We start from the raw sequence: 209,988 nt of genomic DNA on the forward strand, positions 1-209,988 counted from the left end.
GTGGTGAAAGCGGAACGGGGCCCCGGCGTTGCTTGAAAGACCGGACCAATGGGCGCGCGCCGCCTCCAGTAGCGTGAAGGTTCCGACCATGTTGGTCTGGATGAAATCCGCCGGCCCGTCGATCGAACGGTCGACATGGCTTTCCGCCGCCAGATGCATGACGAGATCGGGCCGGTGTGCGGCGAAGACCGCGTCGATCGCGGCGCGGTCGCAGATATCGACGCGCGCGAAGGCGTAAGCCGGGTTCTCCTCCGCCCCGGGCAGGTTGGCGGGATTGGCGGCGTAGGTCAGCTTGTCGACATTGATGACCGCGTGGCCCTTTTCGAGCGCGCGGCGCACCACCGCCGAGCCGATGAAGCCGCAGCCCCCGGTGACAAGTATCTTCGCGCGCGCCGTCATGGCTCGTCCCCGGACCAGCCTTCGAACGGATTGCTCCAGTCGGTGAAATACGGCGCTGCAGCATCCTTCTCGGATATCACGATGTTCGCGGGGTCCACGCCCCAGTCGACGCCGATCGTCGGGTCGTCGAAGCGGATAGCGCCGTCCGCCTCGCCGGAATAGGGCGCATCGACTTTGTAGAGCACCTCGGTCCTTGGCTCCAGCGTCAGGAACCCGTGCAGAAATCCCTTCGGCACCAGAAGCTGTTCTCCCGCCGCCGCGGTCAGCTCCACCGCCACCCACTTCAGAAAGGTCTCCGATTTGGGCCTGACATCTACCGCAACGTCGAGCACCCGCCCGCTGGCGACGCGCACCAGCTTCGTCTGCGCGAAGGGCGGAGCCTGATAGTGCAGGCCGCGCAGGGTGTAGATCTGGGCGGAGAGCGAGTGATTGTCCTGCACGAAGTCGTGGTTCAGCCCGTTCGCCGCCATCCGGCTGGCGCTCCAGGTCTCCGAAAACCAACCGCGCGAATCCCCGAAGCGCGCCGGAATGATCAGCTTGACCTCGGGGATCGCCTGCGCTTCGACCTGCATCTCAGGCCTCGTCGGTTATCGTGTTGCGGCAGATCCCGATCCCCTCGATCTCGCATTCGATCACGTCGCCAGGCGCCATGAAGACCGGCGGTTTTCGGGCGTGGCCGACGCCCGGTGGCGTGCCAGTCGCAATCATGTCGCCCGGCTCCAGCGTTGAAAATTCGCTCATCACCCTGATGATCGCGGGAACCGGCCACATCATGTCCTTCGTCGTCGCGCTCTGCATGACCTGACCGTTGAGCCGGCTCTCGATCCGCAGATCGCCTGCGTCGCCCAGTTCCCCCGCATCCGTCACCACCGGGCCGACCGGTCCGGTCCGGTCGAAATTCTTGCCGGGCGTCCACTGGTGCGAGCGGCGCTGATAGTCGCGGAGAGAGCCGTCGTTGAATACCGTGTAGCCGAAAATGTGCTCGAGCGCCTTTTCCTCCGGGATTGCGCGGCCGGCCTTGCCGATGACGATCATCAGCTCGACTTCGAAATCGAACCGCTCCGACGCCTTCGGGCGCACCATCGGCCCCTCGGCGGCGGTCATTGAGGTCAGCGTGCGGACGAAGATCGCCGGATGCTCGGGAATCTCGTAACCGCCTTCCTTGATGTGATCGACGTAGTTGTGCCCGAGGCAAAGGATCTTGCCCGGCCGGGCGACCGGCATTTCAGGTCGCAGATCGGCGATATCGACGCGCGGCGCGCCCTTCATCAGCCGCGCCGCGCGGGTCATCGCCTCGTCGCGGCCAAGGCCGATCGGTCCCATCATGTCGGCGCCGAAAGCCGGGTCCAGCACGCTGAGATTGACCGCCGCGCCCCCTTCCGGCGCGAGCGCCCAGACGGCGCCGCCGCTGACGAGATATTTCATGGTAGCTTCCTTCCCGGTCAATCTTTCGGCTCGGAGACTTAAAGCCTCGGACCACTTCATTCCAGTAAAGAGACGCAGATTGATCCCGCACGCGATTTGGGGCTAGTTCCGGCGAGATTCAGGAGTCCGGCCCATGTTCGCAAACCTTCAGCCCTCGCCCGCCGATCCGATCCTGCAACTCGCAGCGGATTTTCGCGCCGATCCGCGGGAGCGCAAGATCGATCTTGGCGTCGGCGTCTATCGGAACGACGCCGGCCTGACGGTGATTCCGAAGGCGGTGAAGCGCGCCGAGGCCCGGCTGCTCGAAACGCAGGAGACGAAGACCTATCTTGGGCTTCTTGGCGATGTCGCGTTTTCCGCCGCGATGATCGATCTGGTGCTGGGGGACGCGGCGCCGGTCGAACGGCTCGCGTCGATCCAGACTCCGGGCGGAAGCGGCGCACTCTGGATGCTGATGAGCCTCGCGGCGTCCGCAGCGCCGGGCGCGACGATCTGGCTCTCGTCCCCGACCTGGCCGAACCACCGCGCCATCGCCGAGGGGGTCGGACTGAAAACCCGCGATTACGCCTATTTCGACACCTCGACCGGCGCAGTGGATTTCGAACGGATGGCGGCCGATCTGAAGGCGGCGAAATCCGGCGACATGGTGTTGATCCACGGCTGCTGTCACAATCCGACGGGCGCGAATTTCAGCGCCGCGGAATGGGCCGCGCTGACCGAGATGGCGCTCGCGCAGGGTTTCACGCCGCTGGTCGACATCGCCTATCAGGGGTTCGGCGACGGGTTGGCCGAGGATACGTCCGGGCTTCGCCACATGGCGGCGCGGGCGCCCGAGATGCTGATCGCCGCCTCCTGTTCGAAGAATTTCGCGCTCTATCGCGAGCGGACCGGCTGCGCCGTGGTCCTGGCCGAGACGCCGGCGGCGGCGCGGGCGGTGGAGGCGAACCTCAAGACGCTGATGCGGATATCGATCTCGATGCCGCCCGACCACGGGGCGGCGGTCGTCCGCACGATCTTAGCCGACCCCGCGCTCCGCGCCGAGTGGGAGAGCGAGATCGCCGCGATGCGCGGTCGGATGCTGACGCTTCGCGCGGCGCTGGCGGAATCCCTGCGCGCGCGCACCAATTCCGACCGTTTCGACTTCATCGCCCGGCATCGCGGCATGTTCAGCCTGGTCGACGCGACGCCGGCCCAGGTCAAGGCGCTGCGCGAGGATCACGGCGTCTACATCATCGGCGACGGCCGGATGAATGTCGCCGGGCTGAACGAGTCCCGCATCGACGAGGTCGCCGACGCCTTCGCCGCCGTCGGGCTCTGAGCCCGAAAGGGCGGCCCGAGAGGCCTGCGCCCCTAGGCGCCATCGGACGAGATGGTTAGCTTGCGCGCAGATGATCGACCCTCCGGGAGAAATGAAATGTCCGACAGCCCCGTTTCCGTCGCCATCGATGGCGATCTCGCCATCGTCACCGTCGACAATCCGCCGGTCAACGCGCTGGCGCACGCGGTCAGGGAAGGGCTTTCCGAGGCGGTGAAGACGGTCGAGGCCGCGGATGTCGGCGCCGCGGTGCTGGTCTGCGCCGGGCGCACCTTCATCGCCGGGGCGGATATCCGCGAATTCGACATGGCGCCGAAAGCGCCGCACCTGACCGAGGTGGTCGGCCAGATCGAGATGTGCTCGAAACCCTGGATCGCCGCCATTCACGGCACCGCGCTTGGCGGCGGGCTGGAGACGGCGCTCGGCTGCCACTACCGCGTCGCGGCGGCGACGGCGAAGATGGGCTTGCCCGAGGTTCATCTCGGCATCCTGCCGGGCGCTGGCGGCACACAGCGGTTGCCTCGCATCGTAGGCGCGGCGGCGGCGGTCGAGATGATCACCACCGGCGTCCCGGTCTCCGCCGCGCGCGCGAAGGAGATGGGGCTTGTGGCGAAAGTGGTCGAGGGCGACCTGACCGAAGGCGCGAAGGAATTCGCGCGTTCGGTCATCGGCGTCACGCCGCCCCGGATCGACCGCGCGCCCGCCGCGCCGGCGCCCTCCGACGCCGAATGGGCGGCGATGCGCGCAAAAGTGGAGAAGGCCGCGAAGGGCCAGATCTCCCCGCTCGGCTGCTTCGACAGCATCCGCAACGCCTTTCGCCTCGATCTTGACGCCGGGCTGGAGGCGGAGCGTGAGGGCTTCATGGTGCTGAAGGATTCGGATCAGTCCAAGGCGCTCCGCCACGCGTTTTTCGCGGAGCGCGCGGTCGCCAAGCCGAAGGTGATCGCGGGCGCCAAGCCGCGTGAGATCGCCCGTGTCGCGGTGGTCGGCGGCGGGCTGATGGGCTCCGGCATCGCCACTTCGCTGCTACAGGCCGGCCTCGAGGTCACGATGATCGAGATGAGCGCGGACGCGGCCGAGGCCGGGCGCGCCCGCGTCGAAACCAATCTCGATTCGGCGGTGAAACGCGGAAGGCTCTCGGCCGAAGGCAAGGCGAAGCTGATGGCGGCGTTGACTCCCGCCGCCGATTACGGCGCCGCCGCGGGAGCCGACCTCGCCGTCGAAGCGGTGTTCGAGGACATGGAGGTCAAGCGCAAGGTCTTCGGCGCGCTGGACGAGGCGATGGGGGCGGAGGCGATCCTCGCCACCAACACCTCCTATCTGAACCCGAATGAGATCGCCGCCGGGCTCAGGAACCCGGCGCGCGTCGTCGGCATGCATTTCTTCTCGCCCGCCCATGTCATGCGGTTGGTGGAGGTGGTGCAGGCGGCGGAAACGTCGCCCGAGGTGCTGGCGACCGCTTTCGCGTTGGCGAAGAAGATGCGCAAGGTCGCCGCGCTCTCCGGCGTCTGCGACGGCTTCATCGGCAACCGCATGCTTTCCGCCTATCGGCGGGTCTGCGACTACATGATGGAGGATATGCGCGCGATCGAGCCGATCGACCAGGCGATCCGCGATTTCGGCATGCCGATGGGCCCATTTCAGCTCATGGATCTCGCCGGGCTTCAGATCGGCTGGGCGAACCGCAAGCGGCTGGCCCCGACGCGCGATCCGAAGGTGCGCTACGTGACGGTGGCCGACCGGCTTTGCGAGGCCGGGCGCTTCGGTCAGAAGACCGGCGCCGGCTGGTATCGCTACGAGAAGGGAGCCCGCACGCCGCTCTCCGACCCGTTCACCCAGGACGCCATCGAGAAGGCGGCCGAGGAAGCGGGCCGCGAGAAACGTGATTTCGACGCCGAGACGATCCGGCGCCGGGCGATGGCGGTGCTGATCAACGAGGGCGCGCAGATCCTCGACGAGGGAATCGCGGCCCGCCCGCTCGACATCGATATGGTCAAGATCTTCGGCTACGGCTTCCCGCGCTGGCGCGGCGGCCCGATGATGCACGCGGACATCACCGGCGTCGACAAGGTGCTGGCGGATATGGAGGCCGTTGCAGCCGACGACCCTGGCTCCTGGACCGTCTCGCCGCTGTTGCGCAAGGTCGCGAAAAGCGGCGAAGGCTTCGCGAAGCTGAATGGCTGATCGCGTCCTGTGGCCGGGCGGCTCCGCCGCCCGTCACTGCTGAAGCGCGACCTCGCCGTCCCGTTCGGTCACCACGAAGGCCCCGTTGTTGTCCTGTAGCCAGAACGCGCCGCCGTCCGGTTTCACGCGCACTAGCCGCGCTTTGGCGGCGGCGACACTGTCTCGTGACCGGCGATCAACCGATCCGAAAGAGGAGCGGTGATCGCCTTTTCATCGAATTCGAGTCGCGTAGCGCCTGCGCGAACCAGAACCGGAGGCTCGTTACGCCTCAGCCTGAAATCGCCGGCCGAACAAAACTCCGTGAGACTCCGATAGAGCATGACAAGAGCCGGCGATAATCATGTAGGATACGTCTACGCCTGAACCCGGAACCGCACGGCGTCTTGAGCCAATTCTGACTCGTTCGATCTTCTGCGGGGAGATAGCGTCATGGCCGAAGTGATCGGCAATCCACTTACATGGGCGGTGCGCGTCCTCGGTCGGGGCGCGCATCATGTGGGAGAAGGCGCGGGCGAGTTCGTCGGCGAAGACACCGCGCCGATCGAGATCCGCGACCTGAGGACATCCGATCTCAGGCTCGCGCTGCGCAGGGGCGTCGACGATTTCATGGCTCTTCGCACCGATGTGATGTTCATCGTGGTGATTTATCCTCTCATCGGCGTTCTCCTGACCTGGTTCGCACTCCACAGCGCGCTCCTGCCGCTGATCTTTCCGATGATCGCCGGTTTCGCCCTTCTAGGGCCGGTCGCCGCCATCGGCCTCTACGAGATGAGTCGTCGCCGGGAATTGGGCCTGCCGACGGGATGGGGCGATGCGTTCAACATCATGACATCGCCCTCATTCGTCCCCATCGTGGTTCTCGGGGTCTATCTCGCCGCCATCTTTCTCGTCTGGATGCTGGCCGCCTATGTGCTTTACAATCTGACCCTCGGTCCGGCTCCGCCGAGCTCGATCCCGGCTTTCGTTCAGGATGTATTCACCACCGGCGCTGGTTGGGCGATGATGATCGCCGGGGTCGCGATCGGTTTCTGTTTCGCGGCGCTCGTCCTGGCGATCAGCCTTGTCTCGTTTCCGCTGCTCGTGGATCGCCATGTCGGCGTTCTGAACGCTGTCATCACCTCGGTGCGGATCAGCCTGCGAAGCCCTGTATCCGTCGCCCAATGGGGCGCGATCGTGGTGGTGTTGCTGGGAGTGGGCGTCGTAACGCTGTTCATCGGCTTGATCTTCGTGCTGCCGGTTCTCGGTCACGCGACCTGGCATCTCTATCGGCAGGCCGTCGTCAGCCCGGTTCGACCGAAAACACCCTGAGTCGCCCGGCGCAGATAGACGCCGGGGCCTCGAGATCTCCACCATGGCGGCGGGCCGTGATGGATTTCCCGTCGCGGTGAGAGAGCGCACCGGCGTACTCCGCCGGTCGTCCAAACCTTGTAGAGAAGTTGAAATCCGGTTAATGGAAATTGATTCATAGTTATATAACAATAACTTGGATATCTTATCGCGTGCGATAACGCGCTCAGATCTCCTCCGGGCAGTTCTCCTCCAGTTCGGCGATCCAGGGCGCCGCGACGCCATCCGAGGGCGCTCTCCAGTCCCCGCGCGGGGAGAGTGAGCCGCCTGAGGCGACCTTCGGGCCGTTCGGCATTGCGGAGCGCTTGAACTGGCTGGTCTGGAAGAACCGCCAGAGAAACGCGCGGAGCCATTTCCGGATCGTCGCAAGGTCGTATTCGTTGCGCTTTTCCGCCCGCATATGCGGCGGCCACGCCCCCGCCTCCCGGTCCCGCCAGGCATGCCAGGCGAGGAAGGCGATCTTCGACGGGCGAAGCCCATGGCGCGAGACCCAGAACAGATTGAAATCCTGCAATTCATACGGCCCGACGATCTCCTCCGTCTTCTGCCCCGGCGTCTCGCCATCGCCCGGCACAAGTTCGGGCGAGATTTCGGTGTCGAGAATGCGCAGAAGCACCGCCGACGCGGTCTCGCCAAACCGGTCGGACGCCGCGACCCAGCGGATCAGGTGCTGGATCAGCGTTTTCGAGACCGAACCGTTGACGTTGTAATGGCTCATCTGGTCGCCGACGCCATAGGTGCACCAGCCGAGCGCGAGTTCCGAAAGATCGCCGGTCCCCAATACCAGCCCGCCCTTCAGATTGGCGAGCCGGAAGAGCAGAGAGGTCCGCGCCCCGGCCTGGACGTTCTCGTAGGTCACATCATGGACGCTCGCGCCTTCACGGTGCGGATGGGCGATATCCGCCAGCATCTGGCGCGAGGCGGCGTCGATCGAAATCTCCTCCGCCGTCACGCCAAGCGCGCGCATCAGGTCCCAGGCCGCCGTCTTCGTCGCCGTTGATGTGGCGAAGCCCGGCAGGGTGTAGGCGAGGATATCGGTCCGCGGCCGGCCGAGCCGGTCCATCGCCTGCGCCGCGACGAGCAGCGCCTGCGTCGAATCGAGCCCGCCGGAGATTCCGATCACCACACGCTCGATCCCTGACGCCTCCAGCCGTTTCACCAGCCCGGCGACCTGGATGTTGTAGGCCTCGAAGCACAGCTCATCGAGCTTGGCGTCATCGTCGGGCACATAAGGAAAGCGGTCCACCGCGCGGTGAAAGCCGAGATCGCCGCCGGGCGGGTCGAGCCGGAACGGGATAAGGCGGAACGCCCGCCCTTCCAGCGCCGCGCAATCGTTGAAGGAGCCATGGCGAAGCCGCTCCTGCGCCAGAACGTCGAGATCGATATCGGCGGTGAGCAGCTCCGGCGCGTCGGCGAAACGCTTCGTTTCGCCCATCAGCGCGCCGTTCTCGTAGATCATCGCGTGGCCGTCCCAGGCGAGATCGGTGGTCGATTCGCCATGCCCGGCGGCGGAATAGAGATAGGCGCAAAAGCCCCGCGCCGATTGCGCCCGGCAGAGCGCATGGCGATAATCCGATTTCCCCACCGTGACATTGGAGGCCGAGAGATTGGCGATCACCGTCGCCCCCGCCATCGCCGCGGCGGCGGAGGGTGGAACCGGAACCCAGACATCCTCGCAAATCTCGACGCCGACCTTCATATCGGGGAAATCCTCGGCGGTGAAAATCAGATCCGTCCCGAAGGCCGCCTCGTGACCGGCGATCGTCGCGCTGTCCGTCGTCGCTTCGGCGCCCGAAGTAAAATGCCGTCGCTCGTAGAACTCGCGGTAATTCGGCAGATAGGTTTTCGGAACGATCCCCAGGAGACGCCCGCGATGGATCGCCGCCGCCACGTTGTAAAGACGACCAGCGACGCGCAGCGGCAATCCGGCGAACAGAAGCGGCGTCCAGGCCTCCGAAGATTCGATCAGCCCAGCCGCCGCCCTTTCCGCCCCGCTGAGCACCACCTCCTGTTGCAGAAGGTCGTCTATGGCGTAACCGGTAAGGCCGAGTTCGGGAAAGACGACGAGCGCGGCGCCGGCTTCGTGCGCCCTGGCGGCCATCTCGACCGTCGCCGCCAGATTGGCGGCGGGGTCGCCGACAAGGACGCGAGGGGTCGCCGTCGCCACCCGCGCGAAACCCTGCGCGTAGATATTGGAAAACCGACCGGTCTCAGGCATTTGCGCGCCTTTTCGAAGCTGGCGTGAGGTTAGCGCGCCAGCATCGGTCGGTCCAGCGGGGGGCGCTTCAGCCTTCCATCGCCTCCAACTCGTCGATCATCGCCGAGATCACGCCCAGCCCCTTGCCCCAGAAGGCGGGGTCGGTCGCGTCGAGCCCGAAGGGCGCGAGCAGCGCCTTGTGATGTTTCGAGCCGCCAGCCGCCAGCATGTCGAAATATTTCTGCTGGAAGCCCTCGGGCGCCTCCTCGTAGACGGCGTAGAGCGCGTTCACCAGTCCGTCGCCGAAGGCGTAGGCGTAGACATAGAAGGGCGAGTGGATGAAATGCGGGATATAGGTCCAGTAGGTCTCGTACCCCTCGGCGAATTCGAAGACCGGGCCGAGACTTTCGCGCTGCACGCCCATCCAGATGTCGCATAGCTGCTCGCGGGTCAGCTCGCCCTCGCGCCGCGCGGTGTGGACGCGAAGCTCGAACTCGTAGAACGCGATCTGCCTGACAACCGTATTGATCATGTCCTCGACCTTGCCGGCGAGGAGGGCGCGGCGTCTTTCCGGCCCTGCGGCCGCGAGCAGCTTCTTGAAGGTCAGCATCTCACCAAACACCGAGGCGGTTTCCGCCAGCGTCAGCGGGGTGTGGGAGAGCAATTCGCCCTGCCCGGCGGCAAGCACCTGATGGACGCCATGACCGAGCTCGTGCGCCAGGGTCATCACGTCCCGCGTCTTGCCGAGATAGTTGAGCATCACATAGGGGTGTGCGTCGGTGACGGTCGGGTGGGCGAAGGCGCCGGGCGCCTTTCCCGGCTTCACCGGGGCGTCGATCCAGCCCTTCTCGAAAAACGGCGCGGCGATCTCCGCCATTTTCGGGTCGAACCCGGCATAGGCTGACAGCACCGTTTCCTTCGCCTCGGCCCAGGGGATCTTGCGATCGTCGGCTTCGGGCAAGGGCGCGTTGCGATCCCAGTGCTGAAGCTTGTCGTGGCCGAGCCATTTCGCCTTCAACGCATAATAGCGGTGGCTGATCGAAGGATAGGCGGCGACCACGGCGTCACGGAGCGCGTCGACCACTTCGGGCTCGACATGGTTCGCGAGATGCCGCGCGGATTCCGGCTTCGGGAGCTTGCGCCAGCGGTCCTCGATCTCCTTCTCCTTGGCGAGCGTGTTCGTGATACGGGCGAATAGCCCGATATTGGCGCGGAACACCTTCGAGAGCGCGGCGGCGCCCGCGGCGCGGCGCTCTCGTTTCGGATTCGATAGAAGATTGAGCGTCGCTTCGAGGTTGAGCGGCTCCGCCTCGCCTTCGATCTCGAACTCCAGGCCCGCCATGGTCTCGTCGAATAGTTTGTTCCAGGCTGAAGCGCCGACCGGGCTCATGTCGTGCTGGTATGTCTCCAACTCGTCCGAAAGCTGGTGTGGACGAAAGCTCCGCAGGCGCTCCAGCCATGGCCGATAGCGGGCCAGCGCCGGGCTTTCGGCCAGCTTGCCCTCCAGCGCCGCATCGTCGATCCGATTCAATTCCAGCGAGAAAAAGACCAGCGGATTCGAAAGATCGGTCAGTTTCGACTCGCAGTCGGCGTAGAATTTGCCGCGTTCGGGCGCGGCGGTGTTCTGCTGATAGAGAAGTCCGGCGTATGACATGATCCGGCCGGATTTTCGCTGGATCGTCTCGTAGCGGCTCAGGATCCGGGCCAGCGCGTCGCCATCCATTTCCGCCATCAGGCCCTTGGCGTCGGCCGCGAAGGATGGGATTTCGGTCTCGAGCCAGTCGAAGTCCGCCTCCAGCTCGTCGCTCTCCATTCCTGGATAGAGGTCGTCGAGCCGCCATTCCGGAAGCTCGCCAAGCGCCCCGCCGCCCGAAGGTTCGGCGGAATCCATGAGAAGAGTGTTGCTGTGGGTCGGTGTGGCGGCGCGCATGATTTGTCCCTCGGGTCGGTCTGAGTTTGGAAACGGAATAGCGGAGCCCCGGTGGGGGCGAAACCCCGCCGGGTCTAAACCTTTACGTCGTCCTCCGGCGCCGGGTGCGGCGCGGGGGAGCTGGAATACATTTTGCGGCGGTTGACGATGTCGCCACTTGGCAGTCGCTCAGGCGCTTCATGGGCGTCGATGCCATCGATCAGCATCTGCTAGGGGTCGGTGAGCGTGTCGTCTTTGCCTGCGAAGTCTCGCCTGACCCTATCCGCAAGGTCGTCGTGGGCGCGCGGGTCGTCCCTGGCCGGGCCGTCACTCTCAACGGATGCGCGGTGATGCGTCGGGAAGAGTGGCGGGACGAACACGGTGGCGAGGATGGTGCGCGACAGGTGTGGCATCCCCGAGAGATAGGCGCCTCGCGGCGGGATGTCATCCCGGACTCGAATATCCGCATGGGCTTTGCATGGCGCGGGGCAGTGCGACAAGAGCGCGCCCGAGGAATATCGCCTCGCCGGACAAAGAAAAACCGCCCCGCATTTCTGCGGGGCGGTCCATCCCTCGCGGGATTTCAGTCTTAGTTGCCGATCGCGATCTCGACGCGCCGGTTCCGCGGCTCGCGGACACCGTCGCCGGTCGCCACGGCCGGCTCGGACTCACCGCGCGCGGCGCGGGTGACGCCACCCTGCGGAACGCCAGCGTCGGCGAGAGCCTGGGCCACGGTGTTAACGCGGCGCTGCGAGAGGCCGACATTGTAGGAGGCCGGGCCCGACGTGTCCGTGTGGCCGACGAGCGAGACGATCGGGTTGGCGACGCCGCTGAGGGCGGCGACGACATCTGAAACCACGCCGCGGGCGGCGTCGTTCAGGTTCGACCGATCGAAGCCGAAGTAGACAATGTAATTGGCGGGCGAAACGCCGATGCACGCGGCGTAGGCGGCGTCGAACTTCGCCTTCACTTCATCGGGGTCGAGGCAGCCGCCCGGCGACTGGTACTGCGCTTCGAGCCACTGATCCCAGAGCGCCTGAGCTTCGGCGCAGGCGGCGGGGTTGATCGACGAATTGGCGGCGATGTTTGAGCTCACCTCGGGGTAGAGCGCAACGGCTTCGCCGCCGATGCCCAACGCCGACGGATCCCACGGCGTGACGCCGCCGGACGCGGCCGCGTTGGAGCGGTCCATATAGCCCGCCGCGTCCATCCAGTTCACTTCCGTCGAGGCGTTATACGCCGCTAGACCCTGATACTGCTTGGCGAGCTCGGCGTTGAAATCGCCCCCGGGCATGTCCATGGCAAGGAAATCTTCTGCGACGAACGTCCCGCCGAGATTGGCGCCGGGAATGTTAGTGCACCCGGCGGCGACAAGCGCGGCGCCCGCCAGGATTGTATGGGAAATCTTCATCATCCCTCTCTCCGTACTCGTTACGGGCCGCACTGCTCGGCGCGCCCAGTTTGCTAACCCTCGTTAAGCCTGAACTGGCTTGATCGCGTTCTGGCACGTTGCCCGCGTAAAAACAACAATCGAAACGCCATAACGTTCATCCCTGCAACAGGATGGCAACTCCGTATCCATTTAGCAACAACCGGCTGCCGGCAAGGGGTTCCAGACGGGTATTGTGGCGATTTTTGGGCGGACTTTCAGCCTCGAGCGGGTGTTCGGGGCGCAAAACCCGGATCCAGCGCCGTCAGCGCCCGGCGGAGCGATTCGGGAATCGGGGTCGGCCGGCGGCCGGCGGCGTCCACATAGACGTGTACGTAGCGACAGAGCGCGGCGGGGGTTTCCGCGCCCGCGTGAAAGAGGCCGAGACCGTAGATCACGCTGCTGTTTCCGACATGGAGCGCCGAGAGGCCCGTCTCGAGAATATCCGGGAAACCGACGCTTGAGAGAAATTTGCAGCGTGTCTCGGCGACCAGGCCGACAATGGGCCCGCCGGGAACGTCGAGCGCGCCGCTGCCGATCAGCCAGCGGTTCACGGCGGTGTCGAAATACTCCGCATAGACCACATTGTTCATATGGCCGTAAATGTCGTTGTCGTTCCAGCGCGTGGGAATCGTCTGGATCTCGGGGAACGCGCTGCGCTTCGCTTCGGGATAATTCTCCACCTGTGTCTCCCCTCCGGCTGGAGAGCGGAGTCTTCCTCGCGCAGGGCCGCGATTCAAGCGGAGCCGTTGCGCGTTTCGGCGCATCCGCCTATGCCGATGGGGCAATCGGGAGATGCGGATGACGACGAGGATCAAGGGCGCGCTCTTCGACAAGGATGGCACGCTGATCGATTTCACCGCCACATGGCGCGGGCTGGTCGAGGGAATGATCGCCGACTACGCCGGGCCGGACGAGGCGCTCCGGGCGGCGCTTGGCGCGGCCATAGGTTTCGACGTGACGACCGGTCTGTTTCTGCCCGGCTCGCCGGTTGTCGCCGGCAGCACCGGAGAGGTGGCGGCGTTGATGGCGGCGCTCCTGCCGCGCGTCCCGGCGGCCGAGATCGAGGCCGAGGCCAACCGCCGGGCGGCCGCGGCCGGCGCCGGCGACAGCGACGCGATGTTGGCGCCGACGCCTGGTCTCGACGAAGCGCTGGAGCGGCTCTCCGGAATGCGACTCGCGCTCGGCGTCGCCACGCATGATTCCGAGGCGGCGGCCCGCGCCCACGTGCGGGCGCTGGGGCTGGAGCGGCGTTTCTCCTTTTACGCCGGCTACGATAGCGGCTTCGGGCTCAAACCCGGCCCGGGCATGGCGCGCGCATTCTGCAGCGCGACCGGATTCGCGCCCGAGGAAATCGTCATGATCGGCGACAGCATCCACGATCTCGGCGCCGGCCGCGCCGCCGGCGCCGCCGCTGTGATCGGTGTCCTGACCGGCCCGGCGACAGAGGCGGAGCTCGCCCCTCACGCCGACGCGATCATCCACGCCGTCGCGGACCTCCCGGACTTCCTGATTCGCCGCTTTCCCGCCTGAGGGGGCGACCGGCGCCGCCGAAAGGCGACCCCATGCGTCGCATCGGGCGATTGACGCGCGCCGCCATGGTGGGATGGTGGCGCGGCGCAAGCGTGCGCGCCGGAAGGAAAGTGACAGCAGATGACCGAGGCCGGGACCGGGATGTCGCCGCCGCGCGCGCGCAGCCGCTCAGGCGGGCGCGCCGGCAACCAGCGCAGGGGCGGATCCACGGCGATCCGGCAATCGCCATGGGAGATTGTCGTCAACAGCGATCATCCGACCACGCCGCTCAGACCGGAAGGCGTCGAGATGATCCATGACGCCGCGATGCGCGTTCTCGAAGAGATCGGCGTCGACTTCCTGAACGAGGAGGCGCGGAGCATCCTCGCCGAAGCCGGGTGCGATATCGCGCCGGACGGGCCGCGGGTGCGGATGGGGCGTGATTTCGTGATGGAGATGGTCGCGCGCGCGCCAAGCGAATTCGACATCACGCCCCGCAACCCGGAGCGGCGGGTGACGATCGGCGGTGATCACATGGTGTTCGTCAACGTCTCCAGCCCGCCCAACGCGATGGATCTCGATGGCGGCAGACGGGTCGGGAATATCGAGGATTTTCGGAACTTCATGCGGCTGACGCAGTATTTCAACTGCATCCATCTCGCTGGCGGCTACCCGGTCGAGCCGGTCGACGTCCACGCTTCGGTCCGTCATCTCGACTGCCTCTATGACAAACTGACGCTGACCGACAAGGTCTGCCACGCCTATTCTCTCGGTCGCGAGCGGGTCGAGGACGTGATGGAAATGGTGCGCATCGCCGGCGGCCTTTCCCATGAGGAGTTCGACGCCGCGCCGCGCATGTACACCAATATCAACTCATCGAGTCCGCTGAAGCACGATTACCCGATGCTTGACGGCGCGATGCGGCTGGCGCGGCGCGGCCAGCCGGTGATCGTCACGCCGTTCACGCTTTCGGGTGCGATGGCGCCGGTCACGCTGGCGGGGGCGACCGTGCTTTCCGTCGCCGAAGGTCTCGCCGCCATCGCGCTGCTCGAATACATGGCGCCTGGACTGCCCGTGGTGATGGGGACCTTCACCTCGAACGTCGATATGAAGAGTGGCGCGCCGGCTTTCGGCACGCCGGAATATGTCCGCGCGACGCAGATGGCCGGCCAAATGGCGCGGTTTTACGGCCTGCCGTTGCGGGCCTCCAACGCCTGCGCGGCGAACGCGCCCGACGGTCAGGCGATGTGGGAGAGCGCGAACTCGCTCTGGGCTTGCGTCACCGGCGGCGCCAACGTGGTCTATCATGGTGCGGGATGGCTCGAGGGTGGGCTGATCGCATCCTACGAGAAATTCGTGATGGATTGCGAACTGATCCAGCAAATCGCCCATTATCTGAAGGGCGTCAGCGTCGAAGAGGCCGACCTTGCGTTCGAAGCGATCCGCGAGGTCGACTCGTCCGGGCACTTCTTTGGCTGCCAGCACACGCAGGATCGTTACGAGTCCGCCTTCTATGCGCCTTTCTTGAGCGACTGGCGCAATTACGAAGCCTGGGCTGAAGCGGGCGGAGTCCAGACCGCGGAACGCGCGAACAAGGTCTGGAAGGGCATACTCGCGGAATACCGGCCGCCTTCGATGGACGAGGCGGTCAGGGAGGAACTCGCCGCGTTCGTCGCGCGGCGGAAATCCGAGGGCGGCGCCCCGACCGATTTCTGACCGGTCCGGGCGAGACTGATCTCAGCGCGCGCCGCGCCGGCGCCGCAGGAAGGCGAGACCGGCAAGCGCCGAGAACAGCAGCGGCAGCGCGGGCGGAACCGGCACCACGGACGTTGAAGACCGCCCATCGCCGATCGGAGCGCTGAGGGAGAAGTCAGGCTGCGGCCCCATCAGGCTCAGCATGACATTGTCGATCACCGGGCCCGCCTTGTCGACGCCCGCTGTTTCGGGGCCCGTCGTGCCGAAAACGATACGTGACAACCCGCCTGTCGCCACGAATGTCGTGGTGAAAAAGCTGAACGAGTCAGATGGATTGGCGCCGAGAGCCAGCGAGTTCGAATATTCGTCGCCAACGCCAAAAAAGAGGGTCTCCGTCGACCGGCTGTATTTGGCGTAATCGAAGCTCAACTCGTATGTCGCGCCCACGACCAGATCGAATGCCAGCTTCGTTTCGATCGTTCCGGCGAGGTTGCCGGCCATATCGACATAGAGGCCGCTGCCTTTCCACCAGTCGAAATGGCGCCCGCCGCCGACAACGTCCACGTTGCCGTCGGTCACGTTCCAGTTTTTCAGATTGGCGTACATTCCATAGGAGTCTTCCTCGAAATCGTCGAAGAAGACGATGCTCGCGGCTGACGCGGAACCCAAAGCGCCACACATCGCGAACCCGACCGCAAACGCGGCCGCGCGAATACCCGTTTTCATGATAAGCCCCAGTACAACAAACAACCACAAACGCCCTCCACAAGGCGTCATCAGCAATGTGTTTCAATTTCGTGGTGATTTCAAGGCGAAGTTACACGTTAAGGACTATTCGCGTATAACGAGAGTGCGTAATTTAATAGGCGCGCAAACTGACCGAGCCGACCGATCTAAGCGCCTTGATTGCGGCAGATATCCGGGCGCGCCCGATTCGGGCGAGTTGGCGAGAGGTATCCGCTTTCAACCGACACTCAACCTGAGGTGGCGATCCGCAGCGGGAATTCAGCGAATCATCCGGCGCGTCGGCCGTCCGACTCGCCGGTCAGGCCGGATCAGCGCGGCTGCTCATCCTCGTCATCCGCGTTCTTCGGCAGGTTGAAGAGGCTTTCGGCGTCGACGCGTTTGTCTGTGTCGTCTTCACCGCCCGCCTCGTCGCCGAGGATCGAGAAGCTGTCGAGCCCGCCGAAGCTCTTCTGTGGCCGCTGCGGTTCGACCTGCGCATGGAGGCTCGCCTCCGTCGACATCAGCGCCTTCTTTTCCTCGTCGGACATCGTCGCGCCTTCGAGCTTGGCCTTGCGCGCCGCGGCGCGCTTCACCGCGGCGTCGAGTTCGACCTGCTTGCACAGGCCGAGCGCGACCGGGTCCACCGGGCGGATGTTCGGCATGTTCCAGTGGCTCTTGTCGCGCACCGAAAGGATCGTCGGCTTGGTGGTCCCCACCAGCTTGGCGATCTGACTGTCGGCGAGTTCCGGGTGATAGCGTACCAGCCACGCGATCGCCGCCGGCCGGTCCTGGCGCTTGGAAAGCGGCGTGTAGCGCGGCGCCTTGCGCTTCTGCTCTGGCGCGACTTGCTTTTTCAGCAGCTTCAGCCGCGCATTCGGGTCGGCCTCGCATCGAGCGATCTCCTCCCTTGTCAGCTGCCCGCCCGCGACCGGATCGAGCCCCTTGATGCCGATCGCGACCTCACCATCGGCGATTCCGCCGATCTCCAGCTCATGCATGCCGGTGAACTCGGCGATCTGGGTGAAGGTCAGCGCGGTGTTGTCAACCAGCCACACGGCGGTCGCTTTCGGTAGCAGGGGCAGGTCGGTCATTCTGGGCTCCTCAAGACATATCTTTCACGCGGTCCGAAAACCGGCGCCTGAGCGTTTTCACGGTGTTCGAGGGAAAGTGGGCTGCTATATAGTCGAGCTTCGGAGTCATTTAAAGCCGTTTTCGATATGTGTCGCCTGCTCACGCCATCTCTGCTTCCCGTCATCTCCTGTCTTGTCTTCGTCGCCGGCCTCGCGCGGGCGGAGGGCGAGCGGGCCGGCGAGTTCGACTATTATGTGCTTTCACTCTCGTGGAACGCTTCATGGTGTGCGGTTGAAGGCGATGCGCGGGACGCCGATCAGTGCGACGCGCGCCACGACCTGGGCTTCACCCTGCACGGTCTCTGGCCGCAGAACGAGCGGGGTTGGCCGCAATATTGCCGGACATCGGCGCGCGATCCTTCACGGAGCGAGAGCGACGGAATGGCCGATATCATGGGTTCCGGCGGGCTCGCCTGGTATCAGTGGAAGAAACACGGTCGTTGCTCCGGGCTTGCCGCGACAGCCTATTTCGCGTTGGCGCGCGAAGCCTATCAACGGGTCGCGCGGCCGGAGATTTTCCGCCGTCTGCCTCACGACATGGAATTGCCCGCGAAAGTGGTCGAAGCGGCGTTTCTGGAGGCGAACCCCGATCTCGAGGCGAATGGCGTCACCATCACTTGCGGCGACGGCTATGTGCGTGAGGCGCGCATCTGTCTTTCGCGCGATCTGACGCCCAGGGCTTGTGCGCCCGACTCTGCGCGCGACTGCACGCTGCGCGCCGCGCGGATGCCGCGGATGCGCTGAACCGACGATTGCTTTTCATGTTCATGTCGCGATGATCCGCCGAAAAGCCATGCGGAGGATGCGGAGATGAACCGATCACCCTATGAGACTGGACTTGACCGGAGGGAGGCTAATTTTCAGCCGCTCTCGCCGCTCTCGTTTCTCTCTCGCGCCGCGCTGGTCAATCCCGACAAGACCGCGATCATCCACGGTGCGCTTCGCCGGAGCTACGCGGAGTTCTACGCCCGCGCGCGCCAGCTCGGCTCGGCCCTCGCGGCGAAGGGAATCCGCAAGAATGATACGGTCGCCGCGCTGCTCCTGAACACCCCGGCGATGCTGGAGGCGCATTACGGGGTTCCGATGGCCGGCGCGGTGCTCAACGCGCTCAACACGAGGCTCGACCCGGCGACCGTCGCCTTCATCCTCAACCATGGCGAGGCCAAGGTCCTGATCTTCGACAGCGAGCTTGCGCCCGTGGTCTCGAAAGCGCTTGAGAGCGTCAGGACGCCCCCGCTGCTCATCGAGTACGCCGATCCAGAGAGCGGCGTCGCGCCGGCCCTCGGCGTCGCGGATTACGAGGAATTCATCGCCGCCGGCGACCCTGAGTTCGCCTGGTCGCCGCCCGATGACGAATGGGACGCGATCGCGCTCAATTACACTTCCGGCACCACCGGAGATCCGAAGGGGGTCGTCTATCATCATCGCGGCGCCGCGCTTCTCGCCACCGGAAACGCGCTGCATACGGGCATGAACGCCGACAGCGTCTATCTCTGGACGCTGCCGATGTTCCATTGCAACGGCTGGTGCTTTCCCTGGACCGTTTCTGCGGTGATGGGAACGCATGTCTGCCTCAGGGCGGTCAGGGCGGCGCCGATTTTCGACGCGTTGGCCGATCATGGCGTCACACATCTATGCGGCGCGCCGATCGTAATGCAGACCTTGCTCAACGCGCCTGCGGCTTCGAAACGCGATTTTTCGCAAAGGGCCGCCTTTCTCACCGCCGCAGCGCCGCCGCCGGAAACCGTGCTCGCGGCGATGGGCGACGCGGGGTTCGAGGTCACGCATCTCTACGGCCTGACCGAATGCTACGGTCCTTCCGTCATCAACGAATGGAAACCGGAATGGAGCGCCCTGGCGGCCGATGAGCAGGCGGCGAAGAAGGCGCGCCAGGGCGTGCGTTACCTAGCGCTCGACGATCTGGCGGTGATGGACCCGGAGTCGATGGCCGCCACCCCCGCCGACGGCGAAACCATCGGCGAGGTGATGATGCGCGGCAATGTGGTGATGAAGGGCTATCTGAAGAATGAACCGGCGACCGAAGCGGCGCTGAAGGGCGGCTGGTTCCATACCGGCGATCTCGGCGTTCTTCATCCGGACGGTTACATTCAGCTTAAGGATCGGGCCAAGGACATCATCATTTCGGGCGGCGAAAACATCTCTTCGATCGAGATCGAGGATGCGCTTTTCCGGCATCCGGCCGTCGCCGCCTGCGCCGTGGTCGCGCGCCCCGACGAGAAATGGGGCGAGACACCCTGCGCCTTCGTCGAATTGAAACCGGGAGCGACCGCGACCGAGGCCGAACTGATCGCCTTCGCCCGCGAACGGCTCGCCGGCTTCAAGACGCCGAAGACGGTAGTCTTTCAGGACCTTCCGAAAACTTCCACCGGAAAGGTGCAAAAGTTCGAACTCAGGAGGCTGGCGCGGGCGCTTTGAGCGCCCGGTCGGCTTGATCCGGCGCCGGCCTCTCTCTACGACCGTCTCCGGTCCAGTGAGGAGGAACGGATGAACGGTGCGGAAAGTCTGGTGCGCACGCTGCTGGCGGCGGGCGTCGATCATTGCTTCACCAATCCCGGCACCTCTGAGATGCATTTCGTCGCCGCCCTGGACGGAGCGGCGGAGATGCGCTCCGTGCTCGCGCTTCAGGAAGGCGTCGCCACCGGCGCGGCGGACGGGTACTGGCGCATGGCGGGGCGGCCCGCTTCAACGCTTCTGCATCTCGGCCCCGGCCTCGCTAACGGCCTCTCCAACCTCCACAACGCGAAAAAGGCCGGCTCGGGCGTCGTGAACATCGTCGGAGAGCACGCCACCGCGCATATCGCGCTCGACGCGCCACTGACGGCGGATATCGAGGGGATCGCGCGACCGGTTTCCGACTGGGTGCGCACGACCCGCGCCGCCGCCGATGTCGGCGCCGATGCGGCGGCGGCCGTCAGGGCCGCTTCGGGCGCGGCCCCGGTCGTGGCCACGCTGATCCTGCCGGGCGACGCCGCGTGGAGCGAGGGCGGCGTCGTCGCCGCTCCGGAGGCCCTCGAAGCGCCGCGCGCGGTGCCGGAGGCCGCGGTGACGGCCGCCGCGGAGGCGCTTCGCAAACCCGGCGCACTCCTTCTCCTAGGCCCCGGAGCGCTAGATGAGGCGGCGCTGGCCGACGCCGGACGGATCAGCGCCGCCACCGGATGCGGGCTGATGACGGAGTGGTCGAACGCGCGCCTCGCGCGCGGCGCCGGGATCGTCGCCGTTGCGCGCGTGCCCTATCCGGTCGATCAGGCGGTGGAGGTGCTGAGGCCCTATCGGCGCATCGTCCTCGCCGGGGCGAAGCGCCCGGTCGCCTTCTTCGCGTATCCCGACAAGCCCGGCGTCCTGACTCAGCCCGGAACGGTGTTTGACGAACTCGGGAGCGCCGGGGATGACATCGCCGGCGCGCTTCGGGCGCTGGTGGAGGCGCTTGGCGCCGGTGGCGCAATTCCCAAAGGGATCGCCGCCGCCGCGCGGCCCGCCATTCCAGAAGGAGCGGCGACACCCGAGAGCATCGCCGCCGTTCTCGGCGCGACGCTGCCGGAGGGCGCGGTCGTCGTCGATGAAGGCGTCACCACCGGGCGCGGTTTCTTCGGCGCGACGGCCGGGGCGCCGCCGCATCACTGGCTCAACAATCGCGGCGGCTCGATCGGCTACGGCATGCCGGTCGCCATCGGCGCCGCCATGGCCGCGCCGGGGCGCAAGGTGATCGCGCTGGTCGGCGACGGCAGCGCGATGTACACGCCGCAGGCGCTCTGGACCATGGCGCGCGAGGGGCTCGACGTCACCGTCCTGATCTTCGCCAATCGGAATTACGCGATTCTCAGGGGCGAGCTGACAAATGTCGGCGTCGCCAATCCGGGCCCGCGCGCGCTTTCGATGCTGAGCCTCGATCACCCGGCGCTGGAATGGACGCATCTCGCCCGCGGCATGGGCGTGGAGGCCGAACGGGTCGAAACCGCGCCTGAGCTGGCGGCGGCGGTGAAGGCGGGTCTGGCCTCCGAAGGGCCGTATCTGGTCGAGGTGATGATCTGAGCGCGGTTTAGGCGGACCTGATCGGCAGCTTCAAACCGTCGGGCGCTATCCGCAAGATCCCGGATCGGGTTCCGGGACCAGCCGATTGGCCCCGCCGACCTTGCGCCGTCGCCGCCGTCGCGATTGCCGAGGTCGGGGGCTTCGCCTATGCCCTTTCCATGACGCACGAATCGATCAACGACCCCGATGCCGCCGTCGCCGCGCTCCGCCGTCTTTACGAGGCGGAGACGAGCCGGCTTCGTGATAGCTTCGCCGCTTTCGCGCGTGGCGAGCGGCTCGATGCGCCCGTCACCGGCTTCTATCCGCGTCTCGCGGTCAAGGTGGAGACGGCTCTGCCGCATCCGCCGGCGCAGTCCTTCGGTTTCTGCGACGCCGCCGGGCGCTTCGAGACGACGATCACCCGGCCCGATCTCTTCGAATCATATCTGCTTGTTCAACTGCGCGAACTCGCCGCCAATCACGCATGCGGATTCGAGGTCGGGCTTTCCGATATGAAGCTGCCGATCCATTTCGCCTATCCCGACGGGCTGAACCTCGAAGGCGCGATCAGCGTCGACCAGCTCGCCGATTTCAGTCGGCTGTTCGATGCGCCTGACCTGGCGACGATGGATGACCAGCACGTAAACGGCGAGATCGATTATATCGGCGCGACCACGAGGCCGCTTTCGCTCTTCAGCGCGCCGCGGGTCGACTATTCCCTGCACCGGCTCAGCCATTACACCGGCACCGGGGCGGAGCATTTCCAGAACTTCGTGCTCTTCACCAATTACCAGTTCTATGTCGACGGTTTCCGGCGGATGGCCGAGGAGAGGGTCGCCGACCCCGACAGCGGCTATGACGCGTTCGTGGAGCCGCGCCCGGCTCATCACCCGCCGCAAATGCCGGCCTTTCACCTGAAACGGCCGGACCATGACGGCATCACGTTGATCAATATCGGCGTCGGCCCGTCCAACGCAAAGACGATGACCGACCATGTCGCCGTGCTGCGTCCGTCGGCCTGGGTCATGCTCGGTCATTGCGCCGGTCTCCGGCGCACGCAGCGGCTTGGCGATTATGTGCTGGCGCACGGGTATGTGCGCGACGATCATGTCCTGGACGCCGACCTGCCGGTCTGGGTGCCGATCCCGGCGCTCGCCGAAGTGCAGCAATCGCTGGAGGGCGCGGTGAGCGAAGTCGCGGGCGTCGCGGCGGACGAGTTGAAACAGGTGATGCGCACGGGCACCGTCGCCTCGATCGACAACCGGAACTGGGAGCTGCGCGACCAGTCGGAGCCGATCCGCCGCTTTAGCCAGTCGCGCGCCATCGGCCTCGACATGGAGAGTGCGACGATCGCCGCCAACGGCTTTCGCTTTCGCGTGCCCTACGGCACGCTCCTCGTCGTCTCCGACCGGCCGATGCATGGCGAGCTGAAGCTGCCGGGCATGGCCTCGGAGTTCTATCGCCGGCAGGTGGACCGGCATCTGGCCATCGGGGTGCGGGCAATGGAGCTGCTGCGGGCGATGCCGACCGTCCGGCTCCACAGCCGCAAGCTGAGAAGCTTCAACGAAGTTCCTTTCCAGTAGATCGATGGCCTTATGAAGACCGGCAGCCGCCCGCCGCTGATCGTGCATCTCGGCCCGCACCGCACCGCCAGCACCAGCGCGCAACGCGCCATCAGGGCGTATCTCGCCGACGGGGGGGCGGATGACCTCGCATTCGTCGGGCCGGGCGCGCTCCGCCCGGCGCTGCCCTGGACGATGCGCGCGCTCGCCGCGGCGCCCGGGCTCTGGCGTCTCGCGACGCCGGCCCTTCTGGCCATGACCGCGCCCGCCGCACGCACGGTCGTCACCTCCCGGCGCACCCGCCGCGTGATCTCGGAGGAATGCCTGCTCGGCGCGATGACGGAATGCCTTTTGAGCCCGCGTGGAATTTATCCGGATGCGGCGCGGCGGCTTCGGGCGTTGAAACGGATGATCGGCCGGCGTGAGGCGAAGCTGGTGCTGACGGTGCGCGCCTATGACGACTGGTTCGTCAGCCTCTATTCCTGGTCGCTGTTGCATCGGAAATTGCCGCCTGCGCCGGCGCTCGCCCGCGCATGGGCGGGGCGGGCGCGCGGCTGGCCGGATCTCGTCAGAGAGATCGAGGCGGTTTTTGGATCCTGCGAGATCATCGAATTCGGCTCGCTCAAGCGCGATCCGGGCGCGATCGTGCGCGCGCTGATTGGCGAGGCGATCGATATTCGCCATGCCGGCGCCTCGCTTTCCGCCGCGGGGCTGGCGGAGGTGGAGGCGCGCAGGCGTCAGGGCGAGAGGGTCGGGATCGGGGATCTCGGCGAGATCAGGAGCCGGCGCCGGAATGAAGCGCCGCTTGATCCGTTCGACGAGGAAACCCGCGCCCGGCTGCGCGAACGCTATGCGCGCGATCTCGCCCTCATCGGCGTGACGGCGCCCGCCTATTCCGGCAGGGCGACAAGCACGTAGAGAAACGCGGCGAGTTCCGAAAGCTGGAACTCGCCGAGCGCGACATCGATATCGTCAAAGACCGTCCGGTCGAGGAATGCGGTGGAGAGCCCGCGATCGACCTCCAGCCGCAACCGCCGCTCGCCCGCCTTCATCGCCAGCGAATAAGGTTCATAGGAGAACTGATCCTCGATCACTCGGATCGGAATCAGTCGATCCTCCCGCTTGAGAACGTCGAGCTGGTGCAGGAGAAGCCCCTGATCGCCGAAATAGACGTCGATCTCGCCGCGGCCCAGCGCCTCCAGCCCCTTCCGATGCGATTCGAACTCGATGATGGGCGAGCCGCCCGGCTCTCCCCAGTGGCGGGCCATGGCGACGCCGGTCGTGCCGTTCAGCGCGCCAACCGGCTCGCCGGCGAGCGCTTCGATCTCCTGAACGCCATCGCGGCGAAGCGCGGCGCCGATGCCGTCCATGAAATATGGGATCGAGAAATCCAGCGTCTCGCGCCGAGAGAGCGAGGCGGTCATCGGCCCGCAATGAAGATCGACCCGCCCGTCGAGCAGCGCGTCGAACCGCGTTTCGGAGTCGACGGTCACGAATTCCAGCGCCAGCGATTCCCGCCCGAGGCGCGCCGCGATGGAATCTGCGACGCGCTTGCAAAGCGCGATGGCGAGGCCGGCCGGCTCGCCATTCTCGTCTCGATAGGAAAACGGCGCGGAAGCTTCGCGCACGCCAAGGCGGATGACGCCGCTCTCTTCGATCTGGTCCAGAGCGTCGGCGAGGACGGGCGGCGCCGCGAGGACGCCAAAGAGGGCGACCGGAATGACAAGGCGAAAGGCGGAAAATATGCGCATGATCGGGGCTCCGTTCCGGATCTCTCCCCCGAATCATAACCCATTCTCTACGGCCTGCGCATTTTTTGCGTCAGGACGCCCCGCCGGAGGCGGTCGGCGACGGTCCGGCCGTGGGGATCGTCGCCTTGCCCTTCGACTTCATTTCTCGAATGGCGATATACCACGCCGAACAGACGATGATTCCCGCGCCGACGACGACATAGGCGTCCACCCCCTCGTCGAAGAAGGCGGCGCCGAGGATCGTCGCCCAGACGATCTGCAGGAAGATGACCGGCTGCGTCACGGTGATCGGCGCACATTGATAGGCGCGGGTCAGCGCGTAATGCCCGGCTGTCGCGACCAGCGCGACCAGCGCCAACCAGAGCACGTCATGCAGACTGGGCGGGCGCCAGTCCGCGAGGGCGAAGGGCAGCAGCGTCAACGTGCTGACGAGCGAAAGCATCGCGACGATCTCCGTCGGTCGTGTCTCGTTCGTCAGCATTTTCGCGAATATGAACGATGCTGCGAAGAGCGGTCCGGCGGCGATCTGCGCGAGTTGCCCCAGACCGATCTCCTGAAACCCCGGACGAAGAATAATGAGGACGCCCATGAGCCCGGCCAGAACGGCGACGATGCGGCGGGCGCGAAGGCGCTCGCCGAGAATGAATGCGGCGAGGATGGTGACGAGGATCGGCTGCACATAGCTCAGCGCCGTCACCTCGGCGATCGGGATCCGCGCCATCGCGTAGAACCACAGGATGACGCCGACCCCATGAACCAGCCCGCGCCCCGCATATAGCCCCCAGACCCGCCGTGAGGGCGGCCGGCGGAAAACGCCGATCAGGGCCGGCGAGACGAGAAGGAACCCAAGCGCGTAACGGATGAATGCGGTCTCCGCAGCCGGAAGGCTTGAGCCCAGATAGCGGACGATGCCGGTCATGGCGACGAAGAGAAGCCCCGAAAGAAGCATCCAGGCGACGCCCGCGGCGATGTTCTCGACCCGAGCGAACGGCGCGGGGAGCGTCTTGTCAACGACCGCCATGGAGACCTTTCGAGGATGTGAACGACAAGACTAGCGGCGGCGCGCTTCCGGCGCCATGGTCTCGGTGACATGGGAGGGCTGCGCATGACGCATGACTATACCGGGCCTGATCTTTGCGCCCTGACGGCGACCGAAGCGGTCGAAAAGCTGGAGAAAGGCGAAATCTCGCCGCTGGAGATGATCGACGCGGCGCTGGCGCGCATCGAGGCGGTCGAGCCGGCGATCAACGCCATGCCGACAATCTGCGCGGAGCGGGCGCGGGAGAAGGCGAAGGCGCTGAAGCGGGGCGATGAGGCTGTCTGGCTCGCCGGATTGCCGGTCGCCATCAAGGATCTGACTCCGGTCGAAGGGGTCCGGACGACCTGGGGCACGAAAGCGCTGGCGGATTTCGTCCCGGAAGAAAGCGATCCGATGGTCGAAACGCTGGAGGCGCGCGGCGCCGTGGTTCTTGGCAAGTCGAACACGCCGGAAATGGGTGCGGGCGCCAACACCTTCAACGAGGTTTTCGGGCGGACGCGCAATCCCTGGAACACCCGCCTCAACCCGGCCGGCTCATCCGGGGGCGCGGCGGCGGCGCTGGCGACGGGCGAGGTCTGGCTGGCGAACGGCTCTGATGTCGGGGGCAGCCTCAGAACTCCCGCGGCCTATTGCGGCGTCGTCGGCATGCGCCCGACGCCGGGACGGGCGAGCGGAGGCGGCCGGGATTACGCCTTTTCCGGCATGGGCGTGCAGGGGCCGATGGCCCGAACGGTCGAAGATTGCGCGCTTTTCCTGGATGCGATGGCGGGAACCAACCCTTTTCAACCGCTGACCTTCGACGCTCCGGCGGTGAGCTTTCGGGAAACGTTCCGCCGCGCCGGGCCGCCGAAGCGCGTCGCCTTCTCCGCCGACTGGGGCGGCTTCGCGCCGGTGACGCGCGAGGTGCGCGACCTGATGGCGGCGGCGATGCGCCGGCTCGAAGGGCTCGGGACGGTCGTCGAGGAACGGGACCCGCCGACCGAAGACCTCGTCGAGACAAACCTCACGCTACGCGGCCTGATGATGGCGGCGGGCCCGGCGAACCTGCCTGAGGAGGTGCGCAAGCATTTCAAACGGACCCTCAGCGAGAATATCGAGCATGGGCTTTCGCTGACCGCCGCCGATATCGTCAAGGCGGAGCGGCGGCGTTCGGCGATGTTCCTGGAGATGGAGGTGCTGACGCGCGGTTTCGACGCGCTCGCCTGCCCGGTCGTCGGGCTGGCGCCGCTCGACTCCGAGGTCGAATATCCGCTGGAGGTCGATGGCGTGCCGACGCCGCACTACATGGACTGGCTGAAATTCGCCTTTCTCGCGACGACGCTCGGCCTGCCGGCGATCTCGGTCCCGATCGGCTTCACCTCGACCGGCGCGCCGATGGGAATTCAGCTCATCGGCAGGAACCGGGACGAGGCCGGGATCCTCGCGGTCGCCAAGGCGATCGAGAGCGTCACCGAAGGTTTCGGGCGGCCGATCGACCCACGGGGATGAAGGGCGCCGCATTCGGCGCGCGACCCGCCGCACGCACCGCGGGGCGGGCGGCGCGCTCGCTTCATGGACTATTCCAGCCATCCCTGAGGCGCTCCCATATCCGCTCGCCGACAAGGCAGTCATAGGGAGCCGCGCGGTTGTCCGTGAACTGGGCGGGAACCGTGGCGCCGCGCCTGTCGACCAGCTCCAGCACCAGTTTCCGGCGCACCGCAGCGGGAAAATTCCGCCATTCCAGCACCGGGATGACGAAGGAGGTCGGCCCACCGGTCACGCAGCGGCGGTAATACTCGTCGAGCGTTTCGAGGTTCCACTGGCTGCCCATACCCTCGCGCGTCATCAGGGGCAAACCGTTGATGGCGACGCCCCGCGCCAGCGCCGCGTCGCGCGCATCGGGCGCCGGACGACCCTGATTGTTCGGGCCGTCGCCGGAGATATCGATCACCCGGCGGAGTCCGGCGAACCCGTTGTTCTCGAAACTCGCGGTCGCGCGGTCGATGGCGCCCGAGATCGAGGTGCGCCGGAGCGCGCCGTCGAAATGCGCGCTGATCCGGGCGGCGAAAGTTTCGGCGTCCACGCGGTTCTCGATCAGCGTCCAGTCGACGACGAACCGCTGGCTGTGTTCGCCGGCCCATTCCATATAGGTCAGCGCGATGCGGCCATGGAGTCCATCTTCGATCGCGCGGATCACCTCTTGGCTGGCCAGCGCTTCGGCGTATCCGCGACGCTGGATCTCCAACTCGCGCGCAGTCATCGAGCGCGACACGTCGACCGCGAGCACCAGTTCGACATCCACCTCGATATCCGCGGCGGCGACCTGTCCCGCGCATAGAAGGAAAGGGATGACGAGCGCACGCATGAGAAGCAGGGTGCGCGGATCTCTGCGCCATGTCGAGCGGCGGCGCGCAAATCCACGTGAATGACGGGCGGCTCAGCTATAGGGGTCGAGCGCGTCCCGCAGCCCGTCGCCGAGAAAACTGAACGCGAGAACAACCATGATGACCGGAACGAGCGGCATCAGCAGCCATGGATAGATCTCCACCACCGTGAGGTCGAGCGCGTCGTTAAGCATCAAGCCCCAACTCACCGCCGGCGGGCGCAGACCGAGGCCGAGAAAGGAAAGAGCCGTTTCGCCGAGAATCATAGCCGGAATGGAGAGCGTCGCCGACGCCACCAGATGCGACATGAAATTCGGCATCATGTGAACCGCAATGATCCGCTTCGGCCGCGCGCCCATCAACTCCGCCGCCTTCACGTAATCCTCCTCCCGCAATGCGAGAAACTTTGAGCGGACCGCGCGCGCGAGTCCGGGCCAGTCGAGAAGCCCGAGAATGATCGAGATGACGAAGAAGACGGATACCGGCCCCCAGTTCGCCGGGATCGCGGCGGAGAGCGCGAGCCAGATCGGCAGTTCCGGCAGACTTCGGATGATCTCGATCGCCCGCATCGTCAGGCTGTCGACGATACCGCCGAAATAGCCGGCCATGCCGCCGAGCGTGAGGCCGATGGCGAAGGAAACCGCGACGCCGATCAGTCCGACCGTCAGCGAGAGCTGCGCACCGTGCATAATCCGGCTGTGAACGTCCCGGCCCAGACGGTCGGTGCCGAATATGAAGAGCGTTCCCTCCTCTGGCGGACAGATCAGCCGGAAATTCGTTTCGATCAGACCGAGCAGCCTGTAGGAGGTTCCACAGTTCGCGAAGAGCGGGATCGGCAGCGGTTCGTCCCAGTTCGTCTTCGAGGTCATCTGGAACGTCTTGCGGTCGAAGGTCTCGACTGTCGTGTAAGTGTGCAGGCCGAAATAATCGATCTCCGGCGCCCAGAGCCGGACCGGCTGCGGCGGCGCGTAGATGTGGTCTTCGTGCCGTTCCGCGTAATGATACGGAGCCAGGAAATCGATGAAGGGCAGCGCGAGATAGATCACCAGCAGATAGACGGCCGAGATCACCCCCAGCTTGTGGCGCATGAAGCGGCGGCAGATCAGCAGCCATGTCGGCGCGTCGAGATCGGCGCGATCGAGCACCTGGATGTCCGCCGCCTCGTCGTAATCGTCGTCAGCGACAAAGTGCCGGTCGGGATCGGTGGTGCTCATCGCGCGCCCCCCGCCTTGCCCGACAGCCGGATGCGCGGATCGACAACGGCAAGCAGAAGATCGGAGATCAGCATGCCGACAAGGGTCAGCGCCGAGACGAAGAGCAGGATGAAACCGGATAGAAAGATGTCCTGCGAGCGGAGCGCCGAAAGGAGGATCGGGCCGATCGTCGGCAGGCTCATCACCACCGAGACGAGGACCGAGCCCGAGATAAGCTGCGGCAGGAGATTGCCGATATCGGCGATGAACGGGTTGAGCGCCATGCGCAGCGGATACTTGATCACCGCCCGCGTCGGCGGCACGCCCTTCGCCGCCGCGGTGACGACATAAGGCTTGCCAAGCTCATCCATCAGATTGGCCCGGAGTCGCCGCATCATGCCTGCCATTCCGGCGGTGCCGATCACGACCACCGGAGCGATCAGGTGGATCATGATCGAGCCGAATTTCGCGAAGCTCATCGGCTGATCGAGGAACTCTTTCGCCATTCCGCCCCCGATCGGCAGACCGACCGCCTTGTTTCCATAATACATGAGCACGAGCGCCAGCAGGAAATTCGGCGTCGCCAGCCCGATATAGCCGACCAGCGCCGCCAGGTAATCTACCCAGGTGTTCGCTCTGACCGCCGCGAGCGCGCCGAGCGGCAGCGCCGTCAGATACACAAAGAGCACGACGACGAGATTGAGCCCGATGGTGAACCACATCGCCTCGGCGACGATGTCCCAGACCTGGCGGTCGAATTCGAAGGAATACCCGAAATCGCCTTGGAGCAGCCCGGAGAAGCCGTCGGGGCCGGGCCACAGGCCGAGCCATATCACATACTGCCGGAGGATCGGCTGATCGAGCGAATACTGCGCCATCAGGAACCGCGCCTTGGCGATCGAACCCTCCTCGCCGGTCGCCATCAACTCGCGAATCCGGTTGGTGAGGAAGTTTCCTTCGGGCAGGTTGATGATCAGGAAGATCAGCGCCGAGATCACAATGAGTGTGCCCATCATGGTCAGACAGCGGCGGAGTACGTATCTCAGCATGTCAGATCAGCCCCGCCCCGCCGGGGCCTGTCGTGTGCGCGCCGGTGTTCATTCGGCGTAATAGAGTTCGTCGATGCGATAAGCGCCGAGATGCGCCGCCGGATCCCAGGCGTAGACGCCGGTTTCGGGGAAATTCCGAAGCCGTTTCGAAACGACAATGGGTTGCGGCGCGCCGGATACGAGCCCGATCGCCATCACCTGGTCGGCGTGAATCTCCAGCATTTCCTCCCAGATCGCCGCTTTCTCACTATCCGTGGTGGCGGAGGCCCAGCGGTTGAAGAGCTGCAAAAGCCGCTTGGCGGCCGGCGTAGCTGGCGGCTCTCCTGCGCCGCCGTGCGTCTGGAAATGCTGCCCCCAGGCGGGCCAGGAGAAATTCGTCTGATCGACCGGCGCCAGCGCGCGCGGGCTGGCGTCCGGCGTTGGCACGCCATTGTCCCAGCCGAACCAGACCGGCATCATGCTTTCCCCGGCATAGGCCTTGTTGCGCAGGATATCGCGATCGAGCGGACGGAAGATCATCTTGAGTCCGACCTCCTTCCACATTTCCTGTATCAGCTCGAGCGCGTCGGTTTCCACGAGCCGCTCGCCCGCGGTCTCGACGATGATCTCGGCGCGTCGCCCGTCCGGGAGGAGCCGCCAGCCCTCCGAATCGCGCCGCTCGAGTCCGGCTTCGTCGAGCAGATTGTTCGCAGCCTGCCGGTCGAGCGAGGCGTAGGCTTCCGCGTAGTCGGCGTTGTAGAGCGGGCTCGATGACAGCGCCGCGACCGCGGCGGGCGTCGCCATGCCGAAATAGAGCGACTTGTTGATCGTCTGGCGATTGATCGCGAGGCTGAGCGCCCGGCGGAAACGCACATCGCGATTGAGTTCGCGCCAGACCGGATCGTTCACCGTCTGGTTCGGATAGAGCGCGATGTCCGATGCGGCGCCGTTGGTCCAGAGATACGTGACGTAGCCGCCCTCTTTCTCGCCTTTCTTCAGCACCGGTGCGTCGGAAAACGAAAGCCCGCGCGCCTGAAGGTCGGCCTCGCCCCGGTTCACCTTCGCCGGAATCAGCCCACCGGCGGCCACCGTCATTTCGATCGTATCGACATAGGGCAGCTGACGCCCTTCCGGATCGACGCGGTGGTAATAGGGATTCCGCACCAGCACATAGCGGGAATTGTTCTTCGGCGTCGTGTTGACCCAGGGCTGCAGCGTCGGCAGATCCGGATTGTCGTAGTTGTAGAGATTGTCGAGCTTGTTGTGCAACGTTGGCCAGGCCCGCACGGCGTTGTCGTAGACGAGCTTCTTCAGCTTCTCGGGGTCGGCGTAATCGCCGTGGAACTGCTTCATGAATGTTGACGGCCGGTAGATGAATGGCGGCCGGGCGCCGGCGAGCGCCGGCAGGAAGCGCGGGTTCGGCGTCGGCCACGCATATTGCACGGTGGTCTCGTCGACGACTTCAAACTCCGGCATCGCGCCATTCACAACCATCAGCTCGGGCGGACCCGAAGGCGACAGGAGTTCGTTATTCGCCACGTCCTCCCACCAGTAACGAAAATCCTCCGCGGTGAACGGATCGCCATTCGACCATTTGTGACCTTCGCGGATGTTCAGCGTGAAGATCCGCCCTTCCTTCACCTGGACGCTTTCGAGAAGATCGGATTTCAGTGTGAAGTTCTCATCATAGCCCACGAGACGGGCGTAGCCATAGACCACCGCATAGCGCACATCCTTGGCCCGGCCGATCAGGGTGCGGACCTGCCCGCCCTGGGTTCCGATGGTCCGCCCGCGGCTCTCGAATTCGACGACCAGCGGCTCCGACGGCAGGCGTTCGGCGACGGGCGGCAGCTCTCCCTTGGCGACCTTTTCGGCGAAATACGGGGTTTCCTGCGGCTCAATCGCGCTGGCTTGCGCCGCGCCGCAAATGAGCGCGAGGATGGACAGGATCGGCAGTTTCATGCGGCTCTCCTCACGAAATGTCCGGCGTCGATCTCCACGAGATCGGGCGCCGCGTCGTCGGCGTAGCCGAACGGGTCGGGCCAGGTCTGCGGCTCTCCGGCCCCGCGCGCGACCGAAGCGAGATCGAGCGGCCGGTCCATGTCCGGCTCGGGTGAGGCCGCCATCAGCGCCTTCGTATAGGGATGAGTCGGATTGGTGAAGAGCGCCTTCACCGGCCCTTCCTCCACCACCCGCCCGCGGCGCATCACCGCGACCCGGTCGGCGAGGCCGGCCACCACCGCGAGATCGTGGCTGATGAAAAGATAGGACAGGCCCAGATCGTCGCGGATCTCCTTGAAGAGCTCCAGCACCTGCGCCTGGACCGAAACGTCCAGCGCCGATGTCGGTTCGTCGCAGACGATGAGTTCGGGGCCGAGGGCCAGCGCGCGCGCGATCGAGATGCGCTGACGCTGGCCGCCGGAAAAGGCGTGCGGGAAGCGCTGGAGATGGTCGGCGGAAAGCCCGACCCGCTCCATCAGGTCGGCGGCCCGCTCACGCTGCTCGTGAGCCGTGCCGACGCCGTGAACACGCAGCGGTTCGGTCAATATGTCCCGCACGCACATGCGCGGCGAGAGTGAGGAGAACGGATCCTGAAAGACGATCTGGACCTTGCGCCGGAACGCCGTAAGGGCCGCGCCGGTGAGCTGCATGACGTCGACCTCTTCGCCGTCCGCGCCCCTGAACAGCACTTGCGCGCCCGGATCGGCGCGTTCGGCCTGCAGCATCAGCTTGGCGACAGTCGATTTGCCCGAGCCGCTTTCGCCCACGATGGCCAGCGTTTCGCCGCGCCTGAGATCGATGCGCACGTCCTGCACGGCCTTGACCGGCGCCGAGACCCGGCCCAGCCCCTGCGCCTTGCCCGGATAGGTCTTCGAGAGATGCCGCGCGCGTACGATGAAATCCTCTGAAGCCACGTGGCGCGCGTCGAGGTTCTCGGGAATCTCCGGGGCCGCCGCGATCAGCTTTCGCGTATAGCCGTGGCCGGGCGATGTCAGCACCGCGCGCGCGGGGCCGCTCTCAACCACCCGGCCCTTTCTCAGCACGACCACGGCATCCGCCATGTTGGCCACGACGCCGAGATCATGCGTCACCATGATCATCGACATGCCTGTTTCACGCTGAAGCGACTTAATGAGGTCGAGGACGGTGGCCTGCGTGGTGACGTCCAGCGCTGTCGTCGGTTCGTCCGCGATCATCAACTCCGGCCGGCAGACCATCGCCATAGCGATCATCGCGCGTTGGCGGAGCCCGCCCGACAACTCGAACGGATAGGCCCGGAACGCGCGCTCGGGGTCGGGAAAACCGACATCGACGAATGTCTCTATGCAGCGCGCCTTGGCTTCCGCGCCCCTGAGTGGCGAATGAAGTTTTACCGCCTCCATGACCTGATCGCCGATCGTGTGCAGCGCGGAGAGCGAACTCATCGGCTCCTGAAAGATCATCGATACTCGGCCGCCGCGCACCTTCCGCAGCGCTTTCGGATCCATCGCCAGAAGGTCCGTCTCTCCGGTTCCGGATTTGTCCGCCAGCGCGGCGCGTCCCGCGATGATGCGGGCGCCCTTCGGCAGGATGCCGAGCAGCGCCTTGCCGGTCAGCGTCTTGCCCGAACCCGATTCGCCGACAAGCGCCAGGGTCTCGCCGCGGCGCAGCGCGAAGGAGACATCCTCGACGACGGTCACGGCGGCGCGCCCGGCGCCGAATGCGACGGTCAGTCCCTCTACCGTCAACAATGGTTGAGCCGGCATGTTCCTTCCCCACGGTTGAGCCACGCCATTACTTGCAAGAGCCGACCGGCGGGGCAACCGCTTTTCACATATCGACGCATAGGCGCGTGCGGCGGATCACATTGACGCGGCCGCAGTGCGCCCTGTGGCGCTCGGGTTGACGAATGGTTATCTAATTCTGCGGATCTGGACGGAATGATGGAGAGATGATGTCGGCCCCGAGCAGAGAGACGGTTCTCGACGCGCTGCGCGCCGTCGTGGGCGGCGACGACGGCCGGGATATCGTCACCGCCGGAATGATCACCGGGCTGAGCGTCGCCGACGGCGCCGTCCGATTCGCCATCGAAGTCGATCCCGCTCGCGGCGCCGCGCTTGAACCGCTCCGTCAGGCGGCGGAGGCCGCGGTGAAGGCCGTGCCGGGCGTCACCGACGTCATCGCCGCGCTCACAGCGCATAGCGATGCGCCGAGCGCACCGGCCACGGCGAAAGGCGCGCCGCCCGATCTCGGCACCCGCGCGAAACCCGGCGACAAGCCCCTGCGCCCGCCGCCGCCTGCGCCGAATGGCGGCAAGGTCGATGGCGTCGAGCGGATCATCGCCGTCGGTTCGGGCAAGGGCGGCGTCGGCAAATCGACCGTCTCCGCCAATCTCGCGGTGGCGCTTGCGATGGAGGGCTGGCGCGTCGGGCTTCTTGACGCCGATGTCTACGGCCCGTCGCAACCGCGGATGCTCGGGATAGAGGGGCGCCCGGCCTCGCCGGACGGCAAGACCATCGTTCCGCTGCGCGGCTATGGCGTCAAATGCATGTCGATGGGGTTTCTCACCGGCGAATCGGAGAGCGTGATCTGGCGCGGCCCGATGCTGATGAGCGCGGTGACGCAGATGCTTTACCAGGTCGCTTGGGCTCCGCTGGACTTTCTCATCATCGATCTTCCGCCCGGCACCGGCGACGTGCAGTTGACGCTCAGCCAGAAGACCAAGCTCACGGGCGCGGTTGTCGTCTCGACGCCGCAGGACGTTGCGCTTCTCGACGCCCGCAAGGCCATCGATATGTTCGCCAAGATCGACATCCCGATTCTTGGCGTGATCGAAAACATGGCGACCTTCTGCTGTCCGAACTGCGGACATGAGACGCAGATCTTCGGCCATGGTGGGGCGGAGGCGGAAGCGGTGAAGATCGGCGCGCCCTTCCTCGGCCGTGTGCCGCTGGCGCTCGAAGTGCGCACGACCTCCGACGAAGGGACGCCCATCGTGGCTTCCAAACCGGATAGTGCCGAGGCGGAACGCTTCCGCGACATGGCGCGGGCGCTCGCCGAGGGTGTTGGCGCGCATGCGCCGAACGCCGCCTATCCGGTCTGAGGTCTCAATTTATCACCGGGATTGATTGATTGATCCATCAATCATCATTTTTGGTTTCCATGTGAAGCTCCCATCTCAGTGTCAGGCCACCGGGTGTTCCGGGGCTTGGTCTAAGGGGACATGATATGGCTTTTCAGGAGGCACATGATGACTTTGGCGCCGCCCGCGAATATGGGCGCCGCCCCGTCGATGGCGGGCTCTGGCGGCTCGGGGCCGCGATCGCGTTGAACATGATCGTCGGCTACGGAATCGTCGCTGCGCTTGACGATATGAACCTTCCCGACGCAAGTGGAGTGGAATGGCACGGCAACGTCGCGCGTTCCGTCAGCGGGCGCTGATCGCGAAAGCGGCCGGCGCGCGCCGCCGCGCCGGTCATCCGGGCGCGATTGATCTGAAGCCGGATTTCACGTAGTCGCTCCGCACGGCGCGGCAGGGCGTCAGAGCGGGCGGAGCAGGGGCGCGTGGCGATGGCCGATCCGATTCTTTCGATCATCGTGGTCAGCTACAACACCCGCGAAATGACGCTGGAGTGTCTGCGCTCGGTATACGCCGAGACCCGGACGCCGTTCGAGTTGATCGTCGTTGACAACGATTCGCCCGATGGCTCCGCTGAGGCCATCGGCCGGGAGTTTCCCGACGCGATGCTCATCGCGGAGAAGATCAATCATGGATTCGCGCGCGCCAACAACATCGCCGCGAAACATGCGCGGGGCGAGTTCATCCTGCTTCTGAATCCCGACACCGTGGTGCTCGATGGCGCACTTGACCGCTTGCTCGCCTTCGCGCGCGCGCGACCCGAGGCGCGGATCTGGGGCGGGCGCACGGTCTTCGGCGACCGCAGCCTCAATCCGGGCTCCTGCTGGAGGCGCATCACGCTTTGGAACCTTTTCTGCCGGGCGATCGGAGCGGCCGCGCTCTTCCCGCGAAGCGCTGTCCTGAACTCGGAGGGCTATGGCGGTTGGGACCGGATGAGCGAGCGCCAGGTCGATATCGTCACCGGCTGTCTCTTCCTTCTCAGCCGCGCCGACTGGGAGGCGCTGGACGGTTTCGACCCGATCTTCTTCATGTATGGGGAGGAGGCGGATCTTTGCATGCGCGCCGCGGAGAAGCTGGGCGCGCGCCCAGCGGTCACGCCGGACGCCGTGATCGTTCACTACCACGGTCAGTCGAGCAATGTCCGCGCCGACAAGATCGTGCGCCTGCTGCAAGCGAAGCGCGAGATTGTGCGGCGCCATTTTCCCACCTGGCAGCAGCCGCTCGCTGCGGCGCTGCTGGCGCTCTGGCCCTGGACCCGCAGCGTCGCGTATCGGCTGATCGGACGCGAGTCGGCCTGGGTCGATGTCTGGCGCCGCCGCGGCGAATGGAAGAACGGTTTCAGTTGAGATCGCGGGTCGCGGTCAGGCCTTCGCCGCGATCCTTTCGGCCCCGGCCTCTAGCGCGGCGATCGCCTTCGCCTTGATGTCCGCCGCGGACATTCCGGCTGTCTGATACATGCGGACGGGGCTGTCCTGATCGAGAAACGTGTCCGGAAACACCATCGAGCGGATGCGGAGCCCACTCTCGAGGGCGCCTTCCTCGGCCAGAAGATGCATCACATGTGAGCCGAAGCCGCCAATCGCGCCCTCCTCGATGGTGATCAGCACCTCGTGCTCGCGCGCCAGCCGCAGGATCAGGTCGCGGTCCAGCGGCTTTGCGAACCTCGCGTCGGCGACGCTGCTCGAAAGCCCCATCGCCTCCAGTTCTTCCGCCGCCTTCAGGCACTCCTTCAGCCGGGCGCCGAAGGACAAGAGCGCGACGCGCGTTCCCTCCCGCATCATTCTGCCGCGGCCGATCTCCAGCGGCGCGCCGCGCTCCGGCATCTCGACGCCGACGCCATCGCCGCGCGGGAAACGGAAGGCGGAGGGGCCGTCATCGATGGCGCGGGCGGTCGCCACCATATGCCGCAACTCGGCCTCATCCGCCGCCGCCATCACGATGAATCCCGGCAGATTGGCGAGAAAGGCGATGTCGAAACTGCCGGCATGTGTCGCGCCGTCGGCACCGACCAGCCCGGCGCGGTCGATGGCGAAGCGGACCGGCAGGCGCTGGATCGCCACGTCATGTACGACCTGATCGTAACCGCGCTGCAAGAACGTCGAGTAGATCGCCGCGAACGGCTTCATTCCGCCGGCGGCCAGTCCGGCGGAGAAGGTGACGCCATGCTGCTCGGCGATGCCGACATCGAAGCAGCGTTTCGGAAAACGCTCGGCGAAGAGATTGAGCCCGGTGCCGTCGGGCATCGCCGCCGTAACCGCGACGATCTTGTCGTCCCGCTCCGCTTCGTCGATCAGCGATGTCGCGAAGACCTTGGTGTAGCTCGGCGCATTAGAGGCCGCCTTCGCCTGCGCCCCGGTCGCGACGTCGAATTTCGCGGTGGCGTGTCCCCTGTCCCGCGCCGCCTCGGCCGGGGCGTAGCCCTTGCCCTTCTTCGTGAGAACATGAACCAACACCGGCCCGTCGGCCCGCGCCTTCACCGTCCGCAGGACCGGCAGCAACTGGTCCAGATCGTGTCCGTCCAGCGGCCCAATATAAGAAAATCCCAGCTCTTCGAACAGTGAGCCGCCAAAAGCCAGGGACTTGAACATGTCCTTCGCGCGGCGCGCGCCCTCGCGGAACGGCGGCGGCAGAAACGAAGCCGCCGTTTTCGCCGCCGCCTTCAGGTCCTGGAATGGCGCCCCGGCGTAGATGCGCGAAAGATAGGCCGACATCGCGCCGACGGGCGGGGCGATGGACATCTCGTTGTCGTTGAGAATCACGATCAGGCGCTTTCCCAGCCCGCCGGCGTTGTTCATCGCCTCATAGGCCATGCCGGCGGAAAGCGCGCCGTCGCCGATCACTGCGATGGCGTCGCCCGGATCGCCGCCCAGATCACGCGCCGCCGCGAAACCAAGCGCGGCCGAGATCGAGGTGGAGGAATGCGCGGCGCCGAACGGATCGTAATCCGATTCCGACCGCTTGGTAAAACCCGAAAGGCCGCCGCCCTGGCGAAGCGTACGTATGCGTTCCCGCCGCCCGGTGAGGATCTTGTGCGGATAGGCCTGATGGCCGACATCCCAGATCAGCCGGTCACGCGGCGTGTCGAAAACCGCATGAATCGCGACGGTCAGTTCGACCACCCCCAGCCCCGCGCCGAGATGCCCGCCGGTGACGGAAACCGCCGAGATCGTTTCGGCGCGCAATTCGTCCGCAAGGCGCTTCAGGTCTCGATCGGACAGCCTGCGAAGCGCGGCCGGACGCTCGACCCGATCCAGAAGCGGGGTCGCCGGGCGTTGGTGCGGGTCCTCGGCCAAATCACGCCTCCTCTACCAATGGGTTCAGCGCTGGCGGCTTATCGCAAAGCGCGCAGCGAGTCGAAGGGGAGTCGCGGCGTCGCCGAACGCGGCCAGCCGGCCCGCCGCGTCTTCGGCCAGTCGAGCCGCGCGCGTGCGGGCGCCCTCGATTCCGAGCGCGCCGACGAAGGTCGCCTTGCCCGCATCCGCGTCCTTGCCAAGCCGCTTTCCCGCGGTTGCGGCGTCTCCTGTCGCATCCAGTATATCATCCGCGATCTGGAAGGCGGCGCCGAGTTCGAGCGCATACTCGCGCAAGGCGCGCCGTTCGGCGGCCCGCGCCCGACCGAGAATCGCGCCCGCCTCCACCGAAGCCGCGATCAGCGCCCCGGTCTTCTTCGCCTGAAGCCGTTCGATCCCCGCGAGGGTCAGCGGCGCCGGCGCCGTCTCCGCCGCGATGTCGAGGGCCTGCCCGCCGACCATTCCGCCGAACCCCGAGGCTTCCGCGAGCTTCAGCGCGAGCGCGGCGCGCACCGCGCCGCTCCGATGCGTCGCGGGACTGGTCAGCAATTCGAAAGCCAGAGCCTGTAGAGCGTCGCCGGCCAGCACCGCCGTCGCCTCGTCCCACTCGACGTGAAGCGTCGGCAAGCCGCGCCTCAGATCGTCGTCATCCATGCAGGGAAGATCGTCATGCGCCAGCGAATAGGCGTGAAGGCATTCGAACGCCGCGGCGACACGGTCCGCGCCATCCGGCGACGCGCCAAACAGACCCGCAGTTTCGATCGTCAGGAATGCGCGAAGTCGCTTGCCCCCGCCCAGCGCCGCCCGGCGCATGGCGGCGGCGAGCTGGCCCTCGGGGCCCGCGCCCGCCCTCGGCAGAGCCGCATCGAGCGCCGCCTCGACCCGGGCGGCGGCGGTCGCCAGCCGAGCGGCGAAGTCGGTGTCGGACTCCGTCACTCGGCGTCGAACGGCTCCGCGCCCTTCGCCTCGCCATCCGCGCCCTGAATGATCTTCTCGACGCGCAGCTCCGCATCCTTCAGCCGCCCGTCGCAATGCTTGCGCAGTGCCTCGCCGCGCTCATAGAGTCCGATAGACTTGTCGAGCGGAACCTGGCCGTTCTCTAATTGGCTGACGACGCTTTCGAGCTCCTCCATTGCTTCTTCGAAGCTCATCGCGTCGATTTTCCTGTCGCTCATGAAGCGCGCTCCATCAGAACTTTCGCATGGGCGGCGGTCGAGACCGCGAGCCCGTCGAGGTCATAGCCCCCTTCGAGGGTGGAGACCACCCGCCCGCCGCAATGTGTCGCCGCCAGATCGCAGAGCTTTCCGGTGATCCAAGTGAAATCCTCCGTCTCCAGCATCAGCTGCGCGAGCGGATCGCGCCGATGCGCGTCGAACCCGGCGGAAATGATCAGAAGTTCGGGCGCGTGGGCGTCGATCGCGGGCAGGAGGTTTTCCTCCCAGACCTTGCGGAAGGCGGCGCCGCCGGCCCCGGGGGGGAGGGTCGCGTTGTGGATATTCCCGGCCCCGGTCTCATGCGGCATGCCGGAGCCGGGATAGAGCGGCGACTGGTGCGAGGAGGCGAAGAGGACGCGCGACTCTTCCCAGAACACGTTCTGCGTCCCGTTGCCATGATGAACGTCGAAATCCGCGATGGCGACGCGGGAAAGCCCGTGCGCCTCGATGGCGTGGAGGGCGCCGATGGCGGCGTTGGAGAAGAAACAGAACCCCATCGCGGTTTCGCGCTCGGCGTGATGACCGGGCGGGCGGGTGGCGCAGAAGACAGCGCGCGCCGCCCCCGCCATCACCAGATCGACCGCCAGCACATTCGCGCCCGCCGCCCGCCGCGCGGCTGTGAGCGTACCGGGCGACATGTGCGTATCAGGATCGAGCGTGGCGAACCCCTCGGCGGGCGATGCGCCTTCGAGCCGTCTCAGATAGCTCTCGGGGTGGGCGCGCAGGATCGCCGCGTCCTCGGCGAGCGGCGCCTCGATGCGTTGCGCCCCCGCGAAGACGGAATCGTCGAGCGCGGCGGAAACCGCCTCGATCCGCGCGACGCGTTCCGGATGGCCGGGCGGGGCGACATGCCGGAGGCAGTCAGTGTGGGAGATGATCGCAAAGCTCATGACGCCATGGTTGGCGCGCCGGCGCGTCGCGTCAAGCCGAGCCGCGCGCTCAGTCCGGGGTCAGCATATAGCCTTCGCCGCGCACGGTCTGCAGGTAGCGCGGGTTCTTCGGGTCACTCTCGATCTTTCGTCGGAGTCGGGTGATCTGCACGTCGACGGCGCGTTCCTGCGCGCCGCCGCCGGCGCCGCCCAGCTCCTCCACCAGCCTCACACGCGTCAGCGCTTCGTTGGGGGCCTTGGCGAAGACCCGCATCAGCGCCGCCTCGGTCGATGTGAGCCGCACCAGCCCCTCGCCGCGCCAGAGCTCGCCCCGCGAGATGTCGTAGCGTGTTTCGCCGAAGGACAGAGTCTTCGGCGGTTCATCCTTCAGCGGCATGATCGCCGCCCGTCTGAGAATCGCCGCGACGCGCAGCAGAAGCTCCCGCGGCTCGAACGGTTTTGGAAGATAATCGTCGGCCCCGGACTCGAGCCCGGCGATCCGATCCTCGGTCTCGCCCCGCGCGGTCAGCAGCAGGATCGGGCTTTCAGCCATTTTCCGAACCGCGGCGGTCAGCGAGAATCCGTCCTCTCCTGGCATCATCACGTCGATGATGAGCAGATCGAAAGCGAGACCGGCGAGGATGCGCCGCGCATGAGCGGCGTCGCGCGCCTCGGTCACCAGATAGCCGTGCTTGACCAGGAACTGCCGCAGGAGCGTGCGAATCCGCTGGTCGTCATCGACGACGAGAATATGGGCCGGCGGATCCGCGCTCGTCAGTGTCATCGGGACGGTCTCACCGTTCGGTCGCAGTCGTTAGCAGGCGCCGCGCGCCCTCGTTCATCATTCTGTGCAGCACCTCGCGGAATCCTGCAACCGCTTCCGGCCCCGCGTCGAGATAAGCGCGTCGCAGCCGTTCGCGCTGGGTTTCGGACAATTGCGCTTCGAGATCGCGCCCCGACCCGGTGAGATGCAGCCGCCGCTGGCGGCGATCCGTCTCGCCCACGGCCTGCTCCACGAGCCCGTCTTCGATCAGTTGCCGGAGAACCCGATTCAGCGACTGCTTGGTGACGCCGAGGAGTTCGATCAGTTCGGCCACGGTCAGCCCCGGCCGATGCCGGATGAAATGTATCGCCCGATGATGGGCGCGGCCATAGCCCCGGTCCGCGAGAATCCGGTCGGGATCGCCAATGAAATCGCGATAGGCGAAGAACAGAAGCTCGATCCCGGTTCTGAGTTGCTCATCGGTCAGGAAGAGCCGCTGATCCGCTCGCATGGCCGCGCCGGAGGACGGGGGCGGCCGGGGCCCCGGTGGGGTGCGGATGGGGTGTTGCACGCTTGTCGCCTCTTCGTGTCAGTCGCGAGCCGTTCGCACCGTCATATTTTATGTCAGTGTTGTTGACATAGAAATACCTCAATGATACGCGAACCGCAAGGCTTGGAGACATATCATTTCTCAAAGCCGTCGATTTGCGAAACATTCGCGAACTCGGTGCAGCGAAATTCGCCGTCCAATGCGGGCGGGCCACGGAGAGGAAAAGAAGATGGGCGGCGAAGCCTATGACGATCGCGACGGCGTCATCTGGTTCGATGGCGCGATGGTCCCCTGGCGTGAGGCGAAGGTGCATGTGCTCACCCACGCGCTCCATTACGCTTCTTCGGTGTTCGAAGGCGAACGCGCTTATGGCGGCGTGATCTTCCGCGGCCACGAGCACAGTCTCCGCCTCCTCTCCAGCGCCGCGGCGATGGACATTCCCTCGCCCTACACGGCTGAGGAGATCGACGAGGCGAAAGCGACGGCGCTGAGGGCTTCCGGGCTCGAGGATTGCTATGTCCGCGCCTTCATGTGGCGCGGCTCCGGCCCCGACATGGGCGTCGCGGCGGCGCGGAACCCGGTTCATATGGCGGTCGCGGTCTGGGCCTGGGGGGCCTATTACGGCGACGCGAAGATGAAGGGTGCGAAGCTCGACATCTCGAAGTGGAAGCGGCCGAGCCCGGAGACGATCCCCTCCCACGCCAAGGCCGCCGGACTCTACATGATCTGCACCATGTCGAAGCACGCCGCCGAGGCGAAGGGCTGTTCTGACGCGCTGATGATGGATTATCGCGGCTATGTCGCAGAAGCGACCGGCGCCAATGTCTTCTTCGTCAAGGACAATGTGGTTCACACGCCGCTTCCCGACTGTTTCCTGAACGGCCTGACCCGGCAGACTGTCGTCGATCTTCTTAAGAAGCGCGGCGTCGAGGTCGTGGAGCGGCACATCATGCCGGACGAGCTGGAGAGCTTCGAGCAGTGCTGGCTGACCGGCACCGCGGCCGAGGTCACGCCGGTCGGCCAGATCGGCGAATACACTTTCGAGGTGGGCGCGCTGACCCGCGCCATCGCCGAGGACTATGAGAAACTCGTGCGTGGCAACCGCTGAGCCATGGTTGAAACTGCAGACGTACTCGTTGTCGGCGCCGGCGTCGCGGGCCTTGGCGCCGCCGCCCATCTCGCCGCTTCAGCGCGGGTGATCGTGCTTGAGGCCGAGCGCGCGCCCTGCCTCCACTCGACCGGGCGCTCGGCCGCGGTATTCATCAAGTCATATGGTCCGCCGGGCGTGCGTGCGGCGACGGCCGCTTCGGAGGCGTTTTACGAAACGCCGCCAGACGGCTTTGCGGATGCGCCGCTTCTCACCCCGCGCGGCCTGCTTTATCTCGATTATGTCGGCGGCGGACTCGACGCCATGCTGGCGGCGACGCCGGGGATGAAGCCCGTGACGGTCGACGAGGCCGTGGAGCTGGCGCCGATTCTGAAACGCCAGCCGATCGTCGCGGCGGCGCATGAGCTGGACGCGCGGGATATCGACATCGACCTTCTGACGGGTGGTTTCAGGCGGTGGATGCGGGACGGCGGCGCGCGGATCGTCACTGACGCCGGCGTCACTGCGCTCAGCAGGGAATCGGGCGTATGGCGGGCCGAGACGCCCGCCGGCGTGTTCGAAGCGCCGATCCTGATCAACGCCGCGGGCGCGTGGGCGAGCGCGGTGGCGGCGATGGCCGGGGCGTCTTCAATCAAGATACAGCCGAAGCGCCGTTCGGCGGCGATCGTCCCGGCGCCTGCGGAATACGATGTTTCGGACTGGCCGCTTTGCGCCGACGCCGCCGAAGGTTGGTACGCGAGGCCGACCGGCGGAAAATTGATGGTTTCCCCCGCTGACGCAGACCCGGTCGAAGCCTGCGATATCTGGCCCGACGATATGGTGCTGGCGGAAGGAATCGACCGGTTCCAGCAGGCCGTCACTTTCGAGGTGACGCGGGTGGAGCGGACATGGGCGGGACTCAGGAGTTTCTCGCCCGATGGCGAGCCCGTGATCGGCTTCGACCCCGGATGTGAAGGCTTCTTCTGGCTCGCTGGTCAGGGCGGCTACGGTATCCAGACCGCGCCGGCGTTCTCGGCGCTCACCGCCGATCTCGTGCTTGATCGGGCGCCCGCGCTCGGCGCCGCAGCCGCCCTCCTCTCGCCCGACCGCTTCGTCTGACCGGCCCGGGCCGCCGGCGCCGCGGAACCCGCATATTGGACATTCAGGGGCGGGAGCATGGCTCGGATTCGGGCGGCGGCCGCGTGTTTTTCGCCGCATGCGGTGAGCGCTGGTTGAGAACAGGCGGGTTTTTCGCTATGTTACGGGTGCGCCGCCATGGCGCGATATCGAGGAGGATCTCGTTCTGCATGAACGGATTGAAGCGGGCGCCGTGACGCGCCCGACCGTGACGCCGCCCGGCAGCGGCGGTGAAGAAGCAGTCAATGCGCTGCTCGCCCATATTCTGAACAGGCTCGATCAGGACAAGGCCGAGGAGATCGTTGCGATCGATCTGCGCGGCAAATCCGCGATGGCCGATCACATGGTGATCGCCTCCGGCCGCTCCACGAGGCAGGTTTCGGCGCTGACCGATCATCTGGTCGAGTCGCTGAAGCAGGAGCTTGGCCGCTCGGCCCGGATCGAAGGCAAGAACGCGGGCGACTGGGTGCTGATCGATGCGGGCGACGTGATCGTCCATATTTTCCGGCCCGAGGTGCGCGAGTTCTACCAGCTCGAAAAGATGTGGCTGCCGGAGGTCGCCGAAACGCCGGCGCGGATGGCCTGAGCCGGGCCAAGCCGTGCGCATCGCGATACTGGCTATCGGCCGTCAGAAAGGCGGGCCGGAGGCGATACTTGTCGCCGACTATCTGGCGCGGTTCGACGCCGTGGGACGCGGTCTTGGCCTTGGCCCGGCGCGATTGCAGGAAATCGAGGACAAGAAGCGCGTCGGCGAGAGCCGGTTGCTGATTGATGCGATTCCCGACGGCGCCTTCGCCGTCGCGCTGGACGAACGCGGGAAAGCGATAAGCAGCCGCGCCTTCGCAGGGCTGATCTGCGCGAAGCGCGACGAAGGACGGCGCGACATGGTTTTTCTTGTCGGCGGCGCCGACGGTCACACGGACGCGCTCCGCGCCCGCGCCGACCGGCTGCTCGGCTTCGGGCCGATGGTCTGGCCGCATATGCTCGCGCGCGCGATGCTCGCCGAGCAGCTCTACCGCGCCGCCAGCATCCTCTCCGGCGCGCCCTATCATCGGGACTGACGCCGCTGGCGCTCTCAGGCCGCCGGCAGCTTGCGTCCGTCCGGGTTCTCGTTGATCCGCCGAATCGCCCCCTCGCGCCGCTCCAGCCACCAGCCATACTGCTCCGGCCAGGCGTCGTAGCCCTCGACTCCCATCTCCCGCGCCTGATGATGCGCCCAGAACGGGTCGTAAAGCGCCTCGCGTCCAATCGCGATCAGGTCGGAGCGGCCGTCCTGCAGCACCTCCTCCGCCATCGGGCCGTCGAGGATCAGCCCGACCGCCTGTGTCGCGATGCCGGTTTCGGCGCGGATGCGCTTCGAGAACGGCGTCTGGAAACCGGCGCCGCGCGCCATCGGGTTCGCCGTCGCGCCGCCCGCGGAATTGCCCATCGAAGAGCAGTCGATCACATCGACGCCGATCCTCTTTAGCTCATGACAGAGCGCGACGCTGTCCTCGATCTCCCAGCCGCCCTCGATTCCGTCGATCGACGAGATGCGGAAAAAGAGCGGCTTCTCCTTCGGCCATGCTTCCCGCACCGCCCACGCGATATCCAGCGCCAGCTTCATTCGACCGGCGAGGTCGCCGCCCCATTTGTCGGTCCGCCGATTCGAGAGCGGCGAGAGGAAGGATTGAATGAGATAGCCATGGGCGCCGTGAAGCTCGATGAACTCGAAGCCCGCCGCATTCGATCGCCGCGTTGCGGCGACGAAATTCTCGACGAGTTTCGCGATGTCCCGCGCTGTCATTTCAACCGGCGTCAGCCACCCCTCGGCGAGCGGGATCGCGGAGGCGCCGTTTACCGTCCAGGGCGTATCGCCACGGGCCTCGTCCTCCGCGCCGAGCGGTCCGTTGCCGAACCAGGGCCGCTGCATTGAGGCCTTGCGCCCGGCATGGCCGAGTTGAATGCCCGGCGCCGCACCCTGCGTCCTGATGAACGCGACAACAGGTTTCAACGCCTCCGCATGGGCGTCGGACCAGATGCCGAGGTCGCCGTGCGTGATGCGGCCACGCTCCTGCACCGCGGCGGCCTCGGTCAGAACGGCGGCGGCGCCGCCCATGGCGAATTTCGCCAGATGGGCGAAGTGCCAGTCGTTCGCCAGGCCGTCGATGGCGGAATACTGGCACATCGGCGCGATCACCACGCGGTTCTTCAGCGTCAGACCCCTGAGCGTGATCGGGGTGAAGAGCATCGGCTTGGTCATTCACTCTCTCCTGCAATGCGCCGTCCACGCGCCTGAACGACGCTGCGCCTCGCCTCCACCGCGCCATGCGCGAGCGTGGCCATGTGTTCATCGAACACCTTCGTCTCCAACGCCAGTGCTTCTCTCAACGGCATGCCTTCGCCGGCTGCGATCAACCCGCGAATTCGGCCCATCGCGACAGGATCCGTCTCCGCGATCTCGGCCCCGAGCGCGCGGGCGCGCGCCAGCAAGGCTTCGGGCGGGGTCACCTCGACCGCAAGTCCCCAGTCCCGCGCGGTCGCCGCGTCGATAAAGCCGCCGGTGAGGCTCATCCAGCGGGCGCGCGCTGGGCCGATCAGGCGCGGCAGGATCTGCGTCATGCCCCAGGATGGGGTGAGGCCGACCCGCGCATGCGTGTCGGCGAAGCGCGCTCCCTCGGCCGCGACGATGAAATCCGCCTGCAAGGCCAGCTCCAGCCCGCCGGTCACCGCGAAGCCGTTCACCGCGGCGATGACCGGAACTTTCGAACAACGCATCGCGCCGGCGAGCGTATCGGGGCCGCGCCAGTCGCGCCCCTCTCGCGCGCCGGCGCCCAGTTCTTTCAAATCGACGCCGGCGGAAAATGCGCGCCCTGCGCCGGTCAGCACGATCGCGCGCACAGCCGATTCGCCGGCCAGCCGTCGGAAAACGGAAAGAAGCGAATCTTCCAGCGCGACCGAGATCGCATTAAGCGCCTCCGGCCGGTTCATCACCACAGTGGCGACGGCGCCGTCTTCGGATGTCTCGACGAGAACAAGATCGTCCATCAAACCCTCCCCCGCGGCGAGGATAGCCGGCCGCGCAGCGCGCGCAATCGTCGATGCGCCGCGTGGCGGGAAGGCTTGGCCCGGAACGCCGGCTGGACGCGGCCTTCTGGATCGCGATAACCGGTGTGGCGCCATCCGGTGTGGCGGCGATGCAAGGAAAGGATCGACCAGAATGAAATTTGACCGCGCCATAAAGATCGCGCCATCGATCCTCGCCGCCGATTTCGCCGATTTCGGCGCCGAATGCCGGGCGATCGAGGCGGAAGGCTGCGATTGGGTGCATGTCGATGTGATGGACGGGCATTTCGTGCCAAACATTACATTCGGACCGCAGGTGTGCCGCGCGATCCGCCCGCATGTGAATACGGTGATGGACGTTCACTTGATGATCGCGCCGGTCGATCCCTTTCTCGCGGCGTTCGGCGCGGCTGGCGCCGACATCATTACCGTGCATCAGGAGGCGGGACCGCATCTCGACCGGACGCTCCAGGCGATCCGCGATCTCGGCGCGAAGGCGGGCGTGGCGCTCAACCCCGCGACCGCGCCCGAAACGATCGAGTATGTGCTCGACCGCATCGATCTTGTCTGCGTGATGACGGTCAATCCGGGCTTTGGCGGGCAGAGTTTCATCGAGGCGATGGCGCCGAAAGTCCGGCGTCTGCGCGAGATGATCGGGGAAAGGCCGGTTCATATCGAGATCGACGGCGGCGTGACGGCTGAAACCGCGCCATTGGTTGCGGCGGCGGGCGCCGACGTGCTGGTCGCGGGCTCCGCCGTCTTCAAGGGCGGCTCGGCGGCCAACCCCGCGCCCTATGGAAAAAATATCCGCGCTATTCGCGACTCGGCGGAAGCCGCGCGGAAGTGAGCGGGGGAGACGATGCCGGCCCACACACGCGAATTCAAATACGCGTATTCGGGTTGAAGAGGTCGAAATCGTTATTGCTCACTGCCACAGGACGCATCACGGGCCGCGATGAGGTTAGCGTCGTGGGGGCGGGCCGGACGGTCCCGACGGGCCGCGCGATCAAAAGGCGGACCGCGTGACGCGCGCCGTCGTCTTCGATCTCGACGGCACGCTGATCGACAGCGTGTTCGACATCCACGCCGCCGTCGCCGCCACGCTTGCGGCGCTCGGGCGACCCACGCTCGATCCAGCCGCGGTGCGCGGTTTTGTAGGCGACGGCGTCGAGAAGCTGGTGGAGCGCTGTCTCGACGCCACCGGCGGCCATGATACGGCGAGCCTGCGCGCAGCCTTGGCGATGTTCACCCGCGCCTATGCGGAGAATCCGGCGACGCTCACCCGACCATTTGAAGGCGTTCAGCAGGCGCTGGCGCGGCTTGATTCCGCGGGTCTTGCGCTCGCCGTCGCCACCAACAAGCCGATCGCGCTCACCGAGCAGATCCTGGCGTCGCTCGGGCTGCGTCAACGGTTTCGCGTCGTCCTTGGCGGCGACAGCCTGGAGCGGATGAAGCCGGACCCCATGCCGCTCCTGACCGCGATCAAACAGCTTGGCGGCGGCGCGGCGGTCTTTGTCGGGGACAGCGAAACGGATGAAGCGACGGCGGCGAATGCGGGCGTCCCGTTCCACTTCTTCAGCGGAGGCTACCGCCGGAAGCCGGCGGCGGAGTTCCGCGCCGATTTCGTCTTCGACCGCTTCGAGGATCTCGTCGAACGGCTTTGCGCGGACGCGGGAACCTAAGCGGCGGATCGGGCTGCGACTTATGTCTCGGGTCACACCGCTCCGGGCCTATGGCGGGCGGCGTATCGCGTTGATACGCTGACGCCGCCCGCCGCCCGTCATAGAAGGAGAGCCAGATGATCATCGTCATTTTCGAGGTTTTCCCTCGTGAAGGGGAAAGGGACGCTTATCTCGATATGGCGGCGGAGATGCGTCCGCTTGTGGACGCGATCGACGGATTCATCTCGGTTGAACGGTTCGAAAGCCTGTCGACGCCGGGCAAGATTCTTTCGATCTCCACATTCCGCGACGAGGCGGCGCTTGATGAGTGGCGCCGGCTGACGCGGCACCGCTCCGCGCAGCGGGCGGGACGCGAGCGGATGTTCGCGGATTACCGCATTCGCGTCGCCTCCGTTCTTCGCGATTACGGGATGAAGGAGCGCGAAGGCGCGCCTGAGGACAGCCGTGCGCTGCACGGCTGAACCGCCTGCGCATAATCTGCTGAAAGCGCGCGCGAAACCCGCACGAGCGCGCCCTTGCGACGGCAGGTTCCCGGCCCAGATATAGCCATGCGCGGCCCGGTGGACCGATCCCCCCTCCCTGGAATTTCTCAGGGCCGCCGGGCTGCGCGCCACAGACCGGGGAGTCTCATTCATGGCCGCCGCAGCCGTCGCTCATCTCGACCGGGCCGAGTTTCCGCCGCATAGTGCGGCGATGGACGCGACCATTCTCATCGCCGACGACGACCCGCACATCCGGGAAGTGATCCGCTTCGCGCTCGTCCGCGAGGGGCTGAAGGTGATCGAGGCCGCTGACGGCGCCGAGGCTCTGGCCCGCTTCACCGAATCCGCGCCAGACCTTCTGATTCTCGATGTCGGGATGCCGGAGGCCGACGGGCTGGACGTCTGCCGCGAAATCCGCCGCACGCACCGCACGCCGATTCTTTTCCTTTCCGCCCGCGATGATGAGATAGACCGCATTCTCGGGCTGGAGATCGGTGGCGACGATTACGTCGGCAAGCCGTTCTCTCCCCGGGAGCTGGTCGCGCGGGTGAAGGCGATCCTGAAGCGGGCGGCGCCCGAGCCCGCGCCGGAGGCGGAAGTGCTGAGTCATGGCGCGCTCACCATCCGGCCCGAGCAGCATGAAGTCGAATTCGATGGCGCGCCCCTGAAGCTGACGCCGTTAGAGTTCGCGATGATGGCGACGCTGATCCGCCGGAAAGACCGCGTCGTCGCGCGGGATGACCTGGCCGCCGCCGCCTATCGGCTTAACGTTCACGTCTCCGGCCGCACCATTGACAGCCATATCCGCAACATTCGCCAGAAACTGGCGGAAGCGGGTTCCGGACCCGCGATCGAGACCGTGCACGGCGTCGGCTTCCGGATCGGTCCCTGCGTTCCCGCGACCGACGGCGCGTGAGGGAGGGGCGGCGGAAATACCGCCCGCCAATCCGGGCTATCGTCATCCTGATGCTGGTGATCGCGATGGCGACGCCGATGGCCGGACTCTTCTTCTTTCGGGTATTCGAGAACCAGTTGATCCGCAGGACAGAGGCGGAGCTGATCGCTCAATCCGCCGCGCTGGCGGCGATGATGCGGGAGAGAACGGCGTCGTTGCCGCTCGACGCGCTTGGCGCGCGCGCCCCGGAGGCGCAAGGGTTGGCCGCGTTCGCGCCGTCCGGCGCGTCGCTCGACCTCGCCTCCGACCCGGTCCTGCCGCCGCGGTCCGCGCCGCGCGCCGCGCCGCCAGTGGCGCCGGACTGGCGCGCGATCGGCGCGGAGATGGAGCCGCTGATTGACGAGACGGAGCGCCGCACGTTGGCCGGGATTCAGGCGCTCGACCCCGCCGGCGTGGCCCTGACCGGGGCCGAGGCTGGCGGCTCCCTCGCGCATGTTCCCGAAGTGGCGGAGGCGCTTCGCGGCCGGCTTGCGCAGCAGCTTCGCACCAGGCTGCGCGCCCGCCCGGCGCCGTTAATCTACTATGTGACGAAAGGCGCGTCGCTGCGGATTTTCATCGCCTTTCCCGTGATCGATCGCGGCCGCGTCGCCGGCGTGATTTACGCCTCGCGCACGCCGGCGCATATCCTTCAGGTCGCCTGGGCGGAACGGCGGAGCCTAGCGCTCGCTGCGCTGGCGACGCTGATCGCGGTCCTGGCGTTCGGGTTCGTCGCGACCCGCGCCATCACAGGCCCGATCCGCGAGTTGACCGTGCGCACCCGCCGGATCGACGCGGGCGAGCGCGCAGCGATGCGCCCTCTCCGCTATCACGGCACGCGCGAGGTGGCGGAGCTTTCCGAAATTTTCCTGCGGAGCGCGCGGAAGCTTCGCGACCGCTCCGAAAGCCTCTCCGCCTTCGCGGCGCATGTCGCGCATGAGCTGAAATCGCCGCTGACCGCGATCCAGGGCGCGGCGGAACTGGTCCGCGACGCCGAGGCCGAGATGGCGCCGGAGACGCGACGCGCGTTTCTTTCCAACATCGCCGCGGACGCGGAACGGATGACGCTACTTGTGCGCCGGCTTCTCGACCTCGCGCGGGCGGAGGCGGAGACGCAGGGCGCGCCGGGCGTCGCGACCGTGCGGGCGGCGGCGGCCGGCCTCGTCGCGCCGGTGAAAATCGAACTGAACGGCGATGTCGACACGCCAGTTGCGATGCGTGATGAAAAGCTCTCTGCGGTACTCGGCAATCTCGCGGATAATGCGGCGCGGCATGGCGCGACGCGACTGGAGATCGCTGTCCGGGCGGCGGCCGGCCGCGCGTTGATTCGCGTCGCCGATGATGGCGAGGGCGTATCGGAAGCGAACCGTGGAAAGCTTTTCGACCCGTTCTTCACCACGCGCCGCGCCGAAGGCGGCACAGGCATGGGGCTCGCCATCGTTCGCGCGCTGATCGAGGCTCATGATGGCGCCGTGGCGCTCGGCGCCGGAACCGAAACTGGCGGCGCGGTTTTCGAGATCGATCTGCCGCCGGCGTCGGTCAGCCCCGAAGCGGATCGCTGACGCTGGGGGCGGCCGGCGCAGCCGCCTGCTTCTGTTCCGCGACGGGGGACGACTCCGCCATCATCCGGATCAGGCGCGCCTTGTCGCCGGCGTCGTCCGGTCGGCTCAGCGCCGCCGCCAGCGCCTCGAGGCTGGCGACGGAATGCGCGGCGCGGAAACTGTCGACGCGCGGCAACATCGCCCGCACCCCTCGCGCCCTGGGTGCGAAGCCGTCCCATCTCAGCAACGGGTTGAGCCAGATCAGTTTTCGGCAGGAAAGACGCAGGCGCTCCATCTCATGGCCGAGAACGATCGGGTCGTCTCGGTCGAGTCCGTCGGTGATCAGGATCACCACGGCGCCCTGTCCCAGCACCCGGCGCGACCAGTCGCGGTTGAAGCGGCGAAGGCAGGCGCCGATCCGCGTGCCGCCCTCCCAGTCCTCGGCCTCCGCGCCGGCTCGTTTCAGCGCGCTGTCGACGTCACGGAGCTTCAGATGGCGGGTGATGTTGGTCAGTCGCGTGCCGAAGGTGAAGGAATGCACGTCCGACCAGCCTGCGCCCTTGGCGTTGGAGGCGGCGTGAAGGAAATGCATTAGCATCCGCGAATAACCCGCCATCGAGCCGGAGATGTCACAGAGCGCGATCAGCGCCGGGGGACGCTCGCGCCGCTCGCGCATCGCCAGCGATCTGATCTCGCCGCCGGAGCGCATCGCCGCGCGCAATGTCCGCCTTGCGTCGATCATCCGGCCGCGCATGGACGTCCGTGTGCGTCGCGACGCGATCGGTTTCAGCGGCAGCTCCAGCCGGGCGATGGCGCGGAGCGCCTCCGCCTGCTCGGCGAGGGTCATCTGCTCAAAATCCTGCCGTTTCAGCTTCTCCTCGGCGGAGAAGGTGAGCGCCGCGTCGATCTCGATCTCCTCCTTCTCGCCCTCTGGCTCGGGCGCGTCGGGGCGCTCCGCGTCGTCGAGCAGGGCTTCGGCGGCGCGCTTTTCCGCCGCGTCGGGCTTGTGCTCCTCCTGCGTGCCGCGCATTTGCGGCATGAGCATCGACATCATGTGTTCGAGAAACTGCGGATCGCGCCAGAAAAGCCGGAATGTCTGGCCGAAAAGCTCCCGGTGTTCCGGACGAGAGACGAAGCAGGCGTGGAGCGTCCAGTAGAAATCGTCGCGCGACGAGAACCCCGCCGCCTCCACCGCCTGCACAGCGCTGAGGATCCGCCCTGGCCCGACCGGCATGCCGGCGCGGCGCAGCGCGCGCGCGAAATGCGCGATGTTGGCGGCAAGCTTGCCGTCGCTCCGGATCGGCAGATCGGCGTAGCGCGCTTCAGACATAGCGCGAGACCTCGATGAGGTTGCCGGCCGGGTCGTTGAAATAGACCGAGAGGATCGGGCCGCGCGCGCCGGATTTCTCGACCGGCCCCTCGATGATCGGAATGTCCGCCGCCTCAAGCCGGGCGATCACGTCCTCCAGCGGCGCCTCCGTGACGAGGCAGAAATCGCCCGAACCGATACAGGCGTGGTTGCGGGTTTCCTGCCCGAGGGTTTGCAGGTTGATCTTCTGCACGCCGATCTTCAGAGCGCGCCGCCCGGCGCCGAAGGTGATCGCCTCGAGCCCCAGCGCGGAGGCGTAGAACGCCACGGCCTCCTCCACGTCACGCACCGTGAGCACGAGATGGTCGAGCCCGCTGACGAGGCCGCTCACGCCGGTTCCAGTTTCGTCCTCGCCTGATCGAGGATGCGCTTCGCCTCCGAGCCCTGCATCGCCGAGATATCGTCCTGATATTTCAGGATTGCGCCGAGCGTGTCGGAGATCACCTGCGGCGAAAGCGCGACGGCGTCGAGCGCGATCAGGCATTTCGCCCAGTCGATGGTCTCCGCGACGCCCGGGCGCTTGAAGAGATCCTCGGTCCGAAGCTGCTGGACAAAGGCGACGACCTCGCGACTCAGCGTCTCCGTCGCCTCGGGCGCGCGGGCGCGGACGATCTCCATCTCGCGGTCGAAATCCGGGTATCCGACCCAGTGATAGAGGCAGCGGCGCTTCAGCGCGTCATGCACTTCGCGGGTGCGGTTCGAAGTGATGATGACGATTGGCGGCTCCGGCGCCTTCACCGCGCCAAGTTCGGGGATCGTCACCTGAAAATCCGAAAGCGCTTCTAGGAGAAACGCCTCGAAGGGTTCGTCGGTGCGGTCGAGCTCGTCGATCAGCAGGACCGGCGCGCCCCCCGCCTGCGGTCGCATCGCCGCGAGGAGCGGGCGCTCGGTCAGGTAGCGCTCGGAAAAGAGATTGGCCGTCAGCGCGTCCTGATCGGCGCCGCCCGCGGCCTCCGCCGTTCGGATCGCGATCATCTGCGCGGCGAAATTCCATTCATAGACGGCGGAGGCGGCGTCGAGACCCTCATAGCACTGAAGCCGGATCAGCCTCCGGCCGAGGCCGGCGGAAAGCGCTTTCGCGATCTCGGTCTTGCCGGTGCCCGGCTCGCCTTCGAGAAAAAGCGGCTTTCCAAGCGTGAGCGCGAGATAAGTCACCGTCGCCAGCGCCCTGCCGCAGACATAGTCCTCGGAGGCGAGCAGCGTCTGCGTCTCTTCGATGGTCTTAGGCGGTACGGTCATGAATCCTCGCAAAGCATGCTGGCCGGCAATGGAAGCCCTCGCGCCGGTTTTTTCAAGGGCGGGGAGTTCAGAGCAGCAGCGCGCCGCCGAGCCCGAGGAAGAGGAAGAAGCCGACGATGTCGGTGACGGTGGTGACGAAGGTGCCGGACGCGAGCGCCGGGTCGGCGCCGAAGCGGTCCAGCGTGATCGGCACCAGAATACCTGCGAGCGCGGCGACGAGCAGATTACCGATCATGGTGATGGCGAGCACGAAACCGAGCATGGCGTCGGAGAACCAGAGATAGCCGATGATCCCGATCAGAATCGCGAAGCCGAGCCCGTTCATCAGGCCGACCAGCGTCTCGCGCAGGACGACGCGCCACATGTTGGAGGCCGTGAGGTCGCGCGTCGCCAGCGCCCTGACCGCGACGGTCAGCGTCTGCGTGCCGGCGTTGCCGCCCATCGATGCGACGATCGGCATCAGGACGGCGAGAGCGACATAGGCGGCGATGACATCCTCGAAGACGTCGATCACCATGCTGGCGAGCACCGCGGTCACAAGATTGACCGCGAGCCAGGGAAAACGCGATCTGGCGATGTCCCGGACGCGATCGGAGATGCTTTCGTCGCCGACGCCGCCAAGGCGAAGGATGTCTTCCTCCGCCTCTTCGTCCATCGCCTCGACCGCGTCGTCGATGGTGATTACGCCGACGAGGCGGCCGTCCTCGTCCACCACCGGGGCGGAGACGAGGTGATACTGGCTGAAGGCGTAGGCGACGTCCTCGGATTTCTGGGTCGCGGGGATGGCGCGGAAATCCTCCGACATGATCTCGGCGAGCGGCACCGGGCGCGTGGTTCCCATGATTCGGCCGACCGGGATCGTGCCGATGGGCTTCATGCCGGGATCGACGACGATGACCTCGTAGAACGGGTCCGGCAGCTCCTCGGCCGCGCGCATCGCATCGATCATGTCGCCCACGGTCCAGAACGGGGGCGCCTTCACCAGCTCCCGCTGCATCATCCGGCCGGCGGAATATTCCGGATAGGCGAGCGATTGCTCGACGATGACGCGCTCGTCGTCGTCGAGCGCCCCCAGCAGCCGGGCCTTGTGCTCGTCCTCGAGATCCTCGACGAGGTAAACGACGTCGTCCGAGTTCAGCTCTTTCACCGCTGCGGCGAGCACGGCCGGGTCGACATAGGAAAGCACTTCGTCGAGAACGCTCTCGTCCAGTTCCGAGAGCGCCTCCGCGTCCAGTTCGGCGCCGACGGCGCGGATCAGTCCGGCGCGGTCGTCGCTGTCGATCTGCTCCAGAAGGTCGGCGAAATCGGCGGCGTGGAGCGGCGCGACGAGGGCGCGCACCCCCGCGTCGTCTCCTTCGGCCAGCGCATCGACGACGCCGGCGACGAGGTCGACGCCAAGCGCGTAGGCCTCCTCCTCGCGTTCGTCCTCGGCTTCCGGGCGTTCGCTTGGTTCGGACATGACGCGCCTCGCTGTTCGATGCGCGTCAGATAGCGGGGAAGCAGGGCTGACGCCACCTCGCGAGGGCGGGGCGGGTCGAAAATTCCGCGCCGGGCCGCGTCAGCGCCCCGTCCGCACCCGGTTCCGCCCCTCCGCCTTGGCCTTGTAGAGCGCCTCATCGGCTGCGAGCATCAGATCCTGAAGCGTCTCCGCGCCGTCCGTGAGCGCCGCGAGTCCGAGTGAGATGGTGACCTTCAATGATTCTCCACTGTGGCGCAGGCGCATCGCCTCCACTGCTTTCCGAAGCTGCTCCGCGCGCTCGATTGCGCGCTCGGCGCCGCAGCCGGGCATCATGACCACGAATTCCTCGCCGCCGAGTCTGCATGGCACGTCCGCCTCGCGAAAGAGCTTCTGCAGCACCGTCGCCAGCGCGCGGAGCACAGCGTCGCCCGCGTCGTGGCCGTAGTTGTCGTTGAACGTCTTGAAATGATCGACATCGAGCGAGATGAGCGCCGCCGGGCGGCGTTGCGCCACGCAGCGGCCGAGCTCCCGCTTCGCATAATCGAGAAAGAAGCGGCGATTGTAGAGCCCGGTCAGCGGGTCGCGGGTCGATTGCTCGCGCAACAGATCGCGCATCTTCACGTTTGCGATGGCGACGCTGATGTGCTCCGCGCAGAAGTTCACCAGTTTCTGCGTGTCCTGCCCGGCCCCGGCGTCGAGTTCGACGCTGAGCAGACCGACCGTGTCGCCATGCGCGATGATCGGCAGGCAGTATTGGCGCTCCGGCGGGTCGCCGCCGCGCGCGGCCATTACATGCGCGCAGGCGATATCGATGGTGTTGTCGCCGTGAAAGTAGGCGCGCCCACGCCGCAGCGCCCAGCAGTCGGATGGCTCCAGGTCGTCAACCTTCGCGCCCTCGCCCCAGGCGCAGGCGCGTTGCAGGGTGTCGCGGGCGGCGCCGTAGGTGTAGACCGCGCCGCTCGATCCCGGCAGGAGCTTGGCGAGAAAGGAACTGACGACGACGAATAGCTCTTCGAGCGTATCGCTCGATTGCAGCCATTCGTTGAACTCGGCGAGCATACGCGCCTCTCTGCGCTTCATGTCCTCGAAGCGGCGGGCCTCGGCGGCGGCGGCCTCCGCGCGCTTTCGCTCCGAGACGTCGCGGCCGACGATGATGAAATTGGTGTGCGCGCCCTTGTTGTCGAAGACCGGGATGATCTCCTGCTCCATCCAGTATGGCGCGCCGGAGCGGCGGTGGCAGATCAGCTCCAGCGTAACGGACTGACGGTTGCGCACCGCCTCGTCGATCATCGCCAGTTTTTCGGGCTCGCTTTGCGGGCCGGCCAGAACGTCGCGTCCGGACCGGCCGAGAAGGTCCATCTCGAGGTCGAGGCCATTGTGCCGGCGGAACGCTTCGTTAGCCCAGACGATTCGATTGGTCGGGTCGGTGATGACGATGAGATCCTTGGCGTGGGCTGCGACCAGGCTGAGGCGCTGCAGCTCCTCCTGCCGGGCCTCGACCTCCGCCTTCTCGGCGTTGAGCCGCGCCAGTTCGGCGCCGAGCCGACGCTCCATCTTCTCCGCGCGCGCCTTCTCCGCGGTCAGTTTTTCCTCGCGCAGCCGGAAATCGGTGATCTCGGTGAGCGTCAGTACGCGCCCGTTATCCGAGCGTGGCCGGATGCGCGCCATGACCGCGCGCCCTGACGGCGCGACGCAGTCAAAATCGAGCTCCGCTCCTTCCTTGAACGCCGCCTCGATCTTCGCGCCTGATTCGGCGGAAAGCGCGCCCGCCTCGACGGCGCGCTTGAGAAGGTCGGCGAACCGATCCCCGCGTCGGGGTCGCCGGCCGTCGATGCCAAGGAGCGTGGCGGTGCGCCGGTTCGCCAATTCGCAGCGTCCCCGCGCGTCCCAGAAGACGACGCCGGTGGGAAGTTCGTCCATCGTCTGTTGGATCAGCGCCCGCGAGCCGGCGTCGCGCAGCGGCGCGGCAAGGCGGACCTGCGCCTCGTCCTTCGCGTCATACGCTTTCGCCTGATCGAAATGTTTCATCGCCCGTCCTTCGGCCTGGCCGCCTGTTTCGCGCGAGTCTCTTTGCAAAAGGTTAAGAAAGCGCGCGCGGCGTCATTTCGATGGCCAGAGCCCCTTGAGCGCGCCGCCCAGCAGTGTCGAGACGCCGGGTCGCGCCCGGACGTGGTGCGGCAGCGGCCGGCAGACATCGATGGCCGCGACGCCGACCCGCGCGGTCAGGGCGCCGTTCGCCACCCCCTCTCCGAAGCGGCGGGACAGTTTCGCGAGCGCGCCGCCGCCGAAAGCCGGGCCGATCATGTCCTCGCCGACCGCGATCGCCCCCGCCGTGATCAGATGCGCCGCGACGGCGCGCAGAAGCCGCCATGAACCGAGCCAGCCGGCGCGGCCGCCATAGACCGCCGCGATGGCGCGGATCATCCGGAGATTGACCGCGAGCGCGGCAAGCACGTCGAGCGCGGGAAGCGGGATGATCGCCGTCGCCGCCGCCACGTCGCGCGCGCCGCGCCGTACGGCGGCCTCGGCCTCCCGGTCCAGCGGCGTCATCAGCGTTCTCTCCGCGAGATCGAGGAGCGCATCGCCATCCATGACGTCGCCGCGCTTTTCGGTCAGCTCGGCGTGCGCGGCGGTGAGCTCGGATCGCCCGCGATAGAGCGCGTCGAGCGCATCAACGATTTTCGACGCCGCCGCACGCTCGCGCGTCGCCCGCGCTCGGATTGCGGCGGCGCGCAGCCCGTCGATGCGGTGAAGCCGGGCCAGCCCGGCGATCTCCCGAAGTGCGATGAGGATCAGCGCCGCTGCGGAGAGAAGCGCGAGCGCCAGCGCGATCCGGCCGAGCCAGACATTGCGCAAGATCAGCGCCTCGACCACCTCGAAAGCCCAGAGGCCGAGCGCCATCGAGACAAGACCGGCGAGCGCGGCCCAGAAGAGCCCTGTAAGTCCGCCGCCGGCTCGGATTCGGGGCGTGGAGGCGGGCGGCGCGGCCTCTTCTGCGTCGATCTCCGGAGCCTCGTCCGGGCCGCTCGGCGCGGCGGGCAGGTTTTCCAGTCCGTCTACGATCAACTTCGGTTCACGCCGGGTGGAGTCGCTCATGTCAGCCTGTCCCCGATCAGGAATTCGAGCGCGCGGTCGAGCCTGATATGCGGCAGCCCCTCGCCGCGCGAGAGCCGGGGCGGCGCGAAATTCATGACTTTGAATGCGCCGTCGAGCCAGCCCGTCCCCGCTGGCCCGGCGTCCGCCGCGCGGGCGGCGGCGAGGACGGAGGCCGGGTCGGCCGGCAATTCGCCCGGATCGAGGGCGGCCTCCTCGCCGGTCGCCTCCAATCGCCCCCTCACCGCGCGAATCCCGTCGCCCTCCTGCTCAACGGTTGCGCGGAGCGCGGCGATCGCCAGCGCATGGGTTTCGGCGCCCCGGAAGGCCGCATGCGCGAGGTTCTGGCTCAGGAGCGCGCTCAGGATCGCTGTCAGGCGGTCGTGTTCGAGATGATGCAGATGATCCGCCTTCGTCGCGGCGAAAAGAATGCGGTCGATCCGCCGCCCGAGGATCGAGGCGAGCCACGAATTTCGCCCCGGCCGGAACGCTCCGAGCACCTCCTTCATCGCGTCGGAGAGATCGGCGACCGCCGCCGGGCCGTCGTTCAGGGCGGTCATCAGGTCGACGAGCACGATCTGCCGGTCGAGCCGGGCGAAATGATTGCGAAAGAAGGGTTTCACGACGCTGCGCTTGTAGGCGTCGAACCGCCGCGCGAACTCCGCATGCAGCGGATCGCGCCCGACCGGCGGCGGCAGCGGACAAAAGGTCAGGGCGGGCGAGCCCTCCATATCGCCGGGCATCAGGAAGCGACCAGGGGCGAGCCCTGAGAGCCCGGCCTTGCGGCAGGCTCCGAGATACGCGGTGAACGCGGCGGCGAGCGGTCTCGCTGCGCTTTCCTCGAAAGGTTCGGCCGGGTCCCGCGCCGCAATCAGCGCGCGCCATTCGCCGGCATGCGGAGCGCGTGAAGCGTTTTCGGCGGCTTTCAGCGCCTTCAGCGACCAGCGGGTGAAATCCTGATCGAGCAGTGCGAGATCAAGGAGCCACTCTCCCGGATAATCGACGATGTCGAGATGCATCGTCGAATCGCCAGTCAGCCCGGCGAGGAACCCGGTCGGCCGGTAGCGGAGCGAGACTCGGATCTGGCTGATCCGCCGCGTGCTTTCCGGCCAGCGCGGCGGATTCGCGGATAGCGCGGCGAGGTGCGATTCATAGTCGAAGCGCGGCGTCTCCCGGTCGGGATGCGGCTGCACGGCGGCGGCGATCAGCCGCCCGTCGGCCTCGGCGCGGAGCTGGGTCATTCTCCCGCGCTGCAGCAGGTTGGCGATCAGCGAGGTGATGAAGACGGTCTTGCCGGCCCGCGACAGCCCGGTGACGCCGAGCCGGAGCCGCGGCTCGAACAGCATCTCCGCGGCGCTGTCGCGCGCTTCCTCCGCGAGGCGGATGATGTCGTCAGCGATGTCCGCGACGCCCAAGGCGGTCTCCCTCTCCGAAGGGCGGAATATGGCGTCAGGCCGCGGCGAGGGAAAGAGGCGGGCTTTCCGCGCAAGGATTTAGGGAGTAATCGCTGAGCCATGCCGCGCTACAAGCTCACCCTCGAATATGACGGCGCGCCCTTCGCCGGGTGGCAGCGCCAGGCCGATCAGCCCTCCGTCCAGGAGAGAGTGGAGACCGCGGTCGAGGCGCTGACCGGCGTATTCTCCCACGTGCAGGGCGCGGGCAGAACCGACGCGGGCGTTCACGCGCTGGCCCAGGTCGCGCATGTCGACCTGGCGCGGGAGTGGGATGAATTCCGTCTGCGCGAAGCGCTGAACCATCACCTCCGTCCGGCCCCGGTCGCGGTGCTTGCGGTGGAAAAGGTGGATGGTGAATTCCACGCGCGTTTCAGCGCGACCGAACGGCTCTACCTCTACCGCATCGTCAATCGCCGTCCGCCGCTCACATTCGAGCGTGGGACGGCGTGGAAGGTGCGGAACCCGCTCGACGTCAAGGCGATGCGAGAAGGTGCGGCGCATCTCGTCGGTCACCACGACTTCACCACGTTCCGCTCGTCCATGTGTCAGGCGAAATCCCCGGTGAAAACGGTCGATGAGATCAGCGTTCAGCGCGACGGGGACAAGATTACGGTCCATGTCCGCGCCAGAAGCTTTCTTCACAACCAGGTGCGAAGCTTCGTCGGCACGCTGGAGCGGGTCGGCGCCGGCGCATGGGCGCCGGGCGATGTGAAAGCGGCGCTCGAAGCTTGCGATCGCGCGGCTTGCGGGCCGGTCGCGCCGCCCGACGGGCTTTACCTCGCCGAAGTGCGTTACGCTTCCGTCGTCGGAGCCGCGCCGCAGACGTGATAAGATGCTCACCAGTACCGGAGATCGAGATGTCCGTCATTCCCCGCCATCAGACCCTCACTCGCCTGGTCGATGTCGCCGCCGGCCGCGTGTCGGCCGAACTGGTCGTGAGGAACGGGAAATGGGTGAACGTTCATTCAGGCGAGATCATTCCCGCGACCGACATCGCCATCGTGGCCGGGCGCTTCGCGTATTGCGGCCCTGACGCCGCGCACTGCATCGGCCCGGAAACCAAAGTGGTGGATGCGGCGGGACGCTATCTCGTTCCCGGTCTCATCGACGCGCACATGCATGTCGAGAGCGGCATGGTGACGGTCACCGAATTCGTCCGCGCCGTCGTCCGGCACGGCTCCACCACGCTCTTCATCGACCCGCACGAGATCGCCAATGTCCTTGGGCTCGACGGCGTGCGGCTGATGCATGACGAGGCGGTCGCGGCGCCGATCAACGTTTTCGTGCAGGCGCCGTCATGCGTTCCCTCCGCGCCAGGGCTGGAGACGCCGGGAGCGGAGTTCGGACCGGACGAGATCGCGGAGGCGGTCAGATGGCCGAACATCGTCGGTCTCGGCGAGGTGATGAATTTTCCCGGCGTCGCCGCGAACGATCCGCGCATGGCGGGTGAGATCGCGGCGGCGATGGCGGTCGGGAAAACCATTGGCGGCCATTACGCCTCGCCCGATCTCGGTCCGCCCTTTCACGCCTACGCCGCTGGCGGGCCGGCGGACGACCACGAAGGCACCCGCGCCGAGGACGCCATCGCCCGCGTCCGGCAGGGCATGCGGGCGATGCTGCGGCTCGGCTCCGCCTGGCACGACGTTGCGGAACAGGTGAAGGCGGTGACGGAGCAGGGGCTCGATTCGCGGAGTTTCATCCTCTGCACGGATGACAGCCATTCCGGCACGCTGGTGCGCGACGGGCACATGAATCGGGTGGTGCGCCACGCCATCCAACAGGGGCTGGCGCCGATAACCGCGATCCAGATGGCGACGCTGAACGCCGCGGACCATTTCGGCATGGAGCGCGAACTCGGCTCGATCACGCCGGGACGGCGGGCGGATTTCCTGATCGTCAGGGATCTGCCCACGCTCGCGATCGATCGGGTCTACGCCAGCGGCGCGCTGATGGCCGAGGACGACGCGCTGGTCGCCGATATTCCGGCCTACGCGTACCCGGCGGCGGCGAAGAACACGGTTCGCCTGAAGCGGCCGCTCGCCGCCGAAAATTTCGACATTGCAGCGCCCGACGGCGCCAATTCGGTCCGCGCGCGCGTCATCGGCGTGGTCGAGAACCAGGCCCCGACGAAGGCGCTGGAGGCAGACCTGCCGGTCGAGGACGGGATCGTCGCGATGAACGCGGAGACCTGTCAGATCGCCGTGGTCGAACGTCACCGGGCGACCGGCGTCGTCGTCAACGCCTTCGTCTCCGGCTTCGGCTACGACGTTCCCTGCGCGCTCGCCTCCACCGTCGCCCATGACAGCCACCAGATGCTGGTCGTCGGCACCTCGAAACCCGACATGGCGCTGGCGGCGAACCGGCTGGCGGAGGTCGGCGGCGGCGTCGCCTTCTTCGCCGGCGGCGAGGAAAGGGCGCTGATCGAAATGCCGATCGCCGGGCTGATGTCGGAGGAGCGCGCCGAAGTGGTGGCGGAGAAGGCCGACCGACTGCTGGCGGCGATGGCCGAGGCCGGGTGTCGGCTGGAGAACGCCTTCATGCAGCACTCGCTTCTCGGGTTGGTGGTGATCCCGGAACTGCGGATTTCCGATCTCGGCCTGATCGACGTGACGCGGTTCGAAAAGGTGGATCTCTTCCTCTGACCTCGAACCGCGCCACGTCGTCAGCTCTTGATGAACGTCCCGTTCTTCAGTTCGGTCACCGCCTGCGTGAGTTCGGCGCGGGTGTTCATCACGATCGGCCCGTGCCATGCGACCGGCTCCCTGATCGGTTTTCCCGAGACGAGCAGAAAGCGCACGCCCTCCGGCCCGGCCTTCACCGACACCTCGTCGCCGCGGTCGAAGACCACGAGCGTGCGGTCGCCGGACATGTCACGCAGATGCATCTCCTCGCCCGCGATCTCCTTCTCCACCAAAACGCCGAAGGGTTTCGAGGCGTAGGCGAAATCGCCTTTGCCGGCGAAGATATAGGCGAAGGCGTGGCGATCGACCTCCACCTTGAAGGTCTTCGTCAGGTTCGGAGGCATGGAGATATCGACATAGCGCGGATTGGCGGCGATGCCGTCCACCGGGCCGCGTTTGCCCCAGAACTCGCCGCAGACGATGCGCGCTTTCGCGCCGTCGTCGTCGGTGACCTCGGGGATGTCGGCCGATTTCACGTCCTGATAGCGCGGCGCGGTCATCTTCTCGGCCGCGGGCAGGTTGGCCCAGAGCTGGAAGCCGTGCATCCGACCCATCGCATCGCCCTTCGGCATCTCCTGGTGCATGATTCCGCGTCCGGCGGTCATCCACTGCACGTCGCCGGCGCCAAGGACGCCCCGGTTGCCGAGACTGTCGCCATGCTCGACATCGCCGGCGAGCACATAGGTGATCGTCTCGATGCCGCGATGCGGATGCCAGGGAAACCCCTTCTCGTATTTGGCGGGGTCGTCGTTGCGGAAGTCGTCGAGCAGCAGGAACGGGTCGAGTTCCTTCGGGTCGCCGAAACCGAAGGCGCGGGAGAGGTGGACTCCGGCGCCCTCCAGTGTCTTCTGGCCCTTGGTCGCGCGGCTGATCGGACGGATCGACATGGCTGACTCCTTTGCAGCTTTGCGTCCAAGATAGTCAGGAGAGAGCCGCGGAATAATGTTGAGAATGGAAACAATATGTCGGCGGCGTCGCGATCCTGTTGGGCATATGCTAGGTTAGGGCCCCGCCAAGAGGTGGGTAGGGGGGGCGGCGATGGATTGGAGCGTCTTCACTGAAGCGGTACCGAAAATCACGCCGATCCTGAAAAGGATGGACGCCCGGCGGTCCGCCTTTTTCAGTTCGGAGATCGACGCCTTTTGCGCCGAATACCTCACCGAACAGGACCGTCTCATCACTGAGATCGGTCACTTTATCGACGCCTACGGGAGAACGATCCGGATTCTCGAAACCGGTCGAAAAACGGGGACGATAACGCTGCCCGAGGCGGTCGGGCTGCTCTCGCGCACCGAGCAGGCGGCGAGCCTTCGCCGCCGTCAAGACCGCGCCGGACGGTTGGGTCTGCACGAGATGGCCATGCGGCGCGGAGCATTCGACTACTACGCCAATGACGTCATGGTTATCCTTTCCGATACGGATGCGACCCGTGCGCGCGAATTCTTCGCGGCGATCCGATCATCGCTTGAAGATGAACTCGGCGCATATAATCATGGACTGAAAACCTGCATCGACTGCACCGTCGATCTTCTTGACCGGATCGAGAGGGAGTTCTCCGGCGCTGACGATGACGAGGCGTGGATCTTCGCGAAGCTCAGGAAGAACCGCGCGCAGTTCCAGCGCCGGTTGGCGGAATGCCAGCAAAACCGGGCGAAAGTGGCGGCGTTGAAGGATGAGGTCCGCCGCTGCCTGAAAATGCGATGACCGGAACGCCGAACGTCAACCTTCCCGCTCCACGCACTCGATCCCTAGCCGCGCCATGCCGGGGATCTTGTCGCCCATCCGCATCGCCGCCTCGGGGTTGGAGGCGTTGCCGTCGATGCCGCGCTTTTTCACGCCCTGAAGAATGGCGCAGATGCGGAAGAAGCCGAAGGCGGTGGCGAAGGTCAGTTCGGGGATCGCGGTGATCCCGGTCCGCTTCATGTACATCTCGACATATTCGTCCTCGGACGGGATGCCGAGCGCCTTGCGGTCCACCCCGGCGAGGCCGCGCCCGACCTCGCCCGGCGGCAGCCGGCCCTGCATCCGCTGATAGGCGAGATCGGCGATCGGGTGGCCGAGAGTCGAAAGCTCCCAGTCGAGCACCGCGACGACGCGCGGCTCGGTCGGGTGATAGATCAGGTTGTCGATCCGGTAATCGCCATGGACGATGGAGGTGCGGTCGTCATCGTCGGGCGTCTCCGCCTCCAGCCAACGGATCAGCGCCTCCATGTCCGGGATCGTCTCGGTCTCCGAGGCGCGATACTGCTTGGTCCAGCGGCTGAGCTGACGCGCGAAATAGCCGCCCGGACGCCCGAAATCGCCGAGGCCGACGGCCTCGTAATCGACCATGTGGAGCGCCGCCAGCACCCGGTTCATGTCGTCATACATCGCCGCCCGGTGTTCGACGGAGACCCCCGGAACAGCGGGATCGAAGATGATCCGGCCCGGCACCCGATCCATGACGTAGAACATCGCGCCGACGACGCTCTCGTCCTCGCAAAGGAGATGCGCCTTCGGGACGGGCACGTCCGTTCCGTTCAGCGCGGTGATGACGCGGAACTCCCGGTCCACGGCGTGGGCGGACTTGAGGAGCTGACCCGGCGGTTTCCGTCGGAGCACGTAGTCGCCCGAACCCGCCTTCAGGATGAAGGTCGGGTTCGACTGGCCGGTCGCTGTCTTCTCCGCCGTCAGCGGACCCTCGAACCCCGGCAGGTTCCGGGTCAGATACGCCCCAACCGCCTCCAGATCGATCCGCGCCGCTGCGTGCGGGGTCCTCGCCGCCATCGGTCAGACCGCCTCGTTGGTGTATTTCTTGAGCTCGTTCCGCGCGATCACCCGCCGGTGTACGGCGTCCGGCCCGTCGGCGAGGCGGAGCGTCCGCTGATGGGTCCAGGCGTCCGCGAGATGCGTGTCCTGACTGATTCCCATCGCGCCATGCATCTGGATCGCCTCGTCGATCACCTTCAGCGAGACGCGGGGCGCGATCACCTTGATCTTGGATATCCAGGGAGCCGCCGCGCGGTTCCCGATCGTGTCCATCATGTGACAGGTCTGGAGGCAGAGCAGCCGCGCCATGTCGATATCCATCCGGCACTCGGCGATGATGTCGTGATTGGCGCCGAGCTGCGCCAGCGGTTTGCCGAACGCGGTGCGGGCGAGCGAGCGGCGGCACATCAGCTCCAGCGCCCGCTCGGCCTGACCGATGGCGCGCATGGCGTGATGGATGCGGCCCGGCCCGAGCCGGCCCTGGGAGACCTCGAACCCGCGCCCCTCGCCGAGGATCAGGTTCTCCTTCGGGATGCGGACATCGGTGAAACGCATGTGCATGTGGCCATGCGGCGCGTCGTCATTGCCGAAGACCTGCATCGGACGCAGAACCTCAACGCCCTTCGTTCCGGCCGGAACGACGACCATGGAGTGGCGGCGATGTTTGTTCTCGTTGTCCGGGTCGGTGCAGACCATGACGATATAGACCTTGCAACGCGGATCGCCGGCGCCCGAAGCCCACCACTTCTCACCGTTCAGAACGTATTCGTCGCCATCCGCCTTGCATGACATGGAGATATTGGTGGCGTCGGAGGAGGCCACGCCCGGTTCGGTCATCAGATAGGCTGAACGGATCTCGCCCGCCATCAGCGGCTCCAGCCAGTCCTTCTTCATCTTGTCGGTGCCGTAACGCTCGAACACCTCCATGTTGCCGGTGTCGGGCGCGGCGCAGTTGAAGGTCTCCGGTCCAAGCTTGGACTTGCCCATCTCTTCGGCGAGATACGCATATTCCACGGTGCTGAGCCCGTAGCCGCGGTCGCTGTCGGTCAACCAGAAATTCCAGAGTCCGCGCGCGCGCGCCTCCGCCTTCAGGGAGTCGAGAATTTCGAGCTGCCGGTCGGTGTGATGAAAGCGGCCCTTGGGATGTTTGCCGATTTCGGCCTCGAATTCCTCCTCAATCGGATAGACCTTTTCCTCCAGCATCTTTCCAACCGCTTCAAGAAGCGGTTTCACCTTGTCGCTGACGCCAATATCCATTTCGTATTCTCCTCAGAAAAGGTCCTTGACGGTCTCGACATGAATGCCGCCGTCTGTGGGAATGATCGCGCCGGTGACATAGGCACCCGCCTTCGACCCGAGAAACACCATCAACCCGGCGATGTCGTCAGGCATCCCGATCCGGCCAAGCGGGGTCTTCGCGCCGATCCGGTCGCGGTTTTCGGCGTCGGCGGTGGCGAAGGCCGTCATGTTGGACTGGAACGGCCCCGGCGCGATGGCGTTCACGGTGATGCGTTTATCGGCGAGCTCGGTCGCCAGAATTTTCGTCAGGTGATGCACCGCGCCTTTCGACGCGGAATAGGAATAGGCCCCGACGCCGATGGGCGCGGTGCCCATGACGGAGCCGACATTGACCACCCGCGCTGGGTCCTCCAGCGTCGCGGTCTTCGCGAGAAGCGGCGTCAGCCGCTGGGTGAGCGAAAAGAGCCCGGCCACGTTCACGCTCATCACCTTTTCCCAGGCGGAGTGCGGAAACTCGCCATAAGGCTTGCCCCATGTCGTCCCGGCGTTGTTCATCAGGATGTGGAGCGCGCCCGTGCGCTTCTCGACTTCCTTCGCCAGCGCCTCGATACCGATCTCCGCGCCGACGTCTCCGGCGAAGCCTTCGACCTTGCCGGGCAGGCCGAGCGCGTTGATCTCCTGCGCCGTCACCTCGCACATCTCGCCCTTGCGGGACGCGATCAGCACGCGCGCGCCGGCTCCGGCGAGGCCGGTCGCCGCCATTCGACCGATGCCGGTGGCGCCTCCGGTGACCAGCGCGGTCTTGCCCGCAAGGCTGAAAAGATCGTCGATCACGCTCATCGGCTCCGTCCCCTTCGTTCGGCTTGTGGCGAACCTAGCCGCCGCGCGCGCCGGCGCAAGTGCGGATCGGCCGCCGTGCGGGATTGCCACGCGGGATTGACTCGGAGCCGGGCGCGCCGGAGACCGGCGTCGATCACAACGAGTCGCGACATTCAGGAGGATGCGAAATGCCCGTCAACCAGGAAATTCTGCTAAAGGCCTACCCGGTCGGAACGCCGACAGTGGATACTTTCTCGATCCGTGAGGCGGCGACTCCAGCACTGCCCGCGGGCGGCGTCGTTCTCAAGCTGCTCTGGCTTTCGGTCGATCCCTATATGCGCGGCCGGATGTCGGACGCGAAATCCTACGCCGCGCCCTTCAAGCCCGGCGAGCCGGTCTATTCCGGGGGCGTCGCGGAGGTTATCGAGTCGGATAACCCGAAACTGCCCGTTGGGGCGCTGGTCATGGGGATGATGAACTGGGCGCGTGTCCAGGCGCATAGCGGCGCCGATCTGACGGTGCTCGATCCGGCGCAGGGCTGGGGGACGAAGCTTTCTCCCTCGCTCGCGCTCGGCGCGCTCGGCATGCCGGGCTTCACCGCCTGGGTCGGACTGAACATTCATGGCCGGCCGAAGGAAGGTGAAACCATCGTCGTCTCTGCGGCAACCGGCGCTGTCGGCTCCATGGTCTGCCAGTTGGCGAAGCGGAAGGGGCTGCGCGTCGTCGGCGTCGCGGGCGGGGCGGAAAAATGCGCCTATGCGGTCGAGACGCTCGGCTGCGACGCTTGCGTCGATCATCTCGACCCGGATCTCAAGAAAAACCTGGCGGCGGCCTGCCCGAATGGCGTCGACATCTACTTCGAGAATGTCGCCGGCGCGACGCTCGCCGCGGTGATGCCGCTCATGAACTTCTTCAGCCGCATTCCGCTCTGCGGCATGATTTCGCAATACAACGCGATGACCGGCGGCGGCGAGGGGCCGGATCGTTCCGCGGCGCTCTGGCGGGCGATTCTCGTCAACCGGATTGCGGTCAGGGGGTTCATTGTCTTCGACCACGCCGAAAAGCAGGGCGAATTCCTGAAGGAGGTCGCGCCATTGGTGGCCTCGGGCGAAATCAAGACGCGGGAAACCGTGAGCGAGGGGCTGGAAAAGGCGCCGGAAGCGTTCCTTTCGCTGCTGAAGGGAACGAATTTCGGCAAGGCCATCGTAAAGGTGGCGTAGGCGGCGCGGCGACCGCCGCTCTCATGCGCTGAGATTCTTCGGCCGCGCGGCCATTTCGCGGGCGGCGCGGAGGTCGGCGCAGTCCTGCTCGGCGGAAAAGCCGAGCAGGCGCTCTTTCAGAAGCAGTCTCGCTTCCTCCCCCCGCCCCGGGATTTCGGCGAGCGAGAGCGTCGCGCGCAGCGCGAGGAGGCGCGCGCCCATCGCGTCCGCCTCCGCCATGGCGCGCCGCAAGAGCGTCTCGGCGGCTTTCGGCTGCGAACGGCGTCGAAGGACCCCTCTGAGACGCAGGATCTCCGGCGCCCAGAATTGCTCCCCGGACTCTGCGATAAAGGCCTCAGCCTGATCGAGCACCTGCTCCGCCTCGTCTTTTTCACCTTCGATCGCAAGCAGTTTGACGGTGAGCGACAGAAGGTAGCTGAGACCGAGACGTGAGCCGACCTCCTTCCAGTCCGCGAGTCCCTCGCGGGCGTAACCGGCGGCGGAAAGCCCCGGTTTCCGCTCGCCTCCGGTGGCGGCGAGAATCACTTCGGTCCAGCCGATCCAGAACTGGAAGCCATGTTCGCGCGACATCGCCAGCCCTTGGGCGGCGAGAGCGCGCGCGCGTTCGCGGTCGCCGCAGAACTCATGCGTCCAACTGGCGAAGCAGGTCGCGAAAGCGACCGAGAAACGGTGCGTCAGACTCTCGGCGACCTCGATCGATTGGGCGGCGTAGGCGCGCGCTTCGTTCGGGCGCCCTTGCGAAAACTCGACCCAGGCGGTGTAGGCGTTTGCAGCGACGCGGAAATCGACGACATCGACCTGCCGCGCCGTCGAGTAGTCGTCTTCCAGGAGCCCGGAATCGAGAACCTCAAACATGAGCTCTCGCGCCTCGTCCAGTCGGCCAGTGTAGAAAAGGATCGAGGCGAGGATGCGCCGCCCGGCGGCCAGGAAGATCGCGTCCTCCGCCGCTTCCGCCGCGGCCAGCAGTTTTTCGCCGCCGATCCGGGCCTCCCGATAATTGGCGCTCAGCATGTGATAACGCGACATGCCATAGTAGAGCGGCATCAGTTCCGACGTTGCGCCGATTTCGGTCGCGAGCGCCTCCACCCGATCGTAATTCTCCCGGACCGAGGTGTGCGCGTAGCCGCGCACGGTCTGCAATGGCACGCCGAACGCCATTCTGATGTCGAGTTCAAGGCGTCGACGGTCCGGGCCGTCCGACATCTCCTCGAGATGGTCGAGCGCATTGGTGAAGTGCTGGATCGCCTCGCGATGCGCGGAGGCGTCGAGCGCGCGCCGTCCGGCGGCGAAGCTGAACGGAACGGCCTCCACCGGCGCGCCGCCGTTCAGGTAGTGCCGGGCGATGATCTCAGGTTCCAGCGTCCGCGCCTTCGGTTCCGCCGCCATCGCAGCGGCGATCCGGCTGTGCACGCGCTGGCGGGTCGATTTCAGCATCGAGCTATACGCTGCGTCCTGCACCAGCGCATGGCGGAACTCGTACTCGACATCCGGCGGGAAACCGTAGCGGTGCAGCAGTTCGGCCTCGATCAGGCGATTGAGCGCCGCCTGAAGCTCCGCCTCCGGCGCATGGGTCGCGGCGGAGAGCAGACCCTGCCGGAACCGTCGTCCGATCGCGGCGGCGATCTGCGCAACCTCCTTCACGTTCGATAGCCGGTCGAGCCGCGCCATCAGAGAGTTTTGCAGACTGTCCGGGATCGCCAGCGGCGGCAGCGGACGCGAGAGCCGGAATGCGGCGTCCTCCTCCTCCATCAGCCCGCTTTCCAGCACCATCTTGGTCAGTTCCTCGATGAAGAGCGGCACGCCGTCGGTGCGCTGGACAATGGTGGCGGCGACCTCCTCCGGCAGCGGTTTTGGCGCGACGAGCGCGATAAGCTCCTGGCTCTCCACCCGGCTCAGCCGGTTCAGATTCAGCGTGGAGAGATGATTTTCGTCGCGCCAGCTGCAATCGAAGTTCGGGCGGAACGTCAGGATCATCAGACACCGCCGTCTCGCCGTTTCGGTCACCCACTGGTCGATGAACTCCAGCGTAGAGGGGTCGGCCCAGTGCAGATCCTCGATCAGCAGGGCCAGCGTCCGATCGCCCGCTGTCGCGTCGATAAGCGCGGCGCAGGCGGCCTGGAAACGATAATTCACCACCGAAGGGTCGGCTGCGCGCGCGTAACGTCCCGCGAGATCGACGCTCAGCGTGGAGGCGAGCGGCGCCATATAGACTTCGGGGTCGAGCCCGAGCCTTTCCACCAGCGCCTCCAGCTTCTCCAGGCGGTCAGCGGCGGGCTCCCCGTCGGAGAAACCGGCGCGGCGCACGAATTCCATGATGAAGGGCCTGAACGCGGTCGCGGTGTGAACCGAGGACGCGTAGAGCCGCAGTTCGGCGAAATTCGGGTCCGCGCGCAGTTCGTCGAGCAAGGTCTCGACAATCCGGGACTTGCCGATCCCGGCCTCTCCGGTGAGCAGCACGGTCTGGCCTTCGCCGCTCGTCGCCCGCCGCCAGTTCTGGCGGAGGATCGTCAACTCGCCGTCGCGGCCGACAAGACGGGTTCGCGGTCCGTGCGCGCCGGAGCGGCGATCCGGCGCGTCGGCCAATGCGACATGGCAGACCATGGGCGCGGAAACGCCCTTGAGCTCGCGCAGTCCCATCGACTCGAAGATGAAGTCATGCTCGACAAGCCGGAATGTCGGCTGACCGACCACCACCTGACCGGGCGCCGCCAGCGCCTGCAGGCGGGCGGCGACGTTCGGCGTATCACCGATCACGCCCTGCTTTTCGCGCAGATCGCCCGCGCCGAGATCACCGACGACGACGAGCCCCGTGTTGATCCCGATCCGCGCCGCCAGTGGTTGTGAAAGGCCGGGAAAGTCCGCTTTCAACCGCGGCACCGCCGCCGCGATTTCAAGCCCTGCGCGCACCGCGCGGCGCGCGCTGTCCTCATAATCCACCGGATAGCCGAAATGCGCGTCCAGCCCGTCGCCGATCAGTTTCGTCACGGTCCCGCCCATCCGCTCCACCGCTTCGGCGCAGATCTGGCGGTAGGCGGAGAGCAGATCGCGCAGAACTTCTGGGTCCAGTTCCTCGGAGATCGGCGTCGAGCCGACCAGGTCGGAGAAAAGAATCGTCATCTGGCGACGTTCGGCCGCGCCGGCGAGGGAAAGCGCGTCGCTATTCGACTGGGATTGCGACCGCGGTTCGGCGTCGACGGGCGCGGCGGCGACGCCGCACATCGGGCAAAAGCGCGCGCCCTCCGGCAATTCCGCGCCGCAGCCGGCGCAGCACAAGACGAGCCCGGCGCCGCACATATGGCAGAAACGCGCGTCGTTCGCCGGTTCGGCGCCGCATGCGGTGCAAGGTGATCGGATCGTCAGGCCCCCCCTCCATGACTTCGCGTCCAGGATGCTTATCTCAATTCGTCTTCACGCAAAAGTGGAGACACGGCCCGATTTCGCGCCACATATGGACAATCAGGCGCAATCGCCGGAAAGTGGCGCGGCGAGGTGATGCGGCATGAGCGCGACGCTGACATTCCTGTTGAACGGCGAGGAGGTGGAGGCCCCGGATGCGGCCCCGACCGAAACGCTGCTCGATTTTCTCCGCTATCGGCGCGGGCTGACGGGCACAAAGGAAGGCTGCGCCGAAGGCGATTGCGGCGCCTGCACCGTGGTCGTTCGTGAAATCGCCCCTGACGGCGCGCTTCGGCGGCGGACAGCGAACGCCTGCATCCAGCTTCTGCCGATGTTGCATGGCCGCGAGGTGGTGACGGTGGAGGGCCTCGGCGGCGATCATCCGGTGCAGCGCGCGATGGCTGAAGGTCACGGCAGCCAGTGCGGCTTCTGTACGCCGGGCTTCGTCATGAGCCTCTGGCATGGATACGAGACTGGAGCGCCCGTCGACCCCGCGTCCGTCGCCGATCAGATCGCCGGGAATCTTTGCCGCTGCACCGGCTATGGCCCCATCCTCGCCGCCGCGTCGACCGCCCGGGCCACGCCGGCGGTGAAAGCCGATGCGGACGCGGCGCTGATGCGGCTCGAGACGCTCCGCAAACGGCTCGACGGTGCGCTTGACCATCGAAGCGCGGCCGGCCGGTTCATCGCGCCGCGGAGCGCCGATGCGCTCGCTGTTCTGATCGAGCGGCATCCGGAAGCAACAATTCTCGCCGGGGCGACCGATATCGGCCTCTGGATCACCAAATCGGGCTTTCGACCGGAGACCCTAATCTGGCTGGGTGATTGCGCCGATCTCGACCGGATCGAAGACAGCGAGGCCGGGCTTTCTTTCGGCGCCGCGGTCAGCCACGAACGGGCGATGACTGCGCTTGGCGGTCTGGCGCCCGATCTTGGCGAACTCTGGCGACGCTTCGCCTCGGCTCAGGTTCGCGCCGCCGGCACGCTTTGCGGCAACATCGCAAACGGCTCGCCCATCGGCGACGCCGCGCCGGCGCTGATCGTGCTCGGGGCCGAAGTGACGCTAAGGAAGGGCGCGACGCGGCGCAGCCTGCCGCTTGAGGAATTCTTTATCGAATACGGAAAACAGGATCTCGCGCCCGGCGAATTCGTCGAAAGCGTCCTTGTTCCGCGCCCGGCCGATCCGATGGATATGCGCTGCTACAAGGTGTCGAAACGGTTCGACCAGGACATCACCGCGGTGCTGGCGGCGATCCATATGCGGCTGGCGGGCGGGTGTGTCGAACACGCGCGCATCGCCTTTGGCGGCATGGCGGGCACGCCGAAGCGGGCGCGGGCGGCGGAGGCGGCGCTGCTTGGCCGGGCGCTGGATGAAGCGGCGATCGAGGCTGCGGTCCGGGCGCTGGGCGCGGATTTCAGGCCGATGGACGATCATCGCGCCTCCGCCGCTTACCGGATGAAGGTCGCGGGAAATCTCCTCAGGAAATATCTTGTCGAGCGCGGCGCCGGCGACCAGCGGGTGACGGGGCGCGGTCGGGCGTCGCCCCTCGCGATGGCGTCGTCATGAGCATGGATGGCGCAAGCGCGCTTTCCGCGGCTTCGGCGACAGGCGCTCTGGCGCATGACAGCGCCCATCGCCATGTCGCTGGCGACGCTCGTTACGTGGACGACCATGCCGAGCCGGGGGCGATGGTGCATCTTGCGTTCGGCCTCTCGGCGGTCGCGCGGGGGCGCATTCTATCGCTTGATCTCGCCCCGGTTCGCGCCGCGCCGGGTGTGATCCGGGTTTTGACCGCCGACGATCTGCCGGGGATCAACGACACCGGACCGGTGGCGCGCGACGAGCCCGCGCTGGCGTTCTCGGAACGCCGTGGCGGCGAAGTCAACTATCACGGTCAGGCGCTTTTCCTGGTCGTCGCCAGAACACGGGAGGCGGCGCGGCTGGCGGCGAAGCTGGCGGTTGTGGAGTACGAGGAGGAGGCGCCGATCCTCTCCATCGACGACGCCATCGCCGCCGGCTCCTACCTCACCGCCCCGTACCGCATGGCGGCGGGCGACGCCGTCGACGCCATCGCCGCCGCGCCGCGCCGGCTCAAGGGCCGGATCGAGATGGGCGGGCAGGAGCACTTCTATCTCGAAGGGCAGGTCGCGGTCGCCACGCCCGGCGAGGGCGACGAGATGCACGTCCTCTCCTCCACCCAGCATCCGTCCGAGGTGCAGGCGGCGGTCGCGCACAATCTCGCGCTGCCCGCCAACGCCGTGACGGTGGAGGTCCGCCGGATGGGCGGCGGCTTTGGCGGCAAGGAGACGCAGGGCGCCCTGATCGCTGTCGCCGCAGCGCTGGCGGCGAAGCTGACCGGGCGGCCCGCGAAACTGCGGCTCGACCGCGACGACGACATGATCCTGACCGGAAAACGCCATCCCTTTCGCGTAGATTACGAGGTCGGCTTCGACGACGAGGGCTGCATTCTCGGCGTGCGGTTCGAGCAATGGGCGAATTGCGGCTGGTCGGAGGATCTCTCCGCCGCCATCGCGGATCGGGCGATGTTCCATGCCGACAACGCTTATTTCTATCCCGCGGCGGAGATCATTTCCCACCGCTGTCGCACGAATCTCTGTTCGATGACGGCGTTTCGCGGATTTGGCGGCCCGCAGGGCGTCCTCGGCGCGGAGCGGATGATCCAGCATATCGCGCATGAACTCGGGCGCGATCCATTGACGATCAGGCGGCGGAATTTTTATGCGTCCGCCGGGGCCGGCGAGGCGCGGGCCATGACGCCCTATGGCATGCGGGTCGAGGATTGCGTCATCGGCGAGATCGTCGATGACTTGGTCGTCGCCGCGGATTATCACGCCCGCCGGGCCGAGATCGCCGAATGGAACAGCCAAAGCCCGGTGATGAAGCGCGGCATTTCGCTGACGCCGGTCAAGTTCGGCATCTCCTTCACCACCACGCATCTCAACCAGGCCGGGGCGCTGGTGCTGATCTATCAGGACGGTTCGGTCATGCTGAACCATGGCGGGACCGAGATGGGGCAGGGCCTCTACCGGAAGGTCGCTCAGGTCGCCGCGGCGGAGTTCGGCCTGCCCGACGACGCGATCCGGATCACCGCCACGCGCACCGACAAGGTGCCGAACACCTCTCCCACCGCCGCGTCCTCCGGCTCCGACATGAACGGCATGGCGGTGAAGGACGCCTGCGATCAGCTGAAGGCGCGCATCGCCGCACATCTCGGCGCCGAGGGCGCGATTTTCGAGAATGGAATGATCCGCTGGACGGGCGGCGAGACATCATGGGCGGAGGCGGTGAGCTCCGCCTATATGGCGCGCGTCTCGCTCGCGGCCTCCGGGTTCTACGCCACGCCGAAACTCACCTGGGACCGCCCGGCGGCGAAAGGGCGACCTTTCTACTATTTCGCCTACGGCGCGGCGGTGACGGAGGTTCTTCTCGATACGCTCACCGGCGAGAACCGGATGCTCAGGGTCGATATTCTTCACGATGTCGGCCGTTCTCTGAACCCGGCGATCGATCTCGGCCAGGTCGAGGGGGGCTTCATCCAGGGCGTCGGCTGGCTGACCACGGAGGAGCTGGTCTGGGACCCGAAGGGCCGGCTGGCGACGCACGCGCCATCGACCTACAAGATCCCGACCGCCGGCGACCGGCCCGAGGTGATGAACATGCGGCTCTGGGCGAAGGGCGAGAACCGGGAACTGACGATCCGCCGCTCGAAAGCGGTCGGCGAGCCGCCGCTGATGCTAGGTGTTTCAGCCTTCCTGGCGTTGCAGGAGGCGATGATGGCTTCGGCCGGCGAGTGGCGGCCGCTCGACGCGCCGGCGACGGCGGAGCGGCTGCTCATGGCGCTCGACTGAGCGCCGCATGATCCGGGTGTCGCGCCCGACCCGGCGCGGCTAGACCATCCTCCGCACCAGCGGGAGGAGACTCAAAATGAGCGCCGGAACCAGCATCGCCTTTCACGCGCTCGATCCCGCTATCGTCGCCGCGCTGCGCGCCGGTGGCCCCGACGCCTACGGCGCGCCGGCGGAACGCGCGATTTCCGACGGTTCGGGCAATCCCTGCCGGCTTTGTCTTTCCGATATCCCCAGGGGCGCCGGAATGCTGATCGTAGCGCACCGGCCGTTTCCTGCGCCCCAGCCCTATGCCGAAACCGGGCCGATCTTTCTTTGCGCCGAGTGCGCGCCGCGCCAGCCGAGCGCCGCGCCGCCGCCCGTGGTCGCCACGCGGAAGGAGTTTCTTCTGAAGGGGTACACGGAAGAATACAGGATCCGCTACGGAACCGGCAGAATCACCCCTGTTCCGCAGATTCGCGCCTATTGCCAAGAATTGCTGGCGCGCGGCGATGTCGCCTTCGTCGATATCCGGTCGGCGACAAACAACTGCTTTATCTGCCGGGTGCGGCGGGCCTGAGTGCGCCGCGAATGCCGCGATGTGCGATTGATCCTTGGCGGGGACGCGCGACGCGCGCATGGTCGTGTGATGAAGATGATCCCGATCGCCGCCGCGCTCGCCTTCGCGCTCCCCAACGCGCCCGCGACAGCGGATATTCACGCCGTCGTGGTTGGCGTCGACAAGTATCAACGGCTGAACCCGTTAAACGGGGCGGCGAACGATGCGCGCGATCTCGCTGGCGTCCTGACCGCGCTCGGCGCCGAGGTCGAACTTCTGGTCGATGCCGACGCGACCCGTCGCTCGGTGATCCAGGCGTTTGCGAGACAGGCCGGGCGCGCGGGTCCGGGCGACATGTTCGTCTTTACTTACGCCGGTCACGGGTTGCAGGAGCCGGAAGCGATAGCGGGGGATGAATCTGACGGCATGGACGAGACCATCGTCTTTGCCGGGTTCGGCCGTAACGGCGCGCCGGCGGGTGAGCGGCTTCGCGACAACGAGATCGGCGAACTCCTTACGCTGGTCAGCCCGGAGGCGCGGGCGCTGATCGTGATCGACAGCTGCCACAGCGGCACGATGACCCGCGCCGCCGACCCGCGCGGCGTCGGCCTCGTCACCCGTTTCGGCGGCATCGGCCGGATTAGTGACGATCCGCTGCCGAAACCACCCGACGCGACCAAGGGACTTGATCTCGCAGGCGACAACATCGTCTTCGTCGCCGCCGCGCGCGATGACGAGCAGATCCCCGAGGTGGAGATCGAGGGCCAGATGCGCGGCGCTGTCAGCTGGACCGTGGCGCGCGCATTCGAGGGCGCGGAAGGGTTCGGGGGACCGTCGATGACGCTTGGCGAATTCCGCTCCTATGTCCGGGCGCAAGCGCGCGCGCTCGCCGCCGCGCGCCAGACCCCTTCGGTGAGTTTTCGCGCCGCCTTCCTTCCGGACGACGCGGCGATCGTGCCGCAATCGGCGCGTGCCGGGCCGGCGCCGACGCCGGCGCCGCGCGATGATGGCGGCGACCGTCCGGCGCTCGTCTATGCGCTCGGCGGCGCGGCGACGGGCGATCTCGGCGCTGGCGGCACTTGGGCGACGGAGCGGGCCGGGGCCGATCTGGTCTGGGATGCTCCCGAGGGCGAGTTGATCGACAATCGCGGCGCGGATCTGGTGGCTGAGGCCTGGGACGCCGCCGATATCAGCGCGGCGGTCGAGAAATGGCGGGCGGTTCGCCGCCTGACCAACTGGGCGGCGCGGCGCCACGCCGGATTTCGGATCACGCCGGACGACGGCCGCCACCGGCTGGGCGAGATGGTCGGACTCGAGATTGCGCGCCCGCTGCTGGAGCCGGAATACCTGACTATCGTCAATCTCGCCTCCGACGGACGGGTTCAGTTCGTCTTTCCGGACGACGCGAACCGGGCGCTGGCGGCGGATCTGATCCAGCCAGGCGAAGGCTTCGAGAAACTGGGCGAGGTCGAGGTCACCCATCCGGTCGGGGCCGATCACGTCGTCGCGATTCTCTCGGCGGAGCGGCCGGTCGCGCTGCATGAATGGCTCGAGGGCGGGGGCGGCGAACGGAACGCCGAGGCCTTCGTCACGCTTCTGCGCGCGATGGCGGCGCAGGGCGATCACCGGATCGGGGTGACGCCGATCTTCACCATGCGCTGAGCCTCATTTCGTTCGCATCACAACCGCGCCGCTCCAGTCCGGGCCGGGCGGGTCGGTCGCTGCGGTTGCGGAGAATTCAGCCATCACCGCGGCGACTGGCGCGCCGGGCCAGTCGTCGCGCGCCAGCGCGCGCCATGTCATCCCGGCCTCGTCGAATGCGCCGGCGCGATAGGCGGCGAGCGCGGCGGCGTATTCCTCGTGACCCGCGGCGTCGCCGACCGGCAGAGGGGCGAAGATGCGAACCGGCTCGCGCCTGCCTTTCACCTGGATCGACGCGATCTCCAGCATCTCGAAATCCGCTTCGGCGGCGCGGGCGCAGGTCTCGCCAAGGATGATCGGGGTTTGAAAGACTGATGGGAGGCCCTCCATCCGCGCGGCGATGTTCACTGTGTCGCCGACGGCGGTGTAGTTCATCCGCCGCTCCGATCCGACATTGCCGAGCACCGCGGAGCCGGAATGGAGACCGATCTTGACCGAGAAAGCCGGAAGGCCCCGCGCCCGGTCGTCGAGCGCCGCCTCCGCGACCCGGTCGCGGATCGCGGCGGCGGCCAGAACCGCAGCGCGCTCATATCCGGCCAGCGCGACCGGCGCGTTCCAGATCGCCATGACCGCGTCGCCAATGAACTTGTCGACATAACCGCCGGAGCGCTCGACCTCCGCCGCGATGATCGAGAGATACTTGTTTACGGTGGCGGTGAGCGTCTTGCCGTCGACCTGTTCCGAGAGCGCGGTGAAACCGGAAAGGTCCGCGAACATCACCGCGACCTCACGCGTTTCTCCTTCGAGATCCGGGAGCTTTTCCTGACTCAGCATCCGGTCGATCAACTCCGGCGCCAGATAGCGCGCGAAACTGGCGCGGAGCGCCGCCGCACGCCGGTCGAGCAGGAAAAGCCGCCCGGCCCAGCCGGCGCCGAACCCGACAAGCGCGGCGAGGCCAGGGCGGATCGCAGGGAGAAGAACGCCCGCCTCCTGCGCCGCCGCGGCGCCGGCGAAGCCGACCAGACCGACGCCGAGCGCCGCGGCGGCCGCGCTGCCGGGCCGGGTCAGCATTCCTGCGAGTGCGGCGAGTCCCGCGGCGAGCGCCGCCGCAAGCCCCGCCGCGAGCCCGCCCGCCGGGGCTGGGGCCCAACCCGAAAGCCGCGCATCGACGGCGGCGGCGTGAAGATAGACGCCGGGAAGATCGCCGCGCGGACCGACGATCTCGGGTGGGGTGAGAGCGCAAGGGGCGCCGGCCGCCGATGGCGCGCCGCGATCCATGAATCGGTCGGCGGCGCGAAACCGGTCCTCGCCCGGGAGAGCGCCGCCGACGAAGACGACGCGGCCACCAAAGAACGCATCCAGCGCCGCATCGCCCTTTGCATCGACGCAATCGAGGAGAGCGGAGACGCCCACGGCCGGAAAATCCGACAGCGGCCCGGGCGGGGTGATCGGGATCTCCTCACCCGCCGCGCGCCCGGTGAGCGCGCCGGTGAGCGTCGGCGCGGTCGCGCCGTCGGCGGTGGTGAAAGCATCGCGGACCCGGCGGACGACGCCGTCCGGATCGGTGTCGATATCGACGTGGGCGACGCCTTTCGGCCCGGCCATCAGCGCGAAGCGCCGGGCCGGCGTCAGTGCGCCGCTTCGGCCGATCACCAGCCGCCCCGCCCGGCCTTCGGCGCGCAGGAGTCGGAGAAAACCGTCGTCATGGCGCGCTAGCGGCGCTTCCTCGCCCAACCGGAACGCGGCGGAATCGAAGGCGAGGATGAAATCGAACCCGACCCCGAGGGCGCCGTGGGCGAGCGCGGTTTTCGCGACGGCGCTCCAGATCGGCGACATCAGCGCGCGGGGCATGGCGGAGAGTCGGTCGCTCATCACGCTTCGCTCGTCGAGAAGGACCAGCGCGACCTGCGCGTCGCTTAGCCCTGTCGGCTGAAAGAGCGCCTGCCGCGTCGCCGCCGCGGCGTCGTTCGCCGCACCGTCGAGCGCGGTGAACGGCAGGTAGGCGCCAAGGGCGCCGCCGAGGGCCATCGCCGCAAGCATGACGGCGACGACCGGGCGCGCGCGCACCGGGCGCGCCCTATGGCTGGATGATGGTGACGCCGGCGCCGGTGGCGACGGCGGCGGGCGCAGTGCGGTCGCCACCGGCGCCGGGGATCGCGATTTCGTAATCGACGCCGGATTCGAGCGGATCGAGATTCGCCGGCCAGCGCGCCATGCCTGCGACCACGTCGAGCGTGGCGACGATACCCCCGGCGCGCATGATCTCGACTTCCGCGACACCCTCGCCGAGGACGACGAAAACCGGGCGGGCGTTGATCATCGTCCGCGTCTCATCGCCCCTGAGGACGACCGAGGCGGAAGCGTCGGCGCTTTCCGCGAAGGCGACTTTGCGCGGGCATTCGATCTCGGTCTCGCCGACGAGCACGCCGTCGCCCGATGCCGCCAGCGCGCCGATCTCCACCACGCCGCCGCGGAAATGGCTCTCCGCGCAACTCGCGTAATGGATCACGATCAGTTCGGCGTCGGGTCCGAGCTCGAACCGGGCGCCGGTTTCGGCCTCGGTGAGTGGGTCTGCGGGCGGGCTGATGGCGCCCATGCTGTCGACAATGAGCGCCGTCGCTTCGGCCGCCGCGGCGCCCGCGGGCGCCGCGAACATCACGAGGAGAGTCAGGGTCAGTTCCGTCAGGCGCTTCATGTCTTTCCCCCTGTCCTTGCACGAATATAGATCGTCGTCACATTGATGACGAGCACGTAATCGGGCGCCAACCCCCGACCAAGTGACCCAGATCACGCCGGATTCACTGAATCCACGGCATTTTCACGGATCGCGGCAAAATCACTGTTCGTGATTTGCTGTTGCGCACACTCATAATCGGTTATCCTGATTAGATATGTCCAGATCATCAGTTGATCCGCCGAATTCAGAAGGAGTGTTCGCCATGACTTTTCGTAGACGACCCACCCGACTGCTGGTCGGCGCCGCCGCCGCAGCTCTCGCCATCTCTCTCGCCGGCTGCGCGCCGCCTCAACAGGTGGCCGCGCCTCAGCAGACCGCCGCCGTCCAGACCGCCGCCGTCCAGCCCGCCGCCGATCTGCCGCTCGCGCGGATCGAAGTGCGGGAGGCGCAGACGCTGCTCGGCCGCCTCGGCTATGGCCCATCGGTCGCAGACGGGATCGTCGGGCCGAGTTCACGTTCCGCCGCGGCCGCCTATCGCGCCGATATGGGCGCAACGGCGAGCGGGGATTTCAACCGCGACCTTCTGATCATGCTCCGTCAGTCGGCGAAGGCGAGCGGCGTCGCGACCGTCGCCGCGCCGCCGCCGGTCGCGCAGGGGAGCGTCACGCCGGCGGCGGCGTCCGCGCCGACCCCGGTTGCGGCCGCCTCGACCTCACCGGCGCCCACGCAAACCTCTTCGAGTTCCTCGTCGAGATTCGCGCGCTTGGGTGACGGTAGCGGCGGCGGCGGCGGCGGCGGTGGCGGCGGCGGTGGCGGTGGCGGCGGCGGCGGCGGTGGTGGTGGCGGCTGGTGATTCGGCCAGCGCCGCGCCCGAACGATCAAGGGAGATCGAACCCATGCCGAGGCCCCGTCAGAATCTGAAAGGCGCATTTGTCATCGCCGCGGTCGCCGCCATGGCCGCGGCGGCGAACACGGCGGAGGCGCAGGTGATCCGCGCGAGCGTTACGAAGGAGTTGACGCGCGGTCTCGCCGGTCTCGACATGACCCACAAGTCCGATCACGCAGTGCGCCGCTACGCCATTGTGATCGGCAATCAGGACTACGCGAATGTCGAGGACCTGACCAACGCCGTAAGCGATGCGAAGATCGTCGCCAGCTTTCTGCGTGACAACGACTTCATCGTCTTCGACGAATACGATGTGGACAAGCGGCGCTTCGAGCGGCTGCTGCGTCGCGTGCTCCTTGAACTCGACGAAAACTCCGAGGTGCTGTTCTATTTCGCGGGGCACGGCATCCAGATCGGCCGACGGAATTACCTCCTGCCGACAGATGTGACGCTGGCGGTTGCGCATGACGTGCCGTTCGAGACGGTGACGCTGGATCAGATCCTTGCGCTTCTCGCTTCGCGTTCGCGGCTGCAACTGGTGATCCTCGACAGTTGTCGCGACAATCCGTTCGCGAACCTGAGGCTGTCGACCGGGCTCGACGCCGCGCTTTTCGAGACCGGCGCCGGCTTTGCGACGATGTCCGCCCCGATCAACACTCTACTCTCGTTCTCGACCTCGCCCGGCGCTCTGGCGGTGGATGGCGAGGCGGGCGGCAACAGCCCGTTCACCGCCGCGCTCGTCGACCGTGCGCGCGAGAGCCCGACGGAAAGCATCACCCGCATCCTCGAAGACGTGCGCCGCCGCGTCTATGAAGCGACGGGTGGACGGCAAGTGCCCTGGGAAAGCTCGACGCTGGTCGAGCCCTTCGTTTTTCGCGTGGCGGCCGCCCCCGAAGAAAAGATCGTCGTCGCGGAGGCGCCGGTTCCGGCCGCGCCGCCGACCGAACTGTCGCTCACTGCGCCGCTCGACCGCGAAGTTAGTATCGGGCGCCTGATATCCGAAGCCTTCACGCCGCCGCCCGGCGCGGTGATCCGGGTCTCCGAGCCGCCGCGCGCCGGCGCGCTGGTGTTCGCGTCGGCTGATTCCGACGCCTTGGCCAGCACGAGCACGGGCGATGATCTTTCGACCCTTTCCTATGACGTCACGCTCGACGAACGGAACGCCGCCATTGGCGGCGCCGGCGCCTTCGACAGCAGCGACACGTTCGAAATCTCCGTCGCGTCCCAGGGCGCCGTCACCCCGATTCGCGTCACTCTGAAGACCGAGGCCGACTCCTGTGACGAGGAGGCCGGAGACTGGCTCGATCCGGGCGGCGTCGGCCTCGCGCGGTATCCGAACGAGATCGAGCCCGAGGCTGCGCTCGCGGCCTGCGAGGCGGCTGTGGAGCGGGCGCCCGAGACTGGGCGCTTCCACTATCATCTGGGGCGGGCGCTGCTGGCGCTCCGCCGCTATGACGAGGCCGGGGCGGCGTTCGAGGCGGCGCGCGAACTCGGCCACGTCCGGGCCTGGTACGCGCTCGGTCAGCTTAAGGCCTCGGCCGAGATCGCCACCGGCGGTGGCGCCGATATCCGCAATTCGGACGATGTGCTCGCCTATTACGCCGCCGGTGTGGAGCAGGGAGACGCCTACGCGATGCACGCGCTCGGTAAGCAGTTGCTGAGATACGGAAAGGACGAAGCCGAGCGTGAGGAGGGGTTCGATCTCCTCGGCCGGGCGATCGAGATCGGGCATACCTTCGCGATGAACGAGCTGGGCTATTATTTCCTCGATCGTGAGAGCGATCACTACCAGCCGGAGCGCGCGATGGGGTATCTGCGCGCCTCCGCGGCGCGGGACGATATCTACGGCTACAACAATCTCGGGCTGGTCAGCGCCAACGGGCTCGACGGCGCGGAGCCGGATTTCGACGCGGCCTATGAATGGTATCTGAAGGCGGCGGAGGGCGGACACCCAAACGCCCCGGTCAATGTCGGCCGGATGTTTTTTCGCGGAGAAATCGGCGATGGGCCGAACCTGACCGAGGCGATTCGCTGGTATGACGTGGGGCTGGAGCGTGGAGACGGCTGGGGCGGCGCCAACGCGGCCTGGATCATCCTCAATCGTGATGTCGCGGGTTTCGACGCAGTCGACGCCGCGATCCGGGCCGCCAAGGCGGCGGCGCTGAGAGATGAAGGCGCGGCGTCGGAGGCGAAATTGCTCCTGGACACACTCGGCAAGCGTGAGCTGACGATGGCGGCGCAACGGATGCTCAACGATCTCGGCGCCGGGCTGGAGGCGGACGGACTTTATGGCGCACAGACCCGTGACGCTATCGTCGGGTTGGCCGGTGTGGCCGGCGCGGAGTCCGATCTGGCGACGCCGGCGTCGCGACTCATGACCGTGGCGCGGCTCTACTGGCTGTCGAATCCGTTCCGCGTCGACCTCTATTGACCGCCGATAACGCCGATCTTTCAGGAGCCGAAGGTGCGGTGGCGCTCCTTCCTTTGACATTGACCGGCTTCGGTCATCCTTGATGACTCGCGCCGCAAACCCGATCCGGCGGTGAAGACAGCAGATGCGATCCGGCGCGGGGTCCGAAATGAAGAAGGGCAGCGTCGCCGCGGCGCTTTCGCAGTCCGATGCCGCGTCGCTCAGGCGGCGCGACGGCGCCGGCTCACGAAGCCGAGGCCGGCAAGCCCGGTGAGGAGCAGCGGCAGCGCGGCCGGCAAGGGCACGACCGCGGCGTCGGCGACCCGGAAGAACGCCTGACCCGACACCGGCGTTTCGCTGTCGTAGAATCCGTGCCGATAGGAGCCGGCCGCGAACCCGGAAAGGGCGGCGACGAGCTCGCTGTCAGTGCGAGGTCGGCGTTGCCGCCGGTATTGCCAAGCGCGGTGATGAAGGTGCAGTTCCCGGCGACGGGCGCGGCCGCATCAGGCGGATCGCCGTCATCCACGCAGCCGGTCGCGGCGCCGTTGGTGAAGCGTTGGACCGCTGAGCCGCTCACGCCGTCGAGAAGATCGAACGTGAAGCCGGATACGTTGGAGCCCGACGGATTCGGGTTGTAGTCGGTGAAGAACAGGTCGAACGCCGCATCCGCTGTGAAGTCGATATGACTGGTGAACGGCGTGCTCGCCAATAGCTCCGCCCGATCCTCATCTTCAGCCCACGACATTTTTACAGCATCAGCCGACGCAGTTTCGGCCAGGAACATGCATGATCAGGTGGTGCTCGAGGCGATAATTCACCCGGTAGGGCGCAAGGATCAGGCGTTTCAGCCCGTTCGCTTCGTCTTACTTCCGATGAAACCGCGCCTCGCGTTTCTCGACGAAAGCGGTCGCGCCTTCGATTCCCTCGGAGCCGGCGAGCGCATTGGCGATGCCGTCGGCCTCCATCTCCAGCTGCGCTTCGAACGCGGCTTCCTCGGCGGCGCCGATCATCCGTTTGATTCCCGTCATCGCGTCGGGCGGGCCCGCCGCCAGTTCGCCCGCCCAGATCAGCGCTTCCGCCAGCGGGTCGTCGGCGAGCCGGTTGACCATGCCGAGCTGATGCAGTCGCGCCGCTGCGACGCGTCCGCCGGTCAGCGCCATCTCGGTGGCGAACTGGCGCGGAAGAGCGCGGGCGAAGGACCAGGTCGCGCCCCCATCCGGCGTGATGCCAATCTTCACATAGGCCAGCATGAAGTACGCGTCCTTGCTTGCGACGATCAGGTCGCAGGCGGCGGCGAGCGAGGCCCCGGCGCCGACCGCGCCGCCCTCGACCGCGGCGATCACCGGGCGCGGACAGGCGCGGATTGCGCGGATCATCTCATGCAGGCGGTCGACGCCATGACGCCGGGCCGCATATGGCTCCTTGTGTGCGACGGCGAGCCGGCGAACATCGCCGCCGGCGCAGAAGAACCCGCCAGCACCGGAAATCACCACGGCGCCGACATCGTCCGACGACGCGCTCTCGATGGCGGGGATCATGCCGTCGTAGAAATCCAGCCCGAAAGCGTTGCGCTGCTCAGGCGCGTTGTTGACGATATGAAGGACGCGACCTTCGCGATGGGTGGGAACCCGGCTCACGCCGCCTCCAGCGCCATGAACCGGGCGAGATGGAAGTCCTCGTCGCCGAGTTGATGGTCGATCATCACCAGGCGTTTGGCGAAATGCGGCGCGGCGTATTCCCAGGTCATGGCGATGCCGCCGTGGAGCTGGATGGTTTCCTCCGAAATCAGCCGTCCGACCCGTCCGACCAAGTTCTTCGCCGCCGAAAGCGCGCGCTCACGCTCCACGCGCGGCGCCTCCAACAACCCTGCGGCGAGGATGGTGAGCGAACGCGCCTGCTCGATCGCGACGACCATTTCAACCATCCGGTGCTGGAGGGCCTGGAACTTGCCGAGCGGGGCGCCGAACTGCTTGCGCGTCTTGAGATAGTCCAGCGTCAGGTCCTTGCAGACCTCCATCGCGCCGAGGGATTCGGCGCAGAGCGCGAGAACGCCGCGTCCGAGCGTTCGCTCCAGCGCCTCGTAACCGCCCCCGGGATCGCCGAGCGCCTCGGCGGGGGTGTTCTTGAAGGTGAACTCGGCGGCATGGCCGCCATCGACGGTCGCGAAGGTGCGCATCGTCACGCCCGCATCCTTCGGATTCACCAGATAGAGCCCGATCCCGGCTTCGTCCGCCTCGTCCCCCGCACATCGGGCGGAGACGATCAGCCGGTCGGCCGTGTCGCCGTTGATGACCACGGATTTTCGGCCGGTGATCTTGCCGCCCTTCGCCTTGCAGGCGATGCGGCTCATCTCGTAGCGGCTCTCGGGTTCGGTATGGGCGAGGGCGAGGTGAAGGCCGCCGGCGATCACGTCCTCCAGCATCTCGTCCTTGCCGGCTCCAATCAGCGGCGTCGCGCCGAGAACGCCGGTGGCGAGGAAGGGCTCGACGACAAGACCGGCGCCGAGCGCCTCGAATACCACCATGATGTCTTCGCCGGCGCCGCCGAAACCGCCCGCCTCCTCTGGCAGCAGCGCGCCAATCGCGCCCAGTTCGGCGAAGCGCGCCCACATCTCGGGGTCGAACCCGCCCTCCATCGCGGCGGCCTTGTGGCGGGTTTCGATGTCGTATTGCTCACGCACGAAACGGCCGAGCGTGTCGGTCAGCATCTGGCGTTCTTCGGAAAGCGCGAAATCCATGGTTAAAGCCCGAGCCCCATTTTCGAGATGATGTTCTTCTGGATCTCGTTCGAGCCGCCGTAGATCGAGACCTTGCGCATGTTGAAATATTTCGAAGCCTGCCCCATCGCGCCTTCCGGCCCGACCGGCTCCTCGTTCCAGCCCTCGTCGAAGCTTTCCGGAACGAAAGGCATGGCGTGCGGCCCGAAGGCGCGACGCATGAGATCGGTCAGCTCCTGCCTCACCTCAGTGCCGCGGATCTTCAACATGGAACTCTCGACACCACCCGCAGCGCCGCCTTCCGCCGCCGCGACGGTGCGAAGGTTGAAGATGTCCATCGCCAGCATATCGATCTCGACCTTGCCCATGCGGGCGGCGAAATACGGGTCTTCCCGAAGCGGTTTGCCGTTCGATTTCATCCGCTTCGCCGCGTCTTTCAGATGCTCCATCGCCTGGCGCGAATAGGCGGCGCCGGCGATCCCGGTCCGCTCATAGGTCAGAAGATATTTTGCGAGCGTCCAGCCCTTGTTCTCTTCGCCGACGAGGTTTTCGGCCGGCACCTTCACATTGGTGAGGAAAACCTCGTTCACCTCATGCTCGCCGTCGAGCGTGATGATCGGGCGTACTTCGACGCCGGGCGTGTCCATCGGAATCAGGAGGAAGGAGATTCCCTCCTGCTGTTTGCCGCCCTTCTGCGTGCGCACCAGACAGAAGATATGATCGGCGATATGGCCGAGCGTGGTCCAGGTCTTCTGACCGTTCACGACGTAATGGTCGCCCTCCCGCACCGCCTCGGTCTTGAGCGACGCGAGGTCGGAGCCGGAGCCGGGTTCGGAGTAGCCCTGGCACCACCAATGCTCGGAAGTGAGGATCTTCGGCAGATATGTCTTCTTCTGCTCCTCGGTCCCGAACTTGATTAGGACAGGCGCGAGCATGTTGACCCCGAAAGGGATGATGCGCGGCGCGTTGGCGAAGACGATCTCCTCATGGAAGATGTGCGCCTGCACTGGCGTCCACCCCGTTCCGCCATATTCCGCCGGCCAGTGCCAGGCGAGCCAGCCCTTTTTGTTCAGAAGGTCGTGCCACTCGACGAGATCGGCTTTCGCGAGGCGCTTGCCGCCCGCGACCTTGCCGGCGAGCCGGGGGGAGAGGTTTTCTTCGAGATAGCTCCGCACTTCGTCGCGAAAGGCGTTCTCTTCGGGCGTGTAGTTCAGATCCATCTCGTCCTCCTGATCCGGCGCCGTTCCGGCCGGGGGCCGGAACGGATCGGTTGCCGGGTTACGCGACCTCGAAAAGTCCCGCCGCGCCCATGCCGCCGCCGCAACACATGGTCGAGACGATATACTTGGCGCCGCGGCGTTTTCCCTCGATCAGCGCATGGCCGACCATACGCGCGCCCGACATGCCATATGGATGCCCGATCGAAATCGCGCCGCCGTCGACATTGAGCTTGTCGTTGTCGATGCCGAGGAAATCGCGGCAATAGAGCACCTGCACGGCGAAGGCTTCGTTCAGCTCCCAGAGGTCGATGTCGTCCATCTTCAAGCCATTGAGTTTCAGAAGCTTGGGCACCGCGTAGATCGGGCCGATGCCCATCTCGTCCGGCTCGCAGCCGACCGCGACCACGCCACGGAATATGCCCAGCGGTGAAAGCCCGCGCCGCTCGGCCTCCTTCGCCTCCATCACCACCGCGGCCGAAGCGCCGTCGGAAAGCTGCGAGGCGTTGCCGGCGGTAATGTGTTTACCTTCCTTGATGACCATGCCGTCCTTGAAGACGGGCTTCAGGCCGTTCAACCCTTCGAGCGTGGTGGAGGGGCGGTTGCCCTCGTCCTTCTCCAGCGTCACCTCGCGGTCGAGAATTTCGCCTGTCTCCTTGTTCTGGAACTTCATCACCGTGGTCATCGGGGCGATCTCGTGGTCGAACCGACCAGCCTCTTGCGCCGCCGCGGTGCGCATCTGGCTCTGATACGCGTATTCGTCCTGCGCTGCGCGGCTGATCCCGTAACGCTCGCCGACCGTCTCGGCCGTCTCCAGCATCGACATGTAGAGCGCCGGAAGCCGCTGCATCAGCTCGGGGTCGGCGATGTTGTCACGCCGCTGATGCTCGTTCTGCACCAGGGAGATGCTCTCGCCGCCGCCGCCGACGGCGATCTGGACCCCGTCGGAGATGATCGACTTCGCCGCCGAGGCGATCGCCATCATGCCTGAAGAACACTGCCGGTCGATGGTCATGCCGGCGACTGAAACCGGCAGCCCGGCGCGCATCGCGGCCTGCCGGCCGAAATTCATGCCCGACGATCCCTGTGTCAGGGCATTGCCCATGATGCAGTCCTCGACCTCGCCCGGCTCGATTCCTGCGCGCTCCACGGCATGCTTGATCGCGTGCCCGCCGAGCGCCTGCGCCGTGGTGGCGTTGAAGGCGCCGCGATACGCCTTGCCGATCGGCGTGCGGGCGGTGGATACGATGACGGCTTCTCTCATGGGGTCACTCCTTTGCGCCATGGGCCGCGACGGCCTTATCGGCGTATTTCCGGGTTTGTTCGAACGCGCCTTCGAGGGCTTTGGCGCCGTCCATGCTGCTGATCTCTTCGAAATGCGCGGCGACGCCTTCGGGTGAAAGTTCGTCGCCGGTCAGGATGACTCCCTCCGTCTCGTGGAGCCAGGTGCGGGCGAAGCATCCGCCGCCGGCGCAGAGGATGGTCCGCTTCGGTCCCTCCTTCGAGGCGAGGAAAAGCACGCCCGGCGAAATCGACTCCGGCGTGAGCAGGTCTTTCGCGGCGCCTGAAAACAGCTCCTCCGTCATCCGCGTCACCGCGGTCGGTGAAAGCGTGTTGACCCTGATGTCGTATTTCTCGCCCTCGATCTGCAGGACGTTCATCAGCCCGATCATGCCGGTTTTCGCGGCGCCGTAGTTCGCCTGGCCGAAATTCCCGTACATGCCGGAGGACGAGGTGGTGAAGACGATACGGCCATATTCCTGCGCGCGCATGATCGGCCAGACGGCGTGGGCGCAATTGGCCGAGCCCATGAGATGCACGTTCAGCACCTTGATGAAATCCGCGATCTCCATCTTGGCGAAGCTCTTGTCGCGCAGGATGCCGGCGTTTGCGACAAGCACGTCGATCCGACCCCATTTCGCCACCGCCTGGTCGGCCATCATCTTGACGGCGTCGTAGTCCGATACATCGGCGTCGTTGGCGATCGCTTCGCCGCCGGCCGCCACGATCTCCGCGACCACCGCGTCGGCCGCGGAGGTGGAGCCGCCCGTGCCGTCGCGCGCGCCGCCAAAATCGTTGACCACGACCTTAGCGCCGCGCGCCGCGAACTGCAGCGCGTGGCTGCGGCCGAGCCCCGCGCCGGCGCCCGTCACGATAACGACCTGATCCTTGAAACTGATGCTCATGCCTTCTCCAGATAGACGCGCCCGATCCACTCCGCAATCAGCGCGGGTTTTTCCTCGCCCTCGATCTCCACCGTCACGTTCTGGCGGTAGGTGGCCTCGCCGGGGACGCTTTCGTCGAGTTTGGCGAGGGTGAAGCGACCGCGGACACGTTTGCCGGACCGGACCGGTGAAAGGAACCGAACCCGGTCGAAGCCGTAGTTCACCCCCATTGTCACGCCGTTCAGCGACGGACCGGCCTCATAGACCATGGTCGAGAGCAGAGAGAGGGTGAGAAAGCCATGCGCGATGGTTCCACCGAAGGGCGTTTCCGCCGCCTTCACCGGGTCGACATGGATGAACTGGTGATCGTCGGTGATCTCGGCGAACCCGTCGATCATGGATTGGTTCACCTCGATCCAGCGAGATACGCCGATCTCTGACCCTATCAAAGCGCGAAGTTCGGCGAGCGAGCGCTTAGCCTTGAAACCCATCATCCCTCCGAATCCCGCGCCGGTTCGTAGTCGCGTGCGCGCGCATATTGACAGGAGAGATGCAAGGTGACGCAACCGCAAAGTGCCAGCCGCGCCGCGTTGTCCTGACATATGTCCGCCATTTGCGCCGATGCGCTGCGCCGTCACGCGGATTTGACGTCGAATTTCGCGGGAATTCACGCGCCCGAGCGCCCCGCGTCACGCAGCGCGCACGGACGGGACGCTATCACTCCTCTGCCGGAGATTGTGGGTCCGGCGGTCACTTGAAAGGAGCATGACCATGGAGCCGACTTCAGCCAAGGAGCTTCAGAAAGCGTTCGCCACGCGTTTGGCGCGCCACAAGATCAGCGACGACGTCATCTCGAAGGTCGCCGAGCGCGTCGCCAAGAACGGCCTCAAGGTCGGCGGCGTCGATTTCTGCCCATACGGGATCTGCATCGACTATTTCGTCGACCGGAGTTTTTCGATCGATGAATTCGTGCGCGACGAGAAATTCCGCGTCGTGAAGCTGTTCCCCTACGGCATCCTTGTCGACGACCTGTTCCGGGTGCAGGTCGAGATGCACGCGCCGGAACTGGCGGAATACGGTCTGCGCGGATGACCTGTCCGACCGCGCCTGAAGGACGGGTGCGGTCAGGCTTCCTGCCTGACCGCACGGTCCATTTGCACCCGCTCCGCCGCTGCAATCTCGCTTGCAGGCATTGCTATTCGCTGTCTTCCCCCAGGGCGCGCGACATCCTGTCGATGGAGGTTCTGACCCCGGCGCTGAGATCCCTTTACGACGAGGGTTATGAAGTCTTGAGCCTCTCGGGAGGGGAGCCGATGCTCTATCCCGAACTCGAAGCGCTGACCCGATACGCCAGGGAGCTGGGTTTTCGCATCGTCGGCATCACCAACGGCTTTCGCGTCACACCGCGTTTCGATCACCTGCTGGACTGTTTCGACGGGCTCGCGGTCAGCTTCGATGGAATGGGCGCGACGCACGATCATGTCAGGGGCTCGCCGAGAGCGTTCGACATGGCGAAAGCGGCGCTTCGGCGTCTCGCCGAGATTGGCAAACCCGCCGCGGCGGCCTTCACCGTGTCGCGTGACTCGTTGCCCGAGATCCCCGAATTCGTCGAGATGGCGGCGGCGCATGACGTGCGCGCCGTGCAGCTTCGCCCGCTGGTCATGGCGGGACGCGCGCCCGTCGCCTACGCCGATCCGGCGTTGAGCGTCGCCGACATGGGCCGGCTCTGGCTGATCGGGCGCGCGCTCGCCGCGGCGTATGAGGGACGGCTTTCCGTGCATGTCGATCTCGCCCATGCGCGGGCGATCGTCGCCGATGACGCCGCGTGGCGCGGGATGCTGAGCGAGAGCGCGCGGCTCTCGGATATCGTCAATCCGATCGTCGTGACGCCCGACGGCGTGCTGAAACCCTTCACATTCGATTTTCCGGCGGCGTTCGATCTCGGACGCATAGAGGATCTGACGGACGGCGGAGAGGCCGGGATTCGCGTCGCGGCGCGGCCGCTGAAGGGCCTCCTTGCGGCTCAACTCGCCGATCTTCGACGGCGCGAGGAGTTCATCGACTGGTTCGCGCATTGCCGCGACTTCGCCGCAGCTCTCGGCGGCGTGGTCAGATATTCGCCGGCTGCGCCATGCCGATGACATGGTAGCCGCCATCGACGAAAATCACGTCCCCGGTCGTGCCGGCGCCGAGATCGGACAGAAGATAGAGCGCGGCGCCGCCGACATGCTCCAGCGTCGCGTTGTGACGGAGGGGCGCGTTCTCTTCCGTGGTCTTGTAGACCCGCCTCGCGCCGCCAATGGCGGACCCGGCGAGCGTGCGCATCGGGCCGGGGCTGATGGCGTTGACCCTGACGCCCGCCGGGCCGAAATCATTCGCGAGATAGCGGACCGAAGCCTCGAGCGCAGCCTTGGCCACGCCCATCACGTTATAATTTGGCATCACGCGCTGCGCGCCGAGATAGGTCATGGTTATGATCGACCCGCCATCCGGCATCAGCGCCGCCGCGCGGCGTGAGACGTCGACCAGCGAATAGCAGGAGACCTCTAGCGAACGGAGGAAATTATCGCGGCTGGTGTCTGCGTAGCGGCCCGTGAGCTCGTTCCTGTCGGAGTAGGCGATCGCATGGACGAGGAAATCGAGTCCCCCCCATTCCGACTCGATCCGCTCGAAAGCCTCATCCATCGAGGCGCCGTCGGTGACGTCGACATTGACCAGGAAGTCGGAGCCGACGCTCTCGGCGAGAGGCGTCACGCGGCGCCCGAAAGACTCCCCCTGATAGGAGAACCCGAGCGTCGCGCCCTCGGCCGCGAGCGTCCGGGCGACGCCCCAGGCGATGGAGTGGTCGTTGGCGACGCCCATCACCAGCCCGCGCTTCCCTTTCATCAGATCAGCCATGATAGCGGCTCAGCAGCAACGTGGCGTTGGTGCCGCCGAAACCGAAACTGTTTGACATCACCGTGTCCAGTCCGGCGCCGTCCACGCGCTCCGTCGCGACCTCGCCGGGGCGGATCGCGGGGTCGAGCGTCTCGATATTGGCCGATGCGGTGATGAAATCGTCCTGAAGCATCAGAAGACAATAGATCGCCTCCTGCACTCCGGTCGCGCCCTGCGAATGGCCGGTCAGCGATTTTGTCGAACTGATCGGTGGGGTCTTTCCCTCTCCGAAGAGCCGGCGCACGGCCTCAATCTCGGGAATGTCGCCGACCGGCGTCGAGGTGCCGTGCGCGTTGATATAGTCGACGGCGCGCTTTTCGGTCATCGAGCCGATGGCGAGCCGCATGCAGCGTTCGCCGCCCTCGCCCGATGGCGCGACCATGTCGTGACCGTCGGAAGTGGCGGCGTAACCCGTCACCTCGCCATAGATCTTCGCGCCCCTCGCCTTCGCGTGCTCCAGTTCCTCCAGCACCACGACTCCGCCGCCGCCGGCGATGACGAAACCGTCGCGCGCCGCGTCGAACGCGCGCGATGCTTTCTCCGGCGTGTCGTTATACTTGGAACTCAGCGCCCCCATCGCGTCGAAAAGGCAGGAGAGGGTCCAGTCCAGCTCCTCGCCGCCGCCGGCGAAGACGATATCCTGCTTGCCCCATTGAATCTGCTCGACGCCGTTGCCGATGCAATGCGCCGAGGTCGAACAGGCCGAGGTGATCGAATAGTTGATCCCCTTGATGCCGAAAGGCGTGGCGAGGCAGGCGGAGTTCGTGGACGACATGCAGCGCGTGACCATGAACGGCCCCATCCGCTTTGGCGCCCCCTTCTCCAGCACGATCTGATGCGCGGCGAAAAGGTTCTTGGTGGAAGGACCGCCGGAGCCCATGACGAGGCCGGTCCGCTCATTGGAGACGTCGCCCTTCTCCAGCCCGCTATCGGCGATCGCCTGCTCCATGGCGATGTAGTTATAGGCCGCGCCGTCGCCCATGAAGCGAAGCTGGCGCTTGTCGACATGGTCGGCGATCACGATATCCGGCCGGCCTTCGACATGGCTGCGAAACCCGCGTTCGGCGTATTCCGGCGCGAAGGATATGCCGGAGCGGCCCTCCTTCAGCGACGCGGTCACAGTCTCCGCGTCCGTTCCGATCGAAGAAACGATACCGATCCCGGTGATCACGACGCGACGCATCGGCGTCTCCTTCCGCGCGGCCGGCCGTCAGGCCGCCGCTTCATCGGTGAACAGGCCGACACGCATGTCGGCGCTCGTGTAGATCGTCTCGCCGTCGGCCTCCATCACGCCGTTGGCGATGCCGAGCTTCAGCTTGCGGTCGATTATCCGCCGGAAGTCCACCGTGTAGCGGATGAGCTTCACCGCAGGCGTGACCATGCCGGAGAACTTCACTTCGCCGACGCCGAGGGCGCGGCCGCGCCCCTGAAGCCCCTTCCAGCCGAGGAAGAACCCGGTGAGTTGCCAGAGCGCGTCGAGGCCGAGGCAACCCGGCATCACCGGATCGCCAAGGAAATGGCACTTGAAGAACCAGGCGTCGGGCTTCACGTCGAATTCAGCGACGATCTTGCCCTTGCCATGCGCGCCGCCATCCGGCTCGATAGCGGTGATCCGGTCCATCATCAGCATCGGCGGCGCTGGAAGTTGCGGATTGCCGGGGCCGAACAATTCACCCCGCGCGCACGCCATCAACCCGTCGAAATCATAGCTGCTTGCGCGTTCGGCCATGCAGTGGTCCCCTGAAACTGTCGCGCCAGATTGAGTACGACCTGACCCAGATTTGTCCCTATCATCGCCACGCCGGGGCGCGCAAGCGCCGGAGCGGGCGCGCGGTGAGCGGCGTGCGCTGGGCGCGCGCGGCCCCCCACCATTTGGCGCCTATGGTAAAAAGGCTGGTTTTATGTTTTTCTCCGGTTGGATAGACGTAGGAACATCCTCGAAACGCTCATGACCGCCGCACCGAAAATCACAGATCCTTGCGCCGATGAAGACAGACCCAACGACCGGGCGGATCGCTGGCTGGCGACAGCCGGGCTGCGTCCGACGCGCCAGCGCCGCGTGTTGGCCGCGCTGCTGGTCGGCGATGGCCGGCACCGGCACGTGACCGCTGAACGACTGTTCGACGCCGCGCATGCCGCCGGCGCCGCCGTATCGCTCGCCACGGTCTACAACACTCTGAAGAGCTTCACGGAGGCGGGCCTTCTGACCGAGATCGCGGTCGATGGTGCGCGAAGTTATTTCGACACGCGAACCGAGGATCACCCACATTTTTTCTGGGAGGAAGAGGGCCGATTGACCGATGCGCCGGTCGATTCGGTCCAGTTCTCGCGCCTTCCTGACGCCCCGAAGGACATGCAGGTCGCCAAGATCGATGTGGTGATCCGCCTCCGCCGGCGCTGAGACGAACGGGAAAGACAAACCATGAAAACCAGGCGACTTGGCCGCACCGGCGCGCGCGTGTCGGAACTCTGCTTCGGGACGATGTCGTTTGGCGGCGACGCTGACGAGGCCGTATCTGGCGCTCTCTACTCGGCCTGCCGCGATGCGGGCGTGGACTTCTTCGATTGCGCCGATGTCTACGCCGGCGGAAGGTCGGAGGAGATTCTCGGGCGACTCATCAAGGGCCATCGCGACGAGGTCTTCATCACCTCGAAATGCGCCATGGGCCCGCATAAGGGCGCATCGCGCCGGACAATCCGGCTCTCCTGCGAGGCCAGCCTCAGGCGACTCGGCGTCGATCGGATCGATCTCTATTTTATGCATGTGTTCGACGAGACCGTGCCGCTCGAAGAGACGCTTCGCGCGCTCGAGGATCTTCGCGCCGCCGGAAAGGTTGCGCATATCGGTTGTTCGAACTACGCCGCATGGCAGATCGCCAAGGCGAACGGCATCGCAGCCCGCGAAGGATTTGCGCCCTTCGAGGTGATTCAGCCAATGTACAACCTGATCAAGCGTCAGGCGGAAGTGGAGATCCTGCCTCTGGCGATGGCCGAGGATCTCGGCGTGATCTCCTACGGGCCGGGGGCCGGCGGACTGCTGACCGGGAAATACGTGCAGGGCGCGGATGGGCGCTTCTCGGTGAATCAGGATTATCAGAAGCGTTATGGCGACGCATGGTTCCATGACGTCGCCGCTGCGTTCGCGGCGTTCGCTGCGGATCGCGGCGTCCACCCGATGACGTTGGCGGTCGCATGGGCGAAGGCGCATCCCGCGATCAGCTGTCCGATCATCGGCGCCCGTTCGGTCGAACAGCTCCGCGCCTCGCTCGACGCGGCGAATTTCGATATGTCGCCCGAACTACACGCCGAGATCGCGGCGCTTTCCCGCACGCCCTCGCCAGCCACCGACCGGCTGGAGGAGCAGGGCGGCTGAGCGGCCCTATTCCGTCGCGCCCGCTTCCTTTTTGACTTCCTTCGCGATCCGCGCGCGGGCGCGGGCGATCAGGCGCGCGCGGCGGCGGCGCTGATAGGTCGCGACCAGCGGCCGCACGATGAAGTAGCTGGCGACGGCGGCGATCAGCCCGGGAATGAGTCCGCCGACGAAATACGGAATCACCAGACTCTTGACGTTCTGCAGGAGTAGAACCGCCATCTGGTGGAAACCGAGCCCGGTGAAATCCGAATTGATCGGGATGCCCATTATCATGCCGCCGACCTCCAGGCAGATGGCGACGATGAAGGGGAATGTCAGCGGATTGCCGAAGAACGTGCCGATGGCGCTGGCGAAAATATTGCCGCGGCAGAGCCAGGCCAGGCCGGCGGCGACGATGAAGTGAAAGCCGAAGAAGGGTGTGAACGACGTGTAGACGCCGCAGGCGACGCCGAGCGCGATACGTGTCGGGCTGTCCGGCAGCCGCTGCATCCGGTGACGCCAATAGTCGATCACTCGCCGCCACCCCATCCGCGGCGCGATAAAGGCTCTCACCAATTCCGCGATCGGTCGCTTTTCGCGGCGCTTGAACACTGGCTCGCCTCTTCAGATCGTTCCCACTGGCGGCCCAAACGGCCGCCTCGCCCACATCAACCCCGATAGACCAGCCAGCGCCGGCGCGCTATGCCGAAAGGTGCTGGGGTTCTTCAACCTCCGCCTGTTTCAGGGGCGGCGCAGGCTGGCGCGTGCGATGCACGTCGGTGACGATGGTCTGTGCTTCAAGAGCGCTCAGGATCGCGCTCATGTGCTTCACGTCCTTGACCGTCAGGCTGATGCGCAAGCGCCAGAAATCCGGCATCCGCGCCAGCGTCGTGATGTTCTCGATATTCGCCCGGTGTTCGCCGACGAGCGTGGCGATCGCACCGAGCGCGCCGGCCTGGTTGGCCAGTGTCACTTCGATGGAGGTGGAGCGACCGCCGAGTTGCGCGGCGTCTTCGTCCCATCTGAGGTCGATCCAGCGTTCGGGGTGCTCCTCGTGAGCCACAAGGCCGGCGCAGTCGATGCAATGCGCCTCGATACCGCGCTTGCCGCGGATGCCGACGATGCGCTCGCCCGGAATCGGCTCGCAACATGTGGCGAAGCTGAACTCAAGCCCGGCCGGCGCGCCGACGACGAGCCGGTGCGGACGCCCCGTCGCGTCCTCCGGCTCCGCCGCTTCGGTCTCCAGGATGCCGGGATAGACTGCGGCGACCAGACGGCGCCCGGAAAGCTCGGCGGCGCCGAGAGCGGCGAGCAGGTTTTCGACCGCAGCGAAGCCGAGCTTGCGCGCAGCGGTCTGCAGCGCCTTCGATCCGCCGTCTAGCTTGCGGCGTTCGAAGGCCAGGCGAGCGATCTCTTTGCCGAGCCGGATATGCTCGTCCCGTTCTTCTTCGCGCAGCGCCCGGCGGATCGCGGCGCGGGCGCGTCCGGTCTTCGCCATGTCCATCCAGACCGGGCTGGGGCGGGAGCTTTCGACTCTGATGATCTCCACCGACTGCCCGTTCCGAAGCCGGGTCCAGAGCGGAACGCGCGCGCCGTCGACCTTGGCGCCGACGCAACTGTCGCCGATCCGGGTGTGGATCGCATACGCGAAATCGATCGGCGTCGCCCCGCGCGGCAAGCCGTACACGTCGCCCTTCGGCGTGAAGCAGAACACCTGGTCGTGGAACATGTCGAGCTTGACCTGTTCAAGAAACTCCCGCGGCGCGTCGCCCTTCTCCATTCTTTCGACCAGACCTGAAAGCCAGTGAAAGGGATCGACCGCGAACGGGTTCTGGCTTCTCCGCCCTTCCTTGTAGGCCCAGTGCGCGGCGACGCCGGTCTCAGCGACCTCGTGCATTTCGCGCGTGCGGATCTGGATCTCGACCCGGCTCGCGGCCGGCCCGTAGACGGTGGTGTGAAGGCTCCGATAGCCGTTGGATTTCGGCCCTGAAATATAATCCTTCATCCGCTCCGGCACGACGCGCATGGCGGTATGCACGGCGCCGAGCGCGTTGTAGCAGGCGGGAATATCGCGGGTGATGATGCGAAAGCCGTAGATGTCGGAAAGCTGGCCGAAGCCGATCTGCTTTTCCTCCATCTTCCGCCAGATCGAATAGGGTTTCTTCTCCCGCCCCTCCACTTCGGAGGAGACCCCGGCCTCGTAAAGCGCCTGTTCGATCGCTGTCTTGATGCGCGGGATGAGATCGCCGGTCTCCTTCCGCAGCTTCAGGAAGCGGCGCATGATCGAGGTGCGCGCCTCCGGGTTCAGTTCCTCGAAGGCGAGGTCCTCCAGCTCTTCGCGCATCTGCTGCATGCCCATGCGCCCGGCGAGCGGGGCGAAAATATCCATCGTCTCGCGGGCGATGCGCGCGCGTTTCTCCGGGCGCAGCGCATTGAGCGTCCGCATGTTGTGGGTTCGGTCGGCGAGCTTGACCAGAAGGACGCGCACGTCGCGCGACATGGCGATCAGGAGTTTCCTGAAATTCTCCGCCTGCTCGGTTTCCCGACTGGCGAGCTCGAGCTTGTTGAGCTTGGTGACGCCATCGACGAGTTCGGCGATCTCGGCGCCGAACAGCTCCGTGATCTCGGCGAAGGTCGCCTCGGTGTCTTCGATCGTGTCATGGAGGAGCGCCGTGACGATGGTCGCGTCGTCGAGCTTCAGCCCGGTGAGGATCGCGGCGACCTCCAGCGGGTGTCCGAAATAGGGTTCGCCTGAAGCGCGCTTCTGCGTCGCGTGCGCGCGCGCGCCGTATACATAGGCGCGGTTGAGCAACGCCTCGTCGGCGCTCGGGTTGTAGGCCCGCACCATTTCGACAAGTTCGAACTGCCGGATCACTTCGTCTCGCTTCGCCCCGCCTTGCCGTTGAAACGCTAATCTAGGCTTCGAACCTCACAAACGCGAATCGGTATGAAGATTAACGCGCGGGCTTCCAGCGACGCGACGTCGCAGCGGCGAAGAACGGCGCAGAGGCGCGTGTCTTCGGCGGCGGGTTCACGGATCATCGCGTCCACCCGGCGCCAGCCTCGCCACCAGCCGGCCGGCGCGCGACTCCCTGGCGCGTGACAGGCGCGAGGTCGGTTCTACGCGGTCTCGCGCGCGCCACGCGCCACGCGGCCGTGATCGTCGGCCGCCGCGATCGGCAGGCGGGAACCCGCCGAAGCGGAGCCGAAAGGCGCCGGAGCGGACCGTAGCGCGTGAATCGGGCCGTAGTTGAATATGCGCACATGGGCGACCACCGCCGCAGCGGCGCGACTTTCTGGTCTCGCCGCACGAAGGCCTTCGTGCCACGTGCGCGCCCTTTCACAATCCGAATAACGGTCTGCGTCAGTTTCGATCCGGTCGAAAAGCTCAGCGACACGACCGATGGAACCGTGTCGCATGTCGATGAAGCGGCGGGTCTTCTCCGGGTCGAAGCGTTCGATCTGTTTGGCGAACGTCGGCTCAGCGCCGAGAAGGCGCGGGTTCGCAAGCGGCGGCGGGATACGCGTGGCGCTGAGGGCCCCCTCCCGATGCGAGGGAAGATCACTTGAGCGATTGTGCGTCGCAGCATAGTCTTTCGCCCGTTCTCATCCCGAAACGCGACACGGAGGCTGCGCCATGGCTGCTGAAAGTGCGAAGACGCCCGCCAGCGGGGCGCGACGCCGCCGGGCCGCCCCAAAGGCGGGCGGCGGTTCATCGCCGCACCGCAAGGCGAAGCATCAGAAGTCGATCAACCTCGCGCTCCAGGGTGGCGGTAGCCACGGCGCCTTCACCTGGGGCGTGCTCGACAAGCTGTTCGAGGATGATCGCGTCTGGATCGAGGCGATCAGCGGCACGTCCGCCGGGGCGATGAACGCCGTCGTTACGGCGCAGGGGCTCTACGAGAACGGTCCGGCAGGGGCGCGCCGGCGTCTTGACGAATTCTGGCGCGCGGTTTCGAAGGCCGGACAGTCGAGCCCGATTCAGCGTTCGATCTGGGCGCAAATGACGGGAGACTGGTCGCTTGAGACGTCGCCTGGCTATCGCTTCTTCAATGCGCTGAGCGGTCTGGTTTCGCCCTATGATTTCAACCCCGGAAACATCAATCCGCTCCGCGATCTCGTCGGCGCAATGGTGGATTTCGACAAGGTTCGCGCGTCCGGGGAAATGGCGGTCTATATCGCCGCGACCACCGTGGAGACGGGACGCGTGCGGATATTCGAAGGCGAAGAAATCACGCTCGATTCGGTCATGGCGTCAGCCTGCCTGCCACAGCTGTTCAAGGCGGTGGAGATCGACGGCAAACATTACTGGGACGGTGGTTTCATGGGCAACCCGCCGCTCTACCCGTTCTTCTACGACAGTCCGGCGCGGGACATCGTGATCGTTCAGATCAATCCGGTCGTCCGCGAGGGCGAGCCGCGCACCGCTGCGGAAATCACCAATCGCATGAACGAGATCACCTTCAATTCGGCGCTCCTGCACGAATTGCGCTCTATCGATTTCGTCGCGCGGCTCCTGGAGGACGGCAAGCTCGATCCGGCGCAGTATCGCAAGATGAACGTCCATATCATCCATTCGCGAAAACGGATGCGTCCGCTGGATGCGTCGTCGAAGATGAACTCGGAATGGGCGTTCCTGAAACATCTCTTCGAGATCGGCCGCTACGCCGCGACCAATTGGCTAAGGCGGTATTACGACGATGTCGGCGAACGCAGCAGCATCGATATCCGCGAGATGTTCCAGGGCCGCCCGGAGCCAAAAGGCGACTGAGCCTTCGCCGTCAGGACTGGCTCTGCTCGGCGAGCAGTGCGCGTAGAAGCTGCTCTTCGCTCAGGTCGTCCGCCGCCGGCTTGTCGCTGTTTTCTTCGCCCATCAGCATCGACATCCGGTCCTCTTCCGGCTCGTCGACCTCGATATGACGCTGAAGCGCTTCTATCGCCTGCTCGCGCAGATCCTCGACCGGGATTGTCTCTTCGGCGATCTCACGCAGCGCGACGACCGGGTTCTTGTCATTGTCGCGATCCAGCGTGAGAGGTGAGCCGGTGGCGATCTCGCGGGCGCGATGCGCGGCCAGCATGACGAGATCGAACCGGTTCGGAACCTTGTCTACGCAGTCTTCGACGGTGACGCGGGCCATGAGCGACGCTCCTTCCGGGAATGTCCTTGAAGCGCCGCCATATGGCGCCTCCGGCGTCGGATTGCAAGACCTGCGGCGGCGTCACTTCTCGGCTGGCGGCGAGGTCGCCGCATCGCCGGAAGACGGCGCGCCGGCGAGCGAAAGCCGCTTCGGCTGCGCCAACTGGTCGCCGACGCGCGGCGCCTCCAGTAGCCAGAAGAGAAGATTGTCGCCGAAGACCGCGCTCTTGGTGATGTCGACATGCTCTTCGGGCAGCAGCAGCACGGACCGGTATTGCACCGGCGAACGCAGTCCGAGCGCGTAATCGCCGTCCTGCCGCTCGTCGAGGAGTGAGGACGCGCGGAGCACGACGCCGTCGCCCTCCTCCAGCTTCACGATATCGACATGACCGTTCTCGGGGTCGAACTCGACTGCGGCCGGCGTCTCGAATCCGCCGCCGACGACGAGGTAGAGATCGAGCCATTCGGGCACATCGACCGGCCTGTCCATCGCCCGCTGAAACTGCTCGGCGCGCGCGAGGATCTTGGCGAGATGGCGCTTGGCGCGGGCGCGCCGGGACGCCGCCGTGGGTTCATCGGGCATGAGGATCTTCAGGACCGGGTCTTGCGACGGATTGAGGATGCCCCACTCGTAGCGATCCCACATGTCAACGTCGAAGAGACTTACGAACTCGTCCGATCCCTTGATCTTGACCCGCCGGTGACGGTCCCGCGGGAAAAGCTCATAGGTCGAGACATGCGTGCCCAGGAGCGCCGGCTCATAGGTTGGCTGAAATGGGCCCAGGGTCTTGCCGTTGACGAGATTTTCGAATGAAAGCACCGATCCGGTGTTCGGCGGCGCGATGAAAATGGCGCGATTCACGTTTTTCGCCCCCGCCCAGGTGACTTCAGGGAGCGAGCCGTCCTCGGGCAGATCGGCGCCGCCGTACATGAGATAATAGCGCGCCACGAGACCGCCCATCGAATGAGCGATCAGGTCGAACGTCACCGGCTTGGGGTCGCCCCCGAAAACGCTCCGCCTCGTCTCTCTCACCTGCTCGTTCTTGCGCTTGACGAAATAGTCGAGGTCGCTCGCCGCTTCGACGATGTCGCGCCGCCAGTCATAGGGAAACTCGAAACTGTCGAGATTGATCTCCCGCTCCGTCTTCTCCTCTTCGCGCGTTTCGCGAAAGTCGAAGCCGCCGGCGATCAAGGTCTCGATCACGCCACGATAGATGTCGAGCTCCACGGGAATGCCGAGGATGGAGGCGCGCGCGACGCGTAGGACGCCGTCCGGTCTGAGATTGTCGCGGAGCTCCCGGAGCCTCTCATCCCCCTCGCCGATGGGCAGTGCGATGAGGCGGGCGTTTTCAGGATCGTCGGGGTCGACGCTCAACCCGTTGGCGCCGCCCCACACCACGACGCCTGACTCGGTATCTACCAGACGCGAGCCGAGCGTGCCCGGAATCGAGATGACCGGATTGCGTTCCTGCGACTCGAAACTCGCCGCCGAATCGTAGAGCGTGTCGAGATTCGGCGCTTTCGGCTCCGGCGCGCAGGCGGAGAGCGGAATCAGAATCCCCAGCGTCCAGCAGCGTCTTGCAAATCCGCGCGCGCCCCCTCTCATCCCCGCGACCCCCCGATCCGGACTCGTTCTCTGCGCGGACGTTAGCAGATCAACGCATGGGCGGAACAGCCCCTGTCGCCGCGACCGCGGCGGACAGCCCGGCGGACGGGCTGGTCAGCGCCGGTCGCGACGCGAGCGCCGCCGCTGGCGCCATCGACGCCTGCGCGAGTGCGACAATATCGGCGGTCGAACGGTCGATCGCGGCGGCGATGATGTGGGCGTAGGTATCGAGGTCACGCGCTTGAAACGCCGCGAGCGCTCCTTCGATGAACGTGATCGTCAGCCGTGCGCCGGCGGGTAGAGCGAACCGTTCGAAGATCGCGCGGGTCGGCGCTTCGGTTGTCGGGACGGTGATCAGAACATCGATCAGGCCGCCCTCCCCGGCGGCGCGCGCCGCTTCCTCGGCCAGCGCGGCGTCCACCCGCACCGCGCCGGCGCGTTCGGCGCCCGCCGCGATCGTGGTGCAGGTGAGCAGAACCCCGTCAGCGCCGCTTTCCTCCGCCAGCGCGCGGAGCGCGGCGGCCGTCTCCTCGATGATACCCTCGTCGGCCTCGCCGGCGGCGAGGGCGCGCTGCAAGAGATCCTCGCGAACGCCGTGAATCAGCTCGACACCCGGCGGACATGCGGCGTCGAAGAGCGCGGCGTTGGCGTCAAGCGTGTGCAGACATGCGATTTTCATGTGTCATGATCCCTTCTCGCCAACCGGTATAGCACATGCGGCGCGAGCGGGCTTTCACGTTTGAGGGCCGGATGCATGAACCCGCCAACCCTTTCGCGGACCATGCCGATCCTCTCCATCACCGCCATAGAGCGGTGGTTGCCGGTCGTCGTGAAGGCGACGATCTCGTCGAGTTCGAGCGTCGTGAAACCGTATGTCAGCCAGGCGCGCGCCGCCTCCGATGCGAATCCCCTGCCCCATGCCGCGCGCCGAAGCCGCCAGCCGATCTCGACGCAGGGGGTGAAATGCGCCGCGAAGCCGGGACGATTGAGGCCGCACATCCCAAGAAAACCGCCGCCTTCTTCCGCGATCGCGGCGAACCCGAAACCGTGCGCCAAGGTCCGTTCACGAATCGTGGCGATGAGATCGTCGCTCTCCGCGCGGCCCAGCGGCGCTGGAAAATGCGCCATCACCTCAGGGTCTGCGTTCAATTCGGCGAAGGGCGCGTGATCGTTCGCCTCGAACGGCCGCAGGATCAGCCGTCCAGTCTCCAGCCTCATTTCCGGGGAAGCCGGTAGCTGCCCTCCGGCAGGTTCAGCGCCGCCTGCAGATCGCGGAGCTGGTTGAACGAGAGGGTGACGCGCAGCGTCTCGTCGCGTCGCGGATCGTATTGTTCGACGGTGACGCAATCGTCGAAGATGTTGATCGCGACATCCTCCTTCAGCGGCGCCGCGCCCTCATCGACCAGCGTCACCACGCTGGCGTCGAATTCGTGCTCGATGGTGAACATCCCGCCTCCGTTCAGGTCCGTCGCGCCCAGAGGTCGTATTCGGCGGCCTCCTCGATCGTCACCTCGACGATATTGCCGGGGGCGAGGCCCGCGAATCCCTCATCGATGAAAACCTGGCCATCGATTTCCGGGGCGTCCATCTTCGAGCGCGCGACGGCGCCCTCGTCATCGACCTCATCTACAATGACCTCGATCCGGGTTCCGACCCGCGCGGCCATCTTTTCCTCGGAGATCCGCTGCGAAACCTCCATGAAGCGGGCGTAGCGTTCCTCCTTCACCTCGTCGGGAAGATGACCTTCAAGCGCGTTTGCGCGCGCGCCGGCGACATTCTCGTACTTGAAGCAGCCGACCCGATCGAGCCGGGCCTCGCGCAGCCAGTCGAGCAGATGTGCGAACTCCGCCTCGGTCTCTCCCGGATAGCCGACGATGAAGGTCGAGCGGAGCGCGATGTCGGGGCGCTCGCGCCGCCAGGCCGCGATCCGGTCCAGCGTCTTCGCGGAGGCGGCGGGGCGCGCCATGCGTTTCAGGACATCGGGATGAGAATGCTGGAAAGGAATGTCGAGATAAGGAAGCACCTTCCCCTCCGCCATCAGCGGGATCAGCCGATCCACATGCGGATAAGGATAGATATAATGGAGGCGCACCCATATGCCGAGCTCGCCCAGGGCCGACGCAAGATCGGTGATATGCGCGCGCCGCGCCGCGCCGCGCCAGGGGCTTTCGGCGTAAGCGATGTCCTTTCCATAGGCGGAGGTGTCTTGGCTGATCACCAGAAGCTCCTTCACGCCGGCCTCCGCCAGCCGCTCGGCTTCGCGCAGCACCGCGCCGGCGGGGCGCGAGCGCAACGGGCCGCGCATCGCAGGGATGACGCAGAACCGGCATTTGTGATCGCAGCCTTCCGAGATTTTCAGATAGGCGTAATGGCGCGGCGTCAGCCGGACGCCCGCCGCCGGGATCAGATCGACGAACGGGTCGGGCGCGGGGGGGAGCGCGGCGTGCACCGCGTCCAGCACCGCCTCGTATTGCTGCGGGCCGGTGACGGCCAGCACCTTCGGGTGCTTCTCCCTGATCAGGCCCTCGTCGGCGCCGAGGCAACCTGTGACGATGACCCTGCCGTTCTCCGTCAGCGCTTCGCCGATCGCCTCCAGGCTTTCCGCCTTCGCGCTGTCCAGAAAGCCGCATGTGTTAACGATCACCGCGCCGGCCCCCTGATAATCGGGCGAGAGCGCATAGCCCTCCGCCCGAAGTCGGGTCAGGATACGTTCGGAATCCACCAGCGCTTTCGGGCAACCGAGCGACACCATGCCGACCCGCGGCTGGCCTGGGCGCGGCGGTTCTGCGGCGTTGATGCGCGGCGCGAGGTCCGGGCGAAGTTCTGGCGGGTTGAGTTTCATCGCGCGCGTATACAGAACGAGCGGGCGGGAAACCAGCGCGCTCTAGCCGAGCTTTTTCAGGATTTCGACGGCGAGCGCCATGATCTCTGTCGCCGCTTTCGAGGATTTCGCCGTTTCGGTGACCGCCCCGCCCTTGCCGAATGCGGCGGCGAAGGCGATGCGGTTGCCGATCCGCTGGGCCATCAGCTCGGCGCCTTCCGCCTCAAGCATCGCCGCCATTTCCTCTGCCACCAGGCCACGGGGGGCACCCGGTTGAGAACCACGCGGGCGTCCGCGCCCTGTTTGGCGGCGGCTCTCAGCGTCGCTCGGGTCGCCCAGACGTCTGGCGCCGATGGCTGGACCGGGCTGATGACAAGGTCGGTCTCACGCAGAACGCGGTTCAGCATCACGTCCGCGGCGCCCGGACAGTCGATCATGATCAAGTCGGAATCACGCGCCGCTTTGCCGATATCCGTTCCGACGCGCCATTCGCTCGATTCAATCAGGTCCATGTCAGGTTCGCCGCGCCCGCGAATCCGCTCGTCCATCCACGATGTGAGCGTCCGCTGCGGGTCGAGATCGATCAGGCCGATCCGCCGCTTCCGGCCGACCCCGCCGCCGCCGCTCGCATACACGACGGCGAGCTGGGTGAGCAGCGTCGTCTTGCCCGAGCCGCCCTTCTGTTGAGCGAATGTGAGAACCTTGGCCATATTCGCCTCGCGAGTAGCGGTTCGCATCCTCATAACAGAACTGTTGCAGTGCAGCAATTGAGCCTGGCCTTTTTGGCGCGGATTCTGCGTTGGAAACGAGTTGCGTGTTCCTGGTTCCTTCCGTTTACCGCCGATCCGCACCGCGCCTTCGCTCGTGGTCGAACGTGCGGTTCGGATCGTGCTTCCGCCCAGACTGGCGCTCTGATCACAAGGGGTGGCGTGGACGACGTGGACCGGAACGTGAAAACAGAGGCGCCGATCGTGTAATACGAGAATCGTCAAAGCCCGAATGCGGGGGCGAAAGCGCGATTCGCGCCCGATTCGGCGCTCTGGCTCTCCTTGCCAGGGCGGGCGCGCCCTTACAATAAAAGCCATTCGTGAATAGCCGAGTCCCTCTGTGAGCGGTATTGCAAGCGCCGCGCGCTGCGTGGCTCACGCCAAGTGAACCACAGGATTCTGCAAGTTCACGATTTTCGCAATTGAAGTCAGGAAGATACGGGCTTTCGTGACCGCACTCTCCGGTCTGCGCCAATGAATGGCGTTCGTGTGACGCTTCGGCGGCCATCCATGCGTTGGAGCGATGAAGAATTATTCACGAGGCTTGGTTAATGACGAATAACGACTGGCGGCGATGAGAAGCGGCTCGCGGAATTGGTGAAATGGTGTAGCTTGATCGTTACGAACAGCGACGATGGGTCAGGCCCCCTCCACATTAGGCTTGATCCGGAACCATCCCGCCCCACAACGGGTATGGAAGTCCTGAACCGAGCGATCCATGATCGCCCGATACGGCGTTCCGGGAAATGCCCCACACCCCGGAACGCCGTTTTCATGTCCGGCGGTCGGCGTGACCCTGATGAAAGCGGGATCATAATCGCGATAAGCAGCCGATTGCGACGAAGTCGGCCATCGCCGGGGTCAAGATACCGTGAATACGGGCGACCGCCTTGCGGCTCCGTCGCGCTATTCCCCCGGGTCCCGTGACGAGAGGGCGGAGCGGCGCAGTTCAGCGGCGATCCGGCCGACGCCGTGTCGCGTCTTTCGCCATTTCGAGGGCGCGCTTACCAGCTCCCATAGCGCCAGATAGGCGGCCGCGGCGCCGAACGCCCAGTAAAGCGGCAGCGTCAACACCCAGCCGACCAGATTGAGTCGGTCCCGTCGCCAAAGGCCGAAAGCCGCGGCGGCGAACATGATCGGCAACACGGCGGATGTCGTGATGACGAGCGCGTCGGTCGCGGCGCCGGCCCCGGCGGCGCGAAGATTGACCCAGAATCCCGCGAGTGACGCGAGCCAGAGCCAGGGTAGCAGTAGATAGCCGAGCACTGCGCAAAGCAGGATCAGGTTGAAGCCGATAAACCGCCACGCTCCGAGATCCGCGAGAAGCTCCACGGGCCGGCGCATGTGCGTCACCCAGGTGGAGAGGTAACCTTTCAGCCAGCGGGAGCGCTGCCGGATCCAGGCGCCCGGGCGGCTGCTCGCCTCCTCCTCGGTCAGCGAATCGGATAGCGCTGTCTTCAGCCCGGCGCGCGCCAGCATCATGCCGAGATCAGCATCCTCGGTCACGTTGTGGCTGTCCCAGCCCCCGGCGGTCTCCAGCGCCTCGCGGCGAATGAAAAGCGACGTGCCGCCGAGCGGAATCGGCATGCCGAGCCCGAACAGTCCCGGCAGCATCGCATCGAACCAGCTTGCGTATTCAATCTCGAAACAGCGCGTCAGCCAGTTTTCAGTGGCGTTGTAGTAGCCAAGCCGGGCCTGGATGCAGGCGACATCCGGGGCTTCTGCGGTGAACTGCGCGGCGATCTTGCGAATCTGGTCGGGCGCTGGTCTGTCCTCGGCGTCATAGACCCCGATGAACGCGCCGCGCGCGAAATCGAGCGCGAAATTCAGCGCGCGCGGCTTGGTGCGGGGCGCGCCGTCGGGAGCGATCAGAATCTCGACATGCGGCGGCGGGTTCAGCGCCTTCAGCGCATCCAGCGTCGCACTGTCGTCACGCTCCAGGATCACCTTAATATCGAGGAGTTCGGGCGGGTAGTCCAGCGCGCTGAGAGAGCGGAGCAGAAGCGGCGCAGTCTCCGGTTCGTGATAGAGCGGCACAAGCAGACTGACGACTGGGAGAGGGCGAAAATCCGCGGATTCGCGCGTTTGCTTGCGCGCCTGCGGGCGCGCGCGCGGGTGAGCAAGAAGCGCGGCGCCCCAGAGCCCGCCATTGGCGATCATCACCCCCGCCGATGACCAAAGGAAGAGGGCGAGCGCCAGATCCGGGCGCGTCACCGCAAGCGCGGCCGCGCCGGTCAGCGCGGCGACCGCTGCGCCGCGCTGCCAGCCGGCGGCGCCAGAGCGAAGGCTCCTTGCATCAGGCCGCCGCACGGCGGAGCGCTCGGCCAGGCGCGGTCCGCAGGCGTCGATCAAAGCCCGCGACAGCGCCCGCGCCTCGACCGCGGCGACGTCGGTCGATCCCCCGCCCCGCTGCGCCAGACGGGCTGCGGCGGCGTCGGGGGTGGCGGCGACATAGATGACGACGCCCGCCTCTATCCGCCATGGCGCGATGCGCTCACGAATGAAGAGATCAATATCCTCCGGGCGAATCAGCGCGGCGTCGAGCGAAGAGAACCGGAGATCGATGAACTCGAACCCCGCCTGTCGGGCGGCGGCCGCGGCGACGGCGGAACGGTCGACGCCCCCGCGCACGACGAGGATCTCGCCGATCCGCGCACGGCTGTCGCGCTGAGCGATGAGCGAGAGCGCGAGCGCGTCCCGGTCGATCACCCCTTCGGCGAGAAGGATCTCCCCCAAACGTCGGTGGTCGCCATGGTAGTTTGGGCGCGCTTCTCGGTCCTTCGCCATCAGCGCGCGCGTCGCAGGACGATATATCCCGCCATCGGCATCGCTCCCCCCAGGATCCGCGCACGGGTGACGCGGAAAGGGAAGTCTGTCGTACAACGATTAAGAGCTGATTAACCGCTAACGCCGCCTGGCCGCGACGTCGCTCATCCCATGGATGTGAGGAACCGTTCGAAAAGGTAGAAACTGTCTTTCGGCCCGGGGCTCGCCTCCGGATGATGCTGGACCGAGAATACCGGCTTGCCCTTCACCCGAATGCCGCAATTCGATCCATCGAAGAGCGAGACATGGGTCTCTTCGACGCCGGCAGGCAGTGTCTGGCCATCCACCGCGAATCCGTGGTTCATTGAGGTGATCTCGACTTTCCCCGTCGCCACTTCGCGCACCGGGTGATTCGCGCCATGATGGCCATGGTTCATCTTGACAGTCTGCGCGCCGAGCGCCAGCGCCAGCATCTGGTGGCCGAGACAGATTCCGAATAGCGGAACCCCCGCCTCCAGAACGCCCCGGATCATGGGCACGGCGTAAACGCCGGTCGCCGCCGGGTCGCCTGGCCCGTTGGAGAGAAAGACGCCGTCCGGGCGGTGCGCCAGCACTTCTTCGGCCGTGGCCTGGGCCGGCAACACGATGACGTCCGCCCCGGCTGAAACGAGACAACGCAGAATGTTGCGCTTCGCGCCGAAATCGATTGCGACAACCTTTTTCGACCCGGCCTCCCGCCGGGGATAGCCGCCGGGCCAGTCCCAGCGTCCCTCGTCCCAGCGGTAGGATTGCGGACACGTGACGTCCCTGGCCAGGTCAGCGCCTTCGAGGCCGGCGAACGCGCGCGCGATCTCGATTAGTCTTTCGCTGTCAGGCGCGCCATCGTTGGAGAAACCGAGCGCCGCGTGTGGCATGCCTTTGTGCCGGATCGTCCGGGTCAGGCGCCTGGTGTCGACGCCGCCGATCGCGATTCGCCCGCGCCGGGCGAGCCAGTCTGAAAGCGATTCGGTCGCGCGCCAGTTCGAGGGCGCCGTCGGGTCCATCCGCGTCACCATGCCGAGCGCGGCGGGCCGTTCAGTTTCGTCGTCTTCCAGATTGGCGCCGGTATTGCCGATATGCGGGAAGGTGAAGGTGACGATCTGCCCCGCATAAGAGGGATCGGTCATGATCTCCTGATACCCGGTCATCGCGGTGTTGAAGCATAGTTCGCCGGCTGCGACGCCGGTGGCGCCGAACCCGCGGCCATGGAACAGCGTTCCGTCGGCGAGAGCGAGACAGGCGTTGGGCGGCGCAAGCGCAGGCATGGGTATTTTCCTAACGGTGAGTCGCCGGAAGCTATTGAAGCTGAGAGGCGCCGTCAACAGCAGGCTTCGCTCCGATTAAGTGTATAAAAACAGAGCGTTACCGAATTCTGTAGAATTTGCGAAAGCGTTACGTCTGCGCTAAGTTGGCCGTGAATGTCGCAGGAGCGACGCTACCGGGAAACACCATGTTGCGCGATCGGATCAACACCGCGCTGAAAGCGGCGATGAAGGACAAGGAGCAGTTGCGCGTCTGTACGCTCCGCTTGGTTGTCGCCGCCCTCAATGAGCGGGAAATCGCCGCGCGGGGCGGCGACGACCCGACGGAACTGACCGATGCGGCGACGCTCGACGTGCTCGCCAAGATGGTCAGGCAGCGAGAGGAAAGCGCCAAAGCCTATGACGAGGGCGGGCGCCCAGAGCTCGCGAAACAGGAACGCGCGGAGATCCGGGTGATCCGTGAGTTCATGCCCAAACCCCTGCCGCCGGAGGAGGTGACGGCGGCGGTGCGCGAGGCGATCCGCGATTCCGAGGCCCACACGATCAAGGACATGGGCAAGGTGATGGGCGTTCTGAAAGCAAAGTATCCGGGGCGGATGGATTTCGGCAAGGTTGGCGCGACGGTGCGTCAGGCGCTGGGCTGATCCCGGCGGGCTTGGGCGGGGAGGCTGCACGATGAACGCGAACGAGCCCGGGCGGCGCTGGCACGACATGGGCGGCCTGGGCGATGATCCGGCCGGCGCCATCGACCGCGAATCGCACGATTACGCGCTTTGGGAAAAACGCGTCGATGCGTTGATGGTGCTCGCATCATCCAAGGGCTATTTCACCGTCGATGGCCTGCGCCGCGTGCTGGAGGACATGCCGCGCGAGGCATTCGAGACACAGAGCTATTACGAACGCTGGGTGCAGTCTGTCACGCAGAACCTCATGGAGGCGGGCGTCTTCACGCCGGGAGAACTTGGCGTGAAGATGGAGGAAGTGGCGGCGCGGGGCGAAACCTACGGCGAGTGCTCGCTCGGCGATTAGCCATAAGGGCGAAGGAGGAGATCATGCCCTATCAAGTTGGCGAAGCCGTCCGGCTGCTGCCGCTTGCGCCGCCGGGCCATGTGCGCACACCTTGGTATCTGCGTGGCAAGATCGGCGTGATCGAGCGTGACTTGGGCGAGACCGGAGATCCGGAGGCGCTGGCCTATGGCCGGACCGATGCGCCGCCACGACGCCTCTACCGCGTGCGCTTCTCCATGGATGCGATCTGGGGCGCGGCGGCGGAGCGGCCGGAGGATCGGCTCGACGCGGAAATATTCGACAACTGGCTGGAGCCCGCAGATGCCCCCGCATGATCATCACGACCATGACCATCATCACGAGGGTATGAGCCCTTCCGGCCACCCCTATCGCCCCGATCAGGACGCGCCGCTCAGCTATTTTCAGCGGATGGAGATCGCCGTGCGCGAACTTCTGGTGGAGAAGGGCGTGACATCGGAGGCGGAGATTGCGGAGCAGGTGGCTGCGATGGACGCGCGTTCGCCGGCGCTCGGCGCGGCGGTCGTAGCGCGGGCCTGGACCGATCCCGAATTCAAGGCGCGGCTCCTCGCCGATGGATCCGCCGCATGCGCGGAGATGGGCGTTCCCGTCGAGGCGATGAAGCTGATCGTGGTCGAGAACACGCCTGAGACGCATAACGTCGTCGTCTGCACGCTTTGCTCCTGCTATCCGCGCAATCTTCTTGGTCTGCCGCCGGACTGGTACAAGCAGCGCGCCTATCGGAGCCGCACGGTTATCGAGCCGCGGAAGGTTCTGGCGGAGTTCGGTCTGACACTTCCCGAGGGAACGGACGTGCAGGTCCACGACTCGACTGCGGACATGCGCTATCTCGTTCTGCCGATGCGGCCCGCGGGAACGGAAGATATGGATGAGGCCGCGCTCGCGGCGCTGGTCGGCCGGGATGCGATGATCGGCGTTGCGGTGCCCACCGCATAAGACATTTCGCGCGAGAAGCGCGGCGGCGTCAGTGAAGCGAAACCCGCGCCGCCCCGAGGATCGGCCCGCCGGCCCCATCCTGCACCAGCACCGCGACCCCATCGACGCCGGTAGGACGGGGCGCACGCAGCGACAGCGGCGCGCCATCCCATCCGCCAAGATCCGACCAGCCCTTCACGACATTGTGGTAGACCATGTCGCGGCCGCGGTTCTCGCCCTTCTTGATCTCGACCCGCTCGGTGTCGGAAAAGAGAGCCATCAGCAGTTCGCCCTTCATCTTTCCGGATTCTCCGGGCGGCGGGGCGCCGGGCGTGACTTCCACTAGTATATCGTTCCCCTCGAGCCGCAAGCTCACCCGCGCCGGGGCGGGCGCAGCGAGCTGGCGCTCAATCGCGGCGCGCACTTTTTCGACCTGGCTGCCGATGGCGTGTTCACGTCCCTGAATCACCATTTGCGGCGTATAGATCATGCGCTCGTTCATCGTTTCGGCGTAGGCGCGCTGCCGGGTCGTGTGGTCAGGTGAGCCGAATAGGTCGCGCCAGCCCAGGTAATCCCAGTAATCGACGTGCAGCGACAGTGCGATGACATCGTCGCGCGCGGCGATCCTGCCCAGTTCTTCATCCGCCGGCGGGCATGAGGAGCATCCCTGCGAGGTGAAAAGCTCGACCACGACAGGATGCCCGGTCGCCTGCGCAGCCACCGGTCCCGCGCCCAGCGCCGCGATGGCGGCGGCGAAGATCGAGATTGCGATCGAGATTGCGTGGCGCCCCATGCGCATGACCCCCAGATGACCGGATTATCCGAGAACTACGCCCGCGTCCGGGCACATGCGAGTCAAGACTTCGGGAGGACGGTCGCGTCCCTGCCGAATATCGAGAGGTCCAGCGGCAGCCCGGCGCCGAGCCAGATCGCGCGGTCGCGGTGATCCGCGAGGGGATCGCCGGTTTCCGGATGCGCGAAGACGATCAGACCGTTACGGTTCAGCGCGAGCCAGGGGAGCAGCGCGGCGAAGACCGCCGGTGCGCATGCGAGTTGGCGCGAACCCATCGGATGTGGCCCGACGGGGCCGGTATGCGCCCGCCCGAGGACGAGCTCGAAACGCGCGGCGGCGGCCTCGGACAGCGCGATGGCCGCGTCCATTGTCGTCGCGTCGAAATATATGTGGGCGTGATATGAGTCGATCAATTGGTCGGGATCGAGAATTCGGGGGGGAGGAGTGGTCGCGTCTGTCATCCGCGGAGTATGACGAATGCTGGCTCCGGAAAAAAGCGCGCCAGGGCGCCGATCCCCGACAAAATCGACTCCGCCGCCAGCGGCGGCGGAGCGCGGCTTCACCGGTTTTCAGAGCCCATGTCGATTATCCGGCCTTCGCGAGATTGCGAAGGACGTAATGTAGGACGCCCCCATTCTCGATATATTCGATCTCGACCTCGGTATCGATCCGGCATTTCAGCGTGATCTCCTTCACCGTCCCGTCGGCGCGGGTGATCGTGGCCGGCACTTCGGCGAGCGGTCTCAGACCGCCTGAAAGCCCGGTGATGGAGACGGACTCGTCGCCCGTCAGACCAAGCGTCTTCCGGTTATCCCCGCCGGTGAATTCGAACGGAATGACGCCCATGCCGACGAGGTTGGAGCGGTGGATGCGCTCGAAATTCTCCGCAATCACCGCCTTCACGCCGAGGAGCGCGGTGCCCTTCGCCGCCCAGTCGCGCGATGACCCGGCGCCGTATTGCTCGCCGGCGAAGATCACCAGCGGCGTGCCGTTCGCGATATGCGCCATCGCGGCGTCGTATATAGAGGTCTGCTCACCGTCCGGCCCCTTCGTGTAGCCGCCTTCGACTCCGTCCAGCATCTCGTTCCTGATACGGATATTGGCGAAGGTGCCGCGCATCATCACTTCGTGATTGCCGCGCCGCGAGCCGTAGGAGTTGAACTCTCTCACCGGCACCTGGTGTTCGATAAGATATTTGCCGGCCGGGGTGGACGCTTTGAACGAGCCGGCGGGCGAGATGTGGTCGGTCGTCACCATGTCGCCGAGAATCGCCAGGACGCGGGCGTCCTTGACGTCGGAGATAACGCCCGCGTCTTTCGACATACCCTGAAAATAGGGTGGGTTCTGCACGTAGGTGGAGGTCGGCGGCCAATCGTAAGTCAGGCTGTCGGTGGTTTCGACCGCGCGCCATTTCTCGTCGCCCTTGAATACGTCGGCGTATTTCGACTGGAACGCTTCGCGGGTCACCGTCTTCTCGACCAGATCCGCGATCTCCTTCGTCGTCGGCCAGATGTCCTTCATGTAGACGTCGTTGCCGTCCTTGTCCTGGCCGATCGGATCGGTGGTCAGGTTGATGTTCATGTCCCCCGCCAGAGCGTAGACGACCACAAGCGGCGGCGAGGCGAGATAGTTCGCCCGCACGTCCGGGCTGATCCGGCCCTCGAAGTTGCGATTGCCCGAGAGGACCGAGGTCGCGATCAGGTCGTTGTCGGCAATGGCCTTGGAAATCTCCTCCTGCAAGGGGCCGGAGTTGCCGATGCAGGTGGTGCAGCCATAGCCGACGAGGTTGAAGCCGATGGCGTCAAGATCCTCCTGCAACCCCGCCGCCTCAAGATATTCGGAGACGACCTGGGAGCCGGGTGCGAGCGAGGTCTTGACCCAGGGCTTGCGGTTCAGGCCGAGCGCGCGGGCTTTCCGCGCCACCAGCCCGGCCCCGATCATCACATAGGGGTTGGAGGTGTTGGTGCAGGAGGTGATCGAGGCGATCACTACGGAGCCGTCGCGGAGCGTGTAATCCTCGCCTTCGACGGCGCCGGTCTTGCGCGGATCGCTCGGCGCGGTCGGGGCCGGGCCTTCGGACGCCATCTCCTTGCCGCCGGAGGTTCCGTTGATGCCACGGTAGTCGTTCACCACATCCATGAACGCCGCCGCGGACCTGGTGAGGGGCGTGTAATCCTGCGGCCGCTTCGGGCCGGAGATCGCAGGCACGATCTCACCCATGTCGAGATGCAGCGTGTCGGTGTAGATCGGATCGTAATCCGGCCCGCGCCACATCCCGTTCTCTTTCGCGTAAGCTTCGACCAGCGCGATGGTGCTCTCTTCGCGGCCGGAGACGCGCAGATAGCGCAGCGTCTCGTCGTCGATCGGGAAGAAACCGCAGGTGGCGCCGTATTCCGGCGCCATGTTGCCGATGGTCGCGCGGTCCGCCAGCGGCAGACGGTCCAGCCCGTCGCCGTAGAATTCGACGAATTTGCCCACGACGCCCTTTTCGCGCAGCATCTGCACGACTTTCAGCACGAGGTCGGTGGCGGTGGTGCCTTCGACCATCTCGCCGGTCAGCTTGAAACCCACGACCTCGGGGATCAGCATGGAGATCGGCTGACCGAGCATCGCCGCCTCGGCCTCGATGCCGCCGACGCCCCAGCCGAGCACCGCGAGGCCGTTGACCATCGTCGTGTGGCTGTCGGTGCCGACCAGCGTATCCGGGTAGGCGATCTCGGCGCCGTCCTGGTCCTTGTCGGTCCAGACCGCCTTGGAGAGATATTCGAGATTCACCTGATGGCAGATGCCGGTTCCCGGCGGAACGACGCGGAAATTGTCAAAGGCGCTCTGACCCCATTTGAGGAAGGTGTAGCGCTCCATGTTCCGCTCGTATTCGCGGTCTACGTTCATCTGAAAGGCGCGCGGATTGCCGAACTCGTCGATCATCACCGAGTGGTCGATCACCAGATCGACCGGATTGAGCGGATTGATCATCTTGGCGTCGCCGCCGAGCGCCACGATCCCGTCGCGCATCGCCGCGAGGTCCACCACCGCCGGGACGCCGGTGAAATCCTGCATCAGCACGCGCGCCGGGCGATAGGCGATCTCGCGCGGGTTCCGGCCGCCGTTCTTCGCCCATTCCGCGAAGGCCTTTATGTCGTCGGTGGTGACGGTCTTGCCGTCCTCGAAGCGGAGCATGTTCTCCAGCACCACCTTCAGAGCGGAGGGCAGACGCGAGAATTCACCGAGACCGGCGGCCTCCGCCGCGGGAATCGAATAATAGGAGACTTTGGCGCCGCCCGCCTTCAACTCCTTGCGGGTCCTGGCGGTGTCCTTGCCGACGATCACGGTCATGAAGTGCCTCCTGGCTGAACGCTGGGCGGATGCCGTCCTCATGGACGCATCCTGAGAATTCCTGGTGCGGTTCATCGCTGATGCCCGTGAGTCGCGCAATACGCGAAGGCGCGCGGATCAGCCCGCTTCTCCTGTTGATCTATACGCTCGCCGTCGTGCGCGCAATTGGCGGCGCGGCGGGAAGCCGTTATACCGGCGGCTGAAATCGGTTCGGGGCGAAGATGGCGCTGATCGCGGAAGACCTGGCGGTGGAGCGGGGCGGACGGCTTGCGCTGGCCGCGCCCGATTTCCGCATCGAGGCGGGGGAGGCCGCTCTCGTCGCCGGCCCGAACGGCGCGGGAAAATCGACGCTCCTGCGCGCGCTCGCCGGGCTCTCGCCGCTCAAGCGCGGCCGCGTCATGTTCGAGGGCGCGGCGGATGTCGCCGCTCATGTCGCCTATGCCGGGCATCTCGACGCGGTGAAGCCGGCGCTTTCGGTGCGCGCCAATCTCCGCGCCTGGGCTGCGATCTATCGCTCTGGCGGTGATGTGGACGACGCGCTGGCGCGGCTCGGGCTCGCCCATATTGCGGACGAGCCGGCGGCGTTCTGCTCCGCCGGGCAGAAACGCCGGCTCGGTCTCGCGCGGCTCCTGGTCGCGGGGCGGCGGATATGGCTGCTGGACGAGCCGACCGTGTCGCTCGACGCGGCCTCTGTCGCGGCCCTCTCCGAGCGGATCGCGGCGCATTGCCGGGCGGGCGGGATCGCGGTCGTCGCGACGCATGTCGAGTTCGGTCTTCCGAAGGGGCCGCGGATCGAGTTGACGGCGCCCGAAGTTGGGGCCGACGCGGTGGGCGATCCGTTCCTAGCGGGCGCCTGGGCGTGAGGGCGCTTTTCAGCCGCGATCTCGCGCTCGCCTTCAGGATCGGCGGCGGCGGGCTGATGGCGCTCGGCTTCTTCGCCATGGCCTCGCTCCTGATCCCGATCGGGGTCGGCGGCGCGGAGGAGGCGCTCACGCGGATCGCCGGCGGCGCGCTCTGGGTCTCGGCGCTGCTCGCCTGCCTTCTTTCGCTCGACCGGCTCTTTCAGGCGGATTACGAGGACGGCTCGCTCGATCTCATCATGCTGTCGCCGACGCCGCCCGAATTGTCGGCGCTGGCGAAGGCGGCGGCGCATTGGCTCACGACCGGTGCGCCGCTCGTCGCGCTCTCGCCGCTGCTCGGGCTGATGCTGAATCTTGCGCCTTCGGCCTATGGCGCATTGGTCCTCTCGCTGCTGATCGGCACGCCGGCGCTCTCTCTGATCGGGGCGGTGGGCGCGGCGCTGACCGTGGGGGTGCGGCGCGGCGGGCTGCTGCTCTCGCTTCTGGTGCTGCCGCTCTATCTGCCGACGATGGTGCTCGGCGCGCGGGCGGTCGAGCGGGCGTCCACCGGGCTTGACCCCAGCGCGGCGCTTTACCTTTCCGGCGCGGTGACGCTGGTCGCGCTCGCCGCCGCGCCCTTCGCCGCCGCGGCCGCGCTGCGGGTCAATCTGAGATAGGGAAACGTCATGGCCGGAATCATCGTGAAAGAAGTGAAGGCGCGGGGCGTCGTGGTTCCGATGCGCCGGCCGCTGGTCACCGGGGGCGGGTCAGTGACGGAGGCGCCGCTGGCGCTGATCGATCTGCACGCCTCGGACGGAAGCATCGGGCGGGCCTATCTCTTCGGATATGGGGTCTTCGCGCTCCGGGCGCTGGTCGCGGCGGTCGAGGATCTCGGCGAGACGCTGGTCGGCCTCCCGCTCGCGCCGCGCGATCTTCAGCGCGGGATGCGGGCGCGGCTCAGGCTGGCCAGTCCGCTCGGCTCGATGGGGCAGGCGCTTTCGGGGCTCGACATGGCGGCCTGGGACGGGTTCGCCAAGACCCTCGGTCTGCCGCTCCACGCCGCGCTCGGCGCTGCCGGGGCGCCGATCCGCGCCTATAACTCTAACGGGCTGGGGCTGATCGGCGCGGCGGCGGTTCCGGCGGAGGCGCGGGCGCTCGACGCGGGCTTCGGCGCGCTCAAGCTTCGTCTCGGCTATGCGACGCTGGAGGAGGACCTCGCCGCGATCACGGCCTGCCGGGAGGCGGTGGGGCCCGAAAGCTTCGTGATGACCGATTACAACCAGTCGCTTTCGCCAGCCGAGGCGGCGCGGCGCGCCCGCGCCATCGGCGATCAGGTGTTCTGGATCGAGGAGCCGGTGCGGGCGGACGATGTCGCGGGCCACGCGCAGGCGCGCGATGCGGCGGCGACGCATATCATGACCGGGGAGAACGCCTGGGGGCCGCATGACATCGCGCGGCTGATCGATGGCGGCGCGGCGGATCTCCTGATGCCGGACGCCGGCAAGATCTGGGGCGTGACCGGTTGGCTGGAGGCGGCGGCGCTGTGCGGGGCGGCGGGGATTCCGGTCTCCAGCCACCTTTACCCGGAGGTCAGCGTGCATCTTCTGGCGGCGACGCCGACGGCGGACTGGCTCGAATATGTCGACTGGGCGGAGCCGATCCTCGCGGAGCCGCTCGTCATCGCTTCGGGCATGGCGCGGCCGCCGGCGCGGCCCGGAATCGGGATCGAGTGGGACGAGGCGGCGGTGGCGCGTTATCTGCGCTGAAGCTCAGCGCGGGCGCATGTCGCGGGCGACGCGGAAGCCGTAATCGTCGTTCCGCCAGTTGATGTCGTTCGAATAGCGCATCGCCGGACGCACGGCCCAGGGCCGGTCCTTGAACGAGCCGCCCTTCAGGACGTGGCGATGGGCCATCGGGTCGTCACTTTCCCAGATGCGGGCCGAGCCGTCCGTCGGGTTGTTCTCGACATCGTCGCGATAGACGTCCTCGACCCATTCGGCGAGGTTGCCGGCCATGTCGAAGAGTCCGAAACGGTTGGGCGGGAAGGACGCGACCGGGGCCGCATCCACCCATTCATCCGCGCCTTCGGCGGCGCCGATGCAGCAGACTTCGCGCCCCATATTGGCCTTTGAGCGGTCCCATGTCTCACCCCACGCGTAGGCGGTTTGGGTTCCCGCCCTTGCGGCGTATTCCCATTCCGCCTCGGTCGGCAGGCGGTAGGGCTCGCCGGGGACCATTTCGTTGAGCCAGCCGATGAAGGTCTGCGCGTCCTCCCATGACGCGCCCATCGCGGGCATGCCGTCTTTCGGGAGGCCGTCGTCGTGGAGTTTCGCGCAGGCCCCGTCGTCCACGCAGGCGGCGTAGGCCACCCATGTCGTTTCGGTCCTCGATATGGCGAAGCGGGGGACCGTGACCTGGCGTTGCGGGCCCTCCTGGTCGAGCCGGTCGGACTCGTCTTCGGGCGAACCCATCAGGAAGGCGCCGGCCGGGATCGCGATCATCTCGGGGCAGCGGTCGCACTCGGTGAAACTGGCGAGATCGGGGGTCCCGGCCGGGTCTTCGGGGCGGGTCAGGCGCTCGTAGCCGACGCCGCAGGCGGCGGCGAGAAGAAGAAGCGCGAGAATGATCATCGCCGGGCGGCGCAGATCGCGGCGGGGCCGGGCCTCGGCGCGGCGCGTCGCCCCGGCGCCGAGAGCAGCGCGAATCGCATCCTCAAGGCGGCCGATCTCGTCGCGGAACCCTTCATGGGTAAGACGGACGAACTGGCGCCGCGCGAGCGGGCGCAGGTCGTCCGGCAGATCGGCGGGCGCGGGGGGCGCGGCGCCGTCGAGGAGGATCGGGATGGTCACCGTTCCTTCGCGCCCGAGCGCGGAGGCGATTTCAATACGGACGAAGTCCTTCGCGTCGTCGAGGCGGCGCGCGCCGCCCGGCGATCGCAGCGACAGCCATTCCGGGCCGATCAGCGCGAGAAAAACGTCGCAAACCCCGACCTGCCCCGCCAGCACCTCGATGAAATCCTGCCCCGGAGCGATCTTTTCGACATCCATGAAGATGCGCTCTTCGGGGAACGCGGCCGAGAGCGTGTCATAGAGCCGCGCGGCCGCCCATTGGCTGTCCGCCCTTCGGTAGGAGATGAAGATCTTGCCGCCCGCCATCGCCGGTCTCCCTTCGGCGGGCAGTCTATCAGGTGAAGGGCGATCAGTCTCTCCGATCCGGCGACGCGCGGGCTGGCTTATCGCGCGCCCGGAGTGCGTTATCGCACGCGATAAGGGGGTCAAGATATTGAAATATATACAAACTTGGAAAGTTCATGCTTTGTTAACGCGCATCTGGCTGTCCGCGGCGGGGTAAGAGGCGCGGCCTCGGGCCGGTCTCCTTCGCCGGGATGCGGGGCGATTCCCGGCGAGGGAGCGGCGGCCGGACGCGCGGGTTTCGCGGCCCGCGCCCCTCAACACGGTGGCGCGACTGCGACGGGAGGGGCGTTGCCGGACGGAACCGATGGCGATACTGCTCAAACCCATGTCGATCTGGCGCTATGCGAACCCGGCCGAATTCATGCGCGTCTCCGGCGCCCTTTTGCCGTGGTGCGCGGGGCTCGGCGCGCTGGCGCTTTGCGTCGGGGTGGTCTGGGGGCTTTTCCTGACGCCGACCGACGCGACGCAGGGGGAGAGCGCGCGTATCATCTATATCCACGTTCCGGCGGCGATGCTGGCGATCAACATCTATTTCATGATGGCCATCGCCTCCGTCATCGGGCTGGTGCGCCGGCATCATGTCTCCTTCCTGGCGGCGAAGGCGGCGGCGCCGATCGGCATGGCGATGACGGCGCTGGCGTTGATCACCGGCGCGCTCTGGGGCGCGCCGACCTGGGGGACGTGGTGGGTCTGGGACCCGAAGCTGACCTCGGTCCTGATCATGTTCTTCTTCTATCTCGGCTATATCGCGCTCTGGAACTCCATCGACGACCCGGAGAAGGCGGCGGATCTGACCGCGGTTCTCTGCCTTGTCGGCGTCGTCTTCGCGGTGATGTCGCGCTACGCGGTGGAAATCTTCGACGGGCGGACGCTTCATCAGCCGGCCTCGCTCTCGCTGGATGCGGAGGAGAATGTCGCCGGGGTGTTCTATCGGCCTCTGCTCTTCTCCATCGCCGGGTTCTATCTGGCCTTCATCGCGCTTCTGCTGGCGCGGACGCGGACCGAGATCCGGCTGCGCCGCGCGCGGGCGCTGGCCTTGCAGGCGGCGCGCGACTGAGATGGAGATCATCACCGACTTGGGGGCGCACGCCCGGTTCGTCTGGCCCGCCTATGGCGCCTTCGTGGTGATCTTCGGCGGGCTGCTGATCTGGGTGCGGCTCTCTGGCGCGCGGGCGAAGGCGGAGCTGGAGCGGCGTGAGGCCGCGCGAAAGGAGTCGCGATGAGCGATGAGCGGAAACCCCGGTCCGGGCTGCTCAGGTTTCTGCCGGTGGTCGGCTTTCTCGCCGTCGCCGGGGCGTTCTGGTTCGGGCTTTCGCGCGAGGACGCCAGCGATCTGCCTTCGACGCTGATCGACAAGCCGGCGCCCCGGACCGATCTGCCGCCGCTTTACGAGGATCGCCCCGGCATCGACGCCGCCGCGCTGAAGGACGGCGGGGTGAAGCTGGTCAATATCTGGGCGAGCTGGTGCGGGCCGTGCCGGGTCGAGCATCCGTTCCTGATGCAGCTGGCGGCGGCGGGCGTCGATATCCGCGGCTTCAATTACAAGGACCAGGCCTCGCAGGCGAAATCCTTCCTCGCCGATCTCGGCGATCCCTATACCGCCGTCGGCGCCGACACCTCCGGCCGCGCGGGCATAGAATGGGGGGTCTATGGCGTGCCGGAGACCTTCGTGATCAACGGCGCGGGCAGGATCGTCTACAAGCATGTCGGCCCGATCCAAAACGACGATCTGGAAAAGCGGATCATGCCGGCGATCGAGGCGGCGAAGGGCGCGGGCTAGCAGGGCGGCGCGCGCGGCCGATCAGCCGCAGGCCGGGCAATCCCTGCGTTTCTCCACATCGAAGGTCCGGGTCTCGCCGTCGAGCGCGTTGTAGATCAGCACGCGGTCCTTCAGCGTCCGGCCGGCCAGCGCGACATCCTTGATCGTCTCGACGGCGATCAGGGACCCCATGACCCCGGTGAGCGGGCCGAGGACGCCGCCGGCGGCGCAGGAGACCGCCTGCCCCTCGCGCGGGGGCTCGGGGTAGAGACATTCATAGCAGGGCCCGCCTTCCCACGGTTTGAAGAGGGAGATCTGCCCCTCCCACTGCGTCAGCGCCGCCGAGATCAGAGTCGTCGAGCGCGCGACGCAGGCGCGGTTGAGGATGTAGCGCGTCTCGATATTGTCGGTGCCGTCGATCACCAGCCGGTAGGGCTTGATGAGTTCTTCGACGTTGTCCGCCATCACCCGCGTTTCGTGAAGGCGCACGAATACGTGCGGGTTGAGCGCGGCGATGGCGTCCTTCGCGCTTAGGGTCTTCATTTCGCCAACGCGCCGGGTGGTGTGGATGACCTGGCGCTGCAGGTTGGAGAGCGAGACCACGTCGTCATCGACGATGCCGATCGTGCCCACGCCGGCCGCCGCCAGGTAGATCAGCGCCGGCGAGCCGAGCCCGCCGGCCCCCACCACGAGCACTTTCGCGCCGCGGAGCCGCCGCTGGCCGGGGCCGCCGATCTCGCGCATGATGATGTGACGGGCGTAGCGCTCCAGCTCCCCTGTCGTGAATGAATCGCCCATCCGTCCATGGTTCCTGTTGACATTGCGCTAACACATATAGTGCGGAAACCGTCCCCGGACCATGTGGCGCGCGATCACAAGCCGTCGAAGAGCGCGGTGGAGAGGTAGCGCTCGGCGAAACTGGGCAGGATGACGACGATGCGCTTGCCGTTCATGCCCGGCCGTTCCGCCAGCTCCAGCGCCGCGGCGATGGCGGCGCCGGCGGAGATGCCGCCGGGAACCCCTTCGAGAAGCGCCAGCCGGCGGGCCATGTCGAAAGAGGTTTCGTTGCCGATGGTCAGCACTTCATCGATCACGCTCCGGTCGAGGATCTCCGGGACGAAACCGGCGCCGAGGCCCTGGATCTTGTGCGGGCCCGGCGCGCCGCCGGAAAGCACCGGGCTGTCCTCCGGCTCCACCGCGACGATTCTCACGTCGGGGTTTCGCTCCTTCAGCACTTTGCCGACGCCGGTGATCGTGCCGCCCGTGCCGACGCCGGAGACGAAAACGTCGATCTTCCCGCCGGTGTCGGTCCAGATCTCCTCCGCCGTGGTCCGCACGTGGATCGCCGGGTTGGCGGGGTTCGAGAACTGCTGCGGGATGATCGCGCCCGGCGTCGCGGCCGCCAGTTCCTCCGCCCGCGCGATGGCGCCGTTGATGCCCTTGGCCGGATCGGTCAGCTCCAGCGTCGCGCCGAGGAGAAGCAGCATCTTCCGCCGTTCGATCGACATCGATTCGGGCATGCAGAGGATCAGCCGATAGCCCCGCGCGGCGGCGACGAAGGCGAGCGCGATGCCGGTGTTGCCTGAGGTCGGCTCGATGAGCGTCGCGCCGTCCTTCAACTTCCCCTCGGCCTCCAGCGCGTCGATCATGGCGACGCCGATCCGGTCCTTGACGGAGGCGAGCGGGTTGAAGAACTCCAGCTTGCCGCAGATTTCCGCCTCGACCCCGCTCGCGGCGGCGAGGCGGGAGAACCGCACCAGCGGCGTGCCGCCGATGGTTCCGGTGATGTCGTCGTAAATGCGGCCATGCGCGCGGGCGGTCATCGCATATCCCTTTCGGCTTGGGTGGCGTCAGATGGAGAAGTCCGGGACCGCGCCGGCGCGTTTCACGCCTTGCGCCTCGGCCTCGGCGCAGAGATCCTGCATCGTCACGCTCTCCAGCTCGCGCAGCACCGCTTCCTGGGCGTTCAGCCAGAGCGGGCGGGCGACCTTTTCGCCGAGCGCGGAGGCGGGCGCCTCGTCGCCGTCATTCTCGGCGGCGTCGACGATGCGGACGATTTCGGCGACGGTGATCCGCCGGCGCTCTCGCGCCAGGGTGTAGCCGCCGCGCGGGCCGCGCACGCCTTTCAGGACGCCCTCGCGGACAAGCTGCTGCATGACCTGTTCGAGATAGCGCTGCGGAATGCCGAGACGGCGGTTGATGTCCTTCGACTGCACCGGGTCGGGGCGGGCGTTATAGGCGATGTCGAGCACGGCTTCGAAGGCGAAGAGGGTCTTGCGTGAGAATTTCAGCATCCCCGCCTCATCCGCTCACGCCGGTAGAGCCGAAACCGCCTTCGCCGCGCCGGGTCCGGTCGAGGTCGGCGGCGGCGAAGGTCGCGCGGACGACCGGCGCAATCACCATCTGGGCCACCCGGTCGCCATGTGCGATCAGGACCGGCGCATCGCCGAGATTCACGAGGAGCGCCTTCACTTCGCCCCGATAGTCGCTGTCGATCGTTCCGGGCGCGTTCGCCACCGTCAGCCCGTGCCGGAGCGCGAGGCCGGAGCGCGGCCTGATCTGCGCCTCGAACCCCTCCGGAACCGCCATCGAGAGCCCGGTCGGAACCAGCGCCCGCGCGCCGGGCGCGAGGGTGAGGCCGGCGGCGCGCGATTCGGGCGCGAACGAGGCGCGCAGATCGGCCCCGGCCGCGCCCGCCGTCGCGTAGGCGGGAAGGCCGAGCGCCGGATCGTGATGCGCGAGCGGGCGGATGGCGATGGCGACGTCGTTCAGCATTTCGCCGTCTCCGCCGCGAGGTGATCGGCGATGCGATTGGCGAGGCGGCGGGCGACTTCGTCTTTCGCGGCCTCGGGCCAGTCCTCGACGCCCTTTCCGTCGATCAGCGTCACCCGGTTGCGGGCGCCGCCCATCACGTCTCCGGAGACGTCGTTGGCGACGATCCAGTCGCAGCCCTTGCGGGCGCGTTTGGCGGTCGCGTTCTCGACCACGTCATTGGTCTCGGCGGCGAAACCGACGACGAGGGCCGGGCGCTTGCCCGGCGGCAGGGCGCAGATGGTGCGCAGAATATCAGGATTCTCGGACAGCTTCAGATCGGGAATGGCGCCGGAACCGTCCTTTTTCAGCTTACGCACGGAGGCCTCCGCCGCGCGCCAGTCGGCGACGGCGGCGGCGAAAATCGCGGCGTCGACCGGCAGCGCCGCCTCCACCGCCGCCAGCATCTCGCGCGCGGTCTCGACCCGCGCCAGTTTCACGCCCGGCGGGGCGGGCTCCGCCGTCGGGCCGGTGATCAGCGTGACTTCGGCTCCTTCGGCGAGAAGCGCGGCGGCGATCGCCGTTCCCTGCTTGCCCGATGAGCGGTTGGCGATATAGCGCACCGGGTCGATCGGCTCATGCGTCGGCCCGGAGGTGATGAGGACGCGCTTGCCGGCCAGCCGCCCGGCGCCTTTGCCGAGAAGCCGCTCCGCCGCGGCGAGAATCTCCGCCGGCTCCGCCATCCGACCGGGTCCGAATTCGCCGCAGGCCATGTCGCCCTCATCGGGGCCGACGACATGAACGCCGTCGGCGCGCAACGTCGCGAGATTGCGCCGGGTCGCGGCGTGCTCCCACATCCGGACGTTCATGGCCGGGGCGATCAGGACGGGCTTGTCGGTGGCCATCAGCAGGGTGGAGGCGAGATCGTTTGCGTGACCATTGGCCATCTTGGCCATCAGATCGGCGGTCGCCGGGGCGACGACGACCAGATCGGCGGCGCGCGAGAGCTGGATATGGCCCATCTCCGCCTCTTCCGTCAGGTCGAAAAGGTCGGTCTTGACCGCAGTTCCGGCCAGCGAGGAAACGGAGAGCGGCGTGACGAATTCCGCCGCCGCCCGCGTCATCACCGGGGTCACGCGGATCCCGCGTTCGCGCGCGCGGCGAATGAGTTCGAGGCATTTGTAGGCGGCGACGCCGCCGCCGATCACCAGAAGGATGCGCTTTTGCGCCATCATCGTATTCGCATGCGTGAATACCCGTGTTTCGCACCACCTGACTGTAATTTGCCGCGCCGGCCATGTCTAACCCGATATCGGGAGCGTTTCATCCGGCCGCGGATCGGCGCGCGACTTCCTGGCGCCACCAGGTGTCGGCCCGAAGAGCGCTGCGCAGCGGGGTTTCGGTCGTCTCCGGGGCGCGTTCGATATAGCGGACGGCTTCGTCGAGGGACGCGCCTTCGAGCGTGCGGAGATAGGCGATGGCGGCCGCGATGGAGTAATCGGAGCCGTTCATCCCGGTGAAATTGCTGTCGAGATCGGTCCAGACCGCGCCAGCGGCGCCGGTCGCTTCGCACCACTCTGCGAAGACCGGGGTGATTTCGGGCAGGCGCGAGCGATGGAAGCCGGTGCGGGCGCAGAAGGCGCCGATGAAGCCGATCTCCCTGGCTCGCTCGCGCGCGCGGAGATCCTCGGCGGCCTGATGAATGTCGGCGCGCATCGAGAGGATGGCGTTGGTCGGACAGGGCGCGCCATGCTCGGGGTCGAGGCAAAGCGCGAGCGCGTTCTGACGTTTCGGCGAGATGCGAGAGAACTCGAACGGCAGCGACGGGCCGGCGCGCATCAGCCACGGCCCTTCGACCTTGGGCGCGAGATCGTCGAGATCCCAGATCAGCGAGCCCCAGCCGATCACCGCGATCCGGCCATTCAACTCATCCATCGCCGCTCAGCGCCCGGCGAGGCGGACGCCGCCGAAGGCCTGGTCGGTCGGCGTGATCTCCAGGGCGGAGATGTTCACATGCGCCGGCAGCGCCGCGACCCAGCGGATCGCCTCGGCGACGTCCTCGGCCTGAAGCTCTTCGATGCCGGTCTCCTTGATCGCTTCGCGCTTTCCCGCGTCCTTCACCGCGACATCGTAGAATTCCGTCCTGACCCGGCCGGGCTGGATGTCGGTGAAGCGGACGCCCTTGCCGAGCTGGTCGAGCCGCATGTTGCGCACGAAGCCGCGCACCGCGTGTTTCGAGGCGCTGTAGAGCGCGGCGCCGGTCGCGTAGAGCCCGGCGACCGAGCCGAGCGTCACGACATGACCGCGCCCGCGCGCCGCCATGCCGGGCAGAATCGCGCCGACGAGCTGGATCTGCGCGGTGACGTTGATCTCGATCAGTTCGGCGATGTCCGCGGGCGCGGCGTCCTCCAGCGCTGTCATCGCGGCGCCCTTGCCGGCGTTGGCGACGAGCAGATCGAATTGCGTTTGCTCGACCAGTTCGCGCATCCGGGCGTGGTCGCGGATGTCGATGGCGTGCGCCGTCGCCCCGGTCTCCTTCGCCAGCGTCGCAAGCCGCTCGGCGCGGCGCGCGGTCATGTGGACGGCCCAGCCATCCGTGACCAGCGCGCGAACCGTCGCGGCGCCGATTCCGGCGGAGGCCCCGGTGACCAGCGCTGTTCCCTCCGGCATGTCGTTCTCCCTTATCTTTATCGCTCCGGCGCGAAGATAGGCGGCGGAGGGGCGGCGTTTCAATTGCGCATGAAGGGCTTGCGCCGCAGGGCGCGCGCCGGTCTTATCCGCGAAACACCGAGGAGAGGAAATTCCCATGCCGTTTTACGAACTTCGCCAGTATGTCATCCGCCCCGGAAAGATGGCGGCCTGGGTCAAGCTCTTCGACGAGGTGATCCTGCCGTTCCAGATCGCGCGCGGCATGGTCGTTCCCGGCAGTTTCAGCGGGGAGACGGACGACAGCGTCTTCGTCTGGATCCGGCGTTTCGAATCTGAAGCCGAACGCGAGCGGCTCTACGCCGCCGTCTATGAAGACCCGGAATGGAAGGACGAGATCGGGCCGAAGGTCCGCGAACTGATGGATCGCGAGAAGATCAAGGTGCTGCGACTGACGCCGACGCCGTCTTCGGTCCTGAAATAGCAAGAATACAGCGGGTGGCGCCGGTTATCGACAGCCGGCGGCGCGCTCCGCCGCCGCAATCCGTTCGATCTCGCCGATGTCCGCGGGCGTCATCGCCGCCCGAGCGCCCTCCATGTCGCGCGAGCACCCGTTCGCGCCGAAGGCGGCGCGTCCGCGCGCGCTGGTGAAGCAATAGCCGTAGCTGTCCCATATCGCGTTTCGCGCATGCCAGAGCGCGTCGCAGCCCTGCGGCGCGGCGTCCGCGCTGGCCGCGCGCGGCGTTTCGGCCTTCGCGCCGGCGGCGCGGCAGCAACGGATCCAGTTCGAATGGGCCCACCCCTCGCGCCCGTCGCGCAAACGCACCCGGGCCCAGGCGCCGTCGCGGTCGAGAACCTCCAGTTCGGTTCCCGGCGCCATCTTGTCGATCCGGCCGCCGCGCCCCGCCGGCGCGCTGCGCAGCGCCAGGAAATTGTCGCCCTGGGGATCGAGCCCGTCCACATAATGCAGCGAAGCTGGCGCCGGCGCTTGCGGCGTGTCGCCCGTCGCCGACTGGTCGGGCGGGGCGGCGAGGTACACCTCCCGCAGTAAAGAGGAATTCTCCCACGGCGTTTGTCGCCCGCTGGTCTCGCGGACAACGTCGGCGCGCACATGGCGCATGACTTCGTGAATGTCGTCGTCCCGCGTTCCGATATGCCGGATCAGCGCGGCGGTGAAGGGGCTGTTGCCGCCGGCGCCGTCCGTCGCGACATCGTTGGGCGCGGTCGAGAAGGCGATGAAGGAGCCGACCCCGGCCTCCAGCCGCGCGAGGCCTCGAGACGCCGCCCCGGCGGAGCGGCTCGCCGTCGTGTCGACGAACGGGTTGTTGCGGCAGGCGTCGAGGATCACCACCCGCGTGCGCGCCCGCAGCTCCATCGTTCGCAGCACCGCCTTGAGCTTGACCGAGCTTGACTGTAGCGCATCGGCGCCGGCGAACCGCGCATCGACCGGGATCAGGTAGTTCTCTCCACCCAATTGCGCGCCGTGGCCCGAATAATAGAACAGCGCGACATCGTCCCGCGCGACCCGCCTCGCGAACGTCTCGACCTGTTCGAGCATCTCGATCCGGGTGAGATCGTAGCCGTCGATCACGTCATATGCGAGGCCGCGAAGGCGGTCGGCCATGTCGCGCGCGTCCTTCGCCGCGTTGCGAAGCGAGCCGCTCTCCGCATAGGCGCCGTTGCCGATGACGAGCGCCACGTTCTTCGCCATCGCGGCCGGCGCGAACAGAACGAGGATGAGGACCAGAATGCGCAGCATCGGACTCCGATTCGCCTGTCGCGGGCCATGACTATAGCAGGAATCGCCGCCGCCGCTCGCGTCACGACCGGTCGAGCCGCCCCTCCAGTAGCCAGGTTCGCATCCTGCCCTTGCCCTTCACCTCGATCTCGCCCCGCGCGGCGAAGGCGAAATCGGCGGCGAGCAGGTCGTGGACCGCTTCGGTCACCTGGATCTCGCCCGCCGGGGCGGTCGATTCCATCCGGCTCGCGACGTTCACGCTGTCGCCCCAGAGGTCGTAGACGAATTTGGAGCGGCCGATGACGCCCGCGACCACCGGGCCGACATGGACCCCGGCGCGCATCGAGATGTCGACGTCGCGCGCCTTCGCCACCTCGTCGAGTCGGACGCGCATGGCGAGCGCGGCGTCGAGCGCATGGGCGGGATCGGCGCTGCGCTCCGTCGGCAGGCCCGCGGCCATCATGTAGGCGTCGCCGATGGTCTTGATCTTCTCCAGATCGAACTCGTCGGCGATGCGGTCGAAACCAGTGAAGATGTCGTCGAGGATCGCCACGAGCGCCTCGGGCGTCATGGTGGCGGAGAGCGGGGTGAAGTTCACAATATCGGCGAATACAACGGTCGCTTCGTCATGACTGTCGGCGATCAGCGTCTCGCCGGCGCGCATCCGCCCGGCGATGGAGGGCGGCAGCACGCTGAGGAGGAGACGTTCGGTCAGCGCCTTCTCGTCGGCGAGATCGCGCGCGCCGGCCCACGCCTCGCGCCGCGCGCGCTCGATGGAGTAGGCGACCCAGGACATCACCGCGAGCGTGGCGTAAAGGATGAAGAGCGGCGCGTAGGGCACCTCCATCCAGAAGGCGACGACGGGCGTGAAGGCGAGGGCGAAGATCAGGCCGAGCGGCGCCGCGAAGCGAAAGAGGAGCCCGAGCCCGACCAGCATGATCGTCAGGGTGAAATTGAAGAGCGTCGCCGACCGCTCGATCCAGAGCCCGTAATTGCCGCTGCCGAACATGAAGATCGCGAACAGCCCGGCCGCGAACAGCCCGACGACGATCTGGCCGTTGCGGACCGCCGCCGGCAGCGTCGTGATCCAGAGCGCAAGGAGCAGCACGACGATGTTGGCCGCGCGAACCGCGAGGCCGGCGAGGAACACGTCATAATGCGCCCAGCCCTCGACGATCATTCCGTAGAATTCCAGCGCGCCCTGCAGCAGGGCGAACAGGATCATCACCAGAATGACGACGCGGAGCGGCCCGACGGCGCGGCGGTTGTTCTCCTGGATGAAGGCGCTCTCCAGCGCCGGATCGCGAAAGGCGAGGGTGAACCGGTTGAAGCCGCGATCCGCCGCCGGGCTCAGCGCCTCGGTCACATCACGGCCATTTCGCCACCGGAGGCAGGCTCATCAGCACCGCTTCGGGGTTGTGGCCGGTCTCCAGTCCGAATTTCGTGCCGCGGTCGTAGACGAGGTTGAATTCGGCGTAGCGGCCGCGTTTCACCAATTGCGCCTCGCGATCCGCGTCTGTCCACGGCTCGTCGCGACGCTTTTCGGTGATCGGCAGGAAGGCGTCGAGAAAGGCGCGGCCGACATCCTGCGTATAGGCGAAATCGGCCTCCCAATCGCCGGTGCAGAGATCGTCGTAGAAGATCCCGCCTACGCCGCGCGGCTCATCCCAGTGACGGATCATGAAATACTCGTCCGCCCAAGCCTTGTGCGCGGGGTAATAGGCCGGATCGTGCCGGTCGCAAGCGGCTTTCAGGACGCCATGAAAGAACGCAGTGTCCTCGGCGACCTCGACCATGGGGTTGAGATCGGTTCCGCCGCCGAACCACCAGCAGAAGGGCGTCCAGAACATCCGTGTGTTCATGTGGATCGCCGGCGTCTTCGGGCTTCGCATATGGGCGACGAGCGAGACGCCGGAGGCCCAGAAGCGCGGGTCGTCCTTCAGCCCCGGCACCTCCTTTCGCGCGGTGAGCGAGCGCTGGGCGGCCTCGCCGAGCCGGCCGTGGACGGTGGAGATGTTGACGCCGACCTTCTCGAAAACCCGGCCCTCGCGCATGACGCTCATCACACCGCCGCCGGACTCCTCGCCCGCCTCGCCCTGACGGCGGGTTTCCTTTCGCGTGAAGCGGCCGGCGGGGAGGCGGGCGTGGGGGCCAGTGGTCTGTTCGTCCTCCAGCCGTTCGAAAGCCGCGCAGATCGTGTCGCGAAGTTCGGTGAACCATGCGGCCGCGCGGGCTTTCTCGGCGCGCATCTCGCCGGGACGTTCGGCTTGGGCGTCGGTCACGGGTTGTGTCTCCCCTGCATCTTCGTCGGGTTTATCGGCATTGGGGCGCGGCGGCGCAAGGCGCGGCGCTTGCCTGCGACGGAAGGCCGGGCTACCACCCTCGCCGGAACCGAAGGGATCTTGCCGATGGATCAGATCAGGACCTGCCCGCCTCGCGCGTGACGCGGCCCGTCTGACCGGGCCCGGCGCCCGCATCCGTCGCCTTTTCCCGTCTCGCCCCTCCGGAGGGTCGTCGCATGTTCCGCTTCTTCGAAAACCTCGTCGATCCCTATCGGGGCGATTCCGGCGGGCCGGTTCCAACCCGGCTCTGGCCGTTCCTTCTGCGCTTCCTCGCGCCTTTTCGCTGGGTGCTGGTTCTCGCGACGTTTTTCACCGCCCTCGGCACGCTGATCGAGATCGGGCTGATCTGGTATGCCGGGCGCGTCGTCGATCTTCTGGCCGCCTCGTCGCCGGAGACCTTTTTCGCTGAACATGGCGTCGAGCTGCTGCTCATGGCGGGGTTCGTGCTGGTGCTGCGTCCGGCGGTGCAGTTCGTCGACGTCGCGCTGCTGAACCAGGCGCTGATGCCGAATCTCGGCACGCTGGTGCGCTGGCGGGCGCATCGGCGGATGCTGCGCCAGTCGGTCGGGTTCTTTCAGGCGGATTTCGCCGGGCGGATCGCGTCGCGGGTGATGCAGACCGCGCCGTCGATGGGTGAAGCGGCGTTCCAGATCTTCGATGCGCTGGTCTATGCGGCGGTCTACCTGATCGGCGCGCTGATCCTGCTCGCCGACACCGACGCGCGGCTGACGCTGCCGCTGATCCTGTGGTTCCTCGCCTATGTCGCGATGATGGCGTATTTCACGCCGCGCGTCGGCGCGGCGAGCAAGGCGTTCTCCGACGCGCGCTCGGCGATCACCGGGCGGATCGTGGACAGCTATTCCAACATCCAGACGGTCAAGCTGTTCAGCCACGGCCAGCGCGAGGAAGCCTACGCGCATGAAGCGATCGAGCATGGCCGGCAGACCTTCGCGCGGCAGATGCGGATGGTGACGGGGATGGATCTCGGCCTCGTCGTCATCAACGGCTTCCTGATGGCCGGCGTCGTCGGCTGGGCGATCTGGCTCTGGTCCGAGGGCGCGGCTGGGGTCGGCGCTGTGGCGGCGGCGACGGCGCTGGTCCTGCGGCTCAACGCGATGACCGGCTGGATCATGTGGGCGCTTTCCTCGCTCTTCCAGAACCTCGGCGTGATCGCGGAGGGGATGGAGACAATCGCCGCGCCGATCACGCTCAACGACCGGCCGGGCGCGAAGCCTCTGGTCGTCGCGGGCGGGGCGATCCGCGTCACCGGTCTGCGCCACACCTACGGGCAGGCGGGCGGCGGCGGCCTCGACGGGGTTGATCTGGATATCGCGGCGGGCGAACGGATCGGCCTGGTCGGGCGTTCGGGGGCGGGTAAATCCTCGCTGGTGAATCTCCTTCTCCGGTTTCACGATGCGGAGGCCGGACGGATCGAGATCGACGGGCAGGACATCGCCGGGGTGACGCAGGAGAGTCTGCGCGCCGCGATCGGCATGGTGACGCAGGACACCTCGCTTCTCCATCGCTCGGTCCGCGACAATATCCGCTACGGGCGCCCCGACGCCAGCGAGGCGGAGATCGCGGAGGCGGCGCGCAAGGTCGCCGCCGACGGATTCATCCCCGATCTCGTCGACCTCGCCGGGCGCCGGGGCTATGACGCGCTGGTCGGCGAGCGGGGCGTGAAGCTCTCCGGCGGCCAGCGCCAGCGCATCGCGCTCGCCAGGGTGGTGCTGAAGGACGCGCCGATCCTGGTGCTGGACGAGGCGACCTCGGCGCTCGACTCCGAAGTCGAAGCGGCGATAGAGGAAAGCCTCATCGACCTGATGGAAGGCAAGACCGTGATCGCCATCGCCCATCGGCTTTCAACCATCGCGCGGATGGACCGGATCGTGGTTCTGGACGCGGGCCGCGTCGTGGAGATCGGGCCGCATGCGGCGCTGATCGCGAAAGGCGGGCTCTACGCCCGGTTCTGGGCGCGCCAGTCGGGCGGGTTCATCGGTATGCAGGAGGCGGAATGAGCGCTGGCGATACGTTCGGACGCACCATCCAGCTCTTTCTGGCGGACGGCAAGCCCACAGGGTTGCGCAAGGCGACCATCCACGGCTGGACCGGGCTGCTTTTTGTGAGCGGCGCCTCCGCCTTCGGCGATCTGACCGCGCGGGAGGAGGTGGACCGCACCGGTGTCTACATTCTCTCCGGCCCCGATCCCGACAAGCCGGGCGGCGCGCGCGCCTATATCGGGTCGGGAAATTCCGTCGCCGAGCGGATCAGGCAAAGCGCCCTGAAGCGCGACTTCTGGGAAACCGCGATCACCGTGACCACCAGCGATGACGACCTCTCCAAGGGCCATGCCGAATATCTCGAGGCGCGGCTGATTCAGGTCGCGGCGCAGGCGGGCCGCGTGACGCTCGACAACGGCACGCAACCCGACACTTTGCGCCGGCGCCTGCCGGAGGCCGACGTGGCCAACATGGAGCAGTTCCTCGCCAATCTCAGGATCATCCTGCCGGTGATCGGCCTCGACATGCTCAAGCCGCAACCCCGCGCGGTGACGCAGACGGTCAGGCCGGTCGAGGAGCGCACCACAGGCGAGGTGCGCTTCGAGATCCGGCACAAGAGCGGCGTCAAGGCCACGGCGGTGGAGGAGGACGGCGAATTCATCGTGCTCGAGGGGTCGGAGGCCCTGACCGGCACGGGCTATGTCCAGCAAAGCTATGGCGGGCTGAAGGAAAAGCCGATCGCCGACGGCGTGCTGGTTCCACATGACGCGCCCGGCGCGGAGAAGCTGCGCTGCGTCCGGCCCTGGTCGTTCTCCAGCCCCTCGGGAGCGGCGGCGGTCGTGCTGGACCGGAACAGCAACGGGCGAACGGAATGGAAGGTGAAGGGCGCGAGCCAGACCTATCACGACTGGCAGCAGACGCAGGCTTTGAGGCAGGACGCGGAATGAGGAGTTTCTTCGCCTCGCTCATCCAGCCTTTCGCCCATGCCGACGGGCCGCCGCCGCAGCGCTTCGGCGCGTTCCTGATGTGGCTCCTGAGCGGGGCGTGGCCGGCGATCACGCTGGCGGCGCTGGCCGGGTTCATCCTCGGCGTCGTCGAATCGGCGGCGGCGCTGATCATCGGCTGGGTGATCGACGATGCAGCGGCGCACGGGGTGACGGGGTATTTCGCCGCGCGCTGGCCGATGCTGCTGCTCATCGCCGGGTTCTTCATCGTCCTGCGCCCGGCGCTGATGGCGCTTGGCGCCGCCATGACCTCGATCGCGCTCGGCCCGAATCTCTTCTCTCTGGTCATCACCCGGCTCAACCGCCACACGCTCGGCCAGTCGCTCAGGTTCTTCGACGACGATTTCGCCGGCCGGCTGACGCAGAAGGCGGTGCAGACCGCGAACTCCGTCACAGAAGTGGTGCTGGAGACCTGCAACGCCATCACTTTCGCCTTCGCCACGCTGGTCGGCGCGGCGCTGGTGCTGGGGCAGGTGGACTGGCGCCTCTCGGCGCTGCTTGCGCTCTGGATCGCAGCCTATTTCGCGCTGATCCGCTGGTATCTGCCGCGCATCCGCGTGCGGGCGCGGGCGCGGGCGGCTGCGCGGGCGGCGGTGACCGGGCAGATCGTCGATACGCTCTCCAACATCGCCACGGTCAAGCTGTTCGCGCATGTCGGGCGCGAAGAGGAGGCGGCGGAGCGCTCGGTCGGCGCGTTTCGCGAGCGGGCGCTGGAGTTCGGCGGCCTGGCGGCGGGGTTTCGCGGCGTGCTGATGGCGCTGGCCGGGGTGCTGCCCGTCCTCCTGATCGGTTGCGCGCTCTGGCTCTGGAGCGAGGGCGCGGCGACGGCCGGGGACATCGCGGTCGCCGGGCTTCTCTCGACCCGCATCGCGCAGATGTCGGGCTGGATCAGCTTCACGACGATGACCATCTTCTCGCATCTCGGCGAGGCCGAGGACGGCATGCGGACGTTGACGCCGGGCCATGACATCACCGACCGGAAGGGCGCCGCGCCGATCGCGCGGGCGGCGGGCGACATCCGGTTCGAGGATGTCCACTACAATTACGGCAAGGCGGAGGGCGGCGGGCTCAACGGATTCGACCTTCACATACGCCCCGGCGAGAAGGTGGCGCTGGTGGGCCGCTCCGGCGCCGGCAAGACGACGGTGCTCTCGCTCCTCCTGCGGCTCTATGACGTGGAAACGGGGCGGATCACGCTCGACGGGCGGGACATCCGCGATCTTACGCAGGACGGGCTGCGCCGGCAGATCGCGATGGTCCGGCAGGAGACCTCGATGTTCAACCGTTCCGCTTCGGAGAACATCTTCTACGGCCGCCCGGAGGCGACATGGGAGGAGATGATCGAGGCCGCGCGCGAAGCCGAGGCGCATGATTTCATCGAGGGGCTGGAGGATTCCAGCGGGAGGCGCGGCTATGACGCGCATCTCGGCGAGCGCGGCGTTCAGCTTTCGGGCGGCCAGCGCCAGCGTGTCGCGCTCGCCCGCGCGATCCTGAAGGACGCGCCGGTTCTGGCGCTGGACGAGGCGACCTCGGCGCTGGATTCCGAGGTCGAGGCGGCGATCCAGGAAAGCCTCGACCGGCTGATGGAGGGACGCACGGTGATCGCCATCGCGCACCGGCTCTCCACCATCGCGCGGATGGACCGGATCGTGGTGCTGGAGGAAGGCCGCATCGCCGAGGAGGGCAGTCACGAGACGCTGCTGGCGCAGGACGGGCTCTACGCCGGGTTCTGGACCCGGCAATCGGGCGGCTTCATCGGGCTGGAGGCGGCGGAGTAGAGGCGGCGCCGCCGCCCGATTGACGAAAAAGCCCCGCCCCTTTTTCAGGAGCGGGGCGAGTTCGTCGCCTGGCAGGGACAGGATGCGGCGACGGGGAACCCGGGCGTTAGCGGGTCAGTCGGTGAGGGCGGCGGGCGCGACGGCCTCGGCGGCGGCGCGCCGCACCGCGCCGGCGAGCCGGTCGAGGTCGCCTGCGCAAGCGCTGAGGAAAGGAGTCGCCTCCGCCAGCGTGCGCGTCTGGCCGCGGGCGCGGATCAGCGCGCCGAGCGTTCGCCCGCAGGCCGCCTCGGCCTCGTCAATCTGGCGGCGGAGCGAAGCGAGATTGTCGATGGTGGCATGATCGAGCATATTTCTCTCCTCTTCCACTACATGATGTATGTCTGCCGAACGTAACGACAAGATATTTGTTCCGTGAACTTTCTGTGATCGCCGCGCCGCAACCGCTTGGCCGAAGCCCGACCGCGCGCCGCGCGCGAAGCAATTGTCGTTTCCGCTGGTTGTGACGGAACATGGCGTTCCGGCCGCGACCGTCATGGATCTGGAGATCGACCTCCCGTCCGATGTGGTTCAGTCCGGCGCCGGACGAATCGCGGATCTTCGCCTTCATCGGGCTAGCCTCCGCCGGTAGCGGCGCGCCGCACGATCTTTCGCTTCCCGCGCCCGTCGGTTTCGCCGCGGGCTTCGAACCTTCGACGGCGTCTTGGCGCGGATCGGGCTGGATCGGGCTCCGGGGGGGCGATTCCCCGGCCCGGAGGCGACGATCGCTCCGACCGTCCCTGCGGCCGAGGCGCTGGCGGCCCCGACGCTGGCTTCGGCGGCTCTGTTCCTCTCGGGATTCGGGTTGCTCGGGCTCCCGGCCCCGCCGCCCCCCGCTGGGGGCGCGGCGACAAGGGGTGCGACCAGAGCGCAACCCCGGACGCCGCCTAACCGCTGGACGCGCCGCGCGTCACGCGCTAAGCCCGCAAACGTGAGCGAAACCGCGCCGCCCGGCGCGCGGCGCCTGTCGCCGTGCAGGCCGGCGCGAAAGCAACTGCCGGACCGCCGGCCGATTAGAGGGGATGGGACCCGTGTCCGAAGCAATTGGAACCCGCCGCGACTTTCTCTATGTCGCGACCGGCGCCGCAGCCACCGTGGGCGTTGGCGCCGCCGTCTGGCCGCTGGTGGACCAGATGAACCCGAGCGCCGACGTGCGCGCGCTCGCCTCGATTGATGTGGATATTTCCGGCGTCGAGGAGGGCACCCAGCTCACCGTCAAGTTCCTCGGCAAGCCGATCTTCATCCGTCACCGCACGCAGGAAGAGATCGAGGCGGCCCGCGAAGTCGATGTCAGCACGCTGCGCGATCAGGTCGCGCGCAACCCCAACATCGCGGGCGACGCGATCGCGGACGACAAGAACCGCACCATCGGCGACCGCGAGGACTGGCTGGTGATGATCGGTGTCTGCACGCATCTCGGCTGCGTTCCGTTGGGCAACGCCGGTGATTTCGGCGGCTGGTTCTGCCCTTGCCACGGCTCGCATTACGACACCGCGGGCCGCATCCGCAAAGGCCCCGCGCCGGAGAACATGCATGTTCCGATCGCGTCATATCCGGACGAAAACACCGTCAAGCTCGGCTGAGGAGATCTGATATGAGCGGCATTCCTCACGAACCCTACGAGCCGAAATCGGGCGCGGAAAAATGGATCGAAAGCAGGCTACCGTTTATCGGCATCCTGCATTCGACGCTTTTCATCCCGACGCCGAAGAACCTGAACTGGATGTGGATCTGGGGCATCGTGCTCACGTTCTTCCTGGCGGTTCAGATCGTGACCGGCATCACCCTGGTGATGCACTATACGCCCGACACCACGCTCGCTTTCGCCTCTGTCGAGCACATCATGCGCGACGTGAACGGCGGTTGGCTCCTGCGGTATCTCCATGCGAACGGCGCGTCGATGTTCTTCCTCGCGGTCTACATGCATATCTTCCGGGGGCTCTATTACGGCTCCTACAAGGCCCCGCGGGAGATCACCTGGATCATCGGCATCCTAATCTACCTGGCGATGATGGCGACCGCGTTCATGGGCTATGTGCTGCCCTGGGGGCAGATGTCGTTCTGGGGCGCGACGGTCATCACCGGGCTCTTCGGCGCGCTGCCGCTGATCGGCGAGCCGATCCAGACCTGGCTGCTCGGCGGCCCGGCGGTCGATAATGCGACGCTGACACGCTTCTTCTCGCTGCACTATCTGCTGCCCTTCGTGATCGCCGGGCTGGTGATCGTCCATATCTGGGCGTTCCACACCACCGGCAACAACAATCCGACCGGGGTTGAGGTGCGGCGCGGATCGATCGACGAGGCGAAGAAGGACACGCTGCCCTTCTGGCCCTATTTCGTGATCAAGGACGTGCTGGCGCTGATCGCCTTCCTGATCTTCGCTTCGATCTTCGTCTTCTTCATGCCGAACTTCCTCGGCCATGCCGACAACTATATTGAGGCGAATCCGCTGGTGACGCCGGCGCATATCGTGCCCGAATGGTATTTCCTGCCATTCTACGCGATCCTTCGGGCGATCACCTTCGATCTCTTCTGGATCATCCCCGCCAAGCTCGCCGGCGTCCTGCTGATGTTCGGGTCGATCGCGGTGATGGCGCTGGTTCCGTGGCTCGACACCAGCCGCGTGCGTTCGGGCCGCTACCGGCCGATGTTCCGCTGGGCGTTCGTCGTCCTCGTCATCGATTTCCTGGTGCTGATGTGGGCCGGCGGGCAGCCGGCGGAGGGGATCGTGCCGCTCCTGTCGCTGATCGGCACGGTCTACTGGTTCGGCTATTTTCTGGTGATCCTGCCGGTCCTCGGCATCACCGAGAAGCCGAACCCGCAGCCAGCGACGATCGAGGCGGATTTCGACGCGCATTATCCGCCAAAGGCCGGCGGGGCGCCCGGCGCGCAGCCCAGCCCGGCCGAGTGAGAGAGGGAATGAAAGCCATGAAACATGTTCTCTCCGCCACGGTCGCGACCGCCGCCGCCCTGGCGCTCGCGACGCCGGCGTTCGCGGCCGGCGACGGCGGTCATGTCGAGGACATCGACTTCAGCTTCGAAGGGCCGTTCGGCACCTATGACGCCGCGCAGCTTCAGCGTGGATTTCAGGTCTACTACGAGGTCTGCTCGGCCTGCCACGGGCTGAAATTCGTTTCCTTCCGCTCGCTTGGCGAGGAGTCCGGCCCCGGCTATCCCGAAGTCCAGCAGAAGGCGATCGCGGCGAGCTACGACGTCGCCGACGAGGAGGGCGACCCCGGCGACACGCGGCCGGGCAAGCCGTCCGACAATTTTCCGGCGAACGACACCGTCGGGGCCCCCGATCTCAGCCTGATGGCGAAGGCGCGCGCAGGGTTTCACGGGCCGGCCGGGCTCGGGATCAATCAGCTCCTCAAGGGCGGCGGCGGCCCCGAATACATCCACGCCATCCTCACCGGCTATACCGGCGAGGAGAAGGAGGAAGCTGGCGCAATCCTCTACGAGAACCACGCGTTTCCGGGTGGGTATCTGCAGATGACGCCCCCGCTTTCCGCCGGGCTGGTCGAGTATCAGGACGGGACGGAAGCGTCCGTCGAGCAGATGTCGCAGGATGTCGCCGCATTCCTGATGTGGACGGCCGAGCCGAAGATGACCGAGCGGAAACAGGCGGGTTTTCGCAATATCGGCTTCCTGATCCTGCTGCTGGTGCTGTTCTATTTCACCAACAAGAAAATCTGGGCCCCGGTGAAGCGCAAGGAAAGCTGAGCCGACACGCCGTTTCACAGACCAGAAAGCCGCGCCGGGATGACCCGGCGCGGCTTTCGCTTTTCCTGGCGCGCCGGATCGCGCGGCCTGCCGCGGGAACGGCCCGCCGGCGGCCCTGTTCGCTCTCGTTGCGAATGAGCCGGCCGTGGGGCCGACGGAGAAACTGCTTCTGTTGAAACGATACCACGCGCCGAGCATCCCGAACTGGCTGGCGTTGATATCGCGACGTGCGAACTCCCGACCGCCGAGGCGAGACTCCCTTACCGCGAGTCCGGTTCCCGCCGCGACGCCGTAGAGCGGCCCGCCTGTGAAATGCGCGCCGGCGCCGTATCTTGAGAAACCCTGCGGGCCGTTCCATGCTCGCGCCGCGCCGTAGGCGCTTCGGAGCGGGGGAGAGCGCCCCTCAAGACCGGCGCGTGCGCGAGATTGGTTACGACGCCGAAGCCGCCATCCGTTACGGGTTCGGTGATGCCGCCCGGCAGCGACGGCAACCCGTCGTGGGCGATGAGGTCGGGAACATCGGGCGTTCCGTTCTTCTCATCGAGGAAAATGCGCTTGCGGCCGGATTCCGCCGCCATGCGAAATCGCGCAACGGCGGTCCAGGCTCAGGCATAGGGGTTACGCGGCGCGCGGTCGGAGGAAAGCGAACTCCGCCCGTGTTCGACGAGCCGTTCGATGGCGTCGACGAGATGCGTGTCTCCGATGGCCCGGTCCTGACGCTCGACCCGGATTCGGTGCGCCTCATGCAGGACATCGGCATGGGACGCGCCTGCGGGCGGCTCGAACCGGTAGCAGGCGAGCTCGATCAGGAGCCCGAGCGGCTCCCTGAAATAGATCGAGTCCATGAAGCCCCGGTCTTTCGGGCCGGAATGCGCGATTCCGCGTTCGTCGAGCCGCTCGACGGCTTGCGCGAATGTGGAGCGGCTGACGGCGAAGGCGAGATGATGGACATGTCCGGGCCTGGCCGGAGGCGGACGCGTATCCGCTTTCCGCCCTTCATTGGTGAAGACGGTGATCAGCCGGCCGTCGCCGGGATCGAAGTAGAGATGGCCTTCGTCAGGATTGTCGAGATTCGGCTGCTCGAAGAGGAACGGCATGCCGAGGACGCCCTCCCAGAAATCGATCGAGGTCCGCCTGTCGGCCCCGGTGATGGTGATGTGATGAACGCCCTGAACCTGAAGCTTTCGCATCGCTCCCTCCTTTCGTGCGCCCGCTCGTGGCGCGGCGCCGCAGATGGTGGCCTTCGTCGCCCCCGGCGGCCAGCGTCAAATCGGCGCGGCGGCGCTCAGCGCGGAGCGCGGAACCGCGCCTTCAACCCGCCAAGACGCTCGCTCTCATGGAGCGACAACTCGCCGCCGTGGCCACGCGCGATGTCGAGCGCGATGGAGAGGCCGAGGCCGACGCCGCCGCCCTTGTCCTGATTGCGCGCCGCGTCCAGCCGTTCGAACGGGCGGAACGCCGCCTCGCGCGCGGCTTCCGGAATGCCGGGGCCGTCATCCTCGACGGTGAACTCGATGAATTTGCGCGTCACCCGCGTCGAGATGTCGATTCGGTCGCCGAACTCCACGGCGTTGCCGACAAGATTGCCGAGCGCGCGTTTCACCGCCATGCGTTTCAGCGGCGCGGTCGCGTCGCCGGGCGTATCGACCGTGGAGAGGACCGAGACGGTCGCCCCGCGCCGCCGCGCGTCGGCCGCCACTTCCTCGGCGATCTCCACCGGGTCGACGGCGGAGATCTCTTCCCCCTGCTCGCCCCGCGCGAAGGCGAGGAACTCGCCCAGCATCCGCTCCATTTCGTCGACATCCCGTTGAAGCTCGCGCACTTCCGCGTCCGGGGGCAGCATGGCGAGCGCCAGCTTCATCCGGGTCAGCGGCGTCTTCAGGTCGTGGCTGACGCCGGAGAGCATTTTCGTGCGCTGTTCGATCTGCCGTTCCAGCCGGACCTTCATGTCGAGAAAGGCGGCGCCGGCGCGGCGCACTTCTTCGGCGCCGCGCGGCCGGAAGGGCGTGTCGCGCCCCTTGCCGAAATCGTCGGCGGCGGCGGCGAGGGCGCGGATCGGCTGGATCTGCCGGCGGAGGAAGAAAACCGCCACCGCCATCAGCGCGGCCGCGGTGCCGAACATCCAGAAGAGCAGGTATTCCGGGTTGGACGAGATCATCCGGTCGCGCGGAATGAGCACCCTTAAAACGCCCTTCGCCGTCTGCACCCGAGCGTCGATCACCTTCGCGTCGGAGACCAGATCGAGCGCCAGCGGGCGATGAACCTCGCGTTTGAACGCCTCCTCCACCGCGCCGCCGGGAATGTCGTAGAAGTCGCGGATCGCCGCAGGCTCGACGATCGCGCCCTCCACGAGGCCGAACTTCATGCCCAGGGGGTCGATCAGCTCGTCCAGGGTCGATTGCGCGATGACCGGGTCATCGGTCCGTTCGACGAGGTCGACGGCGTAGTTCAGCTCCTTCGCGACGGCGCGCGCCATTTGTGCGGTCGCGCCGTCGAAATGGCGCTGGATGAACACGTAGGCGACGACCGCCTGCAACAGGATCACAGGCGCGACAAAGATGATCAGCGCACGGCCGAAGAGACTGCGCGGAAAGTATCTCTTGAAGATCATGTCCGTCCTCGCGACGGTGAAAGCCTAGGCGCGCGAAGCGCCCTCCGCAATCGTGAGCGCTCATGGACGACCCTTTCAACCGCAACCCGGACGTCGAATACGGCGGCGCCGTGCGTCTGGCGCCACAGGTGCGCCGGGTGACGGCGCCGAATCCCTCGCCGATGACCTTCACCGGGACGCAGAGCTATATCGTCGGCGAGGGCGATGTCGCGGTGATCGATCCGGGCCCGGTCTCACCTGACCATCTGAAGGCGCTTCTCGGCGCACTGGCGCCGGGGGAGAAGGTCGGCGCGATCCTCGTCACCCATACCCATATCGACCATTCGCCGGGCGCGGCCGCGCTGAAAGCGGCGACCGGCGCGCCGACCTACGGGTTCGGCCGGCACGGCGCCGGAACCAGCGCGATGATGGCCGAACTGGCGGCCTCGGGCGCCGCGTTCGGCGGTGGCGAAGGCGCGGACCGGGATTTCACGCCAGACGAGACGATGGCTGACGGCGCGGCGCTGGATATCGGCGGCGCGCGGCTGACGGCGATCCACACTCCGGGGCATCTTTCGAATCATCTGGCGTTCGAACTGGGATCGGGGGGTGTCTTCACCGGCGATCTGGTGATGGGCTGGGCGACGACGCTGGTCTCGCCGCCGGAAGGAGACATGGCTGGCTTCATGGCGTCGATGGCGCGGATGGCGGCGCGCGGCGACAGGGTGTTCTGGCCCGGCCATGGCCACCCGGTGGACGACCCGGCGGCGATGATCGCGCATCAGGTCGATCATCGGCGGGGCCGCGAGGCGCAGATCGTCGCGGCGCTGGCCGCCGATGGCGCGGCGACGCCGGCGGCGCTGACCGCCGCGATCTACACCGATATCGATCCGCGCCTTCACGGCGCGGCGGCGCGCAATGTCTTCGCGCATCTTCTCGGCCTGGTCGCGGAGGGGCGGGCGGAGGCCGAGGGCGCGATCGCTCCGGATGCGCGCTATCATCTGACCTGAGCGTCAGCGGCAGATATTGCGCAGCGCGACCCAGTCCTGATCGGAGAGCGCCGGCTCATAGGGTGCGTCGCCGATGGTGTCGGCGGCCCGCATCTCCGCCGCGCGGCCGTCGAGATCGGGATGCGACGAGAGATGCGAGAGCGCCGGCGCGCCGTCGCCCTTCTCGCCCTTCAGCTTCCGGAAGAACCCTGCGAGCGGCGCGGTCGGCAACCCTTCGGCGGCGAGCAGCTTCGCGGCGTAGTCGTCGGCCGCGGCCTCCGCCTCGCGCTGATAGCCGGAACGCAGAAGCGCCTCGGAAAGCGCCACCGTGACCGTCGCACCGGTGAAATCGCCGAGAAGCAGCCCGATCATTCCCGCGGTTCCCGCCGATCGGAGCGTCAGCCGGGTCGGGTCGCGGGCGGCGACATGGCCGATCTCATGCGCAAGGACGCCGGCCAGCGCCTCCGGGCTGTCGGCATTTCGCAGCAGGCCGCGAAAAAGGATGATCTGACCGCCGGGAAGGGCGAAGGCGTTGACCATAGGATGATCGAGCACCCGCACGGTGAGCGGCAGATGCGCGTCGGCGGCGCCCTCCAGTCGGGCCGTCAGCGTCGCCAGCGCCCGGCCGCCGGCGCCGCCAGCGCAGAATCGCGGCTCGCCCTTGGAGAGAATCATGGCGAACTGCGTCGCCATCTCTTCGCCCATCGCGATCTCGGCCTCGGGCGGGATGAGCGCGGCCATCCGGTCTGAAAGCGCCGGTGCGAGGTGGAACACGATCACGTAGACCGAACCGAGCGCGGCCGCCGCCCAGACAATCGCCCGCCGCCAGCGCGAGCGTGAAACCGGACGCGGCAACCCGAGCGCCGGGCAGACCTGGCGAATCGCCGCGACCATGTCGGGGTCGTCCAGCACCAGCCGCTCGTCGCTCTCGTAGTCGGGCGTCAGCGAGAGCGCGCCGGCCCCCGCCCCGAGGTCGCGGAGCCCGGCCAGCGACCAGTGGGTGATCGGCATGTCCTCATGCGTCATCAGAATGAGCGAGGCGTCGCCGAACTTCACCACCACGTCGCGGGCCGCCGCGGTCCGGCCGTCGAAATAGCGGCCCGGAGCTTCGAGCAGGTCGTATTTGACCGGGGCCGCCATCAGAACGCCCCGCCGATATCGGCGCCGAGCGCGTCGGCGAAACCGCCGGCCTCCGCCTGCTCGTCATGGCGGCGCTGCCGCGCGCGGCTGGCCGCCCCGAGATCGTGGAAGCGGATGGTTTTCGCCGTCGCGGCGATGAGCGGGTGGCTGATGAAGGCGTGCCTGAGAGCGGAAAAGACCGCGATCACCGGCAGGTAGACCAACCCGGAGATTGCGAGCGCGATCAGCCCGGAGAGCGCGGGAATCTCACCGCTCCCGAGCACGTCGAACAGGTCCGTCGGCTCGGGTCCGGCGGCGAGCAGGCCGAAACCGATCACCGTGAAGACCAATGCGGTCAGTCCGACGCCGATCCCGATCACCAGCCCGGCGAGAACGTAGATGCCGATCACCGACCAGACGCTGAGCGTCACATTCGCCGAGGCGCGCCCGTCAAGCACCTTGCCGCTGTTGAGATAGCGGAAGCTGAAAACCCGGTGCCGGATGAATGCGAAAACCAGCCAGAAGGCGGTGAGGATGAGGAGCCCGGGCCCCCCGGCGATCCCGGCGGCGAAGGAGAAAACCTCCCTCTCACCGGAGATCCGGTCGAATTCGAACCCGGCGAGGGCGGAGGCGATGAGACCGACGGCCAACGCCAGTGGCGCCCAGAACCAGAGCCAGCTCAGGAGGAGCGGCCCCCAGCCGCCCCGCTGCTCGAAGCGGAGATCGCCGTAGAAGCTCCGGTCGGTCGTGTAGCGGGCGAGCATCATCTGCTTCAGCGGATAGAGAAAACCGAGCGTGAGCACCGTCGCCGCCCACCAGAACAGCGCGCGTGCGGCGTAACCCCAGGCCCCCGGCGCCAGCCCGAAGCGGATGCCGCGCCAGCGGGTTCGGGCGAGGATATAGCGCCGGGCCCGGTAACGAGCCCAGAAGATCAGCGGCAAGAGGGCGAGAAAGGGAAGCTGCAACGCCAGCGGATTGCCCTGGAACCAGGAGAGCCCGACGAAGGCGAGCGCCAAATTCACCACCAGGAGATAGACCGCGAGAATCACCACCGCGACGAGAAAGCCGATCAGCTTCTCACCGGCCCGCCCGGTATATTCGAGCGGCGCGCCATCGATCACCACCGATGACCAGTAATAACGCCTGAGGCGGGTGATCATCCAGAAGCGGCCGATCCCGAACGTGAGAATCGTGACGATCATCCGCGTCAGCGCGATCAGGAAGAGGCTCAGCCGGGCGCCGGAATATTCCGGGCGAACCGGCTCAGCCACGCGCGCCCCCCCTGACGGCGCGTCGCCGTGCGGCTGGGCGGCCTGGCCCGTGAATGTCATCTTCGCTGCGCCTCGAGCCCTTCCACAATATGCGGGCGACCATATGGCGGGCATGGTGGGGGCGCAATCCGGCGCGCGCCTTGCATCCCCGGAACGCCGGGCTAGAGTGCCGGAAAACGCAGGTGACGAAGACGTGACCGAGCCCGCGCCAACCCAGGCCAGCACTTTCGCCGCCGAGGACGCGCGCCGGCTGAGATGGATCACCGTCGCCCGGACCGTCGCGCTGGTTGGGATCATCGGCGTCGTGGCTGCGGTCAACCCGCCCGCCTCCTGGTCCTATTATTTCTCGTTGATCTCATGCTTCGCCATCACAGGCTGGGCGAATTACGCGGTCAGCCGCTCGCGTTGGGAGGGCGCCTGGCGCGCCTACGCGTTCGCCGCCCTCGATTTCGCGCTGCTGACCTTCACGCTGATCGTTCCCGCCCCCGGCGCGCGGGAGGGTCTGCCGGACGTCTTCTTCCTCCGCTTCGATAGTTTCGATTACTTCTACGTGATCCTCGCAAGCCTGGCGATCTCGCTGCGCCCCTCGCTGCTGGTCTGGGGCGGGCTCTGTGGCGTCGCGTTCTGGAGCGTCGGTCTCGTCTGGCTGGCCCGGGGCGAGGCCGTCACCCTCGAGGAGCCGGGAGGCCCCGACGACGCAGCGATACGGGCGCTCGCCAACGCCGCTAATCCGCATCACCTCGATCTCGGGGTGCAATTCCAGGGGCTGGCGATCTTCTTCATCACCTCCATCCTGCTTGCGGTGGCGGTGGCGGCTTCGCTGCGCCTCGCGATGCGCGAGGCCGCGCAGGAGCGCCGGGCGGCCAATCTCTCGCGCTATCTTCCCGCCGAAATGATCGAGTCGCTCGCCGACAGGGATGCGCCTTTCGGCGCGGAGCGCGAGACGGAGGCGGCGATCCTCTTCGCCGACATTGTCGGCTTCTCCCGCATCGCCGAACAGCGCGCGCCGCATGAGGTCGTCGCCCTTTTGCGCGAGGTTCAGGCGTTGATCGAGGCTCAGGTCTTCGCCCAGGGGGGCGTCCTCGACAAGTTCATCGGCGACGGCGCGATGGCGAGCTTCGGCGCCGTCCGGCGGGACGGGGAGGACGGCCGCGAGGCCGCTGTGCGCGCCGTGGAATGCGCTCGCGGGATCCTCGCCGCCGCGGCGGAACGGAACCGCCGCGGCGGCGAGCCGGCGCGGATCTCGGTCGGCCTGCATTTCGGACCGGTCGTGGTCGGCGATGTCGGCTCCGCGCGCCGCATGGAGCTCGCGGTGATCGGCGACGCCGTCAATGTCGCGGCCCGGCTGGAGACGATGACGCGTGAACTCGGAGTCGGCGCCGCGGTCAGCGACCAGGCGGTGGCGGCCGCGGGCCGGCCGGCGGGGCTGAGGCTGATCGGCCCGCGCCCGATCCAGGGCCGGGAAAAGCCGGTGACCGTCTGGGCGATCGACCAGCCCTGACCGGGTTCAGCGGAATTCCGGCAGCTTGTAGTCCATCTCCTTCAGCCGCTGGCGGAGATGGAGTTTGGAGATCTTGCCGGTCGCGGTGTGCGGCAGTTCGTCAACGAAGAGCACGTCGTCCGGACGCTGCCATTTCGCGAGACCCTTGGACGCGAGTTCGATGATGTCTTCCGGGTCCGGGTTCTCGCCCGGCGCCTTGACGCAGACGAGGATCGGCCTCTCATCCCATTTCGGATGCGGGACGCCGACCGCGGCGGCCTCCGCGACGCCGGGATGGCCGACGGCGGCGTTCTCCATGTCGATGGAGCTGATCCACTCGCCGCCCGACTTGATGACGTCCTTGGAGCGGTCGGTGATGCGCACATAGGCGTTGGCGTCCATCGTCGCGACGTCGCCGGTGTCGAACCAGCCATCCGGTTCAGCCGCGTCCTTCTCCGCTTTCAGGTAGCGCCGGACGACGCCGGGGCCGCGGACCCAGAGCTTGCCCTGGCCAGCGCCGTCCCACGGCAGCTCTTCGCCGGAATCGTCGGTAATCTTCAGATCGACGGTGAAGGGCGGGTGCCCGACCGTGCACTGGATGTCGAGCTTGGCCTCGTCGTCCAGCGACGCCACCTCCGGCTTGAGGGAGCCGGTGCTGCCGAGTGGTGAAGTCTCCGTCATGCCCCAGGCGTGAAGAACCTGCACGCCGTAATCGTTCTGGAACGCCTCGATCACCGCGCGCGGGCAGGAGGAGCCGCCGATCACCACGCGCTTGAGCGTGGAGAAGCTTTTCCCGCCTTCCTTCAGGTAGCGCAGCATGCCGAGCCAGATCGTCGGGACCGCGGCGGTCAGGGTGACGCCATGCTCAAGCATCTCGTAGAGCGCGGCCGGGGTCATGTCGCGGCCCGGCATCACCATGGCCGCGCCGTTCATCGGCGCCGTGTAGGCGAGCGACCAGCCATTGGCGTGAAAGAGCGGCACGACCGGCATCAGCACGTCGCGCGACGAGAGGTTGACGCAGTCCGGCGCCGAGGCGGCCAGCGCGTGCAGCATGTTGGAGCGATGCGTGTAGACGACGCCCTTCGGGTTGCCGGTGGTGCCGGAGGTGTAGCAGATGCCGCAGGCTTCGCGCTCGTCGCCCTCCACCCATGCGAAATCGCCGTCCTCGGCGCCGATCCATTCCTCATAGCAGAGCGCGCCCGGCAGATGGTCAGGCATGTGCGCGCGGTCGGTCAGGATGACGTATTGCTTCACCGTCTCCAGCCGGTCGGCGATGGCGGCGATGACCGGCGCGAGGTCGGGATCGACCATCAGCATCCGGTCCTCGGCATGGTTGATGATATAGACCAGTTGGTCGGCGGAGAGCCGCGGGTTGAGCGTATGGAGCACGCAGCCGGCTCCGGAGACGCCGTACCAGACCTTGAGATGGCGCGCGGTGTTCCATGCCATGACGCCGACCGCCTCGCCCGGCTTCAGCCCGGAGGCGGTGAGCGCCTGCGCTGTCTTGCGCGCGCCCTCGTGAATGCCCGCCCAGTTCGTCGTTTCGATCGGCCCTTCGACCGAGCGCGAAATGATCGGGCGGTTCGGATGATATTTCGCGGCGTGGTCGATGATGTGCGAGACGCGCATCTCCCAGTGCTGCATCAGGTCGCGCATTGCGTTTTCTCCATTCGTTTTTTCTATACTGAGATTAGCAGCGAATCCGGCGCATGAAAGGGCGCGCAGGCGGTTTCGGCCGCCAGCGGCGACGAAAGTCGCAGGCCGGTTCTCGGCGCTCACCGCCGTGCGCGCAAACGGCGGACAATCTGCCGCGGGTCGATCGCGAATAGCCGGAAGCCGAGCGCGGCGTAGATCGCGGTGAAGAGCGCGGCGTGGATGAAGAGATCGCCGGTCACGCCGCCGGTGATCGCCCCTGGCTCGACTGCGCTGGCGAAGAGGAGAACGAGCAGCGCCGGCGCGGCGCTGGCCAGAAGCGCCTTCGCCAGCCGCTTCACCGCGGCGGCGGCGGCGGCTTCGTAAAAGATGATGCAGGCCCTGAGACGCAGCGCCAACGCGGCCGTGTTGCCGACGAGCGTGGCGATCGCGATGGTTTCGAACCGCGAGTCGAGCGCGGCGAGCGCGTAGCAGAGCGCGAAGATGAGCGCCATGCGATAGTGCTGGCGCTCGGTGATGTCGGGGCGGTCCATGACCTGGAACGAAATGCCGGCGAATGCGAAGGCCATGCCGGCGACCGCCGAGACGATGAGAATCCGGAACGGCGCCGCAGACGGCTGCATTTCCGCCCCGAGCACGAGCGCGAAGAGCGCGCCGGCGAAGAGAGAGGCGAAAAGCGCAGGAGCGAGGAACACGTAGGTGAAGATGCAGAGGAGATCCCAGAACCGGCGGAATACCTCGTCACGGTCGGACTTGATCTCGCTCAGCCAGGGCAGGACGACGGTGAGGGTCGGGGACACGATCTGGAGAAGCGGCATGACGGAGAGCATCTGCGCGAATGCGTAGAACCCCGCCGACGCGGTGGAGTAGAGCAGGCCGACGATGATCTTGTCGCTTTCGCGCACCACCGCGAGCACGACACGCCCGGCCAGCGTCGGGCGCGCCAGGCGGACGATGTCCGCCAGCAGCGCGCCATCCCATTTCGGACGGCCGGGCCGCCAGCCGGAGAGCCCGATATAGAGCAGGCTGGTCGCGCCGATCCGGACGGTCAGCAGCGCGATCAGCGCCCAGTAGCCGAGACCGGCGACCGCGAGCGCGAGGCCGAGCCCGACGCCGGCGACGACCCCGCCGATGATCGCCAGCGCCCTGAGATCGTTGCGAAAGCATCGCATCATCAGCGCGCCGTGCTGCGAGCCGAGCCCGGAGAACAGCAGCGCGCAGGCGGCGACGGCGCCGGCGCCGACCAGCCGCTCCTCGTTCATCGCCCAGGCGATTCCGGGCGACGCGATCAGCAGAAGGCAGGCGCCCGCCGCGCCACAGGCGAGCGCATACCAGAAGAGCCCGTCGGCCTCGCGCTCCACCACCTGCTCGCTGCGCAGCATGTAGTAGACCGAGCCGCCATCGACGACGAGCAGGAGGACCGCGACGAAAGGCATGATCATGCCGTAGACGCCGAAATCCTCCGCCAGAAGGATGCGCGAGAGGATGACGGTGCTGAGCACCGCGCCGAGGAGCTGAAAAACCGCCGAAAGCATGTTCAGCGACAGGCCGCGTCCGATGCCGCCGCGCGCCGCCGAGAACCGGCCATCGGGGGCCGTGCTGCGCGCCCAGTCCGGCAGTGCCATATGCGGTTCCCGTTGTCGTTGGCGGTGGAGGCCTCTCCGTCTGATACCGCCGGGAACCGGATGGCGCCAGCCCGGCCCGGCCGGTCGCCCGCGCAAATGAAAAAGGGCCGGAGCTTTCGCCCCGGCCCGCATCGTCCTTCGGTTCTTCGTTCAGGTCACTCGCGCGCGGCGCCCATGAACTGCAGAAGGAACATGAACATGTTGAGGAAGTTCAGATAGAGGCTGAGCGCCCCCATGATCGCGCCCTTCGAGAGATAGGCAGCGCCCTCCGCGCCCATCTGGCTGTAATGCACATATTCGTTCTTCAACCGCTGGGTGTCGAAGGCGGTCAGCCCGGCGAAGATCAGCACGCCGATCACCGAGATCGCGAACTGCAGCGCCGAGGAGGCGAGGAAGATGTTCACCACCATCGCCACGATCAGCCCGATCACGCCCATGACGAGGAACGCGCCCATGCCGGAAAGATCGCGCTTCGTCGTGTAGCCGTAAAGGCTGAGCCCAAGGAAGGCGATCGCGGTCACGAAGAAGGTCGTCGCGATCGAGACGCCGGTATAAAGTGCGAAGATCGATGAGATCGAAAGGCCCATCACCCCGGCGAAGACCCAGAAGACGGTCTGCGCTGTCGATGCGCTCATCTTGTTGATCGCCGCCGCGAGGCCGAAGACGAAGAGGAGGGGCGCGAACATCACCGCCCATTTCAACGGTGAGTTGAAGAGCGCGACGATGACGCCCTCGGGCACCAGCATCGTCTCCTGTCCGCGCATCACCGCGAAGAGATCGTTGCCGAAGACATAGGCCACGACGCCGGTGATCGCCATTGCGACGGCCATCAGCGAGTAGACCTTGTTCATGTAGGCGCGCAGCCCGATGTCGATGTCCGCGCCAGCGACGCGGTCGCGCCTGATTGCCGTCTGGTAGTCAGCCATATTAGCTGTGTCCTCTCCGTTTTTTTGCGTCACTCGAACCCCGCTGTCGCCAACGGAATCCACCCAATGGGAATATCGGTGCGCAAGACTGATATTTCAAGCATTACTCCTGCGCGCGCAGCACCTGCGCCGGCCGGCGCGAGAGTGGCCGCCAGGCGAAGGTCAGCCCGGCGAGGAGCGCGGCGAGCGCGCCGCCTGCGACGACGCCGATCGCAGAGGTGGGATCGAGCCGGAACGAACCTTCGAGCACATAGGTGACGACGCCCCAGGCCGCCGCCGCGCCGAAGCCGATGGCGACCAGCCCCGCGGCGGCCCCGACCAGCAAGGCGCGGAGCGCGAAACTGCTGAGAATCTGCGTCCGGCTGGCCCCCAGCACCTTCAGGATCGCGGCCTCATAGGCCCGCGCCCGCTCACCCGCCGCCGCCGCGCCGATGAGGACGACGAGCCCGGTCAGCAGCACCGCCCCCGCCGCCCAGCGCGACGCGGCGGCGATATCGGCCAGCCCGGCGGAAACACGCTCGATCGCGTCCCGCACCCGGATCGCGGTGACGTTCGGGAAACCGGCGCCGACAGCGCGCACCAGCGGGGCCTCAGCCGCCTCGGTCGCGTCGACGGTGGCGATATGGGTGTGGGGCGCGCCGGCCATGGCGTGCGGGTCGAGGATCATCAGGAAATTGATGCCCATGCCGCGCCAGTCGATCTCGCGGAAGTTGGCGACGGTCAGGGTCAGTTCGCGCCCGAGAACGCTGACGCCGATCGTGTCGCCGAGCTTCAGGCCAAGCTCCGCGCCTTCCTCGGCCGAAAAGGAAACCAGCGGCGGCCCGGAATAGGCCTCCGGCCACCACGCCCCTTGCGTGATCACGGCGCCGTCGGGCGGGCGGGAGGCGTAGGAGACGCCGCGATCGCCGCGCAGGACCCAGGCGCCGCCGGGATCGACCGTTTCGCGCGCCTCCGCCGCCGGGACGCCGGCGAGATGGGTGATCACCCCGCGCAGCATCGGCGCGGTGTCGATCTCGCCGACGCCGGGAACGGCGCGCGCGGTCTCCAGAAATCCGTCAAGCTGCGTGTTCTGGATGTCGATGAAGAAATAGGCCGGGCTCCGCTCCGGCAATTGCTCGTCGATCACGTTGCGCATGTTGAAATCGATCTGGCCGATCGCCGCCAGCACGGTGAGTCCGAGGCCGAGCGAGAGCGCGGCGCTCGTCGTCTCGCCCCCCGGCCCGCCGACAGCCGCGAGCGCGAGGCGGAGCGCGGGGCGCCCGCGCGGCAGCCGGCCGCGCGCGGCGCCGGCGGCGAGGCGCGCGACCAGTTTCGCCACCAGCCAGAGCGTCGCAAGCGCGCCGGCGACGCCGGCGATGAACCAGCCGGCGAGCATCGGCGCGCCGGAAAAGACCAGTGCGGCGGCGATCAGCGCGAGGAGAAGCGCGCCGAGCGCCACAAGATCGCCGATCCGCCGCCGGCCTCGCGCGGGGGTCGCGATGTCGCGGAAGAGTGCCGCCGCGCGGACCTCCCGCACCCGCGCCAGCGGCCAGAGAGCGAAGAGAAAGGCGGTGAGCGCGCCGTAGATCGCCGCCTCCGTCAGCGGAACGGGATAGACCGCGAAAAGCGCCGGCACCGGCAGCGCGGCGGCGAACAACGGGCCGATCAGCGCCGGCAGCCCGGCGCCGAGGGCGAGGCCGATAATTATTCCGACCAGCGTCAGCATGCCGATCTGCATGAGGTAGATCATGAAAACGCCGCCGGAGGGCGCGCCGATTGTCTTGAGCGTGGCGATGGTCGCGGTCTTTTCGCCGAGATAGGCGCGCACCGCCGACGCGATTCCGACGCCGCCGACCGCCAGCGCCGCGAGGCCGACGAGAACGAGAAACGCCGCGATCCGCTCGACGAAGCGCTTCAGCCCCGGCGCGCCGTTGCGGCTGTCGCGCCAGCGCCAGCCGCCCGGCTCGGCCTCGAACCGGGTCTTCAGCGCTTCGAGATCGGCGCCGGGGGGCAGTTGGAGCCGGAGCGCGCTTTCGAAGAACGAGCCTTCGCCGAGCAGGCCGGAGCCCTCCAGCGCATCGGTCGCGACGATGGTGCGCGGGCCGAGCCCGAACCCGGCGGAGACCCCGTCCGGCTCTACGGCGAGCGCGGCGCGGAGCGTGAAGCTGGCGGTTCCTAGCCGCACCTCGTCACCGATTGCGAGCCCCATGCGGTCGATCAGCGCCCGCTCCATGACCAGACCAGGGAGCCCCTCGCGCTCCTCCAGCGCCTGGGTGAGGGTCATCTCGGGCGAGAGGCCGACCTCGCCATAGAGCGGATAATTGGCGTCGACGCCCTTCAGCTGGGTCAGCCCGCGCTCGATCTCGCCGCTGATCCGGCTCTTCGCCACAGCCATGGAGCGGAAATCGACGATCTCGGAGGTTCTTTCAGCGACGTCGAAGGCGGTCGCCCGCTCTTCCTCGGTCGCGCGCCGGTAGGTCAGGCGCAACTCCGCATCGCCCCCGAGGATCGCACGGCCCTGTTCGGCGAGCCCGGTCTCGATCGCGGTCCTGACCGAGCCGACCGCCGCGACCGCCGCGACGCCGAGCGCGAGGCAGGCGAGAAAGATCCGGAAGCCCCTCAGCCCGCCGCGCATCTCGCGGAGCGCGAAACGGAAGGCGAGCGCCGGGCTCATGCCGCGTCCCGGGCCGCCTCCGGCGTCTCCCGCGCGCGCCCGTCCTCGATCCGGATCACCCGGTCGCAGAGCGCCGCCAGCGCCGGGGCGTGCGTGACGAGAACCAGCGTCGCGCCATGGCGCTTCTGCAGATCGAAGAGCGCGTCGACGATGGCGGCGCCGGTGGCGCTGTCGAGATTGCCGGTCGGCTCGTCGGCGAGAACGATCTTCGGCCGGGGCGCCGAGGCGCGGGCGAGCGCGACTCGCTGCTGCTCGCCGCCGGAAAGCTGCGCCGGGTAATGATCTTCGCGCCCTTCCAGCCCCATCGCCTTCAGCTCCGCCTTCGCCCGCGCGAAGGCGTCCTTCACGCCGGCTAGTTCCAGCGGCGCGGAGACATTCTCCAGCGCTGTCATGGTCGGAATCAGGTGAAAGCTCTGGAATACGACGCCCATGTTCCCGCGCCGGAACCCGGCCAGCGCATCCTCGCCCATCGCCGTCAGGTCATGGCCGAGCGCCAGCACCTCGCCCGCCGTCGCGCGCTCCAGTCCGGCCATGATCATCAGGAGCGACGACTTGCCGGAGCCGGAGGGGCCGACCACGCCGACCGACTGCCCGGATTCGACCGCAAGATCGACGCCGCGCAGGATATCGACGCGCCCGGCCTTGGCGTTCAGCGTCAGATGCACATCTTTGAGGGAGAACGCGGTCATGAAACCAATCCAAAGAGGGCTGTTGCAATGCGATATGGCGTTATGACCCTGATGCGCAAGGCGAGGCTGGCGGCGGTGGTCATTCTCTTCGCGGCTGGCGGCGCGGTCGCGGAGGTCCGGATCGTCGCGCTCGGCGACAGCCTGACGCATGGCTACGGTCTGCCGGAAGAGGACGGGTTCGTCCCCCGTCTTGAGGCCTGGCTGCACGCCAACGGCGCGCCGGACGCGGTGGTGGTGAACGCCGGGGTCAGCGGCGACACCACGGCGGGCGGGCTGGCGCGGCTCGCCTGGTCGCTCGGCCCGGAGGGCGAGGCCGACGCGCTGATCGTCGAGCTGGGTGGGAACGATCTTCTGCGCGCCATCGACCCGGCGGAGAGCCGCGCCAATCTCGACTCCATCCTGACAGAGGCGGCGGCGCGCGGGCTGCCGGTCCTGCTGACCGGGATGCGCGCGCCGTTGAACTACGGGCCGGACTACAAGGCGGCTTTCGACGCGATATATCCGGAACTCGCCGCCGCGCATGACGCGATCTACGATCCGTTCTTTCTGGAGGGGCTGGTCGGCTCGCCGGAGCTTTTCCAGCCGGACGGCATTCATCCGAACGCCGCAGGCGTCGAGAGGCTGGTGGCGCGGTTCGGCCCGCTGGCGCTGGCGCTGATCGAGCGGACGCGCGGGGCGGAGTGAGCGATGCGCCTTTTCGCCGCCATCGCGCCGCCGGACAAGCTGCGCGACCGGCTCGTCGCGTTGCAGGCAGGGCTTCCCTCCGGTCGGCTGACGGCATGGGAGAATCTTCACCTCTCCCTAGCGTTCTTCGGCGAGTTGGACGGCGCGCGGGCGGAAGACCTTCACGCGGCGCTCGGTGGCGTCCGCGCGCCGGAATTCGATCTGACGTTCGACGGTGTCGGGGCGTTCGGCGGCGCGCGTCCGCGGCTTCTCTACGCCGGGGTCGGCGCGTCGCCCGCATTGTTTCATCTGCATGACAGGGTCGCCCAGGCCGCGCGCGATGCGGGCGTGGCTATGCCGGCCGAACGCTATGCGCCGCATGTCACGTTGAAGCGGCTGAAACCGGGCGAGATGCCGGCGGGCCGCGTCGCGCGCTGGCTGGCTGGCGGGGCGGGGTTCTTCGCCGGGCCGGTTCCGGTGCGCGATTTCAGGCTCTATCGCTCTACTCTGGGCCGGGTCGCGCCGGTCTACGATGAGGTCGCGCGCTATGGCCTGGCGGCGCCGGCCGGGCGCAGGTGAGACCGGCCGGCGCGCGCCCTGAAGAGAGCGAAGCGCGCATGAAGGTCCTCCGTGCGACGGGCCTCCCTCGCGGCGCGCCATATGGATCGCTTGCGCGAAGGCCGCGTCGCCGTCCCGCGACGCGGCCGGGACAATCCCCGGAGTTTCGGCTCAGGCGCGTTTGCGAACCGCCCAGAACGGGCGCTTCGCTTCGCTGTCTGCGGCCTTGGGCGCGACGCCGATATCGTCGAGCCGATGATAGGCGAGCCCGGCGAGTTCGCGGCGCTCGCGCGCGACCGAAAGCCAGAGAATTATCTTCCGCAGCGCCGCGCGGACCCCGAGAGCCACCTGGAAGCGCTGTGGCTCGGTGGAGACGCCAGTCAGGAAAGCCATCATGTCCTCCATCATTATATCGGATGATAATCACCCGAAACATCATCAGACTTGATTGATATGGAGGATCGGATATCATTAATAAAATGAATTGATCTGATCGTTCGAATCACAGGATCTGATATGGCGCGCAATCTCGACCTCACCGCTCTCAGAAGCTTCATGACCGTCGCAGACACGGGAAAGGTGACCGCGGCGGCGGCGCGGCTGAACCTCACGCAATCTGCGGTCTCGATGCAGCTCAAGCGGCTGGAGGATGCGCTGGGCCAGTCGCTTCTGGATCGCGCCGGGCGGGGCGTCGCGCTGACCTCGGAGGGGGAGCTTCTGCTTGGCTACGCGCGCCGCATGATCACGCTCAACGACGAGATCTGGGGCCGGATGACCCATGCCGATTTCGAGGGCGAGCTCGTGCTCGGCGTGCCGTGCGACATCGTCTATCCGCAGATCCCGCAGGTGATGCGCCGATTCGCGCGGGATTTCCCGCGGGTGAAGGTCTCACTCACCTCCTCCTTCACGACGCGGCTGAAGGCGGAGTTCGCGCGTGGCGAGATCGACCTGACGCTGACCACGGAATCGGATATCGAGCCGGGCGGCGAGATGCTCGACGAGAGCTGGCTGGTCTGGGTCGGCGCGCATGGCGGGACGACCTGGAAGAGCAACCCGGTGAAGCTCGCTTATGAGCGCAGCTGCATCTTCCGCCCGCTCGTGCAGCGTGCGCTTGAGGCGGCGGGGCTGGAATGGGAAATGGCGGTAGAGAGCGATCAGACCCGCCCGGTGGAGGCGGCGGTTTCCGCCGATCTGGCGATTCACACCCAGATATCCAGCTCGATCCCGCCCTATTTCGAAGTGATCCAGCATGGCGGCGCGCTACCCGAATTGCCGGCCGTCCGCATCGGCATGTATCTCGCGGACGGGCCGAAACGGCCGATCATAGAGCGTCTGGCGGAGGTCATCCGCGAGACCTACGGCGTCGGGGACGCGTCGAAGAGGATGGCCGCGGAATAGACGCAGGCGGAAGTTTCCGGCCGAAGGGCGGCGCGCGGCGCGCATCGGAAACCGGCGCATGAAATGCGAAACGCGCGTCCGCGCAAAGCGGGCGGCGCCGCCGTCTTTTGACCCGTCAGGGTCGAATTCCGACTTCTCAATCGGTCTCCGGCGGGTTACGCCGCAGAGCGCCCTGCGCGCGACGCAACGTAAACCGGGGGGAAGGAAGACCAATATGGCCATGAAGACCGACATCGAGATTGCCCGCGCGGCGAACAAACTGCCGATTCAGGAAATCGGCGCGAAGCTCAACATTCCCTCGGAACATCTCCTGCCGTTCGGCCATGACAAGGCCAAGGTCTCATCCGATTTCATCAAGGCGCAAGCCGATAAGCCCAATGGCCATCTGGTGCTGGTCACGGCCATCAACCCGACCCCGGCGGGCGAGGGCAAGACGACGACGACGGTCGGGCTGGGCGACGCGTTGAATCTGATCGGGAAGAAGGCCGCGGTCTGCATCCGTGAGGCTTCACTGGGTCCCTGCTTCGGCATGAAGGGCGGCGCCGCGGGCGGCGGCAACGCGCAGATCGTGCCGATGGAGGAGATGAATCTCCATTTCACCGGCGATTTCCACGCGATCACCTCGGCGCACAATCTGTTGAGCGCGATGATCGATAATCACATCTACTGGGGGAACAAGCTGGAGATCGACACCCGCCGCGTCACCTGGCGCCGGGTGATGGACATGAACGACCGGGCGCTGAGGCAGATCACCGCGAGCCTTGGCGGCGTCGCCAACGGATTCCCTCGCGAGGCCGGGTTCGACATCACGGTGGCGTCGGAGGTGATGGCGATCCTCTGTCTCGCCACCGACCTGAAGGACCTTGAGCGGCGGCTCGGCGCGATCATCGTCGCCTACCGGCGCGACAGGAGCCCGATCTACGCCCGCGATCTGAAGGCGGACGGCGCGATGACCGTGCTCTTGGCGCAGGCGATGCAGCCCAATCTGGTGCAGACGCTGGAGAACAACCCCGCCTTCGTCCACGGCGGCCCCTTCGCCAACATCGCGCATGGCTGCAACTCGGTGATCGCCACCCAGACCGCGCTCAAGCTCGCCGATTACGTGGTCACGGAAGCCGGATTCGGCGCCGATCTCGGGGCGGAGAAATTCCTCGACATCAAATGCCGCAAGGCCGGGCTGGCACCGGAGGCGGTGGTGATCGTCGCGACCGTGCGCGCGATGAAGATGAATGGCGGCGTGGCCAAGAGCGATCTCGGGCCGGAGAATGTCGAGGCGGTGAAGAAGGGATGCCCCAATCTCGGCCGGCACATCCAGAACATCAAGAAATTCGGCGTGCCGGCGGTGGTGGCGATCAACCATTTCGTGTCCGACACCGACGCCGAGATCGCTGCGGTGCAGGATTACGTGAAGACGATGGGCGCGGAGGCGATCGTCTGCCGGCACTGGGCCGATGGCGGCGCCGGCGCGGAGGCGCTGGCGAAGAAGGTGGTGGAGATCGTCGAAAGCGGCGCCGCGCAATACGCGCCCCTCTATCCCGACGAGATGCCGCTCTTCACCAAGATCGAGACGATCGCGAAGGAAATCTATCACGCCGACGAGGTTCTGGCCGACAAGAAGATCCGCAATCAGCTTCAGGAATGGGAGAAGGCGGGCTACGGCCATCTGCCGATCTGCATGGCGAAGACGCAGTACTCCTTCACCACCGATCCGAACCGGCGCGGCGCGCCGACCGGCCATTCGGTGCCGGTGCGCGAGGTTCGCCTCGCCGCCGGGGCGGGGTTCGTCGTCGTCATCTGCGGCGAGATCATGACCATGCCCGGCCTCCCGAGCGTCCCCGCCGCGGAGACGATCCGCTTCAACGACGCGGGCGAGATCGAGGGGCTGTCCTGAGCGCGCTTGAGGGCGCGGCCCCGCGCCGTTAGCGTGACCGCGCATCAGAAGAGGGAGAAACCCATGCGCCGCCCCGCCGTCATCGCCGCACTCTTTATCGCCTGCCTCTCGTTCGGCCCCGCCGACGAGGCGTGGGCGCAGGAGGATAAATACGCGGACTACTACTATCCTCCGGTGACCTCGGAGGAGACCTTCAGCCGTGTCATGACCGGAGGCGAGCCCGCCGATCAGGAAGTGCGGGTGAATTTCGTCACCGCGATCACCAAGGCGCAACTGGCGGCGCCTGAAAGCCCGCGCTTCGTCATCTTCGAGAAAGGCTCCGAATCGCGGAACCTGATCATTGTCGCGCTTGACGACGAGGTGTTCCGCACCGTCTTTCGCGCCCGCGCGCTCCTGGCGCAGATGACCTCGAACATGCGCGGGACCGAGTTCTTTCGGAAGCAGAACCTGCATCTGGAGGGGACGCTCTACGATATGCTTCAGGTGATGGGCTTCACATCGCTCGTCGTCTCGGACGGTGCGACCTGGGCGCATCGGGTGAATTTCGCGCCGGAGGAATGACATGAGACACGAGGCGCGGGTCAAATGGGTTCTCGAGGGCGACATGCCCTCCGGCCGTTATTCTCGAGCGCATGAGTTGCATTTCGATGGCGGCGCCGTGGTCGCCGGTTCGCCCTCTCCGGGGATCGTGCCGGCGCCCTGGTCGGACCCGGCCGGCGTCGACCCGGAGGAAGCGTTCGTGGGCGCGCTCGCGGCCTGCCACATGCTCTGGTTTCTCGACCTCGCGCGGCGCGAGGGGTATGCGGCGACCGCCTACGAGGACGCGGCCTCGGGCGTGATGGAGAAGAACGCCGCCGGCGCGCTCTGGGTCAGCCGCGTCACGCTCCGCCCGCGCGTGGTCTGGTCCAGCGGGCCGGACGCCGCGGCGGAGGCCGCGCTGCACGAGGCCGCACATCACGCCTGTTTCATCGCCAATTCGGTGAAGACGGAGATCAGCATAGAGACCGCCTGAAGGAGTCCCCCATGACTGCGACGAGAATTGACGGCAAGGCCTTCGCCCTGACCGTGAGGGAGAAGGTCGCGGCCCATGTCGCGAAGCTGAAGGCCGAGGACGGCCTCATCCCCGGCCTCGCGGTGGTGCTGGTCGGCGAGGATCCGGCCTCCGAGGTCTATGTCCGCAACAAGGGAAAGCAGACCGCCGAGGTCGGCATGAACTCCTTCGAGCACAAGCTGCCGGCGGAGACGGAGGAGGCGGCCCTGCTCGACCTGATCGCGAAACTGAACGCGGACCCGGCGGTGCATGGGATATTGGTGCAGTTGCCGCTGCCGAAGCACATGAACGCGGACGCCGTGATCAACGCCATCGCGCCGGAGAAGGACGCCGACGGGTTCCATATCTCCAGCGTCGGCCTGCTGGCGACCGGGCAGAAGGCGATGGTTCCCTGCACGCCCTTGGGCTGCCTGATGATGCTGAGAGAGCATCATGGCGATCTTTCCGGGCTGAACGCGGTGGTTCTCGGCCGCTCGAACATCGTCGGGAAACCGATGGCGCAGCTTCTCCTGCGCGACAACTGCACGGTGACGATCGCCCATAGCCGGACGCGGGATCTGCCGGCGGTCTGCGCCGGGGCGGATATTCTCGTCGCCGCCGTCGGGCGGCCGGAAATGGTCAAGGCGGACTGGGTGAAGCCCGGCGCGACGGTGATCGATGTCGGAATCAACCGGATTCCCGCGCCCGAAAAGGGCGAGGGCAAGATGCGCCTCGTCGGCGATGTCGATTATGCGGCGGTTGTCGAAGTCGCCGGCGCGATCACCCCGGTGCCGGGCGGGGTCGGGCCGATGACCATCGCCTGTCTTCTCGCCAACACGCTGACGGCGGCGTGCCGCGCCGCGGGCCTGCCGGAGCCGGAGGGGCTGACGGCCTGACTTCAGCCCCCCGCCGACCGGAGCGCGGCCAGAAGCGCGGTGGAGGCGTAGCCGTCCGGGGTGAGGTTGCGGCTGCGCTGAAAATCCCTAATCGCGGTGCGGCTCATCGGGCCGATAATGCCGTCGACGCCTTGCGTATCGAACCCGAGGCTGGTGAGGCGGCGCTGCATCTCCTCCGTCTCCGACCGGCTCAAGGGCTTGTCGTCGCGCGGCCAGGCGGCGCGGAAAGGGCCGCCCCCGGCGATCCGGTCGGAAAGATGGCCGACCGCGAGCGCGTAGGAGGTGGCGTTGTTGTAGCGCCGGATCACGTCGAAATTGGAAAAGAGCGCGAAGGCCGGGCCGTTGGCGCCGGCGGGCAGAAGGATCGCCGCTTCGCCATGATCGGGGATGGCGCCGCCGCCCGCCAGCGTCACGCCCATCGCCCGCCAGTCCGCGACCGGCCGGCGGAGCGACTGGTCCGCGAGGGTGTAGTCGAACCCCGAGGGCAGGCTGATCTCGACGCCCCAGGGAGCATCAAGTTTCCAGCCGAACCGTGAAAGGTAGTTCGCCGTCGAGGCGAGCGCGTCGCTCGGGTCGGCGGCCCAGAGATCGCGTCGCCCGTCGCCGGTGAAATCCACCGCGTAGGCCTGGAACGAGGTCGGAATGAACTGGGTGTGCCCCATCGCGCCGGCCCAGGAGCCGACCATGCGCTCCGGCGAGATGTCGCCCGAATCGATGATCTTCAGCGCCTCGATCAGCTGTTCTTCGGCGAAGTCGCGCCGTCTTCCCTCATAGGCCAGGGTCGCGAGGCTTTCGATCACCGGGATCGAGCCGTAATTGTCGCCATAGGCGCTCTCCAGCCCCCAGATCGCGAGAACGACCTCCTTGTCGACGCCATATTGGCTTTCGATGGCGCGGAGCGCGTTCGCTTCCGACGCCAGCTTCGCCTGACCGTTGGCGATGCGGGTCGGTGAGACGGCGCTGTCGAGATATTCCCAGATCGGTCGGGTGAATTCGGGCTGGTAGCGGTCAAGCTCCACGACCTTATCATTGGGCGTAACGCCCCTGAACGCGCGGTCGAAGGTCGCCGCGGATACGCCCTGCGCGAGCGCGCGAACGCGAAACCCGTCGCGCCATGCGGTGAAGCTGATGTTCGGCGCCGCGTTGTCGGCGCGCCCGGGCGCCTGGATCGGCGCGGGCGCGCTCGACGGCGCCTCCGCCCCCCCTGGGGCGGCGCAACCGGTGAGAGCGAAGGCCAGTCCGGCGATGATAGTGACTCTCGACATGTCCGCGCTCCGTTGCTCGTGCGTTACTTCTGGGCGGACGTGGTCCGCCGCGCTCCCGTCGCTCAGATCGTCAGCCGCCTGACGCCGACGATTTCCCCGAACTCGGCCTTGGCGATGCGCGCGCGGGCGGTCTCGAACGCCTCCGACACCACCGCCATGTGATGCGCGTTCGCGTGCAGCAGCATCGACGGCGAGGTCATGATCCCGACATGGCGCCGCCAGAACACCAGATCGCCGCGTTTCAGCGTTTTCGCGGACACCTCGCGCCCGAGCGCGGCCATTTGCATGTCGCTGTCGCGCGGGCAATCGACGCCAGCGGCGTGAAGCGCGGTCTGGACCAGCCCCGAACAGTCGAACCCGGCGGCGGAGCGCCCGCCCCAAAGATAGGGCGCGCCGAGGAAGCGTTCGGCCGTGGCGACCCAGAGCGCGTCGTGCGCATCGAGCGGCTTCAGCGCCGCGAGGGCCGCGTAGCCGCCGGGATCGAGCGCGGCGAAACCGCCCGTCTCCTCGCGCGGGCGCACCGTCATCCTGGCGCCGAACGGAACCGCGCCGATCGGGCGGGATTTCATGTCCGGCTCGGGATAGATCAGCGCCTGCAATGTGGCGACGCGGTGCGTCGGCTCCGTTTCCGGCCGGTTCATCAGGTCGGCTTCGGGAACATATCCGACATAGCCGTCGAGCGCCGACTGGCCCCAGGCCCAGCCGCGTTCGACCTCATAGGCGGTGAAGTCCTCGCCGAAAAGCAACTGGCTCACCTGTTCGGAATCGGCGTCGGGTGCGGCGCTCAGCGGCGCGACAGCGACCGAGACGCGCATCGGCTGGTCGGAGGCGTAGGCCCCCGCCTCCACCACCCCGCGCAGGTGCAGAGGGGCCAGATCGGGCCGGACCGGTGTGATCCGCGGGTCGCCTTCGAAAGGGTCGTCAGCCATGACGGGTCTCCAGCAGGGCAAAAAGCGCGCGCGCCGCCATGCATTCGCCGCCCTTGGGGCGGCCGGGTTTCGCGGTGTTGTTGAAGCCGTGGATATCGAAATGCGCCCAGGAGATCCCGTCGCCGACGAACCGGCGGAGGAATAGCGCGGCGGTGATCGCGCCGCCGAATCCGCCGGCGGGGGCGTTGTCGATATCCGCGATCGTCGATTTCAGGTCTTCGTCGTAAGGGTCGTAGAGTGGCAGCCGCCAGATCGGGTCGCGCGTGGTGGCGGCGGCGGTCTCGAGCGCCGCCGCGAGCGCGGAATCGTCGGTGAAATAGGGCGGCAGGTCCAGCCCGGTGGCGACCCGCGCGGCGCCGGTGAGCGTCGCAAGATCGATGAGCAGCGCCGGATCTTCCTCGGAGGCCAGCGCCAGCGCGTCGGCCAGCACCAGCCGCCCCTCGGCGTCGGTGTTGCCGATCTCGACCGTGAGGCCGAGCCGCGATTTCAGCACATCGCCGGGCCGGAAGGCGGAGGCGGAGACGGAATTCTCCACCGCCGGGATCAGCACCCGGAGCCGGACGGGCAGCCCGCGCGCCATGACCATATGCGCGAGGGCGAGGACGTTGGCCGCGCCGCCCATGTCCTTCTTCATCAGCCGCATGCCGGCGGCGGGTTTCAGATCCAGCCCGCCAGTGTCGAAGCAGACGCCCTTGCCGACAAGGCTGACTTTCGGATGCGCGGGGTCGCCCCAGCAGAGGTCGATCAGCCGCGGCGCCTCCGCCGCCGCCCGGCCGACCGCGTGGATCATCGGGAAATTGGCGTCGAGAAGCGCGTCGCCCGCAGTTACCGAGATTTCCGCCCCATGGCGCGCGGCGAGCGTGCGCGCGGCCTGCTCCAGCGCGGCCGGCCCCATGTCGTTCGCCGGCGTGTTGATCAGGTCGCGCGCCAGATAAGCCCCCTCGGCGATGGTCAGAAGGCGCGCGGCGTCCACGCCCGGAGGGGGGACGAGCCGCGCCTCTTGGGGCGTCGCCTTCTTGTAGCGGTCATACCGATATGCCGAGAGGAGCCAACCGAGCGCGGCTTCATCGGCCTCCTCCGGCGCCAACTCGCCTTCGATGGAGTAATCGCCCTCGGGCGCCTTCGCGGCGAAACCGGCGAGCGCGAAGCGGCGCGCGGCGCGGGTTTTCGCGTCGCCCCAGCCGAAGAGCGCGGCGGACACCCCGCCCACGCCATCCGGAATCAGGACCGTCTCGCCGAGTTTGCCGGAAAAGCCGTTGAGCCGCGCCCAGGCGGCCGCTTCGGGCGCCAGCGCGTCGAGCGCTGCGTTCGCAGCGCGAGTTTCGATCAGATGGAGCGGCGTCGGCCGCGCCCCGCCCTCGCCTCCGAATTCCGGGGTCATATCGTTCGCTCCCGCGGCCGCGCCGCTTCAGTAAAATCCAAGGCTGAAACTTCCGAGCCCGATTCCGAGGCCCGCGCCGACATTGACGCCGCCGCTGCCGACGCCGACGCCGAGTTGCGGATAGATGCGCGGATAAGATCTGACCACCTGGCGATCGTCCTTATAGGTTTCGTAGGTGTCATGGGCGACGGTGGCTCCCTGCGCCTGATTCCAGCCTTCGATCCAATCCGCCTCCGCTCCGGCGTCGAGCGGGGCGCCGCCGCGGGCGCAGGCCTCGCGATAGGCGGCGATCCGCGAGATATCCGCGCCGTCCAGCCCGTCCTCATAACCGACGGCGCGCCAGTTCGCAGCGCATTGCGCGGGCGAAAGCGACGCCGTCGTCGTCGCGCAGGCGCCGAGCAGAAGGGCGGCGAGGATCGGAGGGACCGAGCGTATCATCCCGTCGATCTAGCACCGCCGCGCGGCGAAATCGAGGCGCGCCGGAGGTCAACGCCCGCCAGCGACATCAATGATCGCGCCGGTGACGTAGCTCGCCTCGTCCGAGAGCAGCCAGAGGATCGCGGCGGCCGTCTCCTCGGCCGTGCCGGCGCGGCCAAGCGGCTGGTCCGGGCCCAGAATCTCCGCCCGGTCCGGCATCCCCGCGTCGCCGTGAATATCGGTCTCGATGATGCCAGGACGGACGGCGTTGACCCGGACGGAGGGCGCAAGCTCGACCGCGAGGCCCCTGGTGAGCGTGTCCATCGCGCCTTTCGTGGCGGCGTAATCGACGAAATTATTCGCTCCGCCAAGCCGCGCGGCGGCCGATGAGACGATGGCGATGGCGCCGCCCGGTCCGCCGCCCGCGGCGGGCATCCGGCGCGCGGCCTCGCGCGCGGTCAGAAGCGCGCCGGTGGTGTTGATATCGACGATCCGGCGGATGCGGTCCGCATCCATGCCGGCGAGCGGCCCGGCCGGCCCGATCACCCCGGCGTTGACCACGCATTTGTCCACCGGACCGAGGGCGGCGCCGAGATCGAAGAGCGCCGCGAGATGCGCTTCGTCGCGCGCGTCGCCCTGCAGCACCTCGCAGGCGACGCCGAGGGCGCGCGCCTCCGCCGCGGTCGCCTCAGCCGCCGCTTCGTTCGCGACATAGGAGAACGCGGCTGACCAGCCGCGCCGCGCGGCGCCGAGGACGATGGCGCGGCCGATGCCGCGCGAACCGCCGGTGATGACGAGAACTGACATGGGGTCTCCTTAGATTGACGAATGAGAGTGATCGCGCCGCCGCGGCGCGGTCAAGAGCGCGAGAGGCGCGCGCGCCGGTTGCCAAAGCCGTCCCGCTCGGGTGATGTGCGCGCGAACCGATTTGAGAGGACTCCCCCATGAAAGCACTGATCTGCGAAACCTTCGGCCCTTACAACACGCACAAGGTGCGGGAGGTGGACCCGCCCGAATTGCTGAAGGGGCAGATTCGCGTCTCGATCCGTGCGGCGGGGGTGAATTTTCCGGACATCCTGATCGTCGAAGGGAAGTATCAGCACAAACCCCCGTTCCCCTTCATCCCAGGCGCGGAATGCGCCGGCGTGGTGAGCGAGATCGGCGAGGGCGTCGAAGGATTCGCGCTCGGCGACCGGGTCTTCTTCGGGATTCCGAACGGCGCCTTCGCCGAGGAGGCGGTGGTCGACGCGGCGCGGGTCTCTCACCTCCCGGAAACGATGAGTTTCGAGGAGGCGTCGGCGATCAACCTCGTCTACGGCACATCCTATCACGCGCTCAAGGATCGGGCGGAGCTGAAACCCGGCGAGACGGTTTTCGTTCTCGGCGCGGCGGGGGGTGTCGGCCTCGCGGCGGTCGAACTGGCGAAAGCGATGGGCGCGACGGTGATCGCCGGGGCGAGCTCGGCCGAGAAGCTTGCGGTCGCGCGGGAGCATGGCGCCGATCTCTGCGTCAATTACGCCGAGGAGGACATCAAGGAAAAGGTGCGTGAGCTTTCCGGCGGCGGCGTCGACGTGGTCTATGACCCGGTCGGCGACAAGCTGGCGGAGCCGTCGTTCCGGGCGCTCGGCTGGGAGGGGCGCTATCTGGTCGTCGGCTTCGCCGGCGGCGAGATTCCGCGCTTGCCGCTCAATCTCGCGCTGCTGAAATCGGCCGATATCAGGGGCGTCTTCTGGGGCCAGTGGACGGCGCGGAACCCGGAGAAGCACCGCAAGAACACCCAGGAATTCCTGCACCTGTTCACCGAGGGCAAGATCCGGCCGCGAATCTCCGCCTCCTACAGGTTGGAGGATTTCGTGAAGGCCTATGACGACATCGCGAACCGGCGGGCGATGGGCAAGGTCGTCCTCACCATGGGCGACTGAAAGGGGCGCCACGTCGGGCCGTGCGCTGTCGGCGCCGGCGCCCGGCGGCGACGGGCGCCCGGTTCAGACCGTCAGGACGATCTTGCCGATATGGGTCGAGCTTTCCATCAGCCGGTGAGCGTCGGCGGCCTTCTTCAGCGGAAAGCGCGCGGCCATCACCGGTTTCACCCGCCCCGCCTCGATCAACGGCCAGACCTTTTCGCGGAGGCTGTCGGCGATCTCGGCCTTCTCGGCGATGCTGCGCGGGCGCAAGGTCGAGCCGGTGATGGTGAGGCGTTTGAGCATGACCTGAACGAAGTTCAGCTTGACCTCCGGCCCCTGCAAAAACGCGATCTGCACGATCCGGCCTTGATCGGCGGCGAGCTTCACATTGCGCGGAATGTAGTCGCCGCCGACCATGTCGAGGATCAGGTCGACGCCGCGTTTGCCGGTCGCCTCGCGCAGGACCTCGACATAATCCGCCTCGCGGTAGTTCACGGCGATCTCGGCGCCGAGTTCGCGGCAGATCGCGGTCTTGTCGTCGCCGCCGGCGGTGGTGAAGACGCGGGCGCCAAAGGCGTTCGCGAGCTGGATCGCGGTGGTGCCGATGCCGGAGGAACCGCCATGAACGAGGAATGTCTCGCCCGCCTTCAGCCGGCCCCGGTCGAAGACATTGGTCCAGACGGTGAAGAAGGTCTCGGGCAGCGCCGCCGCCTCCTCCATCGAGAGGCCGGCGGGAACGCGCAGCGCGTGATCCTCGTGCGTCGCGGCGTATTCGGCGTAGCCGCCGCCGGCGAGCAGCGCGCAGACCTTGTCGCCGACGCGCCAGCGGGTGACGGCGGCGCCGATGGCGGCGACCTCGCCCGCAGCCTCCAGCCCCGGCAGGTCGGACGCGCCGGGCGGCGGTGGATAGGCGCCGGCGCGCTGGAGGCAATCCGGCCGGTTCACGCCGGCGGCTCTGACGCGGATCAGGATCTGGTCGGGGGCTACTGCGGGAAGCGGCCGGGTGGCGGCGGTCAGGGCTTCCGGCCCGCCCGGTTTCGAGATCTCCACGACGCGCATCGTTTCCGGCAGGTTTGTCATGTCGCTTCCCATCACCCGTTCGCTGCGAAACTCTTCAGCCTGGACTTATGCCGCCGAAGCTGCGGCGGCGAAACCCGAAACTGGCGGTATCCGGCGTCGCCGCCGCCGGGCGGAGAGCCGTGGCGACCGGCGTCCGCCCGGGTTGATCGCCCAGCGCTGGGTGACGACGACCGCGTTTCATTACGATGTCGGCTTTCCCGGCTCGGGCGACAGGCATGTCGCCGGCCAGGGCTATGAATTCGATGGCGCAAGCGTTCCCTTCCCGCTCACGGACTTCGTGCCGCAGACCCATTCGCTGTATCTTGGCGCCGCGGCGCTGCATCACTGGCTCTATCAGATCGACTATCAGACCGTGGCGCGGGAAAGAGCCGATGCGATATTCCGCGAGGCGATGATCGATGATCGTCCTCGGGCTCAACTGGATCCGGGCGGGGCTGATGTGGTGGGCGGTGCGGGCCGGCGGCTGGGCGGACTGGTGCAGCCGCCAGCCCGAAACCTTCACCTGGCGTATTCTCCGGCTGCCGTGGATTCCCCGCGTTTCGCTGATCTGGACAGTCACCGTCATCCGCGGGCTGTGGGGGGCGCTGGTCATCGAACTCTTGTCGCTCAAGACCTATCGGGCGGAGGCGGCGCGGATCCGGGCGCTCGACGCGCCGGAGTGACGCCGGGCGAGGCTTCCGGGCTTGCGCCGGGCCGCGCCGCGCGTCAGGTTCTCGCCGGCAACCCCGAGGGAGGACGAAATGGCGAGGACGGCTCTGATCACCGGCGCGGGCAGCGGCATTGGCCGCGCGAGCGCGCGGAAACTGGCGCAAAGCGGCTGGCGCGTTGCGCTGGTCGGGCGGCGGCGCGCGGCGCTGGAGGAGGCGGCGAAGGAGATCGGCGACGCCGCGCTCGTCCTTCCAGCCGATATCGCGAAACCGGATGAAGTCGAGGCGATCTTCATCGAGGCGGCGAAGGCGTTCGGCCGACTCGACCTCCTCTTCAACAACGCCGGGCGCGGCGCGCCCGTCGCCGATATCGACGATATGACGCTCGAGGACTGGTATGGCGTCGTCGACGCCAATCTCCATGGCTCCATGCTCTGTGCGCGGGCCGCGTTCGCGCTGATGAAGCGGCAGGACCCGAAGGGCGGACGGATCATCAACAACGGCTCGATCAGCGCCCATGCGCCCCGGCCCGGCTCCGTCGCCTATACGGTGACGAAACACGCGATCACCGGGCTGACGCGGACACTTTCGCTCGATGGGCGCAAGCATGACATAGCCTGCGGCCAGATCGACATCGGCAACGCGCTGACCGAAATGGCGGCGCGGATGGTCGACGGCGTGCCGCAGGCCGACGGGACGATCAAGGCCGAGGCGGTGATGGACCCCGAGCATGTCGCGGACGCGGTCGTCCAGATGGCGGAGTTCCCGCTGGAGACGAACGTCCAGTTCATGACCATCATGGCGACGAAGATGCCCTTCGTCGGGCGCGGCTGACCGCGAAGCGATGGAGAAGATCGCCGGCGTCGCCGCGTTGGAGGCGCGTTGGAGGCGCGTTACGGCGCGCCGAGCGAAGCCTCGGTGATCAAGGTCGCGCCGCGCCTCACACCGGTATATCGACGCTGGATCGCGGCGAGCCGGTTCTGCATCCTGACCACCGTCGGGCCCGAGGGGGGTCGCCATTCTCGACGACCGGCGGCTGGCGCTGCCGGACTGGCGTGGCAATCAGCGGCTCGACAGCCTGCGCAACGTTGTGCGCGATGGACGCGCGGCGCTGATATTCTTCGTTCCCGGCTCGAGCAACGTCATCCGCGTGAACGGAACCGCCTGGCTGACGGCGGACGCGGGCTTGCGCGCGCGTTTCGCGCGCAAGACCTTGCGCCCCGCCACGGTGGTCGTGTTCGATATCGCCGAGGTCTATTCGCAATGCGCGCCCGGCTCTGGACCTCGGGCGATGAAAGCGCCGATCTGCCGAGCGTCGGCGACATGCTGGCGGAGATCACGGCGGGGCGGATCGCCGCCGCGGCCTATGATTCAGACTGGCCCGGACGCGCGGCGAAAACCATGTGGTGACCACAGCCCGCAGGCGGCTGAGGGTCGGCGGAGGGCGTGGCGCGCCGCGAGGAGCGCCGAAAATCGGAACACCGGACAGGCTGAAGAATGTAAGAAAAAGGCCCAGACGCGCCAGCAGCGAGAGAAGGCCGGGAAGGAGCGTGAGGACCGCGTCGCGAGGCAGAAGGGGCGGGGCGCCCGCGATCAACTACGGAGGCCAGCAGGTCGTCTCCAATGACGGCGACCAGGTGGTGACGCGCGGGTCGCGGGGGAATTACAATTTCTATCGAGATGACGATGCGTTGATCCGCCGGCCGGGACGGCGCCGAGCGGCTTCAGGCTTCGCGGCCCGGGGTGGGCGGGTTCCCCCGCGCGCGACGGATTGGACAGGCTCGAAGCCCCCGCCATCACCGACTACGCAGATGATCTTGGTGCGGTGGATTCCGGTTTTGAAGTTGTCATGCGCCTGCATCCGCGCGGGAAATCACCGCGCCATCGCGCGGGGATTCTGTGAATAGTATGGCTTTTCAATTGGATAACCTCCTTATCGCACGCGATAAGGGGCGCCGCCGTTCAACCCGCGCCGACCTCCGCCGCGATCGTCGCGCGGCTTTTCCGGGCTCGCTCGGTCGCGGATTTGAGCTGGCCGCAGGCGGCCATGATGTCCTGCCCGCGCGGGGTTCTCACCGGGCTGGCGTAACCGGCGCGGTTGACGATTTCGGCGAAGGCCTCGATCCGGTCCCAGTCCGAACGTTCATAGGGCGAGCCGGGCCAGGGATTGAAGGGGATGAGGTTGATCTTCGCCGGAATGCCGGCGATCAACTTCACCAGCCGGCGCGCGTCGGCGTCGGAATCGTTCACGTCTTTCAGCATCACGTATTCGAAGGTGATCCGCTCGGCGTTGGAAAGCCGCGGCCAGTTGCGGCAGGCTTCCAGCAGCGCCGCGATGTTCCATTTGCGGTTGATCGGCACCAGCTCGTTCCGCAATTCGTCACGCGTCGCGTGAAAGGAGATCGCCAGCATGCAGCCGATCTCCTCGCCCGCCCGGACGATCTCGGGAACGACGCCGGATGTCGAAAGCGTGATCCGGCGGCGCGAGAGGCCGAGCCCCGCATCGTCCATCGCGATTCGCATCGCGTCGCGGACATTGTCGGTATTGTAGAGCGGCTCGCCCATGCCCATCAGCACGATGTTGGAGAGGAGACGTTTCTCGCCCACCTGCTTGCCGGCCGACGTCCATTCGCCGAGATCGTCGCGGCAGACGAGGATTTGGCCGACGATCTCCGCCGTGGTCAGGTTTCTGACCAGCGTCTGGGTGCCGGTATGGCAGAATGTGCAGTTCAGCGTGCAGCCGACCTGGGAGGAGATGCAGAGCGTGCCGCGGTCCTCCTCCGGAATATAGACCGCCTCGACCTCATGCCCGCCATCGAGTTTGAGAAGGTATTTGCGCGTGCCGTCGGCGGAGATCAGCCGCTCGGCGACCTCCGGCCGGGAGATGCGGAACTGCTCCGCCAGCGTGGCGCGAAGATCGCGCGAGAGGCTGGTCATTTCGGCGGCGTCGGTGACGCCCTTCTCATAGAGCCAGCCCCAGATTTGCGCGGTGCGCATGTTCGCCTGCCGCTCGGGCGTTCCGGCCTCGATCAGCGCGGCGCGGAGCGTATCGCGACTCATGCCGATCAGATTCGGTTTCAATCCTTTCGGCGTCACGCGCGGCAACACGCGGGCGTCAGGCGCGATCGGCGCATTTCTGATCTGGGCCGGTTCGGCCATCGTATCGATCCTCGAACGGCGAAAGCCCGCCACAGGCGGGCCGGGCGCTCCGTGCGCCCTCTTCACATAGTGGACGCGCGCCTATTTGCAGAGCGCGCGCGCTTCGTCCAGCGCAGCGGTGAAACCGCTGAGCGAAAACCGGTCGATCGTCGTGGTGCCGCGGGTTGAAACACCGGTGACCTCGGCGGTCACGCCGCGTTTCATCGCCGCGACCAGTTTCGCGTCGCTCTCGGGGCTGTCGGCCCAGGCGCCCTCGCCCTCGGTGAACATCTCGAAGGCGTCGGAACCGATCTTCAGCTTCACCGAACTGCCGCTGCGGTACGGGTATCCGGCGATCATCGAAACCTCGTTCAGAACCTGCGCGCCGGGGCGAATCGCGACCATCAGAAAGATGTCGCCCCGGTTGACTGAAACCGGCTTGCCGCCCCTAAGCGCCCGTGAGGATACGGGCTGCGAGACGATCCAGCATTGCCGGTCGGCGGCCGCACCCTGTTTGAATATGCTCCAGTCACGTTTGGCGCCGATGCTCTCGTTGGTCGCCTGCGCGTAGCTCGCGCCGGGCGTCAGAACCACCAACCCAAGTAGAACGGCTGCGAAAATCCCCATCACCGCGCAAGTCGCCCGTGCGCGGATCGTCCCCGAAACTGTCTCCATAGTCGCTCTCCGCCTGAATGCTGACCGAGGCCTGCATGCCTCTTTTTTCTGTCCGGTCGGTGCGGATACTATGACGAAACGCGCGCTCGGCGCCACCCTTGCCGCGCGCTCCCGCGAAACGCCCGGTTGCAGGGCTTCGCGGCTGCGCGCAGGCTGGGCGCAGAGCCGCGCCGCCGGGGCGATCACGCGCGGTGGACTGGTAATTTCATCCCGCCCGGGCCATCCCGGATGCGTGGCGCATATCGCCGGAGGAGAGATCGACTATGCCAGAGGCTGAAACGCGAAATCCCGTCCTCGTCGCCCGCCAGCGCGCTGGGTTCGTCGAGCGCGTCCACCACGGACGGGTCGCGATCGTCGACGGACGAAGCCCAGAGGGCGCGCTCGCCGCCGCGCTCGGCGATGTCGGATCGGCGTTCCTGCCCCGCTCCTCGTGCAAGATCCTCCAGGCGTTGCCGATGGTGGAGAGCGGCGCCGCCGACGCGGCGAAGCTCTCGCCGCGTCATCTCGCGCTTTCGTGCGCTTCGCATCAGGGGTCGGACGCGCACGCCACGTTCGCCGGCGAATGGCTGCGTGAGATGGGGTTCAGCGAGACTGACCTGATGTGCGGCGCGCAGGAATCCGGCGACGCGGCGACTCGCGAGCGGATGATCCGCGCCGGCGAGGCCCCGTCGCAGCTTCATAACAACTGCTCGGGCAAGCATTCCGGGTTCCTCTGCCAGGCGAAGCATCTGCGTGCGTCCGCCGAAAACTATGTCTCACCCGACCATCCGGTGCAGAAGGCCGTCGCCGCGGCGACGGCGGAACTGGCGGGCGAGGAGATCGCCGGCCATGCGATCGACGGCTGCTCGGCGCCGAATTTCGCGCTTTCGCTCACAGGTCTCGCGCGTGCGGCGGCGCGGATCGCGGCGGCGGAGACGGCGCTTGCGGGCGTGCGGCTGGACGCGGCCATCCGGCTCCGCTCGGCGATGGCGGCGCATCCTTTCGAGGTGGCTGGCGAGGGGCGCTGCTGCACCGGATTGATGCGCGCCGGCGAGGGGCGTTTCGCGGTAAAGACCGGCGCCGAAGGGGCTTTCATCGCGATTCTGCCGGAGATGGGGCTCGGCGTCGCTTTGAAGATCGACGACGGGAACACCCCGGCGGCCGAGTGCGCCATGACTGGGATCCTTGTCGCGCTCGGCGCGCTCGACGCGGGTGATGAGCGCATCGCCTGCTGGCTGACGCCGCGGGAGGTCAATCGCCGCGGCCTCGTCTGCGGCGGCGGCGCCCTGAGCCAGGCGATCACCGGGCTGAGGTTGAGTTAGGCGGGGTCAGCCCGGCAGCGTCGCGATCTCAAGGAGGGCGCAGCGGCGCTCCTTGGTGACGACCGTCAACGCAGCCGCGATCGCCTCGTCGACTTCATCGGCGGTGGTCACGCGGCGCGCCCAAGCGCGGCTTGCTTCGGCAGTCCTGACGAAATCGGGCGAGGGTTTCAGCGCCGTCAGCGGCATCCGGTTCGCCCGCGTCGCATGTCCGTCAGGGTAGAGCGACGTCACCGAGGCGCGGACGGCGCCCCATTCCTCGTTATTCAAGATCACCACCAGCACCGGCAACGCGAGCGCCTCGGCGATCTGGTGGCAGACTGTCGGGTTCGCGAACATGTAGGAGCCGTCACCCATCGTCGCGACGCAGATCCGGTCCGGCTCCGCCAACTGCGCGCCGAGCGCGGCGGGGAAGCTCCAGCCGAGCCCGCCGGAATGCGGCTCCTGAAACCACGACCGGTGATCTTGGCGCGAGAGGACGCCGAGCGTGGTGCCAAGTTCCGAGAAGACCGAGGATTTTCGTCCCTCCAGCGCCAGGCCCAGCCTCAGGCTCAACCAGTCCTTGGTGACGCCCTGGTCGTTTCGCGCCGCCGCGCGGCGGCGCGCGGCGGTGCGCGTCTCATCTGCAGCCGCGGCGATGCGGACGGCGCGCGCGGCGATCAGGTCGGCGTCCCTCGGCAGATCCCGCATCGCGTCAACCAGCGCCGGGATGGTTAGCGCGGTCTCCCCGGCGATGGAGAGGTCGGAGCGGAAATTCCGCACCGGAAAGCGGCTGAACAAAGGGTCCGGTCCGATGTTGATGACTCGCGCCGCCGGGTTGAGCGGATGCGCGTCCGGCATCCAGGGCGCGAGACAGTCGAGGACGAGGACGACATCGGCCGTCTCCAGCCAGGCTTTCGGATCGGGGCCGACATGGCTGGGATGCTCGGTCGAGATCGCCAGATGGGTCGCCCACCATGAGCAGACGGGAAGGCCCCATTCCTCGGCCCAGGCGGCGAATGCGTCAAAACTCACCGCGTCGCCGGCGCCGCGTTGGGCGATGATCAACGGACGCTCGGCTTCGGCAATCCAGCGCGCGGCGGTCGCGATATCGGCCGCGTTTGGCGCGCCGACGGTCGGGCGCATGCTGGGCGGGGCGTTGAGCGTGGTCGCGTCGATCGCCTCGCAGAGCGTCTCTCGCGGCAGCGACAGATAGACCGGCCCCTTTGGCGTTGATTGCGCGATGGCGCTGGCGCGGTCCAGAAGCTCCGCGATCTGCTCGGGGAACCGCAGCTCGTAATCCCATTTGCTGGCCTCGCGCACCAAGGCGGTCTGGTCGCGCATCTCCTGCCCCCAGCCGATGGGAACGGTGCGGGCGCCGAAACGGCCCTTTTCGGTCGCTGGGGTGCGGCCCGACATGATGATCATCGGGATATGCTCGCAGGCGGCGTTGATCGCGCCCGCCGCGCCGTTCGCGAGACCGACATTGGTGTGGAGGATCACCGCCTGCGGCCGACCCGAGATCAGATAGTAGCCATGCGCCATGCCGAGCGCGGCGTGCTCGTGCGGGATCACCAGCGAGCGCGGCAGATCGCGCCCTGCGGCGGCGGCCTCGGCCAGCCCTTCTATAATCGGCGGAAAATCCGTGCCGGAATTGGCGAATACGTAGTCGACGCCGAGCGCCTTCAGCCGCGTGAAGATCGCGCCGCCCGCCGTCGCTTCGGCGCGATGAGGCGCGGTCGTTTGATCGTCGGTCATCTGATTTTGATCCTCCCCGGCTCCGGCTGCGCCGCGCGACGGCGATGCTATCGGTCGATCCCGCACCGGTGCAAGGCGCGCGCGTCGGAGCCGCCGCGCCGATGGACGCGAACTCGCCTTTGTCCCAGGCTCGGCGATATAATGTGTGTGACGACGCGCGTATGGCGTCCGCCTTCCGGGGCCGCTCTCGTTGCGTTCCACCTCTGAAGTCAGCCGGCGAAGGCGTGATGAAATACGGGTTCTATGCGCTTTTGGCGATGATCGGCCTGATTTCGCCGGGTGTCGCCGACGCCACGGATTCGCCGGAACTTGTCCGACTTGACGGCGGCAGTTTCCACATGGGCTCCGAGGCGCATTACCGCGAGGAAGGGCTGATCCGCGAAGTCACGGTCGGCCCGTTCGAAATCGGCCGGACCGAGGTGACGAACGACCAGTTCGCCGCTTTCGTCGCGGCGACCGGCTATGTGACCACCGCGGAGCGTGCGCTTGATCCGGAGGAGCATCCGAATTGGCCGGAGGAGCTTCTGAAGCCGGGCTCGATGGTGTTTTCGCCGCCGGATCACGCCGTCGACCTCTCCAACGTCATGGCCTGGTGGAAATATGTCGCTGGGGCGGACTGGCGCCATCCCGCGGGCCCGGGAAGCGATATCGAAGGCAAGGGCGCATATCCGGTGGTGCAAGTCTCGCCCGAGGACGCAGCCGCCTACGCAGCCTGGGCGGGTGGGAGACTGCCGACAGAAGCGGAGTGGGAATTCGCCGCGCGCGGCGGTCTCGACGGCGCCGAGTATGTCTGGGGAGAGTCATATAACCCGGTGGAGGGCTGGAAGGCGAACACCTGGCAGGGCGCCTTTCCGGCGGACGACAAGGCCGATGACGGCCATCACGGGACCGCGCCGGTCGGCTCATACCCGGCGAACGGCTACGGACTTTTCGATATGGCCGGCAATGTCTGGGAGCATGTCTCGGACTGGTGGGTTCCCGGTCATCCCGAGCGCGCCGAAACCGACCCGGACGGCCCGCCGGAATCGCTCGCCGCTCGGTTCTCGCACCCCGAGATCGGTCCGCTGCATGTCGTCAAGGGCGGCTCATGGCTTTGCGCGACATCGTATTGTCTGCGCTACCGTCCGGCGGCGCGGCAATCGCAGGAAGGCGGCCTCGGATCCAATCATATCGGTTTCCGGATCGCGCGGGACGTGAAATAGCCGCACGGCGTTCGCGGAACGGCGCTCCTCTCCCTGCGGATCGCGGCGAATCCGGGCGCGGCTATTGACCTTCCAGTAACTGGAATCGCGATCTTGCATCTCCGGCGTCTGAACGGAGAGCCCAGAATGCGCGCAGCAGTGAATGACCGCGACCCGGTCTGCGGAATGATCGTAGACTCGGAGGCGGGAAAACCCGGCTTCAGTCACGCCGGCCAGGATTACCGTTTCTGCTCCACGCATTGCCGCGACAGGTTCGCGGCGAATCCGACCGCCTTCGCCGAGGCGAGAGACCCGGTTTGCGGCATGACGGTGAACCGTGCGACCGCCGCGCGCACGGCGAAACATGGCGGCGAGCGGTTCTATTTCTGCTCGGCGCGCTGTCAGGAGCGGTTCGAGGCTGCGCCGGAGGATTTCCTTGGCGACCGGCTCGCGCCGGCCCCGGCGCCGGCGGGCGCGCAATACACCTGCCCGATGCATCAGGAAATCGTGGAGGATCAACCCGACGACTGCCCGATCTGCGGTATGGCGCTGGAGCCGATGACGCCTTGCGCCGATAGCGGGCCCAACCCGGAACTGGTCGATTTCCACCGCCGCCTCCGGCTCGGCGCGCCGCTCGCGCTGCTGGTTTTCGCTTTGGAGATGGGCGGCCATGCCGGCCTTCCCTTCGCGGAATGGCTCGGCCCGGCGGTCACTCAGTGGGCGCAGTTCATCTTCGCCGCGCCGGTGGTTCTCTGGGTCGGGTTTCCGTTTTTCAAGCGCGGCTGGGCGTCCATCGTCACGGGTAATCCGAACATGTGGACGCTGATCTCGCTCGGCGTCGGCGCGGCGTTCCTCTTCAGTCTGGCGGCCGTGCTGGCTCCCGGGTTGTTTCCCGAGGCGATTCGCGATCAGCACGGGCGCGCGCCGATCTATTTCGAGGCGGCGGCGGTGATCGTCATTCTCGTCCTCGTCGGACAGGTGATGGAGCTGAATGCGCGCGAGAAGACTGGCGACGCGATCCGCGCCCTCCTTGATCTTGCGCCGAAAACTGCGCGACGGGTGACGGATGCCGGCGACGAGGACGTGGCGCTCGACGAGGTGAAGGTCGGTGAACGGCTCCGCGTTCGACCGGGCGAGGCGGTGCCGGTGGACGGCGTGGTGATCGAAGGGCGGTCCTCGGTCGATGAGAGCATGATCACCGGCGAGCCGATCGAGGTCGAGAAGGCCGCCGGCGAGACGGTCACCGGCGGCACGATCAACCGGGCAGGAAGTTTCGTGATGGAGGCGCGGAATGTCGGCGCCGACACGGTCTTGTCACGCATCGTCGGCATGGTCGCCGTCGCGCAGCGGAGTCGCGCGCCGATTCAGGCCGTCGCCGACCGGGTCGCGGGGTATTTCGTGCCGACGGTGGTCGGCGCGGCGCTTCTCGCGTTCGCCGCGTGGCTGATCTTCGGTCCGGCGCCCGCCTTCACCTACGCGATGGTCGCTGCGGTCAGCGTGCTGATCATCGCCTGCCCCTGCGCGCTCGGGCTGGCGACGCCGATGTCGATCATGGTCGCGACCGGGCGCGGCGCGCAATCCGGCGTGCTCATTCGCGACGCCGAGGCGCTGGAGCGGTTCGCGGATGTCGATACGCTGATCGTCGACAAGACCGGCACGCTGACCGAAGGCCGGCCCGTCTTGACCGATGTCGTCGCGCTGGAAAGCTTCGACGAGGGCGAGGTGCTGTCGCTCGCCGCGGCGCTGGAGCAGGGCTCCGAGCATCCGCTGGCGGCGGCGATCGTCGTCGGCGCGGTGAAGCGCGGCATAAAGCCCGAACAATCGAACGAATTCGAGGCGGTCACCGGCAAGGGTGTCAGGGGCGCTGTCGGCGGCCGCGCCGTTGCGCTCGGCAACGCCGCGATGATGGATGAGGCGGGGGTTTCCTCCACCGAACTCGGCGACCGGGTCGAGGCGCTTCAGGGCGAGGGCAAGACCGCGATGTTCGTCGCCGTCGACGGCGCGCCCGCCGGACTTGTCGCCGTCGCGGACAGGATCAAGGAGACCACGGCGGAGGCGCTGCGCCTGCTTCATGACGAGGGCCTTCGGATCGTGATGGCGACCGGCGACAGCCGGCGCACGGCGGAGGCGGTCGCGCGTCAGCTCGGTCTTGACGAAGTCCATGCGGAGGTGAGCCCCGAGGAGAAGCACGATCTGGTCGTGAAGCTGAAGGTGGAGGGGCGCAAGGTCGCAATGGCCGGCGACGGGGTGAACGACGCGCCGGCGCTCGCCGCCGCCGATGTGGGCATCGCCATGGGAACCGGGGCCGATGTCGCGATGGAGAGCGCCGGCGTCACGCTGGTGAAGGGTGATCTGCGCGGGATCGCGCGGGCGCGGCTTCTCTCGCACGCGACCATGCGCAATATCCGCCAGAACCTGTTTTTCGCCTTCGCCTACAACACCATCGGCGTGCCGGTCGCGGCGGGCGTTCTCTTTCCGTTTTTCGGCGTTCTTCTCTCGCCGATCGTGGCGGCGGCGGCGATGAGCCTCTCGTCGGTTTCCGTAATCGGCAACGCCCTGCGGCTGAGAGTGAAGAAGCTGGAGTGAACGCGGTGTCTGTCGGATGTGTGGGCGTTCACTCCACCCTGACGACGCGGCCGTGATAGAGCGGCTCCGTCGGCTGGCCGGTGGGCGAGCCGCCTTCGGGCTCCAGGCTGATCGCGAAAAGCTGGTCCGGCGCCGCGTCGATGCCTTTGATCGCGACCGCATCCTGCGGCAGCAGGCCGAGGGAGACCGGGCGCGTCGCGCCCGCCGGGACGGTCCATATCTCGTATGATTTTCCACTCGGCGGCGCCGTGACCGGAATCACCGTGGCGATTCCGGTTCCGGTGTCGAACTGGATGATCAGCCCGGCCTGCCCGCCATCATCGGCGGTGACGACGGCGACATAGCGCGCAGCCTCCCCGGCGCTTTGCGGCGCGAGGCCGGGGACGACGACATAGAGGAGGAGCGCGGCGGCGACGGCGAGCGCAACGCCGGTCGCGGCGCGCCAGCGTCTGACCTGGCCTCGAAGCTTGGCGAGATCGATGATCTCGGCGCCTGGCGGAACCTCTGCCGGCGCGCCGGTCCCGGAACTCTCGTCGTCGATCGCCGCCTCGATGCGCGCGAACAGCCCGGCGGGCGGATCGGCCTCGACGCCGTCAAGAAGCGGCGCGAGTCGATACTCCCAGGCCTCGCGCAGGCGCGCGTCGTCCGGGCTTTCGGTTTTCGCCGACTCCAGCCCCAGCGCCCTTTCCGCCGCCTGATAGTCTCTCTCGTCCATCCGCTTGTCGTCTTTCCCTTTGCGCGCTAGTCGTCGAGGCAGGTCTTCAACGCCGCGAGACCCCGCCTGAGCCAGGTCTTCACCGTATTCACCGGCGCTTCGAAACGCGCCGCAAGTTCTTCCCGCGTCAGACCCTCGACATAGGCGAGGACCAGCATGCGCCGGGGCGTCTCCTCAAGTCGGGCGAGGCATTCCGAAAGCGCCATCGCCTCCGCCCCGCCATCCTGGCGCGCCGCCGGGTCGACCAGCGTCGCCAGCGCGTCCTCACCGTCGCCGCCGCCGCCCCAGCCGGGGGCGCGCCCGCGTCTGCGAACAATGTCGATCGCGCGGTTGCGCGCGATCACCGCAATCCAGGCGCCGGCGCGCCCACGTGCGGGGTCGAACTCGCCCGCCTTGCGCCAGATGTCCACATAAGCGTCCTGCATCGCATCTTCCGCCAGCGATCTGTCATGACATATGCGGATGCAGAGACCGAAAAGTTTCGCGGCGGACTGCTCGTAAAGGGTGCGAAACGCGGCGCGATCGCCGTTTGCTGCGGCGGCGATCAGGCTATCGAGATTGTCTTCATGCTCTATCACGCAAGGGTTTTTCGCGCATTCGGCCGAAAAACGATAGCGTTAATTCTTCTCGCGGCCCCCGCCGCGGCCGCTCCCGAGGATGGCGGCGTTCGCAATGTGATTTTTCGTGCATCGCGGAAACCTCTTATGTCCGAGAGTCGAGCCGCGTGGGAGATGCGCAATACGGGCCGTCCACTCCGACCCGGCCGCGGCGCTTGATCGGGCGGCGCTGCGGGCGCCGGAACGGGGCGACCCCGATCGCCATGGTTGATCACAGGGGACGATCGCCGGCGATGGAGCGCGCATCTCGTCGGGCGGGCCAGCGTCCGGCGTCGATTCCCGCGGGCGGCTCTCTCCGCTTCGCGGGCGTGCAGACCGCGCCGGAGCGATTGTGGGCGCCAATGGCGCGGATACGGTCTGCATGGGGGGCGGAGGGCGACAGGGCGTCGTCTTCCGCCCTTATGTTATGCGCGCCGCGCATTCCCCATGCGGTATCGGATCATTCCGCCGCGAGGCGGGCCTTCGACATTGCGCCATCGACATCTCGCGCCGCGCCCTCGGAGGCGGAGGTGGCGAAGGCGGCGAAGACTTTGAGCGCCTGCGTCACCTTGCGATCGCGAATCTCGGTCGGCGTCCACGCGGCGGGGCCCTTCGCCTCCATCGCCGCGCGGCGATTGGCGAGTACGCCCGGCTCGACATCAAGGTGCAATCGTCTCTCCGCTATGGAGATGACGATCTGGTCGCCCTCCTCGATCAGGCCGATGGCGCCGCCGAGCGCCGCCTCGGGCGAGATATGGCCGATGGAGAGGCCCGACGAACCCCCGGAGAACCGCCCGTCGGTGATCAGCGCGCAGCTTTTGCCGAGGCCGACCGCCTTCAGATAGGAGGTCGGGTAGAGCATCTCCTGCATTCCTGGCCCGCCGCGCGGCCCCTCATAGCGGATCACAACCACGTCGCCGGGTTTCACCTTGTTGCCGAGGATTCCCTTCACGGCGCTGTCCTGGCTCTCGAAGATCCGTGCTTTCCCGGTGAATTCGAGGCATTCCTCAGGCACGCCCGCGGTCTTCACGATGCAGCCGTCCTCGGCGATGTTGCCGTAGAGCACCGCGAGCCCGCCATCTTTGGAATAGGCGTGCTCGCCGGAGCGGATGCAGCCGTCCTTCTGGTCGCGGTCGAGATCCTGCCAGAGGTTGGACTGGCTGAACGCCTCCACGGTGCGCACGCCGCCGGGCGCGGCGCGGTAGAACTCCGTCACCTCCGCCGAGGGGTTGCGCATGATGTCCCATTTCTCCAGCGCTTCGCTATAGGTTCGCGAATGAACGGTCGGACGCTGATTGTGAATCAGGCCGAGCCGGTCCAACTCCCCCATCAGGCGCATGATGCCGCCGGCGCGGTGCACGTCCTCCATGTGAAAGAGCGAGGTCGAGGGCGCGAGCTTGGAGAGATGCGGCACACGGCGCGAAAGCCGGTCGATATCGTCCATCGTGAACGGCACCTCGCCCTCCCGCGCCATGGCGAGGAGGTGAAGAATGGTGTTGGTCGAGCCGCCCATCGCGATGTCGAGGGTCATCGCGTTCTCGAAGCTTTCGAAATTCGCGATGCCGCGCGGCGTCGCCGTCTCGTCGCCCTCTTCGTAATAGCGCTTCGTCAGCTCGACGATGGTGCGCGCAGCGTTGAGAAACAGTTCCCTGCGATAGCTGTGGGTCGCGAGCATCGAGCCGTTGCCCGGAAGCGCGAGGCCCAGCGCCTCGGCGAGGCAGTTCATCGAATTGGCGGTGAACATGCCGGAGCAGGAGCCGCAGGTCGGGCAGGCGGAGACTTCGGTTCGCTGACTGTCACTCTCGGCGATGTCCGGGTTGACTGCGTTCATCATCGCGTCAACCAGGTCGACCTTGCGCTCGGTCCCGTCGAGCGTGATCTTGCCGGCCTCCATCGGCCCGCCGGAGACGAAGATCGCCGGGATGTTCAGCCGCATCGCAGCCATAAGCATGCCCGGGGTGATCTTGTCGCAGTTGGAAATGCAGATCACGGCGTCGGCGCAGTGCGCGTTGCACATGTATTCGACGGAATCGGCGATGATCTCTCGGCTCGGGAGCGAATAGAGCATCCCGTCGTGGCCCATCGCGATGCCGTCATCGACTGCGATGGTGTTGAACTCCTTCGCGACGGCGCCGGCGGCCTCAATCTCGCGCGCGACCAGCTGACCCATGTCTTTGAGATGAACATGGCCAGGCACGAACTGGGTGAAGGAGTTGGCGATGGCGATGATCGGCTTGCCGAAATCGCCTTCGCCCATGCCGGTGGCGCGCCAGAGCGCGCGGGCGCCCGCCATGTTGCGGCCATGGGTGGTGGTGCGGGAGCGATATGCGGGCATCGCGGGTCCTCCGGATGAAGGTCTTGGCTGAGGGCGCGAAGCATAGGCGGAGCGCGCCGGATTGCAATGATCGCCATTCCGCGTCTCCGGCTCGGCGCGGCCGCGCGCCGGCCCCCACGTCGCGCCGCCAACTGGCCCACCTGCTTCGCCAGCGTCGAGCGGCTGCTGTTGGGAGGCGAGCTGAGCGCCCGGGCGCCGCATGACGGCGCAGACACGATTCTCGCGTTCGCGACGCAATCCGAACCTCTCGTGAATTGGCGCAGGAGCGTCCGGCCCTTGATTGAGTGAGGGGCGGACGAGATCGCCGAAGCACTGGCGAGGTGCGCCGCAGATCGGAAGTTTTGTGCGATTATCCTGCCGATATTTCGATACCTCATCGAATTTCCTTCGATAAAATGGCGTCATATGGATGAATGCGCGAGAATCTGTCTTTCTGACGACGGGGACGACCGGATCGCTTGACTTGGAAGGGTGAAATCGACGGAATCGCGCGAACTTTTGCCGGGGAGGTCCGACATATGCTGAAGCAACCCTATCTCCTGTTTCTTGGCGATGCGCCCGACGCGCTGGCCGCCAAGGTTGCGCAGGGGGTCAAGGACTGGCGCCCCGAAGCTTCCGTAGGCCAGTTACGCCTGCCGGGCTGCAAGGCCGACATGAAACTCCAGGAGATGAGCGTCGCCGACGCCGTGGCCGCCGGGGCGAAGACTCTGGTGATTGGCGTCGCCAATCGCGGCGGGCTGATCTCCGACGCCTGGGTCGCGGTGCTGGTGGAGGCGATGGAGGCGGGGATGGACGTCGCCGCCGGACTGCACACGCTTCTGAAGGATCAGCCGGCGCTGGTCGAGGCGGCGAAGCGCACCGGCCAGACACTGTATGACGTGCGCCTGCCGGTGGTGAAATATCCGATCGGCGAGGGACGCGCCCGGCCCGGAAAGCGCATACTCGCCGTCGGCACTGACTGCTCCTGCGGCAAGATGTACACCGCGCTGGCGATGGAGAAGGAGATGCTGGCGCGCGGCATGAAGGCGACATTCCGCGCCACCGGCCAGACCGGCATCCTGATCACTGGCGGTGGCGTTCCGCTCGACGCGGTGGTGGCCGATTTCATGGCCGGCGCCGTAGAGACGCTGACCCCGCCGAACGACGAGGATCATTACGACCTGATCGAGGGGCAGGGCAGCCTTTTTCATCCGTCCTATTCTGGCGTGACCATGGCGCTGATTCATGGCGGCGCGCCGGATTATCTCGTTCTCTGCCACGAGCCGACACGGACGCATATGCGAGGCTTGCCGCATTACGTCTCGCCGGGTCTCGCGGCGCTTCGGCCGATAGCGGAGACCCTGGCGCGGGTGGTGAACCCGGATTGCGTCTCGATCGGTTGCTCGGTCAACACCGCGGCGCTCTCGGACGCAGAGGCGAAAGACTGCATTGAGCGGATCGAGGGCGAACTGGGCCTTCCGGCGGTCGATCCCTTCCGTAATGGCGCCGGAAAGCTGGTGGACGCGCTCCCATGAGGGGCATCGTACGGCGCGAGCTATTCCCGATCGCCGGCGTGTTCACCATCTCGCGCGGCAGCCGCACGGTGGCGGAGGTCGTTTCGGTCGAACTGATCGACGGGCCGCATCGGGGCATGGGCGAATGCGTGCCCTATCCGCGCTATGGCGAAACGCAGGAAGGCGTGATCGAAGAAATCGAGAACTGGCTCGCCTCTGGCGGCGGGTCCCGCATGGCGCTTCAGTCCGAGATGAAGCCCGGAGCGGCGCGGAACGCGCTCGACTGCGCGTTCTGGGATCTCGAGGCTAAGCGCGCGGGCAAACGCGTGTGGGAGTTGGCCGGGCTTGCGACGCCCGGACCGGAGATCACGGCCTACACTCTCTCGCTCGCTTCGCCGGAGGAGATGGAGGCGAAGGCGCGCGAGAACGCGCACCGTCCACTCCTGAAGATCAAGCTCGGCGGCGGCGAGGAGGATATCGTGCGGCTTCGCGCGGTGCGCGAGGGCGCGCCGGGAGCGAAGATGATCGTCGACGCCAACGAAGGCTGGACGCTGGATCTTTACACGGAGATCGCGCCGACGCTGCTCGAACTGGGCGTCGCCATGGTCGAGCAGCCGTTGCCGGCCGGTGATGACGCCCCGCTCCTTGGCGCGCGGCGCCCGCTGCCGGTCTGCGCGGACGAGGCGGCGCACGATCGCGAGTCGCTGAAGGGGCTGACCGGCAAGTACGACATGATCAACATCAAGCTCGACAAGACCGGCGGGCTGACCGAGGCGCTGGCGCTTCGGGAGGCGGCGCGCGCGGCCGGGCTGAAGGTGATGGTCGGTTGCATGATCGGATCCTCGCTGGCGATGGCGCCGGCGGTGCTGGCGGCGCAGGGCGCCGAGTTTACCGATCTCGACGGGCCTCTGCTCCTCGCGCGGGATCGGCGGCCGGGACTTTTGTTTGATGAGCGCGGCGCGCATCCGCCCGCGACGGAGCTATGGGGGTGAGCATGAGCCGCACGGTTTACGTAAATGGCGAGTTTGTTCCGGAAGAGGAGGCGAAGATCTCGGTCTTCGACCGCGCTTTTCTGATGGCCGACGGGGTCTACGAGGTCACGTCGGTGCTCGACGGCAAGCTGATCGACTTTCCGGGCCACATGGCGCGGCTGCATCGTTCGCTCAACGAACTGAAGATGAAGCCGGCCCGCACGGATGACGAATTGCTGGCGATCCATCGCGAATTGATCGCGCGGAACGATCTCGAGAGCGGCATGATCTATCTGCAGATCACTCGCGGCGCGGCGGATCGCGACTTCATCTGGCCGACGGACGCCGAACCCGGGATCGTGCTTTTCACTCAGGCGAAAGAGCAGGTGAACGCCGCCACGGCAAAGACCGGGTTGAAGGTGATCACGGTCGAGGATCAGCGCTGGGCGCGGCGCGACATCAAGACGGTGCAGCTTCTGTTCCCGAGCTTCGCCAAGATGGAGGCGAAGGCGGCGGGCAAGGACGACGCATGGCTGGTCACCGATGGAGAGGTGAACGAGGGGACGTCGAACAACGCCTATATCGTCAAGAATGACGTGATCATCACCCGCAATCTCTCCAACGATATCCTCCACGGCATCACCCGCGCCGCGGTTCTGCGGTTCGCGCGCGAGGCGCAAATGAAGGTGGAGGAGCGCGCGTTTACCGTCGAGGAGGCGAAAGCTGCGGACGAGGCCTTCTGCACTTCGGCCTCCGCGTTCGTCACGGCGATCGTGGAGATCGACGGCGCAACCATCAGCGCCGGCGAGCCGGGGCCGATCGCGGCGCGGCTGCGGGAAGTCTATATCGACGAGAGCCGGAAGACCGCGATCTGAGGGGGCGCGGGCCGGGCGCGCTCAGATCAGCAGCGAATAGGCGCCTTCATGGCGCAGAAGCGCCACCTTGGTCTCGACGCCGCCCGGCGCCGAGAACCCGCCGAGCTTGCCGGTTCCGGTCACCCGGTGGCAGGGAATGATGACCGGAATCGGGTTGGCGCCGCAGCATTGCCCGATGGCCTGCGCCGGCGCGCCGACCTGCGCGGCGATCTTGCCATAGGTGAGGGTCTCGCCGAAGGGAATCCTGCGCATCGCCGCCATCACCGCCTGCTGCAGCGGCCCGCCGGCGGGCGCGAGGGGGAGATCGAACGCACGAAGCCGCCCGTCCGCATAAGCGCCGAGCTGCGCCGCGGCCTCGATCAGGAGCGGATCCTTCGCGGTCTCGACGGGGCCGCCCCAGCGGAGCCCGGTGATCGCGCCGTCCGCCGCTTCGATGGTGAAGCGGCCGAGGGCGGTTTCTGTGGAGTGGTGGGGCATGGCCGGATCATGCGCCCGCGGCGGCGGCGGCTCAATCCTCTTTCGGCGCCGGGGGTGGGGTGCGGCGCGGGAAGGGGAATGGGCGCTCGGAGATGCGGGTTCTCGGCGCGAATGTTGAACCGTCAGGCTCAATCTCCATGCTGACGGAGACTGGGATTGGAGGGGGCCATCGCAGAAATATGCTGGGGTGCTGAGAGTGCTGGAGGTCAGGTCAGTAGACAAAACGATGATTGGCCAATGTCCGCTTTCCCATGTGTGTTCAATACGGCGGATCTTGGTGCGGTCACAAACCCTCGGCTAAACCAGCCAGGGACGTGCTTCGTGCTGAGAAGAGTAGAGTAATTTTAGGTCATTATTTCTGACGCATAATGAAAATTATGTTGCCTTGGATGACACCTGAATCCGACAGGGGATATTATGCTGTTTGGCGCGCCTGAAATCTCGTTGTATTAATTGAACTCAGCGGTATGGGAGACACGGAATGTTTGGTTTTGGAAGGAAGCGCAAAGCAGAAGCTGCATTAGAGAAGATCGCCATGGCGCTGACTGATGATGACTTCCAAATCCGTATCCTAGGGCCCGAGCAGTATTCCCAGTTCAAATCTTTTAGTGCCATAGACCAACATCCAAAAGCGAATGGAGAGTTTGGGGGGAGCACGGCAAACCCTATTCCAACAAATGGCCCCGTCGGTTCATTGGCGTACTTGTCGCAATTGATCGATGAACAGGGGGGCCAGATTCTATTCCATAGAATCAAAGTTCATAATAATATAGATATATATGAATATGTGTCATTATCGGGATCGAATTGGGGTTTCTTTTTTTTGGATATGTATCATTCTCGAAAGTCGCGCCTTGCTCCAAGCGGATTTTCAATTGCAAAAAGACCCCTTCAGTTAACCGGATTCAATCATTTTTGGGACGACTTCCCATTTGGTTTCTCCGAACAAAAGGCAAGTATGCCGGACGATCTTAGATTGCTATATTCATCAATCAATTCGATAAGTGAAAACATGCGCGGTAAAGAATTTCGACCTAGCGACCTTCATTTTCGAACTCGTCAGGGAATTCTGCAGGGAGGTGAAAACCCCAGGCCAAATGATCCGGAGGGGAAAGCCACAGAGATTGGGCCTGGATCAAAATCAGCGAAAGCGCTCGCAGAAAAAATCTCTCAACAGATAGTTGGTTTTCAGTCTCGTATTTACCGACAATCAATTGAAGACCTAGAAATCTCAGATAGACACGTGGAAAAACTTGAGATCACCTTATTTTCTATGTCTATCGTTACTCTGAGTGTTCTATATTTCTCAAAGCAGAAGAATAAGGAAGAAGACGTTGAGATATCACAATTAGATACATTGAAACAAAGCCTTCCGGCATCTGGGTCAGGCGTGGAATTGAACACCGCAGTTAAGAGGTATCAGGAGAGGTTCTCGGTATATCAAAAGGCATACAACCTATTTTTAGATAGCGAGGCTGTTGAACCCGAGATAACACTTGGTCAGATTGTAGTGGGCTATATTTCTGGTGGGAATATGGACCTCCCACCTTTTATGGCGACACAGCGGGTGTTCTCGGCTGGAGTGTTGGATAATATAGATTTCGCAAAGAACGTATTGTAACGCACGAGGTTTTTCATGGCGCAGAAACGGTTATTTTTGACCGATGGCAAAGATTGGTAAAGGTCGCGAAAAATGCAGTGATCAAAACCCCTTGGCGAAACCTTCCCGAGCATTTTCACCTTTTTGACCGTCTCTCGCGCTCGAGGCTGGCATTCCAAAAGCCCTGCGGCCATTTCACGCTCCAACCCGCCATCACTAATATGATCACACCAGCCGAAGGCGGCGGTCGTCCGACCCTGAATCCACGAAGAGCCGCCCCCGGCGGGAGCGGCCCTCGGAACTCGAACATTGGCGGATCAGCCGGCGATCAGGCCCATGCTCTCCAGCTTCAGCATCACGTCCTGCGCGCAATCGTCGGGCGAGACATTGATCGTGTCGACCACAAGCTCGGCGTTCTGCGGCTCTTCGTACGGGTCGGAGATGCCGGTGAACTCCTTGATCTTGCCTTCGCGGGCGAGCTTGTAGAGCCCCTTGCGGTCGCGCCGCTCGCATTCCTCGACCGAGGTTGCGACATGGACCTCGAGAAAGGCGCCGAACTGTTCGACCATTTCGCGCACCGCGCGGCGGGTGGCGGTATAGGGCGCGATCGGCGCGCAGATGGCGATGCCGCCATTCTTGGTGATCTCCGACGCGACATAGCCGATACGGCGGATGTTGATGTCGCGATGCTCCTTGGAGAAGCCGAGTTCGGACGAGAGATGTTTGCGGACGACATCGCCGTCGAGCAATGTCACCGGCCGGCCGCCCAGCTCCATCAGCTTCACCATCAGCGCGTTGGCGATCGTCGACTTGCCGGAGCCGGAAAGCCCGGTGAAGAAGACGGTGAACCCCTGGCTCACCCGCGGCGGCTTGGTCTTGCGCAGCTCGGAGACGACCTCGGGGAAGGAGAACCATTCGGGTATGTCCAGCCCCTCCTGCAGGCGGCGGCGCAGCTCCGTGCCTGAGATGGAAAGTACCGTCGCGTCCGCAGGCACTTCGTCCGCGGGCATGTATTCGGCGCGATCCTGGACGAAGACCATCTGCTTGAAGGGGACGAGTTCGATGCCGATCTCGCGCTGATGTTCGGCGACGAGGTTCTGCGAATCATACGGCCCGTAGAAATCCTCGCCCTGGCTGTTCTTGCCGGGACCGGCGTGATCGCGCCCGACGATGAAATGAGTGCAGCCGTGATTCTTGCGGATCAGCGCGTGCCAGACCGCCTCACGCGGGCCGCCCATCCGCATGGCGAGGTTGAGCAGCGACATGTGGGTGGTGGAGGCCGGGTACTGGTCCAGCACCGCCTCATAGCAGCGCACGCGCGTGAAATGGTCGATATCGCCGGGCTTCGTCATGCCTACGACCGGATGGATCAGAAGATTGGCCTGCGCCTCCTTCGCTGCGCGGAAAGTCAATTCCTGATGCGCGCGATGAAGCGGATTGCGGGTCTGAAACGCCACCACGCGACGCCAGCCGAGCTTGCGGAAGAAGGCGCGCAGCTCGTTCGGCGTGTCGCGCCGCGATTTGAAGTCGTAATGCACCGGCGGCTGGATGCCGGTGACCGGCCCGCCGAGATAGACCGGCCCCGCGGTGTTGTGGAGGTAATTCACCGCCGGATGGGCGAGATCGTCGGCGCCGAAAACCTTCGCCGCCTCGTTGGACTTGTTCGGCGTCCACTTGTCGGTGATCGACATGATGGCGAGGATCACGCCCTCCTGATCCCGCAGCGCGATGTCCTGGTCCGGGCTGACCATCTCCGCGAATTCCGCAGAGACGTCGAGCGTGATAGGCATCGGCCAGAGCGTCGCGTCGGCGAGGCGCATGGTCTCGACGATGGAGTTGTAGTCGGCTTCGGTATTGAAACCCTTGAGCGGATTGAAGCCGCCGTTCATCAGAAGCTCGAGATCGCAGATCTGCCGCGGCGTGAGATCCCAGGACGGCAGGCTCGCCGCCTCAACCTTGAGTTTGGCGGCGCTGTCGGAGGATACGTAAAGCTCGGGGATCGGCGCGGTGTTCGCGGACATGTCGGATGGTCCTGACTCAGGGGAGGGCGTTCAACATCGCCCGTTCATGCGGTTCGCGCGCCTAATGCGACGGCGTGGCCCAAATTTCAATGCCCGTGGGGCGCCGGGGGCGGCCGGTGTGAAAAAGATCAACGCGGATTCGATCCGGCGGACGCCTGACGTTCGCATCTCGGGTGAAGGCGGGCGGCGACGATCCGTCGCGCATCGGACGCCGGCGCGAGCGCGAAAAATTCCATTGTAACCGTAACCGCAAGGCTCGGGTGGCGTCTGAGCGGCGCAATTGTTCATTCCGTCTGTAGACCTTGATCGGCGTCGACAGGCCCTTGCGGAACGGCTAGCGTTCCAGGCGACGAGCGGGGAAGGAGCGCGGCATGGCTCTCGATGAGCGAAAGGGCGTCTGGAAATCGGGGCGAGGGAAGGGGCGTGCGACGCCGAAAGGGCGTCAGCTTGACGATACGGCGCTTACACAGGTTCGGGCGCTTCTTGGCGACCGGCCGCGACGGCGCGATCTTCTGATCGAGCATCTGCATCTTATCCAGGACGAATACGGTCATCTTTCCGCCGGCCATCTGCGCGCGCTGGCGGAAGAAATGCGGATGGCGCAGGCTGAGGTCTACGAGGTCGCGACATTCTACGCCCATTTCGACGTGGTGAAGGAAGGAGAGACCCCGCCCCCCGCGCTCACTATCCGGGTCTGCGACAGTCTTTCATGCGAACTGGCCGGAGCCGCAGAACTGAAAAAGGCCCTGGAGGCCGGGCTGGACCCCGCCAAGGTTCGCGTCCTCCGCGCGCCCTGCATGGGGCGGTGCGACACCGCGCCCGCGCTGGAGATCGGCCATAACCACATCGACCACGCGACGCCGGAACTGGTGAACCGTGCGATCGCGGCCGGCGACATCCATACGCATGTTCCCGACTATGAAGAACTGGCCGCGTATCGGGCCGGCGGGGGATATGAGACGCTCGCCGCGCTGCGCGCCGGAGCGAAGTCCCCAGAGGAAGTGAAGGAGGAGGTGCTTTCGAGCGGCCTGCGCGGCCTGGGCGGGGCCGGCTTCCCATCCGGGAAGAAATGGGATTTCGTGCGCAACGCCGAAGGCCCGCGTTACCTCGCCGTCAATGGCGACGAGGGTGAGCCGGGCACCTTCAAGGACCGGTTCCATCTTGAACGCGAGCCGCATCTCTTCCTCGAAGGCATGTTGATCGCCGCATGGTCCATCGCCGCGGCGCGGTGCTACATCTACATGCGCGACGAATATCCCGCGGTGCTGGAGATTCTGCGCCGCGAGATTGCGGCGCTGGAGGCGGCGGGGCTCGCAGCGCCGGGATATGTCGAGCTGCGCCGCGGCGCCGGCGCGTATATCTGCGGCGAGGAAAGCGCGATGATCGAGTCGATCGAGGGAAAGCGCGGCATGCCGCGCCATAGGCCGCCCTATGTCGCGCAGGTCGGCCTGTTCGGCCGCCCGACGCTGGTCCACAATGTTGAAACGCTGCACTGGGTCGCGCGAGTCTGTCGCGAGGGTCCGGAGGTTCTGAGCCGCGTCGAGAAGAACGGGCGGAGGGGGCTTCGCTCCTATTCAGTCTCGGGACGAGTGAAGGCGCCGGGCGTGAAACTTCTGCCGGCGGGATCCACGATCCATGACGTGATCGAGGCTTCGGGCGGCATGTTGGAGGGGCACCGCTTCGCAGCGTATCAGCCGGGCGGCCCCTCGGCTGGCATCCTGCCGGCGTCGCTCGGCGATATGCCACTGGATTTCGATATTCTGCAGGAGCACGGCTCCTTCATCGGCTCGGCCGCCATCGTTGTTCTTTCCGACAAGGACAGCATGAAGGCGGCGGCGCTCAACATGCTGCGGTTTTTCGAGGACGAAAGCTGCGGTCAGTGCACGCCCTGCCGCGTCGGTTGCGAAAAGGCAGTGAAGCTGATGCAGGCGGATCGCTGGGATCGCGATCTTCTGGAGGACCTCTGCGCGGTGATGGAGGACGCATCGATCTGCGGGCTCGGTCAAGCGGCGCCGAATGCGATCCGCTTGACCATGAAGCATTTTCCCGACGAGGTCTGATGCATCCGAACCAGATTTATCGGGCCGCGGACGCGGCGCGGAATCTCATCTTCGCGCGTGAACGCGGCTTCGGCGTCGTGACCATCGGCGGTGATGACGAGCCGCTCGCCTCCCACATTCCATTCCTGATCGACGCGGCGGGTGAGCGGCTCGAGGCGCATATCGTGCGTTCGAACCCGATCTGGCGGCGGCTTCGCGCCGGGCCGGCGCGGGCGCTGGTCGCGATCTCAGGGCCGGACGGCTATGTCTCGCCCGACTGGTACGGCGAGCCGGATCTCATGCCGACCTGGAACTATGTCGCCGTGCATCTGAAGGGGGAATTGCGCCTGGCCGATCAAGCGGGGCTCCGGGCGCATCTCGCCGCGCTTTCCGCGACATTCGAGACGCGGCTGGCGCCGAAGGCGCCCTGGACGCTGGAGAAGATGGAGCCGGAGGCGCTTCAGCGCATGATGCGGATGATTGCGCCGGTGGAGATGCGCGTCGATGCGGTCGAAGGAACCTGGAAGTTCAGCCAGAACAAGAGCGACGCAGCGCGGGCCGGCGCGGCGGACGGGGTCGAGAACGCCGGACTCGGCGCGGAGACGGCCGCCCTTGCCTCGCTGATGCGCGCACCGCCGGTCTGATCCGGATTGCGCGTCTCCCGGTTCAGGCGCATCTTCGGCGTCTCACCCGCCGCGCCAATTGACGCGGCGGACATGCCGGAAAGGAAACTCGCATGCAGCTATTTCACGCTGGCCCGTCGCCCTATGTCCGCAAGGTCATGGTTCTGCTCGAAGAGGCCGGAAAGACTGGCGAGATCGCGCTGATCGACGGCGCGACCGCGCCCACCGCGCCGAATGAGGCGCTGATCGCCGCGAATCCGCTTGGAAAGATCCCCTGCCTTGTTCGGGATGACGGTCCCGCCCTCTATGACAGTCGCGTGATCACCCGCTATCTAGACGCGAAGTATGGGACGGGGCTCTACCTGGATGGCGAGGCGGTCTGGTTGACCTTGGCTCTGGAGGCGCATGCGGATGGCGTGCTCGACGCGGCATTGCTCTGCGTTTACGAGGTCCGGATGCGGGAAGAGGCGGGGCGCTCCGCCGCATGGGTGGCCGGGCAGCGAGGTAAGATCACGCGCGGTCTGGACGCGCTGGAGGCGCGCTGGCTCGACCATCTCTCGAGTCACGTCGACATGGGCGCCGTCGCGGTCGCCTGCGTGCTCGGCTATCTCGACTTTCGTGGCGAGATGGGTGGATGGGGCGACTGGCGCGACGGGCGGCCGGGACTGGCCGCCTGGGGAGAGGCGTTTCTCAAACGGCCGGCGATGCGCGCAACCGCGCCCTGACGGGCGTGAAGCCTGGCGCGAGCGTGCAGCGTCGTGGTTCTTTGCTCAGGGCAGGGTCGCCGCGTCCGGTAGACGCGCGCGCCTTGCGTCGGAGAATGCGCGGCGGCTACAGCCCGCCGGGCGGCGCGTTTGGGTGCGCTGTGTTGGAGCGCGGATATCGCCGGGCGGTATCCTGAATTATCCGGGCACGCTTGGCGCGCCGTCGGGATGATCCGGTCGCGCGCAGGACGCCAGCCGCCCTTGCGAGCACGGGTCGCCCACGCGTCTTAGAGACTTGGAGCGGCGCGTCCGACCGTGACGTTGCGCCTGATGATGACGGCGTGAGGACGCCGGAAACGACGACGGCGGCGCTCGAGCGCCGCCGTCAGTACCCACAACTAAACATACACACCACGAACGCGACTGAATTCACAAACCCCACACAAGACCCGAGTACAGTTACACACATTCCCCACCAAACACCTGCGATCGTCGGGCCGCCCCATGCCGAGGCCCAAACCGGCCGGGTTACGGCGCACACTCCACCCCATACACAGCGCTAGGCGCCCGAAGGTGCAGGCCGCGGCCCGACGATACGCAGTTCACTCAACGCCACCCCTCCACACGCGGCGGGTGATTGAGACCCTCAGAAGCCCCCTGAGAAGGTCCGTCACCCGACCCCGAAATCAACATGACGCATCCACCCGTTGGTGAAAAGCGAAAACCACTCACTCAGCTCAAAATGAGTGAAATTTCATCTTATAGTTGTGAGAAATTGGTTCGAGATGCATGAATAGTGAAGCGATCGCATGAATGGAGAGGGATCTCGCATGGATGGAGGCGATTCTGGCGCGGAGTCGCTGCCAAAAATCCGAATCAGCGAATCGCATGACGCATGAACGGCATTCGGTACCAATGGATTCTATGAGTGCGAATGGAGATAACCCTCGCATTCAGGCGTCGAGCACGACAGCGATGCAGCGCTAACCGAGAACGTGAATGGGTGGATGGCTCTTATCGACCGGCCGCCGGACGACGCCGCACGTGGACGAAAGTCTGGGTAACGCGACGAAACAGGAGACGTGAAAACGTAAGTCGACGCCCGGCGTGGCGTTGACGAGTGGAGATCGCATCTATACCGATCCAGCGCATCCCGCGCGCATAATGGCCGGCGGGTCGCTCACAACGCGCCAATCGCTCATGTCATAGTGGGGCGGGCGCGCGGTGACGGAGAGAAAGGCGGGGGCGGCCCGCCGTCAGCGGCGGGCGGCAACACCGCAGCCGAGCCTTCGCCAAGAAGCGCACCCGGTGTCGAGCTCGATCGCGTCGACGCCGAAAGGGTATGCGCGCGGGGCTTGGACGGCCCCGGGTCCTGAAGTCGCTCCAGCGTGGCCATCCATCCGCGGCAGGACGAGCAACCGAAATCTCGCGCGGTATCTCTTGACTGTGCGTAGCCAAGCGGCGTCCGGCCGCGCGTGGGGGTGAGATCAGCCAGCGACCCGGGGTCGCCCTATGAACGGGTTGATGGGGAGGACGACATCATTGGTGAATAGGTGATGACCCGCGCCCTACTCGCCGCAGAGTCGACGCGCTGGCCGTCAGCGCCCTTGAGGGGCGTATGGCGAGGAGCCGCGTGCAAAAGAAAACGGGCCGCCGCCAGAAGGCGACGGCCCGTTGACGGGCGAGTGATTGCTCGTGACGCGCGTCAGTAACGATAGTGATCCGGCTTGTACGGGCCTTCCGCGGGGACGCCGAGATATTCGACCTGGTCGGGGCTCATGGTCGTCAGCTTTACGCCGATCCGATCAAGGTGCAGGCGCGCGACCTTCTCGTCGAGATGCTTCGGCAGGATGAACACTTCGTTCGGATAGTCCTCGCCCCTGGTCCAGAGCTCGATCTGGGCCAGCACCTGATTGGTGAAGCTCGCCGACATCACGAAAGAGGGATGGCCGGTGGCGTTGCCCAGATTGAGAAGGCGCCCTTCGGAGAGGAGGATGAGACGAGCGCCCGAAGGCATCTCGATCATGTCCACCTGGTCCTTGATCTTCGTCCATTTATGGTTCTTGAGCGCCGCAACCTGAATCTCGTTGTCGAAATGGCCGATATTGCCGACGATGGCCATGTCCTTCATTTCGCGCATGTGCTCGATGCGGATCACGTCCTTGTTGCCGGTGGTGGTGACGAAGATGTCGGCGGTCTTCACCGCGTCCTCCAGCGTCACGACCTCGAAACCGTCCATCGCGGCCTGAAGCGCGCAAATCGGGTCGATTTCCGTCACCTTCACGCGGGCGCCGGCCCCGCGCAGCGACGCGGCGGATCCCTTGCCGACGTCGCCATAGCCGCAAACGACGGCGGTCTTGCCTGCCATCATCGTGTCGGTCGCGCGCCGGATGCCGTCGACCAGCGATTCCTTACAGCCGTACTTGTTGTCGAATTTCGATTTGGTGACGCTGTCGTTCACATTGATCGCCGGGAAGGGAAGCTGGCCATTCTCCATCAGCTTGTAGAGCCGATGGACGCCGGTGGTCGTCTCCTCAGAGACGCCCTTGATCATCGCGCGCTGTTTGACGAACCAGCCGGGGCTTTCCTTCATCCGCTTCCTGATCTGCGCGAAGAAGGCGACTTCCTCCTCCGATCCCGGATTGTCGAGCAGCGAGGTCTGGCCTTCCTCGACCTGCGCGCCGAGCAGGATATACATCGTTGCGTCACCGCCATCGTCGAGGATCATGTTCGCGCCGCCCTCCTCGAAATGGAAGATCCGGTCGGCGTAGTCCCAGTACTCCTCCAGCGACTCGCCTTTCACGGCGAAAACCGGAGTGCCGCCGGCGGCGATGGCGGCGGCGGCGTGGTCCTGGGTGGAAAAGATGTTGCAAGAGGCCCAGCGCACATCGGCTCCAAGCTCCACCAGCGTCTCAATGAGTACCGCGGTCTGAATTGTCATGTGAAGCGATCCGGCGATTCGCGCGCCGGCGAGCGGTTCGGACTCGCCGTATTCGGCGCGTAGCGCCATCAGTCCCGGCATCTCGGTTTCCGCGATGGCGATTTCCTTGCGGCCGTATTCGCTAAGCGAAATATCCTTGACGATATGATCGGTCATCTTGTGCTCCTGCTCGCGCCATTTTCGCGCTCGAAACGTCCATCGCCGGCGCTATAGCAGCGGCGGACGGGAGCGGCAACGCGCGTCGGCGCCGCGCTGGTCCCCGCAGCGGGGTGAAGCTAGACTCGGGGAAAAGCAGGCGGGGGGGCGCGTGGCGACGAAACGGGCATGGCAACGGATGCTTTCGGGGCGGCGGCTCGACCTGCTCGACCCGTCGCCGCTGGACATCGAGATCGGCGACATCGCCCACGGGCTCGCCCGAGTCGCGCGTTGGAACGGGCAGACCAGGGGCGACTGGGCGTTCTCGGTGGCGGAGCATTCGGTGCTGGTCGAGCGAATCTTCGCGCGGTTGAAACCGGTGCCGAGCACGGCGCAGCGATTGATGGCGCTTCTGCATGACGCCCCCGAATACGTGATCGGCGACATGATTTCGCCATTCAAGGCGGCGCTCGGTCTCGATTACCGCGCCTTTGAAGATCGACTCGAAGCGGCGACGCATCTCCGCTTCGGCTTGCCGGCGAAGCCGCCCGAAGCGGTGAAGGCGCGGATCAAGCGGGCCGACCGGGCCTCCGCCTGGATCGAGGCCGTGCAACTGGCCGGGTTCGACGAGGCGGAGGCGGGGCGGCTTTTTTCCCGACCGCGTTTCAAGGGGTGGGAGCAGATCAGGCTCACACCGCTGCCGCCGAATGAAGCGGCGGCTGTTTTCCTTGCGCGCTTCGAGCGGCTGACCAAAGGCGTCTGAACCGCAAGATGTGGCCGGCGCCACAGCCGATCGCCTTCCAAGGGTTCATGATTCTTCCAGAGCAGTGCGGCTTAGCCGCCCGCCGGTCCCGAAAAGACCGATCCGGAGCAGGCGTTCCGCCGCGGACAAGCAGGCACGACGTTCACGCACTCAAATCATGGAGATTCAGGATGAGACCCCTTCTTTTCATTGCCTCCGCCCTTTGCGCCCTGTTCATGCTGTCGTCAGCGGCGCGATCCTGCCCAGATTATCATAACTATGTGGGGGAGACCTACTCGGTGTCGGGGAGCTATCTATACCAGCCGAGATACTACAGGGTTCGCGCCGGCGGCGATCGCTCCTTGTCAGCGTGCCCTGTGCGCCTTCTGACCGACAACGGTCCGGGCTTCGTTACCGCTCAGCCGGATTTCACCTTCGGCCTGGCGGATATGCGCGGCTATCAGCTCAAGCTCGAGGTCATCAGCGAGTGCGACAGCGTGCTGCTGATCAACACGGCGACCGAGGGCTGGTACTATGATGACGACGATGCTGGAAATGGCGACGCGCGGATCATCCTCACCCGGCCGGCGGACGGTCGCCTCGACGTGTGGGTCGGCTCGTATAGCGGCGAGACTTGCGACGCGGTTCTCGCGCTCGAGACCTATCGGCGTTGAGTGTCGGCGCGCGCTCCGCTCCCGCCGACCCGTCGGCGGGGGCTCAACGGTTGAAGAGGAAGTGCATCACGTCGCCATCGGCGACGACATAGGCCTTGCCCTCGGCCCGAAGCCGCCCTGATTCACGCGCCTTTTGCTCGCCGCCGAGCGCGACATAATCGTCATAGGCGATCGTCTCGGCGCGGATGAAGCCCTTCTCGAAGTCGCCATGGATCACGCCAGCGGCTTTCGGCGCGGTCCAACCTTTCTGAATCGTCCAGGCCCGGGTCTCTTTCGGGCCGCAGGTGAAGTAGGTCACGAGGCCGAGAAGCTCGTAACCGGCGCGGATCAGTCGGTCGAGCCCAGCCTCCTGCAACCCCATTTCGGCGAGAAACATCTCGCGTTCATCTGGCTCCAGTTGCGCGATCTCCTCCTCGATGGCGGCGGATATCACCACGCAGCCGGCGCCCTCGGCGGCCGCCAGCGATTCGACCTTGGCGGAGAGCGCGTTTCCTTCCGCGGCGTCGGCTTCGGCGACATTACATACATATAGCACCGGCTTGGCGGTCAGAAGCTGCAGCATCCGCCAGGCCTTCTCGTCCTCCTCCGCCACGGCGACGCTGCGCGCCGGACGCCCGGCGTCGAGAGCGGCTTTCGCCGCTTCGAGAAGACGGGCCTGCTGCGCCGCCTCCCTGTCGCCGCCCTTGAGCTTTCGCTGGAGATTCTGCACTCGCCGCTCGATGCTCTCCAGATCGGCGATCATCATCTCGGTTTCGATGGTTTCGGCGTCGGCGGTCGGGTCGATCCTGCCCTCGACATGGGTGATGTCGTCATCCTCGAAACAACGCAGGACATGGGCGATGGCGTCGACTTCGCGGATATTGGCGAGGAACTGGTTGCCGAGACCTTCGCCTTTGGATGCGCCGCGAACCAGCCCGGCGATATCGACGAAGGTCAGTCGCGTCGGTATCACCTCTTTCGAGCCGGCGATCTTCGCCAGCGTTTCGATCCGCTCGTCGGGAACTGAAACCTCGCCGACGTTCGGCTCAATCGTGCAGAAGGGAAAATTCGCCGCCTGCGCCGCAGCCGTGCGGGTCAGCGCGTTGAATAGCGTCGACTTGCCGACATTCGGCAGCCCGACGATGCCGCATTTGAAACCCATGGGCCGCGCCCTCCTCGATTTGCGGGCGCCTGATTAGCCGCGTTGCGGCGCGGCGGCAATCCGCTAGGTTCTGTCGCGCCATGATACGCCATCTTGTCCTCGCTCTCATTCTGGCGCCGATCGCCGCAGAGGCGACCGCGCTCGTCGAGTATGTTGTAAACGACGGCGCGTCGATTCCCGCGCCGCTGGCCGAATGGTCGGGCGGTCCCGGGCCGGGCGAAGCGCTCTATCAGAGCGCAGGCTGCGCGGCTTGTCATGACGGACCGGATGCGCCCGATCTCGCCGATATCGGCCGGCGACTGACCACGGGCGAAATTCGGCTGATGATCGTCGAGCCGCGCATTCTTTTCCCCGGGACCGCGATGCCAGCCTATTATACGCCCGGCCGGATGGGCGAGGCGCCGGACGAGCTTGTCGGCGCCACGCGGCTGACTGCCCTGGAGATCGAACAGATCATCGCCTATCTCATGCGCGCCGAGACGCCCTGACGCATGAAGCGCGAAATTGTGAGACGACCTGACGGCCGTGCTGCGCTAGGGCGGGGTGAGCAGACAAAGGGGCGGACATGTTCGAGATTCTGACGGCGTTCGCGGGCGGGCTGTTGAGCTTTCTGTCGCCCTGCGTCCTGCCGCTGGCGCCGCCCTATCTCGCTTTCATCGCCGGGACGACGCTGGACCAGTTGACCGAAGACGAGAAGGTCGACGATGCGCTGGCGCGGCGGGTGCTGTTCTCCTCGATCTTCTTCGTGCTGGGGCTGGCGACGGTTTTCGTCACGCTGGGCGCCACGGCCTCGGTGCTCGGGCAGGCGCTACTGCAGAACAAGATCCTGTTCGGGCGGATCGCCGGCGGCGTGATCGTCGTGCTCGGCCTGCATTTCCTCGGTGTGATCCGAATCCCCTTCCTCTATCGCGAAGCGCGGCTGGACGCGGGCAAGGCTGCTGGGAGCTACGCTGGGGCCTATGTCATCGGGCTCGCCTTCGCTTTCGGTTGGACGCCTTGCATCGGGCCGATCCTTGGCACGATTCTGGTGCTGGCGGGGCAGGAGGATACGATCGGACGAGGGGTTCTGATGCTCGCCGTCTATGCTGCCGGGCTCGGGCTTCCCTTCATTCTCGCCGCGCTCTTCGTCCGGCCCTTCATGCGCTGGATGCGGGGCTTTCGCCGGCATCTCGGACTGGTGGAGAAGGCGATGGGCGCGCTCCTGATCGTCGTCGGCGTCGCGATGGCGACCGGCGCGTTCAGCCGGGCGGCGTTCTGGCTGCTGGAGACATTTCCGTTTCTCGCCAGCATAGGCTGAAGCCTTCCGTGGGACGTCCTTTACTCTTCCGCTGACCGCGCGCGGCGCAGCGCCTCTTCCAGGACATGCGACCGAATCGCGGAGGCGAGGCCAACCTCGGCGGGCCGCGCCGCGTCGATCCGCGCGGCGAGGGCGTTGATCGAAACGCCCTCCGACATCGCCAGCTCCTGGAATGCGCGCCAGAAAGGCGGCTCCAGCGTCACGCTGGTCCGGTGTCCGGCGAGCGTCAGGGAGTGCTTTTTCGGGGGGGCGTATGTGGCCATGGTCAGAACGATTCCGCTGAAAACGTATCGCAATCGCCGAGATCGCCGCGCTCGAATCCTTTGGAAAACCACCTGACGCGCTGATCGGCCGCGCCATGGGTGAAACTGTCGGGCACGGCGTAGCCTTGCGCCTGATCTTGCAGCACATCGTCGCCAATCCGTGATGCGGCGTTTAGCGCCTCCTCGATATCGCCGCCCTCGAGACTGGAGAAGCGCTGGTCCGCCTGCCGCGTCCAGACGCCGGAAAGGCAGTCTGCCTGCAGTTCGAGCCTAACCGAGAGCTGATTCGCCTCGGTTTCCGGTCTTCCGGAACGGAGGCGGTTCACTTCGGGCAGTATTCCCAACTCGTTTTGGACGTGATGCCCGACTTCATGCGCGATCACATAGGCGCGGGCGAAATCGCCCGCCGCGCCAAGGCGCTGCTCCAGCACCATGAAGAAGTCAGTATCGAGATAGACGCGCTTATCCGCCGGGCAATAGAAGGGCCCGGTGGCGGCCGAAGCGCCGCCACAGGCCGATTGCGTGCTTCCGGAAAAGAGAACAAGGAGCGGCGGCGCGTAGGTCCGCCCCAATTGCTCGGTAAAGATCGCTCCCCAGACGTCCTCGGTGTCGGCGAGCACGACGGCGACGAACTCCTCCGTCGTGTCGTCGATCTTGTTTGCGGCGCGGTTCGTCGGCGGCGCGCTCACATATCCGCCGCCATCGCCGCCAATGACGCCAAGCAGTGTTGACGGATCGATCCCGAAGATCAGGCCGAGAACGACGATGGCGACAAAGCCGAGACCGCCCACCCTGACGCCCCCGCGTCGTGAGACGCCCCTCCGCCCGCCGTGGAATCCGCCGGCGCCGCGGCCGCGCCGATCCTCGATATTGGCGCTCGACCGTCGTCCCCGCCATTTCATCGCGGATGGTCCTTCTGATGATCGCGCGGATCAGGCCTTCGGGCCGAGCATCTCCTCCGGCCGCACCACGCGGTCGAATGTTTCCGCGTCGACGAAGCCGAGGGCGATCGCTTCTTCCTTCAGCGTCGTGCCGTTCTTGTGCGCGGTCTTGGCGACCTTGGTGGCGTTGTCATAGCCGATTTCGGGAGCGAGCGCCGTGACCAGCATCAGGCTCTCCCACATCAGTTTGGAGATGCGGTCTTCATTCGCACGGATGCCGGCGACGCAATTGTCGGTGAAGGCGACGGCGGAATCGCCGAGAAGCTGCATCGCCTGCAGAAGGTTGTACGCCATCATCGGCTTATAGACGTTAAGCTCGAAATGGCCCTGCGAGCCGGCGAAACCGATCGCGGCGTCATTGCCCATGACATGCGCGCAGACTTGGGTGAGCGCTTCGCACTGCGTCGGGTTGACCTTCCCGGGCATGATCGAGGAGCCAGGCTCGTTCTCCGGTAGAATCAATTCGCCGAGCCCGCAACGCGGGCCGGAGCCGAGGAAACGGATATCGTTGGCGATCTTGAAGAGCGAGGCGGCGACGGTCTTCACCGCACCTGAAGCCTCGACGATAGCGTCATGCGCCGCAAGCGCCTCGAACTTGTTCGGCGCGGTGACGAACGGAAGGCCGGTGATCTTCGCTATCGTCGCGGCGACCTTCTTGTCGAACCCCGGCTTCGTGTTGAGCCCGGTGCCGACCGCGGTGCCGCCCTGCGCCAGCGCGTAGAGATTGTGTAAAGCGCCCTCGACCCGTCTGATCCCCTGCTCGACCTGGAAGGCGTAGCCGCCGAATTCCTGACCGAGCGTCATCGGCGTCGCATCCTGGGTGTGGGTGCGCCCGATCTTTATGATGTCGGAAAACGCCTCCGCCTTCTCCTTCAGCGCCGCGTGAAGCTTTTTCAGCCCCGGAATCAGGACCGAGGACGCGGTGACGGCGGCGGCGATGTGCATCGCGGTCGGAAAGGTGTCGTTCGAGCTTTGCGAGCGGTTCACATGGTCGTTCGGATGCACCGGGTCCTTGGAGCCGATGACGCCGCCGAGAATCTCGATGGCGCGATTCGAGATCACCTCGTTCGCGTTCATGTTGGACTGCGTGCCGGAGCCGGTCTGCCAGACGACCAACGGGAAGTGATCGTCAAGTTCGCCGGCGACGACCTCGGACGCCGCCTTGACGATGGCGTCGCCGAGCTTCGGGTCGAGATTGCCGAGCTCCATGTTCACCTCGGCGCAGGCTTGCTTGATGACGCCGAGCGCGCGGACGATGGCGATCGGCTGGCGCTCCCATCCGATCGGGAAGTTCATCAGGCTGCGCTGGGTCTGCGCGCCCCAGTAGCGGTCGGCCTGAACCTCCAGCGGCCCGAAGCTGTCGGTTTCTGTACGGGTGGCGGACATCGGCGTATTCCTCGGTTGTGGGCGCTATCGCTGCCCGTTTTCAGGGCTTGCGGAACTTGTCGAGGCTGACGACGTCGGCCGAGCTATTCGGCGCCGGGTCGGCCTCCACCTCAACCTCTGTTTCATCGGGGGGTTCGATCTCGGTCGCGTCGAACTTGAGACCAAACTCCACGGAGGGATCGACGAAAGTCAGCACCGCGTCGAACGGCACATAAAGATCAGCCATCCGGTTCGAGAAGCTCAGCCGTACCCGGAAGCCTTCCGGCTCCACCTCCAGCCCGTCATATTCATGCTGTATGACGATCGTGATCTGGTCCGGATACTTCTCGCGGAGCCAGTCCGGCAGCCTCGCGGCGCCGTGGGTGGAGGCGAAGGTGATGTAGAAATGATGATCGCCCGGCAGGCCCTTGGCGGCGACTTCGGCCAACGCCTCCGCCATCACGCCGCGAAGCGCGCGCTCCATCATCTGACCGTAGTTCAATCCCTCGTCGCGCATCCAGCCTCTTTCCGTTCGCTTTGGCGAACATATCCGATTCGCCCGCCGATCATAGACGTCGAAGGCCCGCGGGAAACGGTTTAGCGTATGGATGAGGATTTAGTGCAGGCTTCTGTTGCCAGGCGCCTGCGAGCCCCGCCCCTGACGGCAAAGCCAGGGGACTTAAGTTTCGGTTTGGTTACTGCTTACGCAGCAACGGCCACCGGAGCACGGTTGTCATTGGCAACTGTACAATTTGCACCGATAACGGTGGTGGCTCACCGGGTGAAAGCAAACACCTTTAGACGTCCGTCGATCCTGTTTCGGCCCCTCGCCCGCCAATGAACGGGTGTTGGTGGAGCCGCCGGGTACCGCCCCCGGGTCCGATCCGTGTATTACGTGCGCGTTTATCACCATAGTCCCCGAGGGGACCGAACGAATATAGCGACGCCGCACCCCGTTGTGAAGGGTGCGCGGGGGTTTGGGCCAAGTCGACGAGGGGAAACGCCGGCAAGACAGATGACGTCATTGACCACTCGATCCCGATGGATGTTTTTCGCCCGCGGCCGCCTGTCTGGCCGGCCGGGCTGGGACGCATGACGGCGTCTGGCTATCGACAAGGATGAAGGCGAGCGCGCCTGTCGTCGGGCGGGGCGTTCCATATAGGATCTTCACGGGGTTTCTGGGCAGAATTTTTCGTCTGGCGCAGGCGGGCGCCGGTCAGGTTCGGATTGGGCGTTCGGCCTCGCTCCTGCGGGATCGGGCCGCGCGGCGACGCCGCCAATATTCCCTGGTCCAGATGTTTCTGGTGAATGCCGCCAAGTTGAGGCGGCTAGTCAAGAGATGGCCGCGAACCCCGGCCTCATGCAATCGCATGACCGCACCTGCGATACACTATTATCACTATTATAGTGTGGCGGCATTATAGTGTGGCGGCGTGAGGGCTATCTTCCGCCGGCGACGCGCTGGATGGCCGGGCCGCGCCGAGCTACCGGGTCCGTCAACTCCCTGAGGAGCTTGCGGCGGATGGCGCGGGGGTAGTCTTCGAAATTTCGCGCCGTCAGAACGAAAGCGCCGCCGCCGCCGATCACCTCGCGGCGGTAATACGCCGTGAGCCCATCGTCGCCGGTCTCGATCGCCAGGCCGTTGATTCGCACGCCGCCGCGGACCAGCGCGTCGCGCATCCTCATCGTCGCCAGTCCTTCGTTCGACACCCCGTCCCCGGAGATATCGACAACCTGGCGTCTGCAGTGCGCGGCGATCGCGCCGAGAAGATCGGCCGACGCGGCGAGCGCGTCGCCGATCGCGGTGGAGAAATGCCGGAACGCGCGCGGGGCGGTCTCGACATCATGTGCGAGACGCGCCGCCGCCGCTTGGTCCATGACCTGAGTCCAGGGAACCGCGACATGTTGGCGCGACGAGCCGGACCACTGCATCACCGCGACCATCGCCTTGGCGTCGACCAGCGCGTCAATCACCGTGGGATCGCGGAGCGCAGCGGCGAGCCCGCCCATCTGCAACCGGTATTCGGAGGGATCGACGCTGCCGGAGACGTCGATCGCGAGTACGAGCGCCGTCTCGCAGGCGCAGGCAGTTCCAGCGAAGAGCGCGGCGGCGACGAAGAGCGCGCCCCGGTTCATCGGGCGGGCGGCGCCGCCGGAATGGCGCCGAGGAAAAACCGCCTGTCGATCTCACGAAGCGGTGTGCCGGGAATGAGGCCGGGAGAATCCCTGAACCCGTTCCGCGCGACGATCAGGCGCGCGCCGGGCCCGCCGCTCACGGCGCGGCGATGATGGGCCCCGAGGTCGGAGCGCGTGTCCTTGCTCACGAGACCGCTGCCCGCGCCACCCTCCAACGCGCCGCGCCGGCGGAGAGAAGCGCCTCGAGGCCAGGACGGGCGGCGCGCCCGATCACTCCCGCAACATCGAGAGCGCCGGCGAAAGCTCTCGCAAGAGTTTGAGTCGGATCGCGTGGGCGTAGTCGTCGAAATCCGCGGCCGTTTCGACAAAGGCGCCGGGGCCGCCGATCACTTCGTCGCGGTAATACGGGTAGGGGTCGGGCGTGGCGCCAAGAATGACTAGCCCGTTGACCGTGATCCCGCGCGCCATCGTTGGCCAAATGACCGAGGGAGGCGGCCCGTCATTCCAGACGCCGTCGCCGGATATGTCGATCACCGAGCGTCGGCAAGGTGTGTGATTCTCGCTCAAGAGCCCGTCCGCGAACCTCATCGCCGCGCCGAGCCCGGTGAGGGTGAAGCCGAACGAGCGATGGGTTTGCTCGATCCCGGCCGCGAATGTCTCCAGCTCCGGGCCGCCGGTCAGCAGGGTCCAGGGCGTCGTTTGCTTCTGTTGGGTCTCGTCGCCCCAGATCATCACCGTCGCCATCACCCCACCTTTCTGTGCGCGGATCAGGTCGATCACATCGGGGGCGCGAAAGGCGTTGGCGAGGCCGTTCATCTGCAGATCGTATTCGCGGCTGGAGACCGAGCGGGAAACGTCCATCGCCATCACCAGAGCCACGGCGCACTGATCCTGCGCGGCGGCGGCGGCGGGGGCGGCCAGGCCGACCGCGCCCGCCGCCGCGAGAATCAGTGCGCGGATCACCAGTGGCCGGTGTTTTCCATGCTCGCCCAGGGTTCTTTCTTTTCCTGCGCGCCGCCGGCGTTCAGAAGCTCGATCGACACGCCGTCGGGCGAGCGGACAAAGGCCATGCGCCCGTCGCGCGGCGGCCGGTTGATGGTCACACCAGCGTCCATCAGCTTCTGGCACATCGCGTAGACGTCATCGACCTCATAGGCGAGATGGCCGAAATTCCGGCCCTCGCCATAGGTCTCGTCGCTATCCCAGTTGAAGGTGAGTTCCAGCTGCGCCTCCGGCTGACCCGGCGCGGCGAGAAACACATTGGTGAACTTGCCGGCCTCGCTCTCGATGCGGCGCACCTCCTCGAGGCCGAGGAGATCGCAGTAGAAGCGTTTCGATTCGTCGATGTCCGTCACCCGGACCATTGTGTGGAGATACCTGATCTTCATATCGCGCTCCTCATGCGTCTGCTGATTCGGTCTTCGGCCAACTCATCCGGCGGCGAAGCCTAAGAAGCGCCGCCGCATAGGCGTCCCGGTTCACATAGGCCTCGTGCCGCGAGCTGGCGACCGTCCTCAGCCCTTTCAGAAGATCATAGTCGTTTCGCGCCACTTCCGCGCGCAGTTTCGCATGCTCGGCGCCGCCAGCCGCCGCTGCGCGGAGCGCGCGGGCGATGATCCAGGCCATCTCGCCGAAAAGCGTGATCGAGGAGCCGGCCGCCTTGATGAAGCTGATGAAGAAGAGGTCGTCGCGCTCCGGCGAGAAGACGCAAAGCGGCAGCTCCGCCCGTCCGCCGTCAAACGGATTGACGTCGGGAGCGAGAAAGGGCGCGGACCAGTCATAGCCGGTGGCGAGGATGATCTCGTCGAACGCGGCTCGCGCGCCGTCTTTGAAGACAACCTCGCGTCCCTCAAGCCGGTCGATATCCGGATATATGGCGACGTCGCCATGGCGGAGGTGGTGCAGGATCTGGTCGTTCATCAGCGGATGCGTCTCCAGAAGCTCGTGATCGGGCTCCGGCAGACCGAGCCGCGCCAAGTCGCCGATCTGTTTCCGGAGCCGCCGCTTCAATACCTTCTGGCGCAGCCAGAGCGGAACATTCGGTTGGCGTGCGGCGTAGACATCGGTGGGGAGGCCGTTGAAATGCTTCGGAATGAACCAGTAGCCGCGCCGGAGGCTGAGACCGGCATGCGTCGCGCGCTGCGCCGCGTCGCAGGCGATGTCGGCCCCTGAATTGCCGCACCCGACGATCAGGACCCGCCGCCCGGCCAAGTCGTCCGCACTATTATAGTCGCGCGCGTGGCGAATGCGGCCGTCGAACGCGCCGGGGATCGCGGGCGTCTTCGCATCCCATGTCGCGCCGTTGGCGCAGATCAGCCAGCGATAGGCGCGCCGCTCGCCATCCGCGGTCTCCACGTCCCAGCCATCGGCGGTAGGGCGGGCGGCTGCGACGGCGACGCCGAACCGCGCATGCTCGTAGAGACCATGCGCGCGCGCGAAATCGCGAGTATAGGCGAGGATCTGGTCGTGGCGCGGATAATCCGGCCAGTCCTCCGGCATAGGGAAACCGTCGAAACCCGACATCGTCCGCGACGAGATGAAGTGCGCGCTGTCATAGACCGGCGAGAGCGGCCAGTCGCGATTCCAGAGCCCGCCGAAATCCGCGTTCTGTTCGATGATCTCGAAACCGATGCCGAAGGCTTTCAACGCCCGACCCATGGCGAGCCCGGCGGGGCCGCCGCCGATGATCGCGGCTTTATCCTGCATCGGTGGTTTTCTCCGCCGGATATCGAGGCTATCGTCCCTCGAAACACTAGATAGAGGGGGCGGCGCGACCGTCCCCGGGTGAATCAGGGACATCATATGCCGCTCACGCCCGAACAACAGGCCGAAATCGAGCATTCCCGATCGGAGACGCGCCAGACGCGGCG

193 protein-coding genes, 1 other RNA gene and 2 pseudogenes (2 of these 196 running past the window's edge) are annotated in these 209,988 nt (G+C 66.5%); 86 read left to right on the forward strand and 110 right to left on the reverse strand.

Going from position 1 to position 209,988, the window contains the following annotated elements; all coding sequences use genetic code 11:
- The 3 genes in view from rfbB to G5B40_RS13145 are tightly spaced (at most 1 nt apart) and all read right to left on the reverse strand, a layout consistent with a single transcriptional unit that may run on beyond the window.
- Nucleotides 1–399, reverse strand: partial view of a dTDP-glucose 4,6-dehydratase gene (rfbB, locus tag G5B40_RS13135; RefSeq protein ID WP_165099411.1) — the 5' end (the start) only. The gene continues 657 nt to the left of window position 1, outside the view; only the first 399 of its 1,056 coding nucleotides appear in the window; it begins with the start codon at nt 397–399; the stop codon falls past the left edge of the window.
- Complete coding sequence (gene rfbC / locus G5B40_RS13140) at nt 396–971, reverse strand: dTDP-4-dehydrorhamnose 3,5-epimerase (protein WP_165099413.1); 576 nt, start codon at nt 969–971, stop codon at nt 396–398. Before rfbC ends, rfbB begins: the two co-directional genes overlap by 4 nt.
- Nucleotide 972: 1 nt before the next feature.
- Nucleotides 973–1,824 carry a fumarylacetoacetate hydrolase family protein gene (locus tag G5B40_RS13145; RefSeq protein ID WP_165099415.1) on the reverse strand — a complete coding sequence of 284 codons (852 nt, stop codon included), beginning with the start codon at nt 1,822–1,824 and terminating at the stop codon, nt 973–975.
- 133 nt (nt 1,825–1,957) lie between these two features.
- Between G5B40_RS13145 and G5B40_RS13150 the strand changes: the two genes are divergently transcribed.
- The 3 genes from G5B40_RS13150 to G5B40_RS13160 all read left to right on the forward strand — a co-directional run bounded on the left by G5B40_RS13150 (nt 1,958) and on the right by G5B40_RS13160 (nt 6,631).
- Nucleotides 1,958–3,142 carry an amino acid aminotransferase gene (locus tag G5B40_RS13150; protein WP_165099417.1) on the forward strand — a complete coding sequence of 395 codons (1,185 nt, stop codon included), beginning with the start codon at nt 1,958–1,960 and terminating at the stop codon, nt 3,140–3,142.
- A 96-nt stretch (nt 3,143–3,238) separates the two neighbouring features.
- Nucleotides 3,239–5,323 carry a 3-hydroxyacyl-CoA dehydrogenase NAD-binding domain-containing protein gene (locus tag G5B40_RS13155; protein WP_165099419.1) on the forward strand — a complete coding sequence of 695 codons (2,085 nt, stop codon included), beginning with the start codon at nt 3,239–3,241 and terminating at the stop codon, nt 5,321–5,323.
- Between the two features lie 429 nt (nt 5,324–5,752).
- On the forward strand, nt 5,753–6,631 hold the full coding sequence (locus G5B40_RS13160) for a DUF2189 domain-containing protein (RefSeq protein WP_165099422.1): 879 nt from the start codon (nt 5,753–5,755) through the stop codon (nt 6,629–6,631).
- Between the two features lie 205 nt (nt 6,632–6,836).
- On the opposite strand, the gene G5B40_RS13165 is transcribed toward G5B40_RS13160, so the two are convergent.
- The 4 genes from G5B40_RS13165 to G5B40_RS13180 all read right to left on the reverse strand — a co-directional run bounded on the left by G5B40_RS13165 (nt 6,837) and on the right by G5B40_RS13180 (nt 12,888).
- Nucleotides 6,837–8,888, reverse strand: a complete 2,052-nt coding sequence (locus G5B40_RS13165; protein ID WP_165099425.1) for an NAD(+) synthase — start codon at nt 8,886–8,888, stop codon at nt 6,837–6,839.
- Between the two features lie 67 nt (nt 8,889–8,955).
- Nucleotides 8,956–10,797: a M3 family oligoendopeptidase gene (locus tag G5B40_RS13170; protein WP_425500062.1), complete on the reverse strand. Its 1,842-nt coding sequence runs from the start codon at nt 10,795–10,797 to the stop codon at nt 8,956–8,958.
- A 568-nt stretch (nt 10,798–11,365) separates the two neighbouring features.
- Nucleotides 11,366–12,190 (reverse strand): OmpA family protein, encoded by an 825-nt coding sequence (locus G5B40_RS13175; RefSeq protein WP_165099427.1) that lies wholly within the window; start codon nt 12,188–12,190, stop codon nt 11,366–11,368.
- A 233-nt stretch (nt 12,191–12,423) separates the two neighbouring features.
- Nucleotides 12,424–12,888 (reverse strand): acyl-CoA thioesterase, encoded by a 465-nt coding sequence (locus G5B40_RS13180; protein ID WP_246209505.1) that lies wholly within the window; start codon nt 12,886–12,888, stop codon nt 12,424–12,426.
- 118 nt (nt 12,889–13,006) lie between these two features.
- On the opposite strand from G5B40_RS13180, the gene G5B40_RS13185 reads away from it, so the two are divergent.
- Together G5B40_RS13185 and G5B40_RS13190 are read left to right on the forward strand one after the other, a co-directional pair.
- Entirely contained in the window at nt 13,007–13,738 is a 732-nt protein-coding gene (locus G5B40_RS13185) for an HAD family hydrolase (protein ID WP_246209506.1), read from the forward strand.
- A 120-nt stretch (nt 13,739–13,858) separates the two neighbouring features.
- The gene (locus G5B40_RS13190) at nt 13,859–15,433 is read left to right on the forward strand and encodes a trimethylamine methyltransferase family protein (RefSeq protein WP_246209507.1); all 1,575 of its coding nucleotides are present in this window, start codon (nt 13,859–13,861) and stop codon (nt 15,431–15,433) included.
- Nucleotides 15,434–15,454: 21 nt separating this feature from the next.
- On the opposite strand, the gene G5B40_RS13195 is transcribed toward G5B40_RS13190, so the two are convergent.
- The gene (locus tag G5B40_RS13195) at nt 15,455–16,195 is read right to left on the reverse strand and encodes a VPLPA-CTERM sorting domain-containing protein (protein ID WP_165099433.1); all 741 of its coding nucleotides are present in this window, start codon (nt 16,193–16,195) and stop codon (nt 15,455–15,457) included.
- Nucleotides 16,196–16,467: 272 nt separating this feature from the next.
- Complete coding sequence (locus tag G5B40_RS13200) at nt 16,468–17,229, reverse strand: DUF1013 domain-containing protein (protein ID WP_165099435.1); 762 nt, start codon at nt 17,227–17,229, stop codon at nt 16,468–16,470.
- A gap of 126 nt (nt 17,230–17,355) precedes the next feature.
- On the opposite strand from G5B40_RS13200, the gene G5B40_RS13205 reads away from it, so the two are divergent.
- The 5 genes from G5B40_RS13205 (at nt 17,356) to G5B40_RS13225 (ending at nt 23,777) form a co-directional block, all read left to right on the forward strand.
- Nucleotides 17,356–18,012, forward strand: a complete 657-nt coding sequence (locus G5B40_RS13205; RefSeq protein WP_165099437.1) for a ribonuclease T2 family protein — start codon at nt 17,356–17,358, stop codon at nt 18,010–18,012.
- A 66-nt stretch (nt 18,013–18,078) separates the two neighbouring features.
- Entirely contained in the window at nt 18,079–19,704 is a 1,626-nt protein-coding gene (locus G5B40_RS13210) for an acyl-CoA synthetase (RefSeq protein WP_165099439.1), read from the forward strand.
- Nucleotides 19,705–19,773: 69 nt separating this feature from the next.
- Nucleotides 19,774–21,318 carry an acetolactate synthase large subunit gene (locus tag G5B40_RS13215; protein WP_165099441.1) on the forward strand — a complete coding sequence of 515 codons (1,545 nt, stop codon included), beginning with the start codon at nt 19,774–19,776 and terminating at the stop codon, nt 21,316–21,318.
- 158 nt (nt 21,319–21,476) lie between these two features.
- Nucleotides 21,477–22,880, forward strand: a complete 1,404-nt coding sequence (locus G5B40_RS13220) for an AMP nucleosidase (RefSeq protein WP_165099444.1) — start codon at nt 21,477–21,479, stop codon at nt 22,878–22,880.
- A 12-nt stretch (nt 22,881–22,892) separates the two neighbouring features.
- Nucleotides 22,893–23,777: a hypothetical protein gene (locus G5B40_RS13225; protein ID WP_165099447.1), complete on the forward strand. Its 885-nt coding sequence runs from the start codon at nt 22,893–22,895 to the stop codon at nt 23,775–23,777.
- On the opposite strand, the gene G5B40_RS13230 is transcribed toward G5B40_RS13225, so the two are convergent.
- Both G5B40_RS13230 and G5B40_RS13235 read right to left on the reverse strand, forming a co-directional pair.
- Nucleotides 23,750–24,610, reverse strand: coding sequence for an amino acid ABC transporter substrate-binding protein (locus G5B40_RS13230; protein WP_165099450.1), 861 nt, complete (start codon nt 24,608–24,610; stop codon nt 23,750–23,752). The two genes, G5B40_RS13225 and G5B40_RS13230, sit on opposite strands and share 28 nt — an antisense overlap.
- Before the next feature lie 70 nt (nt 24,611–24,680).
- Nucleotides 24,681–25,631, reverse strand: a complete 951-nt coding sequence (locus G5B40_RS13235) for a DMT family transporter (RefSeq protein WP_165099453.1) — start codon at nt 25,629–25,631, stop codon at nt 24,681–24,683.
- Between the two features lie 84 nt (nt 25,632–25,715).
- Between G5B40_RS13235 and G5B40_RS13240 the strand changes: the two genes are divergently transcribed.
- The gene (locus G5B40_RS13240) at nt 25,716–27,137 is read left to right on the forward strand and encodes an amidase (protein ID WP_246209508.1); all 1,422 of its coding nucleotides are present in this window, start codon (nt 25,716–25,718) and stop codon (nt 27,135–27,137) included.
- Nucleotides 27,138–27,198: 61 nt separating this feature from the next.
- Here G5B40_RS13240 and G5B40_RS13245 read toward each other — a convergent pair whose 3' ends face one another.
- The 5 genes from G5B40_RS13245 to G5B40_RS13265 all read right to left on the reverse strand — a co-directional run bounded on the left by G5B40_RS13245 (nt 27,199) and on the right by G5B40_RS13265 (nt 33,979).
- Entirely contained in the window at nt 27,199–27,993 is a 795-nt protein-coding gene (locus G5B40_RS13245; protein ID WP_165099455.1) for a DUF1194 domain-containing protein, read from the reverse strand.
- Nucleotides 27,994–28,065: 72 nt separating this feature from the next.
- Complete coding sequence (locus G5B40_RS13250) at nt 28,066–29,226, reverse strand: ABC transporter permease (RefSeq protein ID WP_165099457.1); 1,161 nt, start codon at nt 29,224–29,226, stop codon at nt 28,066–28,068.
- On the reverse strand, nt 29,223–30,254 hold the full coding sequence (locus G5B40_RS13255; RefSeq protein ID WP_165099460.1) for an ABC transporter permease: 1,032 nt from the start codon (nt 30,252–30,254) through the stop codon (nt 29,223–29,225). The genes G5B40_RS13250 and G5B40_RS13255 overlap by 4 nt, the downstream gene beginning before the upstream one ends.
- 48 nt (nt 30,255–30,302) lie before the next feature.
- Nucleotides 30,303–32,195: an ABC transporter substrate-binding protein gene (locus tag G5B40_RS13260; RefSeq protein ID WP_165099463.1), complete on the reverse strand. Its 1,893-nt coding sequence runs from the start codon at nt 32,193–32,195 to the stop codon at nt 30,303–30,305.
- Nucleotides 32,192–33,979, reverse strand: coding sequence for an ABC transporter ATP-binding protein (locus G5B40_RS13265; protein WP_165099466.1), 1,788 nt, complete (start codon nt 33,977–33,979; stop codon nt 32,192–32,194). Before G5B40_RS13265 ends, G5B40_RS13260 begins: the two co-directional genes overlap by 4 nt.
- Before the next feature lie 188 nt (nt 33,980–34,167).
- On the opposite strand from G5B40_RS13265, the gene G5B40_RS13270 reads away from it, so the two are divergent.
- The 3 genes from G5B40_RS13270 to G5B40_RS13280 all read left to right on the forward strand — a co-directional run bounded on the left by G5B40_RS13270 (nt 34,168) and on the right by G5B40_RS13280 (nt 36,698).
- The gene (locus G5B40_RS13270; RefSeq protein WP_165099468.1) at nt 34,168–35,316 is read left to right on the forward strand and encodes an Mrp/NBP35 family ATP-binding protein; all 1,149 of its coding nucleotides are present in this window, start codon (nt 34,168–34,170) and stop codon (nt 35,314–35,316) included.
- Nucleotides 35,317–35,441: 125 nt separating this feature from the next.
- Nucleotides 35,442–35,654 carry a hypothetical protein gene (locus G5B40_RS13275; protein ID WP_165099470.1) on the forward strand — a complete coding sequence of 71 codons (213 nt, stop codon included), beginning with the start codon at nt 35,442–35,444 and terminating at the stop codon, nt 35,652–35,654.
- A gap of 129 nt (nt 35,655–35,783) precedes the next feature.
- Complete coding sequence (locus G5B40_RS13280; RefSeq protein WP_165099473.1) at nt 35,784–36,698, forward strand: glycosyltransferase family 2 protein; 915 nt, start codon at nt 35,784–35,786, stop codon at nt 36,696–36,698.
- A gap of 15 nt (nt 36,699–36,713) precedes the next feature.
- Here the strand turns inward: G5B40_RS13280 and dxs are convergent, their stop codons facing one another.
- From dxs to G5B40_RS13310, 6 genes are read right to left on the reverse strand one after another with little or no spacing between them, the layout of a single operon-like run.
- Entirely contained in the window at nt 36,714–38,645 is a 1,932-nt protein-coding gene (dxs, locus tag G5B40_RS13285; RefSeq protein ID WP_165099476.1) for a 1-deoxy-D-xylulose-5-phosphate synthase, read from the reverse strand.
- Between the two features lie 24 nt (nt 38,646–38,669).
- Entirely contained in the window at nt 38,670–39,578 is a 909-nt protein-coding gene (locus tag G5B40_RS13290; RefSeq protein WP_425500063.1) for a polyprenyl synthetase family protein, read from the reverse strand.
- On the reverse strand, nt 39,575–39,817 hold the full coding sequence (locus tag G5B40_RS13295; RefSeq protein WP_165099479.1) for an exodeoxyribonuclease VII small subunit: 243 nt from the start codon (nt 39,815–39,817) through the stop codon (nt 39,575–39,577). The genes G5B40_RS13290 and G5B40_RS13295 overlap by 4 nt, the downstream gene beginning before the upstream one ends.
- Nucleotides 39,814–40,746: a histone deacetylase family protein gene (locus tag G5B40_RS13300; protein ID WP_165099481.1), complete on the reverse strand. Its 933-nt coding sequence runs from the start codon at nt 40,744–40,746 to the stop codon at nt 39,814–39,816. The genes G5B40_RS13295 and G5B40_RS13300 overlap by 4 nt, the downstream gene beginning before the upstream one ends.
- Before the next feature lie 49 nt (nt 40,747–40,795).
- On the reverse strand, nt 40,796–41,509 hold the full coding sequence (locus tag G5B40_RS13305) for a response regulator (RefSeq protein WP_179961579.1): 714 nt from the start codon (nt 41,507–41,509) through the stop codon (nt 40,796–40,798).
- A gap of 10 nt (nt 41,510–41,519) precedes the next feature.
- Nucleotides 41,520–41,999, reverse strand: a complete 480-nt coding sequence (locus G5B40_RS13310) for a MarR family winged helix-turn-helix transcriptional regulator (RefSeq protein ID WP_165099483.1) — start codon at nt 41,997–41,999, stop codon at nt 41,520–41,522.
- A gap of 268 nt (nt 42,000–42,267) precedes the next feature.
- Between G5B40_RS13310 and G5B40_RS13315 the strand changes: the two genes are divergently transcribed.
- The 4 genes from G5B40_RS13315 (at nt 42,268) to rlmH (ending at nt 45,323) form a co-directional block, all read left to right on the forward strand.
- Nucleotides 42,268–43,146 carry a branched-chain amino acid aminotransferase gene (locus G5B40_RS13315; protein WP_165099485.1) on the forward strand — a complete coding sequence of 293 codons (879 nt, stop codon included), beginning with the start codon at nt 42,268–42,270 and terminating at the stop codon, nt 43,144–43,146.
- Between the two features lie 3 nt (nt 43,147–43,149).
- Nucleotides 43,150–44,244 (forward strand): NAD(P)/FAD-dependent oxidoreductase, encoded by a 1,095-nt coding sequence (locus tag G5B40_RS13320; RefSeq protein WP_165099488.1) that lies wholly within the window; start codon nt 43,150–43,152, stop codon nt 44,242–44,244.
- A 211-nt stretch (nt 44,245–44,455) separates the two neighbouring features.
- Complete coding sequence (rsfS, locus tag G5B40_RS13325; RefSeq protein WP_246209510.1) at nt 44,456–44,848, forward strand: ribosome silencing factor; 393 nt, start codon at nt 44,456–44,458, stop codon at nt 44,846–44,848.
- Nucleotides 44,849–44,861: 13 nt separating this feature from the next.
- Nucleotides 44,862–45,323, forward strand: a complete 462-nt coding sequence (rlmH, locus tag G5B40_RS13330) for a 23S rRNA (pseudouridine(1915)-N(3))-methyltransferase RlmH (RefSeq protein ID WP_165099491.1) — start codon at nt 44,862–44,864, stop codon at nt 45,321–45,323.
- 14 nt (nt 45,324–45,337) lie between these two features.
- Here rlmH and G5B40_RS13335 read toward each other — a convergent pair whose 3' ends face one another.
- Both G5B40_RS13335 and G5B40_RS13340 read right to left on the reverse strand, forming a co-directional pair.
- On the reverse strand, nt 45,338–46,504 hold the full coding sequence (locus G5B40_RS13335) for an NADH:flavin oxidoreductase/NADH oxidase (RefSeq protein WP_165099493.1): 1,167 nt from the start codon (nt 46,502–46,504) through the stop codon (nt 45,338–45,340).
- On the reverse strand, nt 46,501–47,289 hold the full coding sequence (locus G5B40_RS13340) for an enoyl-CoA hydratase (protein WP_211907327.1): 789 nt from the start codon (nt 47,287–47,289) through the stop codon (nt 46,501–46,503). Before G5B40_RS13340 ends, G5B40_RS13335 begins: the two co-directional genes overlap by 4 nt.
- A 172-nt stretch (nt 47,290–47,461) precedes the next feature.
- Between G5B40_RS13340 and rpe the strand changes: the two genes are divergently transcribed.
- The 5 genes from rpe (at nt 47,462) to G5B40_RS13365 (ending at nt 51,964) form a co-directional block, all read left to right on the forward strand.
- Nucleotides 47,462–48,154: a ribulose-phosphate 3-epimerase gene (rpe, locus tag G5B40_RS13345; RefSeq protein ID WP_165099498.1), complete on the forward strand. Its 693-nt coding sequence runs from the start codon at nt 47,462–47,464 to the stop codon at nt 48,152–48,154.
- Between the two features lie 175 nt (nt 48,155–48,329).
- The gene (gene gph / locus G5B40_RS13350; protein WP_165099500.1) at nt 48,330–48,989 is read left to right on the forward strand and encodes a phosphoglycolate phosphatase; all 660 of its coding nucleotides are present in this window, start codon (nt 48,330–48,332) and stop codon (nt 48,987–48,989) included.
- A 116-nt stretch (nt 48,990–49,105) separates the two neighbouring features.
- A complete protein-coding gene (locus G5B40_RS13355) occupies nt 49,106–49,450 on the forward strand; it encodes an antibiotic biosynthesis monooxygenase family protein (protein WP_165099502.1) in 345 nt (114 codons plus the stop codon).
- A gap of 172 nt (nt 49,451–49,622) precedes the next feature.
- Nucleotides 49,623–50,387, forward strand: a complete 765-nt coding sequence (locus tag G5B40_RS13360; RefSeq protein WP_246209513.1) for a response regulator transcription factor — start codon at nt 49,623–49,625, stop codon at nt 50,385–50,387.
- Nucleotides 50,384–51,964, forward strand: coding sequence for a sensor histidine kinase (locus G5B40_RS13365; protein ID WP_211907328.1), 1,581 nt, complete (start codon nt 50,384–50,386; stop codon nt 51,962–51,964). The genes G5B40_RS13360 and G5B40_RS13365 overlap by 4 nt, the downstream gene beginning before the upstream one ends.
- On the opposite strand, the gene G5B40_RS13370 is transcribed toward G5B40_RS13365, so the two are convergent.
- From G5B40_RS13370 to G5B40_RS13400, 7 genes are all read right to left on the reverse strand, one after another.
- Nucleotides 51,942–53,273: a vWA domain-containing protein gene (locus tag G5B40_RS13370; protein ID WP_165099504.1), complete on the reverse strand. Its 1,332-nt coding sequence runs from the start codon at nt 53,271–53,273 to the stop codon at nt 51,942–51,944. The genes G5B40_RS13365 and G5B40_RS13370 overlap by 23 nt on opposite strands.
- Nucleotides 53,266–53,643 (reverse strand): VOC family protein, encoded by a 378-nt coding sequence (locus tag G5B40_RS13375; RefSeq protein ID WP_165099506.1) that lies wholly within the window; start codon nt 53,641–53,643, stop codon nt 53,266–53,268. The genes G5B40_RS13370 and G5B40_RS13375 overlap by 8 nt, the downstream gene beginning before the upstream one ends.
- A complete protein-coding gene (locus G5B40_RS13380) occupies nt 53,640–54,551 on the reverse strand; it encodes an AAA family ATPase (protein WP_165099509.1) in 912 nt (303 codons plus the stop codon). Before G5B40_RS13380 ends, G5B40_RS13375 begins: the two co-directional genes overlap by 4 nt.
- 67 nt (nt 54,552–54,618) lie before the next feature.
- Nucleotides 54,619–56,010 carry a magnesium transporter gene (gene mgtE, locus G5B40_RS13385; RefSeq protein WP_165099512.1) on the reverse strand — a complete coding sequence of 464 codons (1,392 nt, stop codon included), beginning with the start codon at nt 56,008–56,010 and terminating at the stop codon, nt 54,619–54,621.
- Nucleotides 56,011–56,109: 99 nt separating this feature from the next.
- Nucleotides 56,110–58,038 carry a diguanylate cyclase gene (locus tag G5B40_RS13390; protein WP_165099515.1) on the reverse strand — a complete coding sequence of 643 codons (1,929 nt, stop codon included), beginning with the start codon at nt 58,036–58,038 and terminating at the stop codon, nt 56,110–56,112.
- A 72-nt stretch (nt 58,039–58,110) separates the two neighbouring features.
- Nucleotides 58,111–59,106: a YcjF family protein gene (locus G5B40_RS13395; RefSeq protein WP_165099517.1), complete on the reverse strand. Its 996-nt coding sequence runs from the start codon at nt 59,104–59,106 to the stop codon at nt 58,111–58,113.
- Nucleotides 59,103–60,518, reverse strand: coding sequence for a YcjX family GTP-binding protein (locus tag G5B40_RS13400; protein WP_246209515.1), 1,416 nt, complete (start codon nt 60,516–60,518; stop codon nt 59,103–59,105). The genes G5B40_RS13395 and G5B40_RS13400 overlap by 4 nt, the downstream gene beginning before the upstream one ends.
- Nucleotides 60,519–60,617: 99 nt before the next feature.
- On the opposite strand from G5B40_RS13400, the gene truA reads away from it, so the two are divergent.
- A complete protein-coding gene (gene truA / locus G5B40_RS13405; RefSeq protein ID WP_165099520.1) occupies nt 60,618–61,385 on the forward strand; it encodes a tRNA pseudouridine(38-40) synthase TruA in 768 nt (255 codons plus the stop codon).
- A 29-nt stretch (nt 61,386–61,414) separates the two neighbouring features.
- Nucleotides 61,415–63,199: an adenine deaminase gene (gene ade / locus G5B40_RS13410; RefSeq protein WP_165099523.1), complete on the forward strand. Its 1,785-nt coding sequence runs from the start codon at nt 61,415–61,417 to the stop codon at nt 63,197–63,199.
- 20 nt (nt 63,200–63,219) lie between these two features.
- On the opposite strand, the gene G5B40_RS13415 is transcribed toward ade, so the two are convergent.
- Entirely contained in the window at nt 63,220–64,125 is a 906-nt protein-coding gene (locus G5B40_RS13415; RefSeq protein ID WP_165099525.1) for a pirin family protein, read from the reverse strand.
- A gap of 151 nt (nt 64,126–64,276) precedes the next feature.
- On the opposite strand from G5B40_RS13415, the gene G5B40_RS13420 reads away from it, so the two are divergent.
- Nucleotides 64,277–64,942: a hypothetical protein gene (locus G5B40_RS13420; RefSeq protein WP_165099527.1), complete on the forward strand. Its 666-nt coding sequence runs from the start codon at nt 64,277–64,279 to the stop codon at nt 64,940–64,942.
- A 15-nt stretch (nt 64,943–64,957) separates the two neighbouring features.
- Here the strand turns inward: G5B40_RS13420 and G5B40_RS13425 are convergent, their stop codons facing one another.
- The 3 genes from G5B40_RS13425 to G5B40_RS13435 all read right to left on the reverse strand — a co-directional run bounded on the left by G5B40_RS13425 (nt 64,958) and on the right by G5B40_RS13435 (nt 68,065).
- Entirely contained in the window at nt 64,958–66,004 is a 1,047-nt protein-coding gene (locus G5B40_RS13425) for a phosphotransferase family protein (RefSeq protein WP_165099530.1), read from the reverse strand.
- 3 nt (nt 66,005–66,007) lie between these two features.
- Nucleotides 66,008–67,189 (reverse strand): acyl-CoA dehydrogenase family protein, encoded by a 1,182-nt coding sequence (locus tag G5B40_RS13430; RefSeq protein WP_425500091.1) that lies wholly within the window; start codon nt 67,187–67,189, stop codon nt 66,008–66,010.
- Nucleotides 67,190–67,255: 66 nt separating this feature from the next.
- Nucleotides 67,256–68,065, reverse strand: coding sequence for an SDR family oxidoreductase (locus G5B40_RS13435; RefSeq protein ID WP_165099536.1), 810 nt, complete (start codon nt 68,063–68,065; stop codon nt 67,256–67,258).
- 167 nt (nt 68,066–68,232) lie between these two features.
- Between G5B40_RS13435 and G5B40_RS13440 the strand changes: the two genes are divergently transcribed.
- Nucleotides 68,233–69,264 (forward strand): NADP-dependent oxidoreductase, encoded by a 1,032-nt coding sequence (locus G5B40_RS13440; protein WP_165099539.1) that lies wholly within the window; start codon nt 68,233–68,235, stop codon nt 69,262–69,264.
- 21 nt (nt 69,265–69,285) lie between these two features.
- Here the strand turns inward: G5B40_RS13440 and G5B40_RS13445 are convergent, their stop codons facing one another.
- Nucleotides 69,286–72,381, reverse strand: coding sequence for an ATP-binding protein (locus G5B40_RS13445; RefSeq protein WP_165099542.1), 3,096 nt, complete (start codon nt 72,379–72,381; stop codon nt 69,286–69,288).
- Nucleotides 72,382–72,763: 382 nt separating this feature from the next.
- On the opposite strand from G5B40_RS13445, the gene xdhA reads away from it, so the two are divergent.
- The 4 genes from xdhA to G5B40_RS13470 all read left to right on the forward strand — a co-directional run bounded on the left by xdhA (nt 72,764) and on the right by G5B40_RS13470 (nt 78,727).
- A complete protein-coding gene (gene xdhA, locus G5B40_RS13455; protein WP_165099544.1) occupies nt 72,764–74,227 on the forward strand; it encodes a xanthine dehydrogenase small subunit in 1,464 nt (487 codons plus the stop codon).
- A complete protein-coding gene (gene xdhB / locus G5B40_RS13460; protein WP_246209517.1) occupies nt 74,224–76,530 on the forward strand; it encodes a xanthine dehydrogenase molybdopterin binding subunit in 2,307 nt (768 codons plus the stop codon). Before xdhA ends, xdhB begins: the two co-directional genes overlap by 4 nt.
- Nucleotides 76,531–76,606: 76 nt before the next feature.
- Nucleotides 76,607–77,086, forward strand: coding sequence for a DUF1203 domain-containing protein (locus G5B40_RS13465; protein ID WP_165099546.1), 480 nt, complete (start codon nt 76,607–76,609; stop codon nt 77,084–77,086).
- A 69-nt stretch (nt 77,087–77,155) separates the two neighbouring features.
- Nucleotides 77,156–78,727, forward strand: coding sequence for a caspase family protein (locus G5B40_RS13470; protein ID WP_165099548.1), 1,572 nt, complete (start codon nt 77,156–77,158; stop codon nt 78,725–78,727).
- A 3-nt stretch (nt 78,728–78,730) separates the two neighbouring features.
- Here G5B40_RS13470 and G5B40_RS13475 read toward each other — a convergent pair whose 3' ends face one another.
- A complete protein-coding gene (locus G5B40_RS13475; protein WP_165099550.1) occupies nt 78,731–80,773 on the reverse strand; it encodes an adenylate/guanylate cyclase domain-containing protein in 2,043 nt (680 codons plus the stop codon).
- A 10-nt stretch (nt 80,774–80,783) separates the two neighbouring features.
- Nucleotides 80,784–81,401: a hypothetical protein gene (locus G5B40_RS13480; RefSeq protein ID WP_165099552.1), complete on the reverse strand. Its 618-nt coding sequence runs from the start codon at nt 81,399–81,401 to the stop codon at nt 80,784–80,786.
- Between the two features lie 244 nt (nt 81,402–81,645).
- Between G5B40_RS13480 and G5B40_RS13485 the strand changes: the two genes are divergently transcribed.
- Both G5B40_RS13485 and G5B40_RS13490 read left to right on the forward strand, forming a co-directional pair.
- Nucleotides 81,646–82,236: a peptidoglycan-binding protein gene (locus G5B40_RS13485; RefSeq protein WP_165093512.1), complete on the forward strand. Its 591-nt coding sequence runs from the start codon at nt 81,646–81,648 to the stop codon at nt 82,234–82,236.
- The gene (locus tag G5B40_RS13490) at nt 82,151–84,700 is read left to right on the forward strand and encodes a caspase family protein (RefSeq protein WP_165099554.1); all 2,550 of its coding nucleotides are present in this window, start codon (nt 82,151–82,153) and stop codon (nt 84,698–84,700) included. Before G5B40_RS13485 ends, G5B40_RS13490 begins: the two co-directional genes overlap by 86 nt.
- A gap of 200 nt (nt 84,701–84,900) precedes the next feature.
- Here G5B40_RS13490 and G5B40_RS21535 read toward each other — a convergent pair whose 3' ends face one another.
- The 7 genes from G5B40_RS21535 to G5B40_RS13525 form a co-directional block, all read right to left on the reverse strand.
- Nucleotides 84,901–85,026 carry a VPLPA-CTERM sorting domain-containing protein gene (locus tag G5B40_RS21535; protein WP_211907329.1) on the reverse strand — a complete coding sequence of 42 codons (126 nt, stop codon included), beginning with the start codon at nt 85,024–85,026 and terminating at the stop codon, nt 84,901–84,903.
- A gap of 516 nt (nt 85,027–85,542) precedes the next feature.
- Nucleotides 85,543–86,316, reverse strand: coding sequence for an oxepin-CoA hydrolase, alternative type (locus G5B40_RS13500; protein WP_165099556.1), 774 nt, complete (start codon nt 86,314–86,316; stop codon nt 85,543–85,545).
- Entirely contained in the window at nt 86,313–87,416 is a 1,104-nt protein-coding gene (locus G5B40_RS13505; protein ID WP_165099558.1) for an acyl-CoA dehydrogenase family protein, read from the reverse strand. The genes G5B40_RS13500 and G5B40_RS13505 overlap by 4 nt, the downstream gene beginning before the upstream one ends.
- A 2-nt stretch (nt 87,417–87,418) precedes the next feature.
- Nucleotides 87,419–88,615, reverse strand: coding sequence for an acyl-CoA dehydrogenase family protein (locus tag G5B40_RS13510; protein ID WP_165099560.1), 1,197 nt, complete (start codon nt 88,613–88,615; stop codon nt 87,419–87,421).
- 58 nt (nt 88,616–88,673) lie between these two features.
- Nucleotides 88,674–89,876 carry an acetyl-CoA C-acyltransferase gene (locus tag G5B40_RS13515; RefSeq protein ID WP_165099562.1) on the reverse strand — a complete coding sequence of 401 codons (1,203 nt, stop codon included), beginning with the start codon at nt 89,874–89,876 and terminating at the stop codon, nt 88,674–88,676.
- 4 nt (nt 89,877–89,880) lie between these two features.
- Nucleotides 89,881–90,798 carry an SDR family NAD(P)-dependent oxidoreductase gene (locus G5B40_RS13520; RefSeq protein ID WP_165099564.1) on the reverse strand — a complete coding sequence of 306 codons (918 nt, stop codon included), beginning with the start codon at nt 90,796–90,798 and terminating at the stop codon, nt 89,881–89,883.
- Nucleotides 90,795–91,268, reverse strand: coding sequence for a MaoC family dehydratase (locus G5B40_RS13525; protein ID WP_179961580.1), 474 nt, complete (start codon nt 91,266–91,268; stop codon nt 90,795–90,797). Before G5B40_RS13525 ends, G5B40_RS13520 begins: the two co-directional genes overlap by 4 nt.
- A gap of 280 nt (nt 91,269–91,548) precedes the next feature.
- Between G5B40_RS13525 and G5B40_RS13530 the strand changes: the two genes are divergently transcribed.
- Nucleotides 91,549–91,869 carry a hypothetical protein gene (locus G5B40_RS13530; protein ID WP_165099570.1) on the forward strand — a complete coding sequence of 107 codons (321 nt, stop codon included), beginning with the start codon at nt 91,549–91,551 and terminating at the stop codon, nt 91,867–91,869.
- Nucleotides 91,866–92,918, forward strand: coding sequence for a radical SAM protein (locus G5B40_RS13535; protein ID WP_165099572.1), 1,053 nt, complete (start codon nt 91,866–91,868; stop codon nt 92,916–92,918). The genes G5B40_RS13530 and G5B40_RS13535 overlap by 4 nt, the downstream gene beginning before the upstream one ends.
- Here G5B40_RS13535 and G5B40_RS13540 read toward each other — a convergent pair.
- Genes G5B40_RS13540 through fabA form a run of 3 tightly spaced genes read right to left on the reverse strand, consistent with a single transcriptional unit; the run spans nt 92,887 to nt 95,443 of the window.
- Nucleotides 92,887–93,675: an enoyl-ACP reductase FabI gene (locus tag G5B40_RS13540; RefSeq protein WP_165099574.1), complete on the reverse strand. Its 789-nt coding sequence runs from the start codon at nt 93,673–93,675 to the stop codon at nt 92,887–92,889. The genes G5B40_RS13535 and G5B40_RS13540 overlap by 32 nt on opposite strands.
- Complete coding sequence (gene fabB, locus G5B40_RS13545; protein ID WP_165099576.1) at nt 93,668–94,897, reverse strand: beta-ketoacyl-ACP synthase I; 1,230 nt, start codon at nt 94,895–94,897, stop codon at nt 93,668–93,670. Before fabB ends, G5B40_RS13540 begins: the two co-directional genes overlap by 8 nt.
- 27 nt (nt 94,898–94,924) lie before the next feature.
- Nucleotides 94,925–95,443: a bifunctional 3-hydroxydecanoyl-ACP dehydratase/trans-2-decenoyl-ACP isomerase gene (gene fabA / locus G5B40_RS13550; RefSeq protein ID WP_165099579.1), complete on the reverse strand. Its 519-nt coding sequence runs from the start codon at nt 95,441–95,443 to the stop codon at nt 94,925–94,927.
- Between the two features lie 219 nt (nt 95,444–95,662).
- On the opposite strand from fabA, the gene irr reads away from it, so the two are divergent.
- Nucleotides 95,663–96,115 carry a Fur family transcriptional regulator Irr gene (irr, locus tag G5B40_RS13555; RefSeq protein WP_165099582.1) on the forward strand — a complete coding sequence of 151 codons (453 nt, stop codon included), beginning with the start codon at nt 95,663–95,665 and terminating at the stop codon, nt 96,113–96,115.
- Nucleotides 96,116–96,136: 21 nt separating this feature from the next.
- Nucleotides 96,137–97,087, forward strand: a complete 951-nt coding sequence (locus G5B40_RS13560) for an aldo/keto reductase (protein WP_165099584.1) — start codon at nt 96,137–96,139, stop codon at nt 97,085–97,087.
- A 6-nt stretch (nt 97,088–97,093) separates the two neighbouring features.
- On the opposite strand, the gene G5B40_RS13565 is transcribed toward G5B40_RS13560, so the two are convergent.
- Both G5B40_RS13565 and G5B40_RS13570 read right to left on the reverse strand, forming a co-directional pair.
- Nucleotides 97,094–97,600: a DUF2062 domain-containing protein gene (locus G5B40_RS13565; protein WP_165099586.1), complete on the reverse strand. Its 507-nt coding sequence runs from the start codon at nt 97,598–97,600 to the stop codon at nt 97,094–97,096.
- A gap of 166 nt (nt 97,601–97,766) precedes the next feature.
- Nucleotides 97,767–99,941 (reverse strand): RelA/SpoT family protein, encoded by a 2,175-nt coding sequence (locus G5B40_RS13570; RefSeq protein WP_165099589.1) that lies wholly within the window; start codon nt 99,939–99,941, stop codon nt 97,767–97,769.
- Between the two features lie 762 nt (nt 99,942–100,703).
- On the opposite strand from G5B40_RS13570, the gene G5B40_RS13575 reads away from it, so the two are divergent.
- Complete coding sequence (locus tag G5B40_RS13575; protein ID WP_165099592.1) at nt 100,704–101,837, forward strand: patatin-like phospholipase family protein; 1,134 nt, start codon at nt 100,704–100,706, stop codon at nt 101,835–101,837.
- 10 nt (nt 101,838–101,847) lie between these two features.
- On the opposite strand, the gene rpoZ is transcribed toward G5B40_RS13575, so the two are convergent.
- The 10 genes from rpoZ to carA all read right to left on the reverse strand — a co-directional run bounded on the left by rpoZ (nt 101,848) and on the right by carA (nt 111,467).
- Nucleotides 101,848–102,204: a DNA-directed RNA polymerase subunit omega gene (gene rpoZ, locus G5B40_RS13580; protein ID WP_165099595.1), complete on the reverse strand. Its 357-nt coding sequence runs from the start codon at nt 102,202–102,204 to the stop codon at nt 101,848–101,850.
- Nucleotides 102,205–102,285: 81 nt separating this feature from the next.
- Nucleotides 102,286–103,809, reverse strand: coding sequence for an esterase/lipase family protein (locus G5B40_RS13585; RefSeq protein WP_165099598.1), 1,524 nt, complete (start codon nt 103,807–103,809; stop codon nt 102,286–102,288).
- 49 nt (nt 103,810–103,858) lie between these two features.
- Nucleotides 103,859–104,488 carry an Asp/Glu racemase gene (locus G5B40_RS13590; RefSeq protein ID WP_165099601.1) on the reverse strand — a complete coding sequence of 210 codons (630 nt, stop codon included), beginning with the start codon at nt 104,486–104,488 and terminating at the stop codon, nt 103,859–103,861.
- Nucleotides 104,485–105,027 carry a GNAT family N-acetyltransferase gene (locus tag G5B40_RS13595; protein ID WP_165099604.1) on the reverse strand — a complete coding sequence of 181 codons (543 nt, stop codon included), beginning with the start codon at nt 105,025–105,027 and terminating at the stop codon, nt 104,485–104,487. Before G5B40_RS13595 ends, G5B40_RS13590 begins: the two co-directional genes overlap by 4 nt.
- Nucleotides 105,024–105,257 (reverse strand): hypothetical protein, encoded by a 234-nt coding sequence (locus G5B40_RS13600; protein WP_165099607.1) that lies wholly within the window; start codon nt 105,255–105,257, stop codon nt 105,024–105,026. Before G5B40_RS13600 ends, G5B40_RS13595 begins: the two co-directional genes overlap by 4 nt.
- 11 nt (nt 105,258–105,268) lie before the next feature.
- The gene (gene rimO, locus G5B40_RS13605) at nt 105,269–106,651 is read right to left on the reverse strand and encodes a 30S ribosomal protein S12 methylthiotransferase RimO (RefSeq protein ID WP_165099609.1); all 1,383 of its coding nucleotides are present in this window, start codon (nt 106,649–106,651) and stop codon (nt 105,269–105,271) included.
- Between the two features lie 42 nt (nt 106,652–106,693).
- Entirely contained in the window at nt 106,694–106,861 is a 168-nt protein-coding gene (locus tag G5B40_RS13610) for a hypothetical protein (RefSeq protein WP_165099611.1), read from the reverse strand.
- Nucleotides 106,834–107,340 carry a ParA family protein gene (locus G5B40_RS13615; RefSeq protein WP_165099613.1) on the reverse strand — a complete coding sequence of 169 codons (507 nt, stop codon included), beginning with the start codon at nt 107,338–107,340 and terminating at the stop codon, nt 106,834–106,836. The genes G5B40_RS13610 and G5B40_RS13615 overlap by 28 nt, the downstream gene beginning before the upstream one ends.
- A gap of 963 nt (nt 107,341–108,303) precedes the next feature.
- Complete coding sequence (locus tag G5B40_RS13620) at nt 108,304–110,184, reverse strand: glycosyltransferase family 2 protein (RefSeq protein WP_165099615.1); 1,881 nt, start codon at nt 110,182–110,184, stop codon at nt 108,304–108,306.
- A 143-nt stretch (nt 110,185–110,327) separates the two neighbouring features.
- A complete protein-coding gene (gene carA, locus G5B40_RS13625) occupies nt 110,328–111,467 on the reverse strand; it encodes a glutamine-hydrolyzing carbamoyl-phosphate synthase small subunit (RefSeq protein ID WP_165099617.1) in 1,140 nt (379 codons plus the stop codon).
- Nucleotides 111,468–111,652: 185 nt separating this feature from the next.
- Here carA and G5B40_RS13630 point away from each other — a divergent pair, with 185 nt between their 5' ends.
- From G5B40_RS13630 to nthA, 4 genes are read left to right on the forward strand one after another with little or no spacing between them, the layout of a single operon-like run.
- Complete coding sequence (locus G5B40_RS13630; protein ID WP_165099619.1) at nt 111,653–112,108, forward strand: GatB/YqeY domain-containing protein; 456 nt, start codon at nt 111,653–111,655, stop codon at nt 112,106–112,108.
- A 31-nt stretch (nt 112,109–112,139) separates the two neighbouring features.
- Nucleotides 112,140–112,493, forward strand: coding sequence for an SH3-like domain-containing protein (locus G5B40_RS21415; RefSeq protein ID WP_281350512.1), 354 nt, complete (start codon nt 112,140–112,142; stop codon nt 112,491–112,493).
- Nucleotides 112,494–112,516: 23 nt separating this feature from the next.
- Entirely contained in the window at nt 112,517–112,807 is a 291-nt protein-coding gene (locus G5B40_RS21420) for an SH3-like domain-containing protein (protein ID WP_211907330.1), read from the forward strand.
- Nucleotides 112,794–113,447 (forward strand): nitrile hydratase subunit alpha, encoded by a 654-nt coding sequence (gene nthA, locus G5B40_RS13645; protein ID WP_246209521.1) that lies wholly within the window; start codon nt 112,794–112,796, stop codon nt 113,445–113,447. The genes G5B40_RS21420 and nthA overlap by 14 nt, the downstream gene beginning before the upstream one ends.
- Nucleotides 113,448–113,475: 28 nt before the next feature.
- Here the strand turns inward: nthA and G5B40_RS13650 are convergent, their stop codons facing one another.
- The 3 genes from G5B40_RS13650 to acnA form a co-directional block, all read right to left on the reverse strand.
- Nucleotides 113,476–114,219, reverse strand: a complete 744-nt coding sequence (locus G5B40_RS13650; protein WP_165099621.1) for a DUF1223 domain-containing protein — start codon at nt 114,217–114,219, stop codon at nt 113,476–113,478.
- Nucleotides 114,220–114,281: 62 nt separating this feature from the next.
- The gene (locus tag G5B40_RS13655; RefSeq protein WP_246209522.1) at nt 114,282–114,587 is read right to left on the reverse strand and encodes a DOPA 4,5-dioxygenase family protein; all 306 of its coding nucleotides are present in this window, start codon (nt 114,585–114,587) and stop codon (nt 114,282–114,284) included.
- Nucleotides 114,588–114,804: 217 nt separating this feature from the next.
- Entirely contained in the window at nt 114,805–117,555 is a 2,751-nt protein-coding gene (gene acnA, locus G5B40_RS13660) for an aconitate hydratase AcnA (RefSeq protein WP_165099625.1), read from the reverse strand.
- A 221-nt stretch (nt 117,556–117,776) separates the two neighbouring features.
- Here acnA and ccmA point away from each other — a divergent pair, with 221 nt between their 5' ends.
- From ccmA to G5B40_RS13675, 3 genes are read left to right on the forward strand one after another with little or no spacing between them, the layout of a single operon-like run.
- The gene (ccmA, locus tag G5B40_RS13665; RefSeq protein WP_165099627.1) at nt 117,777–118,418 is read left to right on the forward strand and encodes a heme ABC exporter ATP-binding protein CcmA; all 642 of its coding nucleotides are present in this window, start codon (nt 117,777–117,779) and stop codon (nt 118,416–118,418) included.
- A complete protein-coding gene (gene ccmB / locus G5B40_RS13670; protein WP_165099629.1) occupies nt 118,415–119,071 on the forward strand; it encodes a heme exporter protein CcmB in 657 nt (218 codons plus the stop codon). Before ccmA ends, ccmB begins: the two co-directional genes overlap by 4 nt.
- A 9-nt stretch (nt 119,072–119,080) precedes the next feature.
- Complete coding sequence (locus G5B40_RS13675; protein ID WP_165099631.1) at nt 119,081–120,160, forward strand: enolase C-terminal domain-like protein; 1,080 nt, start codon at nt 119,081–119,083, stop codon at nt 120,158–120,160.
- A 3-nt stretch (nt 120,161–120,163) separates the two neighbouring features.
- Here G5B40_RS13675 and G5B40_RS13680 read toward each other — a convergent pair whose 3' ends face one another.
- Nucleotides 120,164–121,549, reverse strand: a complete 1,386-nt coding sequence (locus tag G5B40_RS13680) for an SUMF1/EgtB/PvdO family nonheme iron enzyme (RefSeq protein ID WP_165099641.1) — start codon at nt 121,547–121,549, stop codon at nt 120,164–120,166.
- A 364-nt stretch (nt 121,550–121,913) separates the two neighbouring features.
- On the opposite strand from G5B40_RS13680, the gene G5B40_RS13685 reads away from it, so the two are divergent.
- Genes G5B40_RS13685 through G5B40_RS13695 form a run of 3 tightly spaced genes read left to right on the forward strand, consistent with a single transcriptional unit; the run spans nt 121,914 to nt 123,368 of the window.
- Nucleotides 121,914–122,645: a heme ABC transporter permease gene (locus G5B40_RS13685; RefSeq protein WP_165103646.1), complete on the forward strand. Its 732-nt coding sequence runs from the start codon at nt 121,914–121,916 to the stop codon at nt 122,643–122,645.
- Nucleotide 122,646: 1 nt separating this feature from the next.
- A complete protein-coding gene (ccmD, locus tag G5B40_RS13690; RefSeq protein ID WP_165099644.1) occupies nt 122,647–122,811 on the forward strand; it encodes a heme exporter protein CcmD in 165 nt (54 codons plus the stop codon).
- Nucleotides 122,808–123,368 (forward strand): DsbE family thiol:disulfide interchange protein, encoded by a 561-nt coding sequence (locus G5B40_RS13695; RefSeq protein ID WP_165099646.1) that lies wholly within the window; start codon nt 122,808–122,810, stop codon nt 123,366–123,368. The genes ccmD and G5B40_RS13695 overlap by 4 nt, the downstream gene beginning before the upstream one ends.
- A 21-nt stretch (nt 123,369–123,389) precedes the next feature.
- Here the strand turns inward: G5B40_RS13695 and G5B40_RS13700 are convergent, their stop codons facing one another.
- From G5B40_RS13700 to G5B40_RS13730, 7 genes are all read right to left on the reverse strand, one after another.
- Complete coding sequence (locus tag G5B40_RS13700; protein WP_165099649.1) at nt 123,390–124,145, reverse strand: HesA/MoeB/ThiF family protein; 756 nt, start codon at nt 124,143–124,145, stop codon at nt 123,390–123,392.
- A 74-nt stretch (nt 124,146–124,219) separates the two neighbouring features.
- The gene (gene cysK, locus G5B40_RS13705; protein ID WP_165099651.1) at nt 124,220–125,170 is read right to left on the reverse strand and encodes a cysteine synthase A; all 951 of its coding nucleotides are present in this window, start codon (nt 125,168–125,170) and stop codon (nt 124,220–124,222) included.
- A 27-nt stretch (nt 125,171–125,197) separates the two neighbouring features.
- A complete protein-coding gene (locus G5B40_RS13710; RefSeq protein ID WP_165099653.1) occupies nt 125,198–125,641 on the reverse strand; it encodes an RrF2 family transcriptional regulator in 444 nt (147 codons plus the stop codon).
- A 7-nt stretch (nt 125,642–125,648) separates the two neighbouring features.
- Nucleotides 125,649–126,122 (reverse strand): dUTP diphosphatase, encoded by a 474-nt coding sequence (gene dut / locus G5B40_RS13715; protein ID WP_165099655.1) that lies wholly within the window; start codon nt 126,120–126,122, stop codon nt 125,649–125,651.
- On the reverse strand, nt 126,116–127,333 hold the full coding sequence (gene coaBC, locus G5B40_RS13720) for a bifunctional phosphopantothenoylcysteine decarboxylase/phosphopantothenate--cysteine ligase CoaBC (RefSeq protein WP_165099657.1): 1,218 nt from the start codon (nt 127,331–127,333) through the stop codon (nt 126,116–126,118). Before coaBC ends, dut begins: the two co-directional genes overlap by 7 nt.
- 88 nt (nt 127,334–127,421) lie before the next feature.
- A complete protein-coding gene (locus tag G5B40_RS13725) occupies nt 127,422–128,033 on the reverse strand; it encodes a hypothetical protein (protein WP_165099660.1) in 612 nt (203 codons plus the stop codon).
- 6 nt (nt 128,034–128,039) lie between these two features.
- Nucleotides 128,040–128,768, reverse strand: coding sequence for an SDR family oxidoreductase (locus G5B40_RS13730; RefSeq protein WP_165099662.1), 729 nt, complete (start codon nt 128,766–128,768; stop codon nt 128,040–128,042).
- A 136-nt stretch (nt 128,769–128,904) separates the two neighbouring features.
- Between G5B40_RS13730 and G5B40_RS13735 the strand changes: the two genes are divergently transcribed.
- Entirely contained in the window at nt 128,905–129,228 is a 324-nt protein-coding gene (locus G5B40_RS13735) for an NIPSNAP family protein (protein WP_165099665.1), read from the forward strand.
- A gap of 24 nt (nt 129,229–129,252) precedes the next feature.
- On the opposite strand, the gene G5B40_RS13740 is transcribed toward G5B40_RS13735, so the two are convergent.
- The 3 genes from G5B40_RS13740 to hemF form a co-directional block, all read right to left on the reverse strand.
- Nucleotides 129,253–130,503, reverse strand: coding sequence for a caspase family protein (locus tag G5B40_RS13740; protein ID WP_165099668.1), 1,251 nt, complete (start codon nt 130,501–130,503; stop codon nt 129,253–129,255).
- Nucleotides 130,504–130,564: 61 nt separating this feature from the next.
- A complete protein-coding gene (locus G5B40_RS13745) occupies nt 130,565–131,848 on the reverse strand; it encodes an adenylate/guanylate cyclase domain-containing protein (protein ID WP_165099671.1) in 1,284 nt (427 codons plus the stop codon).
- Nucleotide 131,849: 1 nt separating this feature from the next.
- Nucleotides 131,850–132,731 (reverse strand): oxygen-dependent coproporphyrinogen oxidase, encoded by an 882-nt coding sequence (hemF, locus tag G5B40_RS13750; RefSeq protein ID WP_165103649.1) that lies wholly within the window; start codon nt 132,729–132,731, stop codon nt 131,850–131,852.
- A gap of 269 nt (nt 132,732–133,000) precedes the next feature.
- On the opposite strand from hemF, the gene G5B40_RS13755 reads away from it, so the two are divergent.
- From G5B40_RS13755 to G5B40_RS13765, 3 genes are read left to right on the forward strand one after another with little or no spacing between them, the layout of a single operon-like run.
- On the forward strand, nt 133,001–134,842 hold the full coding sequence (locus tag G5B40_RS13755) for an ABC transporter ATP-binding protein (RefSeq protein WP_165099674.1): 1,842 nt from the start codon (nt 133,001–133,003) through the stop codon (nt 134,840–134,842).
- A complete protein-coding gene (locus tag G5B40_RS13760; protein WP_165099676.1) occupies nt 134,839–135,771 on the forward strand; it encodes a GIY-YIG nuclease family protein in 933 nt (310 codons plus the stop codon). The genes G5B40_RS13755 and G5B40_RS13760 overlap by 4 nt, the downstream gene beginning before the upstream one ends.
- Nucleotides 135,768–137,606: an ABC transporter ATP-binding protein gene (locus G5B40_RS13765; RefSeq protein WP_165099679.1), complete on the forward strand. Its 1,839-nt coding sequence runs from the start codon at nt 135,768–135,770 to the stop codon at nt 137,604–137,606. The genes G5B40_RS13760 and G5B40_RS13765 overlap by 4 nt, the downstream gene beginning before the upstream one ends.
- Before the next feature lie 114 nt (nt 137,607–137,720).
- Here G5B40_RS13765 and G5B40_RS13770 read toward each other — a convergent pair whose 3' ends face one another.
- Entirely contained in the window at nt 137,721–137,954 is a 234-nt protein-coding gene (locus tag G5B40_RS13770; protein WP_165099682.1) for a hypothetical protein, read from the reverse strand.
- 710 nt (nt 137,955–138,664) lie between these two features.
- On the opposite strand from G5B40_RS13770, the gene petA reads away from it, so the two are divergent.
- Genes petA through G5B40_RS13785 form a run of 3 tightly spaced genes read left to right on the forward strand, consistent with a single transcriptional unit; the run spans nt 138,665 to nt 141,365 of the window.
- A complete protein-coding gene (petA, locus tag G5B40_RS13775) occupies nt 138,665–139,225 on the forward strand; it encodes a ubiquinol-cytochrome c reductase iron-sulfur subunit (protein WP_165099684.1) in 561 nt (186 codons plus the stop codon).
- Nucleotides 139,226–139,236: 11 nt separating this feature from the next.
- Nucleotides 139,237–140,553, forward strand: a complete 1,317-nt coding sequence (locus tag G5B40_RS13780) for a cytochrome b (RefSeq protein WP_165099686.1) — start codon at nt 139,237–139,239, stop codon at nt 140,551–140,553.
- 17 nt (nt 140,554–140,570) lie between these two features.
- The gene (locus G5B40_RS13785; RefSeq protein ID WP_165099689.1) at nt 140,571–141,365 is read left to right on the forward strand and encodes a cytochrome c1; all 795 of its coding nucleotides are present in this window, start codon (nt 140,571–140,573) and stop codon (nt 141,363–141,365) included.
- Between the two features lie 605 nt (nt 141,366–141,970).
- On the opposite strand, the gene G5B40_RS13790 is transcribed toward G5B40_RS13785, so the two are convergent.
- Together G5B40_RS13790 and G5B40_RS13795 are read right to left on the reverse strand one after the other, a co-directional pair.
- Complete coding sequence (locus G5B40_RS13790) at nt 141,971–142,555, reverse strand: VOC family protein (RefSeq protein ID WP_165099692.1); 585 nt, start codon at nt 142,553–142,555, stop codon at nt 141,971–141,973.
- A 95-nt stretch (nt 142,556–142,650) separates the two neighbouring features.
- Nucleotides 142,651–143,976: an ATP-binding protein gene (locus G5B40_RS13795; RefSeq protein ID WP_165099694.1), complete on the reverse strand. Its 1,326-nt coding sequence runs from the start codon at nt 143,974–143,976 to the stop codon at nt 142,651–142,653.
- 62 nt (nt 143,977–144,038) lie between these two features.
- Between G5B40_RS13795 and G5B40_RS13800 the strand changes: the two genes are divergently transcribed.
- Entirely contained in the window at nt 144,039–144,965 is a 927-nt protein-coding gene (locus tag G5B40_RS13800; protein ID WP_165099696.1) for an MBL fold metallo-hydrolase, read from the forward strand.
- A gap of 3 nt (nt 144,966–144,968) precedes the next feature.
- Here the strand turns inward: G5B40_RS13800 and G5B40_RS13805 are convergent, their stop codons facing one another.
- A complete protein-coding gene (locus G5B40_RS13805; protein ID WP_165099698.1) occupies nt 144,969–146,084 on the reverse strand; it encodes a M48 family metallopeptidase in 1,116 nt (371 codons plus the stop codon).
- Nucleotides 146,084–147,394 (reverse strand): DUF898 family protein, encoded by a 1,311-nt coding sequence (locus G5B40_RS13810; protein WP_165099700.1) that lies wholly within the window; start codon nt 147,392–147,394, stop codon nt 146,084–146,086. The genes G5B40_RS13805 and G5B40_RS13810 overlap by 1 nt, the downstream gene beginning before the upstream one ends.
- A gap of 133 nt (nt 147,395–147,527) precedes the next feature.
- On the opposite strand from G5B40_RS13810, the gene G5B40_RS13815 reads away from it, so the two are divergent.
- On the forward strand, nt 147,528–148,835 hold the full coding sequence (locus G5B40_RS13815; protein ID WP_165099702.1) for an adenylate/guanylate cyclase domain-containing protein: 1,308 nt from the start codon (nt 147,528–147,530) through the stop codon (nt 148,833–148,835).
- A 6-nt stretch (nt 148,836–148,841) separates the two neighbouring features.
- Here the strand turns inward: G5B40_RS13815 and G5B40_RS13820 are convergent, their stop codons facing one another.
- The 5 genes from G5B40_RS13820 to G5B40_RS13840 all read right to left on the reverse strand — a co-directional run bounded on the left by G5B40_RS13820 (nt 148,842) and on the right by G5B40_RS13840 (nt 156,360).
- A complete protein-coding gene (locus tag G5B40_RS13820; RefSeq protein WP_165099704.1) occupies nt 148,842–150,470 on the reverse strand; it encodes a long-chain-fatty-acid--CoA ligase in 1,629 nt (542 codons plus the stop codon).
- A 119-nt stretch (nt 150,471–150,589) separates the two neighbouring features.
- Entirely contained in the window at nt 150,590–152,092 is a 1,503-nt protein-coding gene (locus tag G5B40_RS13825; RefSeq protein ID WP_165099707.1) for an oligosaccharide flippase family protein, read from the reverse strand.
- 155 nt (nt 152,093–152,247) lie between these two features.
- The gene (locus G5B40_RS13830) at nt 152,248–153,018 is read right to left on the reverse strand and encodes a Bax inhibitor-1/YccA family protein (protein WP_165099710.1); all 771 of its coding nucleotides are present in this window, start codon (nt 153,016–153,018) and stop codon (nt 152,248–152,250) included.
- Between the two features lie 103 nt (nt 153,019–153,121).
- A complete protein-coding gene (locus tag G5B40_RS13835) occupies nt 153,122–155,671 on the reverse strand; it encodes an ABC transporter permease (protein ID WP_165099713.1) in 2,550 nt (849 codons plus the stop codon).
- The gene (locus G5B40_RS13840; RefSeq protein ID WP_165099715.1) at nt 155,668–156,360 is read right to left on the reverse strand and encodes an ABC transporter ATP-binding protein; all 693 of its coding nucleotides are present in this window, start codon (nt 156,358–156,360) and stop codon (nt 155,668–155,670) included. The genes G5B40_RS13835 and G5B40_RS13840 overlap by 4 nt, the downstream gene beginning before the upstream one ends.
- Nucleotides 156,361–156,387: 27 nt before the next feature.
- Here G5B40_RS13840 and G5B40_RS13845 point away from each other — a divergent pair, with 27 nt between their 5' ends.
- Both G5B40_RS13845 and thpR read left to right on the forward strand, forming a co-directional pair.
- Nucleotides 156,388–157,044 carry an arylesterase gene (locus G5B40_RS13845; RefSeq protein ID WP_246209523.1) on the forward strand — a complete coding sequence of 219 codons (657 nt, stop codon included), beginning with the start codon at nt 156,388–156,390 and terminating at the stop codon, nt 157,042–157,044.
- A 3-nt stretch (nt 157,045–157,047) separates the two neighbouring features.
- Nucleotides 157,048–157,602 (forward strand): RNA 2',3'-cyclic phosphodiesterase, encoded by a 555-nt coding sequence (gene thpR, locus G5B40_RS13850; protein WP_165099717.1) that lies wholly within the window; start codon nt 157,048–157,050, stop codon nt 157,600–157,602.
- A gap of 150 nt (nt 157,603–157,752) precedes the next feature.
- On the opposite strand, the gene G5B40_RS13855 is transcribed toward thpR, so the two are convergent.
- A complete protein-coding gene (locus tag G5B40_RS13855) occupies nt 157,753–157,974 on the reverse strand; it encodes a DUF1127 domain-containing protein (RefSeq protein ID WP_165099719.1) in 222 nt (73 codons plus the stop codon).
- 123 nt (nt 157,975–158,097) lie between these two features.
- Between G5B40_RS13855 and G5B40_RS13860 the strand changes: the two genes are divergently transcribed.
- From G5B40_RS13860 to folD, 5 genes are all read left to right on the forward strand, one after another.
- Nucleotides 158,098–158,979 carry a LysR family transcriptional regulator gene (locus G5B40_RS13860; protein ID WP_165099721.1) on the forward strand — a complete coding sequence of 294 codons (882 nt, stop codon included), beginning with the start codon at nt 158,098–158,100 and terminating at the stop codon, nt 158,977–158,979.
- A 214-nt stretch (nt 158,980–159,193) separates the two neighbouring features.
- Nucleotides 159,194–160,870: a formate--tetrahydrofolate ligase gene (locus G5B40_RS13865; RefSeq protein WP_165099724.1), complete on the forward strand. Its 1,677-nt coding sequence runs from the start codon at nt 159,194–159,196 to the stop codon at nt 160,868–160,870.
- A gap of 63 nt (nt 160,871–160,933) precedes the next feature.
- Nucleotides 160,934–161,431: a hypothetical protein gene (locus G5B40_RS13870; RefSeq protein WP_246209524.1), complete on the forward strand. Its 498-nt coding sequence runs from the start codon at nt 160,934–160,936 to the stop codon at nt 161,429–161,431.
- A 1-nt stretch (nt 161,432) separates the two neighbouring features.
- Nucleotides 161,433–161,882, forward strand: coding sequence for an OsmC family protein (locus tag G5B40_RS13875; RefSeq protein ID WP_165099726.1), 450 nt, complete (start codon nt 161,433–161,435; stop codon nt 161,880–161,882).
- A gap of 11 nt (nt 161,883–161,893) precedes the next feature.
- Nucleotides 161,894–162,796, forward strand: a complete 903-nt coding sequence (gene folD, locus G5B40_RS13880) for a bifunctional methylenetetrahydrofolate dehydrogenase/methenyltetrahydrofolate cyclohydrolase FolD (RefSeq protein WP_165099729.1) — start codon at nt 161,894–161,896, stop codon at nt 162,794–162,796.
- Between the two features lie 2 nt (nt 162,797–162,798).
- On the opposite strand, the gene G5B40_RS13885 is transcribed toward folD, so the two are convergent.
- From G5B40_RS13885 to G5B40_RS13905, 5 genes are all read right to left on the reverse strand, one after another.
- Nucleotides 162,799–164,061, reverse strand: a complete 1,263-nt coding sequence (locus G5B40_RS13885) for a lytic murein transglycosylase (protein ID WP_165099731.1) — start codon at nt 164,059–164,061, stop codon at nt 162,799–162,801.
- 62 nt (nt 164,062–164,123) lie between these two features.
- Complete coding sequence (locus G5B40_RS13890) at nt 164,124–164,990, reverse strand: C40 family peptidase (RefSeq protein WP_165099733.1); 867 nt, start codon at nt 164,988–164,990, stop codon at nt 164,124–164,126.
- The gene (locus tag G5B40_RS13895; protein WP_165099735.1) at nt 164,983–166,371 is read right to left on the reverse strand and encodes a leucyl aminopeptidase family protein; all 1,389 of its coding nucleotides are present in this window, start codon (nt 166,369–166,371) and stop codon (nt 164,983–164,985) included. The genes G5B40_RS13890 and G5B40_RS13895 overlap by 8 nt, the downstream gene beginning before the upstream one ends.
- A 27-nt stretch (nt 166,372–166,398) precedes the next feature.
- Nucleotides 166,399–166,809, reverse strand: coding sequence for a DUF2799 domain-containing protein (locus G5B40_RS13900; RefSeq protein WP_165099737.1), 411 nt, complete (start codon nt 166,807–166,809; stop codon nt 166,399–166,401).
- Between the two features lie 48 nt (nt 166,810–166,857).
- The gene (locus tag G5B40_RS13905; protein WP_165099740.1) at nt 166,858–167,595 is read right to left on the reverse strand and encodes an SDR family oxidoreductase; all 738 of its coding nucleotides are present in this window, start codon (nt 167,593–167,595) and stop codon (nt 166,858–166,860) included.
- Nucleotides 167,596–167,732: 137 nt separating this feature from the next.
- On the opposite strand from G5B40_RS13905, the gene G5B40_RS13910 reads away from it, so the two are divergent.
- Nucleotides 167,733–168,710, forward strand: a complete 978-nt coding sequence (locus G5B40_RS13910) for an NADPH:quinone oxidoreductase family protein (RefSeq protein ID WP_165099742.1) — start codon at nt 167,733–167,735, stop codon at nt 168,708–168,710.
- A gap of 63 nt (nt 168,711–168,773) precedes the next feature.
- Here G5B40_RS13910 and G5B40_RS13915 read toward each other — a convergent pair whose 3' ends face one another.
- On the reverse strand, nt 168,774–169,772 hold the full coding sequence (locus tag G5B40_RS13915) for an NAD(P)H-quinone oxidoreductase (protein ID WP_179961581.1): 999 nt from the start codon (nt 169,770–169,772) through the stop codon (nt 168,774–168,776).
- Between G5B40_RS13915 and G5B40_RS21540 the strand changes: the two are divergent.
- The 5 genes and pseudogenes from G5B40_RS21540 to G5B40_RS21550 all read left to right on the forward strand — a co-directional run.
- Nucleotides 169,771–170,109: pseudogene (locus G5B40_RS21540) on the forward strand (DUF1353 domain-containing protein); the annotation flags it as partial. The gene G5B40_RS13915 and the pseudogene G5B40_RS21540 sit on opposite strands and share 2 nt — an antisense overlap.
- Nucleotides 170,110–170,170: 61 nt before the next feature.
- Nucleotides 170,171–170,434: a hypothetical protein gene (locus G5B40_RS20905; protein WP_179961570.1), complete on the forward strand. Its 264-nt coding sequence runs from the start codon at nt 170,171–170,173 to the stop codon at nt 170,432–170,434.
- Nucleotides 170,435–170,512: 78 nt separating this feature from the next.
- Nucleotides 170,513–171,253, forward strand: coding sequence for an SDR family oxidoreductase (locus G5B40_RS13925; RefSeq protein WP_165099747.1), 741 nt, complete (start codon nt 170,513–170,515; stop codon nt 171,251–171,253).
- Between the two features lie 208 nt (nt 171,254–171,461).
- Nucleotides 171,462–171,626, forward strand: a pseudogene (locus G5B40_RS21570) (pyridoxamine 5'-phosphate oxidase family protein); the annotation flags it as partial.
- Nucleotides 171,627–171,682: 56 nt separating this feature from the next.
- The gene (locus tag G5B40_RS21550) at nt 171,683–171,829 is read left to right on the forward strand and encodes a hypothetical protein (protein WP_425500064.1); all 147 of its coding nucleotides are present in this window, start codon (nt 171,683–171,685) and stop codon (nt 171,827–171,829) included.
- Between the two features lie 552 nt (nt 171,830–172,381).
- On the opposite strand, the gene rlmN is transcribed toward G5B40_RS21550, so the two are convergent.
- On the reverse strand, nt 172,382–173,578 hold the full coding sequence (gene rlmN / locus G5B40_RS13935; protein WP_165099749.1) for a dual-specificity RNA methyltransferase RlmN: 1,197 nt from the start codon (nt 173,576–173,578) through the stop codon (nt 172,382–172,384).
- Between the two features lie 81 nt (nt 173,579–173,659).
- A complete protein-coding gene (locus tag G5B40_RS13940) occupies nt 173,660–174,232 on the reverse strand; it encodes an invasion associated locus B family protein (RefSeq protein WP_165099752.1) in 573 nt (190 codons plus the stop codon).
- Between the two features lie 263 nt (nt 174,233–174,495).
- Here G5B40_RS13940 and G5B40_RS13945 point away from each other — a divergent pair, with 263 nt between their 5' ends.
- A complete protein-coding gene (locus G5B40_RS13945; RefSeq protein ID WP_165099754.1) occupies nt 174,496–175,533 on the forward strand; it encodes an asparaginase in 1,038 nt (345 codons plus the stop codon).
- A gap of 6 nt (nt 175,534–175,539) precedes the next feature.
- On the opposite strand, the gene G5B40_RS13950 is transcribed toward G5B40_RS13945, so the two are convergent.
- Entirely contained in the window at nt 175,540–177,267 is a 1,728-nt protein-coding gene (locus G5B40_RS13950; RefSeq protein WP_165099757.1) for a thiamine pyrophosphate-requiring protein, read from the reverse strand.
- Between the two features lie 227 nt (nt 177,268–177,494).
- Between G5B40_RS13950 and G5B40_RS13955 the strand changes: the two genes are divergently transcribed.
- A complete protein-coding gene (locus G5B40_RS13955) occupies nt 177,495–178,469 on the forward strand; it encodes a formylglycine-generating enzyme family protein (RefSeq protein WP_165099759.1) in 975 nt (324 codons plus the stop codon).
- 126 nt (nt 178,470–178,595) lie between these two features.
- Nucleotides 178,596–181,034, forward strand: a complete 2,439-nt coding sequence (locus tag G5B40_RS13960) for a heavy metal translocating P-type ATPase (protein ID WP_165099761.1) — start codon at nt 178,596–178,598, stop codon at nt 181,032–181,034.
- Nucleotides 181,035–181,062: 28 nt separating this feature from the next.
- On the opposite strand, the gene G5B40_RS13965 is transcribed toward G5B40_RS13960, so the two are convergent.
- From G5B40_RS13965 to ilvD, 3 genes are all read right to left on the reverse strand, one after another.
- Complete coding sequence (locus G5B40_RS13965; RefSeq protein WP_165099764.1) at nt 181,063–181,749, reverse strand: anti-sigma factor; 687 nt, start codon at nt 181,747–181,749, stop codon at nt 181,063–181,065.
- Nucleotides 181,750–181,775: 26 nt separating this feature from the next.
- A complete protein-coding gene (locus G5B40_RS13970) occupies nt 181,776–182,327 on the reverse strand; it encodes a sigma-70 family RNA polymerase sigma factor (RefSeq protein WP_211907331.1) in 552 nt (183 codons plus the stop codon).
- Between the two features lie 478 nt (nt 182,328–182,805).
- Nucleotides 182,806–184,680 (reverse strand): dihydroxy-acid dehydratase, encoded by a 1,875-nt coding sequence (gene ilvD / locus G5B40_RS13975; protein ID WP_165099766.1) that lies wholly within the window; start codon nt 184,678–184,680, stop codon nt 182,806–182,808.
- Nucleotides 184,681–184,746: 66 nt separating this feature from the next.
- On the opposite strand from ilvD, the gene G5B40_RS13980 reads away from it, so the two are divergent.
- From G5B40_RS13980 to G5B40_RS13995, 4 genes are all read left to right on the forward strand, one after another.
- On the forward strand, nt 184,747–184,968 hold the full coding sequence (locus tag G5B40_RS13980) for a hypothetical protein (protein WP_165099768.1): 222 nt from the start codon (nt 184,747–184,749) through the stop codon (nt 184,966–184,968).
- A gap of 230 nt (nt 184,969–185,198) precedes the next feature.
- Nucleotides 185,199–186,194, forward strand: a complete 996-nt coding sequence (gene dgcN, locus G5B40_RS13985) for an N-acetyltransferase DgcN (protein WP_165099770.1) — start codon at nt 185,199–185,201, stop codon at nt 186,192–186,194.
- On the forward strand, nt 186,191–187,165 hold the full coding sequence (dgcA, locus tag G5B40_RS13990; RefSeq protein ID WP_165099772.1) for an N-acetyl-D-Glu racemase DgcA: 975 nt from the start codon (nt 186,191–186,193) through the stop codon (nt 187,163–187,165). The genes dgcN and dgcA overlap by 4 nt, the downstream gene beginning before the upstream one ends.
- A 2-nt stretch (nt 187,166–187,167) precedes the next feature.
- On the forward strand, nt 187,168–188,019 hold the full coding sequence (locus G5B40_RS13995; RefSeq protein ID WP_165099774.1) for a D-amino-acid transaminase: 852 nt from the start codon (nt 187,168–187,170) through the stop codon (nt 188,017–188,019).
- A 21-nt stretch (nt 188,020–188,040) separates the two neighbouring features.
- On the opposite strand, the gene G5B40_RS14000 is transcribed toward G5B40_RS13995, so the two are convergent.
- Nucleotides 188,041–188,496, reverse strand: a complete 456-nt coding sequence (locus G5B40_RS14000; protein ID WP_165099776.1) for a methylated-DNA--[protein]-cysteine S-methyltransferase — start codon at nt 188,494–188,496, stop codon at nt 188,041–188,043.
- A 481-nt stretch (nt 188,497–188,977) separates the two neighbouring features.
- On the opposite strand from G5B40_RS14000, the gene G5B40_RS14005 reads away from it, so the two are divergent.
- Nucleotides 188,978–190,117, forward strand: a complete 1,140-nt coding sequence (locus G5B40_RS14005) for a hypothetical protein (protein ID WP_165099778.1) — start codon at nt 188,978–188,980, stop codon at nt 190,115–190,117.
- 296 nt (nt 190,118–190,413) lie between these two features.
- On the opposite strand, the gene G5B40_RS14010 is transcribed toward G5B40_RS14005, so the two are convergent.
- Entirely contained in the window at nt 190,414–192,117 is a 1,704-nt protein-coding gene (locus G5B40_RS14010) for a bifunctional sulfate adenylyltransferase/adenylylsulfate kinase (protein ID WP_165099781.1), read from the reverse strand.
- Nucleotides 192,118–192,488: 371 nt separating this feature from the next.
- Here G5B40_RS14010 and G5B40_RS14015 point away from each other — a divergent pair, with 371 nt between their 5' ends.
- The 3 genes from G5B40_RS14015 to G5B40_RS14025 all read left to right on the forward strand — a co-directional run bounded on the left by G5B40_RS14015 (nt 192,489) and on the right by G5B40_RS14025 (nt 195,504).
- Nucleotides 192,489–194,177, forward strand: coding sequence for an NAD(P)H-dependent oxidoreductase subunit E (locus G5B40_RS14015; protein WP_165099783.1), 1,689 nt, complete (start codon nt 192,489–192,491; stop codon nt 194,175–194,177).
- The gene (locus tag G5B40_RS14020; RefSeq protein ID WP_165099786.1) at nt 194,177–194,800 is read left to right on the forward strand and encodes an FMN-binding negative transcriptional regulator; all 624 of its coding nucleotides are present in this window, start codon (nt 194,177–194,179) and stop codon (nt 194,798–194,800) included. The genes G5B40_RS14015 and G5B40_RS14020 overlap by 1 nt, the downstream gene beginning before the upstream one ends.
- A 92-nt stretch (nt 194,801–194,892) precedes the next feature.
- Nucleotides 194,893–195,504, forward strand: coding sequence for a glutathione S-transferase (locus G5B40_RS14025; RefSeq protein WP_165099788.1), 612 nt, complete (start codon nt 194,893–194,895; stop codon nt 195,502–195,504).
- A gap of 1,684 nt (nt 195,505–197,188) precedes the next feature.
- Here G5B40_RS14025 and ahcY read toward each other — a convergent pair.
- Entirely contained in the window at nt 197,189–198,580 is a 1,392-nt protein-coding gene (gene ahcY, locus G5B40_RS14030) for an adenosylhomocysteinase (protein WP_165099791.1), read from the reverse strand.
- Between the two features lie 151 nt (nt 198,581–198,731).
- On the opposite strand from ahcY, the gene G5B40_RS14035 reads away from it, so the two are divergent.
- A complete protein-coding gene (locus tag G5B40_RS14035) occupies nt 198,732–199,322 on the forward strand; it encodes an HD domain-containing protein (protein ID WP_211907332.1) in 591 nt (196 codons plus the stop codon).
- A 170-nt stretch (nt 199,323–199,492) separates the two neighbouring features.
- Nucleotides 199,493–199,975 (forward strand): hypothetical protein, encoded by a 483-nt coding sequence (locus tag G5B40_RS14040; RefSeq protein ID WP_246209526.1) that lies wholly within the window; start codon nt 199,493–199,495, stop codon nt 199,973–199,975.
- 43 nt (nt 199,976–200,018) lie between these two features.
- Here the strand turns inward: G5B40_RS14040 and ychF are convergent, their stop codons facing one another.
- Nucleotides 200,019–201,116 carry a redox-regulated ATPase YchF gene (ychF, locus tag G5B40_RS14045; RefSeq protein WP_165099794.1) on the reverse strand — a complete coding sequence of 366 codons (1,098 nt, stop codon included), beginning with the start codon at nt 201,114–201,116 and terminating at the stop codon, nt 200,019–200,021.
- Nucleotides 201,117–201,196: 80 nt separating this feature from the next.
- On the opposite strand from ychF, the gene G5B40_RS14050 reads away from it, so the two are divergent.
- Nucleotides 201,197–201,604 carry a c-type cytochrome gene (locus tag G5B40_RS14050; RefSeq protein WP_165099796.1) on the forward strand — a complete coding sequence of 136 codons (408 nt, stop codon included), beginning with the start codon at nt 201,197–201,199 and terminating at the stop codon, nt 201,602–201,604.
- Between the two features lie 77 nt (nt 201,605–201,681).
- Entirely contained in the window at nt 201,682–202,413 is a 732-nt protein-coding gene (locus G5B40_RS14055; protein WP_165099799.1) for a cytochrome c biogenesis CcdA family protein, read from the forward strand.
- Nucleotides 202,414–202,433: 20 nt separating this feature from the next.
- Here the strand turns inward: G5B40_RS14055 and G5B40_RS14060 are convergent, their stop codons facing one another.
- From G5B40_RS14060 to G5B40_RS14100, 9 genes are all read right to left on the reverse strand, one after another.
- Nucleotides 202,434–202,676: a ribbon-helix-helix domain-containing protein gene (locus tag G5B40_RS14060; RefSeq protein ID WP_165099801.1), complete on the reverse strand. Its 243-nt coding sequence runs from the start codon at nt 202,674–202,676 to the stop codon at nt 202,434–202,436.
- Between the two features lie 2 nt (nt 202,677–202,678).
- Nucleotides 202,679–203,578, reverse strand: a complete 900-nt coding sequence (ypfJ, locus tag G5B40_RS14065) for a KPN_02809 family neutral zinc metallopeptidase (protein ID WP_165099804.1) — start codon at nt 203,576–203,578, stop codon at nt 202,679–202,681.
- Nucleotides 203,579–203,608: 30 nt separating this feature from the next.
- The gene (fumC, locus tag G5B40_RS14070) at nt 203,609–205,003 is read right to left on the reverse strand and encodes a class II fumarate hydratase (protein ID WP_165099807.1); all 1,395 of its coding nucleotides are present in this window, start codon (nt 205,001–205,003) and stop codon (nt 203,609–203,611) included.
- 40 nt (nt 205,004–205,043) lie between these two features.
- Entirely contained in the window at nt 205,044–205,499 is a 456-nt protein-coding gene (locus G5B40_RS14075; protein ID WP_165099810.1) for an SspB family protein, read from the reverse strand.
- 101 nt (nt 205,500–205,600) lie between these two features.
- Nucleotides 205,601–205,949, reverse strand: a transfer-messenger RNA (tmRNA) gene (gene ssrA, locus G5B40_RS14080).
- Between the two features lie 473 nt (nt 205,950–206,422).
- Entirely contained in the window at nt 206,423–207,118 is a 696-nt protein-coding gene (locus G5B40_RS14085; protein ID WP_165099812.1) for a DUF1194 domain-containing protein, read from the reverse strand.
- 270 nt (nt 207,119–207,388) lie between these two features.
- Nucleotides 207,389–208,081 carry a DUF1194 domain-containing protein gene (locus G5B40_RS14090; protein WP_165099814.1) on the reverse strand — a complete coding sequence of 231 codons (693 nt, stop codon included), beginning with the start codon at nt 208,079–208,081 and terminating at the stop codon, nt 207,389–207,391.
- Complete coding sequence (locus G5B40_RS14095) at nt 208,078–208,506, reverse strand: VOC family protein (RefSeq protein WP_211907333.1); 429 nt, start codon at nt 208,504–208,506, stop codon at nt 208,078–208,080. Before G5B40_RS14095 ends, G5B40_RS14090 begins: the two co-directional genes overlap by 4 nt.
- A gap of 10 nt (nt 208,507–208,516) precedes the next feature.
- Nucleotides 208,517–209,824, reverse strand: coding sequence for a flavin-containing monooxygenase (locus G5B40_RS14100; RefSeq protein ID WP_165099816.1), 1,308 nt, complete (start codon nt 209,822–209,824; stop codon nt 208,517–208,519).
- A 96-nt stretch (nt 209,825–209,920) separates the two neighbouring features.
- Between G5B40_RS14100 and thyX the strand changes: the two genes are divergently transcribed.
- Nucleotides 209,921–209,988, forward strand: partial view of an FAD-dependent thymidylate synthase gene (gene thyX / locus G5B40_RS14105; protein ID WP_165099818.1) — the 5' end (the start) only. 862 nt of this gene lie beyond the right edge of the window; the window shows 68 of its 930 coding nt (coding positions 1–68); its start codon is at nt 209,921–209,923; its stop codon lies off the right edge, out of view.

It is taken from the genome of Pikeienuella piscinae, assembly GCF_011044155.1.
In the GTDB taxonomy this organism is placed as follows: domain Bacteria; phylum Pseudomonadota; class Alphaproteobacteria; order Rhodobacterales; family Rhodobacteraceae; genus Pikeienuella; species Pikeienuella piscinae.

Excerpts from the sequence above, each read along its gene's own strand:
- rfbC (WP_165099413.1), bottom strand. The coding sequence starts at position 971 with ATGCAGGTCGAAGCGCAGGCGATCCCCGAGGTCAAGCTGATCATTCCG.
- G5B40_RS13145 (WP_165099415.1), bottom strand. The coding sequence starts at position 1,824 with ATGAAATATCTCGTCAGCGGCGGCGCCGTCTGGGCGCTCGCGCCGGAA.
- G5B40_RS13150 (WP_165099417.1), top strand. The coding sequence starts at position 1,958 with ATGTTCGCAAACCTTCAGCCCTCGCCCGCCGATCCGATCCTGCAACTC.
- G5B40_RS13155 (WP_165099419.1), top strand. The coding sequence starts at position 3,239 with ATGTCCGACAGCCCCGTTTCCGTCGCCATCGATGGCGATCTCGCCATC.
- G5B40_RS13160 (WP_165099422.1), top strand. The coding sequence starts at position 5,753 with ATGGCCGAAGTGATCGGCAATCCACTTACATGGGCGGTGCGCGTCCTC.
- G5B40_RS13165 (WP_165099425.1), bottom strand. The coding sequence starts at position 8,888 with ATGCCTGAGACCGGTCGGTTTTCCAATATCTACGCGCAGGGTTTCGCG.
- G5B40_RS13170 (WP_425500062.1), bottom strand. The coding sequence starts at position 10,797 with ATGCGCGCCGCCACACCGACCCACAGCAACACTCTTCTCATGGATTCC.
- G5B40_RS13175 (WP_165099427.1), bottom strand. The coding sequence starts at position 12,190 with ATGATGAAGATTTCCCATACAATCCTGGCGGGCGCCGCGCTTGTCGCC.
- G5B40_RS13185 (WP_246209506.1), top strand. The coding sequence starts at position 13,007 with ATGACGACGAGGATCAAGGGCGCGCTCTTCGACAAGGATGGCACGCTG.
- G5B40_RS13190 (WP_246209507.1), top strand. The coding sequence starts at position 13,859 with ATGACCGAGGCCGGGACCGGGATGTCGCCGCCGCGCGCGCGCAGCCGC.
- G5B40_RS13200 (WP_165099435.1), bottom strand. The coding sequence starts at position 17,229 with ATGACCGACCTGCCCCTGCTACCGAAAGCGACCGCCGTGTGGCTGGTT.
- G5B40_RS13205 (WP_165099437.1), top strand. The coding sequence starts at position 17,356 with ATGTGTCGCCTGCTCACGCCATCTCTGCTTCCCGTCATCTCCTGTCTT.
- G5B40_RS13210 (WP_165099439.1), top strand. The coding sequence starts at position 18,079 with ATGAACCGATCACCCTATGAGACTGGACTTGACCGGAGGGAGGCTAAT.
- G5B40_RS13215 (WP_165099441.1), top strand. The coding sequence starts at position 19,774 with ATGAACGGTGCGGAAAGTCTGGTGCGCACGCTGCTGGCGGCGGGCGTC.
- G5B40_RS13220 (WP_165099444.1), top strand. The coding sequence starts at position 21,477 with ATGACGCACGAATCGATCAACGACCCCGATGCCGCCGTCGCCGCGCTC.
- G5B40_RS13225 (WP_165099447.1), top strand. The coding sequence starts at position 22,893 with ATGAAGACCGGCAGCCGCCCGCCGCTGATCGTGCATCTCGGCCCGCAC.
- G5B40_RS13230 (WP_165099450.1), bottom strand. The coding sequence starts at position 24,610 with ATGCGCATATTTTCCGCCTTTCGCCTTGTCATTCCGGTCGCCCTCTTT.
- G5B40_RS13235 (WP_165099453.1), bottom strand. The coding sequence starts at position 25,631 with ATGGCGGTCGTTGACAAGACGCTCCCCGCGCCGTTCGCTCGGGTCGAG.
- G5B40_RS13240 (WP_246209508.1), top strand. The coding sequence starts at position 25,716 with ATGACGCATGACTATACCGGGCCTGATCTTTGCGCCCTGACGGCGACC.
- G5B40_RS13245 (WP_165099455.1), bottom strand. The coding sequence starts at position 27,993 with ATGCGTGCGCTCGTCATCCCTTTCCTTCTATGCGCGGGACAGGTCGCC.
- G5B40_RS13250 (WP_165099457.1), bottom strand. The coding sequence starts at position 29,226 with ATGAGCACCACCGATCCCGACCGGCACTTTGTCGCTGACGACGATTAC.
- G5B40_RS13255 (WP_165099460.1), bottom strand. The coding sequence starts at position 30,254 with ATGCTGAGATACGTACTCCGCCGCTGTCTGACCATGATGGGCACACTC.
- G5B40_RS13260 (WP_165099463.1), bottom strand. The coding sequence starts at position 32,195 with ATGAAACTGCCGATCCTGTCCATCCTCGCGCTCATTTGCGGCGCGGCG.
- G5B40_RS13265 (WP_165099466.1), bottom strand. The coding sequence starts at position 33,979 with ATGCCGGCTCAACCATTGTTGACGGTAGAGGGACTGACCGTCGCATTC.
- G5B40_RS13270 (WP_165099468.1), top strand. The coding sequence starts at position 34,168 with ATGTCGGCCCCGAGCAGAGAGACGGTTCTCGACGCGCTGCGCGCCGTC.
- G5B40_RS13275 (WP_165099470.1), top strand. The coding sequence starts at position 35,442 with ATGGCTTTTCAGGAGGCACATGATGACTTTGGCGCCGCCCGCGAATAT.
- G5B40_RS13280 (WP_165099473.1), top strand. The coding sequence starts at position 35,784 with ATGGCCGATCCGATTCTTTCGATCATCGTGGTCAGCTACAACACCCGC.
- G5B40_RS13295 (WP_165099479.1), bottom strand. The coding sequence starts at position 39,817 with ATGAGCGACAGGAAAATCGACGCGATGAGCTTCGAAGAAGCAATGGAG.
- G5B40_RS13300 (WP_165099481.1), bottom strand. The coding sequence starts at position 40,746 with ATGAGCTTTGCGATCATCTCCCACACTGACTGCCTCCGGCATGTCGCC.
- G5B40_RS13305 (WP_179961579.1), bottom strand. The coding sequence starts at position 41,509 with ATGACACTGACGAGCGCGGATCCGCCGGCCCATATTCTCGTCGTCGAT.
- G5B40_RS13310 (WP_165099483.1), bottom strand. The coding sequence starts at position 41,999 with ATGCGAGCGGATCAGCGGCTCTTCCTGACCGATGAGCAACTCAGAACC.
- G5B40_RS13315 (WP_165099485.1), top strand. The coding sequence starts at position 42,268 with ATGGGCGGCGAAGCCTATGACGATCGCGACGGCGTCATCTGGTTCGAT.
- G5B40_RS13320 (WP_165099488.1), top strand. The coding sequence starts at position 43,150 with ATGGTTGAAACTGCAGACGTACTCGTTGTCGGCGCCGGCGTCGCGGGC.
- G5B40_RS13335 (WP_165099493.1), bottom strand. The coding sequence starts at position 46,504 with ATGACCAAGCCGATGCTCTTCACCCCGATCACGCTCAGGGGTCTGACG.
- G5B40_RS13340 (WP_211907327.1), bottom strand. The coding sequence starts at position 47,289 with ATGGACGATCTTGTTCTCGTCGAGACATCCGAAGACGGCGCCGTCGCC.
- rpe (WP_165099498.1), top strand. The coding sequence starts at position 47,462 with ATGAAATTTGACCGCGCCATAAAGATCGCGCCATCGATCCTCGCCGCC.
- G5B40_RS13355 (WP_165099502.1), top strand. The coding sequence starts at position 49,106 with ATGATCATCGTCATTTTCGAGGTTTTCCCTCGTGAAGGGGAAAGGGAC.
- G5B40_RS13360 (WP_246209513.1), top strand. The coding sequence starts at position 49,623 with ATGGCCGCCGCAGCCGTCGCTCATCTCGACCGGGCCGAGTTTCCGCCG.
- G5B40_RS13370 (WP_165099504.1), bottom strand. The coding sequence starts at position 53,273 with ATGTCTGAAGCGCGCTACGCCGATCTGCCGATCCGGAGCGACGGCAAG.
- G5B40_RS13380 (WP_165099509.1), bottom strand. The coding sequence starts at position 54,551 with ATGACCGTACCGCCTAAGACCATCGAAGAGACGCAGACGCTGCTCGCC.
- mgtE (WP_165099512.1), bottom strand. The coding sequence starts at position 56,010 with ATGTCCGAACCAAGCGAACGCCCGGAAGCCGAGGACGAACGCGAGGAG.
- G5B40_RS13390 (WP_165099515.1), bottom strand. The coding sequence starts at position 58,038 with ATGAAACATTTCGATCAGGCGAAAGCGTATGACGCGAAGGACGAGGCG.
- G5B40_RS13395 (WP_165099517.1), bottom strand. The coding sequence starts at position 59,106 with ATGAGCGACTCCACCCGGCGTGAACCGAAGTTGATCGTAGACGGACTG.
- truA (WP_165099520.1), top strand. The coding sequence starts at position 60,618 with ATGCCGCGCTACAAGCTCACCCTCGAATATGACGGCGCGCCCTTCGCC.
- ade (WP_165099523.1), top strand. The coding sequence starts at position 61,415 with ATGTCCGTCATTCCCCGCCATCAGACCCTCACTCGCCTGGTCGATGTC.
- G5B40_RS13415 (WP_165099525.1), bottom strand. The coding sequence starts at position 64,125 with ATGTCGATCCGTCCGATCAGCCGCGCGACCAAGGGCCAGAAGACACTG.
- G5B40_RS13420 (WP_165099527.1), top strand. The coding sequence starts at position 64,277 with ATGGATTGGAGCGTCTTCACTGAAGCGGTACCGAAAATCACGCCGATC.
- G5B40_RS13425 (WP_165099530.1), bottom strand. The coding sequence starts at position 66,004 with ATGGCGGCGAGGACCCCGCACGCAGCGGCGCGGATCGATCTGGAGGCG.
- G5B40_RS13430 (WP_425500091.1), bottom strand. The coding sequence starts at position 67,189 with ATGCTGGAGGAAAAGGTCTATCCGATTGAGGAGGAATTCGAGGCCGAA.
- G5B40_RS13435 (WP_165099536.1), bottom strand. The coding sequence starts at position 68,065 with ATGAGCGTGATCGACGATCTTTTCAGCCTTGCGGGCAAGACCGCGCTG.
- G5B40_RS13440 (WP_165099539.1), top strand. The coding sequence starts at position 68,233 with ATGCCCGTCAACCAGGAAATTCTGCTAAAGGCCTACCCGGTCGGAACG.
- G5B40_RS13445 (WP_165099542.1), bottom strand. The coding sequence starts at position 72,381 with ATGACGATTCTTTTCTCCGACCTGGTCGGCTCGACGCCGATCTCCGAG.
- xdhA (WP_165099544.1), top strand. The coding sequence starts at position 72,764 with ATGAGCGCGACGCTGACATTCCTGTTGAACGGCGAGGAGGTGGAGGCC.
- xdhB (WP_246209517.1), top strand. The coding sequence starts at position 74,224 with ATGAGCATGGATGGCGCAAGCGCGCTTTCCGCGGCTTCGGCGACAGGC.
- G5B40_RS13465 (WP_165099546.1), top strand. The coding sequence starts at position 76,607 with ATGAGCGCCGGAACCAGCATCGCCTTTCACGCGCTCGATCCCGCTATC.
- G5B40_RS13470 (WP_165099548.1), top strand. The coding sequence starts at position 77,156 with ATGAAGATGATCCCGATCGCCGCCGCGCTCGCCTTCGCGCTCCCCAAC.
- G5B40_RS13480 (WP_165099552.1), bottom strand. The coding sequence starts at position 81,401 with ATGAAGCGCCTGACGGAACTGACCCTGACTCTCCTCGTGATGTTCGCG.
- G5B40_RS13485 (WP_165093512.1), top strand. The coding sequence starts at position 81,646 with ATGACTTTTCGTAGACGACCCACCCGACTGCTGGTCGGCGCCGCCGCC.
- G5B40_RS13505 (WP_165099558.1), bottom strand. The coding sequence starts at position 87,416 with ATGGATTTCGCGCTTTCCGAAGAACGCCAGATGCTGACCGACACGCTC.
- G5B40_RS13510 (WP_165099560.1), bottom strand. The coding sequence starts at position 88,615 with ATGGATCTGAACTACACGCCCGAAGAGAACGCCTTTCGCGACGAAGTG.
- G5B40_RS13515 (WP_165099562.1), bottom strand. The coding sequence starts at position 89,876 with ATGAGAGAAGCCGTCATCGTATCCACCGCCCGCACGCCGATCGGCAAG.
- G5B40_RS13520 (WP_165099564.1), bottom strand. The coding sequence starts at position 90,798 with ATGAGCATCAGTTTCAAGGATCAGGTCGTTATCGTGACGGGCGCCGGC.
- G5B40_RS13525 (WP_179961580.1), bottom strand. The coding sequence starts at position 91,268 with ATGGGTTTCAAGGCTAAGCGCTCGCTCGCCGAACTTCGCGCTTTGATA.
- G5B40_RS13530 (WP_165099570.1), top strand. The coding sequence starts at position 91,549 with ATGGAGCCGACTTCAGCCAAGGAGCTTCAGAAAGCGTTCGCCACGCGT.
- G5B40_RS13535 (WP_165099572.1), top strand. The coding sequence starts at position 91,866 with ATGACCTGTCCGACCGCGCCTGAAGGACGGGTGCGGTCAGGCTTCCTG.
- G5B40_RS13540 (WP_165099574.1), bottom strand. The coding sequence starts at position 93,675 with ATGGCTGATCTGATGAAAGGGAAGCGCGGGCTGGTGATGGGCGTCGCC.
- fabB (WP_165099576.1), bottom strand. The coding sequence starts at position 94,897 with ATGCGTCGCGTCGTGATCACCGGGATCGGTATCGTTTCTTCGATCGGA.
- fabA (WP_165099579.1), bottom strand. The coding sequence starts at position 95,443 with ATGGCCGAACGCGCAAGCAGCTATGATTTCGACGGGTTGATGGCGTGC.
- irr (WP_165099582.1), top strand. The coding sequence starts at position 95,663 with ATGACCGCCGCACCGAAAATCACAGATCCTTGCGCCGATGAAGACAGA.
- G5B40_RS13560 (WP_165099584.1), top strand. The coding sequence starts at position 96,137 with ATGAAAACCAGGCGACTTGGCCGCACCGGCGCGCGCGTGTCGGAACTC.
- G5B40_RS13575 (WP_165099592.1), top strand. The coding sequence starts at position 100,704 with ATGGCTGCTGAAAGTGCGAAGACGCCCGCCAGCGGGGCGCGACGCCGC.
- rpoZ (WP_165099595.1), bottom strand. The coding sequence starts at position 102,204 with ATGGCCCGCGTCACCGTCGAAGACTGCGTAGACAAGGTTCCGAACCGG.
- G5B40_RS13585 (WP_165099598.1), bottom strand. The coding sequence starts at position 103,809 with ATGAGAGGGGGCGCGCGCGGATTTGCAAGACGCTGCTGGACGCTGGGG.
- G5B40_RS13590 (WP_165099601.1), bottom strand. The coding sequence starts at position 104,488 with ATGAAAATCGCATGTCTGCACACGCTTGACGCCAACGCCGCGCTCTTC.
- G5B40_RS13595 (WP_165099604.1), bottom strand. The coding sequence starts at position 105,027 with ATGAGGCTGGAGACTGGACGGCTGATCCTGCGGCCGTTCGAGGCGAAC.
- G5B40_RS13600 (WP_165099607.1), bottom strand. The coding sequence starts at position 105,257 with ATGTTCACCATCGAGCACGAATTCGACGCCAGCGTGGTGACGCTGGTC.
- rimO (WP_165099609.1), bottom strand. The coding sequence starts at position 106,651 with ATGAAACTCAACCCGCCAGAACTTCGCCCGGACCTCGCGCCGCGCATC.
- G5B40_RS13610 (WP_165099611.1), bottom strand. The coding sequence starts at position 106,861 with ATGCTTGAGGCGGAAGGCGCCGAGCTGATGGCCCAGCGGATCGGCAAC.
- G5B40_RS13615 (WP_165099613.1), bottom strand. The coding sequence starts at position 107,340 with ATGGCCAAGGTTCTCACATTCGCTCAACAGAAGGGCGGCTCGGGCAAG.
- G5B40_RS13620 (WP_165099615.1), bottom strand. The coding sequence starts at position 110,184 with ATGGCGAAGGACCGAGAAGCGCGCCCAAACTACCATGGCGACCACCGA.
- carA (WP_165099617.1), bottom strand. The coding sequence starts at position 111,467 with ATGCCTGCGCTTGCGCCGCCCAACGCCTGTCTCGCTCTCGCCGACGGA.
- G5B40_RS13630 (WP_165099619.1), top strand. The coding sequence starts at position 111,653 with ATGTTGCGCGATCGGATCAACACCGCGCTGAAAGCGGCGATGAAGGAC.
- G5B40_RS21415 (WP_281350512.1), top strand. The coding sequence starts at position 112,140 with ATGAACGCGAACGAGCCCGGGCGGCGCTGGCACGACATGGGCGGCCTG.
- G5B40_RS21420 (WP_211907330.1), top strand. The coding sequence starts at position 112,517 with ATGCCCTATCAAGTTGGCGAAGCCGTCCGGCTGCTGCCGCTTGCGCCG.
- nthA (WP_246209521.1), top strand. The coding sequence starts at position 112,794 with ATGCCCCCGCATGATCATCACGACCATGACCATCATCACGAGGGTATG.
- G5B40_RS13650 (WP_165099621.1), bottom strand. The coding sequence starts at position 114,219 with ATGGGGCGCCACGCAATCTCGATCGCAATCTCGATCTTCGCCGCCGCC.
- G5B40_RS13655 (WP_246209522.1), bottom strand. The coding sequence starts at position 114,587 with ATGGACGCGGCCATCGCGCTGTCCGAGGCCGCCGCCGCGCGTTTCGAG.
- acnA (WP_165099625.1), bottom strand. The coding sequence starts at position 117,555 with ATGACCGTGATCGTCGGCAAGGACACCGCCAGGACCCGCAAGGAGTTG.
- ccmA (WP_165099627.1), top strand. The coding sequence starts at position 117,777 with ATGGCGCTGATCGCGGAAGACCTGGCGGTGGAGCGGGGCGGACGGCTT.
- G5B40_RS13675 (WP_165099631.1), top strand. The coding sequence starts at position 119,081 with ATGGCCGGAATCATCGTGAAAGAAGTGAAGGCGCGGGGCGTCGTGGTT.
- G5B40_RS13680 (WP_165099641.1), bottom strand. The coding sequence starts at position 121,549 with ATGGCGGGCGGCAAGATCTTCATCTCCTACCGAAGGGCGGACAGCCAA.
- G5B40_RS13685 (WP_165103646.1), top strand. The coding sequence starts at position 121,914 with ATGTCGATCTGGCGCTATGCGAACCCGGCCGAATTCATGCGCGTCTCC.
- ccmD (WP_165099644.1), top strand. The coding sequence starts at position 122,647 with ATGGAGATCATCACCGACTTGGGGGCGCACGCCCGGTTCGTCTGGCCC.
- G5B40_RS13695 (WP_165099646.1), top strand. The coding sequence starts at position 122,808 with ATGAGCGATGAGCGGAAACCCCGGTCCGGGCTGCTCAGGTTTCTGCCG.
- G5B40_RS13700 (WP_165099649.1), bottom strand. The coding sequence starts at position 124,145 with ATGGGCGATTCATTCACGACAGGGGAGCTGGAGCGCTACGCCCGTCAC.
- cysK (WP_165099651.1), bottom strand. The coding sequence starts at position 125,170 with ATGACCGCCCGCGCGCATGGCCGCATTTACGACGACATCACCGGAACC.
- G5B40_RS13710 (WP_165099653.1), bottom strand. The coding sequence starts at position 125,641 with ATGCTGAAATTCTCACGCAAGACCCTCTTCGCCTTCGAAGCCGTGCTC.
- dut (WP_165099655.1), bottom strand. The coding sequence starts at position 126,122 with ATGCTGAACGACGTCGCCATCGCCATCCGCCCGCTCGCGCATCACGAT.
- coaBC (WP_165099657.1), bottom strand. The coding sequence starts at position 127,333 with ATGATGGCGCAAAAGCGCATCCTTCTGGTGATCGGCGGCGGCGTCGCC.
- G5B40_RS13725 (WP_165099660.1), bottom strand. The coding sequence starts at position 128,033 with ATGGATGAGTTGAATGGCCGGATCGCGGTGATCGGCTGGGGCTCGCTG.
- G5B40_RS13730 (WP_165099662.1), bottom strand. The coding sequence starts at position 128,768 with ATGCCGGAGGGAACAGCGCTGGTCACCGGGGCCTCCGCCGGAATCGGC.
- G5B40_RS13735 (WP_165099665.1), top strand. The coding sequence starts at position 128,905 with ATGCCGTTTTACGAACTTCGCCAGTATGTCATCCGCCCCGGAAAGATG.
- G5B40_RS13740 (WP_165099668.1), bottom strand. The coding sequence starts at position 130,503 with ATGCTGCGCATTCTGGTCCTCATCCTCGTTCTGTTCGCGCCGGCCGCG.
- hemF (WP_165103649.1), bottom strand. The coding sequence starts at position 132,731 with ATGCGCGCCGAGAAAGCCCGCGCGGCCGCATGGTTCACCGAACTTCGC.
- G5B40_RS13755 (WP_165099674.1), top strand. The coding sequence starts at position 133,001 with ATGTTCCGCTTCTTCGAAAACCTCGTCGATCCCTATCGGGGCGATTCC.
- G5B40_RS13760 (WP_165099676.1), top strand. The coding sequence starts at position 134,839 with ATGAGCGCTGGCGATACGTTCGGACGCACCATCCAGCTCTTTCTGGCG.
- G5B40_RS13765 (WP_165099679.1), top strand. The coding sequence starts at position 135,768 with ATGAGGAGTTTCTTCGCCTCGCTCATCCAGCCTTTCGCCCATGCCGAC.
- G5B40_RS13770 (WP_165099682.1), bottom strand. The coding sequence starts at position 137,954 with ATGCTCGATCATGCCACCATCGACAATCTCGCTTCGCTCCGCCGCCAG.
- petA (WP_165099684.1), top strand. The coding sequence starts at position 138,665 with ATGGGACCCGTGTCCGAAGCAATTGGAACCCGCCGCGACTTTCTCTAT.
- G5B40_RS13780 (WP_165099686.1), top strand. The coding sequence starts at position 139,237 with ATGAGCGGCATTCCTCACGAACCCTACGAGCCGAAATCGGGCGCGGAA.
- G5B40_RS13785 (WP_165099689.1), top strand. The coding sequence starts at position 140,571 with ATGAAACATGTTCTCTCCGCCACGGTCGCGACCGCCGCCGCCCTGGCG.
- G5B40_RS13790 (WP_165099692.1), bottom strand. The coding sequence starts at position 142,555 with ATGCGAAAGCTTCAGGTTCAGGGCGTTCATCACATCACCATCACCGGG.
- G5B40_RS13795 (WP_165099694.1), bottom strand. The coding sequence starts at position 143,976 with ATGATCTTCAAGAGATACTTTCCGCGCAGTCTCTTCGGCCGTGCGCTG.
- G5B40_RS13800 (WP_165099696.1), top strand. The coding sequence starts at position 144,039 with ATGGACGACCCTTTCAACCGCAACCCGGACGTCGAATACGGCGGCGCC.
- G5B40_RS13805 (WP_165099698.1), bottom strand. The coding sequence starts at position 146,084 with ATGGCGGCCCCGGTCAAATACGACCTGCTCGAAGCTCCGGGCCGCTAT.
- G5B40_RS13810 (WP_165099700.1), bottom strand. The coding sequence starts at position 147,394 with ATGACATTCACGGGCCAGGCCGCCCAGCCGCACGGCGACGCGCCGTCA.
- G5B40_RS13820 (WP_165099704.1), bottom strand. The coding sequence starts at position 150,470 with ATGCGCGACCTGATGCAGCACTGGGAGATGCGCGTCTCGCACATCATC.
- G5B40_RS13825 (WP_165099707.1), bottom strand. The coding sequence starts at position 152,092 with ATGGCACTGCCGGACTGGGCGCGCAGCACGGCCCCCGATGGCCGGTTC.
- G5B40_RS13830 (WP_165099710.1), bottom strand. The coding sequence starts at position 153,018 with ATGGCTGACTACCAGACGGCAATCAGGCGCGACCGCGTCGCTGGCGCG.
- G5B40_RS13835 (WP_165099713.1), bottom strand. The coding sequence starts at position 155,671 with ATGAGCCCGGCGCTCGCCTTCCGTTTCGCGCTCCGCGAGATGCGCGGC.
- G5B40_RS13840 (WP_165099715.1), bottom strand. The coding sequence starts at position 156,360 with ATGACCGCGTTCTCCCTCAAAGATGTGCATCTGACGCTGAACGCCAAG.
- G5B40_RS13845 (WP_246209523.1), top strand. The coding sequence starts at position 156,388 with ATGCGATATGGCGTTATGACCCTGATGCGCAAGGCGAGGCTGGCGGCG.
- thpR (WP_165099717.1), top strand. The coding sequence starts at position 157,048 with ATGCGCCTTTTCGCCGCCATCGCGCCGCCGGACAAGCTGCGCGACCGG.
- G5B40_RS13855 (WP_165099719.1), bottom strand. The coding sequence starts at position 157,974 with ATGGCTTTCCTGACTGGCGTCTCCACCGAGCCACAGCGCTTCCAGGTG.
- G5B40_RS13860 (WP_165099721.1), top strand. The coding sequence starts at position 158,098 with ATGGCGCGCAATCTCGACCTCACCGCTCTCAGAAGCTTCATGACCGTC.
- G5B40_RS13865 (WP_165099724.1), top strand. The coding sequence starts at position 159,194 with ATGGCCATGAAGACCGACATCGAGATTGCCCGCGCGGCGAACAAACTG.
- G5B40_RS13870 (WP_246209524.1), top strand. The coding sequence starts at position 160,934 with ATGCGCCGCCCCGCCGTCATCGCCGCACTCTTTATCGCCTGCCTCTCG.
- G5B40_RS13875 (WP_165099726.1), top strand. The coding sequence starts at position 161,433 with ATGAGACACGAGGCGCGGGTCAAATGGGTTCTCGAGGGCGACATGCCC.
- folD (WP_165099729.1), top strand. The coding sequence starts at position 161,894 with ATGACTGCGACGAGAATTGACGGCAAGGCCTTCGCCCTGACCGTGAGG.
- G5B40_RS13885 (WP_165099731.1), bottom strand. The coding sequence starts at position 164,061 with ATGTCGAGAGTCACTATCATCGCCGGACTGGCCTTCGCTCTCACCGGT.
- G5B40_RS13890 (WP_165099733.1), bottom strand. The coding sequence starts at position 164,990 with ATGGCTGACGACCCTTTCGAAGGCGACCCGCGGATCACACCGGTCCGG.
- G5B40_RS13895 (WP_165099735.1), bottom strand. The coding sequence starts at position 166,371 with ATGACCCCGGAATTCGGAGGCGAGGGCGGGGCGCGGCCGACGCCGCTC.
- G5B40_RS13900 (WP_165099737.1), bottom strand. The coding sequence starts at position 166,809 with ATGATACGCTCGGTCCCTCCGATCCTCGCCGCCCTTCTGCTCGGCGCC.
- G5B40_RS13905 (WP_165099740.1), bottom strand. The coding sequence starts at position 167,595 with ATGTCAGTTCTCGTCATCACCGGCGGTTCGCGCGGCATCGGCCGCGCC.
- G5B40_RS13910 (WP_165099742.1), top strand. The coding sequence starts at position 167,733 with ATGAAAGCACTGATCTGCGAAACCTTCGGCCCTTACAACACGCACAAG.
- G5B40_RS13915 (WP_179961581.1), bottom strand. The coding sequence starts at position 169,772 with ATGACAAACCTGCCGGAAACGATGCGCGTCGTGGAGATCTCGAAACCG.
- G5B40_RS20905 (WP_179961570.1), top strand. The coding sequence starts at position 170,171 with ATGATCGTCCTCGGGCTCAACTGGATCCGGGCGGGGCTGATGTGGTGG.
- G5B40_RS13925 (WP_165099747.1), top strand. The coding sequence starts at position 170,513 with ATGGCGAGGACGGCTCTGATCACCGGCGCGGGCAGCGGCATTGGCCGC.
- G5B40_RS21550 (WP_425500064.1), top strand. The coding sequence starts at position 171,683 with ATGCGCGCCCGGCTCTGGACCTCGGGCGATGAAAGCGCCGATCTGCCG.
- rlmN (WP_165099749.1), bottom strand. The coding sequence starts at position 173,578 with ATGGCCGAACCGGCCCAGATCAGAAATGCGCCGATCGCGCCTGACGCC.
- G5B40_RS13940 (WP_165099752.1), bottom strand. The coding sequence starts at position 174,232 with ATGGAGACAGTTTCGGGGACGATCCGCGCACGGGCGACTTGCGCGGTG.
- G5B40_RS13945 (WP_165099754.1), top strand. The coding sequence starts at position 174,496 with ATGCCAGAGGCTGAAACGCGAAATCCCGTCCTCGTCGCCCGCCAGCGC.
- G5B40_RS13950 (WP_165099757.1), bottom strand. The coding sequence starts at position 177,267 with ATGACCGACGATCAAACGACCGCGCCTCATCGCGCCGAAGCGACGGCG.
- G5B40_RS13955 (WP_165099759.1), top strand. The coding sequence starts at position 177,495 with ATGAAATACGGGTTCTATGCGCTTTTGGCGATGATCGGCCTGATTTCG.
- G5B40_RS13960 (WP_165099761.1), top strand. The coding sequence starts at position 178,596 with ATGCGCGCAGCAGTGAATGACCGCGACCCGGTCTGCGGAATGATCGTA.
- G5B40_RS13965 (WP_165099764.1), bottom strand. The coding sequence starts at position 181,749 with ATGGACGAGAGAGACTATCAGGCGGCGGAAAGGGCGCTGGGGCTGGAG.
- ilvD (WP_165099766.1), bottom strand. The coding sequence starts at position 184,680 with ATGCCCGCATATCGCTCCCGCACCACCACCCATGGCCGCAACATGGCG.
- G5B40_RS13980 (WP_165099768.1), top strand. The coding sequence starts at position 184,747 with ATGATCGCCATTCCGCGTCTCCGGCTCGGCGCGGCCGCGCGCCGGCCC.
- dgcN (WP_165099770.1), top strand. The coding sequence starts at position 185,199 with ATGCTGAAGCAACCCTATCTCCTGTTTCTTGGCGATGCGCCCGACGCG.
- dgcA (WP_165099772.1), top strand. The coding sequence starts at position 186,191 with ATGAGGGGCATCGTACGGCGCGAGCTATTCCCGATCGCCGGCGTGTTC.
- G5B40_RS13995 (WP_165099774.1), top strand. The coding sequence starts at position 187,168 with ATGAGCCGCACGGTTTACGTAAATGGCGAGTTTGTTCCGGAAGAGGAG.
- G5B40_RS14000 (WP_165099776.1), bottom strand. The coding sequence starts at position 188,496 with ATGCCCCACCACTCCACAGAAACCGCCCTCGGCCGCTTCACCATCGAA.
- G5B40_RS14005 (WP_165099778.1), top strand. The coding sequence starts at position 188,978 with ATGTTTGGTTTTGGAAGGAAGCGCAAAGCAGAAGCTGCATTAGAGAAG.
- G5B40_RS14010 (WP_165099781.1), bottom strand. The coding sequence starts at position 192,117 with ATGTCCGCGAACACCGCGCCGATCCCCGAGCTTTACGTATCCTCCGAC.
- G5B40_RS14015 (WP_165099783.1), top strand. The coding sequence starts at position 192,489 with ATGGCTCTCGATGAGCGAAAGGGCGTCTGGAAATCGGGGCGAGGGAAG.
- G5B40_RS14020 (WP_165099786.1), top strand. The coding sequence starts at position 194,177 with ATGCATCCGAACCAGATTTATCGGGCCGCGGACGCGGCGCGGAATCTC.
- G5B40_RS14025 (WP_165099788.1), top strand. The coding sequence starts at position 194,893 with ATGCAGCTATTTCACGCTGGCCCGTCGCCCTATGTCCGCAAGGTCATG.
- ahcY (WP_165099791.1), bottom strand. The coding sequence starts at position 198,580 with ATGACCGATCATATCGTCAAGGATATTTCGCTTAGCGAATACGGCCGC.
- G5B40_RS14040 (WP_246209526.1), top strand. The coding sequence starts at position 199,493 with ATGAGACCCCTTCTTTTCATTGCCTCCGCCCTTTGCGCCCTGTTCATG.
- ychF (WP_165099794.1), bottom strand. The coding sequence starts at position 201,116 with ATGGGTTTCAAATGCGGCATCGTCGGGCTGCCGAATGTCGGCAAGTCG.
- G5B40_RS14050 (WP_165099796.1), top strand. The coding sequence starts at position 201,197 with ATGATACGCCATCTTGTCCTCGCTCTCATTCTGGCGCCGATCGCCGCA.
- G5B40_RS14055 (WP_165099799.1), top strand. The coding sequence starts at position 201,682 with ATGTTCGAGATTCTGACGGCGTTCGCGGGCGGGCTGTTGAGCTTTCTG.
- G5B40_RS14060 (WP_165099801.1), bottom strand. The coding sequence starts at position 202,676 with ATGGCCACATACGCCCCCCCGAAAAAGCACTCCCTGACGCTCGCCGGA.
- ypfJ (WP_165099804.1), bottom strand. The coding sequence starts at position 203,578 with ATGAAATGGCGGGGACGACGGTCGAGCGCCAATATCGAGGATCGGCGC.
- fumC (WP_165099807.1), bottom strand. The coding sequence starts at position 205,003 with ATGTCCGCCACCCGTACAGAAACCGACAGCTTCGGGCCGCTGGAGGTT.
- G5B40_RS14075 (WP_165099810.1), bottom strand. The coding sequence starts at position 205,499 with ATGCGCGACGAGGGATTGAACTACGGTCAGATGATGGAGCGCGCGCTT.
- G5B40_RS14085 (WP_165099812.1), bottom strand. The coding sequence starts at position 207,118 with ATGAACCGGGGCGCGCTCTTCGTCGCCGCCGCGCTCTTCGCTGGAACT.
- G5B40_RS14095 (WP_211907333.1), bottom strand. The coding sequence starts at position 208,506 with ATGAAGATCAGGTATCTCCACACAATGGTCCGGGTGACGGACATCGAC.
- G5B40_RS14100 (WP_165099816.1), bottom strand. The coding sequence starts at position 209,824 with ATGCAGGATAAAGCCGCGATCATCGGCGGCGGCCCCGCCGGGCTCGCC.